The sequence below is a fragment of the Caulobacter sp. 602-2 genome, assembly GCF_011043625.1.
Lineage (GTDB): Bacteria > Pseudomonadota > Alphaproteobacteria > Caulobacterales > Caulobacteraceae > Caulobacter.
Genome location: NZ_JAAKGT010000002.1, coordinates 167,950 through 395,259 on the forward strand (window position 1 = coordinate 167,950; position 227,310 = coordinate 395,259).

Below are 227,310 nucleotides of genomic sequence, written 5' to 3' on the forward strand. Positions count from 1 at the left end.
CGGTCACCCGCCGCGCCCAGCTGTCGGCTCGCGCCCTTCCGGGCGACGGCTGGACGGCGGTGTCGGCGGCGACGGCCGCCCTGGTCGAGTACCAGCTGTCGGACCACGGCCCGCTCTTACGCGCCTCGTCGATGGGCGCCCTGCCGATCGAGATCCGCCACGAGATGAGCGACGGCTACGCCCGCGGCTCCAACCGCTTCGCCGGCATGATCGCCGACGGCATCGCCGACGGCTCGGTGCGCGCGGTCGACCCGCTGGTCGCCGCCCATATGATCAACTCGATGCTGAACGCCGCGGCCTCGCTGCAGGCCTGGGCCCCGGGCGTCACCCGCGAAGACGCCGCGCGGCTGTTCGCAAGGCCTCTGCTGATGGGCCTGATGGCGCGGTAAACGGCCGTTCAGCGGCTGCGGATCACCATTCGGCCTTGCAGCGCGGCGACATCAGGTGGCGCTCGGCTTCCCGGGTCCGGCAGATGGTCTGCATCCGGCATACGGCGGGCAGATAGCTCCCGAAGTTCGGGCTTGGTCCGAGCGAGAACCTTCCGGTTTGCGCCAGCTCGACATAGGACGTCTGATTGAGCGACGATTTCAGCAGTTCGGCGCTTTCGCCGACGACATCGCCCTTACCCCGCTTGATCCGCGACACGTGATAGTGGCGCATCGCCGCGTCGGCGAGTTCGCGCGAAAAGTTGTGGGCCTCGCCCACGTCTTTCACGCTCTCGGCATAGTACGGACCGCCAGGCAGGATTTCCTCGTAGAGATCGACGGTCTCGGCCGTCTCCTCATTGAGGGCGAAGCTCCTTTTCTGGGCCAGGTTATCGTGCGCGGTCACGGCGCTGAACACCTTGCAGTTCTCCGCCAGGCTGGAGGACGAGACGCCGTAGGTCGACGTGACGTCGGCCGTGTTTGCGCTACATCCCGCCATCACCGCGAACACGGCGATGGCGAACACCCCTCGGCTCAGACCGCCAGAAGCGACGCGATCGCCCGCCTTCCCGTTTCCGCCCGCGTCACAGTCGATCATTGCCCGTCTCATCAAGATGCCCCGCCCCACACTCAACCTGGCGAAGTGCGGGGCGGGCGACAAGCCGTGCTCAGATCCCCGCCACGTAGGCGTCCACCTGCGCCAGCCGCCGCGCCTTTTCGGCCTCGTCGAGGAACGAGCCTTCGAAGCTGTTCCTGGCCAGCACCACCAAGTCCTCGCGCGTCAGGTCCACGGCCTTGGCGGTCTCCAGGTAATTGTCGAGCAGGTAGCCGCCGAAATAGGCCGGGTCGTCGGAGTTCACCGTGGCCTTGAGGCCCAGGTCCAGCATCTTGCGCATCGGGTGCGCAGTCAGGTCGGGCACCACGCAGAGCTTCAGGTTCGACAGCGGGCACACCGTCAGCGTCACGCCGTCGGCCACCAGACGGGCGGTCAGCCCCTCGTCTTCCAGCGCCCGGTTGCCGTGGTCGATGCGGTCGACGCCGACGAGGTCGATGGCTTCCCAGACGTATTCCGGCGGCCCCTCCTCGCCCGCGTGGGCGACGATCTTGAGGCCAAGCTCGCGGGCGGCCTTGAACACCCGGGCGAACTTGGCCGGCGGATGGCCGACCTCCGAAGAGTCCAGGCCCACGCCGGCGATCTTCGCCAGATGCGGCTTGGCCTGCTCAAGGGTCTCGAAAGCGCTTTCTTCCGACAGGTGACGCAGGAAGCAGAGGATCAGCTTGGAGGTCACCCCCAGGCGCTCCTCGGCTTCCTTCATGCCGTCCAGCAGGCCGTCGATCACCGTCTCGAAGGCGATCCCCCGCTCAGTGTGGGTCTGCGGGTCGAAGAAGATCTCGGCGTGCACACCGCCATCGGCGGCCAGGCGCTCGAAATAGGCCAGCGCCAGGTCCTTGAAGTCGGCCCGCGTGATCAGCACGCCCGCACCCTGGTAGTAGATGTCCAGGAAGTCCTGCAGGTTCGAGAAGGCGTAGGCCGCGCGGATCTCCTCCACCGACTTGTACGGCAGCGAGATCCCGTTGCGTTCGGCCAGGGCGAACATCAGTTCCGGTTCGAGGCTGCCCTCGATGTGCATGTGCAGTTCGGCCTTGGGCAGGCCGCGGGCGAAGGCTTCGAGCGTGGTGTCGGTCATCGCAATTCCATCGGCTCGCGAGGCGCCAGGGTCAAGCCCGCACGTCGCGCCCGCACAAGGCGGCGCGGGAGCCTGGCCCCCGCGCCGAGGTGCGCTTCACCTCTAAGTTTCGACGCGTCGTATGCACCGCGTCGCGCCCGCGCCGGAATCGGTCTTGGAATATTCCGCACGCCTGCAAGCGGCGGCGGACGGCCGGTCCTGGTGCGAACTCCCTCCCCAGTCTGGTCGATTGTGTTTGGGAACCGAAGGCTTACGCGCCGACGCGATGTCACGTCGGCCCGCGCCGGCAGGCGCCATCTCGACCGAAACTGAACCCTTCGAATGTCCAGTACGACGCCTTGAACGTCAACCTGCGGCGCCCGAAAAAGCGGCGCCGGCCGCGCCCTCTGGACTCTCGCGCGCCATCGTGCTGGCTTTAGTCAAACAAGCGTTCAAACGAACCGAGAAGGGTGGAACCGCATGGCCGCGATCAACGCCGTCACCGATCTGACCGTGGAAGGCGACATCGGTGTCGTCACGCTGAACTCTCCCCCGGTCAACGCCCTGTCGGCCCAGGTCCGCGAGGGGCTGAAGAGCGCCTTCGAGGCGGCGATCGCCGATCCGGCCGTGCAGGCCATCGTGCTGATCTGCGAAGGCAAGACCTTCATCGCCGGCGCCGACATCAGCGAGTTCGGCAAGGCCATGACCGGCCCTTCCCTGCAGGACGTGCAGAACACGATCGAGAACTCGCCCAAGCCGGTGGTCGCCGCGATCCACGGCACGGCCCTGGGCGGCGGGCTGGAGGTCGCCCTGGTCGCGCACTACCGCGTCGCCGTTCCGTCGGCGAAGGCCGGCCTGCCCGAAGTGAACATCGGCCTGCTGCCCGGCGCCGGCGGCACCCAGCGCCTGCCGCGCATCGTCGGCGTCGAGAAGGCGCTGGAGATGGTCACCAGCGGCCAGCACGTGCCGGCCAAGGCGGCGCTGGCCATGGGGCTGTTCGACAGCCTGGTCGAGGAAGGCGCCCTGCGCGACGGAGCCATCGCCTTCGCCCGCGTCGCGCTGGCCGAAGGCAAGCCGCTGAAGAAGGTCCGCGACCTGTCGGACAAGGTCGAGGCCGCCCGCGGCATGCCCGAGATCTTCGCTGAGTTCCGGAAAGCCAACGCCCGCAAGTTCCGCGGCTTCCTGGCCCCCGAGAACAACATCAAGTGCATCGAGGCGGCGGTGAACCTGCCCTTCGACGAAGGCCTGAAGGAAGAGCGCCGGCTCTTCATGGAACTGATGACCGGCAGCCAGTCGGCCGCCCAGCGCCACGTGTTCTTCGCAGAGCGCCAAGCCGCCAAGATCCCCGACGTGCCCGACGACACCCCCGTCATCCCCGTCAAGAAGGTCGGCGTCATCGGGGCCGGCACGATGGGCGGCGGCATCTCGATGAACTTCCTCAACGCCGGCATCCCGGTGACGATCATCGAGGCCAAGCAGGAGAACCTCGACCGCGGCGTCGGGATCATCCGCAAGAACTACGAGAACACCGCCAAGAAGGGCCGCCTGACCCAGGACGAGGTCGAAAAGCGCATGGGGCTGCTCACGCCCTCGATGCACCTGGAGGACCTCGCCGACTGCGACCTGATCATCGAGGCCGTGTTCGAGCTGATGGAGATCAAGAAGGAGGTCTTCACCAAGCTGGACGCCATCGCCAAGCCGGGCGCGATCCTGGCCTCCAACACCTCCTATCTCGACATCGACGCCATCGCCGCCGTCACCAAGCGCCCGGAAAGCGTCATCGGCCTGCACTTCTTCTCGCCGGCCAACGTCATGCGCCTGCTCGAAATCGTGCGCGGCGAGAAGACCGACAAGTCGGTGATCGCCACCTCGATGCAGATCGGCAAGAAGATCGGCAAGGTCGCCGTGCTGGTCGGCAACTGCTTCGGCTTCGTCGGCAACCGCATGCTGGCCCAGCGCCAGCGCGAGGCCCAGAAGCTGATCCTCGAAGGGGCCATGCCCTGGGACGTCGATCGCGTGCTCTACGATTTCGGCCTGCCGATGGGCCCGTTCGCCATGAGCGATCTCGCCGGCCTCGACATCGGCTGGGACCCGGCCAAGACCAGCTCCTCGACCGTGCGCGAAGTGCTGTGCGAGATGGACCGCCGCGGCCAGAAGAACGGCAAGGGCTTCTACGACTACGACGAGAACCGCGTCGCCAAGCCCTCGCCCGAGGTCGAGAAGGTGATCCTCGACTTCGCCCAGAAGCGCCAGATCCAGCGCCGGCAGATCAGCGACCAGGAGATCCTGGAGCGCTGCCTCTATCCGATGGTCAACGAGGGCGCGAAGATCCTCGAAGAGGGCAAGGCGATCCGGGCGTCGGACATCGATATCGTCTGGATCAACGGCTACGGCTGGCCGGTCTATCGCGGCGGCCCGATGTTCTGGGGCGAACTCGTCGGCCTCGACAAGGTGCTGGCCGGCATGAAGGCCTTCCAAGAAAAGCACGGCGACGACTTCAAGCCCTCGGCCCTGCTGGAACGCCTGGTCGCCGAAGGCAAGGGTTTCAAGGACGCGTAGCCGCCGCTGCGCGACGGCCCCCTCCGGCCCTCCGGGCCACCTCCCCCAGATGGGGAGGATCTGAGGCGCAAGATGCTCCCCCTCTGGGGGAGCTGTCGCGAAGCGACTGAGGGGGCCTGCGCCGCCCCGCCAAGTGCAAGGAGTCCCCATGCCCAGCATCCCCTCCATGATCGCCGCCGACTACGGCGTGATGGGCGACATCCTGCGCGAGCGGGCCGCCGAGGCGCCCGACCGCCCGGCCGTGATCATGGAAACCGGCGAAGCGGTCACCTACGCCGCCTTCGACGCCCTGGCCGACCGCGTCGCCGCCGCCCTGCAGCGCGACGGCGTGGCGCCAGGCGAAGCGGTCGCCGTCTGCGCGCTGTCGTCGATCCCCTACGCCGCGGTGTTCCTGGGCGGCCTGCGCGCGGGCGTCGCCGTCGCGCCGCTGGCCCCTTCATCGACGCCGCAGGCCATCGCCGGCATGGTCGCCGACTGCGGCGCGAAACTGTTCTTCGTCGACGCCGGCGTCGCCGAAGCGCAAAAGCCCGCCCCCGTCGCCGCCCGCACCATCGCGCTGGACGGCTCGGCCGCCGGCGAGGCTTTCGAGGCCTGGCTAGCCCCCGAAGGCGCGAGGTCGGCGCCGGTCGAGATCGGCCCCGAGCATCCGTTCAACATCATCTATTCCAGCGGCACCACCGGCGCGCCCAAGGGCATCGTCCAGTCGCACGGCATGCGCTGGAAGCACGTCTTCCGCGGCGACGCCGTCGGCTACGGGCCCGACGCGGTCAGCCTGCTGTCGACCCCGCTCTATTCCAACACCACGCTGGTCTGCTTCTTCCCCACCCTGGCGGGCGGCGGAACCGTCGTGCTGATGAAGAAGTTCGACGCCGGCCGCTTCCTGCAACTGGCCCAGGACCACCGCATGACCCACGCCATGCTGGTGCCGGTGCAATACCGCCGCCTACTGGCGCACCCCGATTTCGACGCCTTCGACCTGTCGACCACCCGCCTGAAGTTCTGCACCAGCGCGCCCTTCGCGCCCGAACTGAAGGCCGAGGTCCTCAAGCGCTGGCCCGGCGGTCTGGTCGAGTACTTCGGCATGACCGAGGGCGGCGGCACCTGCATCCTCATGGCCCACGAACACCCCGACAAGCTGCATACGGTGGGCCAGCCCGCCCCCGGCCACGACATCCGCCTGATCGACGAGGACGGCGTCGAGGTCCCGACCGGCGAGATCGGCGAGATCGTCGGCTGCTCGCCCGCCACCATGAGCGGCTACCACGGCCAGCCGGGCAAGACGGCCGACGCCATCTGGACCAGCCCCGACGGCCGCCGCTTCGTGCGCACCGGCGATGTCGGCCGCTTCGACGCCGAGGGCTTCCTGACGCTGATGGACCGCAAGAAGGACATGATCATCAGCGGCGGCTTCAACATCTATCCCAGCGACCTGGAGGCCGTGGTCGCCGCCCACCCCGACGTGCTTGAGGCCGCCGTGGTCGGCGTTCCGTCGCAGGACTGGGGCGAGACCCCGGTCGCCTTCGTCGCCCTCAAGCCCGGCGCCGCGGCCAGCGCCGAGACCGTCCGCGCCTTCGCCAACGAACGCCTGGGCAAGACCCAGCGCCTTTCCGACCTCGTCCTCGTCGACGCCCTGCCCCGCAGCCACATCGGCAAGGTGCTCAAGCGCGACCTGCGGGACGGGTGGACGGCGAAGGGGTAAGCGCGCCCTCTCGCCCCTTTCTTCCCGTCATTCCCGCCCTTGTGGCGGGAAACCCTCTGTCAGCCGCAAGAGCAGGAGGGGCGGACCGCCAGCGGTCCGCTTGCATTGCCCGTGCGAACGGAACCAGGGCTTCCCGCCACAAGGGCGGGAATGACGGGCGGATTGGGAGACGATCCCCCGCAAATCCCGGAAAAACCGCAATCTCCGCCGCGACGGCGCGCCGCATCTGGACAGGCCGAGTCACTCGATACGTTCGATTAACCATAAAGGCGCTGTCGGGGTTGTCGGCGCCGGTTCGTTGCGGAAGCGTCTCGCATGTCCAGCCTTTCAGCCGCCGTCCTGGCGTCGCAGCCGAAGTCCGCTCCCGCCTCTGCGGCGCCGCTCGACTTCGACGCCCTGGCCAAAGCCTTCGGCGGCCCGGCCTGCGACGACCTGAACGGCCGCCTGGCCCAGCGCTTCTCCCGCACCACCGCTGTGCGCGCCTGCGCCGACCGCGCCGCCGCCACCGCCGATCTCCTGGCCGCCCAGGGCGCGCGCCCCGGCGGCGTCTGCATCGTCTCGGCCCTGGCCGGCCGCGAGACCCTGGAAGGCGTCGCCGCCGCCGGCCTGACGCCGTGGCTGGTCGACGTCGATCCCTTCACTTGGATGGTCGACACCGCCCACCTGCGCGAGCGCCTGGCCGAGGCGCCCTGCCCGCTGGAGGCCATCGTCACCACCTGCGCCTTCGGTCGCGCCCCCGACCTGCTGGCCCTGGCCGCCTTCCAGGCCGAGACCGGCCTGCCGATCGTGGTCGACGCCGCCTTCGGCTTCGACGTGATCATGGACGCCCCGGTTCCCGTGGTCGTCGGCCTGCCGGGTGGAAGCGGCGTGTTCGTCGCCGCCGAGGACGCCGAGCTGATCGGCCGCCTCTCGGCCCCCGCCTTCGAGGGCGACGACGGCCTCGACGGCTGGACCCTCAAGCGCCAGCAGCTGGCCACCAACGCTCAGCGCCTGCGCATGCTGCTGCTGGGCTCGCCCGTCGCCTTCCAGCCCGGCTGGGGCCTGTCGTGGGTGTCCAGCGCCTGCGTGGTCAGCGTCGCCGAAGGCGGCGCCCCGGCCGTCGCCGCCCTGCTGGCCGTCGAGGGCCGCTTCGTCACCTGCGTCGGCGTGCGCGATCCCGACGTTCAGGCCGACGTCGTGCCGGTCGTCGACCACCTGGCCGGCAAGATGCTGGGCCTGCCCTTCGCCGCCGACCTCGACATCGCCGACCTCGACGACCTGGCCGAAGCCGTGCGCCGGGCCGTGGCCCAGATCTGAGCCGGCCGAAGCCCCCACTCCCAATCGCTCATCTCATCTCGTCATCCCGGGCGGAAGTTCGCGGAGCGAACTGTAGACCCGGGACCCAGGGGCGACCGCAATGCACCGGCCCCTGGGTCCCGGCTCTCCGCTACGCTGCGGCCGGGATGACGAAGAATTTCGGGTCACGAAGAGCCGCCAACAGAAAGGCCGAAGCCTGCCTGGCGCGGAGGGCGGCCAAGCGGGCTCCGGCCCAGAACGACCGGCAGGAGGATGGCCGGCCGCCAGTTCCCCGAGGCGGGGATCCCTAGAACTTCTTGCGCAGGCTGAACTTGTAGGTCCGGCCCAGCGGGTCGCCGGTGAACGGGTCGTAGCCCAGGTCGAGCCGGGCGTAGGACGGGTCCTGGTCGAACAGGTTGGTGATCGCCACCGTCGCCGTCGTCTCGCGCGGCAGCTGGATGCGATAGGCCAGGTCGGTCAGCACCTGGGCGTCGATGGTCTTGCCCTTCGACACCGTCACGGCCGCGCCCGTGGTGTCCTTGTAGGCCCCGGTCGCGAACGGCGCGGTGCGCTGGTCGTCGTACTTGCCGATGTAGTGCACGGTCAGGCGCAGATTGTGGACGCCCCGGCTCCACTCGGCGAACATGTCGCCCTTCCATTCCGGGATCGGCACGACGGTGGTCTGGTAGTTCAGCAGGCCCACCGCGTCGAAGGCCTTCTCGACCACGACGCCCTCGACCGTGGTCGCGCCGACCTCGTACTTCTGCACCCAGGTGGCCGTGCCGCCGACGGCCAGGTCTCCGCCCAGCACGCCGGTGAAGGTGTAGTCGGCCGAGAAGTCGAAGCCCGAGTTCTCCACCGGCGCGCCGTTGATGTAGAAGGTCTTCAGCCGCGCGATGTTGGCCGGCGAGCCGCAGGCGCCGTTGAAGGTGAAGCGCGCCACCAGCGCGGCATAGGCCGGGTCGGCGCAGTTGTTGGCCCCGGCCACCCCGTTCGGATAGATCGCGTTGGTGATGCCGGCCACCGGCTCGGCCACGATCGGGTTTTTGAAGTCGAACCGGAAGTAGTCGACGCTGGCCTTGAAGGCGCCGGCCTTGAACAGCAGGCCCACGTTGTAGGTGTTGGCCTTCTCGGGCTTCAGGTTCGGATTGCCGAAGATGTCGACCGCCCGGAAGACGCCCAGAATGCCCTGCAGCGAGGTCACCGAGGTCGTGGTGGTCAGGGGATCGGGCGGCCCGCGGAAGGTCGAGCCCGCCGAGGCCCGCACCGCCATCCACGGCAGGGCCTGCCAGCGGACCGAGGCCTTGGGATTGAAGGTCGAGCCCACCGCCCCGCCATAGTCCTCGTAGCGCGCCGCCAGCTGGGCCTGCACCGTTTCGGTGATCGGCAGGCTGAGCTCGCCGAAGCCGGCCACGACGTCGCTCTGATTGTCGGACGGCGTGCCCACGCCCAGGAACATGAACGGCCCGTTCCGCGCCGAGCCGGTGCAGGTGGTCACCCCGAAGTCGGGCGTGTTGACGCACGGATTGATCAGGGCGTTGGAGATGTCGTTGTAGGTCGCGGTGAAATAGCTGCGGCGGTACTGCACCCCGGCCGCCCAGGCGATGTCGCCGCCCGGCAGGGTGATGGCCGTCTTGCCGTTCAGCACCGCCTCGGCCACGAACAGCCGCGAGGTCTGCTTGGTCGACAGCTTCTGGAAGAACCAGTCGGTCAGCTCCTTGCTGTTGGCCAGGGTGGAGACGTAGCCGGGATTGGCCACGCCGGTGATGGCGTTGCTGGGCAGGGCGCTGGCGAACGGGTTGAAGTACAGGCAGCCGCCGACGCCGGGCGTGCCCTGGATGCCGGGGGTCGAGGGATTGGTGTCGCAGTTGGGCCCGCCCAGTCCGCGCAGCGCCAGGGCGTAGCGGTTGACCAGCGTGTCGTAGCCCGTGCGGATGCCCACCTCCTGCGAGTAGGTCACCGCCGCCTCCCAGCCGATCCCGTTGCCGAACTCGCCCTTCAGGTCGGCCGAGACGCGGTAGGCGTCGAACGAGCGCGAGCCGATCGACGGGCCGTAGCCGAAGGCCGGGTTGCCGCCGATCCCGAACGGCCGGTTGGCGACGTTCAGCGCGCCGCCGGCGAAGATCGCGCCGGGCACGGTGGTCTGGGCCCCGGTGCCCAGGTTGGTCAGCACCACCGTCGGATTGCCGGCGATGAAGGCGGCCAGGCCCGGATTGGTCGCCGGCACGAAATAGCGCCCGGCCAGCTGCGGGATCGGCGCCACCTCGGCGGTCGGCACGGCCAGCGCCGCATAGGACGGCGAGGTGTTCCAGTCGGGCACGTCGGTGTGGGCGTACAGCGCCTCGACGTGGAACTTGGTGGTCTCGTTCAGTTGAGCGTTGATCTCGCCGTAGACCTGCACGGCGTTGGACTTTTCCACCAGGTTGTCGAACGGCGTGTAGTGCCAGTAGCAGACCGGCGTCAGGCCGCTAAAGCCGGGATAGCCGCCCAGCCCCGCGCACGCCGGGTCCCGCATGCCGCTGGTGGTGCTGGCCACCGGGATGAAGCTCGACGGGCTGCCCGCCGCCGACCACCCCGCCTCGGGATTGGACAGGTAGGGCTGGTTGGCCCAGTCGCGTTCGGCGACGCTGAGTTTGGAGCGATGCTGCCAGCCCACGCTGACCAGCATATCGCCATGATCCCACCGCTTGCCGTAGGTCAGGTTCAGGCCGTAGTCGCCGTCCGAGCCGTCGATGGCGCGGTAGTCGGCCCCGACCTCCAGCCCGTCGACGTTCTTCTTGGTGATGAAGTTGACCACGCCGGCGATGGCGTCCGAGCCGTAGGTCGCCGCGGCCCCGTCCTTCAGCACCTCCAGCCGGCCGATGGCGGCCGCGGGAATGATGTTGGTGTCGACGATGCCGGCCCCGGCTGAGGCCAGCGGGTTGATCGCCAGCCGCCGGCCGTTCAGCAGCACCAGGGTGCGCTGCGAACCCAGCCCCCGCAGGTTCACCGAGCCCGAGCCCTCCGAGCCCTGGGCACGGCTGTCGAACTGGTTGGTGTCGCCCAGCACCCCGCTCGACACCGACAGCGACTTGATCAGCTCCACCGTCGAGGGCGAGCCGCGCTTCTGCAGTTCCTCGGCCCCGATCACGTCGACCGGCAGGGCCGCGTCCTCGGGCGTGCCGCGGATGAAGGAGCCGGTGACCACCACCTCCTCGACCTGCGTGCTGTCCTGAGCGCTGGCCGCCCCCGCCGTCGCGGCGAGCGCCGCCGCCAGCGCGCAGGCCGAGCCCGCGCGCAGATAGGTCTTCCTGGTCATTCTTCCCTCTCCCGGTCTGTCTCTTCTTTTTCGGAGCGCTTGGGCGAGGACGGATCTCTCTCAGGTCTCGGCGAAATCCTCCGCGCGCGACGACGACGCACGGCCGCCCGCCGCGCCATGGTCACGCTTTTCGAATTTGGAAGATGCGAACATGAATGCCGACAACCTTGGGATCCCCCTCTCGCCGGATACTTTGTACGCAAAGCTTTTCAACTGCTCGACCTCTGGGCGAGCCGCCTCGCCGGCAAGAGTCGAACGAATGTTTCGATGATTGAGTATGTTTTTCGAAAACGTCAACCGCCCGTAACGGCGTGGCAATGAAAGCGCCCTTCGACCAGGATCGAAAAACCGTCGCGTCCGGCTGCCAGGCTGCTGACAGATTTGGGTGGTCGCCGTGCGAGCAAAGAGGCGGCCGTCCTACGTAGTGACCGCAACCATGGGAGAATCCGCTTACGTCTTGGCGAGACGGGCTTTTTTCTTGTGGGTAGTCGCCCTAATTGAGCGAACGACGGTCCAGTTCGTCCGTTATGGGGCGGTCGTCCGGAAGTGGGGTAGGTTCTTGATGAGTTTCGACGCGACCGCCGATCGCCGACGCCCGGCCGCGCGCCTGATCGCGCTCGGCGGCGCGGGCCTGGCCGCCCTGGCCCTGGTCGGCTGCAACGCCACCGCGCCCCGCACGCCCGACACCCGCCTGCCCGCCGCCTTCGAGGCCCCGGCCGGAGCGTCCCTGCCCACCGCCGCCCTCGACCAGTGGTGGACGCAGTTCAACGATCCGCAGCTGAACGGCCTGATCGCCACGGCGCTGGAAAAGAGCCCCGACGCCCGCAGCGCCGCGGCCGTGCTGGAAGAGGCCCGAGCCGTCCGCAAGGGCCAGATCCGCCAGCTGTTCATCCCGTCGGGCCAGATCAAGGGCGCGGCCAGCCGCCAGCACACCGACATCCTCGACCAGAGCGGCCAGGGCTTCACGCTGGGCGGCGACACCGACAACTACAGCGCCGGCTTCGACGTCTCGTGGGAGCTCGACTATCTGGGCCGCCGCAAGGCCGGCCTGCAGGTCGTGAACAACGACCTGGCCGCCGCCCGCTTCGCCTATGAGGGCGCCCGCGCCGCGCTGGCCGCCAACGTCGCCCAGTCGTATTTCGAGGCCAAGGGCCTGGCCGTGCAGCTGGAAGACGCCCGCCAGAGCGCCCGCATCAGCCAGGGCCTGCTCGACCTCGCCGCCGAGAAGGCCCGCCGCGGCCTGTCGGCCGGGTCGGAGGCCGACAGCGCCGCCGCCACCCTCGCCCAGTCGGAAGCGCAGGCGGCCGACCTGGAAGGCCAGCTGCAGGCCGCCCGCCGCAGCCTGCTGATCCTGGTCGGGCGCGGGATCGACCCGCTGGCCAGCCTCACCGTCGACGCCGCCCTGGCGCAGCCGCCGGCGATCCCCGCGGCCGTGCCCGGCGAACTACTGGCCCGCCGTCCCGACGTGCGCGAGGCCCAGGCGCGCCTCGCCTCGGCGGCCGGCAACCTCAAGGTCAACCAGAAGGCCCTGTTCCCGACCTTCACCCTGACGCCCGGCGTCGGCTGGGCCAAGAGCGTCTCGCCCGCCTTCAACTTCGGCCAGGGCGGCGCCGGGGGCGGCACGGTCTCGACCACCACCGGAACCTGGACGCTGGGCGGCAACGTCTCGATCCCGCTGCTCAACATTCCCCAGTTGCTGGCCGAGATCGACGCCCAGGACGCCCGCACCGAACAGGCCGCCGTCGCCTACGAGAAGTCGGTGCAGACCGCCTATGGCGAGGTCGAGAACGCCATGGCCCAGCTGGCGTCCGACCAGCGCCGCGTCACTCTGCTGAAGGCCGGCGAGGCCCGCGCGGCCAACGCCTACGCCGCCAGCCGCAAGGGCTATGCCGCCGGCCTCACCGACCAGACCACCAACCTGCAGAACGAGCAGAGCTGGCGCACCGCCCGCACCGCCCTGACCAGCGCCCAGACCCAGGCCCTGCTGCGTGCGGTGCAGACCTACAAGGCGCTGGGCGGCGGCTGGTCTCCGGACACGCCCGCGCCCCTGCCTCCACGGGCCGCCAGCCAGCCCGCCGAAACCGCTTCCGAACGCGCCTCGCGATGAGAACCCAAGCCATGACGATGACTTCCGCCCGCGCGCTCGCCCTGCTGACCGCGTCCGCCCTGGCCCTGACCGCCTGCGGCGGCAAGGAAAAGGAAAAGGCCGCCCCCGCCAGCCAGGCCCGCGCCGTCAGCGTCGGCCAGATCGAGACCCGCCCGCTGGGCGGCGGCATCGAGGCCTCCGGCGTGCTGCTGGCCCGTGACGAGGCCGTGGTCGGCTCGGAACTGTCGGGCTATCGCGTCGCCCGCATCTACGCCGACGAGGGCGACTACGTCCGCGCCGGCCAGCCGCTGGTGCAGCTGGACGCCACCCTGCTGCGCGCCCAGATCGACCAGCAGGCCGCCGTCGCCGCCCAGGCCCAGGCCGAGGCCGCCCGCGTCTCCGGCCTCGACGGCCAGGGCGTGCTCAGCCAGGAACAGATCGAGAGCCGCCGCTACACCGCCAAGGCCCAGGCCGCCTCGCTGAACGAGCTGAAGACCCGCCAGAGCCGCATGACCATCGTCGCCCCGGTCGGCGGCCGGGTAATCGAGCGCGGCGTCAAGCCGGGCGAGATCTCCGGCGGCGGCACGACGCCGTGGTTCCGCATCGTCCGCGACGGCCTCGTCGAGCTGGAAGCCGACGTCAACGAGCAGGACCTGGCCGGTCTGTCGGTGGGCCAGCCGGCCACCGTCACCCTGCCCGGCGGCCAGCAGGTCTCCGGCGCCATCCGCCTGGTCAGCCCGCGCGTCAACGCCGACACCCGCCTTGGCAAGGTCCGCATCCGCCTGCCGGTGCGCGAGGACCTGCGGGCCGGCGGCTTCGGCAAGGCGACCTTCGGCGCCTCGGGCCAGGCGGTCACCGCCGTGCCGGAAAGCGCGATCCGCTACGACGCCTCGGGCCTGTCTGTGGTCACCGTCGATGCGAACAACCGCGCCAAGCAGGTTCCCGTGCGCACCGGCCGCCGCGGCGGCGGCTGGGTCGAACTGGTGCAGGGCCCCGCCCCCGGCACGCGCGTGATCATCGGCTCGGCCGCCTTCGCCGGCGACGGCGACCTGGTGAAGCCCCAGCCCGTCCAGGCCGCCCAGAAGGCCGCCAACTGATGTCCGAGCTTCGCATCTCAGCCTGGTCGATCAGGAACCCGATCCCGGTCGCGGTCCTGTTCATCGCCCTGATCATCGCCGGCGTCGGGGCCTACCTGTCGCTGCCGGTCAAGCAGTTCCCGAACGTCACCTTTCCGGCCGTGACCGTCTCGGTCACCCAGAGCGGCGCGGCGCCCGGCGAGCTTGAGACCCAGGTCACCCGCCCCATCGAGGACGCGGTCTCGGGCATCTCCAACATCAAGACCATCCGCTCGTCCGTCACCCAGGGCGCCTCGACCACCACCATCGAATTCGAGCTCGGCGAAGACCTGCAGAAGGTCACCGACGAGGTGCGCTCCAAGGTCGACCAGGCCCGCGCCAGCCTGCCCAAGGAGATCGACGAGCCGATTGTCCAGCGGCTCGAGATCGACAGCGCCCCGATCATCACCTACGCCGTCTCGGCCCCGGCGATGAGCACGGCCGAACTGTCCTGGTTCGTCGACGACACCGTCACCCGCGCCCTGCAGGGCGAAAAGGGCGTGGCCCAGGTGGCCCGCGTCGGCGGCGCCGAGCGCGAGATCAACGTCATCATCGACCCGGCCCGCATGGCCGCCTTCGGGGTGACGGCGCCGCAGCTGAACCAGGCCCTGGCCAATTTCAGCCTCGACGCGCCCGGCGGCCGGGCCACGGTCGGCGGCCGCGAGCAGACCCTGCGGGTGCTGGGCGCGGCCAACACGCTGGACCAGCTCAAGCAGATCACCATCCCGGTCGGCTCGCGCTACGTGAAGCTGACCGACGTGGCCGATGTCGGCCAGGGCGCCGGCGAGGAGCGCGGCTTCGCCCGCCTCGACGGCAAGCCGGTCGTGGCCTTCCAGGTGATGAAGACCCGCGAGTCCAGCGACGTGCAGGTCGAGGACCGCGTGAAGGCGGCCGTGCTGGCCCTTGAGCAGAAGAGCGCCGGCGTCGCCTTCACCAAGATCTACTCGACGGTCGACGAGACCCGCGCCAGCTTCAAGGCCACCGAGCACACCCTGCTGGAAGGCATGCTGCTGGCCTCGCTGGTGGTGTTCCTGTTCCTGCGCGAATGGCGCGCCACCCTGATCACCGCCATCGCCATGCCGGTGTCGCTGATCCCGACCTTCGCCTTCATGGCCATGGTCGGCTTCTCGCTGAACGTCGTCACCCTGCTGGCCCTGACCCTGGTCATCGGCATCCTGGTCGACGACGCCATCGTCGAGATCGAGAATATCGAGAAACGGGTCTCCAAGGGCGAGAGGCCCTACCAGGCGGCCATGGAAGGCGCCGACGCCATCGGCCTGGCGGTCGTGGCCACCACCTTCACCATCGTCGCGGTGTTCGTGCCGGTGTCGTACATGCCCGGCATCCCCGGCCAGTTCTTCAAGGAATTCGGCCTGACCGTCGCGGTCTCGGTGCTGTTCTCGCTGGTCGTGGCTCGCCTGCTGACGCCGCTGCTGGCCGCCTACTTCCTCAAGCCGTCGAAGGACCCGCACCCGCGCAAGCCGTTCGAGGGCTTCTACCGCAAGAGCCTCGACTGGGCGCTGGACCACCGGATCATCAGCTTCATCCTCGGCGGCGCCCTGACCGTCGGCTCGCTGGTCGGTGCCGGCTTCCTGGCCTCGATCGGCGTGCTGGCGGTCGGCTTCCAGCCGCCCGGCAACGCCAACTACTACTACATCAAGCTGCAAGGCCCGCCCGGCGCGACCGTCACCGACATGGACCGCACCGTCCAGGCCGTGACCAAGATGTTCAAGGCCCGCCCCGAGACCGAGCACGTCTTCGTCCAGGTCGGCTCCAACATCGCCAGCGGCTTCGGCGGCCAGAGCGGCGCCGACGTCCGCGACGGCACCGTCACCGTGGTCCTCAAGGGCGACCGCAAGCTGACCGTCACCGAGATCAAGCAGGAGATCCGCGCCGGCCTGCGCGACATCCCCGACGCCCGCGTCAACCTGCAGAGCGACTGGGGCTCGGCCGACATCCAGAACATCCTCACCTCCGAGGACGGCGAGGCCCTGGACAAGGCCGCGCTGCAGATCGAGCGCGAGATGCGTTCGCTGAAGACCGTGGCCGACCCGCGTCCCTCCTCGCCGCCCAGCGGCCCGGAGATCGTCATCCGGCCGCGCGCCGACGAGGCCGCCCGCCTGGGCGTCAGCGTCGCCGACATCGCCGCCATCGCCCGCGTGGCCACGGTGGGCGACATCGACGCCAACGTCGCCAAGATGACCCAGGGCGAGCGCCGCATCCCGATCCGCATCCGCCTGCCCGACGGCGCGCGCTCGGACCTGGCGGCGATCGGCGCCCTGCAGGTGCCCACCGCCAGCGGCGGCGTCACCCGCCTCGACAGCGTCGCCGACATCGACTTCCAGGCCGGTCCGGCCAAGATCGACCGCTTCGGCCGCAAGCGGCAGCTGACCATCGAGGGCGACCTCAACGGCGGCGCCCAGCTGGGTCAGGCCCTGGCCGAGATCAACGAACTGCCGTCGATGAAGAAGATGCCCGCCGGCGTCACCCCGGCCTCGGCCGGCGACCAGGAGGCGTTCACCGAGCTGTTCAGCGGATTCGCCGTCGCCATCCTGTCGGCGATCGGCCTGGTGTTCGGCGTGCTCGTCCTGCTGTTCCGCAGCTTCTTCAAGCCGATCACCATCATCTCGGCCCTGCCGCTGGCGATCAGCGGCGCCCTGGTGGCGCTGGTGGTCTGCGGCCAGCCGCTGTCGATGCCGTCGCTTATCGGCTTCCTGATGCTGATGGGCCTGGCGGCCAAGAACTCGATCCTCCTGGTCGAGTACGCCATCGAGCAGGAGCGCGCCGGCATGACCCAGCGCGAGGCCCTGATCGACGCCTGCCACGAACGCGCCCGCCCGATCGTCATGACCACCCTGGCCATGATGGCCGGCATGCTGCCCACCGCCCTGGGCCTTGGCCAAGGCTCGGAGTTCCGCCAGCCCATGGCCGTGGCCGTGATCGGCGGCCTGATCACCTCGACCATCCTGTCGCTGGTGCTGGTGCCGGTGGTCTACGAGGTCATCGACGACTTCGAGCGCTGGATCACCCCCAAGCTCTCGCGCCTGACCACCCCGCGCGAAGCCCCGGGGGCTGCGGCCTCGCCGGTCGATCGGCTGTAATCGAAGAGGGCCGGAGAAGACCCCCTCCGGCCCTCTGGGCCACCTCCCCCAGAGGGGGAGGATCTAAATCCAGATGCTCCCCCTCTGGGGAGCTGTCGCGAAGCGACTGAGGGGCCCCGCGCCGGCCTCTAAGCCAGCACCGTCGTCTCCGGGCCGACCACTCCGCCGCAGGCCGCGCAGCGCACCTCCGATTCCAGCCGCTGGCCGCACGGCGTGTGGGTCAGCACCTCCGGCGGCCCTTCCGGCCCCGCCAGCCAACGGTCGCCCCAGGCCATCAGCGCCACGATCAGCGGGAACAGCTCCCGCCCCTCGTCGGTCAGCCGGTATTCCCAGCGCTCGGGCCGCTCCTGGTAGCGCACGCGGTCCAGCACCCCCAGGCTGACCAGCCGCGCCAGGCGATCCGACAGGATGTTGCTGGCCGCGCCCAGTTCGGACTGCAGGTCGGCGAACCGGCGCAGGCCGTAGAAGCTGGCGGCGACCAGATGCGAGGTCCAGCGGTCGCCCAGCACGGCGATGGCCCGCTCGGCCACCGGCGGGATCCCGCCCTCGCTCTCGACGATCGAACGTCGCTGGGCGCGTGGTCCCGGCGCGGGATCCAGCCCCGCCCCCGGGCCCGGCGCGACGGTCGTGTTGCGCGCGGTCACCGCCTGCCCGCAGGCCTTGCAGGCCAGCTGCGCCACCAGTTCGCAGCCGCAGGTGCGGTGCATGACGCGATGGGCCGGATCGCCCGGCGCGTCGGCAGGCGCAGCGCTGCGCTTCTGGTCCCAGCGCAAGATCATCAGCGCCGCATCGAACAGGTCCAGCCCCTTGGCGGTCAGGTGATAGCCGTGCCGCACGGGTCGCTCCTGATAGGGCCGCCGCGCCAGGAGCCCCGCGCCTTCCAGCCGGCCCAGCCGGTCGGTCAGCAGCGAGCGGGCCATGCCGGTATGCGCCACGAAGCCGTCGAATCGGCTGACGCCGCGGAACGCCGCGTACAACACCAGCAGCGTCCAGCGATCGCCGATCAGGTTGAGCGCCCGCGCCGCCGAACTGGCGCGCACCATGCGGAAACTGTGGTTTTCGGGCGACATCTTCCCCTTGGTGCGAGCGTTCGCGGCCGCCTGTCAATCTTGGCCGATTGCCTCGCCCTTCCGTAACTTTTATAACGAGACTAACAAGAGCGGGGACGGGTAATCTCGCCGGCGCGGAGGCAGCCATGGTCTACATCCTGGGGGGATGGCAGAGCGACTTCTCCGCGAACTGGTCGCGCCGGGGCTGGGGCCTGGCCGACGCGTTTGGCGAGGCGGTGGCGCAGGGACTTGCGGCCACCGGCCTCGCCCCTTCCGACATCGAGACCGGCCACGTCGGCAACTTCGCCGGCGAGCTGTTCGCGGGCCAGGGCCTGCTGGGCGGCTTCTTCGGCCTCGTCCACCCCGACCTCGACGGCCTGCCGACCATGCGCCACGAGGCCGCCTGCGCTTCGGGCAGCGTCGCCATCCTGGCCGCCGCCGCCGAGATTGAAGCCGGCCGCTACGGTCTCGCCTGCGTCGTCGGCATCGAGCAGATGCGCAACGTCCCCGGCCAGCAGGCCGCCGCCAACCTGGGCGCCGCCGCCTGGACCGGCCACGAGTTCCAGGACGCCCGCTTCCTGTGGCCCGCGGCCTTCTCCGATCTGGCCGAGGTCTACGACCAGCGCTTCGGCCTGCGCTACGAACACCTGATGGCGATCTCGGAGCAGAACTTCGCCAACGCCCGCCGCAACCCCAACGCCCAGACCCGCGACTGGCGCTTTCCGCCTGAGGCCTTCACCGCCGACGACGTCGCCAATCCGGTGGTCGAGGGCCGCACCCGCAAGCAGGACTGCGGCCAGGTCACCGACGGAACGGCGGTGCTGTTCCTGGCCTCGCCCGAGCGCGCCAAGGCCTATGCCGACGCCCGCGGGTTCCCGCTCGAACTCCTGCCGCGCATCAAGGGCTGGGGCCACCGCTCGGCCCCCATCCCCCTCGACCGCAAGCTGGCGGCGAGCCGTGAGGGCGGCCCAGAGGGGGGACACGTCTTCCCGCAGGTGCGCCGCGCCGTCGAGGACGCCCGCGCCCGGGCCGGGATCGCCCACCTGTCGGAGATCCACGCCATCGAGACCCACGACTGCTTCGCCATCACCCAGTACATGGCCATCGACCATCTGGGCCTGACCGCGCCGGGCCAGGCCTGGAAGGCGATCGAGGCCGGCGACACCAGCGTCGACGGCAAGCTGCCGATCAATCCGTCCGGCGGCCTGATCGGCGCCGGTCATCCGGTCGGCGCGACGGGAGTGCGCATGGCGCTCGACGCCTTCAAGCAGACGACGGGAACGGCCGGCGACTATCAGGTCGGCGACGCCCGCACCGTCCAGACCCTCAACATCGGCGGCTCGACCACCACAACGGTCAGCCTGGTGATCGGAACCTGACATGCTGCAAATCCTGCTGGTCGACGCCGCCGTCTCGGCCGCCGCCTTCCTGGCGCTGTGGCTGGTCAGCTTGCGGATCCGCGACGTCAGCTTCATCGACGCCTGGTGGGGGCTGGGCATGGGGCTGATCGCCTGGACCGCCTTCCTGCAGGGCCTGCCCACGCCGCGCGGCATGCTGCTGACGACGATCGGCACCGTCTGGGCCCTGCGCCTGGGCGGCTACCTGTTGTGGCGCTGGCGCAAGCACGGCGCCGACCGCCGCTACGTCGCCATGCTGGCCCATGCCGAGAAGGAACGCGGCTGGAGCTTCGCCAAGACCTCGCTGCTGCTGGTCTTTTCCCTGCAGTACGTCATGCAGTTCGTCGTCGCCCTGCCGGTGCAGCTGGGCCAGGCGCCCGGTCCGCTCGGCCCGCTGGCCGCCGCGGGCGCGGCCCTGGCGGTGCTCGGCATCCTCTTCGAGACCGTCGGCGACGCCCAGCTCGTCGCCTTCAAGGCCGATCCGGCCAACGCCGGCAAGGTGATGGACAAGGGCCTGTGGCGCTACACTCGCCACCCCAACTATTTCGGCGACGCCTGCACCTGGTGGGGCCTCTTCCTGATCGCCGCCGAGGCCTTGCCGTGGGGGCCGCTGTCGATGATCGGCCCGGCCCTTCTGACCTTCACCCTGATCCGCTGGAGCGGCGTGCCCACCACCGAAGGCCGCCTGAAGAAGACCCGCCCCGACTACGCGGCCTATGTGGCGCGCACCTCGGGCTTCGTGCCGTGGTTTCCCAAAACAAACCCTCTCCCATAGGGAGAGGGAGGGGCCCATGGCGAAGCCATGGGAGGGTGAGGGGTTAGGAACCCTGGCCGCCTTGCCCGAGATCGCACCGGCACGCCGGCCGACCTCCTACCCCCTCATCCTCCCACGCCTGCGGCGCGGGCCCCTCCTTCTCCCTCTGGGAGAAGGGTCAAAGGAGCGCCCTCCCCCTCCCTATGGGAGAGGTTTCAGCTCCGCCCGCCCCGCCCAGACGCTGTGCGTGCCGCTGCTGATCTTGTGCGGCAGCGCGATGCGGCAGGCCGGCTCCATCGTCCGCGCGTCCACCACCAGGCACTCCGACGCGCCGGTGTTCTCGTCGATGATGAAGCTGACCAGCCAGCCGTCGTCCTCGGCGATCGCCCCCGTCCGGGGCGCGAACGGCGCCTCGCTGGCGTAGCGGCCCTGCGGCAGCTTCAGGCTCCAGCTCTCGCCGGTGACGAGGTCGTGCTTGACGAAGCCGTCGAACAGGAACCAGCCGGGCCTGGCCGTCGTCGAGTAGGCATAGCGATAGGGCTTGCCGGCAAAGGCCTGGTTGAACATGCCGAACTCCAGCACCCGGTCGTCCAGCCGCTGCTCGACCGTCTGCCCCGTCGCCAGGTTGAACCGCCAGCGATGCAGCTTGGGCCGGAAGCTGTGTTCGTCCAGATAGGCCATCAGGTGGGCGTACTGCTCGGGCGCGCCGGCCAGGGGGCGAGGCGTCGGATTCTCCTGGAAATAGCCGTCGACCACCACCTCGTCGCCCTCCTCGTAGGCGTTGAGGAAGTGCAGCACATAGGTCGGCGCGGCCTCGAACCAGCGCGGTTCGCCGCCCTTGCGCGGCACCAGGGCGAAGCGCGACGGCAGGCCCTTGTGCAGGCGCACCGCGTGGATGTCGCGCTCCAGCAGGCCTGCGTCCCAGAACACCGGCAGGTCGTTGAGGATCGCCCAGTTCTGGCTGAACGCCATGTCGTGCGGCAGTCGCGGCCCCGGCAGCGGCACGGGCTGGTAGACCGTCCGCCGCCCCGAGGCGTCGACCACGCCGTAATGCATGTAAGGCGCGTGCTTGGAGTAGTTGAAGAACAGAAGCTCGCCGGTCGCCGGGTCGACCTTGGCGTGGGCCGACACCCCGTCCAGCGGCGCCCACGGCGCCGGCCCCAGCGTCTCCAGGGTCAGCGGATCCAGCCGATAGGCCTCGCCGCACTGGTAAAAGGTGGCGATCGCCTCGCCGGCGTGGACGACGATGTCGGTGCTGGCGGTGTCCTTCAGCGCCCCGTGCGCGCCGAAGCCGGGTCGCAGCGACACGCCCGGCCCGTCGGCCAGCCCGCCCCACAGGCTCTGGCCCGCCTCCTGCTCGGCCTCGAAGCCGCGCGTGCGGATGAAGCGGTTGCGATAGCGCGCCTGGCCGTCCCGGAATTCGATCTGATGGACCATGCCGTCGCCGTCGAACGGATGGTAGCGACCCAGAGGCTCGTGCGCCGGGTTCTCGGTGTTGCGCAGATAGACCCCGTCCAGCTCGCGCGGGATCGCTCCCTCCAGCACCACCAGGTCCTCGGCGTCGAGCTCCTCGTGCTGCGGCGTCCAGGCGCCGGTCATGTAGGGATGGTCGGTGACCCGAAGCGAGGTCTTCACCGACGGTTGGCGCGCGATCTTCATGCCGTCCTCCCCAGGCTGGCCCGAGGAAGCTTAGACCGTCAGTCTCGTTATGCAAGCGCCTTCGCCGAACGACGATTGCTGCACCGCAAACAAAAGAAAGGCCCGCGAGCCGAAGCACGCGGGCCATTTCCTCGAGGCGCCCCGAAAACGGAGCGACCGCAGCCGAGTTACAGGGCGGCGCGGTTCTTGTAGGCCGAAACGGCCAGAGCGATCAGGCTCAGCATGGCAAATCCAGTCATCTTGCGTCGCCGGGACCGGATCGCCCCGACGCCGGTCATATAGGATGACAACGTTGTCAGATCAAGGCTGCATGCTGCGACGCAACAACGCATGACGAGCTGGAAAGCGCGCGATGCGCGCTCCCCCTCAGTCGCTCCGCGACAGCTCCCCCAGAAGGGGAGCATCTAGACCCTCCCCCTCTGGGGGGAGGTGGCCCGGAGGGCCGGAGGGGGCCCTACCCCGCCCTCGCCTCCTCGCCCATGAACACCACCTTGGCCCCCTTCTCGACCGCCTTGCCCAGCTGGGCCGCGTCCCAGTTGGTCAGGCGCACGCAGCCGTGCGAGGCGCGCTTGTTGACCAGCTTTGGGTCGGGCGTGCCGTGGATGCCGTAGGTGTCCTTGGTCAGGTCGATCCAGGTGCCGCCCACCGGGTTGTTCGGCCCGGCCTTGATGGTCAGCTTGCCCTTGGGCTTGCCGAAGGTCAGGCGCGAGGGATCGTAGGTGTAGGTCGGCCGCGGCGCGACGGTGTTGACCGCCAGTTCGCCGCTCGGGGCCGGACGCTCGGTGCTGCCCACCGTCGCCGGATAGACCGCCTGCAGCACGTCCTGAGCGTCGAAGGCCCGCACCTGGCCGATCGACTTGTCGATCTCGATCCGCGTCACCCGCGCCGGCAGGTCGGCCGGGCCCAGGGCGGCCACCGCGATGCGGGTCCCGGCCTTGGTGAAGTCGGCCCCGGGGTTCAGCGCCTGCAGCAGCGCCTCGTCCATGTGGAACCGCTCGGCCAGGGCCTCCAGCGGGCTCGTGTAGGAGAGGGCCGGCAGTCTGGCCATCGCCTCGTAGTCGTCCTTGGGGATCGACTTCACGAACGGGCCCGCCACGTCCTGCGCCGTGATCACGTAGTCGGTCAGCACCGGGCCGCCGTCGGCCTCGATCAGCGCCTTCCACAGGTCCGGCGTCACCTGGCCGTCGACGGTGAGGCCCCGGGCCTGCTGGAAGGCCTCGATGGCCAGCCGCAGGTTCGTGCCCGTCACCCCGTCGATCGAGCCCGGCGAGAACCTGGCCCGGTCGAGCAGCACCTGCACCCGAACGAGCGACGGCGCGATCATCGACGGATCGGCCGGCGGCGCGTCCTGGGGTCCCGCCGCCTCAACCGCCTGGGCCAGCGGCGAGCGGCCGTTCGCGGCGGGCGGCGCCTTCTGCTGCGGCGCGCCGGCGGCGGGCGGCGGGGCTTCGGCCTTGTCCTCGCCCTTCGAGCAGGCGGCCGCGGCCAGGGCGCATCCGGCCATCAGGGCCGCGAGACGGAAGGTCGAAGGCATCGCATACTCCACGCACGAGGAACGTCTTGCCGTTCTCAAGCCTTGAGCCATGGCGAAGTTCCGAAAGGCGGGTGTGCTTGGCTTCACGATGGCGGAAGGGAACGAAGGCGCGGCGGCGCGGCCGGCGACTGGGCCTAGCCCTGCTCGTTCTGCTGCTGGCCGGCTGCGCGGGGGTGGGCGTCTGGCTGGCCTGGCCGAGCTCGACGCCGCCGCCTGCCGACCCGCCCACCGGCGACGAGACCCCGTTCGAGGCGGCGCCGCAGTACGTGCCCTCCAACGACCCGCCGTCGGCCCCGCTGTCGCCCCTGCCCGTCGACGAGACCTGCGAGGCCGCCGCCCCCGCCGGCGCGGCCGAGGCCAATGCCAGCGGTCTCAACACCCTGGCCTGGGCCCCGTTCGGACGGACCGAGACCGGCTGGGTCATCTACGCCCCGCGCATCGGCGCCGAACTGGCCACTGCCTGCGGTCCCGGCACCCCCCGCTTCGCCGCCGCCCTCGCCCGCTGGCAGGCGGGCCACGGCCTGCCGCAGACCGGGGTGCTGGATGCGCCGACCTTCGACGCCATGAAGACCCGCTGGACGCTGGCCCGCCCCTTCGCGGCGATCAATGCGCGGGGCGAGTGCCCCAACGCCCCAGCGCTCTCCGGCCTGGCCAGCGCCCGGCCCGACGAGGCCTACGGCGCCAAGCCCGCGCAGTTGCGCCCCGGCGCGCTCGAGGCCTATCGCCGGATGGTCGAGGCCGCGCGCAAGGACGGCGTCGTCTCCGAGCGCGACCCGCGCGTGCTGACCATCTTCTCGGCCTTCCGCGATCCGGCCGCCGACGCCGCCCGCTGCGCCCGCGACAACAACTGCCAGGGGGTGACCCGCACCATCTGCTCGGCCCATCGCACGGGCCTGGCCATGGACCTCTTCATCGCCGCAGCCCCGGGCCACGGCCCCGACTCCAGCGCCGACGACAACCGCCGGGCCATGGCCCGCTCGGACGTCTATCGCTGGATGGTGCTCAACGCCGGCCGCTTCGGCTTCGTCAACTACGTGTTCGAGCCCTGGCACTGGGAATGGACCGGCGAGGCGCCCCTGCCTGGCGTGCCGATCTCAAGCCTTCCTCAAGACGGATCACAACCGCTCGATCAGTCGGCGCCCACGCCTCAACCCGGCCTGAAAGGCTTACTACCTAGGAAGAATGAAGTTCGCTGACGCTCACCTCCCCGGCCGCCGCGAGATCCTGGCCGGCCTCCTCGCCCTTCCGGCCGGTCCCGTCCTGGCCGCGCCCCGCGTGGCCGTCCCGCCGCGTCAGCCCGTGGTCACCGTGCTGGGCGACTCGATCACCGCCGGCCTGGGCGTACGCCCGGGCGAGGCGATGCCGGCGCGCCTGCAGGCGGTGCTGGCCGCCCGCGGCCTCAACGTTCAGGTCCGCGCGGCGGGCCGCAACGGCGACACCAGCGCTGGCGGCCTGGCGAGGCTGGAAGCCGCGCTTGGCGGCGACACCGCCGTCTGCGTCGTGGCGCTGGGCGGCAACGACCTCTTGCAAGGCCTGCGGCCCGAGGCGACCAGGGCCAACCTGCGCGCCATCCTGACCCGCCTGCGCGAACGCCGGATCCCGGCCGCCATCGCCGGCATCAACGCCCCGGCCCTGCTGGGCGCCGACTACGCCCGCCGTTTCAACGCCGTCTACACCGACCTGGCGCGCGACTTCGCAGCCCCCCTGCTGCCCAACCTGCTGGCCGGCGTCCGCGGCTCGCGCCGCTACATGCAGAGCGACGGCATCCACCCCAATGCGGAAGGCGCCCGCGTGATCGCCGCCAACCTGACGCCGGTGGTGGTCCAGGCCCTGGCGCGAGCGACCCAGGTGGCGGCGCGGTAGAGAACCTCCCCCTCTGGGGGAGGCGGCCGAAGGCCGGTGGGGGGACGTTTTCAGCTGTCCGGGAATAGGCCGGTTTCGCGGCTACTCCCCCCCTCCGATCGCTACGCGATCGCCTCCCCCACAGGGGGAGGTTCCTTCCTCACAGAAACCACTCCACCGCCACCAGCACGACACCGGCGATCCACGCCGTCTCGATCACCATCAGCGCCACGGGCCGCCAGCCGGCGGTCATCACGTCCTTGAACGAGGTCTTCATGCCCAGGCCCGCGATCGCCGTGACCAGGCACCAGCGGCTGACCTCCGTGGCCGCGTCGGCGCCGGCCTTGGGCAGCCAGCCCAGGCTGTTGACCGCCACCAGGGCGGCGAAGGCCAGCAGGAACAGCGGCAGCTGCGGCTTGGCCCCGCCGGCGCCGCCCGGCAGCATCCGCGCCGCCAGGAAGGCGATGGCGAACACCACCGGCAGCAGCATCGACACCCGCAAGAGCTTCACATAGGTCGCCACGTCGCCGGTGTGCGGCGAGATCATGTAGCCGGCCCCGACCACCTGGGCGACGTCGTGGATCGTGCCGCCCAGGAACACCCCGGCCTTGGTCTGGTCCAGATGCAGGGCCGCCGTCAGCAGCGGATAGGTGATCATGGCGATGGTCGACAGGGCCGTGACCACCACCACCGTCAGGATGGTGTCGCGCTCGCCGTCCTTGTCGCGCGGCAGCACCGACGCGATGGCCAGGGCCGCCGAGGCGCCGCAGATGCCCACCGCTCCGCCCGACAGCACCCCGAAGCCCTGCCGCAGGCCCAGCCGCTTGGCCAGGAACGCGCCCAGCAGGATCGTCGAGACCACCGCCAGCACCACCGTCACGATCGGCGTGATGCCCAGGCTCAGGATCTGGCCGGCCGTGATCCGCGCGCCCAGCAGGGCGACGCCGAAGCGCAGGATGGCCTTGGACGAGAACTCGATGCCGGGGATGCAGCGGCCTTCCTGGTGCAGGAAGTGGAAGGTCATGCCCAGCAGCAACGCGAACAGCATCACCGGCGCGCCGTAGTGCTGCGACAGCCAGGTCGAGGCCAGGGCGATGGTCCCGGCGACCAGCACCCCGGGATAAAGCTTGATCAGCGCCGCCTGGCCGGGAAACCGCTGCTTGGCCTTGGCGACCGGGGCGGGCTCGGGACGGCTCAGCCCCTCCATGCCCTCAAGGGATTGGAACAGCGCCCGCGCGGCGGCCGCGTCGGTGTCGAGATCGGAATGCATCGCCAGGCCCTTTGACGAGTCGCCGTGCCGACGACGCCTTCCGTCTGGACCCGGAGCGCAAGCGTGGCAAGTCGCACAGGATCCTCCCCCTGAAGGGGGAGGTGTCGGCGAAGCCGACGGAGGGGGATGTGACTGCAATCATCCAGGACGAACAGTCCTCAGCAGGACCTTCCCCCTCCGGCCATCCGGGCCACCTCCCCCTTCAGGGGGAGGATCTTTTCACCGCCACCAGCGCCGAGATGTACGCCTCCATCAGCCGCACCAGTTCGTCCTCCAGCGCCTGGGGGTCCAGCGCCAGGCCCGGCTCGGCGGCCGCCGCCCGCAGCAGGCCGACGGCGGCGTGGGTCAGGACGAAGGCCGACTCCGGCGTCAGGTCGATCTGCAGCCGGGCCTTGCCCGCGATCGAGGCCAGGAAGGCCTGGTGGTGCGCCTCCAGCACCGCGTCTCCCCGATGGAACAGCGCGCCGAGCAAGGCCTGCCGCGTGGCCGGCGAGCCCTCGAAGCCGTTCATCAGCGCCCGCACGATCGGCCGCACGCTGCCCAGATCCGGCCGCTCGATCAGGGTGTCGGCGATCGCGTCGCGCACCGCGCTGGTCCGCCGCTGCGCCAAGGCCGCCAGGATGTCCTGCTTGTCGGCGAAGTACTGATAGACCGTGCCGACGCTGACCCCCGCCCGCTCGGCCACGTGATTGGTGGTCAGCCGGTCCGCCCCGCCGCTCTCCAGAAGCTGAAAGGCCGCGTCGAGAATGGCGTCGACGGTGACCTGCGCCCGTCCCTGGCTCGGCGATCGCCGTTTCTTTTCAGTCACTTGCCATCGCCCTCCGCGCCCTCGCCGCACCGAGAGGCAAGGCGAGTAGGAACATGAGCAATGCTTACATACGCTTGAGGCCGAGAATAGGTCCCTCCCCCCGGGGAGCGGACCGGAAGGAGCCCAGATGATCCGTCCCATCGACGAAGTCCGCGCCCGCGTCGCCTCGCAGAAGACCCTGCTGCCGGGCTTCTACGGCAAGATCGACTTCGACCGCACGCCCGAGCGCTTCACCGAGGACCCCAGCGTGGCCGTCGCCCGCGACCGCAACCCGCTGGGCGTGTCGGTCAGCCAGGACGACCTCGACCGCGTGCGCGCCTACACCATGCTGGGCGACATCGTCGCCGACGCCTACGCCGCCCTGATCCCGCAATACGGCTTCCGCCGGCTGATCGACATGCTGGTCGCCGCGTGCGAGCGCGGGATCGAGGCCGTGCCCGACGCGCCGCCGGAACTGGCGGCCTTCATCGCCGAGATGGAGGCGCGCCCCGACTGGATCGACATGGACCTGGTGCGCGAGGGCCAACGGCTGGACCGCAACGCCGCCGCCCACCTTGGCCCCTTCGCCATTCGCGGCGCGTTCGTGGCCACCTTCCTCAACAAGTACTCGGCCCTGCCCATGGCCCTGACCGGGACCCTGGGCGCGGAAACCGCCGCCAAGCGGGTCAACGAGACGGCCGCCTTCTTCACGACGACACTGCTGCCGGGCTCGCTGGAACGGCATGGCGAAGGCTTCAAGGCCGCGGCCATGGTGCGGCTGATGCACTCGATGGTGCGTTTCAACGCCCTGCGCTCGGGCCGGTGGGACAGCGCCGTCTACGGCGTGCCGATCCCGCAGGTCGACCAGATGCCGGCCGGCCTGATCCCGATCTTCCTGATGTCGTTCCAGATGCTGCGCAAGGGCCGCCGTCGGTTCACCCCGGCCGAACGGGCCAAGGTCGAGCTGGCGCGCTACCGCTGCTTCCTGCTGGGCCTGCCGCAGGATCTGCTGTCCGATACGCCCGAGGGGATCGTGCGGATGATGACGGCCCGCGACAGCACGCTTCGCCGGGGCTTCGACGACGAAACCTGCGGCGCGCTGATCCGCGCCACCCTCGACGCCTACCTGCCGCCGGACGAAAGCCCCGCCAACCGCCTGCACGACCGCGTCGAGCGCCGTTTCGCCAAGGCCTTCTTCCTGCGTCACTTCATGCGCGGCGACCGCGCGCGGGCCGCCGGCATGGGCATCGAGGTCAGCCCGGCCGACGGGGCGGTGTTCATCGCCGTCGCCCTGCTGGTGACGCTGCAGATGAAGGCCTTCGACCTGGCCGATCGCGTGCCCGTGCTGCGCGACGTCGCCGACGCGGCCATGGTCCATCGGATCCGGGGACTGCTGAAGCGCTACGGCCACGCCGAGTTCACGACGGACGCGGCGAACTATCGGCCGACGAACGCGAAGGCGGCTTAGAAGACCCCCTCAGTCGCTTCGCGACAGCTCCCCCAGAGGGGGAGCATCTAAGGCGCCAAGATCCTCCCCCTTTTTGGGGGAGGTGGCCCGAAGGGCCGGAGGGGGCCGCCGCCAGGCGGCCTCAGTCCGCGTCGTCGAAATCCTCTTCGCCCGACGTCTCCTCGTCGCCGGTCAGGGCGGTGTCGAGGCTGTCGATGATCTCGTCCATCTGCTCGGAGGTGATCGAGACGTAGATCGCCTCGCCGCCGACCGCCGAGACCAGCAGGCGGTAGCCGTCTTCGGTCTCCTGCAGGGAGAAGGTTTCCAGGGGCTGCAGCTTGGCCATGGCGGCGTCTTTCGTCTGGGGAATGCGAGGCGGGGATGTAGGCCCGAGACGCCGTCAGTTCAACGGACGTCCTTCATCCCACGCCCTTCAGCACCCCGCGCCGCAACAGCGAGATGTGGCAGGCGATCAGCACTTCGCGCTCCACCCACGGGAAGTCGGGGCGAGCGATCAGCAGCGACACCAGGCCGTGCAGCCCCGCCCACAGGGTCTGGGTCATGCGCTGGACGTCGTCGTCATGGGTCAGGCCCGCGTCGCGCATCTCGGCCACGATCTCGGCGAAGCGCTGGAAGGCGCCGATGCCGGCCATCATCGGCCGGTCGCCGACCCGTTCCTTGTAGGTCCCGTCCAGGCCCTTCTCGACCATGAAGGCCACGCGGTAGGCGTCGGGGTTCTGCAGGCCGAAGTCGACATAGACCCGCAGGGCCTTCTCGAAGCACTGGGTCGTCGGGATGAAGTCGGCCCGCGCCGCCTCCATGCGCTCGACCAGAATGGCGAAGGCGCGGATACACAGCTCGGCGGTGATGTCGTCCTTGGTGGCGAAATAGGCGTAGAGCGCCGGCTGCGAGATGCCGACCGCCTCGGCGATCTGCCGCGTCGAGACCGTGTGCAGCCCCTTGGCGCTGAACAGCTTCAGCGCCGCATCCAGGATCTCCTCGCGGCGCTCGGCGCCCTGGCCCTTGGGCTTGCGGGGGGAACGGACTTTAAGCGCGGTCATCGTCCCTCCTTTCCGTGTTCGGCCCGTCTTGACAACCCACAATAATCGATCAGTGATAACTTATCACCGATCGATGACGAGGGCGAGGGCAATGGACGGCGCGCGTGCTGGATACGGAGGCGTGTTGCTGCTGACGGCGCTGGCGACCGCGACGGGCCTGATGCTGGCGGCCTGCGGCGGCAAGGCCGACACGCCCCAGGCTGCGCCCCTGCCCGCCGTCGAGGCGGTCACCGTCGGCGCGCCCGGAACCGCCTCGGAACTGACCGCCTCTGGCACGCTGCAGCGCCGCCGCGAGATGGCGCTGTCGTTCCGCATTCCCGGCGTGCTGACCCGCATGAGCGTCGAGGCCGGCGATCAGGTCCGCGCCGGACAGGCCCTGGCCGCCATCGATCCGGCCGGCGTCGACGCCCGCCAGACCCAGGCCGCCGCCGACCTCGAGCGGGCCCGCCGCGACGCCGATCGCGCCCGCAAGCTCTATGCGAGCGGCTTCGTGGCCAAGGCCCGGCTGGACGACGCCGAAAGCGCGCTGAAGGCGGCCCAGGCCGCCCATGCGGGCGCGGCCTTCGACCGGCGCTGGGCCGCCCTCGCCTCGCCCGTCTCAGGCGTGGTTCTGGCCCGCACGGCCCAGGCCGGCGAGGTGGTGGCCGCCGGCCAGACGGTGCTAACCGTGGCCGACCTGTCGAGCCCCCTGGTGCTTCGCCTGCCCCTGCCCGCCCGCGATGCGGCGCGGGTGAAGGTGGGGTCGAGCGCCGCCGTCACCGCCGACGCCCTGCCCGGCCAGACCCTGACCGGCGTCGTCACGCGCCTGGGCCAGGCCGCGGACGCGCGCACCGGCGCGGTGACGGTCGAGATCGAGATCCAGGCTCCGCCGCAACTGAAGAGCGGCCAGATCGCCGCCGCCCGCCTGCAGGCCCCGGCCGCGGAAGCCGCCGCCCGCACCGAATTCGTCCGCATCCCGGCCGAGGCCCTGCTGGAAGCCTCGGGCGACAAGGCCGCCGTGCTGCGTCTGGACGGCGCGGTGGCGCGCCGCACCAATGTCCGCTTCGGCGGCTTCGACGGCGACGACGCCCTGGTGGCGGGCCTGGCGGCCGGGGCGCGCGTGGTCACGGCCGGCGCCGGTTTCGTCTCCGACGGCGAGAGGGTCGCCGTGGTCGATCCTCGCGCCCTGGCCGCCCCCGCCCGCAAGGTCGCCGGCCAATGAACTTCAACCTGGCCGCCTTCGCGGTAAAGCGCTGGCAGTTCACCATCGTCGCCTTCGGCCTGCTGGTCATGCTGGGCGTCAACGCCCTGATGACCGTGCCCCGGTCGGAGGACCCGCACTTCCCCATCCCGATCGTGCTGATCCGCGCCGTGCTGCCCGGGGCCGAGCCGGCCGAGATGGAACAGCTGGTCGCCGACCCGATCGAAACGGCGGTCTACGGCCTGGACAGCATCGACAAGGTCGAGAGCACCAGCCTCGACGGCGCGGCCGTCGTGCGGGTGTTCTTCACCTGGGACGTCGATCCCGAGCGCAAGTTCGACCAGGTGGTTCGCGAGGTGAACGCCATCCGCGGCAGCCTGCCGGCCGGCCTGCAGCGGCTGGACATCGAGCGGGTTCGCACCACCGAAGTCGCCATCGTCCAGGTCGCCCTGGTCAGCGACAGCCTGCCGATGCGCCGCCTGGAAAAGGCGGCCGATCGCCTGTCCGAGCGCCTGGATCGCGTGCCGGGCGTGCGCCAGACCCGCTATTACGGCGCGCCGGCCTCCGAAGTGCGTGTGTCGCTCGACCTGGCCCGGCTTTCGGCCCTCAAGCTGCCTGCCTCCAGCGTCGCCGACGCCCTGCGCGCGGCGGGGGCCGAGGCGCCGATCGGCGCGGTCCAGGCCGGCGCCCGGCGCTTCAACGTCAAGTCCGGCGGAGCCTTCCGCTCGCTGGACGCCGTCAAGGACACCCCCGTCCGCTCGGTCGGCGGCCAGGTGGTGCGAGTGCGCGACGTCGCCGACGTGGCCTGGGCCCAGGAAGAGCCGACCCACGTCACCCGGTTCGACGGCAAGCGGGCGGTGTTCATCGCCGTCACCCAGAAGGACGGCCAGGACGTCGGCAAGATCACCAAGGCCGTCGAGGCGGTGCTCGACGACTACGAGAAGGCGCTGCCCGCCGGGGTGAAACTCGACCGCGGCTTCGTGCAGGCCCGCAACGTCGAACACCGGCTGCACAACCTGCTGCGCGATTTCGGCCTGGCCTTGCTGCTGGTGCTGATCACCCTGCTGCCGCTGGGTCCGCGCGCGGGCCTGGTGGTGATGGTGTCGATCCCGCTTTCCCTGCTGATCGGCCTGTCGCTGATCCAGGCCTTCGGCTTCACGCTGAACCAGCTGTCGATCGCCGGCTTCGTGCTGGCGCTGGGGCTGCTGGTCGACGACAGCATCGTCATCACCGAGAACATCGCCCGCCGGATCCGCGAGGGCGAGGAGCGCACGGCCGCGGCGATCAACGGCGCGGGCCAGATCGCCCTGGCGGTGATCGGCTGCACGGCCACCCTGATGCTGGCCTTCCTGCCGCTGATGGCCTTGCCGGCCGGATCGGGGGCCTACATCCGCTCGCTGCCGGTGACGGTGCTGTGCACGGTCGGCGCCTCGCTCTTCGTTTCGCTGACCATCATCCCGTTCCTGGCCAGCCGGGTGCTGGACAAGCATTCCGATCCCGAGGGCAACCGCCTGCTGCAGGCGGTCAACCGCGTGATCCACACCGTCTACCGCCCCGTGCTGCACCACGCGCTGGCGCGGCCATGGCTGGCGCTGGGCCTGATGCTGGCCCTGTGCGCCACGGCGGTTCCGATGCTGCAGGCGGCCGGCTCCAGCCTGTTCCCCGCCGCCGAGACGCCGCAGTTCCTGGTCCGCGTGACCACGCCCGACGGCTCGTCCCTGGCCCGCACCGACCAGGCCCTGCGCTATGTCGACCAGCGCCTGGCCAAGGAGCCCGACATCGTCTGGCGCGCCGCCAACCTGGGGCGCGGCAATCCGCAGGTTTTCTACAACCAGTCCCAGCGCGAAAGCGCGGTGACCTATGGCGAGATGTTCGTCAGCCTCAAGCGCTGGGAGCCGGGCAAGAGCGAGGAACTGCTCGACCGCCTGCGCGCCGACTTCGCCCGCTATCCTGGCGCGCGGATCAGCGTCGAGGTGTTCGAGAACGGCCCGCCGATCGAGGCGCCCGTGGCCGTGCGCATCACCGGTCGCAATCTGGAGGTGCTGAAAGCCCTGGCCGTGCGCGCCGAGGCGATCCTGAAGAGCACGCCGGGCACGCGCGACGTCGGCAACCCCGTGCGCCTGGACCGCACCGATCTCGACCTCGGCATAGACGAGGCCAAGGCCGCCGCCATGGGCGTGCCGGCGGGCGCGGCCCGGCGCGTGGCGCGCCTGGCGCTGTCGGGCGAGGAGACCGGCCGCTTCCGCGACCCCGACGGCGACGACTACGCCGTCAAGGTGCGCCTGCCGATGAGCCAGGTCGACGGCGCCGACCGCAACGCCCTGTCGGCCCTGTCGGGCGTCTATGTGCCGACCGCCGACGGCGAGGCCGCCCCGCTGTCGGCCATCGCCACGCCCAGCCTGAGGTCCAGTCCCGCCCGCATCGACCGCTTCGACCGCGAGCGGACGGTGACCGTCACCGCCTTCGTCCGGACCGGCTACCTGACCGACAACGTCACCAAGGACGTCCTGGCGCGGCTTGAGAAGGAGCTGCCCATGCCGCCGGGCTACGCGCTCAGCCTGGGCGGCCAGGCCGAGGCCCAGTCGGAAAGCTTCGCGGGCCTGGGGGCCGCGGTGATGGTGGCGGTGTTCGGGATCCTGGCGGTGCTGGTCCTGGAGTTCCGCAAGTTCAAGACTGCGCTGGTCGTGGCCGGCATCATCCCGTTCGGGATCTTCGGCGCGGCGGCCGCCCTGTGGCTGACCGGCAATTCCCTGTCGTTCACGGCGACCATCGGCCTGATCGCCCTCATCGGCATCGAGATCAAGAACTCGATCCTGCTGGTCGACTTCACCGAGCAGCTGCGGCGCGAGGGGATGAACCTGCACGACGCCATCGAGAAGGCCGGCGAGGTGCGCTTCCTGCCGGTGCTGCTGACCTCGGCGACGGCGATCGGCGGCCTGCTGCCGCTGGCCCTCGAACGCTCGGGCCTCTATTCGCCGCTGGCCATCGCCATCATCGGCGGCCTGGTGACCTCGACGGTGCTGTCGCGGGTGGCGACGCCGGTGATGTACTGGCTGACGGCGCGCGGCGAGACGAAGGGCGCGGCCGCCTGACGGCGACGCGCCCTCCCCGGTCTCGACGGCCTTGCGATTAGCGGATGCGGATGCGGATCGGCACGTCGATGAACGAGCCGGCGCGGCTCTTGCCGTCCGGCCCCAGCAGGTCGACCTGGATCTGCGAGGCCATCTGCAGGGCGGCGTCGCCGACGCCCAGGTCACGGGGGCTTTCGGCCTGGACGCTGCAGTCGGAAAGGCCGCCGTTCGACTTCACCATGCAGCTGAGCAGGGCGACGGCTTCGCGCGGTTGCGCCACCTGGACCACGCGGGCCTGCGGCTCGGCCGGCATGACCGGAGCGGCGGTGGTGACGGCGGCGGCGAGAACGAACGAAGCGATCACTGTATCATCCCTATGGTCTTGTCGGATGTCCCGTCAGGGCGTCCGCGTTTCATTTCGGGTCAGGCGGCGTTCGCCTGCTTGATCCGTTGCAACCCCTGGGCCGCCATGTCGGTCAGCGACCGCAGGCCCAGTTCGGCGAAGACGTCGAAGGCCACGGCCAGGGCGGTGGCGGCGCGGTCGAGGCGACCATCGTCGCGACCGGTGATCTCGACCCGGGCCTCGTAGAGACGGGCGAGGTTCATCTGGGCCACGGCCCAGCCGGCCGGATCGCGCGCGCCCGGCTGCTCGGCCAGTTCGGCCTTGAAGGCCAGTTCGGCGGCGTCGAGCACGGCGAGGTCGGCGGTCAGCTCCGCGCAACGCGCCAGGCTGAGGGCCCGGTTGTTGGCGACGGCGGCGCGCAGGGTCAGCGCCGGCTGGACCTTCACGATGTGGGTGGCGCGGTCGTAGCAGGTGACGGCCTGCTCGAAGCAGCGCTCGGACGTCGTCGCCTCGCCCATGGCCTGCAGCGTCTCGCCCAGCGAGGCCTGGGCGCGGGCCCAGTCCAGCGGGCTGTGGCCGGGGTCCAGCGGTTCGAGAGCCTGGGTGGCCGCCTCGACGGCGTCGGCGATCAGCGAAAGCTCGCCGTCATAGTCGCCCAGCCGCGCCAGCGCCTCGGCGCGCAGCAGTTCCAGGCGCGACCAGGTCAGCGGTTCGAAATCGAGATCCAGGGCCGCCAGCGCCGTGCGGGCTTCCGACAGGGCGACCTCGACGAGGGCCCGGTCCTTCAGATGGACCGCGCAGGCCAGCAGCAGGTCGATGCGGGCCGCGCGCTGTTCGGCCAGTTGCAGGCGAGCGCCGCCGGCCTTGACGCCGCGCTCTCCGGCCAGCGTCGCCAGCGGGGCCTCGAAGGCCTGGGCCGCGGCCAGGGCGCGGTCGATGTCGTTTTCCGAAAGCGCCATGCGGCCGTCGACGGCGGCCAGCAGGCTGGCGGCCAGGGCGGCGTGCGGACCGTGCGTGTTCTTGGCAAGCGACAGGGTCGCGCCGGCGGCGGCGTGCAGACCCTCGTCGCCGAACAGTTCGGCGCCCAGCATGGCCAGCACGGCCTGTTCGCAGCGCGCGGCGCAGACCAGATCGGCCTTGCGCTCGGCGTCGGCCAGCTTGGCGGCGGCTTCGGCCTGGGCCGCGCCCTTGCGCAGGGCGGCGGCGTCGCCGGTGCGGCGGGCGACCTCGCGCCAGACCACGGCGGCCTCCAGCAGGCGCACCGCGCGGTCCTTGCAGCCGATGCGGCCGGCGGCGACGTCGGCGGCGCGGGCCTCGTTGGTCAGCAGGCGCAGGTCCATCAGTTCCAGCAGCGCGGTGTCGCCGCCGGTCAGGCCTTCGCGATGCGCCGCGGCATGGGACACCCGTCCCTGGCCCTCGACGCCCAGCAGCCGCTTCAGATCGCGCCCCACGAATTCGAACATCGCTCGCGTACTCCGCACCCGGATCGTCCCACCTCGGCACGGCCGGGATGGATTTGACGCAAGATCAGCAAAACCGGAGCCAACGCTCTTAACAAGGGGTTAACGGGTGTGAATCCGCCGTTAACCACGAATATTCAGATCACATTAACTTTGATCGGCTCGCGAGCCGGAAAACCGGCGATTTTGACCCATTTTGGCACGCTTTTTGCTTCACTCGGGCGCAACCGGTGGAAGGTGCGATCACACAATTTATAACATCGTTCATTCATGTGAAAATGACGTTAACTCTAAGATTTAGGACCTTGTTTATACTTTGTTCATATTCATGACCGGACGGATGGCGGATCGGCGCGCAAGACGCTAGGAAGCGGGCATGACCAGCCCCGCCGTGACCCTCTGGACCGCCGCCCTCTGCAAGCAAGATCCCGGCTATGGCGGCTGGGCGTTTGTGCGGAAGCTGGACGGCGAGTCGGGCGCGGCCGCGATCAAGGGCGCCGCCGGCGGCGAGCGCCGTACGTCGCTGGCCAAGATGAGCCTGTCGGCGCTGATCGAGGCGCTGACCAGCCTGTCGGACCTGCCGGCGGACACCCCGGTCACGCTGCGTTTCGCCGACCCGGCCCTGGCCGGCGAACTGGTCGCCAGCGACGGCGCCTACGCCACGGCCGAGCCCGAGGCCTGGGCCGCGGCCCGCGCCCTGGTGGCCGCGCGATCCTTGCTGAACCTGGTTCCGCTGGCCCAGACCGCGCCCGCGACCGGCTTCCTCGCCGCCTGGGCCGAGTTCGGCCTCGACACGTCCAAGAGCCGCGGCAGCTTCAAGGCCGCGATCCCCAAGCCGAACCTGATGAAGTTTCCGGGGTAGCGCCTGCGGCGCACCCCCTCCGGCCCTTCGGGCCACCTCCCCCAGAAGGGGAGGATTTGGAGTGCTAGATGCCCCCCTGGGGGAGCTGTCGCGAAGCGACTGAGGGGGCCGCGAAGCGGCTACTGTAGCCCCCGCACCACCAGCGTCGCCGTGGCCGGGTTGCAGGCGAACGGGATGTCGGCCAGCGTCGCCAGGCGGATCAGCGCCTTGACGTCGACGTCGTGCGGCTGCGGCGACAGCGGGTCGACGAAGAAGATCAGGATATCCAGGCGCCCCTCGGCGATCATCGCGCCCAGCTGCTGGTCGCCGCCCAGGGGGCCGCTCTTCAGGCGAGTCAGCTGCAGTTGCGGCAGGGCCTCCAGCACGCGCCCGCCGGTGGTGCCGGTGCCATAGAGGATGTTCCTTTCCAGGAACGCCGCGTTCGCCCGGGCCCAGGCCACCAGGTCGGCCTTCTTGTCGTCGTGGGCCACGAGGCCGATGGCGAGCTGGCGGGTCATACGGGAACGGCTCCGATTACAGGTCGTCCCTCCTATAGCGGCTGGCGGGGCCGCCGCCAGCCCGACCGCGCCCCTTCCCTTTTGGCGCGCATTGCCGCTAGGATACATATTGAAACGATATCTCAAATAATGAGACCGTGCGCAGCGGTCCATGGAGGAAGCCGCCTATGACCCTCGACCGCCGCGCCTTCGCCGCGGGCCTGAGCGCCCTGCCCCTGCTCTCGGCCGCCCCCATGGCGCTGGCTGGCACGCCAGGACAGCGCCCTGGCCCGTTCCTGCTGGGCGCCGACGTCACCTGGATCCCGCAGGACGAGGCCGACGGCGCGCAGTTCTTCGCGGGCGGTCGCCGACAGGACATCCTGGCCATCCTGGGCGACGCCGGCTTCAACGCCATCAAGATCCGCGTCTTCGTCAATCCCGAGAACGGCTACTCCGCGCAGCGCAAGACCGACCCGTGGGCGGGCTTGGCCCAGACCGTCGCCATGGCCAAGCGGATCAAGGCGGCCGGCATGCACCTGACGATCAGCTTCCACTACAGCGACACCTGGGCCGACCCGCAGAAGCAGGGCAAGCCCGCCGCCTGGAAGGACCTTTCGTTCGACGCCCTGGTCAAGGCGGTCGGCGACCATACCCGCCAGGTGCTGGGCGCGCTGGTCAGGGCGGGCGCCAAGCCCGACATGGTCGTGATCGGCAACGAGATCACCTTCGGCATGCTGTGGCCCGACGGCCGCGTGCCCCTGCCTGTCGCCACCGGCAACCCGGCCACCGACGCGGTGCACATGAGCGTTCCCGACGCCGGCGGCTTCGACAAGCTGGCCAGGCTGCTGAGCGCGGGTCTGGACGCCTCGCGCGAGACCGTTCCAGGCGTGAAGACCAGCCTGCATAATCACCTGGGCCGTCACTGGACGATCGTCAGCCACTGGATGGACAGCCTGCTCTCGCGCGGCGTGCGCTTCGACGCCACCGGCTTCTCCTGCTACCAGCAGGCTGCTGAAGGCGACTGGGCCAACACCTTCGCCCGCTTCGGCGAGCGCTATCGCGACCACGGCTTCTACGTGGCCGAATATTCCAGCCGGAAGCGCTATGTGAACGACCTGGTGTTCGACGCGCCCGGCCAGCGCGGCTGGGGCACGTTCATCTGGGAGCCGACCCGCCACCAGGAGGCGATCTTCGACCAGGACGGCAAGAACGCCGGCGAGGGCCCGCGCCCCAACCTGCTGTCGCAGGGCATCAACGCCGCAGAGGCCCCCGGCGCCCAGATCGCCGGCGCGCCGCCGCCCCATCCCGAAAAGACCGAGCACGGCGGCCGCTATGACGCCAACGCCTTCATCGAGCTCTATCGCCAGATGGCGCGGGACTACGGCCTGCGTCGGGCGTGAACGGGCGGGCTTACCCCCAATAAATTACGAACGTAATCTCACCCTTGTCGGTACGGGAGGGGATGTCGCGAGCCGCCGGCCACGCCGGGTCGCGCGACTGCTCGCGCCCGCATGTTCGAGCCGCTGCGAGGCCTTTCCTCCGTCGCGAAGAACGACGATTGCCGAAACTGAGTAGTCAAGCTATGCAGCCTTAAGGGGGATTAGTCGTCATGCGTTCAATCTATGCGGGCTTAGCAATGCTAGCCCTGATGGCGGCCGCCGCGCCGGTCGCCGCCCAGACGGCCGAGTCGCCTGCGGCTCCTGCGGCTCCTGCGGCTCCTGCGGCTCCTGCGGCTCCTGCGGCTGGCGTCCTGCCCGCCGGCAGCATCGTCCAGATCGAAATCGGCCGCTCGATGCGCTCGGACACCGTCAAGCGCGGCGAGCGCTTTCCCATTCGTCTGGCCGAGGACGTGGTCCTGGACGGCAAGGTGATCCTGCCCGCCGGCCTCGAGGGCGAAGGCGAGGTCGTCCACGCCGATCACTCAAAGATGGCTGGCCGGCCCGGCGAACTGCTGCTGGCCGCCCGCTATCTGGTGGTCGACGGCGTGCAGGTGCCCCTGCGCAGCCTGAAGTTCGGCTCGTCCGGCAACAACAACACCAACGCCGCCATGGCCGTGGCCTTCGTGGCCGGCCCCCTGGCGATCTTCGTCGAGGGCGGCGAGGTCGTCATCCCGCCCAACACCCGCGCCCAGGCCAAACTAGCCGCGCCCTACCCCGCGGCCGGCGCCGCCACGGCCGCCGCTCCCGCTCCAGTTCCCGTCAAGGACACCCAGGAAAAGGCTTCCATCCAATGAGCATCAAGTACGCCGGCGTCGTTTTCGCCGCCCTGACCCTGAGCGCCGGCGCGGCGCTGGCGCAGGACGCCGCCGCTCCGGCCCAGACCCCGGCTCCCGCCGCCACCGAAGCGCCGGCCGCCGCCCCGGCCGAGCAGCCCGCTCCGGCTCCGGCCGAAGCCCCGGCGGCCGCTGCGACGCCGACCGAAACCCCTGCCGCTGCGCCGGCCGTCGCGACCGCCGACGCCGTCCTCGGCACGCCGGCCCAGGGTAAGGGCCAGATCGTCTTCTTCCGTCCGGGCAAGTTCGTCGGCGCCGCCGTCAGCTTCAAGGTCCGCGAAGGCGAGACCGAGCTCGGCAAGCTGAGCAACGGCAGCTACTTCATCATCGACGTCGCCCCGGGCGCGCACGAGTACGTCGTGCACTCCGAGGTCAAGGACGTGCTGCCCGTCGAGATCGACGAGGGCGAGGTCTATTACGTCCAGGGCTCGCTCAACATGGGCGTCATGGTCGGCCGCCCGAACCTGTCGCCCTCCGACAAGCTGAAGTTCGAAGGCGCCGGCAAGATGAAGCTGACCAAGCTGAAGTCGTAAGCGTCGCTCTCAAGCGAACATGGAAAAGGCCGGGATCGCTCCCGGCCTTTTCTTTTGGGCTCAGCCCCGTTCCTTGGTCCGCTCGAAGCGCACCTTCGGGTAGCGCTCGGCGACATAGCCGATCTCCCAGGCGCTCTTGCCCAGGAACACCGGCTGCTCGTCGATGTCGCGGCCCATGGCCGACTTGTGCTTGTTCTCGAAATCCTCGACGTCGGCGCGCTCGCCGACCAGCCAGCGGGCCTCGGCATAGGGGCTGGCCTCGAAGATCACGTCCAGCTGGTACTCGTTGCTCAGGCGGTCGGCCATGACCTCGAACTGCAGCTGGCCGACGGCGCCGACGATGAAGTCGCTGCCGATCATCGGACGGAACAGCTGGGTGACGCCCTCCTCGGCCAGGCCTTCCAGCGCCTTCTTCAGGTGCTTGGCCTTCAGCGGATCCTTCACGCGCACGCGGCGCAGGATTTCCGGGGCGAAGTTGGGCAGGCCCGCAAAGCGCAGGGCGCCGGTCTCCGACAGGCTGTCGCCCACCCGCAGCACGCCGTGGTTGGGAATACCGATGACGTCGCCGGCGAAGGCGTCCTCGGCCAGTTCGCGGTCGGAGGCGAAGAACATGATCGGCGCGTTGACGCTCATGGCCTTGCCGGTGTTCTGGGCCTTCAGCTTCATGCCGCGCGTGAAGCGGCCGCTGGTCAGGCGCAGGAAGGCGATCCGGTCGCGGTGATTGGGGTCCATGTTGGCCTGGACCTTGAACACGAAGCCCGAGACCTCGTTGTCGCCCGGGGCGACGTGGGTCGCCGCGCCGGCCTTTGTCGCGGCCGCCGGCTTGGGGGCGGGCGCATAGGCGCCGATGCCGGCCAGCAGCTGGTCGACGCCGAAGTGGCGCAGGGCCGAACCGAAGAACACCGGCGTCATGTGGCCTTCGAGGAACGACTGCACGTCGAACGGCTTGCCGGCCTCGGTGACCAGCATGGCGTTCTCCTCCAGCTCGGCGCGCTCTTCGGGCTCGAGATACTGGACGATGGCGTTGCCGTTGAAGGCGACGGGGTCGGGGTGGCCCTCCTCGTCGGTCGAGCTCTTCTTGGCGTAGGGAATGAACTGCTGGCTGCGCAGGTCCAGCATCCCCTTGAAGCGACCGCCCGAGCCGGCGGGCCAGAACAGCGGCGCCGGATCCAGGGCCAGCTTGGACGACACCTCGTCCAGCAGCTCGAACGGATCCTGGGCCTCGCGGTCCATCTTGTTGATGAAGGTGATGATTGGGATGTCGCGCAGGCGGCACACCTCGAACAGCTTCAGGGTCTGGGGCTCGATGCCCTTGGCGGCGTCGAGCACCATGACGGCCGCGTCGGCGGCGGTCAGGGTGCGGTAGGTGTCTTCCGAGAAGTCCTCGTGGCCCGGGGTGTCGAGCAGGTTGAACATCAGGCCGTCGTGGTCGAACGTCATCACCGAGGCGCTGACCGAGATGCCGCGCTCGCGTTCGATCTTCATCCAGTCCGACTGGGTGCGGCGGGCCTGGCCGCGGGCGCGCACGGCGCCGGCCGCCCGGATCGCCCCGCCGGCCAGCAGCAGGTTTTCCGTCAGCGTCGTCTTGCCGGCGTCCGGGTGGCTGATGATGGCGAAGGTGCGCCGACGGGCGGCTTCAGCGGCGGGAGAGGTGCTCATCCCGCGCAGTTACCCGCCCGGCGCGTCCTTGTCACCTTCCGCCGAAGCCTGAGCCGGCGCGGCGGCGTCGCCGGCCGAGGCCCCCAGGGCCTCGCCGTCGGCCTTGCCCTCCATCCGGGCCAGCATCTGGGTAGCCTGTCGCGACATGCCGCCGCCGTGCGGATCGCCGGCCACCGGCGTCAGCAGCTCGCGCGCCAGCTCGTACTGCTTGGCCCGGATGAACAGCCGCGCGGCGTTCATCCGGATGGGGAAGTTCTGCGGCGCGATGCTCGCCGCCCGGAAGACGACGTTCAGGGTGTTCTCGCTGGGCTCCTTGTCCAGCGACTTGGCCTCGGCATAGCCATAGAGGGTCAGGTAGTTGTCGGGATCGACCTTGTGGGCGCGGCCGAGATAGGTGGCCGCGTCGGCGTAGATGGCCTTGGCCTTCTCGCGCTGGGCCGGGTCGCGGGCCAGCCGCCGGGCCGTCTCCAGCCGGCTGTAGGCCATCACCTGCAGCGTCTCCAGATCGGTCGGGCGCTCCTCCAGTAAGGTCTTCAGCAGCGCCTCGCCCTTGTCGCGGTCGCCGATCTTGCACTCGGCCCGGGCCAGCACCAGGCGGCTGTAGTACTCCTTCGGGCGCTTGGCGGCGGCGCGGCGCACCTTTTCCAGCAGTTCGGGCGCGTCGTCCTTGGGCACGCCCAGCTTCAGGCGCTGGACCTCCAGCAGCAGGTCGTCGGCCCCAGCCGGCATGCGGGTGATCGTCAGGGCGGGCGTCGGCGGCTCGGGGCGGGTCAGCACCCGCCCGGCCAGCTTGTTCTGCTTGACGTAGTCCTTGAGCGCCTTCTCCAGCGCCGGCGCATCCTGGCCATAGATCTTGGTCCAGCTGGCCATCGGGTCGCCGCGTTTGTGCAGAAGGTCCAGATAGTCGTCCAGCTTGGCCTTCCGCTCCTTGTCGCTCCAGATGTAGTGCGTCAGCAGCCAGGACTGGGCGTAGAAGGCCGAGACCTCGTCCTTGGGCAGCTGCGTCACCCGCTTGGACAGCAGGGTGGTGACCGGGATCCACTCGCCCTCGAGCAGGGAGTAGGCGCGCGAGCGGTTATAGTCGCCGATCTGCACGCGCTTGGGCTGCAGGTCGATGGTCATGTAGTACTCGGCCAGCCCCTCGACCAGCCAGCCCGGATAGCTGTCGGGGAAGTACTGCATCATGAAGTGGTGCACGTACTCGTGCAGCACGACGTCGTCGCCGTTGTTCTTGTCGTACTTGCTGGTGTCGGCGCGGACGGCAACGGCGAAGATGTCCTCCACCGGCCGCACATAGACCCCGCGACGGCTCTCGGGACTGCCCGGCATCATCCGCTGCAGCTGGCGATTGTCCTCCAGCAGATAGAGCGGCAGCTTGCGCGGCGTCTCGGCCTTGGTCTTGCCGTGCACCACCCGCAGGACGCCGTCGAAGTCCTCCAGCATCGCCACATAGCGGCGCAGCATGACCTCGCTGCGCTCGGAATAGACGATGAAGTGGTCGCTCTCGGCCCGCATCCAGCGCCCGGTCGGATCCGGCGCGACGACGGCGACCGGTGAGACCGCGGTCGGCTGGGCCCAGGCCGAGCCGCATACGCCCAGCGTCGCCGCCAGCGCGACGCCGAAAACCAATCCACGAACCACCACTATCGCCCCCGACGCAATTTGACGTTGAAATTGCGAAAGACGCGGGTGATGCGCAAGCCCCCATCGCGGGCGCCCGGACCGCCGGTTCGCGCCATGGTGGTCGCCCCGGAGGACAGATGCGTCCTCCGGGGAAGAGCGAGGCCCTACTTGGCGGCTTCGGCGGCGGCCGGCAGCTTGTCGGCGATCTCCTGCAGCAGGCGCTGGGCCGAGGAGGCTGCATCCCGGTTGTGCGGATCTCCGGCTACCGGACGCAGCAGAGCCGCGGCCTCGGCGTACTCGCGCCGCATGATCAGCGCCCTGGCCTCGGTCAGGGTGATGGTCTCGACCTGGGGCGCCAGCTCGTGGGCCTTGTCGAGCACCTTCAGCACGTTCTCGCTAGGATAGTTGGCCTCGACCGTCCGGCTGCGGGCGTAGCCGTAGAGGGTCTGGTAGCGCCCGTCGTCCAGCCTGAAGGCCTTGCCGAAACTGACCCCGGCGGCCTTGTAGAGCTCGTTTCGGCGATCGGGATCCTTGTCGGCCGCCCGCAGCCGGGCCAGGCCCGCCAGCTCCAGGCCCAGCGGATCCTCCGGATAGTCGGCGGCGTACTGGTCGGCCAGCGCCAGCCCCTTGGCGAAGTCGCCGAAGGTCAGCTCCGCGCGCGCCAGGGCCAGCTTGGGCAGGCGCTCGTCGGGATAGCGCACGGCGGCGGCGCGCACGTCGGCCAGGAGCTTCTTGCGCCACTTGTCGCGCACCTCGCGGGCTTCGGCCCTGGCCTTGGCGGCCTCGGCCCGCGCCTTGGCCTCCTTGTCGGTCTCTTCCTTGCCCGGCTTGGCGTCCTGCGGCTTCTCCTCGGTTTCCTCACCCGCTTCCAGGCCGGCCGCGCGCAGCGAAAGCTCGGCCAGCAGCAGATCGTCGGCCGTCGTCGACAGGCGCAGGATCTCGATCTTGGGCGGCGGCAGGTCGGTCGCGGCCAGCACCTGATACGGAATGGCCGACGAGTTGCCGTAGGCCTTCAGCTTCACCTGCAGCTGGTCGGCCGTCAGGCCGGTGATCGTCTCCATCGACTTGACCGGGTCGCCCCCGTCGCCGACGGCCTTCATGTAGGCCAGCAGCTGCTTGTAGCGGCCGGGGTCGCTCATGAAGTAGTGCGTCATCAGCCAGGCCTGGGCGTAGAACATCGCGGCGCTGTCGCTGCCCTTCAGTTCGGACGGCCGCTTGCCCAGCACCTTGTCGATCGACACCCAGGGGCCATAGGCGACGTCCGCCCCGCGGGTCTTATTGCGCCCAAGCTCGATCTTGTCGCCGTCGATGACGACCGAGCCGAAGTACTCGGCATAGCCCTCGACCAGCCAGGACGGATAGCCGTAGGGGAAGTACTGCATCATGAAGTGGTGCACGTACTCGTGCTGGATCACGTGGTCGTCCGCGCGCTGGCGCAGGGCCATGGCGAAGATCTCGTCGATGTCGGCCTTGTAGAACCCCTGCACGCCGGAATTGACCGTCGGCCAGACGATCTTGAACTCGTCGACGTCGCCGACGAGGTAGAGCGTCAGCTTGCGCGGCGGAACCCCGTTGATCGGCAGCCCGTGCCGAAACCGCAGCAGGCTGTCGAACAGCTCCAGCTTGGCGACGTACTCACGCAGCACCCGCTCGTCGCCGTTGCTGTAGACGGTGAAGCGAGGGCTTTCCGCCCGCATCCACTTGCCGCCCTTGCCCGACCTGACCACGAGGCCGTCGATCGCCCCCAGGTCCTGCGCCGAAACCTGGCCGGCGCCCAGCACGCCGGCCGTCAGGGCGACGGCCAGCGCCGCGCCCCTGATCCCCCAAATCCCCATCTCACACTCAAACTAAAGCCCAGCTTCACCGCAACCTTAGGCCGCGCTCACCGCCGATCAAGCATTGACGCGCCAGGCGCCGCCAGACGGCTGTCGCAGCCGCAAAGTGCGGCGCCGCGACGCTCCGCATCAATGCCCCTACACAACATGAGGTTTTGGGATCATGCTGCCTTGGTCGCACACGATCGTCATGAAGAACGACGGGCGACGGAGGAAACGACATGGCTCTGGCCGAAGACCCTCGTGACCACATCCGTCGGCGCCCGCTGGGGCAGAGCGCGCTCTGCCTGGGCACGGTGCTGGCCGGACTGGTGGTGATCGCCCTCGTCCTGAACATCGTGGCCGGCCTGCTGATGTAGCAAGCCGCCGGCGACGTCAGGCCGCCAGCCGGCGCCAGACCTGGCGATCGGCTTCGAGATTGGTCAGTTGGCCGGCCTTCTGACGTTGATGCAGCGCGCCCATGACCTCCAGACCGATCTGGGCGTAGCGCACCTGCACCTGCTCGATCAGGCAGCCGCGCGCGGGCGCGACGAACAGCACCGCGTTGATCTCGGGCGCCTTGGCGATGATCAGGGCCGCCAGGCGCTTGGCCTTCTCCACCTGCTTGTGGTGCAGCAGCGGCTCCTCGGCATAGAGCTCCTTCCCCAGCTCGGCGACGAAGTTCAGCGACAGGGCGGCGAAACGGTCGCGCGTCATCGGCGGCGACAGTTCGGCGGCGTCCAGGCTGAGCACGACGTCGTTCATCAGGAAGAGCATGGGCGGATGACGGGGGCTGCTTTAGAGACCTGCGACATCCTGCCGCGCTCTACTTTCGGTCTGGTTTAGCGGCAGGGTTAATGCTGTGGATCGTTGCAAGAACGCCGTGCGACAGGGCGCCGCTCAGCCCTCGACCGCCTCGGTGAGGAAATGCCGCCCCTCGCGATCCTCGATCTCCACCACCCAGACATCCGGATCGATGCGGGCCGCGCGCTCGGCATAGGCGTCGAGGTCCGGTTCGAAGTCCGACTTGATGGGCTGCATCCACACCCGCTCGCCATCGCCGCGCGTGGCCTCGCTGTAGAGGCGCACGGTCCCGGCCCGGCGATCGACCACCTTGACCAGAACCGCGCCGGCCCTGGCGTCGCCCTTGCGCACCACCATGGCGAAGGCCCCGCCCAGCTCGGCGCGGCGGATCAGCGCGCCCACCCAAAGATCCGTCGAAAGAAGCATCGCTAACCGAACCGCAACCAGGAGCGGCTAAGGTCCGCTCGAACATCCTCTCTCGCAGAATACGAGAAAATGGCCACCGTGAAGACCTCCGCCCCGCGAAAGCGGCGCCTGGCGGCGACGCTCGTCGCCGCGGCCGCCCTGGGCGCGGCCCAGACGGCCATGGCCACGCCCTCCGACGTCTTCTACGAACGCAGCCTGATGAGCGCCGCCGGCGCGCGCTGCGGCCTGTTCAGCCCTTCGCTGTCGGGCGCTCTCGACGCCGGCAGGGCCCAGGCCCGGGGCGCGGCCCTGCGCGCCGGGGCCAGCGTCGACCAGCTTAACGGCGTGCAGCAGCGCGCCCACGCCAAGGCCGCCTCCGTTCCCTGCGGCTCCAAGGACCTGACCACCGCCGCCAATCGCGTGCGCAAGGCCTTCGAAGGCTACGCCCTGCTGCAGCGGATGAACTATCCGGGCGACCGCGCCAGCTGGCAGGCCGACCGCGCCAGCTCGGCGACCATTCCGTTCTGGCGCCTGTCGCAGACGGCCGGCTTCGGCGGCGACCGGCTGGTGTTCGGCCTGGCCGGCCGCAACACCGAACTGCTGGCCGTGGCGACCTTCGCCGACGGCGCACGCCCCTACACCGCGCGGCTGGTCATGCGCGATCCAAGCCTCACCCTGGGTCCCTACCTCAGGGCCCGCGCCGGCGGCGGCCTTGCCGACAACGCCGCCCCGCGCGCCGCCAGCCGCATGTTCGCGCCCGAGACCCGCGACGCCGCCCCCGCCCCCACCCTGCTGCCGACCGGCGCCAAGACCGGCATGAGCTTCCGCTTTCCGCGCGAGGCGGCCGACGCCATCGCCCAGCTCGACCCGCGCGAGGCGATCACCATCGAGTTCGTGATCCAGGCCCGCGGCGGCCAGGAGATCGTGCGCCGGGCCTATGTCGAGGTCGGCGACTTCGCCGCCGGCCGGGCCTTCCTGCGAGTCAGCTGACAGATTTGGGCGCCGGGTCGTTTGGCCCCGCCTCGCCTCGGGTCCATATTCGGGTGATGACACGCATCCGCGTCATCGATCTGGAGACCGCCGGCAACGGACCGCACGACGTCTGCGAGATCGGCTGGCAGGACGTCGTCCACGACCCCGGCGCGCCCTGGCGCCTGGACGAGGCTCGCGGGGCGGTGCTGATCAATCCCGGCCGCCCGATCTCGCCGGAAACCATGTCGGTGCACCATATCCTAGACGCCGAGGTGGCCGAGGCGCCCTTCTGGAAGGACGCCGCGCCGGCCATCCTGCGGCCCGAAGGCGGCGTGGCGGCCCTGGCGGCCCATCGCGCCTCGTTCGAGCAGCGCTACTGCACGCCGGCCCTGGCCGGCGGGGCGGCGTGGATCTGCACCTGGAAATGCGCCCTGCGGCTCTGGCCGCACCTTTCCAGCTTCTCCAACCAGATGCTGCGCTACCAGCGCATGCCAGAGGGCCTGATCCACGAGATCGGCCTGCCGGCGCACCGCGCCATGCCCGACGCCTATGTGACCGCCCACCACCTGCGCGACATGCTCAACGAGGCGTCCCTGGAGCAACTGCTGGCCTGGAGCGCCGAGCCGGGCCTGCTGCCGCGCGCGCCCAGGGGTCCCGAGCGCGGCAAGGCCTGGAACCAGCTGGGCGACGAGCCGCTGCGGGCGCTGGCCCAGGATCGCGATCCCGACATCCGGTTCAGCGCCGAGACCGAACTACGCCGCCGCGGCGAGGCGGCGCCGGTCGAGACCGTCGAGCCGGCGCAGCGGACGCTGCTCTAGCCCCAGCGCCTATTTGGCCGCATCCGCGGGCGCCATGCACTCGACCGGCTTGGCGCTGGCGACGTCCTCGCCGTCTTTGAGCGGCGCGACCATCCCCTCGGTCATGCCCTTGGTCCACCATTGCAGGCCCTCGCCCACATAGCGCGCGCCGCTGGCCGACATGGCGACGGTCAGCATGCGGGTCTTGTCGCCGTATTCGACCACGGCGGTCTTGTCGTCGGGATAGGTCGCCTTCAGCACGCTGCCGTCGGCGCAGGCGTAGACGATCTGCTTGGCCTCCGGCGCGGCCGGCGTCGCCGGCGGCGGGCTCTGGGCCAGATTGTCGGGCGTCGGCGCGGGCTTGGGAGCTTCGGTCTTCTTCTCGCAGGCGGCCAGCGCCAGGACGGCCAGGCCGGCGACGAACAACGGACGGATCATTGGCGTGCTCCCCGAAAAGCGAAGGTTGGAGGAGCCTATAACGTCGGCGGGCCGACGTCGTTGCCGATCACTCCCCGTCGCGTTCGTCCTTCAGGCGGGCGCTTTCGGCCTTCAGCGGCCTGGACACCGGACAGACCTCCTGAACGAAGTCGTTCAGCGTGTTGACCAGGCTGTCGCGCACCAGGCTGTAGTGCACGAACTGGCCCCGCTTCTCGCTCTTCACCAGGCCGGCCGCCTCCAGGATCGACAGGTGCTGCGACACCGCCGGCTTGGAGATCTCGAAGCGCGAGGCGATCTCGCCCGCCGTCAGGTCGGCATGGGCCAGATAGGCCAGGATCTTGCGCCGGACCGTCGACGACAGGGCTTCGAACACGCGTTGCATGCGTCAGCATTTAAGCGGTTCGCTAATCGCTTGCAAATTAGCGATGAGGTATTTAAGGAATAACTTATTCAAAGGAAAACCCGTGCGGCCGTCAGAACCAATCCCGGCAAGGTCATCAGCGCCCTGTTCGTCGGCGGCTTTGTCGGCGCGGCATTGACCAGCGCGGCCTTGATGGCGATCGGCGCGGTCCCCTTCCTGATCTCCGGCCAACTGGCCGGCATAGCCGCCGCCTTGGGCGTCGGCCTGATGACCGCCCCGTTCAGCCTGATCGTCTGGATGGCGGGCGTGGTGCTGATCGGCGCGCCGTGCTGGGCCGTACTACACGCTTTCAACATCCGCTCGCCCAAGGCCGGCGCCCTTCTCGGCGCAATCCTCGTCTTCGTCGCCACGACAGGCGTGCTGCTGCTTCTCACCTCCATGGAGCACGGGGCCGGGCTCTGGTTCTTCTCCGGCAGCCTGGCGGCGATCGGCGCCATAGCCGGATGGGCGGCGGCGCTCACGGCCTATGAGAAGGACGCCGCATGCTGAGCGCCCCTCACGACGCCCCTCCAAGCCGTCCGCTCGCTCGCGCCAGCCAGCTCAAGTTGACGTGGCGCGACGTGAAGATCGGCATGGTCGGGACTGCGGCCGCCCTATGGCTCGTCGCCGGCTGCGCTCCGGTCGAGCAGCCCGCGAGCGCTCAGAACGTCGCATCGGTCGAGATCCCGCTGGAAACCAGGAAGGACCACGACGATCTCGTGGCCATGTTGCGTCGTCATGCGGCCGCTGACGGACAGGACGGCATCCATGTCGATGACGGTAGCGAGACGTGGGTGAAGTTTCAGCGGGAAGCCGACGTCTTTGAGCCGCACCAGCGAGCCACGATCTATGTCGTCGTCTCACGCGGACCGAACGACGAGGCGACGGAAATCATCGTCCAGGACTTTCTCCATCCTGGCCAGGCCGTGGTGAGCTTCATGCGGGGCGACCCGCCGGAACGCGCGACTCGGCTGCGCGAGGGGCTGCTGGCCGAGATCGCCGCTCGTTGGCCAAGCGCCAAGATCGAACCGACACCAAGCCAAACGGCGTCGAAAGCCGGGGCCCCGCCTACTGCGAAATAGCCGCCAGAAGGCTCAGCCCCCCGCCGCCGCGATCGCCTTCCACACCGCTAGAGCCTGGCTCATCTCGCGCACGTCGTGGACGCGCACGGCCTCCACGCCGCAGGCCGCGCCGTGCAGGTGGACGGCCAGGGAGCCGCCCAGGCGGTGGCGAGCGTCCTGGGCGCGGGGGTCGATGGCGGCGATGAAGCGCTTGCGGCTGGCGCCCAGCAGCACGCGATAGCCCAGGGCGTTGAAACGCGGCAGGGCGGCCAGCAGGGCCAGATTGTGCTCCAGCGTCTTTCCAAAACCAATGCCGGGGTCGAGCCAGATCTTCTCGCGCTCGACGCCCGCGGCCATGGCGGTCAGCGCCCGGGCCAGCAGGAAGGCCTCGACCTCGGCGACGACGTCGTCATAGCGCGGCTCGTCCTGCATGGTGCCGGGCTCGCCGCGCATATGCATCAGGATCACTTCGCAGCCGAGCTCGGCGGCGACCTCGGGAGCGTCGGGCGCGAAACGCAGGGCGGCCACGTCGTTCCAGATGTCGGCCCCGGCCTCGACGGCGGCGCGGGCCACGCGGGGCTTCATGGTGTCGATCGAGATGACGACGTCGCTCTCGGCGCGGATGGCGCGGATCAGCGGAACCACGCGGGCGATCTCGTCGGCCTCCGACACCGGATCGGCGCCGGGCCGCGTGCTCTCGCCGCCGATGTCGAGGATCGACGCGCCGTCGTCGATCAGCTGGCGGGCGTGGGACAGGGCGGCGGCGGGATCGAAGAACCGGCCGCCGTCGGAGAAGCTGTCGGGCGTGACGTTGACCACGCCCATGACGCTTGGAACGGCTTGGATCATGGGGCGAGGATGTACCCCCCTCGCCCCGTTGCGTCACCAGCCGATGAAGGTGGTGAAGTCGTCGATCATCGAGGTCCAGACGCCGAAGTCGTCGTCCAGGACGTCGGTCGTGCGGCCGGCGTTCAGGTTGACGTCGTACTGGACGTAGGGGTCGCCGTCGTCGTCGATATAGGCCTTGAGATAGCGGTTATCGCGGTTCCACTCGTTGATCTTGCCGGCCGAGAGCGGCGTCTTCATGTCGAAACCGGCCGAGAACTGGATCGCCTTGCAGCGCGGCTTGGCGGTGCAGTCGTAGAAGTAGATGTCGAAATTGACGCCGTTGGCGGCGCTCTTGATGTGCGGGTCGCCGGTCTTGTCGGTGAGCAGTTCGGCCTTGTAGCCGGCGTCCTGCAGCCACTTGACCACCTCGGGGCCGGTCATGCCGTCGGCATGGATGGGCTTGGGCGCGGCCAGGGCCGCGGCGGGCGAGACCAGCATGGCCGCGGCCAGCAGGATCGGCATCGACGTCTTCATCGACTTCCCTTTCGTTCAACTTCGAAGGGAAGCTCTACCGGCCTTCGCCGAGGAAGGCCAGAACGGCGGCGTTGAACCGCTCCGTGCGCTCCAGGTGCAGCAGGTGGCCGGCGTCGAACGCCTCGGCGCGGGCGTTCTGCATCGTCGGGGCCAGGGCCTGGGCCCGAGCCAGGACGTGGCCGAAGCGCGGCTTGTCCTCGGGCTTGGCGTAGCCCTTGCCGGGCGCCGTGCCGTCGCGCTCGCCGGCCAGGATCAGAACCGGGACCGCCACCTTGGGCAGGTCCTGCAGATAGGGCTGGTCGCGGATCGCCACGGCGCTGGCGGCGAAGCTGCGGGCGTAGCGCGGCCACTCGCCCGAGCGCTTGAGCCCTTCGCGCAGCTCGACGAACGGCGCCATGGCCTGGCGCGGCAAGGTCAGGCCGTAGCTGGTCATCAGCTCGTTCAGATAGGCGTCCGGCCCCTTGGCCTCGTCGTCGGCGACCAGTTTCTCCAGCGGCGTGGACGGCGTGTACAGGCGATAGTCCTCCAGCCCGACGGGGCCGTACATGACGAGCCTTCCGGTGCGGTCGGGATGGGCCAGGGCCCAGCGCACGCCGACATGGTTGCCCATCGAGTGGGCCACGACGTCGACCCTGTCGATCTTCAGGCGGTCCAGCAGGGCTGCGGTGTCCTCCACCATGCGGTCGAAGCGGACGGGAACGTCGTCGAGCTTTGAGGACTTGCCGAAGTGGATCTGGTCGGGCGCGACGACCCGATAGCCGGCCCCGGTCAGGGCCTCGATGGTCGGCGCCCAATAGCCGGCCGGGAAGTTGCGGCCGTGCAGCAGCAACACCGTGCGGCCGTTGGCCGGGCCGGTCGGCGCGACGTCCATGTAGGCCATGCGCACCGCGTGGCCGCCATGCTCCAGCGGCAGGAAGGCGACCGGGTGCGGATAGGCGTAGTTCTCCAGCGCGACGCCGATGGCGGGCGGCTGGGCGGCGCGTGCGGCGATGGGAAGCGAAAGCGCCAGCACGGCGGCGACGAGAGCGGTCTTCATGGGGCTACCTAACGCGCAAAACAAAAGCCGGACCCGAGAACGGATCCGGCTTTCGCATCATTCGAAGTTCTGTCGAACCCTTAGGCGGTGACGCCCGTGGGCGAGACCGGAACCGAAGCGACCGGACCGGTCGGCTTCTTTTCCTCGGGCTCGTCACGCTTGGGCGCGACGCCCTTGGTGACGCCGACGATCTCCTCGCCGCTCAGGGTCTCGAACTCCAGCAGGGCTTTCGCCACCGAGTGCAGGTCTTCCAGCTTCTCGGTCAGGATCCGGCGGGCCTCGTCCTCGCCGCCCTTGACCAGGCGACGGATCTCGCTGTCGATCTTGATCATGGTCTCGGGCGAGACGTTCTGGGTGCGCGCCACCGAGTGGCCGAGGAACACCTCTTCCTGGTTGTCGCCGTAGGCCACGGTGCCCAGGTCGTCGGAGAAGCCCCAGCGGGTGACCATGTTGCGGGCCAGGTTGGTGGCCGCGCTGATGTCGCTCGACGCGCCCGAGGTGATCTTCTCCTTGCCGAAGATCAGCTCTTCCGCCACGCGGCCGGCCATCATGATGGCGAGACGCGAGGTCATCTGGTCGAAGCTCATCGAGTAGCGGTCGCCTTCCGGCAGTTGCATGACCATGCCCAGGGCGCGGCCGCGCGGCACGATGGTGGCCTTGTGCACCGGGTCGGCGACCGGGACGTTCAGGGCCACCAGGGCGTGACCGCCCTCGTGGTAGGCCGTCAGCTTCTTCTCGTCCTCGCTCATGGCCATCGAGCGGCGCTCGGCGCCCATCATGACCTTGTCCTTGGCGTGCTCGAAGTCGTGCATGGTGACCATGCGGCGGTTCTTGCGCGCGGCGGTCAGGGCCGCCTCGTTGACCAGGTTGGCCAGGTCCGCGCCCGAGAAGCCGGGGGTGCCGCGGGCCAGCGTCTTGACGTCGACGTCGGCGGCCAGCGGCACGTTCTTCATGTGCACGCGCAGGATCTTCTCGCGGCCGGCGACGTCGGGGTTGGGCACCACGACCTGGCGGTCGAAGCGGCCCGGACGCAGCAGGGCGGGGTCAAGCACGTCGGGACGGTTGGTGGCGGCGATCAGGATGATGCCTTCGTTGGCCTCGAAGCCGTCCATCTCGACCAGCAGCTGGTTGAGGGTCTGCTCGCGCTCGTCGTTGCCGCCGCCCAGACCGGCGCCGCGGTGGCGACCGACGGCGTCGATTTCGTCGATGAAGATGATGCAGGGGGCGTTCTTCTTGGCCTGCTCGAACATGTCGCGCACGCGGCTGGCGCCGACGCCGACGAACATCTCGACGAAGTCCGAACCGGAGATGGTGAAGAACGGCACGCCCGCCTCACCCGCGACGGCGCGGGCGATCAGGGTCTTACCCGTACCGGGAGGGCCGACCAGCAGGGCGCCCTTGGGGATCTTGCCGCCCAGGCGCTGGAACTTGGCCGGATCCTTCAGGAAGTCGACGACCTCCTGCAGTTCTTCCTTGGCCTCGTCCACGCCGGCGACGTCGTCGAACAGCACGCGGTTCTTGTTCTCGGTCAGCAGGCGGGCCTTGGACTTGCCGAAGCCCATCGCGCCCTTCGTGCCGCCCTGCATCTGGCGCATGAAGAAGATCCACACGCCGATCAGCAGCAGGATCGGCAGCATGTTCAGGAACAGGTTGACCAGGCTGAAGCGGCCGCCGTCCTGGATCTTGATCTCGGCGTTGCGCGCTTCGAGACGCTTGATCAGGTCCTCGTTGTTGGGCGGGGCGTTGACGGTGTAGGTCGTCTTGCCGTCCGGCGAGGCGATCTTGACCTGCTGCCCGTTGATCTCGGCGGATTTCACCTGACCCGCGTCGATGTTCTTGAGCAGCTGCGAATAGCTGATCTCGCCGGCGCGCCCGGTCGGGCCGCCCTGGCGCAGAACGCTGTAGGCCATGATGAGGACGAAAACGACCCCAAGCCAGATGGCGACATTCCTCAGATTCATACGCGTCGTCTTCCCAAAGATAGCGCTCGTCGACCCAAGATAGGACGGCGGAAGGCTTTTCGCCACGCGCGCGATGTCATGTCGCGGGTTCTTGATCGACAAGGCCGGTCGCGGCCTCGAACCTTTCCCGGATCAGCACGCGCGCGCGGATCGTCCCGTCCCCTGCAAGGATCGGGCTAGAAACGGCGCCGGAGGTGTCGACAGCCGCCGGCAGGATCGGACGGACGGCTGCCGGAAACCCTTTCAGGGCTTGCCTTTCTTCCGCCGACAGACGACTGGCCAGCCCGCCGAGCGGGCGGATGGTGATCGGCGCATGGCCCGCGGTGATCTCGTAGCGGCCGTCCCAGACGCCGGTCTCGCCGGCGGCCAGCGCCAGCGGCGATAGGCCGCTGCGCCTGCCCTCCCCCGCCTCCCGCGCGAAGAGCACGCCGCCGGCGTCGGCGACGATCCGCGCGCCGGCCAGCGAGGCGGTGAAGGTCTCGTCCGACCGCAGGCGGCCGACCAGGCGCTCCAGCCGCTCGCCGCGCGGCGGCGTGGTCGTGCCGGCCGCGCACAGGCAGGCGGCGGCGATCTGGGCGGCCGAGGCGCCGCGCGGCAGGCCAAGGGCGTGCTCGCCCTCGACGCCGCCGGGCGGGGGCGTGTCGGACGCGATGCCAGGAACGGCTGCCTCTTCCCCGGCCAGGGCGAACCGCGCGCGGGCCCGGGCGAAGCGCGCGTCGCCGTTGGCGGGATCTTCCAGCCAGGTCTCGCCCCGCTCGACGAGCCAGTCGCGCAAGGCCTGCCGGCGCGCCGCCAGCAGCGGCCGCAGCAAGAACACGCCCCGCCCCTGCGGCCAGGCCGGCGACGGCGCCCATTGGCGCGGATCAGGCGTCGTCGAGCCTTCGGCCCGCATCCGGGCGGCTTCCAGGCGATCGTCGGCGGTATGGCCCAGCAGCAGCACTCTCGCGCCCGCCTCGCGGGCGGCGGCGGCCAGCAGGGCGTGACGCGCCGCGCGGGCGGCCGCCGGCAGGCCCGTGGCGGGCTTGTCGCCGATCCAGGCCAGCGCCCAGGCCTCGGCGCCCAGGCCGCGGGCCTTGGCCACGGCCTCGGCCGCCCATCCGGCGCTGGCGGGGTTGAGGCCGTGATCCACGGTCAGGGCCAGGACCGGCCGACCTTGCCCGGCGGCCCAGTCCAGCGTCAGGCGCAGCAGCGCCAGACTGTCGCCGCCACCGGAAAAGCCGACGGCCAGGGGCGTGGTCGCTCCTGGCCGCAGACGCCGTTTCAGGACGGCCTGGAAGTCTTCGGTCAGGCCGCGCACTTGGCCTGGGTGCGGGTGCTCTTGGCCTTGCTGACCACGTCGGCCGGCGCCTTGGGATAGCGCTTGGCCAGCTCGTCGAGCGTGCGGCAGGCGTCGGCGGGCTTCTTCAGCGCCACCAGCGAACGCGACAGCTTCAGCACGGCGTTCGGCGCCCAGCTGGTCTGCGGCCAGCCGCGCACCGCGCCCAGATAGGAACCGGCGGCGTCGCCATAGGCCTCGCGCACGAACTGGGTCTCGCCCAGCCAGTAGCGGGCTTCCGGGGCCTTGGCGTCATCGGGATAGGCCTCGACGAAGCCGCCGAAGGCGTTCTCGGCGCCGGCGTAGTCGCCGTCCAGCAGCAGCTGGCGGGCCTGCTTGAAGGCCGTGGCCGGATCGGCCGGGACGGCCGGCGCGGCGGCGACCTGAGCGGCCGCGGCGTTGGCGGCGGCGGTCTCCAGCGTGGTGATCTTGCCTTCCAGGGCGGCCAGGCGCTGCTCCAGCTGATCGGCGCGGGCCTTCTGGCTGTCGGCGCCGCGGCGGGCCTGGTCGATGTCGTGGGTCAGAACCTCGTTCTGGCCGTTCATCTTCTGGATCGTCTGCTCCAGGTCGCTGATCCGCTCGTTGAGCGCGGCGATCTGGGCGTCGGTCTCGGCGGTCTGGACGACCACGGGCTTGCCCGTGTCGCGCCCCTGGAAGACGATCGCCCGCAGCTCGCGAACGACCTTCTCCATCTTCTCGATGCGCTTGGCCGAGCGGTCGTCCAGCGGGTCGGGCATCGGCGTCTGGGCCAGGGCCGGCGCGGCGGCGCAGACCATGAGGACGGAGGCGAGGAGCGCGGATTTCAGCTTCATGTCGACGATTATGCCCCGGTTGCGGACAAAAGTGCGGCCAGAAACGCGGCCAGAAAAAAGGCCCCCCTCCGCAAGGAGGAGGGCCTTCGTTCAGATCAGGCGGTCAGGCCTTAGCGCGCGCCCTCGGTGATGGCGGTGCGGGCGTTGCGGTTCTTGGCCCACGCGTCTTCGGTGGTGCCCGGATCCAGCGGACGCTCCTTGCCGAACGAGATCGTCTCGATGCGCGAGGCGGCGACGCCCTGGCCGATCAGGAACTCACGGACGGCGTTGGCGCGTCGGGCGCCCAGGGCCAGGTTGTATTCGCGGGTGCCGCGTTCGTCGGCGTTGCCTTCGATGCGGACGCGCACGGCCGAGTAGCGGGCCAGCCATTGGGCCTGACCGGCCAGCACGGGCTGGGCGTCGGCGCGGACCGTGTATTCGTCGGTGTCGAAGTAGACGCGGTCGCCGACGTTGACGACGAAGTCCTGAACGGTGCCCGGCAGCGGGCCGGTCGGCTGCGTATCCGGGGTCGGCGGCGGGGTGTAGGGACGGGTCGGTTCAGCCGGTTGCTGCGGAGCCGGCGGGGTTTCGACCGGACCGGCCGGCTTCGGGCGCGTACAGGCGGCAACCGAAGCGACGGCCAGACCGATCAGCGCCAGTCGGGCGGCGCTCTTGATGTCGAAGCTCATCCAGTATCTCCTCAAGTCTAGGTACGGCCTGGGTTCAAAACTCTTACCGGCGCTGCTCTTGCTCCGCCCCGCAAAAACGTTCCCTGGACCTCACAATGGCGTCAGTTGGACGCTGCTCCACCTCGTTTCACCTGTCGGGTGAACGACGGATGAACAGCCACGCTCCAACGCGCCGAGCCTGTGGAAAGTTGCGAAACCTTCTTATTCCGCGGCTTTCCACGCCCGGTATCAGTCCAGCAGCGGCGACCAGGCCGGATCGGACGCCGCGCCAGGATAGGCGGCGGGACGCAGGATTCGGCCGGTGATGTCGACGGTCCAGAGACGCGGATTGCCCGCCGAGCTCTCGCGGAAGAACATCAGCACCCGCCCATTGGGCGCCCAGGTGGGACCCTCGTCCAGGTAGCTGGTGGTCAGGAGCCGCTCGTCGCCGCCGTCGGTGCGCATGACGCCGATGTGGAACTGGCCGCCGGTCTGCTTGGTGAAGGCGATGTAGTCGCCGCGCGGGCTCCAGACGGGCGTGGTGTAGCGGCCGCCGCCGTAGGAGATGCGGCGCACGCCCGAGCCGTCGGCGTTCATCACATAGAGCTGGGCCTGGCCGCCGCGGTCGGAGTTGAACACGATCTTGCTGCCGTCCGGCGAGAACGACGGCGAGGTGTCGATGGCCGGGTCGGTGGTGATGCGGGTCGACTGGCGGGTGCGCAGGTCCAGCACGTAGATGTCGCTGTTGCCGCCCTTCTCGACCGAGAAGGCCACCTTCTTGCCGTCCGGCGAGAAGCGCGGGGCGAACACCATGCCGGGGAAGCGGCCGACCGTTTCCTGGCGGTTGGTCTGCAGGTTCAGCAGGTAGATGCTCGACCCCGTCGGCCGCAGGGCCATGTAGGTCAGCTCCTGGCTGGTGGCCGAGAAGCGCGGGGTCATCACGATCGACGAGCCGTCGGTGATGAACTGCGGATTGGCGCCGTCCTGGTCCATGATGCCCAGGCGCTTGACGCGGGACAGCTTGGGGCCGCTCTCGGCGACGAAGGCCACGCGGGTGTCGAAATAGCCCTTCTCGCCGGTCAGGCGCTCATAGACCGCGTCGCTGATCTTGTGGGCCACGCGGCGCCAGTTCTCGGCCGTCGAGGTGAACTGCAGGCCCAGCAGCTGCTGCTGGCTGAAGGTGTCCCACAGGCGGAAGTCGACGCGCAGCGAGCCGTCGGCGCCCACCGTCACCTGGCCGTTGATCAGGGCTTGGGCCCCGGTGCCCTGCCAGTCGGGAAAGCGCGGCTGGATGTTCACGTCGGTCAGCTTGTCGGGCACGCTGGCCACGTTCAGCGGCTGGAACAGGCCCGAGCGCTCGAGATTGCCGCTGATGACCTGGGCGATGTCGGCGCCGCGCTGGGCGCCGGCGAAGGCCGGGATCGCCACGGGCATCGGCTTGACCGCGCCCTTGTCGATATCGATCTCGATCTGGGCGCTGGCCACGCCCGGCAGGGCGGCCGCGAACGCGCCGCCCGCCAGGGCGAGGGTCACGGCGAGGAGCGGCGTGGCGAGGGTCCGCTTGGCGCGGGCGCTCTTGGCGATCATCGTCGGGCTTCCTTCCATTCTTCTTCTTTGCGGCGTTGCTGGAACGCCTAACGCGCGGCGCAGGCGTCGCGCGCCTTGAAGTTCAGGTTTAGCTGGGTGTTGTAGTAGTCCGGCGGCAGGCCTTCGAACGGGGCCGACTGGAAGACCGCGCGGATCGCCCGCTCGGCCTCGGTCTTGACGATGGCGTCGCTGGAGTTCTCGGCCCCGCCGGCGGTCACCTGGCCGGAGACGCGGCCGTTGCTCGCCAGCTTGAAGCTGAGCTTGATCTGCATCGAACCACCGCCCACGACCTCGCAGTTGGGGTTCCAGCGCCGCTGGATCTCGTCCTTCATGCCGCTGATGGCGGCGGCCTGCATGGCCGTCATCTGGCCAGCGCCCGGACGGGCCTGGGCGGCGGTCTCCGGACGGTTCGTCTGGCCCTTGGGCGCGGACGAAGCCGGCTTGCCGGCAGGCTTGGCCGTCTTCGACAGCGTCTTCTCCAGCGACGAGAAGAAGTCGGGCTCAGGCTTGGCCGGGGTCGGCTTCGGGGTCGGCTGCGGCGGCTTGGGCGCCGGGCTCGGCGCGGGCTTGGGCGGCGTCGGCTGAGGCTTGGGCGTCGGCGCGGGCTGCGGCTTGGGCGGCGCGGGCTGGGGCGTCGGCGCGGGCGTCGGGGCCGGCGGTTCGGGCGTGGCCTCGGGCACGGGCTCGATCGTCTCGGCCGGCTGCTCGATCGGATCCTCGATGGCCGGGCGCACGTTGGTCGGCCCCTCGGTGACGATGGTCACCGGCACGCTCTCGCCGATGACGATCTTCTTGGACGTCTTCCACGGCCAGCCGATCATCACCGCCGCCACCACCGCGGCGTGGAGCGCGACCGAGCCCAGCAGGGCCGGAGACAGCTTGTTGCGTTCTTCCCGCATCAGGCTTGGACGTTCCCTACTGAGCCGGGCGCAGTTCGCCGCCGCCGACCGGCTGGGCGTCCTGCGGGGCCGCGCCCGACGACGGGCCGCCGGTGTCGGTCAGCAGGTTGATCTTGGTGAAGCCGGCCTTCGACAGGGCCGCCATGACCTGGGCGACCACCTCGTAGGGGGCCTTGCCGTCGGCGCGCACGTAGATCGGCTTGTCGGTCGCGTCGCCGGCCTTGGCGGTGACCACCGAAGCGAACTCGGTGAACGGCGCCTGGTCCTCGCCGATGAACACCGCGCCGTCGTGGCGGACCGACACGGTGATCGGCTCCTGCTCGTTCTTCAGCGCGCCGGCTTCGGTCTTGGGCAGCTCCAGCTCCACGCCCGAGGTCAGCAGCGGGGCGCTGATCATGAAGATGATCAGCAGCACCAGCATCACGTCGACCAGCGGGGTGACGTTGATCTCGGACAGGGCCCCCTTGCCGCGACGGCGACGGCGGCGGCCGCGACCGCCGCCCGAGGTGGCGAAGGCGTCGTTTGCGGACATCGCCATGGGATCAGACCCGCTCGCTCAGGCGACGCTGGATGGCGGTCGACAGGTCGTCGGCGAAGTTCTCCAGGCGGCCGGCGTACTTGCCCGCGTCGGTCGAGAACTTGTTGTAGGCGATGTAGGCCGGGATTGCGGCGATCAGGCCGATGGCGGTGGCGAACAGGGCCTCGGCGATCGACGGGGCGACCACGGTCAGCGAGGTGTTCTTGGCGGCGGCGATGCTCTGGAAGGCGTGCATGATGCCCCAGACGGTGCCGAACAGGCCGATGAAGGGCGAGGCGGTGGCGACGATGGCCAGGCTGCCCAGGCCCTCTTCGGCCTTGGCGCTCTCGCGGGCGATCTGGGTGTCGAGCACGCGGTCGATGCGCTGGGAAAGCAGGGCCACCTGGCCCTCGCTCTGCACGCCCTTGGCCTTGGCTTCGCGCCATTCCTTCAGCGCCGCCTGCAGCATGCGCGGCAGGGCGTGGCGCGGGTTCGAGCCGGCCTCGCCAGCGACGTCCTCGAGCGAACGACCCGAACCGACCTGCTCCTCGAAGCGATCGGCGGCGCGGTTCAGCGCGGCGAAACGGAACAGCTTGTCGAGAATGACCGCCCAGGAGCCCAGCGAGGCGAGGATCAGACCGATCATCACCAGCTTGACCACCCAGTCGGCGTTCAGGAACAGCGTGATGAAGGAGAAGCTTTCGGGGCTGGCGGCGGCGTCCATGCGGGGTCCTGTTCCGTTGGGGCGTCAATCTAGGGCGCTTCGGGCGAAGTGTGTGCGTCTGCCCGCTCGAATGCGCCCTAGGCACTAAGGTGATTGGTCTGCGCCTTACTGCATGAAGCGGCGCAATGTTGAAACTATGACATTGGTTGCAGGCGGCCCATTTTTCACCGACCGGCGATCTTCATTGTCACGCAGGCGCCGTCAGCTCTCTTCGGGAGCGAGCCAGGGCGTGACCTTGGCGGTCATCTCTGCCGACGGCTTGCGCGGGCGGCCGTCCAGGCTGATGCAGACGGCCTCGACATTGGCCGCGCAGACCAGCTCCTCGCCGCGGGTGATCCACTGCTTGGCCAGGAGGCGCACGCCCTTGATGCGGTTCCACACCGTGTGCACCACCAGGGCGTCGTCGACCCTTGCCGCGCGCTTGAAGTCGATCTCCATGCGGGTGATGGCGAAGGCCGTGTCGATGGCCGCCAGTTCGGTGTGCGAGACCCCGATCATCCGGAAGAAGTCGCTGCGCCCGCGCTCGAAGTAGCGCAGGTAGTTGGCGTGATAGACGATCCCCGAAAAGTCGGTGTCCTCGTAATAGATGCGGACGGGCAGCTGGTGCTCGGTCCCGACGAAGACGCCGGCGGTGGGGGTCGGTTCGTGGCTCATCGAGGCCTCTGGTTCAGCCGCTTCGATCCGCGGCGCGAGGCAGGTTTCGCATTATTCGCGCCCCTCCTCCACCGCCCCGCCGTCGACAGCCTGGCGGGCGTGGGCGAGCAGCAGGTCGCGTTCCACGCCCAGGCTCCACTTGACGATCCACGGCAGGAAGATCGCCACCATGCCGAACAGCGACATGACGATCAGCCCCATCATCGGCCCGCCGGAAGGAATGCCGTCGTCGAGGTCGAGAACGGCGCGAACCTGGCCGGGCGCGCTCATTATCGCGATCAGCACCCAGCCGATGCGCCAGACGAGGGTGAACTGCTTGCCCATCCGGCTGGCGACCCGGACCTGGCAGGTCACCAGGCTCCCATCGCCGTCGGCGCTCCAGTCCAGGCGCAGCGGCGTCGGGGCGCGGCCCTGGGCGGGCGGGCGAAAGATCTTGGCGTGGACCGGCCCGACGACGCCGGTGACACCGACCCGCTTGGCCTTGCCCGGCCGGTCGAGGCTGTCGGCGAGCCGTTCGGAGACCGCCAGGGGCGTCAAGGGCGTTCGGAAGCGCCAGACCGACGTGTCGCCGCTCATGCCCGGACCGCCTCCACCGCCCCGCCCTTCAGCGCCTGCTGGGCGTGGGCGATCAGGAGCAGGCGCTCGTCACGATAGGTCGAGCGGACCGCAACCCCGTAGAAAAGCCCCATCCAGCCGAGGAACAGGCTCCACAGTACGAACACGATCACATGAGCCGCGGTCAGGCCGCCGGCTTCCGCCGCGATGGGCCCCAGCAGAAAGTAGACCGACACGGCGAACATCAGCGCCAGGCCGACGTACGCGGCCCGCATGACGCCCTTGTCGGGCTGCCGCATCCGACAGGTCACGGCCGCCCCGTCGCCGTCGACGATCCAGTCGATGCGCAGCGGCAGCGGCGCCCTTCCCTCGCGCGGGCGGCGATAGATCCTGGCCCAATCCAGACCGACCCTGCCGAGCAACGCACCGGTGGTCGTCTCGTCCGGACCGCCAACGCTGGCGGCCAGGCGCTCGCGCAGGATTTCCGGCGCAAACGGCGAGCGAAAGCGCCAGGCCACGTCGGGCTCGGCGCGCGGCGGGCTCATTCCCTGACCTCCGAGATCGGCCCGCCCGACAGCGCTTCCGACGCCCGCTGCAACAGATCGCGGCGGCCGCTGACGATGCTCCATCTGACGATGAACGGTACGGCGCAGGCGAAGGCGAGAAAGATCGTCCCAAGAAACAATTGATGGCCGGGGGAATGGCGCGTGCTCATGCCCGGCACACTGGCCTCCCCCGCCAGAAAGGCCTGGATGATGTCGGGCATCCTGAGGAAACCCGTCAGGGCGAAGGCGACCCAGGCCCCTATGAAGATCAGATAGAAGTGGTTTTGCAGGAAGCGGCAGTTCACCTGGCTGCCGACCTCGGTTTCTCGCCAGGCCACGAGCAGCCGGAAACCGGTGCCGCCGCCCTTGTGATGGCGCTCTTCGAGACTGGCCTCGCCCTCGCGGCTCCAACCGACCAGCAACTCGCTCTCGGGATCGCCGGGCGGACCGACGATCGCCGCAAGCCGCCCTTCCACCTCGGCGGGCGGCAAGGGACTGTCGAACCTCCACGTCTTGCCGCGCGGCCAGCCCCCCATGCCCGTCCTATTCGTCGCCGAACAGTCCGCCCTGCGCGCCCGGAGGGGCGGCGGGCGGCGTCAGGCCCAGGTGCAGATAGGCCTTGCCGCAGGCCATGCGGCCGCGCGGCGTGCGCTGGATGAAGCCCTGCTGCATCAGATAGGGCTCGATGACGTCTTCCACCGCATCGCGGGCCTCGGCGATGGCGTAGGCGATGGTCTCCACGCCCACCGGCCCGCCGCCGTAGTGCTCGATCATGGCCCGCAGGTAGCGGCGGTCGAGGCTGTCGAGACCGCTCTCGTCGACCTCCAGGCGGGCGAGCGCCATGGCCGCGGCCTTGCGGTCGATGACCTGCGCGCCGTCAGCGGTGGCGAAGTCGCGCACCCGGCGCAGCAGCCGGCCGGCGACGCGCGGCGTGCCTCGGGCGCGCTTGGCGATTTCGTCGGCGCCGTCGTCCGACAGCGGCGCGCCCATCTTGCGCGCGCCGTGCAGCAGCACGTGGCGCAGTTCGCGCGGGGTGTAGAACTCCAGCCGCACTGGAATGCCGAAGCGGTCGCGAAGGGGCGTGGCCAGCATGCCCGCCCGCGTCGTGGCGGCCACCAGGGTGAAGGGCGCCAGGTCGATGCGGATCGAGCGGGCCGAGGGCCCCTCGCCGATCACCAGGTCGAGCACGTGATCTTCCATCGCCGGATAGAGGATTTCCTCGACGTTCGACGACAGCCGGTGGATCTCGTCGATGAACAGGACGTCGTTGGGCTCGAGATTGGTCAGGATCGCCGCCAGGTCGCCGGGCTTGTTCAGCACCGGGCCGGAGGTGGCGCGGAAGTTCACGCCCAGTTCGCGGGCGACGATCTGGGCCAGGGTGGTCTTGCCCAGGCCCGGCGGGCCGAACAGCAGCACGTGGTCGAGGGACTCGCCCCGGCCCTTGGCCGCCTCGATGAAGATCCGCAGGTTGGCCTTGGCCTGCTCCTGGCCGACGAACTCGGCCAGGGTCTGGGGCCGCAGCGCGCGGTCGGTGGACGGAACCTGGTCGCCCATCTGGGCCTCGCCGGAGATGATGCGGGTCATGCGCTGACCCCCTCCGGCCCTTCGGGCCACCTCCCCCAGAGGGGGAGGATCTGAAGCGCCAAGATGCTCCCCCTCTGGGGGAGCTGTCGCGTAGCGACTGAGGGGGTCTTACGCCAGATCATCGACCCAGCTCCTGCAGGCCCGCCTTGATCAGCGCCTGCACGCTGGCGTCATCCCCCAGCTTCGCCGCGGCGGCCTCGACCACGCGGCGGGCGTTCACCTCGGCCACGCCCAGGCCCATCAGGGCGGCGACGGCGTCGCCGGTGGCGGCGGGCTTGGCAGGGGCCGACGGGGCGGCGGCGGCTGAGGACGGCGCGCTCATCAGCACCGGTCCGTCGGTGATCGGCTTGCCCTTCAGTTCGGTGACGATGCGCAGGGCGAGCTTGGGCCCCACGCCGCTGGCGCGGCCGACGGCGGCCTTGTCCTCGCGCGCCACCGCCGAGGCCAGTTCGGCCGGCGAGAGCACGTCGAGCACGGCCATGGCGGCTTTCGGCCCCACGCCCTGGATCGCCTGCAGCAGCACGAAGGCGCGGCGGTCGTCGCGGGTCAGGAAGCCGTACAGGCGCAGGCCCTGGTTCTCGCTCCACTGGCTTTCGACGTGGACCAGGGTCTCCTCGCCCAGGGCCGGCAGGCGCTGGAGGGTGCGCTGGCCGCAGCGGACGATGTAGCCGACGCCCATGACGTCGATCAGGGCCTCTTCCTCGCCGACCTCGGCGACGGCGCCGCGCAGGCGTCCGATCATGCGACTCTCCTCGCCGTGCGGGCGTGGGCGTGGGCGATGGCGACGGCAAGCGCGTCGGCGGCGTCGGCCGTGGGCGAGCCGGCGGTCGGCAGCAGGCGGGCGATCATGAAGGCGACCTGGGCCTTGTCGGCCGCGCCGGTGCCCACCACCGCCTTCTTGACCACGGGCGCGGAATATTCGGCCACGATCAGGCCGGCGCGGGCCGGGGCGATCATCGAGGCGGCGCGGGCGTGGCCCAGCTTCAGCGTCGACTGGGCGTTGGTGTTGACGAAGGTCTCTTCCACCGCCGCCTCGTCGGGGGCGTGCTGCTCGATCACCGCGCACACGCCCTCGAACAGGGTCAGCAGGCGGTCGGAGAAGGCGGCCTTCTCATCCGGCGCGATCACGCCGTGGGCGATGTGGGTGATGCGCGAGCCGGCCACGCCGATCACGCCCCAGCCGGTGCGGCGGAGGCCCGGATCGAGACCGAGGATGCGCAGGGGACGATTCGCGTTCATCATGTGTTCTCGCAGTCTCGCCCTTTCCTGTCGCCAGGAAAAGCCGCGTCATGCTTAAGCACGGGTTAATGCAAAGCCCTTGTTTGGCGCATGTGGCTTGCGCGCGGACGCGAAGCCCGCTCCTGTTCCGGCCACGTTTTGCGACACTCGAAGGTCGGACCATGCGCCTGAAGGCCCTTTTCGCCACCACCGCGGCCCTCGCCGCCCTTCCCGTCCTGGGCCACGCCCAGCCGACGCCCGGCCCGCAGGTCACGCCCCGCGCCGACCAGAGCGCCTTCCGCGAGCTCTACAAGGAGCTGGTCGAGATCGACACCACCCTGTCCAAGGGCAGCTGCACCGCCGCGGCCGAGGCCATGGGCGCGCGCCTGAAGGCGGCCGGCTATCCGGAAGCCGACGTCAAGGTCGTGGTCGATCCGAAGTATCCGCGCGAGGGCAGCCTGGTGGCCGTGCTGCGCGGCACCGACGCCAAGTCCAAGCCCATGCTGCTGCTGGCCCACATCGACGTGGTCGAGGCCAAGCGCGAGGACTGGACGCGCGACCCGTTCAAGCTGGTCGAGGAGAACGGCTACTTCTACGGACGCGGCACGTCGGACGACAAGGCGCAGGCCGCCATCTGGGCCGACACCCTGGTCCGCCTCAAGCAGAGCGGCTTCAAGCCCAAGCGCGATATCAAGATGGCGCTGACCTGCGGCGAGGAGAGCGAGGGCTACAACGGCATCGGGGACCTGGTGAAGAACCACCGTCCGCTGGTCGACGCCGAGTTCGCGCTGAACGAGGGCGCCGACGGCTTGCTGGACGAGACCGGCAAGGAGGTGGTGCTCGAGGTGCAGGCCGGCGAGAAGGTCTATCAGGACTTCACCCTGACCGCGACGAACCCCGGCGGCCACTCCAGCCGCCCCGTGCCCGACAACGCCATCTATCACCTGACGGCCGCCGTCGACCGCATCGGCGCCTACCAGTTCCCGACCCGCTTCATCGACGCCACGCGCGGCTACTTCACCCAGATGCAGGCCCGCGTGCCGGCCGAGCAGGCCGCCGCCATGAAGGCGCTAGTCGCCGACGTCAGCGATCCGGCCGCCCTGAAGGTGCTGACCAAGGACGCCGGCTGGAACTCGATCCTGCGCACCACGTGCGTGGCCACCATGGTCAACGCCGGCCACGCGCCCAACGCCCTGCCCCAGCGCGCCACCGCCAACATCAACTGCCGCATCCTGCCAGGCACGCCGGTCGAGGAGGTGAAGGCCAAGCTGACCGAACTGGTCGCCGACCCGGCCGTCACCGTCACCCTGGCCCACGAGGCCAAGCCGGTCTCTCCGCCCCCGGCCCTGACGCCGGCGATCATGGGCCCGATCCAGAAGAACGCCGCCAAGCAATGGCCCGGCGTGCCGATCGTGCCGATCCTGCTGACCGGCGCCACCGACGGCGTGCACACCAACGCCGCCGGCATCCCGACCTATGGCGTCAGCGGCCTGTTCGGCAACGCGGACGGCGACGGCGTGCACGGCCTCAACGAGCGCATGCGGGTGAAGTCGCTCTATGACGGGCGGGATTTCCTCTACGCGCTGGTCAAGGACTACGCGGGCGGGAAGTAGGGCGTCGAACGCGTCGGGGCGTCGGGGCGTCGTCGCCATGGCGGCGCCCCCGCGCATTTGAAAGATCGGGGGACAGGCGCGTGTATTTTCCGGATCTGAGCCCCTACAGCTACGGCAAGGGGATCGTCGAGGTCGGCGTCTACAACGTCGGCTGGCTGTCGAGCGCCCGCGACTATTCCCAAGGGCCCTGCCCCGAGGGCTTCCTCGCCAGGATCGACCAACGGGCGCAGTCGCCGGTGAACCTCTTTCGGGGCAGCCACCTGTGCGAGTTCTGCCCGCCTCCGGAAACGGAGATCCGCAACGGGATGGAGATCATCAAGCCGCTCCCGGAAAGAATGGGCGACGGCGAGATCCGGGTCGTCGGGCGCGACGGCGCCGTCTACGCCGCGCCGGTGATGATCGCCCACTACATACGCGAGCACGGCTACCTGCCGCCCCGGCAGTTCATCGACGCCGTCTTCGAGGATCGCCCGCCCAGCGACAAGCCGCGCCTGACCATCGGCGTGATCGGCGACGACGACAAAACGCGGCTGCTGGCCACCCTGTCCGAGATCGCCAACCAGCCGAAATAGGGCCGTTCAGTCCTCCTCGTCTTCGTCGTCGTTGAAGGCGCCGAAACGGGTCAGGCCCTCGATCTGGGTCGCGCCGCCGCGCTTGAGCACAGTGCGCACCTTGCCCGCGCCGCTGGCGGCCACAGCGTCGGCCAGTTCGCGCGAGTGGGTGACCAGCCAGACCTGCGAGCGACGGGCGGCTCGCACGATCAGCGAGGCCAGCGGCTCCATCAGGTCGGGATGCAGGCTGGCCTCGGGCTCGTTCAGGGCGATGAACGGCGGCAGACGATAGGACAGCAGCGCTCCGGCCAGGCCCAGGAACTGCAACGTGCCGTCCGACAGCTCCGCGGCCTCGAACAGGCGCTGGGGGAAGTCCGGATAGGTGAGGCCGAAGCTCGCCCAGCGACCGGGCGCCGGGATGTGCAGGCACGCGCCCGGAAAGGCCCGGTCGACGGCCTCGTCCAGGTCGGCCGTGTCCTGCCGGATATGGGCCAGGGTGGCGAACACCGCGGCCAGGTCGGCGCCGTCCGAGGCCAGGGTCGGGGTCGCCACGGCGGGACAGGGCCGGCGCAGCGGCGAGTCCGCGTCGGTGCGCAGGCCGTGATAGAACCGCCACTGCAGCAGGGTGCGGCGCACGGCGTCCAGCTCGGGATAGCGCGAGGGATCCTCCAGCCGGCCCAGCACCGTCTCGGACGGCAGCAGGTCGATGTCGAGGTCGGCGGGCCGGCCATCGCCGTCGCGCGCCATGACCGAGGCGCCCTTGCGGTCCAGCAGCCGCACCGTGCGGGCGCGGGTGACCAGCGACAGGCTCTCAGTCTTGATCTGCGGCTCGTTCTCGAAAGCCGCGGCGGTCACTCTCTGCGGAAAGCCGACCACCACCTCGTAGCGATAGACGGTGGCGCCGTGCTCCAGGCCGACAGCCAGGGTCAGTTCCGGCTGGCCGCGACGCTGCCCCGCCCACAGCGCCGACTGCAGGCCGCCCTGCCGCACGAGGTCGCCGGCCAGGGTGTTCGCCGCGGCCGACCGCAGCAGTTCCAGCGCGCCGTAGAGGTTGCTCTTGCCCACGCCGTTGGCGCCGACGAAGACGTCGAGATCCGAGAACGGATAGGCCACCCGCATGAGCGAGCGATAGCCTTCGGCTTTGAAGTCCCGGGCCGTCAGGCTCATGCATCGACTCGCGCTAAGGATGCGCCAAACTTAGAGCGCGCCGGACGCTTCCACCAACTCCACCCAGCCGAACAGGGCCTTTAGGATCAGGGCGCGCACCACCGGGGCGTCGACGCCCACGCAGACCTCGGCGTTGGGCTCGCCCTCGACGCGCTCGATGCGCCCCTGGCGTTCGCCGTCGAGGATCACCCGCAGGCGCGCCGGCTCGAAGGCGAAGGCCTCGGGCGCCGCCAGGCTGGCGGCGGCCACCGCATCGTGGGGGTGGCACCCCTCCGCGCCCCAGGCCTTCTGATGGAAGGCGATGTAGGGGCCCGCCGCGCGGGTCAGACGCACCGACAGCGGACTGCCGCAGCAGCGCGCGCCGCTGTCGAGGTCGGCGGCGGTGATGGTCACCTGGCTGGTGACGTCCAGCGGCACGAGGCGCGGCTTGACCCCCGCCTCCAGGATCCGGGCCAGGGCCTCGGGATCGCTCCAGCTGTTGAAGTCGGCGCCGCCGGCGGCCTTGCCCTGCACGGAAAAGGCGCCGGCCATGATCGTCGGCGACCAGCCGCGGAAGGCGGCCGGATCGTCCAGCAGGCCCAACGCCAGGTTGGTCAGCGGCCCCAGGAACAGGCCCTTCACCCGTCGCCGCGCCAGGAAAGCCAGCAGGCTGACCCCGTGGCCGCGATCCAGTTCCGGCAGTTTCCAGCGCTGCGAAAAGCCCGCGCCGTTCAGCCCGTCGGGACCGTGGGCCGGCCGCATCCGCTCGACCCGTCGCCGGGCCAGGCCCGCGCCGGCGCCGATATAGACCTCGGCCGCGCAGCCGGCGAGGCGCAGCACGCCCCGCGCATTGGCCGCGGCCTGGTCGACATAGGTGTTGCCGAACACGGCCGACACCGAGCCCACCTCGACGATCTCGCGGGCCCGCGCCAGCAGGGCCAGGGCGAGAGCGTCGTCCACGCCGCAGTCGGTGTCGATGTGCAGACGAAGCGCCATGGCCCCGATCATAACCGATCAGCGGGCGCGCCCGGAAGCCGTCGGCGAGCGCCGTTCAGTCCTTTCTGGGCAGGATGTCGAACTCGACCACCCGCTGGTCTTCCTCCAGGCGCCGGGCCAGCTCGCCCAGCCGCAGCGTCCCCTTTCCAGAGAACGATCCGGCCAGCTCGAACAGCGTCCCCCCGCCGATCAGTCGCTGGTTGATGCGGCCGCCTTCCAGCTCGAAGCTCGCCAGCAACCCGCGCAACTGCGCCTCGTCGACCAGGGCCTCGCGCCGGAAGCGCACGGCGATGTCGGCATAGTTCTTCTGCGGCATGTGGCGGTCGAGCCAGCGGGCGGCGCTGAGCACCACCACGCTGAGCACCGTGCCGGCGATCGCCAGGTCGTAGAGCGCCATGCCGAACAGCATGCCCAGCGCCGAGGTGATCCACAGCGAGGCCGCCGTGGTCAGGCCATGGACCGACACCCCCTGCTGGAAGATCACCCCGCCGCACAGGAAACCCACGCCGGTCAGCACCCCGTGCGCCATGCGGACGGGATCGATGCGGACGGTCTCCAGCGGCGTGTCGCCCATCCACTTCAACTGGTGCACGGCCGCCAGCATCAGCAGGGCCGAGGCCAGCGACACCAGCATGTGGGTGCGCAGGCCCGCGGGCCGCGAGCGGTATTCGCGCTCGAAACCGACCACGGCGCCGGCCGCCAGGGCGCCCAGCACGGGCAGAACATATTGCAGGGAGACGCCGTCCATGGCGGTGAAACGGCCAAGCGGAGCAAGAGGTTCGCCGGCTCGCCCAAGGCCCTTCCGCCTCCAAACGGGGGGAAGAGGCGGAAGGAACCCCGGCTCGCCCGCCTCCAGGGTTGGGGGACGGGGGTCGGCGGGCGCGCGGCAGGGCGACGCCTTCACGTGGACGCCGCCTCCATGTTCGCAGCTACGGCGGCCGTCGCGAGACGGATGCGCGCCCCCTCGAAAAAGTCAGCTGAAGCCGTTGACCATCTTGCGCAGGCGGCGGGCGATGTCCTCGGGACGATCGGCGATCTGGTGGAACAGGGCCTGGACCTCGGCCTCCTCCAGGCCGGCGGCGCGCAGGGTGCGCCAGGCGCCCAGCAGCGCGGCCAGGGCCACTTCCTGGCGGTCGGGAACAGCGGCGGCGACGGACATGGCGGTGGCCTCTTCAAGAACCGGGAGCGCCACAATGTTCATTTTTTGTTCTCAATGACAAGCCCCGACGCCGAGGGTTCGGCGCCGGGGCTGAAAGGCCTTAGCGGCAGACGGTGCGTTCGTAGACCGTGCCGCTGTAGCGGTCGTAGTCTCGCGTGGTCCAGCAGTCGCTGCGATGGCGGCGCGGACCGTAGTCGTAGCCGTAGTAGCGCGGCGGCGGGGCGCGATAGCCGTAGTCGTAGCCATAGGCCGGACGACCGTAATAGCGGTCGCCCCGACGGTCGTTGTTCAGCGACGAACCGATGGCCAGGCCCACGATGCCGCCGACGATGGCGGCGGCCGCGGCGTCGTTGCCGCGATCGCGGTGATAGTGGCGACCACGGCGCCAGTCGTCGGCCGAGGCCTGGGTGCTGGCGGCGATCATGGTCAGGGCGGCCAGGCCGGCGGCCGCGCCGCCGAGGATCTTGAACGGTTTGAAAGCCATGGCGGCCTCCTTCGGAAAAGCTTGTCCCAAGCCTGCGCGTCCGCGCCTGAACCCTGTGTGAACGGCCCTGTCAGGTAGACGGAGGCCCAAGGCGCCTTTTTTGTTCACCTTTCTGCGCGATGCTTGTCCTCGAACGTGGCTAGAAGGCCATCGACGCGACGAAGGCGGACCAAGCGATGTCGAGCAACAACACGGCCTACACCCCCGGCGAAGCCCTGCAGGTGCTGTCGTTCGAAGTGGGCGCCCAGACCTACTGCGTGCCGGTCGGCACGGTGCGCGAGATCCGCGGCGTCACGCCCCCCACCCCGCTGCCCGACGCCCCGCCGCACGTGCGCGGCGTCATCAACCTGCGCGGCCAGGTGATGCCGGTCATCGACCTGTCGGCCCGCCTCGGCAAGGGTCCCGCCCAGGACGGCCCGCGCCAGGTGATCATCGTCGTCGAGAACGGCCGCGACGTCGCCGGCCTGCTGGTCGACGCGGTGTGCGACAGCTTCATCGTCGAGGCCAGCCAGATCAGCCCGCCGCCGTCGGTGGGCGACGAAGCCTCGGCCCTGGTCTCGGCCGTGGTCACGACGGAAAGCGCCATGGTGGTGCTGTTGACCGTCGACGCCATCCTGCCCGAGCGCCCGATCGCCATCGCGGCTTAAGCCTGCCTGAAATTCCCTGCGTCCTTCGAGGCTCCCCTTCGGGTCGCACCTCAGGATGAGGGACGCATTGCACTTTCCTCCTCATCCTGAGGCGCCCGCGCAGCGGGCCTTAAAGGACGCACCGAACCGCCACTTCAAACAAATGTTTCGATAGCCTCTTCCGCTCGCCCCTCCGCCGGGGCTAGGGTCTGCCGCACAACCATAAAGCGGGAGACGAGCGGATGAGGGCTGCGGTGCTGCGCGAGGTGGGCAAGCCCCTCGTCATCGAGAACGTGGCCATCGGCAAGCCCGGCCCGCGCGAGGTGCTGATCCGCACCAAGGCCGCCGGCGTCTGCCACTCCGACCTGCACTTCGTCGAAGGCTCCTATCCCCATCCCCTGCCCGCCGTGCTGGGCCACGAGAGCGCCGGGATCGTCGAGGCGGTCGGCGACGAGGTTCGCACCGTCAAGGTCGGCGACCACGTCATCACCTGCCTGTCGGTCTATTGCGGCCACTGCGAGGTCTGCCTCACCGGCCACATGAGCCTGTGCACCAGCTCGGAGACCAAGCGGCCCAAGGGCTCGGAGCCGCGCCTCTTCAAGGAAGACCTGAACGCCGGCGGCGGGCGCGGCCCGATGGCCCAGTTCCTGAACCTGTCGTCCTTCGCCGAGCTGATGCTGGTGCACGAGCACGCCTGCGTGGCCATCCGCAAGGACATGCCCTTCGACCGCGCCGCCCTGATCGGCTGCTCGGTGACCACCGGCATCGGGGCGGTGATCCACACGTCCAAGGTCCAGCCGGGCGAGACCGTCGCCGTCATCGGCTGCGGCGGCGTGGGCCTGGCCACCATCAACGGCGCGGCCATCGCCGGCGCCGGCCGCATCATCGCCATCGACCGCCAGCCCTCGAAACTGGCCCTGGCCCGCACCTTCGGGGCGACGGACGTGATCGACGCCAATGACGGCGACGTGGTCAAGCAGGTGCAGGAACTGACCAGCGGCGGCGTGCACCACAGCTTCGAGGCCATAGGCCTGAAGGCCACCGCCGAGCAGTCGTTCAAGATGCTGCGCCGGGGCGGCACGGCCAACATCATCGGCATGATCCCGGTCGGCACGATGATCGAGCTGCACGGCCCCGACTTCCTGGGCGAGAAGAAGATCCAGGGCAGCTACATGGGCTCCAACCGCTTCCCGGTCGACATGCCGCGCTTTGTCGACTTCTACATGAACGGCAAACTCAAGCTCGACGAGCTGATCGCCCGCCGCATCAAGCTGGAAGACGTCAACGACGCCTTCGAGGAGCTCAAGCGCGGCGAGCTGGCGCGCTCTGTGATCGTGTTCGACTGACGCCCCAATCCTGATGACTTCCGGTCATGGTCGAGCTAAGGCGCGGCCATGACTGAAACAACGAAGATATCCAAGACCCTGTCCTACTGGCTACGACACGCGCCGGAAGCCGGCGGCCTGACCCTCGACGCAAACGGCTGGACCGAGGTCGACACCGTGCTGGCCGCCCTGGCCCGCGAGGGCCTGCCCGCCGACTGGGACGCCCTGCTCACCGTCGTCGAAACCAACGACAAGCAACGCTTCGAGCTGTCGGCCGACGGCGAGCGCATCCGCGCGCGCCAGGGCCACTCCGTTTCGGTGGAAGGCGACTGGACCGCCGCCACCCCGCCCGACGTGCTGTGGCACGGCACGGTCGAGCGCTTCCTCGACGCGATCCTGGCCGAGGGCCTCAAGCCCATGGCCCGCCACCACGTCCACCTGTCGCCCGACCAGGAGACCGCGCGGCGCGTGGCCGCCCGGCGCGGCAAGCCGGTGATCCTGGAGGTCGCGGCCGGACGGCTGGCCGCGCAGGGACAGGCTTTCTTCGTCACCGGCAACGGCGTGTGGCTGACGCAGGCCGTCGCGCCGGGCGCGCTGAAGCGGACTTAAGCCGCCTTCTTCCGCCCCGCCCGCGTCACCAGGAAGATGCCGGCGCAGACCAGCGCCAGGGCGGCGGCGTTCTTCCAGGCCAGCACCGGCTCGTGCAGGAACAGGGCCGACAGCAGCACCCCGAACACCGGGATCAGGAAGTTGAACACCGCCAGCATGCCCACCGGGTTGTGCTTCATGAGCAGGCTCCACAGGGCGAAGGCGGCCGCCGACAGGCCGGCCATGTAGGCCAGCAGCGCCAGCGAGCGGATGTCGAAACCTTCCAGCCGGCCGCCGAACGCGAAGCCGATCCCCAGCAGGGCCGCGCCGCCGATGGCCAGCTGCCAGCCGGTCATGACCATGGCGTCCATCTTCTGCGAGATGGTCTTGCCCCAGATCGAGGCCGCCGCCAGCACGAAGGCGGCGATGACCACGAAGCCCTCGCCCAGCAGGGTGAACTCGAAATCCAGGCCCCCAAAGCCACTTGGGCCCCCCAGGTTCACCGCCAGCACGCCCAGGAAGCCAAGCAGGCAGCCCAGCGCCTTGCGCGGGGTCAGACGGTCGTTGGCGTAGAGGAAGTGGGCCAGGATCACGCCGAAGAAGGCGCCCGTGGAGTTCATGATCGACGACTTCACGCCGGTCGCGTGCGCCAGGCCGATGTAGAAGAACACGTATTGCACCGTGGTCTGGACGATCCCCAGGGCCAGCACCTTGGGGGCCTGGTCGCGCGGCGGAACCAGCGGCTTGCGCGACAGGCCGGCCAGCACCAGCAGGATCACCCCCGCGGCCAGGAAGCGCCAGCCGGCGAACAGCATCTGGGCGGCGGTGTCGGTCTTGGCCACGTGCAGCAGGGCGTAGCCGGCCTTCACCGCCGGAAAGGCGCTGCCCCACAGCAGGCAGCACATCACCGCCATGCCGATGACGAAGCGGCGGTCGCTGTAGAGGTCGGCGCGGGGGGAAGTCACGAAGGCGGCCTTGTCGAAAAAAGCATCGCCGCCCCGCGGGAAGGCGGAGCGGCGATCATGTCTGCGCCCAGCTTCTAGGCTCCTCGCCGCCGGGCTTCAACCGCGCGCGCCAACTGTCACGAGACCGCCAGACGCGCCGTGCTACCGGCGGCAAAGCAAACGGGGGGATTCGCCTTGCCTGACATCGATCGCCGCGGCCTGCTGCTGGGCGGCGCGGCCGCCGGCGCCCTGCCCGCCTTCCTGGCCTCGACCCTGGCCCGCGCCGCCGCGATCGACGCCGACGTCCGCACGGGCACGATCAACGACGTGCAGCACGTGGTGATCCTGATGCAGGAGAACCGCAGCTTCGACCACTATTTCGGAACCCTGGCCGGCGTGCGCGGCTTTGGCGACCGCTTCCCGGTCCCGGCGCGCGACGCGGCTGGGCGCAAGGACGGCACGGTGTTCCTGCAGGCCTACGGCCAGGCGGGCGGCCCCGACCTGATCGCGCCTTTCCCGCTGAACACCGCCCAGACCTTCGCCCACATGCGGGTGGAAGGCACGCCGCACGGCTGGGCCGACGCGCAAGACGCCTGGGACGAGGGCCGCATGGACCGCTGGCCGGCGGCCAAGCATCCCCATTCGATGGGCTTCTTCACGCGGGCCGACATCCCGTTCCAGCACGCCCTGGCCGACGGCTTCACGCTCTGCGACGCCTATCACTGCTCGACCCAGACCGGCACCAACACCAACCGCCTGTTCCTGTGGACCGGAACCAACGACGGCCTCGGCGAGGCGGGCGGACCGTCGATCTCGAACTCGCACGACGACCTGCCCGAGAAAGGCGGCGCGCCCGAGTCCTACCGCTGGACCACCTATCCCGAACGGCTGCTGAAGGCCGGGGTCGGCTGGCGCATCTACCAGGACATGGCCGACAACTTCACCGACAACCCGCTGGCCGGGTTCAAAGCCTACCGCGACGCCCATGCCGGCGCGCCGGGATCGGAAGGGCGTCTCAAGGACCTGGCCCTGTCGACCTGGCATCTGGACGGACTGCGCCAGGACGTTCTGGCCGGCCGCCTGCCCCAGGTCTCGTGGATCATCGCCCCGGCCGCCGATTCCGAGCATCCGGGTCCGTCCAGCCCCGCCCAGGGCGCGCACTACATCGCCCGGGTGATCGAGACCCTGACCCTTGATCCCGCGACCTGGGCGCGGACGGCGCTGCTGGTGATGTTCGACGAGAACGACGGCTTCTTCGATCACGCGCCCCCGCCGGCCCCGCCGTCGCGCGACGCCGCCGGCAGGGCGCTGGGCGGCTCTACAGTCGACACGGCCGGCGAGTATCACCTCGTGCGCAATCCGACCGAGGCCAAGGCCGAGCGCGACCACCTGATGGGCCGCCCCTACGGCCTGGGCCCGCGCGTGCCGATGTACGTGATCTCGCCCTGGAGCCGCGGCGGCTTCGTCAACAGCCAGGTCTTCGACCACACCTCGGTGATCCGCTTCCTGGAAGCGCGGTTCGGCGTGGCCGAGCCCAACATCTCGCCCTGGCGACGGGCGGTGTGCGGCGACCTGACCTCGTGCTTCGACTTCAAGACCCCGAACCATCGGCCCCAAGCCTCACTTCCGCCAACGGCCGAAACCGCTCGCCGGGCCGCCGCCCTCAAGCAGACCACCACCCCGCCGACCCCGACGACGCCCGTCGCCCCGGTCCAGGCCCGGGGCGAGCGGCCTTCCCGCGCCCTGCCCTACCGGTTCGAGATCGGCGCGAGCATCAAGGATGGCGCGATCGCCCTGGAGTTCGCCAACTTGGGCCAAGCGGGCGCGGTGCTGCACGTCTATGACCGGCTGCGACTGGACCAGCCCTCGCGGCGCTACACGCTCGGCGCGGGCGGACGTCTCGCGGACGCCTGGCCGGCCGGCGGCTACGACCTGTGGCTGCTGGGCCCGAACGGTTTTCACCGCGGCTTCGCCGGCGATCCGGCTGATGGACTGGAACTGGCGATCGCTCCGGCCCTCGATGGCCGCTCGGTCACGACGCGCCTGACCAACGCCGGACCGAAAGCGCGCACCGTGACGATCGAAGCCGCTCTAGGCGAGACCTGGCGTATGACCTTGAAGGCGGGCGAGACCCGCGCCCGCGACTGGAAAACCGATCGCGGCTGGTACGACCTGTCGGCCCACTGCGGGGAAGCCCCCGCCTGGCGCCGCCGCGCGGCCGGGCGCGTCGAAACGGGCAAGGACTCGGTCAGCGATCCGTTGATGGGCGGGCCGGCGAGGTTCTGAGTTTCCCTCTCTCAAAGAGAGAGGGTTCAGTTAGCGCAGCCGGCTCGTATTCGGCGACTTCAGCTCGGCAAGGGCCAGGCGCGGGGTGTCCTTGCTGGAAGCGGTCGCGTTCGAGGCCTGGGCGTAGTTGCTGTCTTCGCGGCCGGCCTGGGCCAGCAGGGTGTCGACGCGCGCCTTCTTGGCCTTGAAGGCCGCCAGTTCGCCGCCCGACAGCACCGTGCCCTGCGGCACCTTGGCGCCGATCGGGTTGACGCGCTGGCCGTTCAGCCAGACTTCGTAGTGCAGGTGCGGACCGGTCGACATGCCGGTCGAGCCGACATAGGCCACGACCTGGCCCTGCGAGACGCGCATGCCTGGGCGGATGCCCTTGGCGTAGCGCGAGATGTGGGCGTAGCCGGTGTCCCAGTTGCCGGCGTGGCGGATGCGCAGCCAGTTGCCGTAGCCGGCCCAGCGTTTGGCCTCCAGCACCACCCCGTCGCCGGCGGCGAGGATGGGGGTGCCGGTGCCGGCGCCGAAGTCGACGCCCTTGTGGCCGCGGGCGTAGCCCAGGATCGGGTGGCGGCGCATGCCGAAGGTCGAGGTGATGCGGGCCCCGTCGACCGGCGTGCGCAGCAGGAAGCCTTTGATGTTCTTGCCGCTCTCGTCGAAGAACTGGGTCTTGCCGTCGCGCTCGAAGGCGTAGAAGCGCTGGCCCTTGACCTCGGCGTACTCCAGGTCGCCGGCCTCGATGGTGCGGCCGCTCTCGGTGACCTTGCGATCGAACACCAGGCAGAACTGGTCGCCGTCCTTGATGTCGCGCGAGAAGTCGATCTTGTGCGAGAACAGCTTGGCGGCCTGGCTGATGACGGCCGGGCTGCCGCCGACGGCAGCCACGCTCTCGTAGAACGAACCGTTCATGGCCCCGCACGAGACCTTGGTCTCGTCGCGGACCTCTTCCTCGATCTCGCGCAGCTTCAGCGCGCCGTCGAAGGTGCGCGACACGGTGACGGTCGAGGACGGGCTGGTGCGCATCGACAGGCCGACAAGGCGGGCCGGGCCGCGGTCGTTGTCGCGGCGGCGGGCGATCGCGGCCTCGAAGGCCATGCCGGCCTTGATGTTGACCGTGTCCATGGCGCTCTGCAGCGTGCTGACCACCTGGCTGGCCTCGTCGGCGCCGACGCCGGAACGCTGCACTGCGCCCTGCAGGGTCTCGCCGGGGCGGACCTTGACGGAAACGGTCTCGGGACGGTCGAAGCCGGGCTGGGCCTCGGCTTGGGCGAAGGCGACATGCTGCAGGGCCACCATGGCGGCGGCGTCCAGCGGCGCATGGGCGGCCACCACGGTCGACGGGGCGTCGCCCGCCGTCAGCTTCCAGCCCAGGGCCAAGGCGGCTAGGCCGGCGACGGCGGTGAACAGCCGCGGCGCGAGACGCAACGTCGGGCGTCGCGGATCAAATTCCTGCATCGGTCCCCCGTTCGGTAGCGATGCCGTTTTCGTACAGAAACGGCACGGCCGGGAAGCCCCCCAGCAATCGTCGGGCCGGAACATGACGGCGCGAGGGCCGCCGATCAAGGACTATCCGGTGCTTTGGACCTTTTGTCACGGATATGGTTAACCCGTTGGCGGGGCACGGGAAACGCGAACGCGCAAAGAAAAACGCCCGCTGCGAGCAGCGGGCGTCTTCTGTCGAATTTCGGGTTTCGCGCGGGCGAAAAATCAGGCGGCGCTGACCTGCTCGTTCGGGTCGCGCAGCACGTAGCCGCGGCCCCAGACGGTTTCGATGTGGTGCTTGCCCTGGGCCGAGGCCGCCAGCTTCTTGCGCAGCTTGCAGATGAAGACGTCGATGATCTTCAGTTCCGGCTCGTCCATGCCGCCGTACAGGTGGTTGAGGAACATCTCCTTGGTCAGGGTCGTGCCCTTGCGCAGGGAGAGCAGCTCCAGCATCTGGTATTCCTTGCCGGTCAGGTGAACGCGGTTGCCGTTCACTTCCACCGTCTTGGCGTCCAGGTTGACGATGATGTCGCCGGTCTTGATGACCGACTGGGCGTGACCCTTCGAACGACGGACCACCGCGTGGATGCGGGCGATCATCTCGTCCTTGTGGAAGGGCTTGGTCATGTAGTCGTCGGCGCCGCCAGCGAAGGTCTTAACCTTCGTGTCGATTTCGGCCGTGCCCGACAGGATCATGATCGGCGTGTTGACCTTGGCCACGCGCAGGGTGCGCAGCACGTCGATGCCGCTCATGTCGGGAAGGTTCAGGTCGAGCAGGATCAGGTCGTAGTCATAGATCTTGCCCAGGTCGACGCCTTCTTCGCCCAGGTCGGTCGTGTAGACGTTGAAGCCTTCCGACTTCAGCATCAGCTCGATCGTCTGCGCGGTGGCGCTGTCATCCTCGATCAACAGTACCCGCATGAAACCCTCCCCGCCCTGAGGCGGCGCTTATTCGACAGCTAGGCGGACAACCGCCGGTGAAACCCGTCCACCAGTCTGGCGGACAGTTAATTTAAGACTGGTTAATGGTGAACGCGTCGTCTGGCGAAATGGTTAATATGATTTGCGAATCGGGTGCAAGCGCCCAGAAAACCGTTGCGCACATTGGCCGCAGGCGGTTTGCAAGCTCTGCCTTGGCATGGTGAAAAGCCAGCAAACCCAAGGGTTAACAGGGGATCGGACGCCGTTACCGCGTTAAGAAGCCTCAAGGCGCCGTTCGTCTTTAGGGCGAGATTGCGGCGTTCTGTCGCGAGAATTTCCCACCCATTTTTTCGCCTTCCGCGTGCGGGCCGCGTGGGACCGAAAGCTTGAGCGGGCGATCTCCGCGTCACCCGGTCGCGGCCGATTCCCCGTCCGTCAGCCAGCCGGCCGCCCGCAGGCGGGCCACCGAGGCCCGGGCGATGGGCGCAGCCTCGCCGTCGACCAGCCGCAGGCGCAGGTTGCGGCCGTCACGCTCGACCCCGACGACGGCCCGCCGCGCCACCCACCACGAGCGGTGCACCTGCAGGCCGTCCAGGCCCGACAGTCCCGCCAGCACCCGCGCCAGCGGCCCGGCCTCCAGGCGCGAGCCGGTCTGCGTGCAGACCCGGACGTAATGGTCTTCCATCTTCAGATAGAGGACGCTCGAGGAGACCAATGACGGTTCGGCCGCCGGACCGGCGATCACCGGGACCACGCGCGCGGCCTGCAGGCGGGCGCGCAGCCAGGTGAAGCCGGCCGCGATCGGGGCCGAAATCGCCAGGCACTGGCCGTACCAGTCCAGCGGCGACAGGCGCTTGAGGAACGGCCACAGGCTCGTGGCCAGCGGCGCCACGATCGCCGTCTGCAGGCCGCAACCGACCAGGATCGCGCCGCCGACCATCACCCAGGCCGGGACCTTCAGTCGCTCGGCTCCGGCGATCGCCAGGCGGATCGAAAGGCCGAAGATAACGATGCCGGCCCAGAAACAGCCCGTCCAATAGAACGCGCGCACGAGGACCGAGCCGTTGAAGTAGCTGCCGAACGGCCCGACCACGCCCAGGAACACCCCCACCGCCGTGGCGACGGAAAGGTCGATCGCCCATTCGCGGGCGGTTCCCAGGACAGGAGGCCTGATGGGGCCGGAGACGCTCATGGCCGATCTATAGCGCCGTTCGCCGTTTCGCGAACCCGTTCGCCCGTTCACGCACGAGGCGTGGCGGCGCAAGGCTTTCGGCCACATCGAAGGAGCATCGACAACCGGAGCCGACGATGCGTTCCCCTCGCCTTCTTCTTCCCCTGCTCACCGCCCTGGCCCTGGCCGGCGCCGCTCATGCCGCCGAGCCGCATGTCGGCTTCATGCGTCTTTCCGCGCCCGACCCCGCCGGTCCGCCGATTGAGGTCGGGGTCTGGTACCCCACCGACGCGGCCGAGACCGCGCCGGCCGGCGGCATGGAGAGCCTGCCCGTCGCCGCCGGCGCGCCGGTTTCCGGCAAGGGTCTGCCGCTGGTGGTCATGTCGCACGGCAACGGCGGCTGGTTCGGCGGCCACTACGACACCGCCGCCGCGCTGGTGAGGAAGGGCTTCGTCGTCGCCGCCCTGACCCACACCGGCGACAACTACCGCGACCAGAGCCGCGCCTTGGAGATGACCGAGCGTCCCCGCCAGCTTTCCGTGCTGATCGGCTACATGCTCGACGCTTCGCCGATGCACGAGCGGATCGACGCTGCGAAAGTCGGCGCCTTCGGCTTCTCGTCGGGCGGCTTCACCGTGCTCGCGGCGGCCGGCGGCGAGCCGAACCTGGCGGCGACCTTCCCGGCGCATTGCCAGAAACACCCGACCAACTACGACTGCCGCCTCAGCGCCGGAAAGCCGCTGCCGGCGAGCGTCCTGGCGGCGACCTGGACCCACGACGCCCGGATCAAGGTCGTGGTCTCGGCCGCCCCCGCGCTCGGCTTCACCTTCGGCAAGACCGGCCTGAAGGGCGTCACCCAGCCGCTGCAGCTGTGGAAGGCCGGCGACGACGAGATCCTGCCCGGCGACGACTACGCCGAGGCCGTGCATCGCGCCCTGCCCCGCGCCCACGACTACCGCGTCGTGGCGGGGGCGCGACATTTCGACTTCCTGGCGCCGTGCGGCCCGCAGGCGGCCAAACAGCTGCCCAGCCCCTTGTGCGCAAGCGCTCCGGGCTTCGACCGGGCGGCTTTCCACGCCGATTTCAACGCCCGGGTTGCGACATTCTTCGCCACCCAGTTGGGCCTCGGCGAACGCTGAATTTCATGCCCGATTAACCATGATGGCCGAGTCTGCGCGGGTCGCTTCCAGGAGCCGTCTTGCGCAGTCTCATCGCCGCCGTCGAACGTCTTGACCCGCTGACCGTCTTCGGACGCGTGGCGGCCGTCAACGGCCTCCTGATCGAGGCTCGCGGCGGCCTGACGCGCCTGGCCGTCGGCGCCCGGGTCGAGATCGAGCGCATCGGCGCCCCGACCCTGCCGGCCGAGGTCGTCGGCTTCCGCGAGACCCGCGCCCTGCTCATGCCCTTCGGCCCGGTCGAGGGCGTGGCCCCCGGCGCCGAGATCCGCATCATGCCCGAAGGCGCCACCGTACGTCCGACCAAGGCGTGGCTCGGCCGCATCATCAACGCCTTCGGCGAGCCGATCGACGGGCTTGGCCCGCTGCCCCAGGGCGAGGTTCCCTACCCGCTGAAGACGCCTCCGCCGCCGGCCCACGCCCGCGGCCGGGTGGGCGAGCGCCTGGACCTGGGCGTGCGCTCGATGAACGTCTTCACCACCACCTGCCGCGGCCAGCGCCTGGGCATCTTCGCCGGTTCCGGCGTCGGCAAGTCGGTGCTGCTGTCGATGCTGGCCAAGGAAGCGACCTGCGACGCCGTCGTCGTCGGCCTGATCGGCGAACGCGGCCGCGAGGTGCGCGAGTTCATCGAAGAGACCCTGGGCGAGGAAGGCCTGCGCCGCGCCATCGTCGTGGTCGCCACCTCGGACGAGCCGGCCCTGACCCGCCGCCAGGCCGCCTACATGACCCTGGCCATCGCCGAGTTCCTGCGCGACCAGGATCAAGAGGTCCTCTGCCTGATGGACTCGGTGACCCGCTTCGCCATGGCCCAGCGCGAGATCGGCCTGGCCGCCGGCGAGCCGCCGACCACCAAGGGCTATACGCCCACCGTCTTCACCGAGCTGCCCAAGCTGCTCGAGCGCGCCGGCCCGGGGCCCATCCGCGCCGACGGCACCACCGCCGCACCGATCACCGCCCTCTTCACCGTGCTGGTGGACGGCGACGACCACAACGAGCCGATCGCCGACGCCGCGCGCGGTATTCTCGACGGCCACATCGTCATGGAGCGCTCGATCGCCGAGCGCGGCCGCTTCCCGGCCATCAACGTGCTGAAGTCGATCAGCCGGACCATGCCGGGCTGCCAGCTGCCGCACGAGCGCGACATCGTCAAATCGGCCCGCCAGGTGCTGTCGGCCTATTCCAACATGGAAGAGCTGATCCGCATCGGCGCCTATCGCGCCGGCGCCGACCCCACGGTCGACCGGGCCATCCAGCTCAATCCGGCGGTCGAGGCCTTCCTCAGCCAGAACCCCGACGAAGCCACGAGTCTTGACGATTCGTTCAACTTCCTCGGCCAGATTCTCCAAAGCGCCGCCTGAAGCGCCAGCGTGTCGAGTAACCCAGCATGACCAAGTGGGCCGCCTCCCTGATCCGCATCTCGAACCACGAGGTCGAGACGCTGCAGAAGCGCCTGGCCGAGGTGGTCGACCGCCGCGAGGCCGCGCAGATGAAGCTGGCCACGATGGACGCCGAAGCCGAGATCGAGATGCGCAACGCCGAGGGCGACGCCTCGGCCGGCTGGTACATGATCGGCTACCGCAAGGGCCTGGAGGTGCGCCGCGCCGAGACCCTGCTGGAGATCGACCAGATCAGCATCGAGGAAACCGGCGCCCGCGACGCCCTGTCGCTGGCCTTCGAGAACCTCAAGAAATACGAGCACGTCGCCGAGACCGCCAAGGCGGCGATGATCAAGAAGGTCGGCAAGCTGGAAATGGCCGCCCTCGACGAACTGGGCCTGCGCCGCGCGGCGATGGGCGGGCGCTAAATTCCTTCTCCCCTTGCGGGAGAAGGTGTCGGCGAAGCCGACGGATGAGGGGGCGAAAGGCCTCTCCGCATACTTCTGAGAGACCCCTCACCCGACCTCCTTCGGAGGCCACCCTCTCCCGCAAGGGGAGAGGGATTTTCGCCTTCACCCTTCCCCAACCTCCCCGTGCTTTCCTCGCGTCCAACGCCTGGGGAGCCCGCCATGTCCGACGTCTCACGCCGCACCGTGCTCGGCTCCAGCCTGGCGCTGGCCGCCTGCGGCCAGACGGCGCAGAGCCAGCCGGTTCCGGCCAACCTGCCGCCGCTGAAGACGATCGCGCCGTTCCGGGTCGGATCCTCGGTGCAGGCCCTACATCTGGACGATCCCGCCCTGGCCGCCCTGCTGCGCCGGCAGGTCAATCAGCTGACGCCCGAGTGGCAGATGAAGATGGAATACATCGTCCAGCCGGACGGCTCGTTCCGCTTCGACGCCCCCGACAGGATCGCCGCCTTCGCCGCGGCCAACGGCATGGCGCTGCTGGGCCACGTGCTGGTCTGGTACGCCCAGGCCCCCGACGCCTTTGAGCGGCTGGACGAAAACCGGGTCAGCTTCGAGCAGGCCTATCGCAACTACATCCTGGCCGTGGCCGGGCGCTATCGCGGCAAGGTCGTCGGCTGGGACGTGGTCAACGAGGCCGTGGCCGAAGACGGCGACGGCTGGCGGACCAGCCTGTGGTCCAGACGCCTGGGCGACTTCGAGCACATCGCCCTGGCCTTCCGCACGGCGCGCGAGGCGGATCCCGGCGCGACGCTGCTGCTCAACGACTACAATCTCGAATACATGCCAAGGAAGCGGGCGACCTTCCTGAAGCTGGCCGAGCGCCTGCTGGCGTCCGGCGCGCCGCTGACCGGCATCGGAACCCAGATGCACGTCGCCGCCGACATTCGCCCCGGCGAAATCACCACCATGATGAAGGACCTGGCGAGCCTTGGCCTGCCGATCCACCTCTCAGAGCTCGACGTCTCGCTGACGCGCTCGGACAACAAGCTGCTGGGCCGCGCCGAGTTGGAGCGCCGCCAGGCCCGCACCTATGGCGAGGCGGCCGAGGCGTTCATGGCCCTGCCGCAGCGCCAGCGCTTCGCCTTCACCCTGTGGGGCCTGCGCGACGGGGATTCGTGGCTGAAGAAGGAAAACGCCAGCGACGCCCCCGCGCCGTTCGACGACGCCGGCCGCCCCAAGGCGGCCGCGGCGGCGCTGGTCGAGACGTTCAGGCGGAGCTAGGCGCCCGGGCCGCGCACGCTGGTGGCCACCGCGTGGTCGGCGTCGTTGGCCTGGCGCAGGGCGCGCAGGTCTTCGCTGATCCGGAAGACGGCGACGTAGAACTCGCAGAAGGCGCGCCACAGCAAAACGAGACCCGCGGCGACCAGCAGGCCGGCGATCAGCACGGGGAAAGCCAGCAGCAGCGAGGCGACGCCGCGTTCCTTCAGCGCCAAGCCCACGGCCGCGCCGACGACGGAAAAGGCGAACAGCGCCACGACGCCCAGGCCCGCCCAGTAGATCAGGTGGATGACCGGCCCGGTCACCAGTCGGTCGAAGGTCAACAGATCCCAGAACAACGCGCCAGAACCACGCGCCTTGGATTTCCTGGCCGGAGCCATCCGACACACCTCATGTCAGCGGACTGGCGGAGACCGCCGAAGTTTACGCTGCATCGCTAGCAGCGTGAGGCCCGCTCGGCAATGCCGGGCGGGCCTCGTGCGTGTTCGGAAGAAGGGACGCCGTTATTTCGTCCCCGACCTTCGCCCCGTTACTTGGGGGCGGCGGCGCCGGCCAGGGCCGCGTCGATCTGGGCCTTGGTGGCCGTGGTGCTGACGCTGCCGTCGGCGCCGGCGCTCAGGCTGGCCTTGGGCAGGGCGAACTTCTTGTCGCCGCTGCTGACCACGACGTTGGCCGAGCCGTCGGCGCCCGTCGAGGTGCCGCTGACGGTGCCGACCACCGCGCCGGCCGGGTCCTTGATCTCGGTGCCGACGGCGACGTCGGCCGAGACGTTGGCGGACGACGGCGTGCCGGCCGAACTGGCCGCGGCGGCGCTGCTGTCAGCCGGAGCCGTGGTGGTGGTGGTCGTGGTGGTGCTGCTGGTGGTCGACTCCGGCGGCTGGGCCGTGGTGGTCGACGGCTGCGAAGCGGCGGCCGGATCGGCCGGCGGCTGGGCGGCGTCTTGAGCGTAGGCGGCGCCGGCCAGCGAAAGGGTCGCGGCGGCGGCGAGGTAAGCAAACTTGGTCTTCATAATGCGCTCCGTCGGAGGGCCCCTGCCCGATCAACCAACGCAGCCCGGTTTGTAACGGTTCCGAAACAACGCGTGATCACGACCTCACGGGGTCGTGGCGACAAGCTTGGGCGCTTCCTGGATCGGGGCCTCGTCGTCCTTCAGGCCGGCCGCCTTCATGGCCGACTTCAGGGTGTAGACCGAGGGATCCTTGCTGGTCGTGAACGCCAGCTCCGCGGTCAGGGCCGGGTTCTCGGCCTCGTTGGCGAAGCCGCCCTCGCGCACGGCGTTGAAGGCGACCGCATAGCCCTTGCCGGGCTTGGTGCTGCACAGCAGGACGAAGGTCTTGCGGTCGTTCAGCAGGCGGGGCGCACGCACGCATTCGGGCTTCTCGCCGCCCGCCGCGGCGGCGTAGTTCCAGCCGCCCGGCAGCATCTTCTGGTCGAAACTGACCTTCAGCACCAGGATCCCCGGGGCCACGGTCTCGCCGGCAGCGGGCCAGGTGGCGGTCACCTTCGGCGGCTGTGTGGGCGGCATCACCGTCACCGGCGAGACCGGCGTCGGCTCGGGCCGCGTGACTTGCGCGAACGCGCCGCCCGCGACAGCGAGGACGGCCAGGACAGGAAGGGCGGTGACGGCGATGCGCATGCCCCGGAGAATGGCGATCAAGCGCGGCCTTCTCAAGGCGCCGTTCGACGAGACGGCCCGCCCTTTCGTTACAAGGTTTTCATTCAGGTGACGTTCACGCGAGGCGATACTAGCTTGGCCGCATCAACCGGCCTCGACGCCGGCCTCTCGGGAGACCTTCGCCATGCGCACCGCCATCGCCCTGATCGCCGCGACGAGCGCCCTCGCCGCCACGGCGGCCCCCGCCCTCGCCCAGGGCCCCGGCCGCGGCGACCGCTACGAGGAACGCCCCCGCGGCTCCTACGAGCAGAGCTGCCGCAACATCAACGTCCGCCGCGGCGAGATCAGCGCCGAGTGCCGCGACCGTCGCGGCCGCTGGCAGTGGTCGACCGCCAGCGCCGACTGCCGCGAGATGGAGAACCAGGACGGCCGCCTGGTCTGCGTCCGGGGCGGCGGCCGCCCCGGCGGTCCTGGCGGCCCCGGCGGCGGCGGTCGCGGCGCCGACGCGGTGATCTTCGAGCACGCCGGCTACGGCGGCCGCGCCTACGAGGTGCGTGGCGACATGCCCGACTTCGTGCAGATCGGCTTCAACGACAAGGCCTCGTCGATCCAGATCCGGCGCGGCGAGTGGGAACTCTGCGACGACGCCTACTACCGCGGCCGCTGCTGGCGGGTGTCGGCCGACATGGGCGTGTTCCCGCGCGACATGAACGACCGCGTCAGCTCGATCCGCCGGATCCGCTGATCCGGCCCTAATTTGGTCGAGAACTCGACCTTGAAGCGGCGCGCGGGGCGGCTAAGCTCCGCGCGCCTTTTTATTTCGGGAACGCCCATGCGCAAGATCATCGTCCTCGCCGCCGCCGCGGCCGCCCTGCTGGTCTCGGCCTGCAACACCATCGAAGGCATGGGCCGCGACGTCTCGGCCGCCGGCCGCGCGGTCGCCGACACCGCTCGCGACGCCAAGTAGGTCCCTGTCGGCGCCGGCGCGCCCGGCCGTCAGGCAAGCGCGCCGCCCGCCCCATCCTGGCCGCAATGCTGCGCCAGACTTGCCATCGTCGCGGCAAGTAAAGTCGCATGACGACGTTCGACGTAGAAAGCTTAACCGGAAGCCGCCAACCATTAACCTTGCCGGCAAGTTCATTCGCGCGCGACGATCGCGCAGGATGAATTCTTTCGGCATTCGCCCTTATCCGGGCTGAATATCTGCTTCCAAAGCGCACATGCGACCGAAAGCGCCATTTGCGCGAAGCGTCGCCGGAGCCATATGGACGCCATGAACGAGCGACCCGTACCCAGCGTCCTGACCGGCATGAAGAGAGGCGTCCGCCATCGCTGCCCCAACTGCGGCGAGGGCAAGCTCTATTCGCGCTACCTGAAGGTCGAGTTCGACTGCGAGGCCTGCGGCCATCACCTGGCCGCCTACCCCGCCGACGACGGCCCCGCCTACTTCACGATCCTGATCGTCGGCCACCTGTTCGTGGCCCCGCTGCTGCTGTTTCCGTTCATCTGGCAGGCCTCGCCGTGGCTGGTCGCGCCGCTGACCATCCTGCCGCTGGCGGCCCTGACCCTGATGCTGCTGCCGCGCGTCAAGGGCGCGGTGATCGGCGCCCTGTGGGCCAACGGCCTGCGCAAGGCCGAGGACGCCCCCGGCGGCTGAGCCGAACAAGCGACGGCGGAACCGTCGCCGCACAGGCCGCATTCCCTCCCCGAAGTCCAGGCGCGCCGAACGCGGTTCGCCGGTGAACATGGGAGACCCGAATGCTCGGCACGATCCTCATCATCATCCTGATCCTGGCGCTGATCGGCGCCCTGCCCACCTGGGGCCACAGCCGTTCGTGGGGCTACTTCCCCAGCGGGGGCCTGGGCCTGGTGCTGGTGATCATCATCATCCTGGTGCTCATCGGCAGGATCTGACGCCCCTCTTGGAGCGCGGCGGCGAACGCGCATAAGGTCTTTCCAACGGCCCAGGGCCGACGAGGGGAGCCCGCATGACCGACGCCGCCGCGCCGCAGCCCGCCGCCGTTTCCCTGACCCCGGCCCAGCGCGCCCGGGCCATACTCGGCGGCTCGGCCGGCAACCTCGTCGAATGGTACGACTGGTTCGCCTACGCCGCCTTCACCCTCTATTTCGCGCCGCACTTCTTCCCCAAGGGCGACCAGACCGTACAGCTGCTGCAGGCGGCCGCGGTGTTCTTTCTGGGGTTCGTGGCCCGCCCGGTCGGCGCCTGGCTGATGGGCCACTACGCCGACCGCTCGGGACGCCGGGCAGCCCTTTCCGTCTCGGTGTCGCTGATGTGCGCAGGGGCGCTGATCATCGCCCTGACCCCCGACTACAAGACCATCGGCCTGTTCGCGCCGGCCGTGCTGCTGATCGCCCGCGTACTGCAGGGCCTGTCGGTGGGCGGCGAGTACGGCGCCAGCGCCACCTATATGAGCGAGATGGCGGGCAAGAGCCGTCGCGGCTTCTGGTCCAGCTTCCACTACGTGACCCTGATCGCCGGCCAGCTGATCGCGCTGGGCGTGCTGATCATCCTCCAGCGCCTGCTGCACAAGGACGACCTGGCCGCCTGGGGCTGGCGCATCCCGTTCGTGATCGGCGCCCTGCTGGCCGTGGTGGTGTTCTGGATCCGCCGAGGCCTGGACGAGAGCGCCTCGTTCAAGGCCGCCGACAAGCCGGCCGAGGGCATCGGCAAGCGCCAGCGCAACCTCGCCAGCCTGTTCTTCGCGCTGACCCTGGCGGCCGGCGGCTGGGCGCTGGCCCGGCCGGGCCTTATGCCCCAGGTGCTGGCCGGCGCCTTCCTGGTCGCGTTCTTCGCCACGCTGATCGCGCCGCTGCTGCGCCGCCACCCGCGCGAGACCCTGATGATCATGGGCCTGACCGCCGGCGGCTCGCTGACCTTCTACGTCTACACCACCTACATGCAGAAGTTCCTGGTCAACACGGCCGGGTTCGAGAAGGCCGCGGCCTCCGAGATCAGCGCGATCAGCATGATCGTCTTCATGCTGATGCAGCCGCTCGCCGGCTGGCTGTCGGACAAGGTCGGCCGCAAGCCGCTGCTGATCGCCGCCTACGCCGGCGGCGCCCTGACCATCTGGCCGATCATGAGCGGCATCGCGGCCACCGACTCCATCGGCGTCGCCCTGGCCCTGATCATCGTCGGCATGACCTTCCAGTCGGGCTACACCTCGATCAGCGCCGTGGTGAAGGCCGAGCTGTTCCCCGCCCACGTCCGCGCCCTGGGCGTGGCCCTGCCCTACGCGGTGGCCAACGTGCTGTTCGGCGGCACCGCCGAGATGGTCGGCCTGGCCTTCAAGCACGGCGGGATCGAGAGCGGCTTCTACCTCTATGTCGCCGCGATCATGACCGTGGGCCTCGTCGTCTCGGTCCTGTTGCGTGACACCGCAAGACATAGCCTGATCGCCGAGGATTGACCGGCGCGCCCCGCCCGATATCCCCTGTCGTCGACTCCCGTTCCTTCGCAGCGTCCACCATGCCGATTCTCGACATCCTGGCCCTCGGGCTCTTCGTCTTCGCCTGGCTGTTCTACGAGCCGCTGCTCCGGCGCCTGGGCCAGGGCAAGAACCTGATCAACACCGACATGACGGTGATCCGCCGCCGGTGGATGACCGAGATGGCGGTGCGCGAGGTCGCCCTGCTGGACGGCCAGCTCTTGGGCCACGCCATCAACTCGGCCAGCTTCTTCGCCTCGTCGAACCTGATCCTGATCGCCGCCGCCGCCGGGGTGCTGTTTGGCGGCGACACCGCGCTGAAGAGCGTCGAGGGTCTGCAGGTGCTGGAAAAGACCGCGCCCTGGATGTTCCAGGTCAAGCTGGGCCTCGTTTTGCTGACCCTGGCCCGCGGGCTGCTCGACTTCATCTGGGCCCTGCGCCAGATGAACTACTGCCTGGCCGCCATCGGCGCGACGCCCGTCTGGTCGCCGCCGGCCGTGCTGGCCGAGTACGCCGAGGCCGCGGGCGGCATCCTCAACCCGGCCCTGTCGGCCTTCAACGCAGGCGTTCGCGGCTACTACTTCGCCCTGGCGGCGGCGGCCTGGCTGCTGGGCCCCTATGCCTTCCTGGCGGCCAGCCTCGGCGCCCTGGTCCTGCTGGTCTGGCGCCAGCGCCGCAGCCGCGCCTCGGTGGCCGTGCGCAAGGTCCGCCAGATCCTCGAACGCCAGCCGGTGGTGCACGGCCCGCACATGCGGAATGGAGCGCAGGAACCGCCGGAGGATCGGATTTAGTCCGGGGAAAGCCCCCTCCGGCCCTCCGGGCCACCTCCCCCGGAGGGGGAGGATCTATCGCTGCAGATGCTCCCCCTCTGGGGGAGCTGTCGCGACGCGACTGAGGGGGTCGCCGCAGGCGGCTAGAGCCCCAGCTGCGCCTTGACCTTCTTCGTCAGCTTGGCCGCGACCAGCGCATGCGCCGTCTTCAGCCAGTCGGCGACTTCGGCGTCGTCGAACGCGGCCAGATCGCCCAGCTTCACCCACTTGGCCCGCGCCAGGTACGGGGCGGGGATCGCCCGCCCCGTCTCGGTCAGCACCTCGAAGGCGACGTCCGAGACCTTGAACGACACCCCGCCCTGGGCCGCGCCCGGTCCCATGACGGCGAACATCTTGTCGCCGACCTTGTAGACCTGGTCGTCGCCCCACTGGACGGTCATGGTCGCCGCGGGCAGCGCCATGGCGGCGGCGTGAAAGGCCTCGGGGCTCATCAGGCCTCGACGCCCACGCCGATCGGGCAGGTCACGCCGGTGCCGCCGATGCCGCAATAGCCGCCCGGGTTCTTGGCCAGGTACTGCTGGTGGTAGTCCTCGGCGAAGTAGAACGGACCAGCCACCGAGATCTCGGTGGTGATCTCGCCCAGGCCCTTGGCCGACAGGGCGACCTGGTAGGCTTCCTTCGAGGCGGCCGCAGCGGCGGCCTGGGCGTCGTTGGTGGCGTAAATGCCCGAACGATACTGGGTGCCGATGTCGTTGCCCTGGCGCATGCCCTGGGTCGGGTCGTGGTTTTCCCAGAACACCTTCAGCAGGGCCTCGTAGGTGACGACCTTGGGGTCGAACACCACCAGCACCACCTCGGTGTGGCCGGTGCGGCCCGAGCAGACTTCTTCATAGGTCGGGTTGGGGGTGATGCCCGCGGCGTAGCCGGCGGCGGTGACCAGCACGCCCGGCACCTTCCAGAACACGCGCTCGACGCCCCAGAAGCAGCCCATGGCGAACACGGCCGTCTCCAGGCCGTCGGCATAGGGACCCTTCAGCTGGGCGCCGTTGACGAAGTGGGTCTGGGCGGTCGGGATCGCCGCCTCACGCCCAGGCAGGGCGGTGTCGACGGTCGGCATCTCGAGGCTTTTCTTGAACAGCATGGCGGGGCCTTTCAGAGGCGGGAGTTCCTTGCCCGCCGATATAAGTCGTCGCAGGTCCGTTTTCATCCCGTAACGGCGCTTGCTACGAGTCGCTGCCTGAGTATATTGCGCCCCTTCCCGCGCCGGGGGTCTCAACCGCCCCCGACCCGAGTGCGCTGGTGAGGTGGCCGAGTGGTTGAAGGCGCACGCCTGGAACGCGTGTATAGGGGAAACTCTATCGAGGGTTCGAATCCCTCTCTCACCGCCACGCCCTTCTCTTCGAAATCGCTGTTTCGTCGAGTTTCGTGGCCGCCGTCGCGCGCCCGGCGTAGAACCCCGGCATGATCCGCGCCGCTCTTCTCACCGCCGCCATCGCCCTGTCCACCGCGACCACGGCCCTGGCCGCCCCGACCGTCGTCACCTCGCCCGAGCCCCTGCCGGCCGCGCACGCCAAGCCGCGCGTGTTCCTGGGCGGCAGCATCGACATGGGCAAGGCGGTCGACTGGCAGGCCCAGGTGATCGACGCCTTGGCCGACCAGGACGTGGTGATCCTCAATCCGCGCCGGCCCGACTGGAACCCGGCCTGGAAGCCGGTCGCGCAGGAGCCCGAGTTCCGACGCCAGGTCGAGTGGGAACTGGCCGCCCTGGAGAGCGCCGACGTCATCGTGCTGTACCTGACGCCCGGCTCGCAGGCGCCGATCAGCCTGCTGGAAATGGGCCTGCACGCGCGGAGCGGGAAGCTGGTGGTGCTGTGCCCCGAAGGCTTCTGGCGCAAGGGCAATGTCGACATCACCGGCGAGAAGTACGGGGTCAAGCAGGTCGAGAGCCTGGACGCCCTGATCGCCGAGGTGAAGGCGCGGGTTAAGCGGTAAGCGCCTACGGCGCTCCCCCTCAGTCGCACCGCGACAGCTCCCCCAGAAGGGGAGCATCTGGGCGCTGAAAATCCTCCCCCTCTGGGGGAGGTGGCCCGGAGGGCCGGAGGGGGCCGCCGTCAGGCGGCTACAGCCCCACCACCCGCTCCACCCCGATCCCGGCCAGGAAATCCTCGTCGTGACTGACGACCAGCAGCGCGCCGTCGTAGCCGGCCAGCGCCGCTTCGACGGCCGCGACCGAGTCGAGGTCAAGGTGGTTGGTCGGCTCGTCCAGGATCAAGAGCTGCGGCGGGGTCGGGCCCGCCAGCACGCAGGCCAGGGCCGCGCGCAGGCGCTCGCCGCCGCTCAAGGACCCCGCCAGACGGTCGGCGGCGCTGTTGCGGAAGAGAAAGCGGGCGAGCGCGGCCTGGGCGGCGTTGCGGTCGGCGCTGGGATGCAGGCGCCGGAAGGCCGAAAGCAGCGTCTCGTCGTCGCGCAGGATCGCCAGCGACTGGTCGAGCATCACCGCCGGAACCGCGCGCGTCACCGCGCCCGCCGTCGGCGCCAGCACGCCGGCCGCCAGGTTCAGCAGGGTCGACTTGCCCGCGCCGTTGGCTCCCCTGACGGCCACCCGCTCGGGACCGGCCAGCCGCAGGTTCACGCCCGCCAGCACCGGCGGCCGGCCCGGCCAGCCGAAACCGACCTCGTCCATGGCCAGCACCAGCCTGCCCGCCGGCAGGCCGGTCGGCGGCAGGTCGAAGCCCAGGTTCCGCGCCCTCTCGACGCGGGCCTGCGCGGTCTCCACCGCCTCGCGGGCGCCGGCCTGCAGCCGCTCGGCCAGGCGGCGCTCCTTGCCGCCGGTGTTCTCGGCCCGCTCGGCTCGAGCGCCCAGCAAGATCTTGGGCTCGCTGCCCCTGGCGGCGAAGCGCTTGCCGGCCGCGTCGCGGCGGGCCTTGCGCTCCAGGGCGGCCTGGGCGTCGCGGGCGGCGCGGCGCTCGTCCCGCTCGGCGCTCTCCAGCGCCCGGCCCGCGGCCTCGACCTCGGCGGCCTTGCGCTCGGCATAGAGGTCGTAGCCCCCGCCATAGCTGGCCGCGCCCAGGCTGGAGATCTCGACGATGCGATCCATGCCGCGCAGCAGGGTCCGGTCGTGGCTGGCGACGATCGCCCCGCCCTTCCAGCGCGCCAGCACCTGTCCCACAAGGTCGCGGGCCTGCGCATCCAGGTGGTTGGTCGGCTCGTCCAGCAGGATCAGGTCGGGCGCGGCCAGCAGCAGGGCCGCCAGGCCCGCGCGGGTCTGCTGGCCGCCGCTGAGCGCCGCCGCCGGACGGTCGGGGTCGAGGCCCGACAATCCGACCTCCGCCAGCGCCTCGTCCAGCCGCGACGGCAGGGTCCAGTCGGCCTCGGCGAAGTCGGCGTCGTCGCCCTGCCCCGCCTCGATGCGCGACAGGCGCCGCCAGGCTTCGCCCACGCCCAGGCGGTCGGCGAGGATCGCCCCCTCGGGCAGGTCAGGCGTCTGGTCGAGCACGCCGACCGTCCCCGTGCGGGCGACGGTTCCGGCCAGGGGCGGACGCAGGCCGGCGATCAGCGCCAGCAGGGTCGACTTGCCCGCGCCGTTGCGACCGACGAGGCCGACGCGCTCGGCGCCGACCGACAGGTTCAGGTTTTCGAAGAGGACGCGGCCGTCAGGCGCGGCGGCGGAAACGGAGTCCAAGGTGATGAAGGCGGGCATCGGAAACCACGAGCAGGGAAACGGGAAGGACGAAGCGGTCTTCCGTCTGGCTGATCATGGCGGCCTCCATCAGGGGTGGAGCAGCGAATGTAGAGGTTGAGACGCCGCTGGGCAAGCGGCGCCTCAGCACCCGCCGTCGCGCAGGCGCGGCGGATCGGCGACGCCGCCGAAGCCGAGCACCGAGGCGGATTTCGATCCAGGGGTGATCGAACCCCGATAGCCGCGGCAGCGCTCCTGCTGGCGGGCCTGGGCGTCGAAGCGCGAAGGCGGGCGCGGACCGCGGCGGCCCGAAGGCCCCAGTTCCGTCGGCGGCGCCTTGTCGGCGAAGCCGCCCCAGCACTTGTCCTTTTCCTCGTCGGTCATGTGCTCGCTGCTCAGGCCCTGGCAGGCGCGGTGATAGCGGCCCCAGCGAAAGTTGGAGTTGCCCTCGATCAGCTTCCAGCGGTCGAGGGCCTTGGGGTCGACCTGCCACGCCGGATCGATCTGCGGATTGGCGGGGCCGCCGGCCAAGGCAGCCTCGCCTTCGCCAGGCGCCGCGACCGCGCCGGGCGGCGCGGAGGGCCGCGAAGACGCCTCCCGCGAGCGGGCGGAGGGCGCGGCCCTGGCCGTGGCGCGTTTCTCGGCGGGACGCGGCTCGTCCTCCAGCCTGTCGATCTCGAACAGCATAGGCGGAACCTCGGACGGCGGCGCCGAGCGCTCGACCAGCGACAGCAGGCCGATCAGCAGCAGGTTGGCGGCGACGCCCGCCGGAACCGCCACGACCCATCGGCCGACCCCCTTTCGCCCCCGCCCCATCGCCCCACCACCGAAGATTGCCCGACGGCGAATGCTCACGCTTCGATGGCGTCCGAAATTCGACCGCGCGGCGCCCGTTTTGGACCCTTGCGCGGGGCGTCTGCTGACATCTGGTGTCAGCAGGATTGGCAGCAGGATGGCTGCGGCATTTGTTCGCATCTTGTTCTTGTGTTAATGCCGCGCCAGAACCCTACATATAGCCGCTGCGCCGCGCTCCCCACGCGGCTCCCAATCCGACCTTCGAGCGTTCCGGACACCATGGCCGAGCAACTGAACTTCATCCGCGTCCGCGGCGCCCGCGAGCACAATCTCAAGGACGTCAGCGTCGACATTCCGCGCGGCGAGCTGGTCGTGCTGACCGGCCTGTCGGGCTCGGGCAAGAGCTCGCTGGCCTTCGACACCATCTACGCCGAAGGGCAGCGCCGCTATGTCGAGAGCCTGTCGGCCTATGCCCGCCAGTTCCTGGAACTGATGAGCAAGCCGGACGTCGACCTGATCGAAGGCCTGTCGCCGGCCATCTCGATCGAGCAGAAGACGACGTCCAGGAACCCGCGCTCGACCGTCGGCACGGTGACCGAGATCCACGACTACATGCGCCTGCTGTGGGCGCGGGTGGGCGTGCCCTACTCGCCGGCCACCGGCCTGCCGATCGAAAGCCAGACCATCAGCCAGATGGTCGACAAGATCACCGTCCTGCCCGAAGGCACCCGCCTCTATCTGCTGGCCCCCGTCGTTCGCGACCGCAAGGGCGAGTACAAGAAGGAGATCGCCGAGTGGCAGAAGGCCGGCTTCCAGCGGCTGAAGATCGACGGCGAGTACTATCCGATCGAGGACGCCCCGGCCCTCGACAAGAAGTTCAAGCACGACATCGACGTGGTCGTGGACCGCGTGGTGACCAAGGCCGGCATGGAGCAGCGCCTGGCTGACAGCCTGGAACAGGCCCTGCGCCTGGCCGACGGCCTGGCCGTGGCCGAATGGGCCACCATCGAGGAAGGCGAGAAGGAGCCCAAGCGCCTCCTGTTCTCCGAACGCTTCGCCTGCCCGGTCAGCGGCTTCACCATCGCCGAGATCGAGCCGCGCCTGTTCTCGTTCAACAACCCGGCGGGCGCCTGCCCCACCTGCGACGGCCTGGGCGCGAAGCTCGCCTTCGACGCCGACCTGATCATCCCGGACAAGGACAAGAGCCTGCACAAGGGCGCGGTCGCCCCGTGGGCCAAGGGTCCCTCGCCGCTCTACACCCAGACCCTGCAGGCCCTGGCGCGCCACTACGGCTTCTCGATGGACGAGCCCTGGTACAAGCTGCCGGAAAAGGCCCGCACCGTGGTGCTGAACGGCTCCAAGGGCGAGAAGATCAAGTTCACCTACGACGACAACGCCCGCAAGTACGAGGTCGACAAGCCCTTCGAGGGCGTGCTGCCGAACCTTGAGCGCCGCTGGCGCGAGACGGACAGCTCGTGGGTGCGTGAAGAACTGGGCCGCTATCAGTCCGACACCCCGTGCGAGGCCTGCGGCGGCAAGCGCCTGAAGCCCGAGGCCCTGGCCGTGAAGGTGCACGGCCTCGACATCGCCGCCGTCTCGAACCTGGCCATCCGCCCGGCCCGCGACTGGTTCAGCGCCCTGGAGGGCCACCTCAGCGACAAGCAGCTGGAGATCGCCCGGCGGATCCTGAAGGAGATCAACGACCGCCTGCGGTTCCTGGTCGACGTCGGCCTCGACTACCTGAACCTGTCGCGCGGCTCGGGCACCCTGTCGGGCGGCGAAAGCCAGCGCATCCGCCTGGCCAGCCAGATCGGCAGCGGCCTGACGGGCGTTCTCTACGTGCTCGACGAGCCGTCGATCGGCCTGCACCAGCGCGACAACACTCGGCTGCTGCAATCCCTGCAGGGCCTGCGCGACCTGGGCAACTCGGTGCTCGTCGTCGAGCACGACGAGGAGGCCATCCTCACCGCTGACTACGTGATCGACATGGGTCCGGCCGCCGGCGTCCATGGCGGCGAGATCGTCGCCCAGGGCACGCCCGACCAGATCATGGCCAACCCGGCCAGCGTCACCGGCCAGTACCTGACCGGCGAGCGCGAGATCGCCGTCCCCGAAGAGCGTCGCCCGATCAACAAGAAGAAGACGCTCAAGGTCATCGGCGCCAAGGGCAACAATCTGAAGGACGTCACGGGCGAAATCCCCGTCGGCACCTTCACCTGCATCACCGGCGTCTCCGGCGGCGGCAAGTCGACCTTCACGATCGAGACCCTCTACAAGGCCGCCGCGCGCCGCCTGAACAACGCTTCGGACGCCCCGGCCGCGCACGAGCGGATCGAGGGCCTGGAGAACTTCGACAAGGTCATCGACATCGACCAGTCGCCGATCGGCCGCACCCCGCGCTCGAACCCGGCCACCTATACCGGCGCCTTCGGCCCGATCCGCGACTGGTTCGCCCAGCTGCCGGAAAGCAAGGCGCGCGGCTACGGCCCGGGACGCTTCTCGTTCAACGTCAAGGGCGGCCGCTGCGAGGCCTGCCAGGGCGACGGCGTCATCAAGATCGAGATGCACTTCCTGCCCGACGTCTACGTCACCTGCGATATCTGCAAGGGCAAGCGCTACAACCGCGAAACCCTGGACGTGCTGTTCAAGGGCAAGACCATCGCCGACGTGCTGGACATGACGGTGGAAGAGGCCGCCGACTTCTTCAAGGCCGTGCCGCCGATCCGCGACAAGATGGAGACGCTGAAGCGCGTGGGGCTCAGCTACATCAAGGTGGGCCAGCAGGCGACGACGCTGTCGGGCGGCGAGGCCCAGCGGGTGAAGCTGTCCAAGGAGCTTTCCAAGCGCGCCACCGGCCGCACGCTCTACATCCTCGACGAGCCGACCACGGGCCTGCACTTCGAGGACACCAAGAAGCTGCTGGAGGTGCTGCACGAGCTGGTCGACCAGGGCAACACCGTGGTCGTCATCGAGCATAACCTCGACGTGGTGAAGACCGCCGACTGGCTGCTGGACTTCGGTCCCGAGGGCGGCGACGGCGGCGGCCAGATCGTCGCCGTGGGCTCGCCCCAGGACGTGGCCAAGGTCGAGGCCAGCTGGACCGGCAAGTACCTCAAGGAACTGCTGGCCAAGCACGAGGAGCGCCGGCAGGCCCGTGTCGCCGACCTGAAAAAGTCCAAGCGGGCCTGATCAGGGCCTAGCCCCGAAACGAGAAAGGCCGGCGGATCGCTCCGCCGGCCTCTTTTGTTGCGCCCTGCGCGTCGCCGGTCAGGCGAAGTAGTCGCTCTCGGTCGCCGGGTCGGCGCCGATCTCGCGATAGATCATCGCCGAGGGCGTGTAGATGGTCACGCTGGTCAGCACCGCGATCAGGCCGCCGACGGCCAGGCTGAGGATGCCCGTGGGCGTCATCAGGCTTTCCAGCGACGTGGACTGCGACTGCATCAGCGCGCCCAGGGTGTCCATGTTGAAGCCGCTCAGGGCGCCGCCCAGCAGGGTGACGATCAGGAACAGCAGCAGGTAGACGACGACGGCCAGGATGGTCGCCACCAGATAGGCGCCCAGCATCGGCCAGAAGCGGCCCTCGGTCAGGGCCATGGAGCCGAAGATGTCGATCTTGCCCTTGGCGAAGGTCAGGACGTTGGCCAGCGACAGGCGCACGGCGAAGTAGACCAGCGCGCCCAGGCCGACCGGAACCAGCAACAGGGCGACGAGACCGCCGGCCAGCGGCGACAGCGCGCTGACGATGCCGATGACCAGGGCCAGGACCAGGACGATGCCCAGGTAGCCGGCGAAGAACAGCAGGACCATCAGGATCGACACGCCGGCCTGGCGCAGTTCGTCCGCGCCGAAGCGCAGATAGGCCTGACGGCTGTCGGCTGGACGCAGCACAGCGCGATAGATCGCCGCCATCAGCACTGAATAGAAGGCGATGCTGTAGGTCATCGAGAACAGCATGGTCGGAACCAGCGACCCCATCATCGCCAGCGTCTGCGCGGGGTCGGACTGGCCGTTGGCCTGGCTGAGCTCGGTGAAAGCCTCCAGCTGCGGGCCGAACAGGCCGACCGTGATCAGCGCCACGACGATCGACACGACGGTCGAAATCAACACCCAGACCCCCACGGCCTTGGGGTGTTCGCGCACGAGACCGAAGCCGGAAATGGCCGCGTCCGTCGCCGAGAAGGTCTTCATCTTAGCCCCTTGCAAACCCTAGTGATCCCAGGGGTAACAAGCTTCGAAGACGAGGGACAGGTCCCGCCGCTCAAATATCGGGATGCAGCTGACGATAGGCCCGGGCCGGACCGGCGGTCAGGATCACGGTCTGGACGGTGATCATCAGCGGAAAGATCAGCAGGTTGACCAGGCCCAGCAGCAGCGCCAGGGCCTTGGCCCCGCCGCCCGCGACGCCGGCCAGGCCGATCAGGCCGGTCAGCAGGCCGCCGATCAGGGTCATCACCATGGTCGCGCCCAGCACCATCAGCAGGTTCAGGACGAACATGCCCAGCAGGCCCCAGAAGTGGCCGTGGGTCAGCACCCACGACTCGCGGACGTTGATGCGGCCTTCGGCGAAGGTCTGGGGCGACAGCAGCGACAGTCGCACGCCCACCCACATCGACAGGCCGATCACCGCCAGGCCGCCGAGGAAGGCGATCCAGGCCGACAGCCCGCGCGCGCCGGCGTTGGCCACCGTGGTGGTCAGCAGGGTCAGGGCGCCGCTGGGAATGGCGGTGACGAACAGGGCCGTCGCCCAGGCGATCAGGGCCACGACGAACAGCCGGACCTCGTCGGCGCCCAGGCGCAGATAGGCGCCCCGGCTCTGCTCGGGATGCATGACCGAGCGCAGGATCGCGCCCGCCAGGACCGCGCTGATCGCCGCCGCCAGCAGGATCAGCAGCGCCATCGCCCCGCCCAGGTGCGAGATCAGCTGCAGCACTTCGCGCGGATCGGCCGAGAACCGCATCTGGGCCAGGTCGCGCCGGACCTCGTTGCCGAAGGCGACGATGATCAGCAATCCCAGCAGGATCAGCGACACCCAGTAGAGCCCGCCCCAGATCAGCAGGGAGACGGGGTGGCGGCGCATGGTGCGCGGCCCTTCGAGGGCGGCGGCGACGGGCGACAAGACGATCATGATCAGGCTTCTGACGGCTGGGCGACGGCCAAGCTCGGAGCGTGTCTGTAGACGTGGACGCAGGCCGCCGTCCAGGCGGGAGCGACACAGAAATAATAGAGGCCGACGGCCGCGGCCTGCACCAGGAAGGCGACGCCGCCGTCGAAGGCCGCCTTGCCGCTGGCGGCGATCAGCACGCTGGGCAGATAGAAGACAAAGCCCAGCACCACCAGCAGGCCGGCCCGCCCCTTGGTCAGGTCGAAGGCGCTGAACACCCTAAGGCGGCCTTCGGCGATCGAGGCGGCCGGCGCGAGCGCCAGGCGCGCGGCCAGCCAGGCCAGGACCGCCAGGCTGGCCAGCGGGGCCAGGGCGGTGACGAAGGCGGCCAGCGGTCCCGACAGCGCCGCCCGCCAGGCCTCGGCCGAGGTGGCGTCGAAGCCGGGCGCGGCCGCGCGGGCGACACCCAGGGCCACGGCCCCAACCACCACCAGCAGCACGGTGATGACCACCAGGAACACCAGGCCCAGCAGCAGCTGGACGCCGGCCATCAGCGCCTCCTCGCGCCCCCAGCGCAGGCCGACCAGCCCGGCCGGACCATCGAAGGCCGCGCGATAGAGCGCGCCATAGGCCAGAGCCGCGGCGAGGAAGTCGGCGAGCAGGATCCAGGCTCCGCCCAGATAACGGCCGACCAGGCCGATCAGGCAGGCCACGGCCAGCGCCGCCCAGGTGCGCGACGTCAGGCGGCCCACGCCGTCGATGCCGGCCCGCGCCGTCGCGCCGATCGCGACCGATGCCTCGCCCATGTCGTTCCAGATCCCTCGAACAGCCGCCGGCATCCTAGCGCGCGCATCGCCATCAAACGACGAGTCGCGGCCCGGTCCGCGCGGATTTTGCCGCGCCGTGGCGGGAAGGCCGCTTTCAGGCCGCGGCTTCGACCTCGTCGCCGGCCTTCAACGCCCGGTAGACGCTGGCCAGGGGCGTCGCGCAGACCACCAGCACCACGGCCTGGGCGATCGCCGCCAGCGGCGCGATGACCACCGCGATCGGCCAGACCAGGGCCAGCACCTCCGCCGCCGTGCGCGCGCTCGGCAGCGTCTTGGCCAGCCCCGGACCGGCGAACGCCACCACGCCGATCACGATGGCCCCGATCACCAGTTGGGCGGCCAGCAGGGTCAGCCCGACAAGCAGCAGCATGCCCAGCAGCCGCAGGCTCTGGCCCTTGGTCAGCGCCCAGGATTCGAACAGCATGAAGCGCCGCTCGGCGAAGGTCATCGGCAGGGCCATCGACAACCGCAGCAACGCCCACAGCAGCGCCAGGACGCCGGCGATCACGCCCAGCACGCCCACCACCACGCCGACGACGGCGCCGGCTTCGTTGTCGCCGGCGATCGCCATCACCAGGAAGGCGATCAGGCCCAGGGCGATCCCCGGCAGCATGGCGGCGATCGCGGCGATGTTGCCGCCGAAGCTGAGGATCAGGCCCACCAGCATCATCCAGCCCTCGGCGGCGCCGACGCGCAGGAAGAAACCCCGCGCCTCGTCCGGGCGCAGCACCGTGCGGAAGGCGGCGGCCATGACGATGGTCGGCGCGACCACCTGCACGACCATCATGCCGATGTTCACCAGGCTGAGCCGGCTCTGCATCGCCATGATGCGCGCCATTGCTTCCTGGTCCGCCGCCTCGCCGCCCAGCGGCATGGTGCGCATCATTTCGGCGAACAGGTCGAAAACCGGCAGGCACAGCAGCACCGCGGGCAGAAAGAGCCCCAGCAGGATCACCGCGCCCCACACCACCACCGCCAGCGGCTTGCGCCCGACCAGCGCCCAGCCCGACACGGCCGCCGACGCCGCGGAAAACTTCTTCGCCACCCTGAAGACCCCCAGAAACCGGATACTCGCCCGGGTGGAACTTTACACGGCGGTTCCGTCTTGGCGAGGGCGAGGGTATGAGGGCGGCCATGACCACCTCCCCCATTCACGTGATCGGCGGCGGCCTCGCCGGTTCCGAAGCCGCCTGGCAGATCGCCCAGGCCGGCGTTCCCGTCATCCTGCACGAGATGCGTCGCGACGACGCGACCGGCAAAGTCACCACCGACGCCCACCAGACCGACGGCCTGGCCGAGATGGTGTGCTCCAACTCGTTCCGCTCGGACGACTGGCAGTTCAACGCCGTCGGCCTGCTGCACGCCGAGATGCGCCGCTGCGACTCGATCATCATGTCGGCGGCCGACCAGCACCAGGTGCCGGCCGGCGGCGCCCTGGCGGTCGACCGCGACGGCTTCTCGGCCGAAGTCACCCGCCGCCTGGAAGCCCACCCGCTGGTCACCATCGTCCGCGAGGAGATCGCCGGACTTCCCCCCGAAGACTGGGACAACGTCATCGTCGCCACCGGCCCGCTGACCTCGCCAGCTCTGGCCCAGGCGGTGCTCGACCTGTCGGGCGAGGGCCAGCTGTCGTTCTTCGACGCCATCGCGCCGATCATCCACCTTGAATCCATCGACATGGACAAGGCCTGGCGCCAGTCGCGCTACGACAAGGAAGGCCCCGGCGGCGACGCGGCCGCCTACATCAACTGCCCCATGAACAAGGAGCAGTACGAGGCCTTCATCGACGCCCTGCTCGACGGCCCCAAGGCCGAGTTCAAGGAGTGGGAGCACGTCCCCTATTTCGACGGCTGCCTGCCGATCGAGGTGATGGCCGAGCGCGGCCGCGAGACCCTGCGCCACGGCCCGATGAAGCCGGTCGGCCTGACCAATCCGCGCGACCCGACGGTGAAGTCCTACGCCATCGTCCAACTGCGCCAGGACAACGCGCTGGGCACGCTGTGGAACATGGTCGGCTTCCAGACCAAGCTGAAGCACGGCGTCCAGGCCGAGACCTTCCGCATGATCCCGGGCCTGGAGAACGCCCAGTTCGCGCGCCTGGGCGGCCTGCACCGCAACACCTTCATCAATTCGCCCAAGCTGCTCGACAAGGGCCTGCGCCTGAAGGCCTCGCCGCGCATGCGCTTCGCCGGCCAGGTCACCGGCGTCGAGGGCTATGTCGAGAGCGCCGCCATCGGCTTGCTGGCCGGTCGCTTCGCCGCCGCCGAGCGCAAGGGCGGTTCGCTGGAGGCCCCGCCCCCGACGACTGCTCTTGGAGCTCTGGTCGAGCACATCACCGGCGGCCACCTGGAAGCCGGCCATGGCGGCGGCTCGTTCCAGCCGATGAACATCAACTACGGCCTGCTGCCGCCGCTCGAGGCCCCCAAGGTCGACGAGGATGGCAAGAAGATCCCGCTGAAGGAACGCGGCCGCGCCAAGAAGCGGCTGATGAGCATCCGGGCGCTGAAGGACCTGGACGCCTGGCTGGGGAACTGATCCCCCGGATTTGAAGAAATCGGCCTCCGCCCGGTCCAAGGCGGAGAAGCGCGGCCGTGGAACCTTGTGGTTCCCGGCCGCGCCCCGGCGCGGCGTCTCATGCGAGATCGCCCATGCTCCGCAAGCTCAGCGCCGCCGTCGCCGCAACGGCCCTGCTCTCCACCCCCGCCCTCGCCCAGGACGTGGTCTCGCCGACCAAGGACGCGATCATGGCGTCCTTCGACATCGTCCGCACGGAGGTCAAAAGCGTCGGCCCCGACGTCGTCTTCCGCGTGCAGGTGCGCGGCAAGGCCGGCGAGATGAAGCCCAAGGCCGTCGGCCAGTTCGCCGGCAGCGCGGTGTGGAGCTATGTCTGGCCGACCTCGCTCAACAGCAGCAGCGTGGGCTTCGAGGGCGACCAGGGCATCCTGGCCCTGGCGGTGACCTTCCACCCCGACTTCGACGACGCGGCCTACGGCGGGGTCAACCGCCACGTCTGGCATCCGCACTGGGTGGTGCTGGTTCCTGACGACGCCTGCGGCAAGGGCGCGCTGAAGGTTCGCGACATCCCCGAAGGGACCAAGCCCAAGGTGCCGGCCACCTGGCCCGGCGTGCCGCTGCTGATCGACAGCCCGACCTACCCCACCACCCTGGCCACCGACACCGTCGAGGTCAGCGTGCCGGCGAGCGTGATCGGCGCCGTCGAGGGGGTGAAGTTCGACGGCGTCACCTCGGCCCTGAAGGTCAACGCCAACCTGCACGCGCCACTGCTGTGCATCTCCGACATCTTCGACGTGGCCTCGGGCGACCTCAGCCTGCCCGGCAAGATCACCCGCTGATCCAGCCATGTGCTTCTACGACACCGAGCCGGGCGGCCTCGCGCCGCCCGGCGCCTTGGCGGGTGGGGGATCCAGGCCGGCGGGCCTGGCGCCCTGGCAGGCCAGCCGCGCGGCGGCCTATGTGGAGGGGCGACTGGAGACGACGATCCGCGTCGTGGACCTGGCGCGCGCCGCTCGGCTCAGCCCCTCCTACTTCTCGCGCGCCTTCAAGACGACCTTCGGCCTGTCGCCTCAGAAATACGTCGTCGAGCGCCGGCTGACCCGCGCCAAGCGGATCATGCTGACCACGAACGAGCCGCTGTGCGGCATAGCCGTCAGCTGCGGCTTCAGCGACCAGGCCCACCTGTCGCGACTGTTCCGGCGACGGGAAGGCGCGCCGCCCAACGCCTGGCGCCGCGAACGACGCCAGGACGCGGCGGCCTCCTGACCTCAGCTGGTCGAGCGCACGAAGCTGCCGATGTGCTCGGCCGAGGCGCGCGGATACTGGTGCTGGGGACCATGGCCCGCCGAGGGATAAGTGATCAGCTGCAGGGTCGGCAGCACCTGGTTCAGGGCGTACCAGTTCTCGACCGGGAAGATGATGTCGTGGTCGCCGCCCAGGTGCAGGACCGGCTTGGTCGTGGTCTTCAGCACCTCCAGCACCGCGTCGGCGGGGAAGATCGGGTTCTTGGGCCCGTCGCCGATATTGGCGCGGGCAAACGCGATCGGCACCGGCGGCGAGCGCCCCTCCGTGCGCTCGGCGATGCGGGCCGAAGACTCGGCGGCGGCCTTGCGGCTGGCCTGCGACTTCGGCTCGAAGAACAGGATCTCCTCTTCCCTCAGCGCATAGTCCTCGATGACGGCGGTGTCGAAGAACAGCTGCTCGGCCGGCTTGACCAGCGGCCCGGGCGGGGTGGTGCCGATCAGCAGCAGGTGGCTGATCCGCTCGCCGGCCACGGCCAGGGCCACCTGGGCGACCATGCCGCCCAGCGACCAGCCGCCGAGCACGACGTCGCTGAGGTCCAGCGCCGTCATCAGGTCGATCGGGTCGCGGACCATCTGCGCGGGATTGTAGGTCGCCTCGCCGGTCGACAGGCCAAGGCCCGAATAGTCGAAGGTGATGACCCGGAACCCCTCGTCGGCCAGGCCGTCCAGGAAGGCCGGGTCCCAGACGTCCATGTTGCCCCGGAAGCGGGTGCACAGCAGCAGCGGCCGACCCTCGCCGATCGAGCGGTAGGCCAGGGTGCGTCCGCCGACCTCGACGAACTGGTTGGGCGCGGAGACGGCGTGGTGGATGGAAGCGACGGCGTTCATGGGAGACCTCGCAGGCAGGATTGAACGGCCCCGACCCTAGGCCTGGGCGCGCAGGCCGAGTTGGACGGAGCCGCCGTGATCGTCGCCGCGCGTGTGAAACGCCGGCGCGGCCGCGTGCAGCCGGCGCCAGGCCGCTGGCGTCATGCCCGCCAGCCGGTGGAAGCGGTTGGTCAGATGCGACTGGTCGGAAAAGCCGCAGGCCAGGGCGATGTCCTTCAGCGGGTCATCGCCCTCGGCGATAAGGATCTTGGCCCGCGCCACGCGCCGCTGCAGCACCATGGCGTGGGGGCTGACGCCGAAGCTGCTCTTGAAGGCCTTGCCGAAATAGCCCGGCCGGACACCGCCGACGGCCGCCAGTTCGGCCACGGTCAGCGCGCGCTCGAGGTTCTCGTCGATGTAGCGGGCGACCCGCCGCGCCTGCCACGGCGCCAGGCCTCCGGTCCGCGGCGGATCGGCGTCGGCAGGCGCCTGCAGCACCCGCAGCGCCTGGTCGATCAGGCGCCGGGCGCCCTCGACGTCGTCGAACAGCCTCTGCTGGATCTCTTCCAGCAGCGCGCCGACCTTGGCCGACGCCCGCTCGCAGCCCACCTGCCGTTCCATCGCCTCGTCCCCACGACGGGAGCACGACCGGCTCCCGGGGGAGAACACGCAGCGGCGGGCGAAACCCACACCGCCGTTATGCGAATTTCCTCAGTCGGCGCGCACGATCCGGTAGCGGCCCGGGCCCGCAGCCTCGCCGCGCACCGGCAGAACCTTGGCCAGGATACGCAGAAAGCGTTGCGGATCGCCGGTGCGGAACCGCCCCGTCACCCGCAGCGCGGCCACCTTCGGATCGTCTATGACCAGCTTGGCGGCGCTGTGCCGGTTCAGTTCGGCCACCACCTCGGACAAGGGCAGGTCTTCGAAGGTGATCGACGTCTCGCGCCACTCCGACGCGCCGGTCCCCGTCGCCGGAGAGACGACGTCGCGTCCTGGCGCGGCCGTCAGTTGCTGGCCCGCCGCCAACGCCACCGGCCGCCCCGGTCCGTCGGGGGCGTCGATCGTGCGGGCGACCGAGACGTGGCCCTCCACCAGCGTCACGCGCAGCGGCCCGTCGTCGAGGCGAACGTCGAACCGCGTGCCCAGCGCGGTGATCCGCCGTCCGCCCGCCTCGACGGTGAACGGCCGCTCCCGGTCGGGGACCACGTCGAAGAAGGCCCGCCCCCTGACCAGCCGCAGGGCGCGGCCGCCGTGGTCGTACGCCAGGTCCAGAGCGCTGCCGGGCGCGAGACTGGCCTTGCTGCCGTCCGGCAGGTCGAAGGTGCGCATCTGCGCGCCGGTGACGAGGTCGGGCTCGCCGAACATCGCCGAGGCCTGGGGGACGGGCGGCGGCGGGGCCGGAGCCGGCCGCTCGGCCAGCCACAGCCCCAGGCCGATGGCGGCCACGAACACCGCCGCCGCGGCCATCCAGCCCGGAGCCGGCCCGCGCGAGGGTTTCAGCGCCCGCCGGCGCAACGCCCGCATCGTCGGATCGCCGCCGGCTTCGTCGAAGCCGCCCCAGATCGCCTGCGCCCGCAGCCAGGCCTCGCGGTTGCCGGGCTCGCGATCGAGCCAGGCGTCGAGCATGGCCGCCTGGGCGGGATCGGACTCGTCGACATTGAGCCACAGCAGCGCGGCGGCCTCGTCGCGCGGCAGGGCGGCCATTTCGGCGGGATCGAGGGAATAGGCGCTCATCGCAGGTCCCCCGTTCGGTCCAGCAGACGCTCCAGCGCCTTGACCATGTGCTTTTCAACGGCGCTGCCGGATATGCCCAGCCGGCTGGCGATCTCGCGAACGGTCATCCCCTCGATCCGCCGCAGCACGAAGATCGTCCGCGTGCGCTCGGGCAGGGTCAGCAGCGCCGCGCTCGCCGCGCGCAAGGTTTCGCGGGCGTCGAAGCGGCCGGCCGGATCGTCGTCGGTCTCGCCATGACGCTCGGGATCGAAGGGCACGTGCTGGTCGGCCCGCCGCGCCAGCCGCCGCCTGTGCCGGTCGGCCCAGACGCTGGCGGCGGTGCGGAAAACATAGGCGCGGGCGTACTCCTCGTCGTCCAGCCCGACCTGGTCGGCGGCGCGTACGAACACCTCCTGCACCAGGTCCTCGACCTCGGCGTCGGCGCCCAGGCGGCGGCGGAAGAAGGCGGATACGGCCGCGTGCAGGGCCAGCGCCCGCGCGGGATCGGCGGGCGTCCCGTTCGAACCGTCCGTCGACTGCGGATGGATCACCGCCACTGAACGCTCCACGCACGCCGCGAAGATCCGCGAACGCGGATCCGAAGGGCGGCCTTCACGTCTGAACACGCAGGCGGAGCCAAAATCCTCATCGACCGGATCCAGGAATGTCGCGGCGCGCCTTGGCCCCTCGCGAAACTCCGTTACGCCGCCAGGCCCCCGGTGTCGAGCAAGGCGCCCCTGCGCGGCGTTTCGCCCCAGGTTCGCAAACCGGTGTTTTGTTGCTTCGCCGCTACGCTCGGCCGCATATTTGCCGTCCGCGCCACCGAGCGGCCATTTTTCGGTTTGATCCCGAGAGGCCATTTCGGCTTAATGACACCGGTAGCTATTTTAATGACACCGGTGGCGGATAACGCTACCAACAAGAACAGAGATCACGGGTCGGCCACTTAAGAGCCTGCCCGTCGGGAAGAACTGGGAGGGAATATGTTGCAAGTCACTTCGCGGCGGAGCCGCGCCCGCGTGCTGTGCGATCGTGCGTCGCTCGGCGCCCTGACCGTCGCAGGCAGCCTGCTGCTCGCCGGAACCGCCTTCGCCCAAGACGCCGCCCCCGCCGCTCAGGCCTCCGGCCAGACCGAAGAGACCGCCGTCGAGGAGGTCGTCGTCACCGGCTACCGCGCCGCCCTGCAGAGCGCCCTCAGCCTCAAGCGCAGCTCGAACGTGATGGTCGACGCCATCAACGCCGAGGACATCGCCGACTTCCCCGACGCCAACCTCGCCGAGTCGCTGCAGCGCCTGCCGGGCGTGTCGGTCGACCGCGAGAACGGCGAAGGCCGCACCATCACCGTCCGCGGCCTGGGCAGCGACTTCACCCGCGTTCGCCTGAACGGCCTGGAAGCCCTGTCGACGGCCGGCCCGTCGATCGCCGGCGACGCCGCCAACCGCTCGCGCGGCTTCGACTTCAACACCTTCGCCTCGGAGCTGTTCAGCGCCCTGAAGGTCCAGAAGACCGCCTCGGCCGAGACCGACGAAGGCTCGCTGGGCGCCACGGTCGACCTGGAGACCGGCAAGCCGCTGAACTTCAAGGAGCGTCGCCTGGCCCTGTCGGTCACCGACGCCTACTACAAGAACGGCGGCACCCACTCGCCGCGCTTGGCTGGCCTGGTCTCCGACCGCTGGGAAACCAACTGGGGCGACTTCGGCGCCCTGTTCTCGGTCGCCTACAACAAGCGCAACCAGATCATCGACAGCTACCAGCGCCAGGCCGGCCAGTCGGACTACACCTATCGCCAGTCGACCTTCCTGGCGACCAACTCGACCGCCACCTCGCCGCGCCGGCAAGGCTTCGCGACCCCGATCGGCACCTCGTGCAACGGCGGCGTGATCCCGGGCATCAACATCACCAACACGGCGATCTGCTCGATGCTGGTCGGCTCGAACGCGGCCGCCTACAACCTGATCAACAATCCCTCGAGCGCGACGACCAACGCCACCAGCCTGACCGGCACCGGCTCGATCACCGCGCCCGGTCCGCTGACCCGCATCCCCGCCCTGGCCACGCTGAACCAGCAGGACCTGGAACAGGAACGCCTGGGCCTGACCGGCGCCCTGCAATGGCGCCCGACCAGCCGCACCACGATCTCGTACGACTGGGTCTATTCGGAGCTGCAGCAGTCGTCGGTCAACTATCAGGTCCAGACCGTCGGCCTGAACCGCAACAACACCAACAACAGCACGGGCAACCCCTTCTACACGCTGAACCCGAGCACCACGCCCGCCCAGAAGCGCGCGTTCTACTCGTCGTGCACCGCGCAGGCCGCCAATGAAGTGCGCGACGCCATCGACTGCGGCCAGCAGCTGAACGGCGGCGCCCTGGTCGCCGGCACGACCAACAGCTACAACCCGTTCAACCTCGATCCGTACGACTACTACAACAGCCTCTCGTCGGTGGGTTACGTGGCCAGCGCCAACGGCACGGCGATGGTCGACAAGTTCATCGGCCGTCCCAGCGTGCGCCTGATCGATGCGGCGCTGTCGTCGACCGGGGCCAACGCCGACTACCTGAAGCTGGGCAATGTCGACCTGCGCTCGGCGGCCGACGCGGCGTTCTTCACGACCTACTTCCGCCAGTCGTCGCTGAAGCTGGACCACGAATTCAGCGACAACTTCACGATGAGCGCCGTCTGGGGCAAGTCGTCGTCGAAGAACAAGACCCAAGGCCTGCTGGCCGACTTCATCCGCCTGGACTCGGGCCAGGGCGTGGCCGGCGACGACTACCTCGTCTACGACGCGCGCGGCGGCGGCGACATGCCGCTGCTGAACCTGGGCTTCGACGCGACCCAGGCCTCGGCGTGGGACTTCGTGAAGGGCTACTCGGCCCTGCGCCACTTCCAGCGCTTCACCAACAACGACTACGAGACCCTGCGCGTCGACTTCAAGTACGACCTGGACGACAACTACGCGGTCCGTTTCGGCGTCAGCCAGCGCAAGTACGGCTTCGACACCGCCGAGTATCGCCGTCTGAGCGGCGAGACCCTGAACCCCAGCCTGAAGGAAGCCGGCTCCAACATCGCTTCGGTCAGCAAGGTCATCAACTGGGGCACCGGCCTGAATGTCCCGTCCGGCGGCACCACCGCCTTCCTGGCGCCCGACCTGCAGAAGATGGTCAGCCTGTTCGACTTCGACTGTAACTGCGTCAACAAGTGGGGCGACTGGCGCCTGTCGTACCTGAGCAGCGCGGCCAACCGCTACTCGGTCGAGGAGAAGGACACCGGCGCCTTCGTGCAGTTCGACTACAACACCGAGCTGTTCGGTCGCGAACTGCGCGGCAACGTCGGCACCCGCTACGCCATCACCGAACTGGAATCCGACGGCCTGACCAACGGCTCGCGGCCGATCTCGGGCGAGAACAAGTACACCGACCTCCTGCCCTCGCTGAACGCCGCCTATGAGGTGGCCGACAACATGTACATCCGCTTCGGCGCGGCCAAGGTCATGGCCCGGCCGATGCTGGGCAACCTGTCGCCCGCCGTCACGGCCATCAGCGTCCCCACCGGCGCCGGCGCCACCGTGGGCGGCTCGATGACCGTCGGCAACCCGAAGCTCGACCCGTTCCGCGCGGTCAACTACGACCTGAGCTTCGAATGGTACTTCACCTCCGGCGCCCTGGTGTCGGTGGCGATCTTCGACAAGCAGATCAACAACTTCCCGCAGACGCTGATCAACAACGCGCCGCTGAGCCAGATTCTCGACGCCGACGGCATCGCCGCCCTGCGCGCCGCCCAGACCAACGTCAACGCGATCGCCTACATCGACGCCGACAACACCTTCGACATCCGCCAGTTCGACAACGCGCCGGGCGGCTACATCCGCGGCATCGAAGTCAACTATCAGCAGAACCTGACCTTCCTGCCCTGGTACTTCAAGAACCTGGGCGTCCAGTTCAACGCCACCCACCTGGAGTCGGAACTGGAGTACATCGTCACCCCGGCCAACGCCCGCACCGGCGCGGCGGCGATCACCGCCAAGGCCCCGTTCACGGGCGCCTCGCCGGACGCCTTCAACTTCACGGTCTTCTATGAAGTCGAGAAGTTCTCGGCCCGCCTGTCGTCGTCCTACCGCAAGGGCTACAGCCAGACCTATCCGGTCGCCGCCGGCACCTGCGACCCGGGCTATTGCGACAGCCCGCTGGTCAACGATTTCGCGGGCAGCAAGAAGACCTTCAACCTCGACGGTTCGGCCACCTACAAGCTGACCAAGAACATCACCCTGTCGCTCGAAGCCCTGAACCTGACGGACCAGAAGGAAGAGCGCTGGGCCTACCAGGACGATCCGGTCGTGTCGCGCTACGCCGCCACCGGCCGCTCGATCTTCATGGGCGCGCGCTTCGTCTACTGACGCCGATCGCGTCTTTCTCCCCGAAACGACTGGCGGCGCGGACCTTGGTCTGCGCCGCTTTTTCTTTGGCCAGACGCGGGTTGGCGAAGAACCCGAAGCCCTTCAGCAGGATCTTCACCGCCTCCCAGTGGATGGCCGCCAGCACGCCCACGACCTGCCAGGGATGGCCCAGCGCCGCCCGCAGCACCGCCCTGTCGCTCAGCGGCTCGCGCCGTCCGACGAAGCTGGCCGTCAGCACCCGTCCTGCGTCGTCGTGCACGTCGACGCCCACCCGCACGTCCTGGCCCGGCGGCGCGATCGTGAACGCGTAGCGCAGGTCCATCGGCAGGAAGGGCGAGACATAGAAGGTCTTGTCGCAGCCCTGCACCACCAGCCCGTCGTCCCGCGCCGCCGCGGGCAACACATAGTCGTGGCGCTCGCCGAAGGTGTTGCTGACGGCATAGACCACCGCCGCCAGGCGCTCGTCGCGGTCGTGGCAGAAATAGACGGTCAGCGGGTTGAAGCCGTGGCCCAGGAGGCGCGGCATGCACAGGGCCAGGATCGCGCCGCCGGGCGGGCCCAGCCCGCGCGCCGCCAGCAGCGCCTCGATCTGCGGCTTCACCGGCGCGGCCCGCCGTCCCCCGTGGTCGCGATCGTGATAGCTCAGCAGGTTCAGGGCGTTGTGCGAGAAAAGGCGCAGGCGAGCCGCGATCGCGTCCAGCTCGTCGAGGTCGACCAGCAGCATGAACACGCGATAGCGCAGCCGGTGCCTGCGCGGCCGGCCGCGCTCGTGCGCCACCACGCCACTGTAGAGCGCCGAGCGCGGGCTCATGCGACCAGCTCCGCGTCCCGCCTCGCCGACGGCGCGTCGACGAAGATCCGGCCCGACGGATCGGGCGTCAGCCAGGGCCGGCGCACGCCGCCCAGCTGCTCGGCCACGGCCAGGCCCGCCTGCAGGCCGTCCTCGTGAAAGCCCGAACCGAAATAGGCCCCGGCGAACCAGGTGCGGCGCACGCCCTGCAGCGACCACAGTCGCGACTGCGCCGCCATGGCCGCCGCGTCGAACAGCGGATGCTCGTAGACCTGGTCATGCAGCACAGCGCCGGGCGCGCGATCGGGATTGAGCGACAGGAAGCAAGGCGCCGCCTCGCCCAACGGCTGCAGGCGGTTCATCCAGTAGGTCACCCCGCCCTCGCCCCGCACGCCCCGGCGGCCGACATGGTTCCAGCTGGCCCAGGCCGCCGTCCGGCGCGGCATCAGTCCAGCGTCGCCGTGCAGCACCGCGCGGTTGCGGCTGTAGCGGAAGGCGCCCAGCAGGGCCGCCTCTTCCTTCGTCGGCTGGGCCAGCATGGCCAGGGCCTGGTCGGCGTGGGCGGCGATCACCACCTGGTCGAAGCTTCGCGCCTGGCCGCCGGCGTCCTCGACGACCACGTGGTCGGGACGACGTAGGATCCGTCGCACCGGCCGCGACAGCAGGATCTCGCCGTCGAGGTCGGCCGCCAGGGCCGCGACATAGCGGGCGCTGCCGCCGACCACCGTCCGCCAGATCGGCCGCTTGTCGATCGGCAGCATCAGGCCGTGATTGTCGAAGAAGCGCAGGAAGGCGCCGGCCGGGAATTCTCGGATGTCGCGCAGCGAAGCCGACCAGATCGCCGCGGCCTGCGGCAGCAGGTGATCCTCCTGGAAGGCCCGCCCGAACCCCTGCGCGTCCAGATAGTCGGCCAGCCGGCAGAAACCGTCGTCGCCCAGCGTGCGGGCGTCGCGCGCGCCGGCGCGGTAGAAGCGCATGACGTCCAGCAGCATGCCCAGGAACCGCGGGTTCACCAGGTTGCGCTTCTGGGCCAGCAGGCGGTTGCTGGAATATTCCAGCGCCCCGTCGTCCAGCGACACCCCGAACGACATGTCGCTGGCGGCGGTCTCGACGCCCAGGTGGCCGAACAGCGCCGTCAGGTTGGGATAGTTCGGCTCGTTGTAGACGATGAAGCCGGTGTCCACCGCCACCCCGCCCGCCTGCACCGTATGGGCGTGGCCGCCCAGGCGGTCGTCGGCCTCGTACAGCACCACCTCGTGACGCTTGGCCAGCAGCCAGGCCGCCGACAGGCCGGAGATTCCTGAACCGACCACGGCGATGCGCTGGCGCGGGCTTGGGCTGGAGGTCGGCAAGGCTGGTGCTCCGTCGGCAAGGCTTCCTCGCAGCTACGGAGCAGACGGGGATTTGGACGCATGCATCCGAACGCCGTCTTCGCACGTAGCTCCGTCCGAAGGTCGCCGGCCCGACGGACGGGGCGCGGCCGCCATGGACGGAGGCACGATGACGGACACGACGCGCGACCTGACCGGCAGGGCGCCCGCCCGCGACGAGGCCCTCGGCCGCAGCGGCGGCGGACCGATCCAGGCCCTGGTCCGCCTGGCCCAGGACGCCGCCGTGCCGGACTTCCTCTCGCGCCTGGCCATCCATCATCTGGTCGCCGGAGCGCGGCGCTCGCTGGAGAGCGCCCCGCCCGACGCCGCCGCCCAGTTCGCCGAGGCGATGGCCGACGGCCCGATCGCCACCCACACCGCCGACGCCAACGCCCAGCACTATGAGCTGCCCGCCGCCTTCTTCGAGGCGGTGCTGGGTCCGCACCTGAAATACTCCAGCGGCCTCTATGCGCCAGGCGTGACCACCCTCGCGCAGGCCGAGGCCGCCGCCCTGCGCGAGACCGAGAGCCACGCCGACCTGCGCGACGGCCAGGCGGTGCTGGAGCTCGGCTGCGGCTGGGGCTCGCTGTCGCTGTGGATGGCCGAGCGCTTTCCAGCCTCGACCATCACGGCGGTGTCGAACTCGACCTCGCAGCGGGCCTTCATCCAGGCGCGCGCCGCCGAACGCGGCCTGACCAACCTGTCCGTCGTCACCGCCGACATGAACGTCTTTGACACCGCCCGACGGTTCGACCGCGTGGTGTCGGTCGAGATGTTCGAGCACATGAGCAACTGGCGCGACCTGCTGGCCAGGGTGCGGTCCTGGCTGAAGCCCGACGGCCTGCTGTTCCTGCACGTGTTCTCCCACGCCGACACGCCCTACCGCTTCGAGACCGAAGACCCTGACGACTGGATCGCCCGCCACTTCTTCAGCGGCGGGATCATGCCCAGCCACGACCTGATCCGGCAGTTCCCCGACCTGTTCGAGGTGGCCATGGACTGGCGCTGGAGCGGCGACCACTACGCCCGCACGGCGCTGCACTGGCTGGAGCGCTTCGATGCCGCCCGCGACGTGATCGATCCCCTGCTGGCGGAGGTCTATGGCCCCGAGGCGCGGATCTGGCGGCGGCGCTGGCGATTGTTCTTCCTCGCCACGGCCGGACTGTTCGGCCATCGCGGCGGCGCCGAGTGGGGCGTCAGCCATTACCGCCTGCGACCGGTCGCCTGAAGGAGCCCCGCGAATGCTGCGCTATGTTCTCGGCTATCTGTCGACCGCCGTCGTCTTCCTGGCGCTGGACGCCGTCTGGCTGACCCAGATGGCCGATCGCCTCTATCGCCCGCGCATCGGGGCGCTGATGGCCGATACGCCCAGCCTGCCGCCGGCCGTGGTCTTCTACCTGATCTACATCGGCGCGGTGACCTGGTTCGCGATCGCGCCGGCCCTGCGCCCCGACGGCGGCTGGCCGCGCCTGCTGGCCAACGCCGCGCTGTTCGGCCTGGCCGCCTACGCCACCTACGACCTGACCAACCAGGCGACGCTGAAGACCTGGTCCACGATCGTCACCCTGGCCGACATGGCCTGGGGCGCCTTCGTCACCACCGCGGCGGCCAGCGCCGGCTATTTCGTCGCCAGTCGGCTGGCGAGCCGGTAAGCCGTTGCCAGCCATGGAGGAGCATGCGAGCGTCCGCTCCAGGCATCATGCCGGAGGGGACGTCGCTTGGACGCTGACAGCAGCCGCGCATTGCTTTCGCGCGCAATCGCCCGCGTCGCCAACCGCGATCACGACGCCCTCAAATACGTCTATCGGCACACCTCCGCGAAGCTATTGGGCGTCGTCTTGCGTATCTTGAACGATCGCGAGGAGGCCGAGGACGTGTTGCAGGACGTCTATCTGACGGTGTGGAACAAGGCCGACCGGTTCGACCCGGAAAAGGCCAGCCCCATCACCTGGCTGGTCAGCCTGGCCCGCAACCGCGCCATCGACCGGCTGCGCGCGCGCGGGACCCGCGTCATGACCGGCGTCGAAGAGGCCGAGGCCCTTCCCGACGCCTCGCCCCTGGCCTCGGCCCGGGTCGAGGCCGACGAGGACCGCCAGCGCCTGGACGGCTGCCTCGACCAGCTGGACCCCAAGCATTCCGGCGCCGTGCGCAAGGCCTTCTTCGAGGGCCTTACCTACGACGCCCTGGCCCAGGCGGTCGGCGTGCCGCTGGGCACCATGAAGAGCTGGATCCGGCGTAGCCTGATCAGCCTGCGAGCCTGTCTCGAAGCATGACCGACGCGACCGACATTCCGCCGGAAGGCCCCGAAAGCCCCGAAGAGCGCCCCCTGGCCGGGGAGTACGTGCTGGGCGTTCTGGATGCGTCCGAACGCGCCGAAGCCGAACGCCGGCTGGCCGCCGACCCGTCCTTCGCCCGCTCCGTGGCCTGGTGGGAGGAGCGCCTGACGCCGCTGGCCGCCGACGCCGCATCGACCCAGCCGTCCGAAGGCCTGTGGCCGCGAATCCAGAACCTGATCGCCGAGCCCCTGAAGCCCTCGGCCTGGAGCAACGTGGTCCTGTGGCGCGGCCTAACCGCCGGCGCCATGGCCCTGGCGGCCGCCTGCGTCGTGGTGGCCATCCTGCCCCGTCCCGCCCTGCCGCCGGCAGTGGAGCCCGCGCCGGCCAGGCCGCAGGCGGCCGAGGTGGCGCTGATCGCCGACCCGACCACCAACAAGCCGATGATCGTCGCCACCCTCGACCACGGCATGGACCAGGTGATGCTGACGCCGATGGGCATGAAGATGCCGCAGGGCCGCGACGCCGAACTGTGGATCATCCCCGAGGGCCAGAAGGCGATCTCGCTGGGCGTGATCCCGATGGACAAGCCGATGCGCATCCCGATGCCGAAGGACCTGCGCGGCGAAGGAACCTACACCGCGCTGCTGGCCGTCACCGACGAGCCGATCGGCGGCTCGCCCACGGGCGTGGCCACTGGCTCGGTGCGCGCGGCGGGCAAGTTCGCCAAGGCCTGAACGCCGTTTTTCGGGGAGCCATCAGGGGCCGGGCGCGTTGGCCCCGGTCATGAAGGATCTTCCCGCCTGGCTGCCTGACTGGCTGAACGACTCCGTGTGGCTGATCGCCTGGGCGCCGCCCTGGATCGTCAGCCTCGCCCTGATCGTCCTGGCGATCGGCGCCGCGCTGGCCCTGCACGCGGTGGCCGTGCGCGTCGTCCGCCACGGCTTCGCCAAGCGCGACGCCTTCTGGCAGGCGATGATCGCCCGCACCCGCCGGCCCACGCGCATGGCCTTCATCGTCGCCGCCCTGGGCGCGGCCGTCTCGATCGCGCCGCTGGACGTCGCCCAGGCCGCGACCGCCAAGCACCTGCTGCTGGTGATGTTCATCATCCTGCTGGGCTGGATGGCGATGACCGCGCTCGATATCGCCGCCGCGCTCTACATGCGCGGCTTCAAGGTCGACGTCGAAGACAACCTGCTGGCCCGCAAGCACATCACCCAGATCCGCATCCTGCGCCGGGCGATGGCGATCCTGATCGGCATCTTCACCCTGGCGCTGGCGCTGATGACCATTCCCGGCGTGCGCCAGTGGGGCGTCAGCCTGCTGGCCGCCGGCGGCGCGGCCTCGCTGATCGTGGGTCTGGCCCTGCAGCCGCTGCTGACCAACCTGATCGCCGGCATCCAGATCGCCGTCACCCAGCCGATCCGCATCGACGACGCCGTCATCGTCGAGAAGGAGTGGGGCAATATCGAAGAGATCAACGCCACCTACGTGGTGGTGCGGCTGTGGGACTGGCGGCGGATGGTGCTGCCACTCAGCTACTTCATCCAGACCCCTTTCCAGAACTGGACCCGCGAGAGCGCGGCCCTGATCGGCACGGCCATGCTCTATGTCGACCCGTCCGCGCCGGTCGACCGCCTGCGCGAGAAGCTGGAGGAGATCGCTAAGGCCTCGCCCCGCTGGGACGGCAAGGTGGTGAACCTGGCCGTCACCGACATCACGCCCGAGGTCATGGAGGTGCGCTGCCTGGTCAGCGCCCGCAATGCGCCCACCACCTTCGACCTGCGCTGCGAGGTGCGGGAAAAGATGATGGCCTTCCTGCGCGAGGAACTGCCCGACGCCTTCCCGAAGAAGCGGCTGGCGCTGGCGGCGGAGGGCGGCGCCTAGGCGGCCGCCCGCAGGGTCCTGGCCAGGCGAACGGAATCGCCCCGGGTCGACAGCCAGATCAGCCCCTCGACGGCCAGGCAGATCGCACCATCCAGCAGCGCCGTCAGCGTGTTCGCCGCCCCCCGCTCCTTTTCGGCATAGCGGAGGTGGCCAAGCTCCTGCTGCTGGATCTCGCGGATCGTGGCCGCCATCTCGACGTCGCGATCGCCCAGCCAGGCCAGCTGGTCGTCGAGATGCCTGTGCACGGTGCGCTCGACCGCCTCGGTGCAGACCAGGATCGCCTTGCGGCCAAACAGGCCGGTCAATCCGCCGAGCGCGCCTCCGCCGATCGACCAGATCCACATCAGGCGGCAGGGCTTGGCCGCGCGGGTCGGCATCAGGGCGCGAAAGCGCGCCAGGTGCTCGCGCTCGTGCGCCAGGGTCCGGGTCAGGAACGGCAGCAGGTCGGGCGCGCGCAGGCGGGCCATGGCGATCTGGGCGAGATAGATCCGGATCGCGCCGTGCTCGCCGCCATGGTTCACGCGCAGGATCCGGGCGTCGACGGTGCGGTTCAGGGGCGCGGCCATGCCCGCAGCATGTAGCCGGTCGCCGAACACGGCAAGGTGGCGCCGGCGCCCTAGCCACCCATGAAGTAAGTGATTTATGACTTACAAGCAGGCGCCCGAACGGCTGGCTGGCGCTTGCGCGGGCAATCGGCGGAGACTTGGCCGTCCCGGCGCTTGCCGAGGCGGACCGGCGGGCGCAGCCTGCTATCGGGTGAGGCGACGAAACGGCGGGGAGCGGAGTGACTCAAGCGTTCGAGATCGGCGTCAGGGCCAAGGCCCGCTGCGACCTGATGGGCGCGGCGCCCTTCAGCGAGGCCGACGACATGCTCGTTCGCCGCTTTCTCACCCCGGCCCACAAGGCCGCGCTCGACACCCTGAAGTTCTGGATGGAGGAAGCCGGCATGACCGTGCGCCTCGATCCGGCCGGCAACCTCGTCGGCCGTTACGAGGGTCAGGCGCCCGACGCCCCCGCCCTGCTGATCGGCTCGCACATCGACAGCGTGCGCAACGGCGGCCGCTACGACGGGGCGCTGGGCGTGATGCTGGCCGTCGACCTGATCGAGACCTTTCACCGCCAGGGCCGCCGCCTGCCCTTCGCGCTGGAGGCCATCGCCTTCGGCGACGAGGAAGGCTCGCGCTTTCCCGCCTCGATGGCGTGCAGCCGCGCTGTCGCCGGCACGGTCGATCCCTACGTGGTCGAGATGACCGACGCCGATGGCACGAGCCTGGCCGAGGCCTACGCCGCCTTCGGCCTTGATCCCACCCGCCTCGTCGAGGCCGCCCGCAAGCCTGGCGAGGTCTTCGCCTTCCTCGAAGCCCATATCGAGCAGGGCCCGGTGCTGGAGGCCGAGGAGCTGGCGCTGGGCGTCGTCACCGCCATCGCCGCCCAGAAGCGGATCCTGGTGCGCTTCAAGGGCCAGGCCGGCCACGCCGGCACCACGCCGATGGGCCTGCGCAAGGATCCCGGCCCGGCCGCCGCCGAGGCGGTTCTGGCCCTGGAGCGGATCTGCCGCGAAGGACCTCTGGGCGGAACCGACGGCCTCGTCGGCACGGTCGGCCGCATGACCGCCCTGCCCGGCGCCTTCAACGTCATTCCCGGCGCCGTCGAGTTCTCGATGGACATCCGCGCCGAGACCTCGGCTACGCGCGACGCCGCCGTCGCCGCGATCACCGCCGAGATCGAGGCCATCGCCGCCCGCCGCGGCCTGTCGGTCTCGGTCACCCTGATGCAGGAACTGGCCGAAAGCCCCTGCGACGCGGGCCTGACCGACCTGCTGGCGGCCGCCGTCGGCGACGTGCAGGACTTGGGGGGCCAGGCCGCCCGCCGCCTGCCCAGCGGCGCCGGCCACGACGCCATGGTCATCGCCGACCTCTGCCCCACCGCCATGCTGTTCATCCGCTGCGAGGGCGGCGTCAGCCACAACCCCGCCGAAGCCGTCACCGACGCCGACTGCGCCCTGGCCGCCCAGGCCATGGTCGGGTTCGTCGAACGACTGGCGACGCGCAACGATTTCTCGAAGACGCAAGCATGACTACCTTCAAAGAACTCGACCACCCCGCCCGCCTGCTGATGGGCCCCGGCCCGATCAACGTGCACCCGCGCGTGCTGCGGGCCATGTCGGTGCAGCTGCTGGGCCAGTTCGACCCCGAGTTCACCGGCTACATGAACGAGGTCATGGCGCTGTATCGCGGCGTCTTCCAGACCACGAACCAATGGACCTTCGTCGTCGACGGCACCTCGCGCGCCGGCATCGAGGCGGCCCTGGTCTCGACCCTGGTTCCGGGCGACGACATCGTGGTGGTCAACGCCGGGCGTTTTGGCCTGCTGCTGGCCGAGATCGCCGAGCGCTGCGATGCACGTGTGACCTTCGTCGAGGGCGAGTGGGGCGAGGTCGTCGATCCGCAGGCGGTCGAGGACGCGGTCGCGCGCGCTAAGCCGCGCCTGGTGGCCTGCGTGCACGGCGACACCTCGACCACCATCGCCCAGCCGATCGAGGCCATCGGCGAGATCTGCCAGCGGCACGGCGCGCTGCTCTATGTCGACGCCACCGCCACGCTTGGCGGCATGAGCGTGCCCGTCGACGCCTGGAAGGCCGACATCGTCACCGCCGGCCTTCAAAAGTGCATGGGCGGCCCGTCGGGCTCGGCCCCGATCACCATCAGCGACAAGGCCGCCGACCACATCTTTTCCCGCCGCCATGTGGAGAAGGGCCTGGCGACGCCGGGCTCGGCCGGCGCCGGCCGCCGCATCGCCTCCAACTACTTCGACCTGGCCATGATCATGGACTACTGGTCGGACAAGCGCCTGAACCACCATACCGAGGCGGCCAGCATGCTGTTCGCCGCCCGCGAATGCGCCCGCATCGTGCTGGAAGAAGGGCTCGAGGCCCGCTTCGCCCGCCACAAGCAGGCCGGCGCGGCCATGACCGCCGGCATCGAGGCCCTGGGCCTGCAGGTCTACGGCGACCAGGCCCACAAGATGACCAACGTCACCGGCGTGATCGCGCCCGCCGGCGTCGACTACGATCGGGTCAAGGCCCGCATGCGCACCGAGTTCGAGATCGAGATCGGCGCGGCCTTCGGCCCCCTCGCCGGCAAGATCTGGCGGATCGGGACCATGGGCGTGAACGCTCGCAAGCACGCGGTGCTGCAGACCCTGGCCGCGCTGGAAGCGGTGCTGCGCTGGGAAGGCTTTAGCGCGCCGGCCGGGGCCGGGGTGGATGCGGCGCTGGGGGTGTTCGGATGATGGTTGCGCACACCCCCTCCGGCCCTTCGGGCCACCTCCCCCAGAGGGGGAGGATCTCGTTCGGCGCCCGCGCCAAGATGCTCCCCCCTTGGGGGAGCTGTCGCGGAGCGACTGAGGGGGCCTGCGGCGCATGACCTATCCCCGCGACCTCATCGGCTATGGCGAACACCCGCCGCACGCCGCCTGGCCGGGCGGCGCGCGCGTGGCCGTGCAGTTCGTGCTGAACTACGAGGAAGGCGCCGAGCGCAGCGTGCTGCATGGCGACAAGGTCAGCGAATACTTCCTGTCGGAGATGGTCGGCGCCCAGCCCATCGAGGGCATGCGGCACATGTCGATGGAGAGCCTCTACGAATACGGCTCGCGCGCCGGCTTCTGGCGCATCCGGCGCCTGTTCGAGGAATTCGACCTGCCGCTGACCGTCTACGGCGTCGCCCAGGCCATGGAGCGGGCGCCTGACGTGGTCGAGGCGATGATGAAGTCGGGCTGGGAGATCGCCAGCCACGGCTATCGCTGGATCGACTATCAGCACTTCCCCGAAGACCTCGAACGCGAGCACATCGAGAAGGCCATCGAGGTGCACAAGCGCCTGACCGGCGAGCGCCCGCTGGGCTGGTACCAGGGCCGCACCAGCCCCAACACCGCCCGCCTGGTCGCGGAGGAAGGCGGCTTCGTCTACGACGCCGACAGCTACAGCGACGACCTGCCCTACTGGGACGACCAGCACGGCCGGCCCCAGCTGATCGTGCCCTACACGCTCGACACCAACGACATGCGCTTCGCCGCCCCCCAGGGCTTCAACAGCGGCGACCAGTTCTTCGCCTATCTGCGCGACGCCTTCGACGCCCTGTATCTGGAGGGCGAGACCGCGCCGAAGATGATGAGCATCGGCCTGCACTGCCGCATCGTCGGCAAGCCGGCCCGGATCATGGCCCTGCGCCGGTTCCTCGAACACGTGACCCGCCACGACAAGGTGTGGGTGGCCAAGCGGATCGACATCGCCCGCCACTGGATCGCGACCCATCCGTATGGAGCCCAGGCATGAGCGCGCCGCCCCTCACCCTGGCCCGGCTCAACAGCATGAACCAGACGGGTTTCGTCACCGCCCTGGGCTTCGCCTTCGAACTGTCGCCCTGGGTCGTCGAACGCGCCTGGGACGCCCGCCCCTATCCCAGCATCGAGGCCATGCACGGCGCGATGATGGACGTGCTGAACGCGGCCTCGACCGACGACAAGCTGGCCCTGATCCGCGCCCACCCCGAACTTGCGGGCAAGGCGGCGATCGCCAAGCAGCTTACCGCCGAGAGCACGGCCGAGCAGGCCGGCGCGGGCCTCGACCGGCTGACGCCGGAAGAGTTCGCCCGCTTCCACGACCTCAACGCCGCCTATGCGAAGACCTTCGGCTTTCCGTTCATCATCTGCGTGCGGCTGAACGACAAGAGCTCGATCCTGCGGGCCATGCAGGCGCGCCTGTCCAACGACCGCGAGGCCGAGATCGCCGAGGCGATCGCCCAGATCGGCCTGATCTCCAAGCTTCGCATCCAAGACGCCGTGACCGCCTAGATGGACTATGATCTCGCCGCCTGGCTGAACCTGGCGCTCCGCTGGCTGCACGTGATCGCGGGCGTCGCCTGGATCGGCGCCTCGTTCTACTTCGTCTGGCTCGACAACAACCTGCGCGCCCCCGAGTCCTTGGATGGAAGGCCGCCCAAGGACGGGGTGAAGGGCGAGCTGTGGGCCGTGCACGGCGGCGGCTTCTACCACTCGCAGAAGTACATGACCGCCCCGGCGCACATGCCCAGCCACCTGCACTGGTTCAAGTGGGAGGCCTACACCACCTGGCTGTCGGGCTTCGCCTTGCTGTTCGTGCTCTACTACTGGGGCGCGCCGGTCTACCTGATCGACCCGGCCAAGCACGCCTTCAGCCACTGGCAAGCGGTGGGCGTGGGCCTGGCCTTCATCTTCGGCGGCCTCGCCGTCTACGAAGCCCTGTGCCGCTCGCCGCTGGTGGAGCGCCCCCGCCTGTTCGGGATCGTCTGGTTCTGCGCGCTGATCGGCGCGGCCTGGACGCTGCAGCACCTGTTCACCGACCGCGGGGCCTTCATCCATGTCGGCGCCATCATCGGCACGGCCATGGCCGCCAACGTCTTCCTGACGATCATTCCCAATCAGCGGAAGATCGTCGCCGACATGCTGGCGGGCCGGCCCGTCGACCCGCGCCTGGGCGCGGCGGGCAAGCAGCGCTCGGTGCACAACAACTACATGACCCTGCCGATCCTGTTCATCATGATCAGCAACCACTATCCGGCGATCACCGGCCATCCGCTGGCCTGGCTGCTGCTGGCGCTGGTGGGCATGGCCGGGATCTCGATCCGCCACTTCTTCAACCTGCGCCACCACGGGATCATCCGGCACGACTTCCTGTTCTATGGGGCCATGCTGATGTTCGCCGTCAGCGTCATCGCCAGCCAGAAGCCCAAGGCGCCCGCCGTGCTCGGCCCCGTCAGCTTCTTCGAGGCCCAGGCCATCGTGGAGAAGCACTGTGTGACCTGCCATGCCGCCAAGCCCACCCACCGCGGCTTCGGCGCCCCGCCCAACGGCGTCACCTTCGACAGCCCCGAGCACATCGCCCGCTACGCGCCCAAGATCAAGGAACGCGCGGTGATCAGCACCAGCATGCCGCTTGGCAACGAGACCCATATGACCGATGAGGAGCGCGCCAAGCTTGGCGCCTGGATCGAATCCGGGGCCAAACTGCCCTGAGCACCCTGGAGGCCGCCCCCTTGTCCGAAGCCGATCACGAGGTCGCTCCCGACGCCCCGGCGCCGCGCAAGCGCAACGCCGAGCGGACGCGCAAGGCGATCATGTCGGCGGCGCTGAAGGAGTTCTCGCAGGCCGGCTTCGCGGGCGCGCGCATCGAGCGGATCGTCAAGGCCGCCAAGTGCAACATCCGCATGCTCTATCACTACTTCGGCGACAAGAAGGGCCTCTACGTCGCCGTGCTGGAGGCCGCCTACGAGGACCTGCGCAACCGCGAGGCCGAGCTGAAGATCGACTTCGACAAGCCGCTCGAGGGGTTCCTGGAGCTGCAGCGCTTCACCTTCGAGTATTTCGAGAAGAACCCCCGCTTCGAGGGCCTGCTGCGCAACGAGAACCTGATGCAGGGCAAGTTCGTCGCGCAGAGCCGAAAGGTCACCGAAACGGCCTTCCCCCTGCGCCGCACCATCGAGCGGCTGATCGAGAGCGGCCAGGAACAGGGCCTGTTCCGCGACAACCTCGACCCGATCCAGATCTACGTCACCATCGCGGCCATGAGCCGCTTCCACCTGGCCAACGGCTGGTCGCTGTCGGTCACGCTCGACACCGACATGAGCACCGCCGAATGGCGCCGGGCCAGGCTCCAGCACGCCCTGGACGTGCTGGAGGGGTACCTGACGGCGGCGTAGCGCCTCCTTCTCCCCTTGCGGGAAAAGGTGTCGGCGAAAGCCGACGGATGAGGGGTTGCACCCACGCAAACGCCGCGACAGCTGATCGGCCGTCGCGGCGTCTTGCTTTTGAGAGACCCCTCACCCGACCTCCTTCGGAGGCCACCCTCTCCCGCAAGGGGAGAGGGATCTTTGAGATCTACTTCGCCATCACGTTCATCACCGCCAGCGTCATCGCCTCCACGCCCGTGCGGATCGACGGCTCGGGGACCGGGGCGAAGAAGGGCGAGTGGTTGACGGGCAGAGGCTTGCCGGCCGCCTTCGCGTCCGCCATCGCCTTGGGGTCGAAGCCGCCGATCGAGAAGTAGACCGACGGCACGCCGGCGATGATGAACTCCGAATAGTCCTCGCTGGCCGAGCCGGGCGAGGGCACGGCCACCGCGTCCTTGCCGAAGGCGGCCTTGAAGACGGCGGCGGTCTTCTCGGTCAGGGCCGCGTCGTTGACCACCGCCTTGCCGCCCGGAACGATCTCCAGGTCGGGCGCCGGCGCCCCCGACATCTCGGCGACGGCCTTGGCGGTCCGGGTCACCCCGGCCAGGATCTTGTCGCGCACGCCGTCATCCTGGGTGCGGATCGTGCCGCGCACCTTGGCCTTGTCGGGGATGATGTTGCCCGCGCTGCCGGCCTGGATCGAGCCGACGGTGACGACGCCGAACGCCGCCGGATCCTTCTCGCGGCTGATCACGCTCTGCACGTCGACGGTGAAGCGGGCGGCCATCATCACCGGGTCGATCGAGGCGGCCGGCATCGAACCGTGCGCGCCGCGGCCGTTGAAGGTCAGCTCCAGGGCGTCGGAGGTCGAGGTCAGGACGCCGGCCTTGTAGTAGACCTGCCCCGCCGCGCCCGGACCAACGTGAAGGGCGAAGCCGTAGTCGGGCTTGCCGAACTTCTGGAAGAAGCCGTCGTTGATCATCGCCTTGGCGCCGCTGACCGTCTCTTCCGACGGCTGGGCGACGAAGACCAGCGTGCCCTTCCACTTGGCCTTCTGCGCCACGAGCTGGCGGGCCGCGCCGATCCAGGCGGCCATGTGCACGTCGTGGCCGCAGGAATGGGCGACGAACACTTCGGCGCCGTTCCAGGTGGTCTTGGCGCGGCTGGCGTAGGGCAGGCCCGTCTTTTCCTCCATCGGCAGGGCGTCGAGCTCGGTGCGCACCAGCACGGAGGGCCCTTCGCCGTTCTTCAGCACCGCCACCACGCCGGTCTTGCCGACGCCTTCGGTGACCGAAAAGCCCAGCGCGCGCATCTGCTCGGCCAGCTTCCTGGCGGTCTCGACCTCCTGGAAGCCGACCTCGGGATGGGCGTGCAGGTCCTTGTAGAGCGCGTCGAGCTGGGGGTAGTCGCGGTCGAGCTGGGCCTTGATCGCGGCCTTGGTCGCCGGAACGTTCAGCGGCGCGGCGCCAACCACTGAAGGAATGGCGGGCGCGGCCAGCAGGGCCACGGCGGCGGCGAGGGTGAAGGTCTTGGAGGTCATGCGGCTCGCGCGGCGGACCGCGCCCTTCTGGTTTTACGCTGAAAACTCTCGTCATCCCGGCCCCCCGGGTCGCGCGAAGCGCGCCCGAGGACAGGCTCCGCGAAGCGGAGAGCCGGGACCCAGGGGCGACCGCAGTGCGCCGGCCCCTGGGTCCCGGATAGCCTCTACGAGGCTTCCGGGATGACGACCGTGAGGATCGATCAGAACTTCCTACGGGCGTTCACCCCGACGGTGCGCGGGGTCAATCCATAAAGCAGGTCCTGGTACCCAACGTTGCTGTTCTTGTTCATGATCCCCTCGGCGTCGGTGAGGTTGGTCACGAAGGCGTAGACGCCCCAGTCCTCGCCCTCGACCCCGGCCCGCAGGTTCACGGTCGAGAAGCTGCCGAACTTGTCGAAATAGACGTAGGTCGGCCGGAAGGTGGAGACCATCTCGCCGGTATAGGCGTAGTCGGCGCGCACCAGGCCGTTGAGGCCCGCCACCGGCAGCGGCCAGACGTACTGGGCCGAGGCCGAGGCCGTCCCGTCGGGCACGTTGGCGATGCGGTCGCCCTTCTTGCCGGTCGAGCCGTCGACCAGGATGTTGGCGTTGGCCTGGTCCTCGGTCAGCTCGGCCTTGGTGTAGCCGATCGAGCCGTTGAGCGAGAGGCCGTGGATCGGGCGGGCCGAAACCTCCAGCTCCAGGCCCTCGATCCGCGCCGCGCCGGCGTTGGTGATGAAGGAATAGAGGCCGTCGGCGGTGATGGCGCTGGTCTGGCGGTCCTTCCAGTCGATGCGGTAGGCCGCCGCGTTGGCCGTCAGCTTGCCGCCCAGCCAGGTGGTCTTCACGCCGGCCTCGTAGTTCCACAGGCTGTCGGGATTGTAGACCACCAGGGCGCCGTTCAGGCCCGGCACGTTGTTGGCCCCGCCCGGCCGGAAGCCTTCCGCCGCCGTGGCGTAGACCATGACGTCGGAGGTGACCTTGTAGCTGGCGTTGAACTTGTAGACCCAGCCCGAGGCTTCGGCGGTCTGTTCGGAATAGGCGGCCGGCGCGGCGCCGGTCAGCGCGTTCCTCTGGGTGCCGGCGCTGCCGGTGGTCTTGGTGTAGTCGTAGTGGCGCGCGCCCACCGTCAGCGACAGCCCCTCGATCTGCGGCGGCGTCCAGGTCGCCTCGCCGAACTGGGCCGTCTGCTTGACGCCGGTGTTGACGTAGCGCCCCTGCAGGTACTGCATCGGGCTGTAGGGCTGGCCCGTGGTCAGGCTGGTCAGAACCGTGTTGCTGTCGATGTGGTCCTTGCGCAGCTCCATGTAGCCGCCGACCGTCCACTGCAGCTGGCCCTCGCCCTTCGACGACAGCCGCAGCTCGTGGTTCCAGGCGCCCAGATAGGCCGGCTGGTAGCCGATCACGCCGTAGGCGCTGCCGATGTAGGGCTTGTACTGCGGGGTGAAGTCGATCGTCCGCAGCATGTCGTACTTGTAGTAGGCGCTGGACGCAGTGACCTCGCCGACCGGGCTCGACCATTTGCCGGTGACGCTGGTCATGTCCATCTCGGTGTCGAGCGGCAGCTTCACGGCGCTGTCGGTGTTGTAGCCGCCCAGGCGGTCGTACCAGCCCTCCAGGTCGTCGGCCGACGAGTTCTGGTGAACCTTGGTGACGACCAGCGAGATGTCGTCGGTGGGCGTGAAGCCCAGCATGGCGCGATAGCCGTCGGCGTGGCTGTCGTTGACGTTCTTGGCGCCCGTGCGGACGTTGTCGACGAAGCCCGGACGGTCCTCGGTGTAGGCCACGATGCGGGCGGCCAGCTTGCCCTCGATCAGCGGGATGTTGCCCATGGCCTTCAGGTACGAGCCGCGCGAGCCGCCCTTGGTGGCGCTGGCCTGGCCCTCGATCGAAGCGCCGAACTGGCTGCTATCGGGCTTGGCGTAGATCACGCGGATGGTGCCGCCCATCGAGCCGCCGCCGTACAGCGTGCCCTGCGGGCCGCGCAGCACCTCCACCCGCTCGACATCGAACAGGTTGAGGTCGGCGGCGTTGTTGGCCGGGTCCTGGGTGGTGCCCGAGGGGCCGGTGACCGAGGTTTCGTCGTAATAGAGGCCCGTCGTCGCCTCGCCCGAGCCCTGCACGCCGCGGATGGTCACGCGGCTCTGGCCAAGCTGGCCCTGGGTCAGGTTCACGCCCGGCACCGAGCGGAAATAGTCCTGCAGGCCGGTGGCGCCGATCTTCTGCAGGCTGTCGCCGGTCACCGCGCTGATGCTCATCGGCGTGGTCTGGAGGGTGGTCGAGCGCTTGAGCGCGGTGACCACGATCTCCTCGACGGTCTCGTCGGCCGCGGGCTTGGCGGCAGGCGTCTGGGCGGCCGCCCCCAGCGGCGCGGCCAGGGCGGCGAGGGCCGCGGTGGAAAGCAGGATCCTGAGATCGGTACGCATAACATTCCCCAGTGCATGCATGAGAGCGCCCGCTCTGAAGGCGGGTCGGTTCCCAGGCTGGGGTGCACGGCGAAAATATGTCAACGCTTTTGTATCGATATTATTTGAATCGATATCGGCGCCTACCGGACAGGCACCCTCCTACCTCCGTCATCCCGGCCGTAGCGAAGCGGAGAGCCGGGACCCAGGGGCCACGCGCACCACCAGTTCAGCAGTTCAGCGTTTCATACAGATCAAGCCAAAGCGGGTTCATCCGCTCGATCAGCTCCAGCTTCCACGCCCGCCGCCAGCGCTTGATCAGCTTTTCGCGCTGGATCGCAGCCCCGATCTCTTCGTGAACCTCGTACCAGACCAATTTCGTCACGCCGTACTTGCGGGTGAAGCCGGGCATCAGCTTCTCGCGATGCTCCCAGACACGGCGCGACAGGTCGTTGGTGACACCAACATAGAGCGTTCCGTTCCTCGCGCTCGCCAGAATGTAGACGTAGGAAACGCGCTCCATTTCGCCCCCGAGACGAGAACAAAATAGAAACACAAGAAAGCCGCCGGCGCAATACCGGCGGCCCCTGGGTCCCGGCTCTCCGCTTCGCTGCGGCCGGGATGACGACGATGGGAGGTGAACCGCACGCCCCCTTCAGATCCCCGGTGCGTAAGGGAAGGCCATCGCCTCGTAGGCCTCCAGGCTCAGCGGCGGGGGAGCCTCGCCCTTGGGCAGGGGCAGGCCGTTGATCGACTGGAAATAGGCGACGGACGCATCGCGCCACCACTGGGCCTCGCGACGCTGGATGGCGAGGTAGGTCGCCACCTCGCCATGGCGCTCGGGGTCGACGTAGGGCGAAAGATCCGCCCAGGTCGCCTGCATGCCGTCCACCGCCCTCACCCCGCGCGAATAGCGCGTCACCAGCTCGTCCCACAGAGGGCGACCGGACTTCGTGCGGTAGGTCCACGGCAGGTGGTGGAACCACAGCAGGTCCTTCTCGTCGACCTTCGAGAGGTCCGAGAAGGCGGCCGCCACCGGCGGCGCGTACTGCGCTGCTGCGTTGCTGCCGCCGGCCGTGCGGTCGAAGCCGATCCCGGCCTTGTCGGCCTTGTGGTAGTAGACGCTGGTCCAGTCGGCGCGCTCGCCGCCAGTCACCCACGGCCCCGGCCCATAGTGGTGGCTGCGGCCCATCAGGTGATGCAGGCCCATCGGGGTCATGTAGTCGACCACCGCCTCGCGCGAGCCCATCATCATCGCCACGGCCGGACCGATAAAGCGCCTGTCGGGCGTGAAGGTCATGGCCGCCCAGTCGCGGGCGATGGCTTCCGAAGATGCTTCCGGATCCCAGGCCAGGCGCCCGAAGGCGTACCAGTTGGCCTGGTCGAACTGCGAGCCGCTCCAGTTGCGATCGGTCCCGATATTGGCCACCCCCGCCATCAGGGTGCGCGAATAGCCGTGCAGCTTGCCGTCGACCACCTTGGCCACGGTCGAGCCCTGGCCTGCGGCGAAGGTGTCGGCCTTCAGCACCTCCTCCCACATGGGGCCGAGGTAGGCCAGGTGCGTGGAGAAGCCGAGATATTCCTTGGTGATCTGGAACTCCATGCCGAGGTTGGTCTTCGGCATGGCCCCGAACAGCGGATGGAACGGCTCGCGCGGCTGGAAGTCGATCGCTCCGTTCTTGACCTGGACGATGACGTTTTCGGCGAACTGTCCGTCGAACGGCTTGAACTCCGAATAGCCCTGCTTGGCGCGATCGTCGGGCTGCTCGTGCGAGTAGACGAAGGCCCGCCACATCACGATGCCGCCGTGCGGACCCACCGCCTGCGCCAGCATGTTGGCCCCGTCGGCGTGGGTGCGGCCATAGTCCTGCGGACCCGGCTGGCCCTCAGAATTGGCCTTCACCAGAAAGCCGCCGAAATCGGGAATGGCCTTGTAGATCTCGTCGGCCTTGGCCTTCCAGAAGGCCTGCACGGCCGGGTCCAGCGGGTCGGCGGTCTTCAGCCCCCCGATCTCGATCGGCGAAGAGAACCTCGCCGACAGATAGACCTTGATCCCGTAGGGGCGGAACGTGTCGGCCAGGGCGGCGGCCTTGGCGATATAGGGCGCGGTCAGGCTGTCGGACTTGGCGTTGACGTTGTTGAGCACCGCCCCGTTGATCCCGATCGAGGCGTTGGCACGGGCGTAGTCGACATAGCGCGGGTCCTTCACGTCGGGCAGCCGCCACCAGTCCCAGATCGACTGGCCCGCATAGCCGCGCTCGACGCTGCGATCCAGGTTGTCCCAGTGGTTCAGCAGCCGGTAGCGGACCTTGGGGGCGTCGGCGAGATCCAGCCGGCCGACGGCTTGGCGGGTCTGGATCAGCGCCAGGTAGCGATAGACGCCGTGCAGCACCCCGACGTCGGTGTTGGCGGCGATCACCGTGAGCGGCCGCCCGCCTTCGGTCATGGTCCGGATGCGGTAGCCCTCGTCCCCGACGGCGTCGAGCGACAGCTTCAGCGACGCGATCCGGGCCGACGACTTCGGCGTGCCCAGCAGGATCTCCCCGCCCCCGTCGCGGCGCTCGCCCAGCAGGCCCGCCAGGCCGCGTTCGAGCTCTGCGCGGGCGACCTTCAGGGTCGGCGTATCGGCGACGGACGCCACCGATCCCGCGGCGGCCCGATAGGCGGCCGCCTCGCCGGCCGCCACCGGCCGGTAGCGGAGCCACAGGTCATGGCCGTCCTCGGCCCGCGCGGCCAACGGCGCCAGCAGAAGGCCGGCGGCCAGGCAGAGCCCTCGAAGCAGGTGGCTGGGTCGCATCGCATCTCCCCGTCGTCATACGCGGCGGCCGTCTGGCGCGGCCTGGAACTGTCGCCGGACATCCGGCGAGGTGGTCGAGTCTCCGGCACATTATTGGTCTGACCAATGGATTGACAACCTCCCCGCCGCGTTTAAACGAAAGGGGGCCAGATCGCTCGCGGGCCCAGCGTCCGCCAAGACCTCGTCGCCGGCCAAACCGGCGCCGCCGCAGAAAGACGCCGATGCTCAAGATCACCGCCGCCAGGGTCATCGTCACCTGTCCGGGCCGCAACTTCGTCACCCTGAAGATCGAGACCAGCGACGGCGTGTACGGGATCGGCGACGCCACCCTGAACGGACGTGAACTGGCGGTGGCCAGCTACCTCAACGACCACGTCATCCCCTGCCTGATCGGCCGCGACGCCCACCAGATCGAGGACATCTGGCAGTACCTCTACAAGGGCGCCTACTGGCGGCGCGGTCCGGTGACCATGTCGGCCATCGCCGCCGTCGACATGGCCCTGTGGGACATCAAGGCCAAGGTGGCGAACCTGCCGCTCTACCAGCTGCTGGGCGGCGCCTGCCGCACCGGCGTGATGGTCTATGGCCACGCCAACGGCGCGACCATCGAGGAGACCCTCGACAACGCCGCCGTCTATGCCGAGCAGGGCTACAAGGCCATCCGCCTGCAGTCGGGCGTGCCTGGGCTGAAGACCGTCTACGGCGTCTCCAAGGACCGCTTCTTCTACGAGCCGGCCGACGCGGCCCTGCCCAGCGAGAGCCTGTGGTCGACGGAAAAGTACCTGCGCAGCGTGCCGCCGCTGTTCGAGACCGCCCGCGAGAAACTGGGCTGGGACGTCCACCTGCTGCACGACGTGCACCATCGCCTGACGCCCATCGAGGCCGGGCGCCTGGGCAAGGACCTGGAGCCCTACCGCCCGTTCTGGATGGAGGACGCCACTCCGGCCGAGAACCAGGCCAATTTCCGCCTGATCCGCCAGCACACCACCACGCCCCTGGCCGTGGGCGAGGTTTTCAACTCGATCTGGGACTGCAAGCAGCTGATCGAGGAACAGCTGATCGACTACATCCGCGCCACCGTCGTGCACGCCGGCGGGATCACCCACCTGCGCCGGGTGGCCGCCTTCGCCGACATGCACGGCGTGCGCACCGGCTGCCACGGGGCCACCGACCTGTCGCCCGTCTGCATGGCCGCGGCCCTGCACTTCGACCTGTCGATCCCCAACTTCGGCATCCAGGAATACATGCGCCACACCGCCGAGACCGACGCGGTGTTCCCTCACGCCTACAGCTTCGAGGACGGCATGCTGCATCCGGGCGAGGCGCCGGGCCTGGGCGTCGACATCGACGAAGACCTGGCGGCGAAATACCCCTACAGCCGCGCCTACCTGCCCGTGGCCCGCCGCGAGGACGGGTCGATGCACGACTGGTGAGATCGCCGCCGCGATCTTGTCAGACCAAATAGCCGGGGCGTCCGACAAGGGTTATGGTATCGAGGAGGGACCATCGGTTCCGAGCGTCGATTCCAGGAAGCCATGTCGGACAACGTCAAGCTCTACCGCAAGATCGCGGACACCGTCGCCGACGCCATCGAGGCGGGCCAGTACAAGCTGGGCGACCGCCTGCCGACCGAGCGCGAGCTGGCCGAGCAGTTCGGCGTCTCGCGCCCCACCCTGCGCGAGGCGATGATCGCCCTGGAAATGCTGGGCATGATCGAGGCCCGCCATGGCCTGGGCATCTATGTCACCGGCGATGTCCGCCCCGTCGCCCCGCAACCGGCCGAACGCGAGACCGAGATCGGCGCCTTCGAGCTGATCGAGGCCCGCCGCCTGTTCGAGGGCGAGGCCGCGGCCCTGGCCGCCACCTCGATCAGCGAGGAACAGATCGCCCAGCTGGAAAGCCTGCTCGAGCGCATGCACGAGGAGGAGGAGATCCGGGGCGAGGACGCCGACCGCGAGTTCCACCTCGTCATCGCCGCGGCCACCGGCAACGGCGCGATCATCGCCACGATCGAGAACCTGTGGGACTGGCGCAACCGCTCGCCCCTGGCCCGCAACATCCTGACCCGCGCCCGCGGCATGGGCCTGGAGCCCCGCATCGCCGAGCACCGCCGCGTGGTCGACGCCCTGAAGGCCCGCGATCCGGCCGCCGCCCGCCAGGCCATGCGCGACCACCTGGAACGCGTCATCGAGCACCTGCTGCACGCCACCGAGACCGAAGCCGTCGAGCGCGCCCAGCAGGAAACCAACGCCCGCCGCGACGCCATCGCCAAGCGCGTGGCGATCTAGAACGCAAAACGCCCCGGCGACGAACGCCGGGGCGCGGTTGCGGGTGGAAGCCGCGACCTTAGGTCGGCGTGCGGACGGCCATGCCGCGGAGCCAGAAGTAGGTCGTGCCGGTGCTGGCGACCTGCAGGCTGAAGGTGTTGGCGCCGGCCTTCACCAGCTGCGGCGGCACCACGAAGTAGTTGGCCTGGTAGCCGAAGCCGCCGCCGGGCACGACGTAGTTGGCGATGATCTGCGTGCCGTTGACGCTGAGGCTGACCGGGGCGTTGCCGTCCTGGTTGCCGTTGCGCGACACCAGGCCGTCGAACTCGAACATCAGCGCCGCCGAGGCCGAAGCGGCCTGATAGGTCACCGACACCACGCCGTTCTGGGCGATCTTCACGTGGTCGCCGGCGAAGCTGCCGTCGTTCTGCGAGACCGTCAGCTGATTGGTCTTCGGCGGCGAGACCGAGAAGTCGGCCGTGGCCACGGGGGTGTAGAACTGGCCCTTGGAGACGGCGAAGTCATAGAGCCAGAAGAAGGTCGTGGCGTCGGGCGACACCGTCATGACGATGGTGTTGGCGCCGGACACGCACAGCTCGGCGGGCACCGCCACCTCGACCCACTGCGGCCCGAAGCCGCCGCCCGGCACGGTGTAGTCGGCCAGGATCGGCTTGCCGTTGAAGATCAGCGAGATCGGCGAGTAGCCGTCCTGATTGCCGTTGCGCGACACCAGGCCGTACAGCGCGACGCTGACCTGCGCGCCCGGACCAAGGTCGGTCAGCGAGAATTGCAGGCCGAAGCTGGCGTTCTGGGCGTACTTGTAGTGATCGCCCGCGAAGGTCCCGCCGTTGGTGGTGATCGACAGGCCCGCGCTCAGCGCCACCGGCGAGACGCGCAGGTTGGCCGTCAGGGCCTTGCCCACATAGGGCCCCGAAACGAAGTCGATCTCCAGGCCGTAGAGCCAGAAGAAGGTCTGGGCGTTGCCGGCCACCTGCAGCTGCAGGGCGTTGGGGCCGGCCTTCAGCAGGGCCGCGGGGATCGGGAAGATCGCGTCCTGCGGCCCGAAGCCGCCGCCCGGCATGGTGAAGCCCGAGACGATCTGGCCGCCGTTGACCTGCAGCGAGATCGGCGAGAAGCCCTCCTGATTGCCGTTGCGCGACACCAGGCCGTTCACCCGCACCGCCAGGGTCTTGGTGAAGGCGTTGGCGTCCAGGTTGAACTGCACGGTGACGGCGTCGTTGTTGCCCAGGCGCTGGTGATCGCCGGCGGGCGAACCGCCGAGGGCCGAGATCGACAGCCCCTGGGTGGTCGGCGGCGAGGTGTTGAAGACGGCGGCGCCGAGCACGAGGCCGATGGCGGCGGTGTCGGTCGAGACGATGGCGTTCATGATGTTTCCTCCTTGATTGAACTCGGGTTTCGAACTCGCACTCAGGACAGGTTTTCGGAGATCTCGGCGCACCACTCGGCGGTCTGGTCCGTGGGCGGGGCGTTGAGGTTCCAGAGCATGATCCCGGCCTTGGAAGCGCCGGGCGGGTTCCAGGCCGCCAGCGGCGCCAGGTCGGCGAAGGCGGTGTCCTGGCCAGGATTGGCGGCGTCGGCGACGCCGATGGCGACCTTCTCGGGCCCGACGAGGCCGGCGTACTGGTCGAACATCGCCGTCTGGCCCTGCACGTCGTTCCAGTAGGCCATGGTGGCCACGAACGAGATCTGGTCCTTGGCGTTCGCCAGGTAGGCGTCGCGCGTCGTCCCCAGATAGACCGGCAGGGTGATCAGCGCCGTCGGCCCCAGCGCCGCCCGCAGCGCCTTGATCACGTCGACGAAGTTTTCGTCGGGGGTGTAGTCGACGTCCTCGTTGTCGAGGTCGACGCCGTCCAGGCCCCAGTCGTCGACGACGATCGCCTTGACGTTGGCCGCGTAGGCCGTCGGGTCGAGATTGCCCCAGCCGCCCGGATGCCCGTCCCAGTTGGGCCTGCCGTTGATGGACATCAGAACCTTGACGCCCCGCGCCTGCAGGGCCTTGGCGCCAGCGCGGATCTCCTGGGCGCTGTGCTTGCTGGTCAGGAAGTCGAGCGTGATGGTGTCGCCCTGGTCGCTCGGCGCGTTCACCGCGAAGGCCAGCGCCACGACGCCCACCGAAGCCGGCGCGGCCTCGGGCGGCGGCCCGCCCTCATTGTAGCCGAGCCAGTAGGCCATGAAGATCTGACTGGTCATTCCAAAGCCCCCGAAAAAACAACCTTGGGGCGATAATGAATTCTCTACACCTGATAGATGTGCGAATCGGCACACGCAACCCAAGGGTGAGAAAAATTCGCAAATGCAGGAACTAGACGACCGGTCTATTATTTCCTAAATGACGATCATGAGCACCCGCAAGAAGTCCGAGATCACCCGCGAACACATCCTGGCCACCGGCCGCGACCTGGTGCTGCGCCAAGGGTTCGGGGGCATGGGCCTGAAGGAGCTGCTCGACGCCAGCGGCGTGCCCAAGGGCTCGTTCTATTACTACTTCGCCTCCAAGGAGGCGTTCGGCTGCGCGCTGCTGGAAGACTATTGCGCCGAGTACGGGGCCAAGCTGGCCGCGCTGTTCGACGCCGACGCCAGCGGCCGCCAGCGGCTGATGGCCTACTGGAACGTCTGGCTCGACGGCGACACGGCCTGCGGCATGGCCGACCGCTGCCTGGTGGTGAAGCTGGGCGCTGAGGTGTCCGACCTGTCGGAAGACATGCGGCTGATCCTCGACACCGGCGTCGAGCGCCTGGTGCGCCGCATCGCCGCCGTCATCGTCGAAGGCCGCGACGACGGCTCCCTGCCCGGCTCGGGCGATCCGGTCGCCACCGCCCGGGCGATGTACGCCCTGTGGCTGGGCGCGGCCATCCTGGCCAAGCTTTCCAAGGACCAGGCGCCCCTGCGCGAGGCGATGGCCACCACCGAGATCCTGCTCGCGGCCGCCTGAGGCCGCTCCCCCCCTTCACGACGACAAGGAGAAAACCCATGCGCAGCGCGATCCACGACGTGTTCGGCGATCCGGCCGAAGTCCTGGCCCTGGCCGACAGCCCGATCCCCGAGCCCGGCCCCGGCAAGGTGCGCGTGCGCACCCTGCTCTCGCCGATCCACAACCACGACCTTTGGACCGTGCGCGGCAACTACGGCTACAAGCCCGCCCTGCCCGCCATCGGCGGCAGCGAGGCCGTCGGGATCGTCGACGCGGTCGGCGAAGGCGTCGACGCCGCCCTGGTTGGCCAGCGCTTCGCGGTGGCCGGCGTGCACGGCAGCTGGGCCGAGTTCTTCATCGCCTCGGCCGCCGGCCTCGTGCCCGTGCCCGACGCCATCCCCGACGAGGCCGCCGCCCAGCTGATCGCCATGCCGTTCAGCGCCATCACGCTGCTCGAGACCCTGAACGTCGAGGCCGGCGACTGGGTCGCCCAGAACACCGCCAACGGCGCGGTCGGCAAGACCCTGGCCATGCTGGCCAAGGCCCGCGGCGTCAACGTCATCAACCTCGTCCGCCGCGACGCGGGCGTGGCCGAACTGGCCGAACTCGGCATCGACAACGCCGTCTCCACCGCCGACGCCGACTGGAAGAAGAAGGTCGCCGAAATCACCGGCGGCGCGCCGATCAAGGCCGCTGTCGACTCCATCGGCGGAACCGCCTCGGGCGACATGGCCGACCTGCTGGGCGAGAACGGCCTGTTGATCTCGTTCGGCTCGATGACTGGCGAGCCGATGCAGATCTCGTCGGGCACGGTGATCTTCAAGCAGCTGACGGTGAAGGGCTTCTGGGGCTCGACCGTCTCGGCCAACATGCCCGCCGACCAGCGCCGCCGCCTGATCGGCGAACTGCTGACCCAGGTCGCGACCGGCAAGCTGAAGCTGCCGACCGACGGCGTCTACGGCCTCGACCAGGTGTCCGACGCCGTGAAGGCCTCGCTGACCCCGGGCAAGACCGGCAAGGTCCTGCTGCGGCCCTGACCCACTCCTATGTCGTCATCCCGGGCGAAGGCGCGTAGCGCCGCAGACCCGGGACCCAGGGGCCGGCGCATCGCGGTCGCCCCTGGGTCCCGGCTCTCCGCTTCGCTGCGGCCGGGATGACGAACGAGTTTGAGCCTATCCCTTCAGCAGCGCCTTCAATTGCGCCAGCCCGCGCTCGGGCGGGCCGCCGTAGCCGATCGGCTCGACGAAGGCGCCCTTGGCGTCGAACAGGTAGACCGCCGACGAGTGGTCGACCGTGTATTCCCCGCCCTCGATCGCCACCTTTCGGTGATAGATGCGGTAGGCCTTGGCCGCCGCGTCGGTCTGCGCCGTCGTGCCGGTCAGGCCCCGGATGCGGTGATCGAAGTTCGACAGATAGAGCTTCAGCTGGGCGGGCGTGTCGCGCTCGGGGTCGACCGAGACGAACACTACGTTCAGCTTGTCGGCGTCGGGACCCAGGTCCTTCAGCCAGCCGGTCATCTCGGTCAGGGTGGTCGGGCAAACTTCCGGACAGAAGGTGAAGCCGAAGAAGATCGCCGTGGGCTTGCCCAGCAGATCCTTCTCGGTGACCGCCTTGCCGTCCTGGTCGACCAGCTGGAACGGCCCGCCGACATTGGCCGTCGAGGCGGCCTTGGCGTGCTCCTCGGCGCGGTCGCAGGCGGCCAGGGGCGCGGTGCAGATCAGCGCCGCAAGGACGAGTTTGGACAGGATACGCACGTCTACTTGCCTCCCACGGCCTTGACCGGCGCGTTGACCGTCACCGCCGGCGCCGACTTGAAACGCAGCGTCAGCGGCACGGTGGCCCCCGCCGCCAGATCGATCTTCGGGCCGATCACCATCAGGTGCTCCGCTCCCGGTTTCAGCGCCACGGCCTGGCCGGCCGGCAGCGCCAGGCCGTCGGTCAGCTTGCGCATGCGCATCACCCCGCCGTCCATCGACATGGTGTGGATCTCGGCCCGGGCGGCGGCCGGGGTCTCGACCGACACCAGGCGGTCGGCGGTCGGGGCCGTCAGGGTCAGGTAGCAGCCGCCGGCCGGCGCGCCCTTCGGTGCGGCCCGGCACCAGGCGCCCTCGACGGTCACCTTGGCGGGCGGGGCCGCCTGGGCCGCGCCGGCCAGAGCGACGACGGCGAGGATGGGGAGATAGAGGGTCTTCATGGTCAGGCTCCAGCCTCGAGGCGCCGCCGGGGGGAAAGGCGGCGCAGGATGAGATCAAGCGACAGGACCGCCGCCAGCGAGGCGCCGACGAGCGGGTAGAGAACGGCCAGGGGCAGGACGAGGGCCAGCAGCCCCCAATAGGCGCGGCGATCGGCCGGCGGGACCGGGGCGGCCAGCCGCCCCTTCGGACGGCGCTTCCACCACATGACCACGGCCGACACGCCCAGCAGCCAGACGGCGAGGCAGCCGGCCAGCATCACCAGCTTGTTGGCGAGGCCGAACTGCTGGCCCTGGTGCACGGCGATGCCCCACTCGATGACCTTGGCCGCCGGACCGAAGTCACGATAGCGCAGGTCGGCGATCACCCGGCCGTCGCCGCCGTCGAGATAGAGGGTGCGGGTGCGCTCGACCCGGTCGGGCATGTAGGCCGCCGTCCAGGTTCCGCCGTGGGTCTTGGGCAGGGTCAGGGTGAAGCCGTCGGTCAGGCCCGCGGCCTTCGCCTTGGCGACGACGGCGTCGACGCCGAGGCTCGTGTGGCCATGGCCCGAAGCGGGCGCGGCATGCGCCTGCAGCGCCCAGGGCACGCCCTCTCCCACCGCCTCGCCGGCATGGTGCGGCTGCGCGACCGGCGGCCGGGGACGGCCCCAGCCGGCCTGGGTCGTCAGCTGGCGGACCTCCTTGCCCCAGAAGGCCGACCACGGCATGCCGGTGACCGCCAGGAACACGATCACCAGTCCCGCGAAGACGCCGGTCACGGCGTGCAGGTCGCGCCAGAACACGCGCCTGGCCGGCGACCCGCGAACGGTGACGACGCCGCCGCCCCGCCCGCGCGGCCACCACAGGAAGACCCCCGTGGCGACCAGCACGATCGCCCAGCCGGCGACGATCTCGACCAGCAGGTTGGCGACGGGCCCGGCGATGTCCAGGCTGTGCAGGCGCTTGACCAGGCCCATGATCCCGCCCGGCGCGCCGACGCCCAGCACCCGGCCGGTATGCGGATCGACATAGGCCGTCCGCGCGCCGTCGTCGGTATCGAGCGCCAGTTGCACGGCGCGGTCGCCGCGCGCGGGCACGACCAGCTGCCGGGCCTTGCCGCCCGCCGCGACCTCGGCCTGCGCGATCCAGGCCGAAGGCGAGGTCGTTCCCGGACCGTCGACCACCACGGCCAGGGGGCGCTGGACCACGGCGGTCAGCTCGTCCTTGAACAGATAGAGCCCGCCGGTCAGCGCCAGCAGCATCAGGACCGGCAGCACCAGCAGGCCGGCGTAGAAATGCCAGCGCCAGAAGGCGCGATAGATCTCGCCGGCCGGGGTTTCGTTTCCCGCCGCCATGGTCAGAACGACACCGTCACGCCGCCGAACACCGAGCGGCCGTCACCGGGCCAGACGGCGGCGGTGGCGGCGGTCCAGGTCGTGGCCGCCTGGACGTTGGAGACATAGGCCTCGTCCGTCAGGTTGCGGGCGTCGAGGAACAGCGAGACCCTGTCGGTCGCCTTCCAGCCGGCGTTGAGGTTGACGATCGCGTAGGACGGCGCGGTCTTGGTGTTCTTGTAGTCGATCCACTGGTCGCTGGCCGACCACTCCACCGACGGGGCCAGGAACCAGCCGGCGGCCGCGTCGTAGCGCAGCTCGGCCCGATAGAAGTGCTTGGGCACGATGGGCAGGCGGTTGTCGCCGTACTGGGCGTCGCCGTCGAAGCGGAAGTCCGACAGGGTGTAGGTCTGGCGCAGGCGCCAGCGCGGCGCGAAGGCCCAGTCCAGCGCCGCCTCGATCCCCTGGTGGAGGGTGTCGTCGGCGTTGAAGGTGGCGGCCGGATGCTGGCTGTCGACGGCGAACTGCAGGAGCTCGTTCTTCAGCTTGGCGCGATAGGCGGTCAGGTCGTAGGTGAACGGCCCGCGATGACCCCGCGCGCCCGCCTCGGCGGTCCAGGCTTCCTGCGCCTGGATCGGCGCGAAGCCCACATTGCTCGGCGACAGCGAGCTGAAATTGGGCGGTTCGACCGAGCGGGTGACATTGGCGAAAAGCTGCGAGCCGTCCTCGCCCTGCCACAGCACGCCCACGCGCGGCGACACCCACTCATAGTCCTTGTCGGCCGCCAGGTTGAAGGTCGAGGCTGCGGCGGGGACCTTGAAGCTCTGGTAGTCGCGCTCGGCCCGCCCCCAGGTCAGGCCGCCGACCAGGATCACGTGGTCGGTGACGAACAGGCGGCCCTCGCCGAACACGTCGGCGGCCTGGGCGTTCTGCAGCGACAGCGACTGCAGCGCGCCGCGCCCGCCCCGGACGTTGGTGTAGAAGGCCGAGTCCAGGTCGCCCCGGCGATACCAGGCGCCGACATAGGCGTCGGCCTTCAGCCCGCCGACCTCGCCGTCCCAGTCCAGCCGCCCGAAGGCGCCGTAGTTGCGGCTCTGCTGGTCGATCACCTGGAAGATCGGGTGGTCGAGGTCCTTCCAGACGGCGTAGACCGCGCCCTGGAACACGGTGTGCTCGTCCAGCCGCCAGGTCGTGCGCAGCGAGCCGCGCAGGCCGCGCTGGTTGCGGCCCTGGTCGGCCGCGAGGCTGGCCGCCGCGCTCTGGCGCGGATCGGCCTGGAACTGCGCCAGGGTCAGGGCCCCGGGGATTTCCTGGGCGATGTTGGAGCCGTTGAGGACGAAGCGCACCTCGCGGTCCTGCCCGAAGCTGCGCCCCAGGTTCAGCGTGGCGAACTGGATGTTCTGCTGGCTCTGCGAGCGCCAGCCCTGGCTGGTCTGGTTGGTGGCGGCGGCATAGAGGTCCCAGTCGCCGGACTGGCCTGCGATCGCCGCGTGCTCGCGGATCAGGCCGAACGAGCCGCCGTCGACCCGGACGCGGGCGTTGAACCCTGCGTCCTTGCCCGTGGGCGTCACCATGTTCACCGCCCCGCCCAGGAGAGCGCCGCCGAAGCGCAGGGCGTTGCCGCCGCGATAGACCTCGGCGTAGCGGGTGTTCAGCGGATCGGCGATCTGGCTGTCGCCATAGCCGTCGGCCTCGTTCAGCGGCACGCCGTCCTGGGCAAGCAGCAGGCCGCGATTGTGGTTGGCGTTGCCGATCCCCGAGCCGCGGATCGAGATGCGCACGTCCCCGCCCCACTTGCGCTGGGCGTAGACGCCGGGGGCGTCGCGCAGCATGTCGTCCAGCGCCAGGGCCTGACGGCTGGCGTAGGATTCCTGCGAGATCACCGACACCGCGCCGGGCGTCTCGGACAGGCGCTTGCGGGCGTCGGCGACGACGGAGGGGTCCTCGGCGTTGCGGCGGGCGGTGACGATCACCGACGAAACGGCGCTTTCGGCGTCGTCGGGAGCCGCCAGGGCGGCGGCGGGCGCCAGCGCGGACAACGCGCAGGCGGCCAGGAGAGCGGATTTCATCTTGGGGTCCTTGGACCATGCCCGGCATGGCCATCAGCAGGCGGATCTGGCCGGGCGCAGTCTGGCGCGCGGCGTTGCGAACCCGGCGCGCGGCCGGGCTTGGCCGGTCATGCGACCGGCGGTCAGATCAGCTGGCTGGGCGGTCCCCTGGCAGGAAGCGGCGGCGCGGCCAGGCCCCGACCGGGGGCCAGGTGCACGGCGTGGGCCGGCTCCGGCTGAGCGGCGTAGGCGACGAACTCGACCGGCGCGACGGCCAGGTCGGCCGGCGGCGCGCCCATCGGGACGCCCAGCGCCGCGAAGGCGCAAGGCGCGTCGGCGGGCTTCTCGTCGGCGCCGTCCTTCTTGTGGTCCAGGCGCTCGCCGGGGGCGACGACCATGGCTCCCTGACCGGTGCAGAGCACCAGGGCGAAGGGCAGGCCGTTGCGGGGTTCCGGGGCGGTCATGAAGCCGGCCGGGACCAGCACCTTCAAGACGACCGCCAGCGCCGCGAGCGTCATGAAGACGGCGCGGGCGTTGGTCCAGCGATGGATGGTCGGCCGGGTCACGCCTCAGGCTTTAGCTCAAGCGATGCGGCTTGTCCTTGGTCATTCCGCCCCAGCCACATCATCCCTGGCGCGAAACGCGACGCAGGGTACAACCGAGCCCATGATCGACCGTCGTTCTTTTCTCGCGTCCGCCGCCGCCCTGGCCGCGCCCCTCCCCGCCCTGGCCCGCGAGACCGAGGGCGAGCGCCTGACCGGCGTGCTGGAAGGCCTGATCCAGAAGGCGATGCTCGACTCGCCGCAGCTGATGACCCTGACGGGCATGGACGCCGGCCCCAACGCGGCCGCCCGCGGCAAGCTGGACGACCGCTCGCCGGCCGGGATCGCCCGCACCCGCCAGCTGTTCGTCGACCTTCAGACCCAGCTTGCGACCTTCGACGCCAAGGCGCTGACCGGCATGGACCGGGTCAACCACCGCTCGGCCGCCTACCTGGCCGACACCACCCTGCAGAGCTACGCCATGCCGTTCGGCGACCCGAACGTCGGCGTCGCCGTGCCCTACATCGTCTCTCAGCTGTCGGGCGCCTATCGCGCCGTGCCCAGCTTCCTGGCCGACACCCATCCGGTGAAGACCAAGGAAGACGCCGAGGCCTACCTGTCACGGCTTTCGGCCTTCGCCGTGCTGCTCGACCAGGAAACCGGCCGCGCCCGCGCCGACTTCGCCAAGGGGGCCACGCCGCCCGACTTCGTGCTGCGCACCACGCTCTCGCAGTTCTCGGCGCTGCTCGCCCCGGCGCCGGCAAAGTCGGAACTGGTCACCGGCCTGACCCGCCGCACCGCCGCCATCCCCGGGGATTGGGAGGCGCGCGGGGCCAGGATCGTCGAGACCGAGGTCTATCCGGCCCTGCGCCGCCAGGCCGACCTGCTGACCGCCGCCCTGCCCACGGCCACCCACGACGCCGGCGTCTGGCGCCTGCCGGACGGCGAGGCCTACTACCGCTACGCCGTGCGCTCGGCCACGACCACGGATCTCGCCGGCGAGGAGATCCACCGCCTGGGCCTGGAGCTGGTGGCCCGCTTTTCCGCCCGCGCCGACGCCATCCTCAAGGCCCGCGGCCTGACCAAGGGCCCGGTCGGCGCCCGCATCGCCGCCCTGCGACGCGACCCGGCCAATCTCTATCCCAACGACGAGGCCGGCCGCGCCGCCCTGCTGGCCGACCTGGAGGCCAAGACGCAGGCCATGCGCGAGCGCCTGCCCGGCTATTTCGGCCGCCTGCCCAAGGCCGGGGTGAAGATCCAGCGCATCCCGCCGTCGATCGAGAGCGGCGCGCCCGGCGCCTACTACACCCCGCCCAGCCTGGACGGCTCGCGCCCCGGCCTGTTCTCGATCAACCTGCGCGACACGGCCGAGCAGCCGCGCTTCGATCTGCCGACCCTGGTGTTCCACGAGGCCATTCCCGGCCACCACCTGCAGAACGCCCTGATGATGGAGGCGCCGGGCATCCCCACCCTGCGCCGCCTGCCGATCTTCTCGGGCTATTCGGAAGGCTGGGCGCTCTACGCCGAACAGCTGGCCGACGAGATGGGCGCCTACAAGGACGATCCGCTGGGCCAGTTGGGCTATGTCGCCTCGATGCTGTTCCGCGCTTCGCGACTGGTGCTCGACTCCGGCATCCACGCCAAGCGCTGGAGCCGCGAGAAGGCCATCGCCTACATGTCGGAAACCCTCGGCGACGCCGAAAGCTCGGTCACCCGCGAGGTCGAGCGCTATTGCGTGCAGCCGGGCCAGGCGTCGAGCTACATGCTGGGCTGGCGCACCTGGACCGACAGCCGCGCCCGCGCGCAAAAGCGGCTGGGCGACAAGTTCAGCCTCAAGGGCTTCCACGACACGGGCCTGACCGCCGGCACCATGCCGCTCGACGTCCTGGCCTCGGTGATCGACGAGTGGAAGGGATCGTAGCGCCCCAATCCCGTCATCCCGGCCGCAGCGAAGCGGAGCGCCGGGACCTCCCAGGTTTCAGATCCTGCCGACGCGCGAGATCCCGGCTCTGCGGACCGCTGACGCGCTCCTCCGGCCGGGATGACAAGTTTTCCTCGGCGGGCCGTTGGCGAGTTAAAGCGGCACGTAGGTCAGCCTGACGACCTCGTCGCCGATGCGGGTGCTGTCCACCAGCCGCAGCTTGGGCTTGGACCCCGCGAAGAACGGTGACCCCTCGCCCAGCACGACGGGGTGCAGGTAGATCCGGTACTCGTCGATCAGGCCAAGCGCGGTCAGGCTGCGGGCCAGGTCCGGCCCGCCGACCTCGATCACCCCCTCGTGGCGATCCTTCAGCGCGCGGACGGCCGTCTCGAGGTCGCCCTCCAGCAGCGTGGCGTTCGGGCCGACCGATGTCAGCGAGCGCGACGCCACCCATTTGGGACAGCCGCGCCAGGCCATCGCGAAGTCGCGCCGGGCCTCGTCCCAATCGGGATGCTCCTCGTCCCAGTAGCTCATGATCTCGTAGAGGCGGCGGCCGTAGAGGCTGCCGGTGAGGCTCCGCGCCTGGTCGACGAAGTACTGGAACAGCACGGGGTCGGGCCCGAACGCCATGTGGTCGACATAGCCATCGAGGGACTGGTTCATGCCGAAGACGAGCTTGGCCATAGCGATCTCCCGGCCTTCTCGAAGGACCAGTCGGAGGTTGCGCGGAAAAACGGCCGGGCGCAAAGCCCCCCTCCCGGCCCATTTTTGCGCCCTCGCATCAACTCGCTATTAAGAGTCACTTGCATTAAGGCGGAAAGGCGACCAAAAGCGTCGCCGTTCGGCGAAGCGCTCTGTCGGGAGTCGCTCGCCCATATGATGCGAATGATTCTTATTCGCTTAATATACGGGGATAGTCGTATGCGCATTTCCAACCGGACGCGCGGCCTGTTGCTGGCCGGCGTCGCCAACCTCGTTCTCGCCGGCCTCGCCCACGGCCAGACCGCCGATGCGGCCGACGAGGCCGTCACCACCAGCAAGCTGTCGCTGGGCAAGGTCGTCGTCTCGGCCGGCCAGGAGAAGGTGGCGATCGACACGCCCCAGGCCGTGACCACGCTGGACCAGGACGACATCGACCAGGCCCAGGCCTCGACCATCGGCGACCTGCTGGCCGGCATCCCTGGCGTCAACACCATGGGCGGCGTCGGCTCGCTGGGCCAGGGCTTCAACATCCGCGGCATGGGCACGGGCCTGGCCGACAGCGACAGTCGCATCCTGATGCAGATCGACGGCGTCACGAAGTTCTTCGAGCAGTACCGGATGGGCGCGTTCTTCAGCGACCCCGAGCTCTACAAGCGCGTCGAGGTGCTGCGCGGCCCGGCCTCGTCCACCCTCTATGGCGCGGGCGCCCTGGCCGGCGTGGTCAGCTTCACCAGCAAGGACGCCTCGGACTTCCTGCAGGGCGACGACCGCTTCGCCGTGCGCCTGCGCGGCGGCGTCGAGAGCAACGCCGAGGCCCGCTTCGGCTCGGGCATCCTGGCCTTCAAGCCGACCGACAAGCTGGAGGTGCTGGGCATGTACACCAGCCGCCGCAGCGACGAGTACGAGAACGGCAGCGGCGAGGTCGTGCCGGCCTCGGAAGCCAGCTCCGACAGCTACCTGCTGAAGGGTCGCTACACCTTCGGCAAGGACCACAGCGTCTGGGCCTCGTACCAGAACTGGAAGAACGACGGCGTCCAGATCTACGACCAGTCCGAAGCCATGGCCACGACCTCGGTGCGCCGCAAGACCATCGACGACACCGCCGTCATCGGCTACCAGAACGCCTTCGAAGGCAACGACCTGCTCGATTTCGAGGCCCAGGTCTCCTACGCCAACAGCAAGGTCAACCAGACCGACACCACCTTCCTGTCGGGGGTGCTGGAGTCGGAGTTCTCGTACAAGACCTACCAGGGCCGCGCCCAGAACACCTCGGAGTTCCAGTTCGGCGGCGACGGCGTCGCCTTCCTGACCGTCGGCGCCCAGGCCTACAAGCAGGAGCGCCGCAATCCGCGCCGCACGGCCACCGGCACCAACCACGGCGCGGCCACCCACCCCGAAGGCGACATGGAGAAGTACGGCCTGTTCGCCCAGGGCGAGGTCACCTACGGCAAGCTGACCGTGATCCCCGGCGTGCGCGTCGACTGGACCAAGCTGCAGCCGGGCCTGGGCGTGACCACGACCAGGAAGGTCAATGACGACGGCGTCTCGCCGAAGATCGCCGCCCTCTACACCCTGACCGAATGGGCCTCGGTGTTCGGCTCGATCGCCCACACCGTGCGCATGCCGGTGCTGGACGAGATCTACAGCCGCACCGCGACGGCCTCGACCAACTACAGCCTGAACCTCAAGCCCGAGGAGTCGGACAACTACGAGGTCGGCGGCACGCTGCAGTTCCGCAACCTGTTCGGCCAGGGCGACCAGGCGCGGATCAAGACCACCCTCTTCCGCAACGACGTCAGCAACCTGATCGCGCGCGGGACCTCGACCTCCAGCTACTTCGTCAACATCGGCGAGGCCCGCTATTCGGGCGTCGAGGTCGAGGCCGAGTACGGCGCCAAGCGCTTCTTCGCCCGCGGCGCGCTGTCGGTGATCGACGGCGAGAACCGCACGACGAACCTGCCGCTGAACACCATCCCGGCCGACACCCTGAACCTGACGCTCGGCTACGTCTTCCCGGCCGAGAACCTGACCGTGGGCTGGCGCGGCGAGTTCGCCGACGACCAGAACGAGACGACCACCGCCTCGCTACGCACGCCGGGCTATGCGGTGCACAACCTGTTCCTGGCCTGGAAGCCTCAGGACGGCGTTCTGAAGGGCCTGGAGGTGCAGGCCGGTGTCGACAACCTGTTCGACAAGACCTTCCGCCGCCACCTGTCGTCGCTCGACGCCGAGGGCCGCACGGTCAAGCTCACGCTCGGCCGCACGTTCTGAAGATGAAGACGCCCTGGCATGTTCGAGCCTGGGCGACGGGGGCGTCGTTGGTCATCAACGGCGCCCTCGGGCTCGCCGTCGTCCAGTGGGAGCAGAGGCCCATCCTCGCGCCCATGGACGACGCGGCCATGCTGATCTCGCTCGGCGATCCGGCCCTGCAGTCCGTGAACAACGCGACCTCGCCGGACGCCGCACCGGCCCCCACGCCGGAAACCGAGCCCGCCCCGCCGCAGCCTTCGCAGCCGGAAAAGCCCGCGCCCAAGCCCCTGCCGCCGCGTCCCGACGGCTGGCTGACGACGGCCGCGCCCAAGTCCGCGCCGCCTTCCCCGACGCCGCCTTCCGAGGCCCCGCGCCAGGCCGCCCCCGCCGCGGCCCAGGCCGCCGTGCCGGCCGCCGCCCGGGCCATGGAGGCCTCCGCCGCCAAGCCGCCGGCGGGCCAGCGCGACGCCGACAGCGTCCAGGCCCACGCCGGAACCAGCACCGCTTACGCGGCAAGGGTCCGCGCCTGGCTGGAGGCCCACAAGACCTATCCGAAGGCCGCCCGCATGCGAAAGCAGCAGGGCACCGCCCAGGTGACCTTTATCCTCGACCGCGCCGGCCACGTGCTGGACTGCCGCCTGACCGGCCCGACCGGCCACGCCTTGCTCGACGCCGAGGTCCGCGCCATGGTCGCCCGCGCCGACCCGTTCCCGGCGCCTCCGCACACGCTGAAGGGCGACCGCATCGAGATGGACGCGCCGGTCGAGTTTTCGCTGAAGAACTAGGAACCTCCCCCTCTGGGGGAGGCGGCCGAAGGCCGGTGGGGGGCGCTTTCAGCTTCCGAGCCGGTCGAAATTCATCAGCATCTCCCCCCACCGATCGCTTCGCGATCACCTCCCCCACAGGGGGAGGTTCCTGGTCACCGACCCTTCATCCCTTCCACTGGCCCCAGATAACTCCCCGGAACCGGCCCGCGCGAGATCACCAGACGCTGGAACACCACGCCCGGATCCACCCGCCACAGCCGCACGCGGTGCGCGCCCGCCGACGGGACGTTCAGCGAAGCCGTCAGTGAACGGATGTTGTCGGCGACCGCCTTGTCCCACGCCTTTTCGGACGGATCGGGAATGGTGTTGACCACCACCGGCGGGGCGTCGTCGATCGACACCGCGAAACGCGGCCCCGTCCCGCCCGTCACGTCCAGGCCGGGCGAAACCAGCACGGTCAGGTCGACCGGCCCGGCCGCTTCGAAATCGACCAGGTACTCCAGCATCGCCCCCTTGCCCGGCGCGCTGGGCGCGGCCGTGGTCGGATAGGCGGCGACGCCCGACAGCGTGCGGCCGAGATTGGGAATGGTCGTCCAGCCGACGCCGTCCGCGACGGTCGCCCTGGCATGGTGCTGCGCCTCGATGGCCAGGGGCCCGCCGGCCTCGATGAAGGCGCCCTTCGCCGGTTTGCGAACCGGGTTGTCGACCACCGCCGTAACCACGACCTCGCGGCCGTCGCCGACGATGCGGATCGGCGTCCGGCTCCGTCCCTTCGGCGCGCGCGCCCAGTCGACCGACACCTCCACCCGCGTATCGCCGCCCGACGGCCGCAGGGCGGTCTTCAGCCAGGCCGCCCCGGACTCGACGGCGAAGTCCGATCGAACCGCGCCGCGCTCGAACACGTCGATCCAGCGGCTCTGCGCACCCCAACGGTGCAGCACCGGAAGGTCCGCCCCGCCCTCGCCCAGAGCCGCCTCGCGTCCCTCGACGGCGACGCCGAAGCCCTCGCCCGACGGCGCGGCGGCCAGCTTGGGCAGGACGTTCGTCTCCGGCTGCTGCCAGCCGGTGTAGCCGATGTGGGTCTGGCTCATCATGTGGCGCCATTTGCCGCCGGCCAGGTCCTCGTGGAACTGGCGGGTCAGTTCGGCGTCGCGGGCGAACAGGGCCCGGACCCGGTCGGCCTCCGCGCCCGCCGCCGCCCGCCCCTGCGCCGCGAACAGGCGGTTGCGGCCGGTCGCGACATAGAGCCGGGTGTGGTTGGCGCTGGCCATGATGGGGAACCAGACCAGCTGGAAGAAGGCGTCGTCCTGGGCCTTGGGAAGCGCCTTGCGCAGGGCCTCGGCGCGGCGCTCCAGATCCGCCCATTCGGCCTCCACCCGCTCGGCCTCGCGGAAATTGACCAGGCTGAAGGTCGCCTCGTCGATCAGCTCGGGCTTACGCCGCGCGTTCAGCCGGGTGTAGCCGTCCAGCAGGGCGGCGATCTCGGCCGCGTGCTCGGGACCGAACTGCGCGCTCGCCCAATCGCGGGTGTAGGTCGAAAGCTTCTCCACCGGCATCGCGCCGGGGTCCCAGGCCAGGTCGAGGAAGAACTCGGTCGGCAGCTCCATCGGTTTGAGGTCGCCGACATTGACGATCCACAGCCGGTCGGCGCCGTGGTCGTCGGCGCGCTTCATCTGCTCCCAGGTCCGCTCGATCTGGTTGGTGTTGAGCCACTTGTAGTTCCGCGGCCCGCCCACATAGTCGAAGTGATAGTAGACGCCGTAGCCGCCCGGCCGCGTCTCGCCCAGTTTCGGCAAGCGCCGGATGTTGCCCCAGTTGTCGTCGGCGAACAGCAGGGTCACGTCGCCTGGAACCCGCATCCCGGCGTCGTAATAGTCCTGCACCTCCTTGTAGAGCGCCCAGACCTGCGGGGTCGCCGACGGGTCCTTGCCCGTCACCTCGCCGATGATCGCGCGCTGGTCGGCGACGATGGTCTCCAGCAGCTTGGTGGCCGTGCCCTGGGTCATCGGCTCGTCGCCGTCGCCGCGCATGCCGACCGTGACCAAGCTCTCGTTGGCGCCCATCCGCGCGATCCCCTCGCGCCAGAAACGGCGTAAGGGCTCGGGGTTCTTCGCATAGTCCCACGGCCCCTGGCCGTAGCGCTCCCACTCGACGTGGGCCCGCATCATCGGCTCGTGGTGCGAGGTTCCGATCACCACGCCCATCTCGTCGGCCAGCACCGCGTTCAGAGGGTCGTCGTCATACAGCGCCTTGCCCCACATGGCCGGCCACAGATAGTCGCCCTTCAGGCGCAGGACGAGCTCGTATACCCGCTCGTAGAAGGCGTGGTTGAAGCCGCCGAACGTGGCGTTGGCCCAGCCGTAGAGGGCCGGGTTCTCGTCGTTGAGGAAGATACCCCGGTACTTGACCTTCGGGGCCTGCAGGTTCGCGCCGGGCGCGACGACGAGGTCGCGGCGCATCGGAACCGGCACGTCGGCCCACCAGGTCCACGGCGAGACGCCGGCGCGCTCGGAAAGGTCGTAGGCGCCGAAGATCGTCCCGCGCTTGTCGGCGCCGACGATCACCAGGGCGCGGGCCACGCCCGGGCGGGGATTGTCGACCACCTGCTGGATAAAGCCTTCCCAACGACCTCTCAGGGCCGAGACGTCGAGCTTGCCGGCCGCGACCAGGGCGTCGATCTGCGCGCTCCTGCCCAGCGTGCCAACGATGACGACGGGCGCATCCTTGGCCGGCTGCGCCCCGCCGGAAAGCTTGGAAAGATCGCCGCGCAGGCCCTGCGCCGCGCGCAGCACGCCGGGCCAGTCGGTGACGTCGGCCTCGACCCGCGCGGGCTTGCCGCCGGCGATCAGCGCAAAGCCGCCCGCGACGGGCTTTTCCGACACCGCCACGGGTTCGGCCGAGCGCGCGGCGGTCGGGGCCGCCAGCGCCGCCGCGGCCGCCACGGCGGCCGCAAGCGCAAGCGCCGAGACGGCCGTGCGGAGCCCCATGACCCCCTTGCTCACGGTGCGACCGCGATCTCGAACGGCCCCAGCGGCAGGCCGGCCATGTCGAAGACGTTGAAGGTCGGCGCATCGGCCCAGGCGAACCGCACCTTGGCCGGGGTCATGCCGGCGGGCGCGGCGATCACGGCCTTGTCGCCCTCGACCCGGGCGTCGGCGAACCGGCAGCCGGCCGCGTCGCACAGCTCGAAGCCGATGGCCTTGTCCGAGCCCCGCGTCGCCAGCCGTTCGGCGACCTGCTCGAAGCGCACCTCGATCGTGTCGCCGATGCGACGGGCGGCCACCGGCGAGGGACCCGTGGTGACGGCCTGCCCCGCCAGACGCCTCGCGCCCCGGGCCAGCCGCTTGCCGACGTCCTGCTTGTTGGTGGGGTGGATGTCGGACGGATCGCCGATGTCGGTGATCACCGCCAGGGCGGCGTGGCCGTCCTTGGCGACCGCCAGGCGCTGGCCCTCGCGCACCCAGGCCCACCAGGAGTCTTCCGGCGCCAGCTGCGGCTTGCCATAGTTGGCCAGCTGCACCACCAGGGCCGGCATGTCGGCGGCCTGGCCGGCGCGGCGCTCGGCCAGCAATTCGCGCATCAGCGGCTCGTAGGTCTGCGGCCGGCCCGTGTTGCTCTCGCCCTGGTACCAGGCAAAGCCCTTGAAGGCGTAGGGCCCCATCGGCGCCAGCATGCCGTTGTAGAGGGTCGACAGCCCCGACAGCGTATCCCACGGCGCGCGCGGCGGCTCGCCGGTCGCCTTGGGCTCGACCTGGTAGCGCCAGGCGGTCAGCGGGATCCTCGTCCCGTCGGCCAGCACCAGGGCGCGGGCGGCGTCGCCGTACATCCCGCCGTTGGCGTAGGTGTCCAGCGCCGAAACGACGATGCGGTTGGGGCCGGCCTTCAGCACGCCGGCCGTCAGCGGATAGACCCGCACCGTGCCGGCGCCCGAGGTCGAGCCGACCCCCACGCCGTTGACGAAGGTGGTGTCGACCTCGTCGACCATGCCGATCTCGAGACTGGCCGCGCCCTTGGCCTGGGCGGCGCTCAGCGTCACCGAGGCCTCGAACCAGACCATACCGTTGAAGTCGGCCAGGGCCGACACGCCCCAGCTTTCCCAGACCCCCAGCCCTTGCGGCGCGGGCGTCCATGCGCCCTGCCCGTTCCAGGGTCCGCCGTCCGCGCCGTTGTGGCGCAGGCTCCACCAGGCCTTGATCGTCTCGCCCCAGCGGCGATCGGCGGCCGGCCGGTCCTTCAGCGACAGCTGCAGGGTGTCGAGCTCGGTTCCGTAGTCGCCCGCCTTGCGCAGGGCGGCCGGGCTCATCCACGCCTCGATCGCCGATCCGCCCCACGAGGCGTGAACCAGGCCCAGCGGCGTCTTGTCGGTCTTTCGCAGCTCGCGGGCGAAGTAGTAGCAGGCGGCCGAGAACGACCCGACCGTGTCGGGAGCGGCGGCCTTCCAGGCCGGGGCCTTGATGAAGGTCGTGCGCGGCTGGCGGCTGTCGGCATGATCGATGTAGGCCATGCGCAGGCCGTCGTCGCCCGCCGAACGGATCTCGGACCAGGAGTTGTTCCCGCGCTCGACCGGCAGCTCCATGTTCGACTGGCCCGAGCACAGCCAGACGTCGCCGACCAGCAGGTCGCGGACGGTCTGCACCGCCCCCGAGGCGGCCTTGGCTTCCAGGGTGTAGGGACCGCCGGCCGTCATCGCCGGCAGGTCGATGCGCCAGGCGCCGTCCGCCCCGGCCGTGGCCGTGGCGCTCTGCTCGCCCAGCGTGACGGTCACCGCCTCGCCCGGCCTGGCGACGCCGAACACCGGCAGCGGCCGGTCGCGCTGCACCACCGCATGGTCGGCGAACAGGCCGTTCAGCAACGGCCCCTGGGCGGCGGCGGGCGTGGCCATCAGGGCGGCCAGCAGGATCGGCGCGACGCGGCGCATGTCTGTCACTCCCTAACCTCAAATCCTCCCCCTATGGGGGAGGTGGCCCAGAGGGCCGGAGGGGGGCCGTTTTCAGCTTCCGAGGTCTTTGCCGACCTCGCAACGACTTCCCCCTCAGTCGGCTTCGCCGACAGCTCCCCCTTCAGGGGGAGCGTCCCTAAGCCACCGTCAGCTTGGCCGACTTCAGGTCAACCGAGTTCGGTCCGACCAGGATCGAGAAGTCGCCCGGCTCGACGACCCGCTTCATGGCGAGGTTCCACATCCACAGGTCCGACGGCTTCACCTCGAAGGTCACTGTCTTCTTCTCGCCGGGCGCCAGGGTGACGCGCTTGAAGTGCTTCAGCTCCAGCACCGGGCGGGTCACCGAGGCGGCCTCGTCGTGGACATAGAGCTGCACCACCTCGTCGCCGGCGACCTTGCCGGTGTTGGTCACCTCGACCGACACCGTCGTGCTCTCGCCCTGGCCGATGCGGGCCTTCGAAAGCCGCGGGGCCGAGATGTCGAAGCTGGTGTAGGAAAGCCCGAAGCCGAACGGATAGAGCGGGCTGGTGGCCCGGTCGAACAGATAGCCGCGGCGGGCGGTGGGCTTGCGGTTGTAGTAGATCGGCAGCTGGCCGACGTCGCGGGCGATGCTGACCGGCAGCTTGCCGCCCGGATTGGCCCGACCGAACAGCACGTCGGCGGCGGCGTTGCCGGTCTCCTGCCCCAGGTACCAGCCCTCGACCAGGGCGTCGGCCTTTTCCGCCAGCAGGTTCACCGACAGCGGACGGCCGTTCAGCAGCAGCACCACGGTCGGCTTGCCCAGGGCGAAGATCGCGCGGGCCAGGTCGTTCTGCTGGCCCACCAGATCCAGGCTGTCGCGGTCGCCCAGGTGATTGTCGGCCCAGGCCTCGCGGCTGGTCTGCTCGTTGTCGCCCAGCACCATGACGACGACGTCGGCCTTCTTGGCTGTCTCGACAGCTTCGGCGATGAGCCTGGCGTTCACCGCCGGATCGACCAGCTTGACCTCGTCGGCGGCCCAGACGCGCTTTTCGGTGATCCGCACGGCTTCGGCGTAGTCGAGGGCGAAGCCCTGGGCCTTGGCTTCGGCGGTCAGGCCCTCCAGCACCGAGACCACGTGGCGCGGTTCGTCGGAATAGCCGCCGATCGGGGTGTCCCTGGCGTGCGTGCCCAGGAGGGCCAGGCGCTTGATCTTCTTGCCGTCCAGCGGCAGCAGGCCCTTGTCGTTCTTCAGCAGGACCACCGCCTTGCGGGCGGCCTCGCGGGCCAGGGCGATCGCCTGGGGCGTCGCGGTCTTGGCGTCGGCCGCTTTTTCATCCGCATACGGATTTTCGAACAGACCGCCCTCGAACTTGATCTTCAGCACCCGCGCCACGGCCGCGTCGACGGCCGCCTCGGGGATGCGGCCCGAGCGCACCAGTTGCGGCAGCAGGGCGTAGGCCTCGCCGTCCGGCAGCTCGACGTCGACCCCGGCGTTGATCGCCATCACCGCCGTGTCGGCCAGCTGGTCGGTCAGCTTGTGGCGGCTGATCATCTCCTTGATGGCGAAGTAGTCGCTCATCGTCGCGCCTTCGAAGCCCCACTCGCCGCGCAGGATGTCGGTCAGGAGCCAGCGGTTGGCGTGCGAGGGCACCCCGTCGATCTCGTTGTAGCTGGGCATGACCGAGCGCACCGGCAGCTCCTTCACCGCCCGTTCGAACGGCGGGAAGAAGTTCTCGCGCAGGGTGCGCTCGGCGATCTGGGCCGGACCGACATTGGTGCCGTTCTCGGGCTGGCCGTGGCCGGTCATGTGCTTGAGGGTGACGAACACCTTGTCGGGCGCCAGCGGCAGGGTCTTGCCCTGGAAGCCGCGGATGGCGGCCAGGCCCATCTCGGCGCAGACATGCGGGTCCTCGCCGTAGGTCTCCTCGATGCGGCCCCAGCGCGGGTCGCGGGCCACGTCGACGACGGGGGCCAGGGCGATGTTGGAGCCCCGCGCCCGCATCTCCTTGGCCGCCACCGAGAACACCTGCTCGACGAGGTCGGGGTCGAAGGTCGAGGCCAGGGCGATCGATTGCGGGAAGCTGGTCGCATCGCGGGCGACATAGCCGTGCAGGGCCTCGTCGTGCATCAGCATCGGGATGCCCAGGCGCGTCTTCTCCATCGCCCACTTCTGGGCGGCGTTGACGTAGCGGGCCGTCTGCGGCGCGTTGCGGCCCACCGAGCCGTCCTCGGCCCCGGCGGCGGCGCCCACCTCCTTGGCGGGCTTGAGGCCCCGGCGGTCGGTCGGACGCGAGATCTGGCCCAGGCCGTTGGGGAAGTTCTTGCTGGCGGTCTCGGGCGAGAAGTCGCCCTCCGGCGTCTGGATCGCGGCCTTGGTCAGCCAGATGCCGATCAGCTGGGCGGCCTTCTCCTCCAGCGTCATGCGCGACAACAGGTCCTTGACCCGCGCGTCGACCGGCTGGGCGGCGTCCTTGTAAAGCGCCTTGCCGTCCGCCGCCTTCGGCGCGGCGCGAACCACCGGGGCCATGGCGGCGCCGAGGGCGGCCAGGCTGACGCCCAGCGTGCGGCGAGTAAGGGTGGTGGTCATCCTGTCGTTTCCCCAGCGTCTGTCACGGCGGCTTCGCGCCGTCTTGCCTGACACTATGGGAGAGCTTGTCAGACCACTCAAGCCCAAATGTTACCGGTCACTTTTGTTTATCGTACAGCGATCGTCGAAAGGCGCAGGCCAAGTGCGCTCACCACCTTGAGCACGGTCTCAAAGCGAGGGTTACCTTCAGCCGCCAGCGCCTTGTAGAGGCTTTGTCGTCCCAGCCCTGCGGCTTCCGCCACCTCTGTCATGCCCTTCGCCCGCGCCAGGACGCCCAGCGCATCGGCGATGAAGGCCGCGTCATTAGTCGCCAGGGCCTCGTCCAGATAAGCAGCGGCCGCTTCCGGGGTCTCGACGTAAACCGCAGGGTCGAACGGCTGGGTGTCGATGCTCATGCATCATCGCCTCAAGAAGCGTCTCCGACAGGAGACAACACCAATCGGCGCAACACAAGCTATCAAGCCGTCATCCCGGCCGCAGCGAAGCGGAGAGCCGGGACCCAGGGGCCGCTGCACTGCGTTTGGCCCCTGGGTCCCGGATAAGCGCTACGCGCTTTCCAGGATGACGAGATGTAGAGGATTCGGAGCTGCTCTCGCAATTTGCGGAAGCCTCACCCCGACCAGGCGTCGACCACGCTTTCCAGCACGGTCAGCGGGGTCGGGCCGACCAGCAGGGCGGTGTCGTGGTACTTGCGGATGTCGAACTTCGCGCCCAGGCGCTGCTTGGTCCGCTCGCGCAGCGCGGCCCAGACGGTGTGGCCCACCTTGTAGGAGCAGGCCTGGGCCGGGTTGGCGCAGTAGCGCTCGACCTCGCGGGTGATGCGGCCTTCGTCGTCGCCGCCGGTCTCGACCATGTAGGCGATGGCCTTCTCGCGGCTCCAGCCCTTGGCGTGGATGCCGGTGTCGACCACGCAGCGCGAAGCCCGGAACAGCCGCGCCTGGTACATGCCCAGAAGGCCCAGGTCGTCGGTCTCGTAGAGGCCCATCTCCATCGCCACCTGTTCGGCGTAGAGCGCCCAGCCCTCGGTGTTGGCCGAGAAGAACATGTTCTGGCGCAGGCGCGGCAGGCTGCCCTCGGCGGTCAGGGCCAGCTGGAAGTGATGGCCCGGCGCGGCTTCGTGATAGGTCAGGGTCGGCAGGGCGTAGCGCGGGCGCTCGGCCGTGTCGCGCAGGTTGATGTAGAAGGCCCCGGGGCGCGAGCCGTCCAGCGGCGGACGCTCGTAGTAGCCGCCCGACGAGCCGGCCTCGGTGTAGGGCGGGATGCGGCGCACCTCGACCGGGATCTTCGGCGTGATCCCGAACCATTGCGGCAGCTTGGGCTGCATCTCTGCGATCAGGCGATTGCAGTAGGCCAGGATCTGCGCACGGCCCTCGTCGGTGTTGGGATAGCTCTCGCCCGGCAGGTCCTTGAGCGCGGCCATGCGCTGGCCGACCGAGCCTTGCGTGAAGCCGCGCTTCTTGAGGATCTCGTCCATCCGCGCCTGGATTTGCGCGCCCTCCTCCAGGCCGAGGCGATGCACCTCGTCGGGGGTCTTCTCGGTGGTGGTGTAGATGCGCAGCAGGGCGGCGTAGAAGGCCTCGCCGTCCTTGAAGCGGTTCATGCCCGCCTCGTGCACGGCCTTGGCCCGGACGGCCGTCAGGGTCTCGATCTGGCGATCCAGCGCCGGATGGATCGTGCTGGCCAGCAGGGCGGCGGCCTTGGCGTCGTAGTCGCCATAGGCCTTGGCGCGGCGGGCCATCGAGGCGACCAGCACGTTCTTCTCCGGGGCCAGGCCGCGGAACTGCTTCAGCTGGCCGATGGCCTTGTCGAGGATGAAGTCCGACGGGATCACGCCCTTGGCCGCATCGGCCCGCACGCGCTCGCTTTCCTGGTCCAGCACGGTGGCGAAGCTCGCCATGCGGGCCAGGTAGCTGTCGGCGTCGGCTGCCGACTTCACCTCGTGCTTGTTGTCGAGGAAGCTGGGGACCGACGAATAGCCGCCGTAGAACTGGGTCACCACGAACGGCCTCGACACCGCGCCGTAGTCGAAGCCCGAGGCCTTGTCGCGCGCGCCGTAATAGTAGGCGGCGGTGTCGTAGTTGACGGCGTCCTCGCCCGACAGCGCCTTGCGGTCGATGGCCTTCAGGCGCTTGAGGCGTTCGGCCGGTTCCTTGCGCTCCTTGATCCAGCCGGCGATCGAGCGGTCGCCCAGCCTGGTGCGCGCGCCGGCGTGGGCGCCGGTGTCGAGGCCGAGGTTGGTGGCCTGTTCGGGGCTCTCGGTCAGGTCTTCGTCGAAGAAGGCGTCGAACAGGGCGTAGAGCTTGGCGCTCTCGCCCTTCGGGGCGGCCATCGCCGGCAGGGCGGCGGAGACGGTCGCCGCGGTGGCGCCGGCCAGCAGCTGGCGACGATCGAATTTCGTGGAATCGGACATGCGGCCCCCAAAGGCAGACTTGGCCGCATGTCGAAGAAAAGCCGTCCGGCGCCTCGCGGCCCCGGGCGCCGGACGGCTCTCAAGACTTACTTGCGGGGCGCCAGGATGTCGTCGAGGCGCGCCGGCGTACCGGCGATGCGCTCCAGGCGCGGGTAGCGCAGGCCGCCGGCGTAATCGAGCTTCACGGTGCGATAGCGCGAGCCTTCCTTGACCAGCAGTTCGACCGGAACGCCCTTGGCGGTGGCCTTCACCGCCGCCTTCAGCTTGTCGGCGTCATAGGTGTCGCCGTTGACGGCCACCACGGTCAGGCCCTGGGTCAAGCCGGCCTTGAAGGCCGGGCCGTCCCACTGCACGTCGGTCAGCACCGCGTCCGAGCCCACCGTCAGGCCGATCGAGTAGGCCAGGTTGGTGTTCTTGGCGCGGGTCTCGGACGACTTGAAATAGTCGGTCGGGGTGTCGGTGTAGACGAGCTTGTAGCCGCCACGGGTCAGACCATCGAGCGGGGCCTTGGGGTTCACGCCCTCGATGCGATCCTTCAGGAAGGTCGACCAGTCGTAGGGAACCACGCCGTTCAGCGCCGCGACCACGTCGTCGAAGGTGTAGGTGTGCGACACGTACGAGCCGTCGGCGACGCCGAAGAAGGCCTTGGCGAAATCGTCGAGCGACTTCTTGCCGCCGGTCTTCTCGCGGATCAGCGTGTCGGCGTCGAGCCAGACCAGCTGCCCTTCCGAATAGTAGTCCTCGCTACGCTGGTAGGAGAGCCACGACAGCGGCTTGCGGTTGGCGATGATCGGGTCGTTGGTGGTGTCCTGCACCGGGCGCCAGTCGCGGCCGCGACGGTTGTCGTAGGCGGCCGCCGTCATGGCGATGGCGTCCAGGGTCTGCTCCTTGGTCAGCAGGGTCGAGCGCGACGACAGCACATAGCCCCAGTACTGGGTCTGGCCCTCGTAGACCCACATCAGGCTGTCGCGCATCGGGGTGTTGAGGGTCGGCGTCCACAGGTCCGCGCCACGGCGGAACTTGCCGTTCCACGAGTGGGTGAACTCGTGGGGCAGCAGGTCGCGACCGACATAGGTCTTGTCCCACTCGGTGAAGTACTTGGGCGCGACGCGGTTCTCGCTCGACCGGTGGTGCTCCAGGCCGATGCCGCCCAGCTGGTCCGACAGAGCCACCAGGAAGTCGTAGTGGTCGTAGTGGTGCGAGCCGTACAGCTTGTAGGCCTGCTGCACGAGGTTCTTGTGGGCCTGGATCTGCTCGGGCTTGAACTCCAGGAGCTCGGGCTTGTCGGCGATCATGTTCAGGCGCACCGGAACCTTGGCGCCCGGATCAAGCTCGACCGACTTGAAGTAGCGGCCTGCGAACATCGGCGAGTCCACCAGGGTCTCGACGGTGGTCGGCTTGAAGCTGGTGACCTGGCCTTCGGTCTTGTCGACCTCCAGGGCCGAGGCGAACTGGAAACCGGCCGGCAGCTTGACGGTCGGCTCGACGGTGATGCGGCGGGTGAAGTGGCCGGCCGGGTACATGGTCATCTGCAGCCACTGCAGGTTCAGCATGTCGGGCGTCATGACCATGCGGCCGACCTTGGTCTCGACCGGCGACAGGAACTTGTAGGCGACGGAGAGCTCGGTCACGCCGGCCGGCACGTCGATGTGGAAGGCGTTGACCTCGACCACGTCGCGCTTCCACGGGATCGTCTGGCCGTTCGCGGTGATCACCAGGCCGGCCAGCTTGTCGATGTCGTTGCGCGGCGAGTGGCCGCCCGGAACCCACTGCGGATAGTACAGGGTCATCGGGCCGGGCTTGGCGACCGGCAGGGTCAGCTTGATGTCGAAGATCTTGCGCTCGAGGTCGGTGGCGTCGACGTAGAGCTTCAGCACGCCCGGATAGGCCACGTCCTGCGGGGCGACGATCGGCGGCGTCGGTGCGGCCGGTTGCGGCAGGTAGTCCTGGGCGAGAGCGGCGCCGCCCACGAGCGACAGAAGCGAGACCGAGAAGAAAAGCGCTTTCAAGAAACGACCCCAATGCAGCCCGCGAACGTCCCCTCGCGGTAAGAAGCCTGGATGTTTCTTTTGTTAGGGCCCGCTTGTCGAGACGAACTTGACCGGACGTTGTTATGGCGACGCTGGTCGATCAGCCCTTCGGCCGCCGCAGGATCAACCCCAGCACTAGATAGGCGAGCGCCGCAACCGCCAGCGCCGGCAGGGTGGCGCCCAGCTCCGGCGCCAGGCGGCTGAAGCCCTGATAGGCCGCGATCCCCGCCGCCCAGGCCAGAAGCCCCGCTAGGTTCAGGCCCCAGGCGAAGGCCCCGGCGACCTCGGCGCGGCGGCGGCGCACGACGAAGTGGTCGGTCAACAGCACGCCGAACAGCGGCGCGAACACCGAACCGATCAACAGCAGGAAGCCTTCGTAACGGGCAAGCGGCGCCACGAGGGCGATCAGGGTGCACAGCGCGCCGAAGGCCAAGGCCAGATGGGCGGGGCGCAGCGGCGCCAGCGTGGCCGTCGAGACGGCGGCCGAATGGATGTCGGCGAAGGCGTTGTCGGTCTCGTCCACGACGATCAGCAGCAGGGCGATCCCGCCGCCGGCCGCGGCCAGGGCGGTCAGCAGCAGTCCCTCCCCGCCCCCGGCCGCCAGCGCGTAGCAGGCGCCCAGGCCCATGAACCAGATGTTGGCCAGGAGGTAGCCGGCCGCGCTGCCGCGGAACATCCGGCCGCTGGAACGGCCAAAGCGCGTGTAGTCGGCGATCAGAGGCAGCCACGACAGCGGCATGGCCACGACCAGGTCGACGCCGGCGCCGAAGCTCATCTCGCCCGTGCCGGCCTTGGCGAACAATGCGGCCAGGTCGTGCTGGGCCAGCAGCCGCCAGGTCAGCCAGCCGGCGCCGCCCAGCAGCAGCCACAGCCCCCAGGCGCGCAGGAACCTGCGCACGAACGACACCGGCCCCATGAACGCCAGCCAGGTCGCAAGCGCGCCGAACAGCACCGTCCAGGCCAGCGGATTGGAGAGCCCGAAGGTCTGCCTGGCCAGGGCGTCGGCGGCGTCGCGCATGGCGATGATCTCGAACGCGCCCCAGCCGACCAGCTGCACCGCGTTCAGCACCGCCGGAACCGCCGCGCCCCGCGCGCCCAGCGCCAGCCGCAGCGTTCCCATGGCCGAGAGCCCTGTATCGGCGCCGACCACGCCGGCCGCCGCCAGCAGCAGGGCCCCCAGCACCGAGCCGGTGACGATCGCCGCCAGCGCCATGCCCAGGCTGAGGCCCGGGACCAGGAACGCGCCCGCCTGCAGCACCAGCAGGCCGATGCCCAGGCTGAACCACAGCGAGAAGGCGTCGCGCGCCCCGAACACCCGGCGCTCGGCCGGAACGGGGGTCAGGGGATCATAGGTGTCGTCGAGCGTGGCCATGACCGGCAGCCATAGCAGCTTGCCGTCGCCGCGCGAATGGATGAGGGCTCGCTCGCCCTCTTGCGTAGGAACCTTGCGAAAGCGGGGATTTCACGGATGGAACGGATGCGCCGCTCGAAGGCGTTCTCGGGCGCCTGGCGAATAATGGGGCGGATGGGCGATGCGCTCCGAAACGATCCGCGGGCAAATGCTTCCAATCGGCGCCGGACGGCGATCGGGTCTTGTAATTGCAAGTCGCTCTCAAGTATGGACGGCGGCACTGAAGCTCGTCCGTTCCGGAATCCCGTGAAAGCCGCCGCCGAACAGAACCGCCGCTCATTCTGGCTGAAGCAGTTGCACCAGTGGCACTGGATCAGCGCGGCGATCAGCCTCGTGGGCATGCTGCTGTTCGCCATCACCGGCTTCACCCTGAACCATGCCGGCTCGATCGAAGCCGAGCCCAAGGTCGTCAGCAAGAAGGCGACCTTGCCGCCCGAACTGATCGCCGAGCTGGCTTCGGGCCCGACCGAAGGCAAGCGCCCGCTGCCGATCAAGGTCGAGACCTGGCTCGACAAGGCCGTCGACGCCGACATCGCCCGCCGCCCCGGCGAATGGTCCGACGCCGAGGTCTACCTGGCCCTGGCACGTCCCGGCGGCGACGCCTGGATCGCCATCGACCGCGAGACCGGCGACGTCGAGCACGAAAAGACCACCCGCGGCTCGATCAGCCTGCTCAACGACCTGCACAAGGGCCGCAACACCGGCAAGGCCTGGAGCTGGTTCATCGACATCTTCGCCGGCGCCTGCGTGATCTTCACCGTCACCGGCCTGATCCTTCTGCAGTTCCACGCCCGCGGGCGGCCGATGACCTGGCCGCTGACCGCCGCGGGGCTGGCCATTCCGCTCCTGATCATCATCCTGTTCGTCCACCTCTAGTGAAAGGCCGCCTTCCGTGAAGCGCACCGTCTCCCTGCTGACCTTCGCCGGCGCCGCCGTCGGCGCTCCGGCGATGGCCGCCGACCTCGCCGTCACCGTCGAGATCCCGCGCCTTTCGGTGGCCGAGTACCACAAGCCCTACGTCGCCATCTGGGTCGAGGCGCCCGACGCCACCGCCGCCGCCACCCTGGCCGTCTGGTACGATCCGGACTCCAAGGAGGACAAGGGCGAGAAGTGGCTGAAGGACATGCGCCAGTGGTGGCGCAAGGCCGGCCGCACCATGAGCTTCCCGGCCGACGGCATCTCCTCGGCCACCCGCGCGCCGGGCCCGCAGAAGCTGACCTTCAGCGGCGCCAAGAGCCAGCTGTCGAAGCTGAAGCCGGGCGCCTACACCCTGGTGGTCGAGGCCGCGCGCGAAGTCGGCGGCCACGAGGCCGTCCGCGTGCCGTTCACCTGGGGCAAGCCCGGCAAGACCGCCTCCGCCAAGGGGACGGCCGAGCTCGGCGCTGTCTCGGTCACCGTCAAATAAGCAAGAGAGAAACGCCATGACCCTTCGCAAGCGCCTTCTCGCCCTCACGGCGGCCACCGTCGCCCTGACCCTGCCGCTGGCCGCCCACGCCCACCGCGCCTGGTTCGTCCCCTCGGCCACCATCCTGTCGGGCGAAGGCTCGTGGGTGACCGTCGACGCGGCCATCTCCAACGAGCTGTTCTACCCCGACCACCGCGCCATGCGCGTGGACGGCGTGGTCATCACCACCCCGGACGGCTCGACCGAACCGCTGAAGAACGCCGCGACCGGCCAGTACCGCTCGGTGTTCGACGTCGAGCTGGCCAAGCCCGGCACCTACAAGATCGGCACCGCCTCCAGCAGCGTCATGGCCAGCTGGACCGAGAACGGTGAAGTCAAGCGCTTCCGCGGCAGCGCCGACGACTTCGCCAAGCAGGTTCCGGCCGGCGCCGCCGACCTGAAGACCATCAAGAGCTTCAACCGCAACGAAACCTTCGTCACCCGCGGCGCGCCGACCGACACGGTGCTGAAGCCGACCGGCAAGGGCCTGGAACTGGTTCCGGTCACCCACCCCAACGACGTGGTGGCCACCGAAGCGGCGACCTTCAAGTTCCTGATCGACGGCAAGCCCGCCGCCGACCTGGAAGTGACCTTCGTGCCGGGCAATTCGCGCTATCGCGCTACGCCGGGCGAGATCAAGGTCAAGACCGGCGCCGACGGCGCGTTCAAGGTCACCCTGCCGGAAGCCGGCATGTACTGGATGAACGCCAGCGTCCGCACCGGCGAGACCGGCCGCGGCGGCATGGGCGGCCCTCCGGGCGGTCCGGGCGGCCAAGGCGGCCCCGGCGGTCCGGGCGGCGGCGCTCCCGGCGGTCAGCCCCAGGCCCCGACGGCCCTGGCCGGCAACGGCTTCTCGGCCAGCTACACCGCGACCCTGGAAGCCCAGCGTCCGTAACCTGACGACCTAGCTCCTCCCCCGCGCCAACGGGGGAGGTGGCGCGGCGCCAGCAGCGCCGTGACGGAGGGGGCGAGGGACGGAGCGCCGTGCGCGCCGCCGCCCCCTCAACCGCTTCGCGGTCCCCCTCCCCCGCTCGCGGGGGAGGAGCTTGAAAGACCCCCATGACCCGCGTCCTCGTCCCCATGCTCTCTGAACCGCCGGCCCGGCCGGTGGGCGGGGTCGTGCGCGGGTTCGACGGGGAAACCATGGGCACCACCTGGTCGGTCAAGGCCGTGCTGCCCGTGACCACCGACCTCGCGGCCATGACCGCCATGGTCCAGCGCGCGCTGGACAACGTGGTCGCGCAGATGAGCGCCTGGGACCCGATGTCGGCGCTGTCGCGCTTCAATCGTTCCGCGCCCGGAAGCTGGACCGTCCTGCCGACCAGCTTCGCGACCGTGCTGCGCCGCGCCCTGCAAGTGGCCGAGGACAGCGACGGCGCCTTCGATCCGACCCTGGGCGCGATCACCGATCTCTGGGGCTTCGGCCCTCGCCCCTTTTCCGGCGAGCCGCCCAGCGCCGACGCGCTGGAGGCCGCCCGCGCGCCGATGGGCTGGCGCCGCGTGGCGCTGGACGGCGACGCGCTGTTTCAGCCGGGCGGCCTTTCCATCGACCTCAACGGCATCGCCAAAGGCTTCGGCGTCGACGAGGCCGCCCGCGCCCTCGACCGGTCCGGCGTACGCTCCTACCTCGTCGAGGTCGGCGGCGAACTGCGCGGCACGGGCGCCAAGCCCGACGGCCAGCCGTGGTGGGTCGAACTAGAGCGTCCGCCGCTCGCCGGCGCCAACGACGAGGCCGCGCCCCGCACGCTGCTGGCCCTGCACGGCCTGTCGGTGGCGACCTCGGGCGACTATCGCCGGTTCTTCGACCATGCGGGCAGGCGCTACGCCCACACCCTGGATCCCGCCTCTGGCGCGCCGTGCGACGCCGGCGTGGTCAGCGTCACCGTCCTCCACCCCGAGTGCATGACCGCCGACGCCCTGGCCACGGCCCTGACCGTGATGGGCGCCGAGGCCGCCATCGCCTTCGCCACGGCCCGCGACCTGCCGGCCCTGATCGTGACCCGCGGTCCCAACGGCCTGTCCGAGCGCTTGTCGCCGGCCCTGCAGGCAATGCTCGACGAATGACCGACTTCATCTCCAGCCTGCCGCCGGACGCGCGCCGCCTGGCCCTGGCCGCCATCGTCGTCGGCCTCTACGTGCTGCTGTGCGCCGGGATCGCGCTGAAGGTGGCCTTGCGCAAGCATAAGGCCCGCCGCGAGGAGGCCGCCCTGGCGTCCGGCGCCGGCGAGCCGGTGCTCGTGGCCTTCGCCAGCCAGACGGGCTTCGCCGAGGAACTGGCCATGGCTACGGCCAAGGCGTTGCAGGCGGCCAGCCTGCCGGTGCGGCTGCGCGAGCTGGCCGCCGTCGAGCCCCAAGACCTGACCGGCCGCGCCCTCTTCATCGTCAGCACCACCGGCGAGGGCGACGCGCCCGACAACGCCCGCCGCTTCATCCGCGACGTGATGGCCACCGAGCCCGCCCTGGCCAAGCTGTCCTACGCCGTCCTGGCGCTGGGCGACTCGACCTACGCCCAGTACTGCGCCTTCGGCCGCAGCCTCGACGCCTGGCTCGCCCGCAACGGCGGCGCGCGCCTGTTCGACACGGTCGAGGTCGACGACGGCGAGGCCGCCGCCCTGCGGCATTGGCAGTCGCAGCTCTCCGTGCTCACGGGCTCGACCGACGCGCCCGACTGGAGCCGTCCGGCCTACGGCCCCTGGACCCTGGCCGACCGTCGCCTGCTCAATCCCGGTTCGGCCGGCGAAGGCGCCTTCCACGTGAGGCTCGAACCGCTTGATGGTGGGCTCGACTGGCGGGCCGGCGACATCGTCGAGATCGGCCCGCGCAACGCCCCCGCCGACGTGGCCGACCTGCTTTCGCGCCTGTCGCTGAGCGCCGACGCCGCCGTGAAGGCCGACGAGGCCGCCAGCCTGGGCGAGACGCTGTCCTGGCGGCGCCTGCCGCACGAGGACGCGGCCATCAAGGCCCTGGCCGGAACCGCGCCCCAGGCGCTGGTCGACGCCCTGCCGGCCCTGCCCCACCGCGAGTATTCGATCGCCTCGCTGCCCGCCGACGGCGGCGTGGAACTGGTCGTGCGCCTGATGCGCCGCGCCGACGGCAAGCCGGGCCTGGGCTCGGGCTGGCTGATCGAGCATGCAGCCGTCGGCGGCGAGATCGCCGGCCGCGTGCGCTCCAACCGCAGCTTCCACGCGCCGGACGACGACCGCCCGATGATCCTGATCGGCGCCGGCACCGGTCTGGCCGGCCTGCGCAGCCACCTGAAGGCTCGCGCCGCCCTCTCCCGCAAGCGCAACTGGCTGGTGTTCGGCGAGCGCTCCTCGGCCCACGACTTCTTCCATCAGGCCGAGATCGAGGCCTGGGCGGCGTCGGGCGTGCTCGAACGCCTGGACCTGGCCTTCTCCCGCGACCAGGCCGACAAGGTCTACGTCCAGCACCGCCTGCGGGCGGCCGCCGACGAGGTCCGGGCCTGGGTGGCGCAGGGCGCGGCGATCTATGTCTGCGGCTCGCTGGAGGGCATGTCGCGCGAGGTGCACGCGGCGCTGGGCGAGATCCTGGGCGGCGAGGCGCTGGAGGACCTGGCGGATCAGGGCCGCTATCGCCGGGACGTCTACTGACGGGCTACGGCCTAAGCCGATCACGCTCCTCCGGCGTATTCGCCCCCAGCAACCGCGCCCTGGCCGCCTCCGGGCACGGCAGCACCGAAAGTCCCGCCCGCTCGACCAGCCGCCGCAGCGGCCAGCCCGGCAGCGCCCCCTCTGGCAACGCATCCAGAGGCAGCACCATCGGCACCGGCGACACCTCGAACGTCGCGCCGGCCTCCACGGCCAGCAACGGCGCAAGGTCCTCCACCGCCAGGGTCGGCGCATCGACCGCCAGCACCAGCGCCCGCTCGCAGCCCCGCGCCGCCAGCGCCGCGGCCCCGGCCAGCACGCCGCCCACAGGCCCCGCGCCCTCCTCGGGATCGGGAACCCAATCAAGCCCGTAGTCGCGCCCCGCAGTCAGCACCACGCTCGCGCCGGCCGCCCGCGCCAGGGCCACCACGCGGTCGACGGCGCGCACGCCGCCCCAATCCAGCAGGGCCTTGTCCCGCCCCATCCGGACCGAGCCGCCGCCGCACAGAATGATGGCTCCAAGGCGAGCGTCACGCGTAATCATGCCCCCTTCCCTACGCCCGACGCGCAGCCGCGACCAAGGCCCCGCTTCCCCCTGGCGCGAGAAACGGTCTAGACTCGCCCAAAAGGGACGGACTTCTCAGTATGAACGAACGCACCGAGCGCACGCGGCGGCGCAGCAGCCAGAGCGCCACCATCCGCGACGTCGCGGCTCGCGCCGGCGTTTCGCCGATGACCGTGTCGCGGGTCATCAACCGCGAAGCCACGGTCAAGGAAGAGACCCGGGCGCTGGTCGAGCAGGCCATCGCCGAGCTGAACTACGCCCCCAATCCCGCCGCCCGCAGCCTGGCCGGCAGCGCCCCGTTCCGCATCGGCCTGCTCTACGACAACCCCTCGACCGGCTATCTGTCGGAGTTCCTGGTCGGGGCGCTGGACGAAAGCAGCCGCACCGGCTCGCAGATCGTCATCGAGAAATGCGCCGAACCGGAACTGGCCGGCGCCACCCTGGCCCGCCTGCTGAAGACCGGCGTCGACGGCCTGATCCTGCCGCCGCCGCTGTGCGAGTCCCAGACCGTGCTGGCCGAGGTGAAGGCCGCCGGCGCCGCCGCGGTGGCCGTCGCGCCCGGCATGGCCAGCAGCGACATGGCCACCATCCGCATCGACAACGAAGCCGCCGCCTTCGAGCTCACCCAGCACCTGCTGGCGCTCGGCCACAAGCGCTTCGGCTTCATCAAGGGCCACCCCAACCAGACGGTCAGCCAGCAACGGATGGACGGTTTCATGACCGCCCTGAAGGCGGCCGGGATCCCGCAGGAAGACGTCCGCGTCGAGCAGGGCTACTTCACCTATCGTTCGGGCCTGGAGGCGGCCGAGCGGCTGCTCAACACCAAGGAGCGCCCCACCGCCATCTTCGCGGCCAACGACGACATGGCCGCCGCCACCGCCGGCCTGGCCCACCGTCTGGGCCTGGACGTGCCGGGCGACGTCTCGATCGTCGGCTTCGACGACACCTCGATCGCCGCCAACATCTGGCCGGCCCTGACCACCGTCCACCAGCCCATCGCCGCCATGGCCCGCGCCGCCGTCGACCTGGTGCTGGAGGAGATCCGCCGCCACCGCGACGGGACCGGCGAGCCGCGCCAGCTGATGCACCCCCACACGCTGATCGTGCGGGATTCGACGGGGCCTGCGGCGAATGCGGACAGGGGCTGAACAGCCTTCAAGGTCGAAGGCCCGCCCGTGGCTGATCGCTGCGGGGGTCGTCGCGGGCATGTTCGGGCTCTGGGTCGGCCTGCACCTCGTGGCCGGCCCCGTGGGTCTCGTCCTGTTCCCGGAAACGCCCGCGCCGGCGACCGAACTGTTCGCCGGACTGCCTGAAGACTACGACGCGGGCCAGAAACTGCTCACCACCCGCCTGGACAAGCGCTTTCCCCCGGGCGGGCCGGCGCATGACCTGGAGCGATATCTCCTGGCCCAGGGCCTGCACCCCAGCCCGGCGGCCGTAGCGGGCGAACAGAACGTCACGGCCATCTGGGGACGATCGGTCTGCGGCCAGCGGCTGGATATCTCGTGGAAGGCCGATGAGCAGGCGCGGCTGGTCAGCCATCGGGTCGTCTACTGGAACTCCGGCTGCCTCTGACGCCGCGCCCGACCCGCTCCGCCGCCCAGCCCTTCTGTCGACAACCTCAGAACAGTTGTCAGACAACTCCCTTGCGCGCCTCCACATGTTAGCGCTAACAAGTCTGAGAGTTACGAAGCGTGGCGGGCGTTCGCAAAGATCCGCCCGCGCCAGAGGGAGAAAACGCGGTGGGCGTGACGAAATACCTTCCCGAGGACTGGCGGGAAGCGACCCTTCTGGGCCGCATCGATTTCGGCCAGGGCCCGACCCCCGTCCTGATCCGCGGCGGCCACGTCGAGGACGTCAGCAAGATCGCCCCCACGCTCGCCGACCTGATGAACGCCTACGCGCCGGGCGACGCGATCCCGCGCGGCGTCGACAAGGGTCCGCTGGAAAAGCTCGACCTGCGTCCGGTGTGGGACGACCCGCAGGGCAACGCGCCGGCCAAGCTTCTGGCCCCCGTCGACCTGCAGGTGCTCAAGGCCGCCGGCGTCACCTTCGCCGTCTCGACCCTGGAGCGGGTGATCGAGGAGCGCGCCCGCGGCGACGCCGCCAAGGCCCTGGAGATCCGCCAGCAGCTTTCGGAGCGCATGGGCGGCGACCTCAAGAGCGTCGAGCCCGGCTCGGAAGGCGCCGCGCGCCTGAAGGAGGCCCTGGTCGCCGACGGCCTGTGGTCGCAGTACCTGGAAGTGGCCATCGGCCCCGACGCCGAAATCTTCACCAAGGGCCCGACGCTGTCGTCGATGGGCTGGGGCGACCAGATCGGCGTCCGCTCCGACAGCCACTGGAACAATCCCGAACCGGAAGTCGTGCTGCTGGTCGACGGCCAGGGCGAGATCCGCGGCGCCTCGCTGGGCAACGACGTCAACCTGCGCGACTTCGAAGGCCGCTCGGCCCTGCTGCTCAGCAAGGCCAAGGACAACAACGCCTCCTGCTCGATCGGTCCGTTCTTCCGCCTGTTCGACGCCTCGTTCAGCCTGGACGACGTGCGCAACGCCGAGGTCGAACTGAAGATCACCGGCCGCGACGACTTCGTGCTCGACGGCAAGTCGAACATGAGCCTGATCAGCCGCGACCCGGCCGTGCTGGCCGGCCAGGCCCACGGCAAGCAGCACCAGTATCCGGACGGCTTCGTGCTGTTCCTGGGCACCATGTTCGCGCCCATCCAGGACCGCGACGCCCCCGGCCAGGGCTTTACCCACAAGGTCGGCGACCGCGTCCGCGTCTCGACCCCCAAGCTGGGCGTGCTCGAGAACGAGGTGACCACCTGCGACCAGGCCAAGCCCTGGACCTTCGGCATCTCCGCCCTGATCCGCAACCTGGCCGGCCGCGGCCTGCTGTGACCCTCGTTTCCTCTTTCCAGGCTTAAGCGCATGTCCTCCGCCATCTATCCCAGCCTCCAGGGCAAGCGCGTCGTCATCACCGGCGGCGGCTCCGGCATCGGCGCGGGCATCACCACCGCCTTCGCCCGCCAAGGCGCCGAAGTGATCTTCGTCGACATCGCCGCCGAGGACTCGGAGGCCCTGGTCGCCGACCTGGCCGACGCCCCGATCAAGCCGGTGTTCAAGCAGGTCGACCTGACCGACCTCGAAGCCGTGAAGGCCTTCTTCGCCGAGACCGGCGCCATCGACGTGCTGGTCAACAACGCCGGCAACGACGACCGTCACAGCCTGGCCGACGTGACCCCGGCCTACTGGGACAACCGCATGAACGTGAACCTGCGTCACATGCTGTTCTGCGCCCAGGCCGCGGCCCCGGGCATGAAAGAGCGCGGCGGCGGCGCGATCATCAATTTCGGCTCGATCAGCTGGCACCTGGGCCTGGAGGACCTCGTACTCTACGAAACCGCCAAGGCCGGCATCGAGGGCATGACCCGCGCCCTGGCTCGCGAGCTTGGTCCCGACGACATCCGCGTCACCTGCGTGGTGCCGGGCAACGTCAAGACCAAGCGCCAGGAGAAGTGGTACACCCCCGAAGGCGAGGCCGAGATCGTCAAGGCCCAGGCCGTGAAGGGCCGCATCCTGCCGGCCAACGTGGCCTCGCTGGTGCTGTTCCTGGCTTCGGACGACGGCAGCCTGTGCACCGGCCACGAATACTGGATCGACGCCGGCTGGCGATAAGATAGGTCGGCGACGGCCCCCTCCGGCCCTCCGGGCCACCTCCCCCAGAGGGGGAGGATCTGCGGCCTTCGATGCTCCCCCTTTGGGGGAGCTGTCGCGGAGCGACTGAGGGGGCCCAGCGCCGTAGGAGGAGACGAAGCCAATGACTGCCCCCACCTGCGTCTGGGACCTGAAGGCCACGCTCGGCGAAGGGCCGATCTGGCATGGCGACGCCGTCTGGTTCGTCGACATCAAGGGCCATCGGGTCCACTGCTACATCCCGGCCACCGGCGAGACCACCAGCTGGGACGCGCCCGACCAGGTGACCTTCGTCGCCCCCCGCGTCGGCGGCGGCTTCGTGGCGGGCCTCAAGAGCGGCCTTCACCACTTCACGCCCGAACTGGGCTTCACCTTCATTTCCGAAATCGAGGACGCCGGCCTCGACAACCGCCCCAACGACTCCACGGTCGATGCGCAGGGCCGCCTGTGGTTCGGCACCATGCACGACGGCGAGGAGGCCGACAGCGGCGCGCTCTACCGGCTCGAAGCCGACGGTTCGCTGACGAAGCACGACGCCGGCATCTGCATCACCAACGGCCCGGCCGTCTCGCCGGACGGGGCGACCTTCTATCACACAGACACCCTCGGAAAGGTGATCTGGGCCTTCGACGTTGGGGCCGACGGCGCCCTTTCGAACAAGCGCGAGTTCTTCCGCCTGACGATCGACGACGCCTGGCCCGACGGCTCGGTGGTCGACGCCGAGGGCTTCGTGTGGACGGCCCTGTGGGGCGGTCGCGGCGCCATCCGCATCTCGCCGCAAGGCCAGGTCGTGCAGCGCGTCGAACTGCCGGCCATCAACGTCACCAAGCCGTGTTTTGGCGGACCGGACCTGAAGACCCTCTACTTCACCACCGCCCGCAAGGGGCTGAGCGACGAGCAGCTCGCCGCGAACCCGCTGTGCGGCGGCCTCTTCGCCCTGCCCGTCGACGTCGCCGGGCAGCCGCAATACGAGGTGCGCCTTGACCTCCGCTAATCGAACGCCCCGCCGGTTCCGCTCGCGCGACTGGTTCGACAATCCCGACCACATCGACATGACCGCGCTCTACCTGGAGCGCTTCATGAACTACGGGATCACCCCCGAAGAGCTGCGCAGCGGCAAGCCGATCATCGGCATCGCCCAGACCGGCAGCGACATCTCGCCGTGCAACCGCATCCACCTCGATTTGGTGGCCCGGGTGCGCGACGGCATCCGCGACGCGGGCGGGATCCCCATGGAGTTCCCGGTCCACCCGATCTTCGAGAACTGCCGTCGCCCGACGGCGGCGCTGGACCGCAACCTGTCGTACCTCGGCCTCGTCGAGACCCTGCACGGCTATCCGATCGACGCCGTGGTGCTGACCACCGGCTGCGACAAGACCACGCCTGCGGGCATCATGGCCGCCACCACGGTCAACATCCCGGCCATCGTGCTTTCCGGCGGCCCCATGCTGGACGGCTGGCACGAGGGCGAGCTGGTCGGCTCGGGCACGGTGATCTGGCGCTCGCGCCGCAAGCTGGCGGCCGGCGAGATCGACGAGAACGAATTCATCGAGCGCGCGGCCTCGTCGGCCCCCTCGGCCGGCCACTGCAACACCATGGGCACGGCCTCGACCATGAACGCGGTCGCCGAAGCCCTGGGCCTTTCGCTGACCGGCTGCGCGGCGATCCCCGCCCCCTACCGCGAGCGCGGCCAGATGGCCTATCGCACCGGCCAGCGGATCGTCGACCTGGCCTATGAGGACGTCAAACCGCTCGACATCCTGACCAAGAAGGCCTTCGAGAACGCCATCGCCCTGGTGGCGGCCGCCGGCGGCTCGACCAACGCCCAGCCGCACATCGCGGCCATGGCGCGGCATGCGGGCCTGGAGATCACCGCCGACGACTGGCGGGCGGCCTACGACATCCCGCTGATCGTCAACATGCAGCCGGCCGGCAAGTATCTGGGCGAGCGCTTCCACCGGGCCGGCGGCGCGCCGGCGGTGCTGTGGGAACTGCTGCAGCAGGGCCGCCTGCACGGCGACGTGCTGACCGTCACCGGCAAGACCATGGGCGAGAACCTGCAAGGCCGCGAAACCAGCGACCGCGAGGTGATCTTCCCCTATGCCGAGCCTTTGGCTGAAAAGGCGGGTTTCCTCGTTTTGCGCGGCAACCTGTTCGACTTCGCGATCATGAAGGCCAGCGTCATCGGCGCCGACTTCCGCGAACGCTATCTGTCCAAGCCGGGCCAGGAAGGCGTGTTCGAGGCCCGGGCCATCGTCTTCGACGGCTCGGACGACTATCACGCCCGCATCAACGACCCGGCCCTGAACATCGACGAAAGCTGCATCCTGGTGATCCGCGGCGCGGGTCCGATCGGCTGGCCGGGCTCGGCCGAGGTGGTCAACATGCAGCCGCCGGATCACCTTCTGAAGAAGGGCATCATGAGCCTGCCCACCCTGGGCGACGGCCGTCAGTCGGGCACCGCCGACAGCCCCTCGATCCTCAACGCCTCGCCCGAGAGCGCGGTGGGCGGGGGCCTGTCGTGGCTGCGCACCGGCGATACGATCCGCATCGACATCAACACCGGCCGCTGCGACGCCCTGGTGGACGAGGCCGTGATCGCCGAGCGCCGCAAGGAAGGCATCCCGGCCGTGCCGGCCACCATGACCCCCTGGCAGGAAATCTACCGCGCCCACGCCAGCCAGCTGGACACCGGCGGGGTGCTGGAGTTCGCCGTGAAGTACCAGGACCTGGCGTCCAAGCTGCCTCGGCACAATCACTAGCCAACAAGCAAAATGGCGCGTCATCCCGGAAAGTCCGCAGCGCTTATCCGGGACCCAGGGGCCGGCGCACTGCGGCTTCCCCCTGGGTCCCGGCTCTCCGCTTCGCTGCGGCCGGGATGACGAACTGAATTGGTCAAGAAGGAAGGGAGACGCCCATGTTCTCGCGCCGCCGCCTGATGGCGACCATCGCCGGCCTGACAGCGCTGCCTGCCCTGCCCGCCTTCGCCGCCGACAAGCGGGTCATCGCCCTGGACGCCGCCAAGGCGACCACGCCGGTCGACCGCTTCTTCGACCTGTCGATCGGCTCGGACTATCCCGGCACGCTGCTGCGCGAGGACAGCCTGGCGCAGCTGAAGACGGCCTCGGACGAGCTGAAGTTCCGCTACATCCGCTTCCACGCCATCTTCCACGACGTGCTCGGCACGGTGAAGAAAGGCGCGGACGGCAGGATCACGTACGACTGGACCAAGATCGACCAGCTCTACGACCGCCTGCTGGCCATGGGGCTGAAGCCGTTCATCGAGCTGGGCTTCACGCCGGAAGCCATGAAGACCTCGGACCTGACGATCTTCTGGTGGAAGGGCAACACCTCGCACCCGCAGTTCGCCCCCTGGGCGCACCTGATCGACGCCTTCGTGACGCACCTGCGCAAGCGCTATGGCGAGGCCGAGGTGCGCACCTGGTTCTTCGAGGTGTGGAACGAGCCAAATCTCGACGGCTTCTGGGAGAAGGCGGATCAAAAGGTCTATTTCGACCTCTACGCCCTGACGGCGAAAACCATCAAGGCGATCGACCCGACCTTGCGGGTGGGCGGCCCGTCGACGGCCGGCGCGGCTTGGGTTCCGGAGTTCCTGGCCTACTGCAAGGCCAATGGCGCGGCGGTCGACTTCGTCACCACTCACACCTACGGCGTCGAGGGCGGCTTCCTCGACGAGAACGGCAAGGACGACACCAAGCTGTCGGCCAATCCCGACGCCATCATCGGCGACGTGCGCAAGGTGCGCGCCGAGATCGAGGCCTCGGCCTATCCCGGCCTGCCGCTCTACTTCACCGAATGGAGCACCAGCTACACACCGCGCGACCCGGTGCACGACAGCTATCACAGCGCCGCCTACATCCTGGCCAAGCTGAAGGGCGTCAAAGGCATCGTCCAGGGCATGAGCTACTGGACCTATAGCGACCTGTTCGAAGAGCCCGGCCCGCCAACCGCGCCGTTCCAGGGGGGCTTTGGCCTGATGAACCCGGAGGGGATCCGCAAGCCCTCGTGGTTCGCCTACAAGTACCTGGCGGCCCTGCGCGGCAAGGAAGTTCCGTCCACGGACGATAGCGTCCTGGCCTCGGTGGATGGCGGCAAGATCGCCGCCCTGGTCTGGGACTTCAGCCAGCCGGTGCAGCCGACCAGCAACCGCTCGTTCTACACCAAGGTGCAGCCGACGACGGACGCCCCGGGCGCGGCGCTCAGCGTCGCCGGCCTCAAGCCCGGCCGCTATCGCCTGAAGGCCCAGCGCACCGGCTTCCGCGCCAACGACGCCTACACGGCCTATGTCGAGCTGGGCATGCCCAAGAGCCTGACGGCCGACCAGATCTGCGCGCTGCAGGCCCTGACCGCCGACAAGCCGGAGATCGACCGCACCATCACCGTCGGCAAGGACGGCTTGGCCAAGATCGACTTCGCGATGCGCCGGAACGACCTGGTGCTGGTGACCCTGGAACGGGCTTAGCGCAGACTGGAAGATGCTCTCCCTTTGGGGGAGCTGTCGGCGAAGCCGACTGAGGGGGCCGGCGCAACGCTTCCCCCTCCGGCCCTCCGGGCCACCTCCCCCTTGAGGGGGAGGATTTATCGCGCGATCCGCGCCGCGCGCCGCCGCCCCAAGGCCGCGCCCGCCAGGGCGCCGACATAGCCTAGGCCAACCATGACGCCCCAGATGACCAGCATCTGCAGGGTCGGCACGCGCAGCCCCGCCCCCGTGATCGCCAGCAGGGCGTTGCCGATCAGCGAGGGCCCCAGGCCCACGATCAGAGCCGTCGCCAACCGGCGTCGGGGCCAGTTCAGGGCGATGGCGAAACCGGCCAGCACAAGCGCGACGACGATGAGCGGCATGACCATCCGGGCCGCTTCCCCCCGCGAGAGCAGGCCCGAGAGGACGGCGCCGAAGTAGCAGAGCGGCGCCAGGGCTCCGACGAACACCACGCCCGTCCCCAGCGCCGCCGCGTAGGTCGCCTCCCCCGCCGCCCGCCAGCGCGCGGCCGCGACGAGGCATCCCAGCGACCAGGACAGCCGGCCCTTTTCGAGCGCCTTGAACTCGGCGTGCATGGCGTCAGCCCACTCGCCCCGAACAGCCGGCGGATTGCTGACCGCCAAGCTCATGATCCGATCGGCGAGATCTCTGCGGTTTCCGGTCATCAGGCTCCCCCCAGGGCCAAGGATGTTGCGGACGGACGACGAGCAGCCGCCAGGGCCGAGCGGCCGGCGCCGGTGATGCGATAGGCGTGCCGCGCCGGGCGGCCCGGACGTTCGGGCTCCAGCCAACGGCTCTCCAGCAGGCCGCGCTCGGCCAGCCGGATCAGGATCGGATAGAGACTGCCCGACTTCAGGCCGGTGGCTGCGGCCACCTCCAGGCCATACAGCCACTCGCGCCCATGCAGCACGTCGAGGACGGCGAGCGACTGCGGCGAAAGCTTGCGGGGCGCGGCGGGCATGATTAAAACTCTACATATATTGCAAACGTCGTCAAGCGCGCCGCGCCTTGCCTCCGCCCGGCGTTCACGCCATCTGCGGACCAGCAGAGCAGGAGCCTTCATGAGCGTCGTCGCCGCCTACGCCTATATCGACGGGAAGCGGGTGCGGGAGATCCGGCTCGACGATCCGGCGAGCCTGGCGCCGCGCGACGGCGAGTTCGTCTGGATCGGCCTGGTGGACCCCACCGAGGACGAACTGCGCATCCTGCAGGAGCGCTTCGACCTGCATCCGCTGGCCGTCGAGGACGCCCTGCACGCGCGGCAGATGCCCAAGGTCGACATCTATGGCGGCCAGCTGTTCGTGGTGGCCAAGACCGCCCAGATGGTCGAGGGCCGCATCGTCTTCGGCGAGACCGACATCTTCGTCGGCTCGCGCTTCCTGATCAGCGTGCGCCACGGCTCGGCCCGGGCCCACCTGGAACTGCGCGCCCATCTGGAGGCCCAGCCCGCCCTGCTGGCCCATGGCGGAGACTACGTGCTGCACGCCGTGCTCGACTTCATCGTCGACGGCTACCTGCCGGTGGTCGACGCCATCGAGGACGAGCTGGCCGAGATGGAGCGGCGGGCGCTGGACGCCTTCCTCAGCCGGGCCGAGATCACCCGCCTGTTCACCCTGCGCCGTGAACTGACCAAGTTCCTGCGGCTGCTGGGGCCCATGGCCCAGGTCGCCGGCTATCTCGAGCACCACGAGACGCCGTGCATCGATCCGGAGGTGAAGCCCTATTTCCGCGACATCCGCGACCACGTCGCCCGCGTCGACCTGCTGATCGCGGGCCTGGGCGAAGTGCTCAACTCGGTGTTCGAGGTCAGCTCGCTGCTGGAGCAGCAGCGCCAGGGCGTCATCACCCGCCAGCTGGCCGCCTGGGCGGCGATGCTGGCCGTGCCCACCGCCGTCGCCGGCGTCTACGGCATGAACTTCGAGCACATGCCCGAGCTGAAATGGACCTTCGGCTATCCGCTGGTCCTGGGCGTCATCGCCGTGGTCTGCGCCCTGCTCTATCGGCGCTTCAAGAAGGCGGGCTGGCTCTAAGATGCTCCCCCTGAAGGGGGAGCTGTCGGCGAAGCCGACTGAGGGGGAAGTTGTTGCGGCGCTTCCGAAGCCGCTTCCCCCTCCGGCCCTTCGGGCCACCTCCCCCTTCAGGGGGAGGATCGCGATCAGCCCCCGACAGCGCCCGAGCCGAAGTCGAACTGCTCGGGCCGCGGCTTGCCGCCGCCGAAGTTCCAGGTGAAGCCGAAGAACACCGCCCGCACGTTGGCCGTGCGCAGGGTGACGTCCTTGAGGGTCGGCGTGTCGGTGACGGCCTTGTCCTCGAAGCTGTCGAGCGCGTCCTGCACGGTCACGACGAACGACAGCTTGTCGTTGACCTTCCGGCGATAGCCGAGATTGACCATCTGGAACGGCTCGCGGTGGCCCTGCGCGGTAAGGCGCTTGCCCGAGGTGAAGGCGTTGATCTGGAAGAAGTCCTTCGGGGTGGCCTGCCAGTTCAGGTTGGCGCGGCCCGACAGCGTGGTGGCCGAGCGCGTGCCCGAGAAGCCGAGGTTGCCCGCGTCGATCTCGTTCCAGAAGGCGTTGGCGCTGACGTTATAGGTGATCTTGGGCGACAGGCGGCCGTTGGCCACCAGTTCCAGACCGCCGTTGCGGCTCTTGTTGAGGTTCTCGCGCGTGGTCAGCAGCACGCCGTCGCCGAGATCGCGGACCACGTCGGTGACCACGCCCTCGCTGCTGCGGTAATAGGCGGTGGCCAGGTAGTAGGCCGGGCCCTTGCGGTACTGCCAGCCCAGCTCGAAGGAGTCGGTCACCTGCGGCTTCAGGTAGGGGTTGCCCGCCCGGTAGTTCTGCGGGTCCTGATAGACGCGGTAGGGGTTGAGGTCCTGCACCTGCGGGCGCTGGACGCGGCGGCTGTAGCTGCCCTTGAAGGTGTTGTTCTGGTCGACCGTGTAGCCCAGGTGCAGGCTGGGATAGACCTTGAAGTAGTCGTTCTCGAAGGTCTGGCCGCCGGTGACCTGGTTGCCGTTAATCTGCACCTGCTCGGCGCGCAGGCCGCCCTGGGCGGTGAAGTCGCCGAACGCCTTCTCGTAGGTGATGTAGCCGGCATAGACGTCCTGATCGAACAGGAAGCGGTTGGTGCGGGCCGGGTCGACCGTCTGGGCGCTCCACGAGGTCCCGGTCGAACCGTGGTTGTCGTAGTCGTTCTTCACCCATTCGAAGTCGAGGCCGGTCTTCAGCGTGCCGCCGCCGACGTTCGGCTGGGCGTAGTCGGCCTTGAAGTTCGTCCGCTCCTGGTCGGCGCCGAAGCCGAACAGTTCGTAGGCGTCGGCGCCGGCGCTGTAGTCGGTGAAGGCCGTGGAGCTGCGCGAGAAGTCGGTCTGCTCGTATTCCAGGTGCGCGGTCAGCTGGTGTTCGGAACCCTTGAACTGGTGACGCCAGTCGGCGCTGACGCCCTTGTTGTCGCGCTTCATGGTCGCGTCGGTGTCGCGCGTGTAGTCGGGGAAGGCGCCGGTGGTCTCGTAGGTTTCGCCGCCCGTGGTGTCGAACTGCATGCGGCGGTATCGGACCTCGCCGCTCAGGCGGTCCTTGGGCGTGACGTCGTAGTCGATCCCGCCGCGCAGGTTGACCATGTCGCCGTCGTTCTCGAAGGCGCCGTCCTGGCTGCTGGTCCCCGCCGCCGTGGTGCGGTCGATGGTCTGCCAGGCCTTCTGCTGCTCGTGGCGGAAGCCGGCGTCGCCCGACAGGGTCAGCTTGCCGTTGACGTAGTTGCCGCTGATCCCGCCGTTGTAGCGGCCGTCGGTGCTGGCGTTGCCGCGCAACGACCCGGTCGCGCCGGGCTTGCGGGTCTGCTTGGTGACCAGGTTGATGATCCCGGCTGTGCCGTCCGGGCGGAAGGCGGCCGAGGGGTTGGTCATCACCTCGACCCGGTCGATCTGGTCGGCCGGCATGGCCTGCAGCGCATCGCCGCGACCGTCGCCGTTGAACATGCCCGAGGGCTTGCCGTCGATCAGGATGGTGACGTTGGCGTCGCCGCGCAGGCTGACATTGCCCTGCACGTCGACCTCGACCGAGGGGATGTTGCGCAGGGCGTCGGCGATCGAGCCGGTGCGGGCCGACAGGTCGTTGGCGACGCTGTAGCTGCGGCGGTCGATCGAGCTGCGCATGGCGGTGTTGTCGCCGGTGACGGTCACGCCCTCGACGGCGGCCGGCGCGGTCTTGGGGGCAGACGCCGGACCGCCCTGGGCGGGCGCCGGCGCAGCCGTCTGGGCCAGCGCCAGGCAAGGCGTCGCGACGATGGCGGCGGCGGAGAAAAGGATGGTCTTCAGGCGCAAGGCGCGTCCCCCGAGGCAGGCTCGTCGAGGCGCCGCGAGCGGACGGTCCGCGCTGGTCTCGACCTCCAGCGGTAAAGCGCGGCCGGCTTTCCGGGGCAAATTTCTTTTCGGCAATGTTGCAGTGGCGCCGCCCAGCGTGGCGCCGCTGCAACGGCTGCACGGCGCGACCCCGTTCTGCGGAAGTCAGGCGGAATGACAACGTTGCCATCGCCCCTTGCGAGCGCCGCCGGACCTGACACTATCGCGCGGCAAAAGCGGCGGCGGGCGCGGCGGGAATCCCGCAAAAACGGCCGCTTGCGTGCTGATACCGGTAACACTAAGGTCGCCGGCAACCAAGGTCCCTACGGGGGCGCGTTAGGGATCAAAGCAGGCTCCGGAAGGAGCCAGTTCGGGGAGGACTCCAGTGGCATCAGTTTCCAGCGCCGGGCCAAGCGCCGGCATGAGCGCCGACGGCGCGAAGGTCAACATGGCCTTCGTCGCCGCCATCGTGGCCGTGGCCACCATCGGCGGCTTCATGTTCGGCTACGACAGCGGCGTCATCAACGGCACGCAGGAAGGCCTCAACAGCGCCTTCAAGCTGACCGAGTTCGGCACCGGCCTGAACGTGGCGGCCATCCTGATCGGCTGCGCCATCGGCGCCTTCGCCGCCGGCCGCCTGGCCGACGTCTGGGGCCGCCGCACCGTGATGATCATCTCGGCCCTGCTGTTCGTGATCAGCGCCCTGGGCACGGGCGCGGCCCACACCTCGACCATCTTCGTCATCTTCCGCCTGATCGGCGGCCTGGGCGTCGGCGCCGCCAGCGTGCTGTGCCCGGTCTACATCTCCGAAGTGACCCCGGCCAACATCCGCGGCCGCCTGTCGTCGGTGCAGCAGATCATGATCATCACGGGCCTGACCGGCGCGTTCGTGGCCAACTACGTGCTGGCCCACACCGCCGGCAGCTCGACCGCCGACTTCTGGCTGGGCCTGCCCGCCTGGCGCTGGATGTTCTGGATGCAGGTGATCCCGGCCGGCGTGTTCTTCTTCGCCCTGCTGACCATCCCGGAAAGCCCGCGCTACCTGGTCGCCAAGGGCAAGGACGCCCAGGCCGAAGCCATCCTCTCGCGCCTGTTCGGCCCGGGCACGGGCGCGGCCAAGGTCGCCGAGATCCGCGCCTCGCTGAGCGCCGACCACAAGCCGAAGTTCTCCGACCTGCTGGACCCGGTCACCAAGAAGATCCGTCCGATCCTGTGGGCCGGCCTGGTCCTGGCCATCTTCCAGCAGTTCGTCGGCATCAACATCGTCTTCTACTATGGCTCGGTGCTGTGGCAGTCGGTGGGCTTCACCGAGGACGACAGCCTGAAGATCAACATCCTGTCAGGCGCCCTTTCGATCCTGGCCTGCCTGGCCGCGATCGCCCTGATCGACCGCATCGGCCGCAAGCCGCTGCTGCTGATCGGCTCGGCCGGCATGGCCGTGACCCTGGGCGTCCTGACCTGGTGCTTCTCGACCGCCACCACCGTCAACGGCGCCCTGCACCTGGACGGCACGGTGGGTCCGATCGCCCTGGTCGCCGCCAACCTCTACGTGATCTTCTTCAACCTCTCCTGGGGTCCGGTCATGTGGGTGATGCTGGGCGAGATGTTCCCCAACCAGATGCGCGGCTCGGCCCTGGCCGTCGCCGGCTTCGCCCAGTGGATCGCCAACTTCGCCATCTCGTTCAGCTTCCCGGCCATGGCCAAGCTGAGCCTGTCGGCGACCTACGGCTTCTACGCCGCCAGCGCCGTGGTTTCGTTCTTCCTCGTCCAGAAGCTGATCCACGAGACCCGTGGCAAGGAACTGGAAGCGATGGAGGGCTGATCTTTCCAAGAACCTCCCCCTCTGGGGGAGGCGACCGCGAAGCGGTCGGTGGGGGGAGGAAGGCCACCGCTTGGGCGGCTGAAAACTTCCCCCCACCGTCGCCTTCGGCGACACCTCCCCCACGGGGGGAAGTTCCTAGATCCAATAAACGCCCGGGAGCCCCGCTCCCGGGCGTTTTCTTTTGCCCGCGTTCCTGACAGCGTTATCGTCGGAAAATGGGCAATGACACCGGTAGACAAAGCCGCATTCCGCCGCTTAAGTGACCGGTAACAAGCCGACGTGGCGTCAGTTCGCGCGGCCAGTACCCGGGAAGGAAAATTCATGGCCGACCTCAGCCGACGCGGAGCCCTGTTGCTGACGGGGGGCTCGCTTCTGACCGGGGCCGCCGCCGCGGCCGCCCTGCCCTCCGCCGCTGCGGCCGAAGGCGTGGGCTCCCTGCCCGCCAAGCCCAGGTCCGGCCCGACCTGGACCAAGGGCGTCGAAGGCCAGCGCAAGGCCGACCTGGGCGACGGAACCTTCCTCAATCCGATCCTGGCCGGCGACCGGCCCGACCCGTCGATCCTCAAGGACGGCGACGACTACTACATGACCCACTCGTCCTTCGACGCCTATCCGGGCCTGCTGATCTGGCATTCGAAGGACCTGGTGAACTGGGCGCCGGTGGGCCCGGCCCTGAAGACCAACATCGGCTCGGTCTGGGCGCCGGAGCTGTGCAAGCACCAGGGCCGCTACTACCTCTACATCCCGGCCAAGTTCCCCAAGAACAACACCAGCTATGTGATCTGGGCCGACAAGATCGAAGGCCCCTGGTCCGAGCCGATCGACCTGAAGCTGCCCGGCTACATCGACCCCGGCCACATCGTCGACGAGAACGGCGAGCGCTGGCTGTTCCTGTCGGGCGGCGACCGCATCAAGCTGGCGCCCGATGGCCTGTCGACCGTGGGCAAGCCCGAGCACGTCTACAACCCCTGGCGCTATCCGGACGACTGGGACGTCGAGGGCTTCTCTCCCGAAGGCCCCAAGGTCATGAAGAAGGGCGAGTACTTCTACATGATCACCGCGGTGGGCGGCACGGCCGGCCCGCCGACCGGCCACATGGTCATCGCCGCGCGGGCCAAGTCGCTGGGCGGCCCGTGGGAGAACCACCCGAAGAACCCGCTGGTGCGCACCGTCGACAACGCCGAGAAGTGGTGGTCGCGCGGTCACGCCACCCTGGTCGAAGGCTCCGGCGGCGAATGGTGGACCGTCTATCACGGCTATGAAAACGGCTTCTGGACGCTGGGCCGCCAGACCCTGCTGGCCCCGGTGACCTGGACCAAGGACGGCTGGTTCGACATCGGCGGCGGCGATCTGGCCAAGCCGATCAGGAAGCCGAAAGGCGGCAAGGCCGTGCCGCACGGCATGGCGCTGTCGGACGACTTCAGCACCGACAAGTACGGCGTGCAGTGGAACTTCTTCGACCCCAAGCCGGGCGAGCAGGACCGCATCAGCCGCTCGGGCGGCGTCCTGACCCTCAAGGGCGCGGGCGAGGCCCCGTCGACGGGCTCGCCCCTGATCTTCGTCAACGGCGACCAGGCCTACGAGATCGAGTGCGAGATCGAGATCGATCCCGAGACCCGGGCGGGCCTGATCCTGTTCTACGATCGCCAGCTCTATTGCGGCCTAGGCTTCGACGCCAAGAACTTCGTCACCCACCAGTACGGCATCGAGCGTGGGCGGCCGGCCAATCCGCATGGTTCGAAGATGCTCATGCGCCTGCGCAACAACCGCCATATCGTCGCCTTCCACACCTCGGGCGACGGCGGCAAGACCTGGAAGCGGTTCGACCGCGGCATGGAGGTCAGCGGCTACCACCACAACGTCCGCGGCGGCTTCCTGATGCTCAAGCCGGGGATCTACGCCGCCGGCAAGGGCTCGGCCCGGTTCCGGAACTTCAAGTACCGCGCGCTGGATTAGTCGTTCAGATCCTCCCCCTCTGGGGGAGGTGGCCCGAAGGGCCGGAGGGGGCCGCCCGCAGGGCGGCTTCCCCCTCCGTCGCTCCGCGACAGCTCCCCCAAAGGGGGAGCATCTTCCTTCCTCAGACCTCGGAGCCCGACATGCGCCTGAAGTCCCTCCTCCTCGCCGCCGCCCTCGTCGCCGCGCCCTTCGCCGCTTCGGCCCAGGCTCCGGCCGCCGAACCCGAGCCGCCGATGTTTCGCGCCGTGAAGATCGTGCTGATCGGCGACTCGACCACCGCCGTGATCGGCGGCTGGGGCCCCAGCTTCTGCGGCCAGCACCTGACCTCGTTCGCCGCCTGCATCAACCTGGCGCGCGGCGGCCGCTCCAGCGGCAACTACCGCACCGAGGGCTCGTGGCGGCTGGCCATGAAGGAGATCGCCGCCGGCGGCTTCCAGGACACCTATGTGCTGATCCAGTTCGGCCACAACGACCAGCCGGGCAAGCCGGGCCGCTCGACGGACCTGGCCACCGAATATCCCGCCAACCTCAAGCGCTATGTCGAAGAGGTGCGGGCCGCCGGCGGCAAGCCGGTGCTGGTCACCCCGCTGACCCGCCGCCAGTTCGAGGGCGGCAAGCTGATCGACGACCTTGGCCCCTGGGCGCAGGCGACCCGCAAGGTCGCCGCAGAGACCAAGACCCCGCTCGTCGACCTGCACGCCAAGTCCTACGCCGCCGTCCAGGCGATGGGCGCGGCCGAAGCCACGCGTTTCGCCCAGCAGCCGCCCCCGGCCGAGGTGCTGGCCGCCGCCAGGACCGGCACAACGATCAGCGCCCAGCCGGCGGCCCCGCCCGCGCCGGGCGCAAGCCCCGCCAAGCCCCCGCAGGCCCAGAACAACGCCGCCGTCGAGCCGATGGGCCAGGCCAAGCTGTCGTTCGACTACACCCACCTGGGCCGCGACGGCGCCGACTACTTCTCGAAGATCGTCACCGACGAACTGGCCGTCGCGGTTCCGGCCCTGCGACGGTATCTGGTGCCGTAGCGCGGCTTGCCGAGCAGAGCCCGACCGTGGGATCGTGGCGCCATGTCGCGACGCGATCCCCACACCTTCCTGGATACGCTCGGCCTGGCCGGAGACGGCGACGACATCGACCTGCTGCGCGAGATCGAGGCGTCGTTCGGCGTCGCTTTCGATGACGAGGCCGGCGACTGGCGCACTGTCGGCGATCTCTATTGGGCGCTGGTGCGGCGGGTCGGAACCGACGAGGCCGGCCTGTGCGCCACCAGCATGGCGTTCTACGCACTGCGCGGCGCGCTGGAGCAGCAGGGCAGGACCGATCCGCGCGCGGGTCCCACGTCGCGCCTCGCCACTCTTACCCGCCTGCCGCCCAAGCGCCTGTACGCCTCGCTGACGCGGGAGCTCGGCCTGAAACTGCCCGCGCCGCCAAGCGGCTGGGCGGGAACCCTGGGCCTATGCCTGTGCCTTGCGGCGGCGCCCGGCGCCGTCGTCGCGCTGTTCCAGCCCGCCCTGTGGCCCTGGCTGGCGGCCGGCGTCGCGGCCGGCGTCGCGCTTCTGCGGCTCGACCCGGGCGCCTATGGCGAGCTTACCCTAGGCGATCTCGCCCGCGAGACTGCGGCCCGCAACAACGCTCGTTTCGTCGCCAAGGGCGCAGATACGCGCCACGAGGCGGTGTGGCGCGCCCTGCGCGACCTTCTCGCCGCCGACGGCCACCAGAACGTCGGCCTGGAGACCCGGCTGATCGCCTGATCCCGTCGGCAGCGGAAACCGCTTACCCCAGAAGGCAGGTCAAAACCGACTTCATCACCGTGGCCATGGCCTGGCGATCCTGTTCGGGGTGGTTGACGCTGCGGATGACCAGGCCGTCGAACATCGCGCCGATCATCTCGGTGCGGGCGGCGAACTCCTCGTCGCTCCATTCGGGCTTGCGGCTGCGCTCCAGCATCTGGCTGGCCAGGGCGCGCTCCTGATCGTCGGCGGCGCGGACGATGGCGGCGACCTTGGGATTGCGCGACGCCTCGGCCATCACCTCCAGCACCAGCGGCGCACGCCGCGGGTCGTAGCACTTGCTGACCGCCTCATCGATGTGATCGAGCATGGCGTCGAGCAGCGTGCCCGGCCGGCTTTCCAGCTCGGCGAACTTCTCGCGCATCTCGGCCAGGTCCTGGGCGACGATCGCCGCGACCATGGCTTCCTTGTTCTCGAAGTAGCGATAGATCTGGCCCACGCTCAGGCCGGCGGCCTTGGCGATCTCGGCCATGCTGGCGCCATGGAAGCCGGCCTGGCGCACAACATCGCAGGCCGCATCCAGGATCTGTTGCCGCCGCGCCTCCGGCGTCGGCTTGGCGCTTGAACTCACGTCGACCATCGAGCGGTCCCGTTCTCCATTACATTTCCGTCAGGTCAACCGAGCCGGCAGGACGGGGTGTTGACTTCGCCTTACCCCGGGCCTATGTCCAGCGCAATTGAGAATGAACGTTCATTCTCAAATTGTTCATCATAGGCGCGTCGTCAAGGGGACCTCCCCCCCTGCGGCAGCCTGTCGCTCCGGGGATATCCATGGCTATCAAACGTCCGCTCGCCGCTTCGGCGGTTCTTCTGGCGGCTGTCTCGCTCACCCTCGCCGCCTGCGGGCAAGGCAAGGGCGGAGCCGCGGGCGGCATGGGCGCGGGCGGCCCCACGCCCGTGGGCGTGGTGGTCGTCAAGACCGAGCCGGTGACCCTGACCAGCGAACTGCAGGGCCGCACCTCGGCCTACCTGGTCTCGGAAGTGCGTCCCCAGGTCGGCGGCATCGTGAAGGCCCGCCTGTTCCAGGAAGGCTCCTACGTCCGCGCCGGCCAGCCGCTCTACCAGATCGAGCCGGCGACCTTCCAAGCCCAGGTCAACAGCGCCCAGGCGGGCCTCGCCCAGGCCCAGGCGACCTACACCGCCGCCAAGCTGAAGGCCGACCGCTACAAGGAACTGGTCGCCGTCAACGCCGTCTCCAAGCAGGACAACGACGACGCCCAGGCCGCCGCTCAGCAAGCCTCGGCGAACGTCGCCGCCCAGAAGGCCGCGCTCGACACCGCCCGCATCAACCTGGGCTGGACCCGCGTCGTCGCCCCGATCTCGGGCCGCATCGGCAAGAGCTCGGTGACCCCCGGCGCGCTGGTCACGGCCAGCCAGGCCACGGCGCTGGCCACCATCCAGAACCTCGACAAGATCTATGTCGACCTGACCCAGTCGTCGGCCGAGCTGCTGCAGCTGCAGCGCGACCTGGCCGGCGGCCAGCTGGGCCGCTCGGGTTCGGCCCAGGTCAGCCTGAAGCTGGAAGACGGCTCGACCTACCCGGTCCAGGGCCGCCTGGAGTTCGCCGACGTCACCGTCGACCAGACCACCGGCTCGTTCGGCCTGCGCGCCACCTTCGACAACCCCAACGGCGCCCTGCTGCCGGGCATGTACGTCCGCGCCACCCTCGGCAAGGGCGTGGCCTCCAACGGCGTGCTGATCCCGCAGGCCGGCGTCAGCCGCGACCCGAAGGGCAACGCCACGGTCACCGTGGTCGGCGCCAAGGGCGTGGCCGAGGTTCGTCCGATCACCGTCGGCCAGACCGTCGGCGACAAGTGGCTGGTCACCTCCGGCCTGAAGGTCGGCGATCAGGTCATCGTCGAAGGCCTGCAGAAGGTCCGTCCTGGCGCGCCCGTGAAGCCCGCCGTCATCACCGCTCAACGCTAAGGCCGGCCCCAAATGCTGTCCCGTTTCTTCATCGACAGACCCATCTTCGCATGGGTGGTCGCGATCGTGATCATGCTGGCGGGGGCGCTCGCCATCCGCACGCTGCCGATCGCCCAATACCCCGAGATCGCCCTGCCGCAGGTCTCGGTCTCCGCCAACTATCCGGGCGCCTCGGCCAAGACGGTCGAGGACAGCGTCACCCAGGTCATCGAACAGAAGATGAAGGGCCTCGACGGCCTGGATTACATGTCGTCGACCAGCGACAGCTCGGGTTCGGCCACGGTCACCCTGACCTTCAAGGCCGGCACCGACATCGACATCGCCCAGGTGCAGGTCCAGAACAAGCTGCAGACCGCCACCGCCCTGCTGCCGCAGGAAGTGCAGCAGCAAGGCCTGACGGTCGCCAAGTCGGCCCGTAACTTCATGATGGTCGTCGGCCTCTATTCGGAGAACGACAAGACCACCAACACCGACCTGGCCGACTACATCGCGTCCAACATCCAGGACCCGCTGAGCCGCGTCGACGGCGTGGGCGAAGTGCAGCTGTTCGGCGCCCAGTACGCCATGCGCATCTGGCTCGACCCGAACAAGCTGTCGTCCTACAGCCTGACGCCTTCCGACGTGTCGGCGGCCATCCAGGCCCAGAACGCGCAAGTCTCGGCCGGCCAGCTGGGCGGCACGCCCAACCTGCCGGGCACGGGCCTGAACGCCACGATCACGGCCCAGTCGCGCCTGCAGACGCCCGAAGAGTTCGAGAACATCATCGTCAAGAACAGCACGGGCGGGGCTCTGGTCCGCCTGCGCGACGTCGCCCGCGTCGAGCTGGGCGCCGAAAGCTACGTCTCGACCGCCAAGTTCAACGGCCGTCCGGCCGCCGGTCTGGCCATTCGCCTGGCCCCCGGCGCCAACGCCCTCGACACCGCCAAGGCGGTGAAGGAGCAGATGGCCACGCTCGAGAAGAACTTCCCGGCCGGCTACAAGTACGTCGTTCCCTACGACTCCACGCCGTTCGTGGAACTGTCGATCCACGAAGTGATCAAGACGCTGGTCGAAGCCATCATCCTGGTCTTCATCGTCATGTTCCTGTTCCTGCAGAACTGGCGCGCCACGCTGATCCCGACCATCGCCGTCCCGGTCGTCCTTCTGGGCACCTTCGGCATCCTCGCGGCCTTCGGCTACTCCATCAACACCCTGACCATGTTCGGCCTCGTGCTGGCCATCGGCCTGCTCGTCGACGACGCCATCGTCGTGGTCGAGAACGTCGAGCGGGTGATGAGCGAGGAGCACCTGTCCCCCGTCGAGGCCACGCGCAAGTCGATGGGCGAGATCACCGGCGCCCTGATCGGCATCGCGCTGGTGCTGTCGGCGGTGTTCGTGCCGATGGCCTTCTTCAGCGGCTCGCAAGGCGTCATCTACCGCCAGTTCTCGATCACCATCGTCTCGGCGATGATGCTGTCGGTCGTGGTCGCCCTGGTGCTGACGCCGGCGCTCTGCGCCACCATGCTGAAGCCGCACGACCGCGCCCACGGCGAGGCTCTGCGCACCGATCATCCGGGCCTGCTGGGCGCGGTGATCAACTTCTTCAACCGCTTCTTCAACTGGTTCAACCGCAGCTTCAACGACGTCTCGGGACGCTATCAGGGCGGGGTCCGCAAGATCCTCGGCCGCAGTGTCCGCTGGATGGCCATCTACGGCGTGATCATCCTGGTCATGGGCCTGCTGTTCGTCCGCCTGCCCAGCGCCTTCCTGCCGGAAGAAGACCAGGGGATCATGATCACCCTCGTCCAGCTGCCGCCGGGCGCCACCGAGGAACGCACCCTGGGCGTCCTCGACCAGGTCCGCAGCCACTTCATGGACGAAGAGAAGGACGCCGTGCAGTCGGTGTTCACCGTCTCGGGCTTCAGCTTCAGCGGCGCGGGTCAGAACGCCGGTCTCGCCTTCGTCCGCCTGAAGGACTTCGACGAACGCAAGGCCGCCAATCTGAAGGCTCCGGCCGTCGCCGGCCGCGCCATGGGCAAGTTCCTGCAGATCCGCGATGCGATGGTGTTCGCCGTCGTGCCGCCGGCCGTGCCGGAACTGGGCACCTCGTCGGGCTTCGACTTCCAGCTGCAGGACATCGGCGGCGTGGGCCACGACGCCCTCACCGCGGCCCGCAACCAGGTCCTGGGCATGGCTGGCCAGGATCCCAACCTGGTCGGCGTGCGTCCCAACGGCCAGGAAGACACCCCGCAGCTGAAGATCGACATCGACCAGGCCAAGGCCGGTTCGATGGGCCTGACCACGGCCGACATCAACGCGGCGCTCAGCGCGGCGTGGGGCGGCTCGTACGTCAACGACTTCATCGACCGCGGCCGGGTGAAGAAGGTCTACATGCAGGCCGACGCGCCTTACCGCATGAAGCCCGAAGACCTGAACAACTGGTACGTCCGCAACAGCAGCGGCCAGATGGTGCCCTTCTCGGCCTTCGCCACGACCCGCTGGGTCTACGGCTCGCCGCGTCTGGAGCGCTACAACGGTCTGTCGTCGATGAACATCCAGGGCGCTCCGGCCCCGGGCAAGAGCTCGGGCGACGCGATGAAGGCCATGGAGAAGATCGCCGCCCAGCTGCCGGCCGGCATCGGCTACGAGTGGACCGGCCTGTCGGCCCAGGAACGTGAAGCGGGCAACCAGGCTCCGGCCCTGTACGCGATCTCGATCCTGGTGGTGTTCCTGCTGCTGGCGGCCCTCTACGAGAGCTGGTCGATCCCGCTGTCGGTCATCATGGTCATCCCGCTCGGCATCGTCGGCGCCCTGCTGGCGACCACCCTGCGCGGCCTGTCCAACGACATCTACTTCCAGGTGGGCCTGCTCACGACCATGGGCCTGGCGGCCAAGAACGCCATCCTGATCGTCGAGTTCGCCAAGGAGATCTTCGAGCGCACCGGCAACCTTGTGGAAGCCACGCTGGAAGCCGTCCGCATCCGTCTGCGTCCGATCATCATGACCTCGCTGGCCTTCGTCTTCGGCGTGCTGCCCTTGGCGATCTCCAACGGGGCCGGTTCGGGCAGCCAGCACGCGATCGGTACGGGCGTCATCGGCGGCATGCTGTCGGCGACCATCCTGGCGATCTTCTTCGTCCCGCTGTTCTTCGTGATCGTCGAACGGATCTTCAAGCCCAAGCCCCGTCACCACGACGAGGCCCCCGCCACCCCGGTGGAAAGCCACTGAGATGCTTCGTAACCTGACCCTCACCCTGCTGGCGGCCAGCGCCCTCACTGGTCCCTTGGCCGCCTGCACCATGGCCCCGAAGTACGAGCGACCGGCCCTGCCGGTCGCCACCACCTGGCCCACGGCTTCGGCCAACGGCCAGACGGCTTCGGCCGGCGACCTCGCCTGGAAGCAGGTGTTCGAAGACCCTCGCCTGGCGGGGACCATCGACCTGGCCCTGGCCAACAACCGCGACCTCCGGGTCGCGGTGCTCAACATCGAGCAGGCCCGCGCCACCTATCGCATCCAGCGCGCGGCCCTGCTGCCGACGGTCAACGGCACGCTCTCGGGCACCAAGAGCGAGACCCCGACCGCGGCCTCGGGCTTCGGCTCGGCGATCGGCGGATCGGGCTCGCTGGAGATCGAGAACTACAACGCCACCGTCGGCGTCACCTCGTACGAGCTCGACATCTTCGGGCGCGTGCGCAGCCTCAAGGACCAGGCGCTGCACAGCTACCTGGCCACCGAGGAGACCGCCCGGGCGACGCAGATCAGCCTGATCGCCGAGACGGCCAACGCCTGGCTGACCCTGGCGGCCGACCAGGACCTGCTGGCCCTGGCCAAGGACACGCTGAAGAGCCGTGAAGACAGCCTCGCCCTGGCCCAGCGCCAGTTCGACGTCGGCGCGGCCTCGCAGCTGGACCTGCGCACCTCGCAGACCCTGGCCGAAACGGCCCGGGCCGACGTGGCCACCTACACGGCCCAGGTCGAGCGCGACAAGAACGCCCTGCGCCTGCTGGTGGGTGCGGAAGTTCCGGCCGACCTGCAGCCGGCCGGCGGCCTGATCACCGCCCAGATCCTTCCCGATCTGCCGGCGGGCGTGGCCTCGGACGTGCTGACCCGTCGTCCCGACGTGCTGGCGGCCGAGCACAGCCTGATGGGCGCCAACGCCAACATCGGCGCGGCCCGCGCGGCCTTCTTCCCGCGCATCAGCCTGACCGGTTCGTACGGCAGCGCCAGCGCCGACCTCGACGGCCTGTTCAAGAGCGGCACCAAGAGCTGGAGCTTCGCGCCCAGCATCAGCGTGCCGATCTTCGCCGGCGGGGCCAACAAGGCCGGGCTGGACAGCGCCAAGGCCGGCCAGAAGATCGCCGTGGCGACCTACGAGAAGACCGTCCAGACGGCCTTCCGCGAGGTCTCCGACGCGCTGGCCACCCAGGCCACCATCGGCGACCGCCTGGCCGCCCAGGAACGGGTGGCCGCCGCCGCCGCCGACACCGCGCGACTGACCAAGCTGCGCTACGACCGCGGCGTCGACAGCTCGCTCGTCCTGCTCGACGCCCAGCGCACGCAGTACACGGCCCAGCAAGGCCTGATCAACGCGCGCCTGGCCCGGGCCAGCAACCTGGTCACGCTCTACAAGGTCCTCGGCGGCGGCGCTCCCGCCAGCAAGGGGTCCTGAACTGATCGGGGAGGGTAAGGCCCCTCCCCCAACCGATCCCCGCGCGACGGTGCGGGGCTGATCGCGGCGGCATCCCCCCGGACACGCCGCGACCGGAAGGGGCGCATCACCCCCCCAATCCCAGATGCGCCCCTTCCACCCTTATTCCCTTCCCCACAGTCAGATCCGACCGCCCGACGCCGCCTCCAGCCGCGCGTGCAGGCCGTCCAGCCGGGCCGCGCAGGCCGCCCGGATCGCCGGATCGACCTCGGCGCGCTTGGCCGCGCCATCCGGCGCGAACGCCCGCTCGGGCGTCTTGGCGTCGATCCTGGCGGCCGCCGCCATCGCCTCGCGCTCCGCCGCCTCGGGGCGCCAGCCGAAATGCGGCAGCACTCGCCCAGCCACCGCCTCGGGCAGCATCGCATAGTTCACCAGCAGCCCCGCCTCGTCGGCCGCAAGCGCCGCCAGCATCGCCTCGCCGATCGCCGCCAGCACCGCGGCCTGGTAGTCGGCGTCCGGCGTCGCCGGCTGCGCCAGGCCGAACACGGCCGGCGCCACCACCTGGGGAACCATCTGCATGCCCGGCGAGCGGGCGTGCGAGACCATCACCTCGGCCGGCGCGCGGTAGAGGTGCAGCCAGGGCGACTGCGGAAAGGCCTCGCGGAAGAGGTCGAAGGCCAGGGCGTGCCAGCAGTCCAGCTTGAGGAACAACCGCTCGTCCCCCGCGCCGCGCGCCCGGCCCAGCGCCGCCACGACGCCACGGAGCAGAATGACCTTGCGATCACGGGGCAGGTCGCAGCGCACGACGTGGTCGATCGGCGCGGCCTCCGACAGCACGGTCGCCCCCGACGGCGCCCCCAGCATCCGGCCAAGCAGGGTCGAACCGCAGCGCGACATGTGGAAGACGAGGCCGTCGGGGGCCGGTCCCGCCAGCCCCTCCAGCGCCGACAGCGGCGTGCGCAGCCGCAACAGCCGGTTCAACGGCAGCGACCAGACCTTGGGGACGCTCTCGCCGAAGAACGACTCCGCCAGCCGGCGCGCGCCGAAGAAGGCCCAGTCGACCGCGTCCTCGCCGGGCGAGACGGCGACCGGCAGCCATCCGGCCGGCGGCGCGGCCCGACGCGCAACCACGGTCCGCCTGACCAGTCGCTCGGCCAGGCCCGGGGCGGCCAGCCCCCAGCCGGCGGCCACAGCCTGCGCCTCGCGGACGAAGTCCTCGTCGCGGAACAGCTCGGCAAGCCTGGCGCAGGCGACGACGTCCTCGGCCAGCCGCGCCATGAAGGCTTCCAGGTCCCGCGTCGCGTCCGCCGTAAGTTGCATGCCCGCCCCTAGCCCTTGTCGGTTGAAGAGCGGCACAATAGGCTCGGGCGATGGGATTTCCAGACCGCCTGAAGCTGCCGTTCGCCTTCGATCCGGCGCGCCTGCGCGCCGACCTTACGGCCCTGACGGCCGGGGCCGACTGGATCGCCCACTTCGTGACCCAGAACTACGAGGGCGACTGGAGCGTCATCCCCCTGCGCAGCCAGGCCGGGGCCAGCCACCCGGTGATGATGATCTATTCGGACCCGGGCGCGACGGCGTTCGAGGACACGCCGTTCCTGGCCCCCTGCCCGTATTTCCGAGAGGTGATCGCCGCCTTCCCGTTCCAGGCCACCAGCGCCCGGCTGATGAAGCTGGCCCCCGGCTCGGTCATCAAGACTCACCACGACGAAGACCTCGACGCCGGCTCGCTGCTGGTGCGCTTCCACGTGCCGGTGGTCACCAACCCCGATGTCGATTTCCGCCTCAACGGTCGCCGCGTGGTGATGGAGGCCGGCAGTGCCTGGTACCTCAAGCTCACCGACCCCCACAGCGTCGCCAACCACGGAACCGAGGACCGCGTGCACCTGGTGATCGACGGCTACGTCAACGACTGGGTGCGGGGGTTGTTCGATAGGAATCCCCCTCTCCCCTTGCGGGAGAGGGTGGCCTCGCAAAGCGAGGTCGGGTGAGGGGTCGATGACCGGCGCCGCCGCGAAGGCGGACAGGCCGGGCGCGGCGTCCGATATTTGAGAGACCCCTCATCCGTCGGCTTTCGCCGACACCTTCTCCCGCAAGGGGAGAAGGGCGCGTGATCTATCCAGCCAGCAACGTGAACTGGGCGTTCAGCCCGTCGACCGCGCTGCTGGCCACCCAGACGTCGAACACGCCCGGCTCGGCGGTCCAGCGGTCGCCCTCGCCGAAGAAGGTCAGGCTGCCGCGCTCCAGCTCGAAGGTGACGTCGCGGCTCTCGCCCGGCTTCAGGGCGACCCGCAGGAAGCGCTTGAGCTCGCGCACCGGCCGGGTGCGGCTGGCCACGCGGTCGCGGGTGTAGAGCTGCACCACATGCACGCCCTCGCGCTTGCCGGTGTTGGTCACCCGGGCGCTGACCTGCAGCTTTCCGTTCCAGGCCAGGGTCGGCGAGGACAGCTTCAGGTTCGACAGGGAAAAGGTGGTGTAGGCCAGGCCGTAGCCGAACGGGTACAGCGCCTCGTTCTTCACCGTGCGCCAGCGGGCCTTGTACTCCTGGATCTCGCTGTCGGCCGGGGCCGGGCGACCCGTCGTGCGGTGATTGTAGGCGTAGGGCTGCTGGCCGCTCTCGTAGGGAAAGCTGACCGGCAGACGGCCCGAGGGGTTCACCGCGCCGAACACCACGTCGGCCACCGCGTGGCCGGTCTCGGTACCCAGGAACCAGGTGGCCAGGATGGCGGGGGCGTTCTTGACCGCGCCGTCCAGAACGAGCGCCCGACCGTGGCGCAGCAGCACGACAGTGGGACGGCCGACGGCCGCCACGGCCTCGGCCAGCATCATCTGCGGCTTGGGGATGCCGATGTCGGTGCGCGACTGGGCCTCGCCCGACATGTTCTGGCCCTCGCCGATCGCCAGCACGACGATGTCGGCGGCGGCGGCGGCCCGCACGGCCGCCTCGATGCCGCCGGGGATCGAGGCCTCGACGTCGCTGCCCTTGACGGTCTGCAAGAGGTTGGGATCGGCCATGGCCTGGCGAAAGCCCGTGGCCAGGTCGACGCCCAGGCTCTTGTCGCCGAAGAACGCCCACGGCCCCAGGATGTTGTCGCGGTCGTCGGCGAACGGCCCGATCAGGGCGATGCGCTTGCCCGAGCGCGGCAGCGGCAGGAGGTTCCCGTCGTTCTTCAGGAGCACGATCGAGCGGGCGCCCGCCTCGCGCGAGAGGGCGCGCATGGCCGGCGTCGCCGTGCGGGCGGCCTGGGCCTTGGGGTCGATCGAGCGGAACGGCTGGTCGAACAGGCCGATGGCCTCCTTCAGCATCAGCACCCGGCGCACGGCCTGGTCGACCACCGCCATCGGCACTGCGCCGCTCTTGACCAGTTCGGGCAGGTAGCGGCTGTAGAGCCCGCTCTGCATGCTGATGTCGACGCCCGCCAGAATCGCCAGGCGCGCGGCGTCGCGATCGTCGGCGGCGTAGCCGTGGGCCACCAGTTCCTGGTCGGCGGTGTAGTCGGAGATGACCACGCCCTTGAAGTCCCACTCGCCGCGCAGCAGGTCGGTCAGCAGGCGCTTGTTGGCCGTGGCCGGCACGCCGTTGATGTCGTTGAAGGCCGACATGGCGGTCAGGCAGCCGGCCTCGAAGGCGGCCTGGAACGGCGGCAGGTGCACCTCGCGCAGCGTGGCTTCCGACAGCTCGACGGTGTTGTAGTCCATGCCCGCGGCCACCGCGCCGTAGGCGGCGAAGTGCTTGGCGCAGGCCAGCATCGAGTCAGGCGACGTCAGGTCAGGCCCCTGGAAGCCGCGAACCCGGGCCTGGGCCAGCGCCTCGCCTAGGAACACGTCCTCGCCCGAGCCCTCGGCCACCCGGCCCCAGCGCTCGTCGCGGGCCACGTCGACCATCGGCGCGAAGGTCCAGTGCAGGCCATGGGCCGTGGCCTCCTGCGCGGCGGCGCGGGCGGTGCGGTAGGCCAGCGGCGGGTCGAAGCTGGCGGCCTCGGCCAGCGGGATCGGATAGACGGTCTTGAAGCCGTGGATGACGTCGGCCGCCAGCAGCAGCGGGATGCCCAGGCGCGAGTGTTCCACCGCCGCCGTCTGGGCCAGCAGCGCGCCCTCGACGCCGACGCCGTTCATCAGCGTGCCGATCTTGCCCGCCCGGGTCTCGGCCAGCAGCTGCTGGGTGTTGCGCAGATTGATGGCCGGGTTCATGTCGCCCACCGGCGGGCGGATCATGTCGGCGTAGCACGACAGCTGGCCGGCCTTCTCGTCGATGGTCATCTTGGCGATCAGCGCCTCGACCCGCTCGGACCCCCTCGCCTGCGCCGACGCTCGGCCGGCCACCGCCAGCCCGGCCAGGCCCGCCGCACCGGCCATCAGTCCGCGACGGCTGATCCCTTCAAGCGAAGCTTCGCGCCGATCCATAGAATCCCTTCCGACTGTGTCGCGGCCGGCAACCTCGCCGACCCTTGCGGATCGCGCAACGCCCCGCACGGGCCAAGCGAACCACGCAGGGCCGCTTGCGTTATCAGTCTGGCTGAAGGGAGACCCGACCATGTCCGCTCAATGGCGCATCGAGATCCGGCTGGGCGAGGGCCACGCCCCGCTGCGCAGCGTGCTCGTCGAGGCCGACACCGAGGTCGACGCTCTGCGCCAGGTGCTGGCCGAGGCCGAACGCGACCACGTGGCGGCCGAGGAGCTGCTGCTCGACGGCCAGGAAGAGGTGTTCTCGCGCACCGAGGTCCTGGACGGCCACGTGGAGCACCAGGGCCAGGCCTGACGCTCGCCCGCCAACCGGGCCTGTGCTAGGCCCGGTGCATGGCTGGAGAACGCATCCTCTTCGTCGTCAACGCCGGCGCCAGCGTCGGCGGCGGCCATTTCATGCGCAGCCTGAACCTCGCCCGCGCGCTGGAGGCAGGCGGCGCGACCTGCGCCTTCGCCGGACCGCCCGCCGTGACCGGGCTGATCGAGACCTTCGCCTCGCCTTCCCTGCTGGCCGCGACCTTCGCCGACGAAGGCCTGGTCGCCGGCGCCGCCGGCCTCGCGACCGGCTACGACGCCATCGTCTTCGATCACTACGACCTCGTCGCGGCCGACCACCGCCGGATCGCCGAGGGCCGCCCCGCCCTCGTCGTCGACGACCTGGCCGACCGTCCGCTGGCCGCCGACCTGCTGCTCGACGCCGGCGTGACGCGGCGGGCCGAAGACTATGCCGGCCTCGTCCCGGCCCACGCCGAACTGCTGCTCGGCCCGAACCACGCCGCCCTGTCGCCCGCCTTCGCCACCCTGCGAGGCGAAGCCTTGGCCCGCCGCGCCGCCGCCACGCAGGTGGAACGCGTGCTGGTCTCGCTGGGCCTGACCGACGTCGGCGGGATCACTGCGCGCACCGTCGGCGCCCTGCTGCCGGTGCTGGGCGAGCGGGCCCTCGACGTCGTGGTCGGCGGCCAGGCGCCCAGCCTGCCGACCCTGCGTGAAATCGCCGCGGTCGACCCGCGCCTGACCCTGCACGTCGACAGCCGCGACATGCCCCGGCTGACCGCCCGGGCCGACCTCGCCATCGGCGCGGCCGGCTCCAGCAGCTGGGAGCGCTGCGTGCTGGGCCTGCCGACCGTGTCGCTGGTGCTGGCCGACAACCAGCGCGAGGCGGCCCAGGCGCTGTCGGACCTGGGCGCGCATCGGTCGCTGGACGGCGAGGCCGTGCGCGAGGGCCTGCAGCCGGCGTTCCTCGCCCTGGCCGAGGACATGCACGCCTGGCGCGAGATGTCCGCCGCCGCCGCCAAGGTCTGCGACGGCCTGGGCGCCCAGCGCACGGCCGAGCGGTTCATCGCCCTGATTTCGCCCCGTTTCGGAAACAATCACGCGACGCTCACCTGACACTTACCCGCACGTAAGCCCGTCAAGCGTCGAGACCCCCTGTCATGCCCAAAGTCACCCTGCGCGCCGTCGCGGCGCACGACCAGGCGCGACTGCTGGAATGGCGCAACTCCGACGCCGTCGCCCCCTACATGTACAGCGACCACCTGATCTCCGAGGGCGAGCACGCCGCCTGGTTCGCCCGCCTGGGGAGTAATCCGACGGTTCGCTACTGGATCATCGAACTGGACGGCCATCCGGTGGGCCTGGCCAACCTCGCCGACATCGACCTGGGCAACCGCCGTTGCGCCTGGGCCTACTACCTGGCCGACCCGTCGGTGCGCGGCCTGGGCGTCGGCAGCTTCGTCGAGTACTGGGTGATCGAATACGTGTTCGGCGTGCTGGGCCTGGCCAAGCTGTGGTGCGAGGTCATCGAGAGCAACAAGGCCGTCTGGCGCCTGCACGAGGGCTTCGGCTTCACGCGCGAGGCGTTGCTGCGCAGCCACGTGGTCAAGGGCGGCCAGCCGCTGGACGTGATCGGCCTTGGCCTTCTGGAAAGCGAATGGCGCGGAGCCGCGCGCGAGGCCGCTCGCGAGCGGCTGATCGCCAAGGGCTTCGACCTGTCGGACCTGCCCGCCGCCTAGATCCGCGGCAGTCCGCCCAGGTCTCGCAGATCCGGCCGGCTGCGCACCAGCGACCGGACGTCTTCGGAACCGAAGCCCGGCTTAGCCGGGTAAAGCGCCTCATAGACCGCCCGCACGAATTCGAGGTCCGACGGCAGGTCGACCGTCCAGCGCACCTGGCTTTCGTCGACCGCCTGGGTCAGGCCGCCCAGGGCGAAGCGCTCGGGCCGGCGGTAGACGAAGGGGGTGACGTGCTCGCGCTCGTAGGGGTCGCTCGCCTCGTTCGCCACCAGCCGCAGCAGGCCCACGCTCAGGATCTCGGCGTCCAGCCCGATCGGATAGGTCCGGTGCGGCAGGGTGGTGGCCGAATAGTCCGCGCCGCCGGCCAGGTGTCTGGCAATCAGCGCCTCGATCAGCACCGGATCGGCCAGCGGGCAATCGGCCGTCAGGCGCAGCATCAGGTCGTCGTCGTCCAGGCCCGCGACCGCGCCGGCGAACCGGCCCAGCACGTCGTCCAGCGGACCGCGGAACACGTCGACGCCCGCCGCTTCGAGGGTCTCGGCCAAGGGATCGTCGCTGGCCTCGCTTGAGGTCGCCGTCACCAGTCGCTCGATCGAGGCCACGCGGCGCAGGCGTTCGACCTGGCGCAGGACCATCGGCGCGCCGACTACGTCGGCCAGCACCTTGCCCGGCAGCCGGGTCGAGCTCATCCGGGCCTGCAGCACCGCGACGATCACTGCGCGCCCTCCTGGAACGTCGGTTTCATGGTCCGCCTGCCTCGCCCTGTCGGCCGCACCTTCCGCCGGGTCGGTTAAGGAGGACTTTCGCCCGCGAGGCCGGTTTGGACAACCAAGCGTTGACAGCGTTGTCAAACCATTGTGGTCTCCCTGCCCAACGACCGCATGCGACGATCGAAGGGAGACGAACGCCATGGGACCGCTGATCGACCGCCGCGCGCTGCTGGCCGCCGGCGCCGCGCTGGGCCTGGCGCCCGCCCTGCCCGCCCTCGGCGCAGACCAGGAGGCCCGGGTCCGCGCGCTCCTTGCGCAGATGACGCTGGACGAGAAGATCGGCCAGACCCACCAGCCGGCCGGCGGCCGCCAGAAGGCGCTGAACTCCAAGATCGACGCGACCGCCCTCGACCTCGTGCGCAAGGGCGGCGTCGGTTCGTACCTGCACGTGGCCGGCGCGGCCTTCCTGCGCGAGTTGCAGCGCACGGCCGTCGAGGAGTCGCGGCTGAAGATCCCGCTGCTGTTCGCCATCGACGTGGTGCACGGCTTCCGCACCCTCTATCCCGTGCCGCTGGCCATGGCCGCGACCTTCGACCCGGAGATCGTGCGCGCGACCGCCCGCATGGCCGCCGTCGAGACCGCCGTCAGCGGCCTGCACTGGACCTTCGCCCCGATGGTCGACATCGCCCGCGACCCGCGCTGGGGCCGCATCGTCGAGGGGGCCGGCGAGGATCCCTATCTCGGATCGGTCATGGCCGCCGCCCAGGTGCGCGGCTTCCAGGGCGAGGGCCTTGCCGCGAAAGACTCGATCCTGGCCTGCGCCAAGCATTTCGGGGCCTATGGCGCGGCCGTCGGCGGCCGCGACTACGACAGCGCCGAGCTGTCGGACCGCACGCTGAACGAGGTCTACCTGCCGCCTTTTCATGCGGCGGCCAAGGCCGGCGCGGGCACGATGATGACCGCCTTCAACGACCTGAACGGCGCGCCCACCACCGCCAACGCCGCCCTGGTGCGCGGCGTGCTCAAGACCCAATGGGCCTGGCCGGGCCTGGTGGTCAGCGACTGGAACGCCATCCTAGAACTGATCAACCACGGCATCGCCGAGACCCCGGTGCAGGCCGCCGCCCTGGCGCTGAAAGCCGGGATCGACATGGACATGGCCAGCGGCGTCTACGCCGCCCACCTGAAGACCGCGATCGGCCAGGATCCGTCCCTGCTGCCGCTGCTCGACCAGGCGGTGACCCGGATCCTGACCGCCAAGATGCGGCTGGGGCTGTTCGACGATCCCTACCGCTTCGGCGATCCCGAGCGGGAGAAGACCGTCTTCGTCGGCGCCGAGCACCGCGCCATCGCCCGCGAAGCGGCGCGCAAGGCCGTGGTGCTTCTGAAGAACGACGGCGGCCTGCTGCCGATCGCGCCCTCGACGAAGAGGATCGCCGTCATCGGGGCGCTGGCGACCGACAACCTCTCACAGCTGGGCTCGTGGAAGGCGCGCGGCCAGGTCGGCGACGTCGCCCCGCTGCTGCCGGCGCTCGAGGCGATCGCTCCGGCCGGGACCACGATCGTCCACGTCGCCGGTGCCGGTCCGCGCAGCGACGACGAGACGGGCATTCCCGCCGCCGTCGAGGCCGCCAAGGCCGCCGACCTCGTGCTGCTGATGGTCGGCGAGGACTTCGACCACAGCGGCGAGTCTCGCAGCCGGTCGGACCTGACCCTGCCCGGCGCCCAGAGCGCCCTGGCCCGCGCGGTGCTGGCCACGGGCAAGCCCGTCGTCGTTCTGCTGCCGTCGGGCCGCCCCCTGGTCGCGCCCGAGGTGCTGGAGAAGGCCCCCGCCGTGCTGGCGACCTGGTTCCTCGGCGTCGAGGCCGGCCCAGCCCTGGCCGAGATCCTGTTCGGTAAGGCCGCGCCGGGCGGCCGCCTGCCCGTCGGCTTCCCGCGCGCCACCGGCCAGTCGCCGACCTACTACGCCCATGTTCCCACCGGCCGCCCGGCCGATCCGGATCTGGCCAAGGACACGGCCCGCTACCACGACGTCGACATCGGCCCGCTGTTCCCGTTCGGCCACGGCCTGAGCTACGCGACCTTCGCCTATGCCGACCTGGCCATCGACCGCGAGAGCATCGCTCCGAGCGGTGCGGTGAAGGTCTCGCTGACCGTGGCCAACACCGGATCGGCGAGCGCCGACGAGGTGGTGCAGCTCTATGTCCGCGACCCGGTCGCCAGCGTCGCGCGGCCGGTCAAGGAACTGCGCGGCTTCGTGCGGCTGACCCTGAAACCCGGCGAGCGCAGGCGCGTGACCTTCACCCTCGCCGCCGCCCAGCTGGCGATCTGGAGCCCCGAGGGCTGGCGGGTCGAGGCCGGCAGGGTCGACCTGATGATCGGCTCGTCCTCGGCCGACATCCGCCTGAAGGGCGCCTTCACGATCGCCGCGCCCGGCAAGGCCCGCGAACCGGCGACCGCGATGTTGACGCCGGTCGAGGTGGCTTAGAGATCGGAGCTCAAAAGAAACATGTCATCCCGGCCGGAGGAGCGCGACAGCGATCCGCAGAGCCGGGATCTCCCACGCCTGCCGATGCGGAACGGTGGGAGATCCCGGCGCTCCGCTGCGCTACGGCCGGGATGACAATGGGATAGGCTGTTGAACGCGCTACATGTCAGTTGAGTCCGGCGCCTCACCCCTCCCCCGCCCACTCCGCCCGCCGCTTCAGCTCCGCCTCGCTCGGGGGCTGCACCATGAACGAGCCGGTGCGCACCGGGCCGTCGCGGCGGTAGCGGTTCACGACCACGCCGGTGTCGGCCAGGATCGAGCCGGTCAGGGTCCAGGCGCCCGGGGCGGCGGCCTCGTCGAACAGCCGCCGCCCCGGCCCCAGCAGCAGCGGGAAGACCATCAGCTGCATCTCGTCCACCAGGTCGGCCGCCAGCAGGGCATGGACCAGCTGGGTGGAGCCCTGGGTCAGGAGGTCCGGTCCCGGCTGCTCCTTGAGCCGCCGCACGCTCTCCGCCGCGTCCGGCCCGACGATGCGGCTGTTCTCCCAGGTCAGCGGCAGGTGGGGATCGCGGGTGGCGACGTGCTTGGTCGCGGCGTTGAAGCGCTCGGCAATCGGGTTGGCCGGATCCTGGTAGGGCCAGTGGGCGGCGAAGATCTCGTAGGTGCGGCGGCCCAGCAGCAGGTCGAACGGCGCCTCGACCAGCGACATCACCGCCTGGCCGGTGACCGGGTCGGAATAGGGCGCGACCCAGCCGCCATGGGCGAAGCCGCCGCGGCGGTCCTCGTCCGGTCCGCCCGGGCCCTGCATGACCCCGTCCAAGCTTACGAAGGCGGCGACGATCAGCTTTCTCATGTCCATGCTCCCTTGCGGTTTCCCCAAGGACGCCCGGCTCGATCACGATCCTACACCCCTGCCCGCCTTATCGAGGGCGCGGGGCTCAGGCGCGCGCCCGCCGCCGGTAGAGATAGTCGTCCGGCAGGCCCATGCGCCGGGTGGCCTCGACCGCCGGCGAGCCCTTGATCGGCATCTTGTCGGCGCTCGCCCCGGCCAGGCGCACCAACCGCCGCTCCACGCCGTTCAGGTCGAAGGCCTCGCCCAGTCCAAGGCGCGCGCGCACCTCAACCGGCGTGATCGCCACCGCCGCCCGCACCAGCGGTTTCTGGATCAGCCGCAGCGGCCCCGGCAGCAGCGGCGTATTCGTCATGATGTCGAGGAACTCGAAGACGATCTCCGACGGCTCCAGGCTGGGCAGCATCACCGCCAGCTGTCGCTTCCACTGGCCTTCCGAGGTCGGCGCGCCGGTCGCGCCGTATAGCCGCGCGCCCGGAGCGGCCTCGGCGAAGGCCGCGTCGCGTTCGACCTGGCTCAGCGGGCAGGCATAGGCGTGATAGGCCTCGATGAAGCCGAAGCTGGCGGTGGCCTGCACCCAGTCCAGCAGCGTCGGGTCATTGGCCTGGTAGGCGACGCCCGCCGGGGTCTCGCCGGTGACATGGCCGTGCATGCGCACGACGCCGGCGATCATCTTCTCGGCGACCTCGCGCGGGCCGTAGACCGTGACCATCGCCGCCAGGCCCGTGCGCTTGAGGCGTTTCAGCGGCTGCGCCTTGAAGCTGGAATGATCCCAGACGCCCGAGCGCACGCGCGGTTCGGCCAGTTCCAGGATCACCGCGGTGATCCCGCCGACGAACAGCGACACCGGGTTCTTGAACACCCGCCACGACACCGAGTCCGGCGAGGTCAGGGCCGCCGCGCCAGGCGGCGCGGAAAAGTCGATAGCCGGTCCCCCGTCGGGCGCCAGAAGTCGCGCGGCGGCGCGCGAAAGGGGATCGTCCATCAGTTCACCCGTCGCTCTCGCCCGGCCCAGTACGGTTCGCGCAGCTGGCGGCGCAGGATCTTGCCCGAGGCGTTGCGCGGCAAGGCCTCGACGAAGTCGACGCTCTTGGGCGCCTTGAAGTGCGCGATGCGCGTGCGGGCGAAGGCGATGATGTCTTCCGGATCGGGCGTGACGCCGGGCTTGGGCGCCACCACCGCCTTGACCGCCTCGCCCCACTTGTCGTCGGGCACGCCGATCACCGCCACCTCGGCCACGTGCGGATGGCCGTAGACGGCGCTTTCCACCTCGGCCGGATAGATGTTCTCGCCGCCGGAGACGATCATGTCCTTCACCCGGTCGTGGATGAAGAGATAGCCGTCCTCGTCCAGATAGCCGGCGTCGCCGGTGCGCAGCCAGCCGTCGGCGTCGATGGTCGCGGCGGTGGCCGCGTCCAGCTTCCAGTAGCCGGCCATGTTCGACGATGAGCGCACGGCGATCTCTCCGACGGTGTTGGCGGGTAGAACGCCGCCGGCCTCGTTGAGGATGCGAAGCTCGACCCCCGGCATGGGCAGGCCAGCCGAGCGCATGCGCTTGTTGCCGGCCGGATCGTGGTCCTCGGGCGGCAGGTAGACCACCGTGCCGGTGGTCTCGGTCATGCCGTACTGCTGGACGAAGCCGCAGCCGAACACCTCGATGCACTCGCGCAGCAGGTCCAGCGGTATCGGCGCCGCGCCATAGAGGATGTGGCTGAGGCGCGAATAGTCGATCTGCCGCGCGCGGGGCAGCCGCACCACGATCTGCAGCGCGGCGGGCACCATGAACATCTTCGACACCCGGTCCTTCTCGATGAAGTCGAGCACCTTGGTCGGGTCGAACTCGCGCGCCACCACGCCCTTGGCGCCGTTGAACAGGCCCACCAGGCCCCAGCCCGTGCCGCCGATATGGGCCACCGGCATGGCCACCAGGCTGACGTCGTCGGGACCCCAGACGTTCCAGTCCATCGGCGCGCGCTCGGCGGCGGCCTTGCGCATGGCCAGCAGGTTATCGTGGGTCAGCATCGCCCCCTTGGGCTTGCCCGTGGTGCCCGAGGTGTAGAGCTGCAGCACCACGTCGGACGACTTCAACGGGGTGGCCGGGTCGGCGTGGTCCTGGGCGTCGCGCCAGGCGGTGAACAGCGGCAGGTCGGCCGGACCGCCCGGCTCCATGGCCACCACTGGCGGCCGCGGCCCCTCCAGCAGCTTGGCCACCTCGCCCACGTGATCGACCAGTTCGGGGCCGACGAACACCATCTTCGCCTCGGTGTCGGCGACGATGTAGGCGATCTCGGCGGGGGCCAGGCGCCAGCCGATGGGGGCGGTGACGACGCCCGCCTTGGCCGCGCCCAGCAGCATCTCGAAATAGAGGTCGCTGTTCTTGCCGACATAGGCGATGCGGTCGCCCGGCTTCAGGCCCTCGGCGACCAGAGCCCGGGCCACCTGGTTGGTATGGCGGTCGAGCTCTTCGAAGCGGGTCTCGCGTCCCTCGAACGCGAAGGCCACGGCGTCTGGCCGTTCCTGCGCGTGATAGCGGGCGACGTCGCCCAGCGTGGGCATGCGGGCGAAGTCGACGGCGGCGGCTCCAGTCATCCGATCCTCCCTGCGCGCCGTCTTTCGCGGCCGCTCGGATAACATGGTTTTCGTCGTGACCCCGGGTAAGTCAACGGTAGCGGGAAACCCGCGTTTGGTCGCGCCGCCGACCCGCCCTAAGCTGTCGACTCGAACGCCCGCGAGGAACCCTCCGTCCATGACCAGCTTCCTCCTGCGCCGCGAACAGCGCGGCCTGCTGATCTCGGTGATCCTGGGGCTGGTGGTGGCGCCCCTGCTGCTGTTCCTGGTCACCTTCGAGCTGCAGCGCGAGTTCAGCCGCGGCACGGTCCTGCGCGAGGCGGTCAACCATTCCTACGACCAGCGGATGCAGCTGCAGACGGTGTTCTCCCTGATGCAGGATTCCGAGACCGGGCAGCGCGGCTTCGTCATCACCGGCCAGGAGCGCTTCCTCGAGCCCTACCACGCCGCCCAGCGCCGGCTGCCGGCGCAACTGGCCGCCCTGCGCGCCATGCGCGAGCATGACGCCGGCGACCTGATCGAGACCGACGACCCCGTCTTCGACCGCCTCGAAGCCCTGATCGCCCGCAAGCAGGCGGTGATGAGCGAGGGCATCAAGCTTCGTCGCGAGAACGGCGAGGACGCCGCCCGCACCCTGGTCTCCAGCGGCAAGGGCAAGGCGATCATGGATGAGATCCGCATCGTGGTCACCGAGCTGCAAGCCGCCGACAAGGCCGCCCTGGACCGCCGCATCGCCGCCGACGGCGCGCTGACCCAGCGGACCGAGCGCCTGACCCAGACCCTGTTCGTGGTGCTGGTGGTGTTCCTGCTGGCGGCGTTCCTGATGCTGTCGCGCCAGATCCGCGCCCGCCAGCAGCTGTTCACCGTCGCCCAGGCCACGGCCGGGCGCCTGGACGCCATCCTCGACAACGCCCAGGACGCCATCGTCACGCTCAATCCCAGCGGCACGATCGAGACCGTCAACAAGGCCGCCGAGGAGATGTTCGGCCTGCCGCGCGAGAACCTGCTGCGCAAGGCCCTGGCCCAGTTCATCGACCTGCCCGACCGGGGCGAACTGTTCATCCGCCAGCTGGCCGGCGCCGACGACCTGTCCAAGGGCGTGCTGCGCGAGCTGACCGGCCGCCGCACCGACGGGACCACCTTCCCCATCGAGGCCTCGATCGGTCTCGTCCGCCTGCCCGAGGGCGAGCGCATCACCGCCTCGATCCGCGACATCTCCGAGCGCCGCCGGGTCGAGAAGCTGAAGGCCGAGTTCGTCTCCACCGTCAGCCACGAACTGCGCACGCCGCTCACCTCGATCGCCGGGTCGCTGGGCCTGCTGGTCGGCGGCGCCGCCGGCGCCCTGCCCGAGCGGGCCGCGCGCCTCTTGGGCATCGCCCATTCCAACTGCCAGCGCCTGGTGCGGCTGATCAACGACATCCTCGACATCGAGAAGATCGAGTCCGGCCAGATGGAGTTCGACCTGCAGCCGCTCGATCTGGGCGAACTGGCCCGCCGGGCCGTGGACGCCATGGGCGGCCTTGGCGGCCAGATGAACGTCGCCTTCGAACTGGATGTCGCCCCCAGCCTGCCCCTGGTGCGCGGCGACGCCGACCGCCTGAGCCAGGTGGCCGCCAACCTGCTGTCCAACGCCGCCAAGTTCTCGCCGGCCGGCGGCGCGGTCGAGGTCAAGGTCAGCGCCCCGCGACCCGACGTCCTGCGTTTCTGCGTCCGCGATCACGGCCCCGGCGTGCCCGAGGCGTTCCGCGACCGCATCTTCTCGAAGTTCGCCCAGGCCGACGCTTCGGACACCCGCGCCAAGGGCGGCACGGGGCTTGGCCTGGCGATCTCGCGCGAGATCGTCCAGCGACACGGCGGCCGGCTGTGGTTCGAGTCCGAGCCCGGCCAGGGCGCGACCTTCATGTTCGAGCTGGCGACGATCGAGACCCGCGCCCGCGTGCCCGAGGCCAGCGACGGCGCGGCCCGCGTGCTGCTGTGCGAGGACGATCCCGACATCGCCGAGATCCTGTCGGAGGCCCTGCGCCAGGCCGGCGTGCGGGTGCACACCGTCGGCGACGTGGCCTCGGCCAGCGCCGTGCTGGAGATCGGCGGCTTCGACGCCTTCGTCACCGACGTGCGCCTGCCCGACGGCAGCGGCCTTGACCTGCTGCGCCGCCTGCGCGCCGACGCCGCCACCCGCGACATCCCCGCCCTGGTGATCTCGGCCGAGGCCGCCGAAGGCCGCGGCGAGGCGCTGGACGTCGTCGACTGGCTGCAGAAGCCCATCGACCTGGAGCGCCTGCGCACCGCGGTGCATCGCGCCGTCAATGGTCACGCCGACAGCCGCCGGATCGAGGTGCTGCATGTCGAGGACGACGCCGACGTCCACGCCGTGGTCCGCGACGCCCTGCAGGAGCGCTGTACCGTCCGCCACGCCGACAGCGTGCGTAGCGGCCGCGCCGCCCTGCAGCTGTCGCGGCCCGACGTGGTGATCCTCGACCTGGGCCTTGGCGACGGCAACGGCGTCGAGCTGCTGGGCGACCTGCACGAGGGCGACGAGCCCGTGCCGGTGATCGTCTTCTCCGCCCAACCGCTTGAGGACAGGGCCCTGGCGGCATCCGTCGACGCCGTTCTGACCAAGTCCAAGACCACGCTGGACCAGCTGGCCCGAACTGTGCGCAAGCTCGCCGCGGACGCCGATTCCAAGAGACGCCGATGACCGACCTGAAGCTCCTTTACGTCGACGACGAGGCCGACATCCGCGAGGTGGCGACCTTCTCGCTGGAGCTCGACCCGGGCATCGAGGTGCGTTCGGCCGGCGGCGGCGTCGAGGCCTTTGCCATGCTGGACGGCGACGACTGGCGCCCCGACGTGGTGCTGCTGGACGTGATGATGCCCGACATGGACGGCCCGGCCGTGCTGGCCCGCCTGCGTGAACGCGGCGACCTGAACGGCGCGCCGGTGATCTTCATCACCGCCCGCGCCCAGGCCGAGGAACGCGCCCGCCTGCTCGGCTTCGGCGCCGCCGACGTGATCACCAAGCCGTTCGACCCGATGACCCTGGCCCAGGACGTGCGCGCGATCCTCGCCCGATGACCACCGCCGACCCTCTCGCCCCCCTGCGGGCCAAGTTCCTGGTCCGCGTCGCCGACGACCTGGCCAAGCTGCGCGCCGCCGAGACCTCGATGAAGGACAGGCACTACATCGTCCACCGCCTGGCCGGCGCGGCCGGCGTCTTCGGCTATGCCAGGATCACCGACCTGGCCCGGGATCTGGACGACCTGCTCCTCGACCAGGGCGACGCCCCGCCCGAGGCCTTCGCCGACCTGATCGCGGCCCTTGAGGGCGTGGCGGCCTAGACACCCGCCCCCGTCGGCCGTCATTGGCCCCAGACCGCTGTCGCCAGCGCATCCCGCCGGCCACCACGGCGGTCATGGAACAGGTCTTCGCGCCAACTCTGGCCCTTCACATCACCTGCGGGCTGGCCGCCGTCGTCGCCGGCGTCGCGCCCATCCTTGCGCGCAAGCGCTCGCGGCTGCATCGGCTTTCGGGGCGAGTGTTCGTCGTCCTGATGGGGGTGATGCTGGCGGCCGCCTGGGTGATGACGGCGCTGCATTTCAACGCCTACTTCACCGCCCTGTCGGCGACGGCGAGCATCGGCCTGTTCTCGGGCTGCCGGGTGCTGCGCCGCAAGCGGTCCGACCGCGATCCGGCCCAGCGGGCCACGGCCCTGGACTGGACCGCCACCCTTGCCGTGGTCGCCATCGGCGCCTGGGTGCTGGTGCTTCTGCTGACCGGCGACAGCGACGCGCCGCGCGCGCCGGCCATCGCTCTGGTCTGGGGCGCCTTCCTGATCGGCGGCTGGGACCTGTGGCGTTTCGCGCGACCGGCCGACTGGCCGTTCTCGCCCGAGCTCTGGACCTACGAGCATCTTGTGAAGATGCTGGGCGCGTACGGCGCGGTGCTCAGCGCCTTCTCGGGCAATTTCCTGACCTTTCTGCCCACGCCATGGAGCCAGCTCTGGCCGACCTTGCTGTTCCAACCGATGGCCGTGATCTGGATCGCGGTCCTGGCTGTCAGGCGCCGGCGCGCATGCTTGCTCGCCTGAGCGCCGCCCCGACCGCGGCCTTTGTCTGGGCCTTCACCGCCTACAGCTGGACGGTCACCAGCGTCAGCGCCGCCTGGTTCGCCCGACGCCTGGCGACGGCGCGCGGCCAGACGCTGTCGGTGGCGGCCTCGCTGCTGTGGCAAGGCGGGATCTACGCCGCCTGGCTGCCGGCGGCGGGGCTCGTCTGGCTGGTGCTGCGCCGGTTCGGGGCCGGGGCGCGGGGGATCGCCGCCTGCTTCGCCGCCGGCCTGGCCGTCGTTCCATTGGAAGCCCTGGCGGCCGGCCTGATCGACCGCGCCTTCATCGGCGACAGCCAGGACCTCGCCGCGCGGATGCTGGACCGGACGCCGGTCTGCCTGCTGCTCTATTCGGCCATCGTCGCCGTCGGCCTGGCCGCCGCCCACCACCGCCGCGCCCGCGAAGCCCGCGCTCGCAACGCCCTGCTGGAAACCGCCCTTGCCCAAGCCCGCGCCGTCGCGGCCCCGCCCAGCGAGGCCGAGCGGCTGATGGTGATGTCGGGCGCGCGGCGTATTCCGGTCGAGCTCGGCGCCGTCGAGTGGTTCGGCGCGGCCGACAACTACGTCGTCGTCCACTGGGCCGGCCGCGAGGGCCTGCTGCGCGCCACGCTGCAGAGCCTGGAGGCCCGCCTGGACCCCCGCCTCTTCGCCCGCGCCCATCGCTCGTCCCTGGTCAATCTGGCCCACGTCCGCGAAGCCCGGCCGCTGTCGGACGGCTCCTGGCGGCTGCTCATGGCCGGCGGCGACGAGGTGGTGACCAGCAGGACCTACCGCGATGCGCTGCTGGAGCGGTTGGGCGGGCGGGCCGGCTAGACCGGCCTAGCCGCCCTCCTCTTGTCTTCCCGTCATTCCCGCCCTTGTGGCGGGAATGACGGGCTTATTTGGGAGCCCCCCTACTGCCCCGGACAGGCCACATGCGCCTCGGTCGGCTCCAGGCGGATCTCGCGGAAGGCCAGCTTGAAGCCGGCCTGCGCCGACAGCACCACCGGCGAGGAGATGCGGCTCATGTCGGCGCCCGCCGCCTTAAGGCACGACAGCTTGATCTGGGTCTTGCGCCACTCGCCCACGGGCGCCTCGGCGAAGATCTTCGTGACGTCCACGCCGCCGGCGCAGCCCTCGCCGCACGAGATCGAGAAGCCGACCGGGCCCGGCGCCCGTTCGTCGACGCGATAGGTCAGGGCGATCGACAGGTCGCCGGTGGTCTGGCGGGACAGATCCGCGGGCGGGCCGTTGACCAGCAGCGCGCCGGGACCGGTCCAGGTCGCCAGGCGGGCGTCTTCCTGGGCGGCGGCGTCGATGGCCGTCAGCTTCACCCCGCCGGCGGTCGACAGCAGCCATGGCGCGGGCGTGCGACCCGAGACGAAGTACTTGTCGACATTGACGCTGGCGCCGGACACGCCCGACACCTCGCCCAATTTCGCCACCTTGCCGGGCTTGGCGTAGGACAGGCCGTAGCCGTAGGCGAACTGCGGATCATAGCCCGCATCGCCCTTGTTCAGCGGCCCCTGGTCGGCGCGCTTGGGCCAGCTGAACGACAGCTTGCCGGTGAAGTCGCGCCTGGACTTGCCGTCCTTGCCGGCCACCAGCACGTCGGCGACGCCGCCGCCCTCCGAGCCCGGCAGCCAGGCCGCGACGAAGGCGTCAGAGGCGTTGATCTCGGGGTTCACCCACAGCGGACGGCCCGACAGGAACACCGCCACCACCGGCACGCCGGCGGCTTTCAGCTTCTTGAGCAGAGCCAGGTCGGTCTTGTCGCCGGGCTGGTATTCCAGATGCTGCAGGTCGCCCTGGAACTCGGCGTAGGGCGTCTCGCCGAACACCACCACGGCCACGTCCGGCTTGTCGGTGAAGGCGCCGTCCTTGGACAGGGTCGCCTTGCCGCCCGAAGCCTCGACCGCCTCCTTCAGGCCGCTCCAGATCGACTGGGCGCCGGGGAAGTCGGCGTTGGTGTTGCCCGTGCCCTGCCACGACAGGGTCCAGCCGCCGGCCGCCTTGCCGATGTCGTCGGCGTCGCCGGCCACCAGCACCTTGGCGCCGGCCCTGATCGGCAGCACGCCGTCGTTCTTCAGCAGCACCAGCGACTTGGCCACGGCCTCGCGGGCCAGGGCGCGGTGATCCGGAGCGCCGACCCGCTCGTAGCGGCCCTGCACCGGCGGGGCGACGCGATCGAACAGGCCCGACTTGATCTTCACCCGCAGAATCCGGCGCACGGCGTCGTCGAGGCGCGCCATGCCGATCTCGCCGCTCTCGACCTGCTTGAGGGTATTGTCGAACAGGCCCTGCCAGCTGTCGGGGGCCATGTACATGTCGAGGCCCGCGTTCAGCGCCTGCGGGCACGAGACATTCGAGCAGCCGTCGACCTGGCCGTGGGCATTCCAGTCGCCGACCACGAAGCCGGAGAAGCCCATGCGCTCCTTCAGCACGTTGGTCAGCAGGGTCTTGTTGCCGGTGTGCTTGACGCCGTTCCAGCTGGAGAACGAGGCCATCACCGTCAGGATGCCCGCCTCGATGCTGGGCGGATAGCCCTGGGCGTGCAGGCGCACGAGGTCGGCCTCCGACACCGGCGCATCGCCCTGGTCCTTGCCGTTCAGCGTGCCGCCGTCCGCGAGAAAGTGCTTGGCGCTGCCGGCGATGCGGCCGGCCTCCAGCGCCTTGCCGGGCGCCAGCTTGCCCTGCAGGCCCAGCGTCATGCGGCCGGCGTAGCTTTTGACGATCTCCGGATCCTCGCCATAGCCCTCATAGGCCCGGCCCCAGCGGTCGTCGCGCGGCACGGCCACCGTGGGCCCGAAGGTCCAGTCGCCGCCGGCCACGGCCACCTCTTCGGCCGTCGCCTTGCCGATGCGCTCGATCAGGTCGGGATCGCGGGTCGCGCCCAGGCCCACATTGTGCGGAAACAGCGTGGCGCCGACCACGTTGTTGTGGCCGTGCACGGCGTCGATGCCGAACATCAGCGGGATCGGCACGTGGCCGTCGCGGGTCTCCAGCGACACGGCGCGGAACAGGTCGACGAACTGCGCCCACTCTTTGGGACCGGCCTTGTCGTTGCTGTTCGGGCCCGAGCTGCCGCCGGCCAGGATCGAGCCCAGCGGGTATTCGCGCAACTGCTCGGGGCGGATCGAGCCGATGTCGGCCTGGATCGTCTGGCCGACCTTTTCGCGCACCGACATCCTGGCCATCAGCGCGGTGATCCTGGCCTCGGTCGCCGCGTCGGTCAGGGCGGCCGGGCTCTTGACCACGGGCCAGGCCGCGACGTTCGCCGCAGCCTTGCCGGCGGGGGTCAGCACCTCGGCGGCGGCGAGGCTGGTCAGGCTGGTGGCGGCCAGCAGGGCCAGGGCGGAAAGGCGGAACGGCGTCACGGGCGGCCTCGATCGAAAAAGGAGCGCGGCGGCCAAGGGGAAAGAGGCCGCCGCGCCCGAACACGCCACGGGAGCAGCGTAGGGTTTCGAGGCGGCGGCTGGCCGACGGCGCGCGGCGGCGCCCGGCCATGCGCACACGCATGGATCTGGCCTCCCGCTCGCGGGGTCGTCTGCTTGCGACCGCCTCACCGCTCAACGAGACAACGTTGTCTTACTTCGTGTCAACACGCTTATATTTGTCCACTTGAGGACAAATCGATCTCAAACCATTCCGACATAAGCGATTTCGCCGAAGCAGAGAGCACCGATAATTTTTGACAACGATGTCTTACTTACGCTTCCAGGACGATTTACTGCGCCCCCATGACAGGAACCGGCTCGACTCGGTCGCCGCGGGCGCGCTATCGCTAACGCCGCGCCGAAAGCCGGCGGCGGGAGCCCGATGCGCAACGTCACCATCGTCCATGTCGCCGAAAAGGCCCGGGTCTCGGTCAAGACCGTCTCGCGCGTGGTCAACAACGAGCCGACCGTCACGCCGGAACTGCGCGAGCGCGTGCAGGCGGCCATCGACCAGCTGGGCTACGCTCCCAACATCGCCGCCCGCCGCCTTGGCGGGTCGCGCTCGTTCCTGATCGTCGCCTTCAACGACCGCAAGCTGACCCTGGAGAACTGGCGCAGCGACCGGGGCAACAACTGGATCGACCGCATGCAGTACGGGGCCATGCTCCGCTGCGACGTCCACGGCTATCACCTGCTGTGCGAACTGATCGACCTGGAGAGCGACCAGCTGGCCCGGCGGGTCGGTCACGTGCTCTCCTCGCTGCGGCCCGACGGGGTGATCCTGACGCCGCCCAACTGCGAGGACCCGACGGTGCTGGACGCGCTGAAGCGCGCCCAGGTCCCGTTCGTGCGCCTGGGCTCGGCGCAGGCCGGCCCCGGCGCCCGGGTGCGGATGGACGACCAGGCCGCCGCCCGCCAGCTGACCGAGCACCTGGTCGAACTGGGGCATCGCCGCGTCGGCTTCGTCACCGGCAGCGCCCGCTTCCTGGCCAGCCGCGACCGCGAGGAGGGCTACCGGCGGGCGCTGGCCGCCGCCGGCCTGACGGTCGACGAAACCCTGCTCGTGCCCGGCGACTTCACCTTCGAGGGCGGCGTCGCGGCGGCCGAAGCCCTGCTGGCGCGCCCCGACCGCCCCACCGCCATCCTGGCCGGCAACGACGAGACCGCCCTGGCGGTCATGCACGTGGCCCGCCGGCTGGGCGTGGCGATACCGGACGACCTGTCCCTGGCGACCTTCGACGACACCCCCAGCGTCAGGCTGTCCCTGCCGCCGCTGACCACGATCCGCCAGCCGGTGGCCGAGATGGCCGCCCAGGCCGTCGACCTGCTGGTCGCCGCCGCCGCCAAGGACGGCAAGCTGTCGCGCGTCGACCACCTGCTGCCGTTCGAACTGGCCCTGCGCGCCTCGACCGCGCCACCGCCTTAAAGAAGCCGCCTCCACCCGCGACGGGATGTCGCGGGGAGCTTGACCAGCCAGCCTGTGCGCCCTTTCCTCTTGCGACTTCGAATTTGGAGCCGGCAGCGCTTGGCCAGAGACATGACCCAGGTCGACGCCGCCTCAGCCGCCGCAGGACCGCCCACCGTCCGAAGGCGGCTGTTGATCATGGCGCTTTGCCTGGTCGCCCCGGCCATCGTCTTCATGGCCCTGCTGGCCCGCGCCGAGTACGGCCAGAGCCAGGGTCGCTACGAGCAGCAGTTGGTCGCCACCACGCGCGCCCTGGGCCTGGCCGTCGACCGTCAGCTGGCCCAGGGCCAGAGCACGCTGCAGGCCCTGTCGGTCTCGCCGGCCCTGGCGGCCGGCGACCTGGAGAGCTTCGAGCGCCAGGCCCGCGCCGCGGTGCGCGCCAAGGACGCCTGGATCGTGCTGATCTCGCCCCGCGGCCAGGTGGTCAACACCCGCCTGCCGCCCGGCCAGACCCCGCCGCGCAACGCCGGCCTGCCGCCCGAACGCTGGGCCGCCGTCCGCTCGGGCCGCACCACCGTGTCCAACCTCACCTACGGCGCGGTGGCCAAGCAGCCGATCGTGGCCATCGACATGCCGGTGATCGTCGACGGTCAGCTCTACGACCTGGCCTACATCCAGACGCCCGCCGCCTTCGCGCCGCTGTTCGCCGCCCAGGGCGTGCCGCGGAGCTGGACGGCCAGCATCGTCGACCGCGACGCCCGCCTGGTGGCCCGCTCGCGCGACCAGGACAAGATGCTGGGCCGCTCGGCCAGCCGGCCGATGCTGGACGCCATGGCCAAGGACAACGACGGCGTTCTGGAGACCTACACCCTCGACGGCACCCCCACCCTGTCGGCCTTCAGCCGTTCGCCGACCTACGGATGGAGCTTCATCGTCGGCGTGCCGCGCACCGAACTCGAACGCGCCAACCTGTCGTCGCTGGCCCTGCTGGTGGTCGCGGGCCTGGCCCTGCTGGCCATCGGCGCCGGCGCGGCCCTGCTGTTCTCGCGCGGGATCTCCGGCGAGGTGCGGGCCCTGGTCGCCGACGCCCGGCTCATGGCCTCGGGCGGCGACATGCCGGCCCAGACCACGGGCGGCCTGCGCGAGATCGGCGAGGTGCGCGAGGCCCTGCACGCGGCCTCACGCCAGCTGCGCGCCCGCGAGGCCGAGGAAAAGCGCGCGCAAGGCCGTCAGCAGCTGATGATCAACGAGCTGAACCACCGGGTGAAGAACACCCTGGCCACGGTCCAGTCGCTGGCCCTGCAGAGCCTGGGCAAGGGCGAGCCCGCGCCCGGCTTCGACGCCTTCAACGAGCGGCTCTACGCCCTGGCCCGCGCCCACGACCTTCTGACCCGCACGGTGTGGGAGAGCGCCGACCTGGCCGACCTGCTGCGCCAGACGCTGGAGCCCTACGGCGACCGCGCCCGCATGGAGGGTCCGTCGGCCGCCCTGCCGCCCAGCGCGGCCCTGGCCCTGTCGATGGTGTTCCACGAACTGGCGACCAACGCCTCGAAGTACGGCGGCCTGTCGACCCCCGCCGGCCGGGTCGAGGTCACCTGGCGGCGCGATCCGCTGGATCCGCACCGCCTGGCCCTGCGCTGGGTCGAGAGCGGCGGCCCCAAGCTGAAGGGACCGCCCAGCCGCAAGGGCTTCGGCTCGCGCCTGATCGCCGCCAGCCTGCGCAACGAACTGAAGGGCGAGGCCCAGTTCGACTATCTGGGCACCGGTCTCGTCTGCACGCTGACGGTCCGCACGGCCGGCGCCCAAGCTTTGGGCGAAGACGCCCCCGCCGCCGACGCCTGAACGAGCAGCCGCGCGCGCCCGCGCCGGACGCCGCCCGGCCGCTTGACCGACGTTCTCTCGCTCATCGTGATGGTCGATCCGCTCCGCACCCATCCTGGGGCGCTGTCGGATCGATCGTATTGCCTCGCCGCGTAGATTGATCTTCCATGACGCTCAGGATGCAGGCCGCAGAGCCGCACCTGAGGGAAGAGCGTTCATGATCGTAACCGACGACTCCGTCATGCTGCCGGCCCGGCCCGAGCCGATCCCGCTGGATCCGGCCCGCACGGCCGTCATCGTCATCGACATGCAGAACGCCTACGCCTCCAAGGGCGGCTATCTCGACCTGGCCGGTTTCGACATCGGCGGCGCGGCCGCCTGCATCCAGCAGATCAAGGGCGTGCTCGAAACCGCCCGCGAGGCCGGCGTGCAGGTGATCTATTTCCAGAACGGCTGGGACGACCAGTACGTCGAAGCCGGCGGCCCCGGCTCGCCCAACTGGTGGAAATCGAACGCGCTGAAGACCATGCGCGCCAGGCCCGAGCTGCAAGGCAAGCTCCTTGCCCGCGGCCAGTGGGACTACGAGCTGGTCGACGAACTGGCGCCCCAGCCGGGCGACATCTGCCTGCACAAGACCCGCTATTCCGGCTTCTTCAACAGCCAGCTCGACAGCGTGCTGCGCAGCCGCAACATCAAGAACCTGGTCTTCGTCGGCATCGCCACCAACGTCTGCGTGGAGTCGACCCTGCGCGACGGCTTCTTCCTCGAATATTTCGGCACGGTGCTGGAGGACGCCACCCACCAGGCCGGCCCCGACTTCGTGCAGAAGGCCACGCTCTACAACATCGAGACCTTCTTCGGCTGGGTGTCGACCGTGGCCGACTTCAAGGGCGCGTTCGGGCAGCTGGCGCCGAAATAGAGGTTTCGACGGCTTTCCCCGCAAGGCTTTCCGCCTTCGGACGGAATGAAGAACTTAATTACAGAAGGACAGAGGACGAGATGCCCAAGACCGTCATCACCCCGCCCGGCACGGGCACGCCGATCGCCCCGTTCTCGCCGGGCACGCTGGCCGACGGGATCGTCTACGTCTCGGGCACCCTGGCCTTCGACAAGGACAACAACGTCGCCCATGTCGGCGACGCCGAGGGCCAGACGCGGCAGGTGCTGGAGACCATCAAGTCCGTCATCGAGACCGCCGGCGGCACGATGGACGACGTGACCATGAACCACATCTTCCTGACCGACTGGGCCAACTACCAGACCATCAACAAGGTCTATGCCGAGTACTTTCCGGGCGACAAGCCGGCCCGCTACTGCATCCAGTGCGGCCTGGTGAAGCCCGACTTCCTGGTCGAGATCGCCACCGTCGCCCACATCGGCAAGAAGTGATCGACGCCGTGACTTCGGGAACCGTCGACGGCCTGCACTACGAACTGCACGGCGGCCCCATCGCGGGCCGCGAGGTCGTGCTGATGTCGTCGGGCCTGGGCGGCTCGGGATCCTTCTGGGCCCCTCAGATGGCGGCTCTGACCGAGCGCTGGCCGGTGGTGCTGTACGACCACCGCGGCACGGGCCGCAGCGTGCGCGAACTGCCGGCGGAGCGGCCCTACAGCGTCGCCGACATGGCCGAAGACATGGTCAGGGTGATGGACGCCCTGGGGATCGCCAAGGCCCACGTCGTGGGCCACGCGGCCGGCGGCAATGCGGGCCTGGCGCTCGCCCTCTCCCACCCCGACCGCCTGGGCAAGCTGGTGGTGGTCAACGGCTGGTCTCGGCCCGACCCGCATATCAGGCGCTGCTTCGACACCCGCCTGCATCTGCTCAACGACACCGGCCCCGCCGCCTACGTCCACGCCCAGGCCCTGTTCCTCTATCCGGCGACCTGGATCTCGGAAAACAGCGACCGCCTGGCCGCCGAGGAGCCGCACCACGTGGCCGGCTTCCCGCCCAAGGCGGTGATGCTGGCCCGCATCGGGGCGCTGCTGGCCTTCGACATCGACGAGCACCTGCCGCGGATCACCCACCCGGTGCTGGTCAGCGCCACGGCCGACGACATGCTGGTGCCCGTCACCTGCGCCCATCGCCTGGCCCAGCGCCTGCCCGACGCCACGCTCGACGTGCTGCCCTGGGGCGGCCACGCCTCGAGCGTGACCGACCCCGAGGGGTTCAACGCCTCGCTGGTGAAGTTCCTGAAGGGGGACGGATGAGCGGGGTTCACGACATAGATCCTCCCCCTCTGGGGGAGGTGGCCCGGAGGGCCGGAGGGGGGCGGCGCGGCGCTTACCCCCTCAGTCGGCGGAGTTTATCCTCGGGCCGGCCCTCGGCCGGACCCGGGGGCCGACAGCTCCCCCACAGGGGGAGCACCTTCCTGGCCAAGCCACAACACACTTCAAAGGGGCACTAACACCATGCAGGTCGGCGTCTTCATCCCCATCGGCAACAACGGCTGGCTCATCTCCGAGACCGCGCCGCAGTACATGCCGAGCTTCGAGCTCAACAAGACCATCGTCCAGAAGGCCGAGCACTACGGCCTCGATTTCGCGCTTTCGATGATCAAGCTGCGCGGCTTCGGCGGCAAGACCGAGTTCTGGGAGCACAATCTCGAGAGCTTCACCCTGATGGCGGGCCTGGCGGCCGTCACCGAGAAGATCAAGGTCTTCGCCACCGTCGCCACCCTGACCATCCCGCCGGCGATCGTCGCGCGCATGGCCTCGACCATCGACTCCATCGCCCCGGGCCGCTTCGGCATCAACCTGGTCACCGGCTGGCAGAAGGCCGAGTACAGCCAGATGGGCCTGTGGCCGGGCGAGGGCCACTACACCGACCGCTACAACTACCTGGCCGAATACGCGACCGTGCTGAAGGGCCTGCTGGAGACCGGCGTCTCGGACTTCAAGGGCAAGTACTTCACGATGGACGACTGCCGGGTCAGCCCGCACCCGAAGGACACCAAGCTGATCTGCGCCGGCTCGTCGGACGAGGGCCTGGCCTTCACCGCGCAGTACGCCGACTACAGCTTCGCCCTGGGCAAGGGGACCAACACCCCGACCGCCTTCGCCTCGGTCAACAAGCGCCTGGAAGCGGCCGCCGCCAAGACCGGCCGCGACGTGGCCTCGTTCATCCTGTTCATGGTGATCGCCGACGAAACCGACGAGAAGGCCCTGGCCAAGTGGCAGAAATACCGGGACGGCGCCGACCAGCAGGCCCTGGCCTGGCTGACCAACCAGGCCGCCCCCAACGCCGCGGCGGGCGCCACCACCAACACCGCCCAGCTGGCCGCGCCGGAATCGGCGGTGAACCTCAACATGGGCACGCTGGTGGGCAGCTATGAGAGCATCGCCCGCATGCTGGACGAGATCGCCGAAGTGCCCGGCACCGGCGGCGTGCTGCTGACCTTCGACGACTTCGTCCAGGGCATCGACGACTTCGGAACCAAGATCCAGCCGCTGATGAAGTCGAGGCAGTAAGGGCCGGAGGGCCGGTGGGGGGACGTTTTCAGCCGCTGCGGCGCTTGGCTGCCTCGGCAATCACCCCCCCCCACCGATCGCTTCGCGATCACCTCCCCCACGAGGGGAGGTTCTTTCCTCAGTCCAGCGTCATCATGTCGATCAGCTTGACCCGGAAGATCATCACGCTGTTGGGCGGGATCTCGCCGGCGGTGCGGTCGCCGTAACCGAGCGACGGCGGGACGAACAGCGTCCATTCGTCGCCCACCTTCATCTTCGGCAGGGCCTCCATCCAGGCCGGCACCAGGCCGCCCAGCGGCGCGATCAGCGGCTTGCCGCGCGCGAACGAGCTGTCGAACACCGTGCCGTCGACCAGCTTGCCCTCGTAGTGGACCTTGATGATCTCGCCTTCCTTGGGCGAGGGCGCGTCCTTCGCGCCGGCGGTCACGACCTTGTACTGCAGGCCCGACGGCAGGGTGATCACGCCCGGCTGCTTGGCGTTGGCGGCCAGCCAGGCGGTCGACTTGGCCAGGTTCTCGGCGGCCGGGTTGGCGGTGACGTCGGGGGCCGGCGCCGGGGTCGGCGGGGTCTGGGCCAGGGCCGGACCGGCCAGAGCGACGGACAACCCCAGGGCGATGAGAGCGGTGCGCATGTTTGAGCGACTCGTGTTATCTATGCGACGAAATGTCAGAATAGACATTCGGCTGGACGAGAGCACACTAAAAACCGAGGGCTCGTGTTCAGCCAGAAGAAGAACGGCCATTTTCTACTTGGACCGTTCTTCGCTCGTCGGGAAGGAAACGTCATGGCCAGGGCTACTGGCGGCTCATTGAGCGGAGCGCATTGGTGGCAGCGCCATCCGATGTTCGCGCTCTTCGTCGGGTGGGTGGTGATCGGCTCGCTGGGCCTCGCCGCCGCCGTTCAACTGTGGCCGGTTCTCGCGCGCTTTACGCCGCTCGCCTGAAGGCGCGCGCCGCAAACTCCAGGAAATACGGCCAGTTAGGCGCGGGCGTATGCCCCTCCGCATGCTGGCGGAAGACCAGGTGGTCGCCCGCCGTCAGTGTCAGCGGCGGCGGAAAGGCCGCGCGGTCCAGCCCGCCTGCGCCCAGCAGTTCGTAGACCGGGCTCGCGGCGGCCGCGGCCATGAACATGCCGCGCGCATCGACCCAGCCGTCGGTCGCGTCGGCGCCGGTTCCGATGAACAGCGGCCGGGGCGCGACCAGGGCGATCAGGCTGTGGGCGTCCACCGGCAGGTCGTCGGCGGTCAGCGGCCCGGCGTAACGCAGGAAGTTCCCCGCCATCCAGTGGTGCTCGCCCACGGCCGCCAGGTTCTCGACCTGCTCGCCGCGCCGGCGGCGATGCAGCTTGGCCCCGCCCTCGCCGGACGAGGCGATGTAGCCGGCCGCCAGGCGCGGCTCGTAGGCCATGGCCAGCAGGGCGGCCTTGCCGTAGCGCGACATCCCCGCCACCGCCGCGCGCCGCGCATCGACCGCAGGATCGGCCTCCAGCAGGTCCAGCACCCGCGAGACGCCCCAGGCCCAGGCCCGCAAAGCGCCCCAGTCCTCCGGATCGCGCGGCCGCCCCCGATTGGCCAGGCCGATGATCCCGTCCTGCAGCTTGCCCGGGTCGTCGGGCTGCACGCTGGTGGGGGCGTAGATCGCGTAGCCCCAGCCGCGCGCGATCACAGCGTCGCGCCAGTCGGGACCCAGCGGCGGCGTGCGTCCCCGCAGCCAGGGCGGCCCGTCGGGAAAGCCCAGTTCGATCACCACGGGAGCCTTCGCAGCCCCCTCCGGCGCGCCGACCAGCAGGTCGATGGCCACGCTCCGGCCATGGCGCGTGACGTCGCCGGCCAGGCGCCGCTCGACCACCGTGCGCCCGCCCCAGCTGACCCGCTCTTCCTTCACCGTCCGCCAGGCGGGCGCGGGCAGGCCGCGCGGAACCCGGCCATGGATCTCACGCGCGAAGGCCTCGAGGATCTGCGGCCGCCGCACGTCCCACCAGGTCTTGGCGTCGCGTACGGGCGTTCCGTCCGGCAGGGCCAGGGGGTCGGGCAGCAGGCTGAACGGCCCGGCCCGCGCCTCGTCGTAGTTCACGGGGTTGGCCGCGCCGGGGTTCATGCCGTCGACCCCGGGCCGCAGCGCCCCGATCCCCAGCCGCCGCAGCATCGCCGCGTGAGCCTGCTCGCCGGTCAGGACCGCGACACCGGCGGCGGCCGGCCCGCCGCTCGCCAGGATCGCGGCCGTCCCCGCCAGCAGGTCGCGGCGTCTCACTTCCCGTCCGCCCGGGCATAGAGGCCCAGCATCGTCCCGACGAAACCGCCGGCGACCTTGGTCGACAGGATCGTCCCGTCCTGGTCGCCGGCCAGGTTCCGCCAGGCGCCGTCGCCGGTCGCGTAGGCGAAGTCATAGAGGCCGCCCCGGGCGGTGATCTTCAGGCGCACCGGCTCGCCCCCGGCGACCGGCAGCGGCGCGCGGGCCACGATCGCGCCGTCGACCGGATCCTTCTCGCCGGCCCGCTTCTCCAGCCGCACCTCAGGCCGTCCGTCCGCGCCCCCGGCCACGGTCAGGGCGTAGAAGAAGGCGTCGTTCTGCAGCGCCACGATCCCGGCCCGGTCGCCAGCGGCCTTCGGGGTGAACCGCACCGTCGTCTCGGCGGTCGCGTTGAGGTGCTGCTGTCGGCGCGCCCAGATCGACGGCTGCTCGAACCCGCCCAGGCGATCGGGCCGCGCCCGCAGCACCAGCGCCCCGTCCTGCAGGTCCCACCAGCGTCCGGCCGGAATGCGCATGGTCATCCAGTCGAGCCCCAAGGCCTTGCCGTCGAAGGTCTCGCGCACGGTGAAAGCGCCGGTGGTCGGGATCGTCGGCGCGGTTCCGGCCGGCAGCCTGGGCCGCGGCCCGGCGTAGGGGATGGCGGTCTTCGGCGGCAGGATCACCGGCCAGCCGTCCTGCCACGTCACCGGCAGCAGGAAGGTCTCGCGGCCGGTGTTGTAGGTGTCATCGCCATAGGGCCGCACCGCCAGGAAGGTCGCCCACCAATCGCCGCCTTGCGTCTGCACGAGGTCGGCATGGCCCGCCGAAGTGATCGGATGGGCCCGGTCGCGCGGCAGGTCGCGCTGGGTCAGGATCGGATTGCCGGCATAGGGCGTGTACGGCCCGGTCGCCTTGTCGGCCCGCAGCACCACCTGCGAGTGGCCCTCGGCCGTGCCGCCCTCAGCGGCGGTCAGGTAGTAGCGGCCGTCGACCTTGAGGATGTGCGGCCCCTCGATCCAGATCGGCTTGGTGGCGGGATCCACGCCCCCGTCGACCAGCACCGAGCGCGGCCCGACCATCTTGCCGGCCTTGGGGTCGTACTCCTGGATCCAGATCGCCCGGTGGCCGTCATAGCGCGATGGACCTTGCGGCGGGCCGTTGTTGACGATCCACGCCCGCCCGTCGTCATCGAAGAACAGCGAGGTGTCGATGCCGTCGATCTCCGGCAGCCACACCGGATCCGACCACGGGCCCTTGGGATCCCTGGCCGTGACCAGGAAATTGCCGCCGCAGTCGACGCAGGTGTTGAGGATGTAGAACACGCCGGCGTGCTCGGTGATCGCCGGCGCGAACACCGCCCGCGACATCGCCAGCCGCTTGAAGTCCAGCTGCCCCGGACGGTCGATGGCGTTGCCGATCTGGGTCCAGTTCACCAGGTCCCGGCTGTGAAACACCGGGATGCCCGGGAACCAGGCGAAGGTCGAATTGACCAGGTAATAGTCCTGCCCCACTCGCGTGACGCTGGGGTCGGGATAGAAGCCCTTGAGTATGGGGTTGGCGTAGGCGCCGGGCGCGAGCGGCGCGTCGGTCGGATCCTGGCCGCTGTAGGTGAAGTCGTCGAAGGCGGCCGTGCCGGGGGCCAGGGGCGCGGCCACGGCGGCGCCGGCGAGCAGCGCCAGGGTCAGGGCGGGGCCCAGAGCGAAACGCAGCATCACGACCGCCCTCCCCTCAGCGTGCCGGCGCGTCGCGCAGGGCCTGGGCCACCGCCTGACGCAGCGGCTTTGGCGCATAGGCGTCGTCATACAGCGTCGGCCGCTTGGGAGCCTTGTCCTGGCGCAGCCACTGGTTCTGCAGCCACGAGTACTTGTCGACCATGCCCCAGGCCAGGAGCTCCTTGGTCTGGCGATAGCTCAGCATCAGGTCGAGATAGGCCTTGCCGTAGGCCGCCACGGCCGCGTCGCGCTGCGCGAAGTCGGCCGGCAGGCCCTTGTCGTGGACGTCGAACTCGGTGAGCGCCAGATCATAGCCCATGCCGACGGCCTCATCGACGAAGGCCCGCCATGCCTTTTCCTGCGGTCGGCCAAAGCCGGTGAAGCTGTCGGCGTTCTCGGCCCCGATATGGCTCTGGATCCCCAGCGCGTCGACGGGGACGTCGCGCTTGCGGAAGCCCTCCAACAGCTTGAGCACGCCGTGGCGGTGCTTCTCGTTGCCGACCTCCCAGCTCATGTAGTCGTTGTAGACGAGGCGGGCCTTGGGCGCGGCCTTGCGGGCCAGGTGGAACGAGGCGTCCAGCACCGGCTCGCCCCCGCCCATGGCGTCGGAGAAGACCGTGCGGCGCAGCGCGCCGTCGGCGGGATCGACGGTCTCGTTGACCACGTCCCAGGAATAGATCTGCGGATAGTGGGCGCACACCTTGTCGATATGCTCGGCCAGCATGGCCTCGACCCTGGCGGCGGGCTTGGGGCCGAAGTCGTAGTCCTTCAGCCAGGCCGGGAACCACTGCGGATGGTGCCACAGCAGGGTGTGGCCGCGCAGCCCCGCGCCATGCTCGGCGGCGAAGGCGGCGATGCGGTCGGCGCGCGCGAAGGCGAAGGTCTTTTCCGCCGGCCGCAGCACGTACCACTTCAGTTCGTTCTCGGGGACCAGCACCCCGCATTCGTCGGCCAGGATGGCGCGGTAGCGGGCGTCCTCGAACGAGCCGGTCAGCGACCCCGGCGGCCCCGCGCCGACCGCGCTGCCAAACACCAGCCCCTTCTGGGCGGCCAGATGCTTCAGCGGCGGGACCTTGCTCTCGGCCAGGGCCGGGGAAGCAAGGGCGGCGGCCGCGGCGCCGAACAGGGCCTGACGACGATCAATCATGCGGGGGCTCACTCAAAGAAACCGCGCACCGCTGAAGCAACGATGCGCGGATGAAAGTCGGCAGGAGAAACGGGCGCGCGGCGAAGAGCGATGGCCGCGCGCCCGGGTACGCGTCACTAGAAGCTGGCGCGGAGCACGAAGGTGTAGCGCCGGTCGTTCATGAACCACGACCTGCCGGTCTTCAGCAGGTTGTTGTTCAGCACCTGGGTCGTGCGGGTGGTCTCGTTCAGCAGGTTCACCGCCTGCACCCCGACCTTCATCTTCGGGTTGACGGTGTAGAAGAACGAGCCGTCCAGCTGGCCGGTCGCCTCGTTCATGATCGGGGCGTAGGGCACGATCACGTCACGGACGGTGAGCAGGAAGTCCGAGCGCCAGTTGTAGGCCAGGCGCGCCGACACCGGCCCCTTCTCGTAGATCGCCGCGAAGTTGACGTTGTGCTTGGACAGACCCTGCAGCGGCAGCTTGCTGGTGTCGACCGTGGTCACGCGGCCAGCGGCGACGTCGGGGTCGGTCGCCGACAGCGTGCTCTGCGGCACGCCGCTGCTTTCGATGTAGCTGTAGTTGGCGTTGATGCCGAACCCGTCCAGCGGCTTGGGCAGAAAGTCGTAGAACTGCTGGTAGCCGATCTCGAAGCCCTTGACCGTCGCCTTCTTGTCGGAGTTGCCCGGCGTGGTCACCAGCACGTCGAACGTCGCCCCGTTGTTGGTGAAGGGCACGCGCGCCGTGGTGTTGGTGGCCACATCGCTCAGCTCCTTCCAGAAGCCCGCGAAGGTCAGCGAGCCGACCTGGTCGAAGTACCACTCCACCGACACGTCGACATTGGTCGACTGGGTCGGCTTGAGGAAGGGATTGCCGACGGTGACGTTGCCCGACGGCTGGCCGTTGGTGATGCCGTCGAAGTTCGTGTTGAGGGCCAGGTTGTAGTAGTTGCGGGTCAGGCCGATGTCGGGCGGCGTGATCGTCTTGGACAGGCCCAGGCGATACTGCAGGCCGTGCGGCGCCATGACCTTGAGGTTCAGGCTGGGCAGCCAGTAGTCGAACGAGGCCTTGACCGTGCTCGGCGTCAGGGCGCCGTTCGCCCAGGCCCGGGCGGCGGCCCGCACCTGCGGCGTCAGCGAACAGAACGACGACGGGGTGAACGCCGGCTTCGGCTCCGGCAGGGCCTGCCAGTCGGTGAAGGCCTTGGTGCAGTCGGCGTCGGTGGCCAGGCTGGTCGAGATCGGGAAGGCCAGGTAGCCGGTCGCCTCGCGATCGGTCTTGGTGTAGCGCAGGCCGACATTGCCGCTGATCTTGTAGTCGCCAGCCTCGCCCTTGAAGCGGGCCATCAGATAGGCCGCCTGGGTCACCTCGTTGACCGGGTTGATCTCCTGCGGACGGAACGGCGTGCCGGCGGTGACGCCGCAGCGCTGCGCCAGCGGCACCCAGTTCTGCGGGCACCTCTGGCCGGTCTGCGCGTCGAGCACCGTGCGGTCACGCCACTCGTCGCCGACCGACAACAGGAACTGCGAGACCGAGCCGTAGTTGTCGACCAGGTTCTGCGAGAAGAACAGGCGCGGGTCCGAGCCCGTCGGCACGCCGGTCTTGCCGCGCAGGAAGTTGTTGAAGGCGTAGGCCTCGACGAAGCGCGTGCTGTTGGCGCCGCCGGCGGTCGTGGGGTTGCCGTTGATGGGGTCGTCCATCCACACCGGGCCGCCGCTGCCCCAGATCTCGCTGACCACGCCCCAGTTGTAGGCCGAGAAGCGGGTGGTCTGGTCGCGCTCGGACCAGCGGGCGCCGCCCTTGATCGAGTCCAGCCAGCTGTCGCCCCCGAACTTGTATTCGACGTCGATCTTGACCGCGTCCTCGGTGCCTTCCGACTGCTCGATGTGGTCCATCGCCGAGCGCCAGAAGTTGTTGTACGGGTCGCTGAGGCTGGCGTGGGACCCGCGGGCGTAGGACGGGCAGTTGTTGTTGAACGGCGTGCAGTTCGACACCGTCGTGCCGCTCGACGGCGCGGTGAACTTCACGTCCGGCAGGTCGCTGCCATTGAGGGTGATCGCGGCGTTCTGGAACGTCGAACCCCACATGCCCATGCTGATCGCATCGACGGTCGAGTCCACGTGCTGGACGTCGAACAGCACGCCCCAGTGGTCGTTCGGCGTCCACTTGAAGTTGAAGCCGTAGTCGGTGGTGATGTTGGTCGTGTTCTCGTCGCGGCGGACGTTGTTGGACTGCAGGCCGTTGATCGGCGTGCGGGGGTCCGAACCGTTCTGGTCGGCGCGCCAGCCGGTGGCGCCGGTGATGACGCCGTTGGTGAACACGCCGTCCTCGTCGAACGAGAAGGTGGTGCCGTCGGCCGGGCGCGAGTCGCCGTTGCCGGCCACGTTGTCGGTGGCGATCTCGACCGCGTGCTCGGTCCACTTCACGGTCGACTTCGAGCGCAGGTACTGCAGCGAGGCCTGCATCGTGCCGTCGGTGCTCTTCCACTGGATCGCCCCGGCCTGGCCCTGGCGCTCACGGTCGTTGGTGGTCGAGCGGAACGCCGCGCCGCGCGGGAACCA

General features: G+C 69.8%; 199 protein-coding genes, 1 tRNA gene and 4 pseudogenes (2 of these 204 cut by a window edge). 101 read left to right on the top strand and 103 right to left on the bottom strand.

Annotation, left to right across the window (positions count from 1 at the left end):
* Window positions 1–389: the 3' end of a TetR/AcrR family transcriptional regulator gene (locus G5B46_RS05280; protein ID WP_165256799.1), read on the top strand. 841 nt of this gene lie to the left of the window's left edge; only the last 389 of its 1,230 coding nucleotides appear in the window; its start codon lies beyond the left edge, outside the window; it ends in the stop codon at window positions 387–389.
* Window positions 390–411: 22 nt separating this feature from the next.
* Here the strand turns inward: G5B46_RS05280 and G5B46_RS05285 are convergent, their stop codons facing one another.
* Both G5B46_RS05285 and G5B46_RS05290 read right to left on the bottom strand, forming a co-directional pair.
* Entirely contained in the window at window positions 412–1,023 is a 612-nt protein-coding gene (locus tag G5B46_RS05285; RefSeq protein WP_165256801.1) for a hypothetical protein, read from the bottom strand.
* A 70-nt stretch (window positions 1,024–1,093) separates the two neighbouring features.
* Window positions 1,094–2,113 carry an adenosine deaminase gene (locus G5B46_RS05290; RefSeq protein WP_165256803.1) on the bottom strand — a complete coding sequence of 340 codons (1,020 nt, stop codon included), beginning with the start codon at window positions 2,111–2,113 and terminating at the stop codon, window positions 1,094–1,096.
* Between the two features lie 459 nt (window positions 2,114–2,572).
* Between G5B46_RS05290 and G5B46_RS05295 the strand changes: the two genes are divergently transcribed.
* From G5B46_RS05295 to G5B46_RS05305, 3 genes are all read left to right on the top strand, one after another.
* A complete protein-coding gene (locus tag G5B46_RS05295; RefSeq protein WP_165256805.1) occupies window positions 2,573–4,651 on the top strand; it encodes a 3-hydroxyacyl-CoA dehydrogenase NAD-binding domain-containing protein in 2,079 nt (692 codons plus the stop codon).
* Window positions 4,652–4,799: 148 nt separating this feature from the next.
* Window positions 4,800–6,350, top strand: a complete 1,551-nt coding sequence (locus G5B46_RS05300) for a class I adenylate-forming enzyme family protein (RefSeq protein WP_165256806.1) — start codon at window positions 4,800–4,802, stop codon at window positions 6,348–6,350.
* Between the two features lie 315 nt (window positions 6,351–6,665).
* Window positions 6,666–7,646, top strand: a complete 981-nt coding sequence (locus G5B46_RS05305) for a DegT/DnrJ/EryC1/StrS family aminotransferase (RefSeq protein ID WP_165256807.1) — start codon at window positions 6,666–6,668, stop codon at window positions 7,644–7,646.
* Window positions 7,647–7,932: 286 nt separating this feature from the next.
* Here the strand turns inward: G5B46_RS05305 and G5B46_RS05310 are convergent.
* Window positions 7,933–11,241, bottom strand: a pseudogene (locus G5B46_RS05310) (TonB-dependent receptor).
* A 244-nt stretch (window positions 11,242–11,485) separates the two neighbouring features.
* Between G5B46_RS05310 and G5B46_RS05315 the strand changes: the two are divergent.
* From G5B46_RS05315 to G5B46_RS05325, 3 genes are read left to right on the top strand one after another with little or no spacing between them, the layout of a single operon-like run.
* On the top strand, window positions 11,486–13,030 hold the full coding sequence (locus G5B46_RS05315; RefSeq protein ID WP_165256809.1) for a TolC family protein: 1,545 nt from the start codon (window positions 11,486–11,488) through the stop codon (window positions 13,028–13,030).
* An 11-nt stretch (window positions 13,031–13,041) separates the two neighbouring features.
* On the top strand, window positions 13,042–14,106 hold the full coding sequence (locus tag G5B46_RS05320; RefSeq protein ID WP_240903350.1) for an efflux RND transporter periplasmic adaptor subunit: 1,065 nt from the start codon (window positions 13,042–13,044) through the stop codon (window positions 14,104–14,106).
* Entirely contained in the window at window positions 14,106–17,225 is a 3,120-nt protein-coding gene (locus tag G5B46_RS05325; RefSeq protein ID WP_165256811.1) for an efflux RND transporter permease subunit, read from the top strand. The genes G5B46_RS05320 and G5B46_RS05325 overlap by 1 nt, the downstream gene beginning before the upstream one ends.
* A gap of 128 nt (window positions 17,226–17,353) precedes the next feature.
* Here G5B46_RS05325 and G5B46_RS05330 read toward each other — a convergent pair whose 3' ends face one another.
* Window positions 17,354–18,295 (bottom strand): helix-turn-helix domain-containing protein, encoded by a 942-nt coding sequence (locus tag G5B46_RS05330; RefSeq protein ID WP_165256812.1) that lies wholly within the window; start codon window positions 18,293–18,295, stop codon window positions 17,354–17,356.
* Between the two features lie 125 nt (window positions 18,296–18,420).
* Here G5B46_RS05330 and G5B46_RS05335 point away from each other — a divergent pair, with 125 nt between their 5' ends.
* Together G5B46_RS05335 and G5B46_RS05340 are read left to right on the top strand one after the other, a co-directional pair.
* Entirely contained in the window at window positions 18,421–19,653 is a 1,233-nt protein-coding gene (locus tag G5B46_RS05335; protein ID WP_165256813.1) for an acetyl-CoA acetyltransferase, read from the top strand.
* A gap of 1 nt (window position 19,654) precedes the next feature.
* Window positions 19,655–20,446: a DUF1295 domain-containing protein gene (locus tag G5B46_RS05340; RefSeq protein WP_165256814.1), complete on the top strand. Its 792-nt coding sequence runs from the start codon at window positions 19,655–19,657 to the stop codon at window positions 20,444–20,446.
* Between the two features lie 180 nt (window positions 20,447–20,626).
* Here G5B46_RS05340 and G5B46_RS05345 read toward each other — a convergent pair whose 3' ends face one another.
* Window positions 20,627–22,084 (bottom strand): carotenoid oxygenase family protein, encoded by a 1,458-nt coding sequence (locus G5B46_RS05345; RefSeq protein WP_165256816.1) that lies wholly within the window; start codon window positions 22,082–22,084, stop codon window positions 20,627–20,629.
* A gap of 454 nt (window positions 22,085–22,538) precedes the next feature.
* Window positions 22,539–23,618 carry a L,D-transpeptidase gene (locus tag G5B46_RS05350; protein WP_165256817.1) on the bottom strand — a complete coding sequence of 360 codons (1,080 nt, stop codon included), beginning with the start codon at window positions 23,616–23,618 and terminating at the stop codon, window positions 22,539–22,541.
* Between the two features lie 77 nt (window positions 23,619–23,695).
* Between G5B46_RS05350 and G5B46_RS05355 the strand changes: the two genes are divergently transcribed.
* Entirely contained in the window at window positions 23,696–24,814 is a 1,119-nt protein-coding gene (locus G5B46_RS05355) for a M15 family metallopeptidase (RefSeq protein ID WP_240903351.1), read from the top strand.
* Window positions 24,801–25,481, top strand: coding sequence for an arylesterase (locus tag G5B46_RS05360; RefSeq protein WP_165256819.1), 681 nt, complete (start codon window positions 24,801–24,803; stop codon window positions 25,479–25,481). The genes G5B46_RS05355 and G5B46_RS05360 overlap by 14 nt, the downstream gene beginning before the upstream one ends.
* Before the next feature lie 139 nt (window positions 25,482–25,620).
* On the opposite strand, the gene G5B46_RS05365 is transcribed toward G5B46_RS05360, so the two are convergent.
* Both G5B46_RS05365 and G5B46_RS05370 read right to left on the bottom strand, forming a co-directional pair.
* On the bottom strand, window positions 25,621–26,730 hold the full coding sequence (locus G5B46_RS05365) for a YeiH family protein (protein ID WP_165256821.1): 1,110 nt from the start codon (window positions 26,728–26,730) through the stop codon (window positions 25,621–25,623).
* Window positions 26,731–26,932: 202 nt separating this feature from the next.
* Window positions 26,933–27,538 carry a TetR/AcrR family transcriptional regulator gene (locus G5B46_RS05370; RefSeq protein WP_165256822.1) on the bottom strand — a complete coding sequence of 202 codons (606 nt, stop codon included), beginning with the start codon at window positions 27,536–27,538 and terminating at the stop codon, window positions 26,933–26,935.
* A 127-nt stretch (window positions 27,539–27,665) separates the two neighbouring features.
* Between G5B46_RS05370 and G5B46_RS05375 the strand changes: the two genes are divergently transcribed.
* Window positions 27,666–28,985: an oxygenase MpaB family protein gene (locus G5B46_RS05375; RefSeq protein ID WP_165256823.1), complete on the top strand. Its 1,320-nt coding sequence runs from the start codon at window positions 27,666–27,668 to the stop codon at window positions 28,983–28,985.
* A gap of 121 nt (window positions 28,986–29,106) precedes the next feature.
* Here G5B46_RS05375 and G5B46_RS05380 read toward each other — a convergent pair whose 3' ends face one another.
* Entirely contained in the window at window positions 29,107–29,310 is a 204-nt protein-coding gene (locus tag G5B46_RS05380) for a hypothetical protein (RefSeq protein WP_165256825.1), read from the bottom strand.
* 73 nt (window positions 29,311–29,383) lie between these two features.
* Window positions 29,384–30,025 carry a TetR/AcrR family transcriptional regulator gene (locus tag G5B46_RS05385; protein ID WP_165256826.1) on the bottom strand — a complete coding sequence of 214 codons (642 nt, stop codon included), beginning with the start codon at window positions 30,023–30,025 and terminating at the stop codon, window positions 29,384–29,386.
* Window positions 30,026–30,146: 121 nt separating this feature from the next.
* Here G5B46_RS05385 and G5B46_RS05390 point away from each other — a divergent pair, with 121 nt between their 5' ends.
* Window positions 30,147–31,226: an efflux RND transporter periplasmic adaptor subunit gene (locus G5B46_RS05390; RefSeq protein ID WP_346764872.1), complete on the top strand. Its 1,080-nt coding sequence runs from the start codon at window positions 30,147–30,149 to the stop codon at window positions 31,224–31,226.
* A complete protein-coding gene (locus G5B46_RS05395; RefSeq protein ID WP_165256829.1) occupies window positions 31,223–34,297 on the top strand; it encodes an efflux RND transporter permease subunit in 3,075 nt (1,024 codons plus the stop codon). The genes G5B46_RS05390 and G5B46_RS05395 overlap by 4 nt, the downstream gene beginning before the upstream one ends.
* Window positions 34,298–34,334: 37 nt before the next feature.
* On the opposite strand, the gene G5B46_RS05400 is transcribed toward G5B46_RS05395, so the two are convergent.
* Both G5B46_RS05400 and G5B46_RS24660 read right to left on the bottom strand, forming a co-directional pair.
* A complete protein-coding gene (locus G5B46_RS05400) occupies window positions 34,335–34,640 on the bottom strand; it encodes a hypothetical protein (RefSeq protein WP_165256830.1) in 306 nt (101 codons plus the stop codon).
* Between the two features lie 59 nt (window positions 34,641–34,699).
* Window positions 34,700–36,082, bottom strand: coding sequence for a hypothetical protein (locus G5B46_RS24660; protein WP_276611507.1), 1,383 nt, complete (start codon window positions 36,080–36,082; stop codon window positions 34,700–34,702).
* Between the two features lie 373 nt (window positions 36,083–36,455).
* On the opposite strand from G5B46_RS24660, the gene G5B46_RS05410 reads away from it, so the two are divergent.
* The gene (locus G5B46_RS05410; protein WP_165256832.1) at window positions 36,456–36,941 is read left to right on the top strand and encodes a ribonuclease H; all 486 of its coding nucleotides are present in this window, start codon (window positions 36,456–36,458) and stop codon (window positions 36,939–36,941) included.
* 119 nt (window positions 36,942–37,060) lie between these two features.
* Here G5B46_RS05410 and G5B46_RS05415 read toward each other — a convergent pair whose 3' ends face one another.
* Window positions 37,061–37,438, bottom strand: coding sequence for a methylglyoxal synthase (locus G5B46_RS05415; RefSeq protein ID WP_165256833.1), 378 nt, complete (start codon window positions 37,436–37,438; stop codon window positions 37,061–37,063).
* Between the two features lie 167 nt (window positions 37,439–37,605).
* Between G5B46_RS05415 and G5B46_RS05420 the strand changes: the two genes are divergently transcribed.
* The 3 genes from G5B46_RS05420 (at window position 37,606) to G5B46_RS05430 (ending at window position 40,222) form a co-directional block, all read left to right on the top strand.
* Window positions 37,606–38,817: a glycosyl hydrolase 53 family protein gene (locus tag G5B46_RS05420; RefSeq protein WP_165256835.1), complete on the top strand. Its 1,212-nt coding sequence runs from the start codon at window positions 37,606–37,608 to the stop codon at window positions 38,815–38,817.
* A gap of 236 nt (window positions 38,818–39,053) precedes the next feature.
* The gene (locus G5B46_RS05425) at window positions 39,054–39,650 is read left to right on the top strand and encodes a hypothetical protein (RefSeq protein ID WP_165256836.1); all 597 of its coding nucleotides are present in this window, start codon (window positions 39,054–39,056) and stop codon (window positions 39,648–39,650) included.
* Window positions 39,647–40,222, top strand: a complete 576-nt coding sequence (locus tag G5B46_RS05430) for a DUF2846 domain-containing protein (protein WP_165256837.1) — start codon at window positions 39,647–39,649, stop codon at window positions 40,220–40,222. Before G5B46_RS05425 ends, G5B46_RS05430 begins: the two co-directional genes overlap by 4 nt.
* A gap of 60 nt (window positions 40,223–40,282) precedes the next feature.
* On the opposite strand, the gene G5B46_RS05435 is transcribed toward G5B46_RS05430, so the two are convergent.
* The 3 genes from G5B46_RS05435 to G5B46_RS05445 form a co-directional block, all read right to left on the bottom strand.
* On the bottom strand, window positions 40,283–41,881 hold the full coding sequence (locus G5B46_RS05435) for a peptide chain release factor 3 (RefSeq protein ID WP_165256839.1): 1,599 nt from the start codon (window positions 41,879–41,881) through the stop codon (window positions 40,283–40,285).
* 9 nt (window positions 41,882–41,890) lie between these two features.
* Complete coding sequence (locus G5B46_RS05440; protein ID WP_205691504.1) at window positions 41,891–43,522, bottom strand: hypothetical protein; 1,632 nt, start codon at window positions 43,520–43,522, stop codon at window positions 41,891–41,893.
* A gap of 146 nt (window positions 43,523–43,668) precedes the next feature.
* Window positions 43,669–45,339, bottom strand: a complete 1,671-nt coding sequence (locus G5B46_RS05445) for a hypothetical protein (protein WP_165256843.1) — start codon at window positions 45,337–45,339, stop codon at window positions 43,669–43,671.
* Between the two features lie 221 nt (window positions 45,340–45,560).
* Between G5B46_RS05445 and G5B46_RS05450 the strand changes: the two genes are divergently transcribed.
* On the top strand, window positions 45,561–45,698 hold the full coding sequence (locus G5B46_RS05450; RefSeq protein ID WP_165256844.1) for a hypothetical protein: 138 nt from the start codon (window positions 45,561–45,563) through the stop codon (window positions 45,696–45,698).
* Between the two features lie 16 nt (window positions 45,699–45,714).
* Here the strand turns inward: G5B46_RS05450 and G5B46_RS05455 are convergent, their stop codons facing one another.
* Window positions 45,715–46,095 carry a hypothetical protein gene (locus G5B46_RS05455; RefSeq protein ID WP_058347174.1) on the bottom strand — a complete coding sequence of 127 codons (381 nt, stop codon included), beginning with the start codon at window positions 46,093–46,095 and terminating at the stop codon, window positions 45,715–45,717.
* Between the two features lie 123 nt (window positions 46,096–46,218).
* Window positions 46,219–46,548: a DUF1491 family protein gene (locus tag G5B46_RS05460; RefSeq protein ID WP_165256846.1), complete on the bottom strand. Its 330-nt coding sequence runs from the start codon at window positions 46,546–46,548 to the stop codon at window positions 46,219–46,221.
* Window positions 46,549–46,617: 69 nt separating this feature from the next.
* Here G5B46_RS05460 and G5B46_RS05465 point away from each other — a divergent pair, with 69 nt between their 5' ends.
* Window positions 46,618–47,517 (top strand): hypothetical protein, encoded by a 900-nt coding sequence (locus tag G5B46_RS05465; RefSeq protein WP_346764873.1) that lies wholly within the window; start codon window positions 46,618–46,620, stop codon window positions 47,515–47,517.
* 56 nt (window positions 47,518–47,573) lie between these two features.
* On the top strand, window positions 47,574–48,317 hold the full coding sequence (locus tag G5B46_RS05470) for a DNA polymerase III subunit epsilon (RefSeq protein WP_165256848.1): 744 nt from the start codon (window positions 47,574–47,576) through the stop codon (window positions 48,315–48,317).
* A gap of 9 nt (window positions 48,318–48,326) precedes the next feature.
* Here G5B46_RS05470 and G5B46_RS05475 read toward each other — a convergent pair whose 3' ends face one another.
* Together G5B46_RS05475 and G5B46_RS05480 are read right to left on the bottom strand one after the other, a co-directional pair.
* Window positions 48,327–48,734, bottom strand: a complete 408-nt coding sequence (locus G5B46_RS05475) for an MliC family protein (RefSeq protein WP_165256850.1) — start codon at window positions 48,732–48,734, stop codon at window positions 48,327–48,329.
* Window positions 48,735–48,801: 67 nt separating this feature from the next.
* The gene (locus G5B46_RS05480) at window positions 48,802–49,116 is read right to left on the bottom strand and encodes a metalloregulator ArsR/SmtB family transcription factor (RefSeq protein WP_165256851.1); all 315 of its coding nucleotides are present in this window, start codon (window positions 49,114–49,116) and stop codon (window positions 48,802–48,804) included.
* Between the two features lie 153 nt (window positions 49,117–49,269).
* On the opposite strand from G5B46_RS05480, the gene G5B46_RS05485 reads away from it, so the two are divergent.
* Window positions 49,270–49,644, top strand: coding sequence for a hypothetical protein (locus tag G5B46_RS05485; protein ID WP_165256853.1), 375 nt, complete (start codon window positions 49,270–49,272; stop codon window positions 49,642–49,644).
* A complete protein-coding gene (locus G5B46_RS05490) occupies window positions 49,638–50,216 on the top strand; it encodes a hypothetical protein (RefSeq protein ID WP_165256855.1) in 579 nt (192 codons plus the stop codon). The genes G5B46_RS05485 and G5B46_RS05490 overlap by 7 nt, the downstream gene beginning before the upstream one ends.
* A gap of 12 nt (window positions 50,217–50,228) precedes the next feature.
* Here G5B46_RS05490 and folP read toward each other — a convergent pair whose 3' ends face one another.
* From folP to ruvC, 18 genes are all read right to left on the bottom strand, one after another.
* Window positions 50,229–51,044, bottom strand: coding sequence for a dihydropteroate synthase (folP, locus tag G5B46_RS05495; RefSeq protein WP_165256857.1), 816 nt, complete (start codon window positions 51,042–51,044; stop codon window positions 50,229–50,231).
* 33 nt (window positions 51,045–51,077) lie between these two features.
* The gene (locus G5B46_RS05500) at window positions 51,078–51,557 is read right to left on the bottom strand and encodes a YbjN domain-containing protein (protein ID WP_165256858.1); all 480 of its coding nucleotides are present in this window, start codon (window positions 51,555–51,557) and stop codon (window positions 51,078–51,080) included.
* Between the two features lie 34 nt (window positions 51,558–51,591).
* On the bottom strand, window positions 51,592–52,593 hold the full coding sequence (locus G5B46_RS05505; protein ID WP_165256859.1) for an alpha/beta hydrolase: 1,002 nt from the start codon (window positions 52,591–52,593) through the stop codon (window positions 51,592–51,594).
* A gap of 80 nt (window positions 52,594–52,673) precedes the next feature.
* Window positions 52,674–54,554, bottom strand: a complete 1,881-nt coding sequence (ftsH, locus tag G5B46_RS05510; protein WP_165256860.1) for an ATP-dependent zinc metalloprotease FtsH — start codon at window positions 54,552–54,554, stop codon at window positions 52,674–52,676.
* Between the two features lie 76 nt (window positions 54,555–54,630).
* Entirely contained in the window at window positions 54,631–55,842 is a 1,212-nt protein-coding gene (gene tilS / locus G5B46_RS05515) for a tRNA lysidine(34) synthetase TilS (RefSeq protein WP_165257549.1), read from the bottom strand.
* Window positions 55,839–56,681 (bottom strand): tol-pal system protein YbgF, encoded by an 843-nt coding sequence (gene ybgF / locus G5B46_RS05520; protein ID WP_165256861.1) that lies wholly within the window; start codon window positions 56,679–56,681, stop codon window positions 55,839–55,841. Before ybgF ends, tilS begins: the two co-directional genes overlap by 4 nt.
* A 110-nt stretch (window positions 56,682–56,791) precedes the next feature.
* On the bottom strand, window positions 56,792–57,364 hold the full coding sequence (gene pal / locus G5B46_RS05525; protein WP_165256862.1) for a peptidoglycan-associated lipoprotein Pal: 573 nt from the start codon (window positions 57,362–57,364) through the stop codon (window positions 56,792–56,794).
* 213 nt (window positions 57,365–57,577) lie between these two features.
* Window positions 57,578–58,915 (bottom strand): Tol-Pal system beta propeller repeat protein TolB, encoded by a 1,338-nt coding sequence (gene tolB, locus G5B46_RS05530; RefSeq protein WP_165256863.1) that lies wholly within the window; start codon window positions 58,913–58,915, stop codon window positions 57,578–57,580.
* A gap of 47 nt (window positions 58,916–58,962) precedes the next feature.
* On the bottom strand, window positions 58,963–59,814 hold the full coding sequence (locus G5B46_RS05535) for an energy transducer TonB (RefSeq protein WP_165256864.1): 852 nt from the start codon (window positions 59,812–59,814) through the stop codon (window positions 58,963–58,965).
* Between the two features lie 16 nt (window positions 59,815–59,830).
* Window positions 59,831–60,352: an ExbD/TolR family protein gene (locus G5B46_RS05540; protein ID WP_165256865.1), complete on the bottom strand. Its 522-nt coding sequence runs from the start codon at window positions 60,350–60,352 to the stop codon at window positions 59,831–59,833.
* Window positions 60,353–60,356: 4 nt separating this feature from the next.
* The gene (gene tolQ, locus G5B46_RS05545) at window positions 60,357–61,055 is read right to left on the bottom strand and encodes a protein TolQ (RefSeq protein WP_165256867.1); all 699 of its coding nucleotides are present in this window, start codon (window positions 61,053–61,055) and stop codon (window positions 60,357–60,359) included.
* Window positions 61,056–61,256: 201 nt separating this feature from the next.
* Complete coding sequence (gene ybgC, locus G5B46_RS05550; RefSeq protein ID WP_276611508.1) at window positions 61,257–61,709, bottom strand: tol-pal system-associated acyl-CoA thioesterase; 453 nt, start codon at window positions 61,707–61,709, stop codon at window positions 61,257–61,259.
* A 51-nt stretch (window positions 61,710–61,760) separates the two neighbouring features.
* Entirely contained in the window at window positions 61,761–62,285 is a 525-nt protein-coding gene (locus G5B46_RS05555) for a hypothetical protein (RefSeq protein ID WP_165256869.1), read from the bottom strand.
* Window positions 62,282–62,809: a hypothetical protein gene (locus G5B46_RS05560; RefSeq protein WP_165256870.1), complete on the bottom strand. Its 528-nt coding sequence runs from the start codon at window positions 62,807–62,809 to the stop codon at window positions 62,282–62,284. The genes G5B46_RS05555 and G5B46_RS05560 overlap by 4 nt, the downstream gene beginning before the upstream one ends.
* The gene (locus tag G5B46_RS05565; protein ID WP_165256872.1) at window positions 62,806–63,300 is read right to left on the bottom strand and encodes a hypothetical protein; all 495 of its coding nucleotides are present in this window, start codon (window positions 63,298–63,300) and stop codon (window positions 62,806–62,808) included. Before G5B46_RS05565 ends, G5B46_RS05560 begins: the two co-directional genes overlap by 4 nt.
* Window positions 63,301–63,352: 52 nt before the next feature.
* On the bottom strand, window positions 63,353–64,393 hold the full coding sequence (ruvB, locus tag G5B46_RS05570; protein ID WP_165256874.1) for a Holliday junction branch migration DNA helicase RuvB: 1,041 nt from the start codon (window positions 64,391–64,393) through the stop codon (window positions 63,353–63,355).
* 118 nt (window positions 64,394–64,511) lie between these two features.
* Window positions 64,512–65,135: a Holliday junction branch migration protein RuvA gene (gene ruvA / locus G5B46_RS05575; RefSeq protein ID WP_165256876.1), complete on the bottom strand. Its 624-nt coding sequence runs from the start codon at window positions 65,133–65,135 to the stop codon at window positions 64,512–64,514.
* The gene (ruvC, locus tag G5B46_RS05580) at window positions 65,132–65,647 is read right to left on the bottom strand and encodes a crossover junction endodeoxyribonuclease RuvC (RefSeq protein WP_199229210.1); all 516 of its coding nucleotides are present in this window, start codon (window positions 65,645–65,647) and stop codon (window positions 65,132–65,134) included. Before ruvC ends, ruvA begins: the two co-directional genes overlap by 4 nt.
* A gap of 152 nt (window positions 65,648–65,799) precedes the next feature.
* Between ruvC and G5B46_RS05585 the strand changes: the two genes are divergently transcribed.
* Complete coding sequence (locus tag G5B46_RS05585) at window positions 65,800–67,224, top strand: M20/M25/M40 family metallo-hydrolase (protein ID WP_165257553.1); 1,425 nt, start codon at window positions 65,800–65,802, stop codon at window positions 67,222–67,224.
* Window positions 67,225–67,304: 80 nt separating this feature from the next.
* Complete coding sequence (locus G5B46_RS05590; protein ID WP_165256877.1) at window positions 67,305–67,796, top strand: hypothetical protein; 492 nt, start codon at window positions 67,305–67,307, stop codon at window positions 67,794–67,796.
* A 6-nt stretch (window positions 67,797–67,802) separates the two neighbouring features.
* Here G5B46_RS05590 and G5B46_RS05595 read toward each other — a convergent pair whose 3' ends face one another.
* The 5 genes and pseudogenes from G5B46_RS05595 to G5B46_RS05615 all read right to left on the bottom strand — a co-directional run bounded on the left by G5B46_RS05595 (window position 67,803) and on the right by G5B46_RS05615 (window position 71,560).
* Entirely contained in the window at window positions 67,803–68,942 is a 1,140-nt protein-coding gene (locus G5B46_RS05595) for an AAA family ATPase (RefSeq protein ID WP_165256879.1), read from the bottom strand.
* A 30-nt stretch (window positions 68,943–68,972) separates the two neighbouring features.
* Window positions 68,973–69,917 carry a nucleoside hydrolase gene (locus tag G5B46_RS05600; RefSeq protein ID WP_165256881.1) on the bottom strand — a complete coding sequence of 315 codons (945 nt, stop codon included), beginning with the start codon at window positions 69,915–69,917 and terminating at the stop codon, window positions 68,973–68,975.
* A gap of 55 nt (window positions 69,918–69,972) precedes the next feature.
* Window positions 69,973–70,665, bottom strand: a complete 693-nt coding sequence (locus G5B46_RS05605; RefSeq protein WP_165256883.1) for an MgtC/SapB family protein — start codon at window positions 70,663–70,665, stop codon at window positions 69,973–69,975.
* A gap of 225 nt (window positions 70,666–70,890) precedes the next feature.
* Window positions 70,891–71,052: pseudogene (locus G5B46_RS05610) on the bottom strand (hypothetical protein); the annotation flags it as partial.
* A 124-nt stretch (window positions 71,053–71,176) separates the two neighbouring features.
* Entirely contained in the window at window positions 71,177–71,560 is a 384-nt protein-coding gene (locus G5B46_RS05615; RefSeq protein WP_165256884.1) for a hypothetical protein, read from the bottom strand.
* A gap of 176 nt (window positions 71,561–71,736) precedes the next feature.
* Between G5B46_RS05615 and G5B46_RS05620 the strand changes: the two genes are divergently transcribed.
* From G5B46_RS05620 to G5B46_RS05630, 3 genes are all read left to right on the top strand, one after another.
* Window positions 71,737–72,207 carry a chemotaxis protein CheW gene (locus tag G5B46_RS05620; protein WP_165256886.1) on the top strand — a complete coding sequence of 157 codons (471 nt, stop codon included), beginning with the start codon at window positions 71,737–71,739 and terminating at the stop codon, window positions 72,205–72,207.
* 221 nt (window positions 72,208–72,428) lie between these two features.
* On the top strand, window positions 72,429–73,532 hold the full coding sequence (locus G5B46_RS05625; protein WP_165256888.1) for a Zn-dependent alcohol dehydrogenase: 1,104 nt from the start codon (window positions 72,429–72,431) through the stop codon (window positions 73,530–73,532).
* 48 nt (window positions 73,533–73,580) lie between these two features.
* A complete protein-coding gene (locus G5B46_RS05630) occupies window positions 73,581–74,120 on the top strand; it encodes an RNA 2'-phosphotransferase (RefSeq protein ID WP_165256889.1) in 540 nt (179 codons plus the stop codon).
* On the opposite strand, the gene G5B46_RS05635 is transcribed toward G5B46_RS05630, so the two are convergent.
* A complete protein-coding gene (locus tag G5B46_RS05635; RefSeq protein ID WP_165257555.1) occupies window positions 74,117–75,013 on the bottom strand; it encodes a DMT family transporter in 897 nt (298 codons plus the stop codon). The genes G5B46_RS05630 and G5B46_RS05635 overlap by 4 nt on opposite strands.
* A gap of 225 nt (window positions 75,014–75,238) precedes the next feature.
* Here G5B46_RS05635 and G5B46_RS05640 point away from each other — a divergent pair, with 225 nt between their 5' ends.
* Window positions 75,239–77,329 (top strand): phospholipase C, phosphocholine-specific, encoded by a 2,091-nt coding sequence (locus G5B46_RS05640; protein ID WP_165256891.1) that lies wholly within the window; start codon window positions 75,239–75,241, stop codon window positions 77,327–77,329.
* A 30-nt stretch (window positions 77,330–77,359) separates the two neighbouring features.
* Here G5B46_RS05640 and G5B46_RS05645 read toward each other — a convergent pair whose 3' ends face one another.
* The 3 genes from G5B46_RS05645 to G5B46_RS05655 all read right to left on the bottom strand — a co-directional run bounded on the left by G5B46_RS05645 (window position 77,360) and on the right by G5B46_RS05655 (window position 80,912).
* Window positions 77,360–78,772 carry a peptidoglycan DD-metalloendopeptidase family protein gene (locus G5B46_RS05645; protein ID WP_165256892.1) on the bottom strand — a complete coding sequence of 471 codons (1,413 nt, stop codon included), beginning with the start codon at window positions 78,770–78,772 and terminating at the stop codon, window positions 77,360–77,362.
* Between the two features lie 252 nt (window positions 78,773–79,024).
* Window positions 79,025–79,720, bottom strand: a complete 696-nt coding sequence (ctrA, locus tag G5B46_RS05650; protein ID WP_058347205.1) for a cell cycle two-component system response regulator CtrA — start codon at window positions 79,718–79,720, stop codon at window positions 79,025–79,027.
* Between the two features lie 406 nt (window positions 79,721–80,126).
* The gene (locus G5B46_RS05655) at window positions 80,127–80,912 is read right to left on the bottom strand and encodes a LytTR family DNA-binding domain-containing protein (protein ID WP_165256893.1); all 786 of its coding nucleotides are present in this window, start codon (window positions 80,910–80,912) and stop codon (window positions 80,127–80,129) included.
* Window positions 80,913–81,028: 116 nt separating this feature from the next.
* On the opposite strand from G5B46_RS05655, the gene G5B46_RS05660 reads away from it, so the two are divergent.
* The 4 genes from G5B46_RS05660 (at window position 81,029) to G5B46_RS05675 (ending at window position 85,130) form a co-directional block, all read left to right on the top strand.
* A complete protein-coding gene (locus G5B46_RS05660; RefSeq protein WP_165256895.1) occupies window positions 81,029–82,030 on the top strand; it encodes a dienelactone hydrolase in 1,002 nt (333 codons plus the stop codon).
* Window positions 82,031–82,089: 59 nt separating this feature from the next.
* Entirely contained in the window at window positions 82,090–83,424 is a 1,335-nt protein-coding gene (gene fliI / locus G5B46_RS05665) for a flagellar protein export ATPase FliI (RefSeq protein WP_058347208.1), read from the top strand.
* A 26-nt stretch (window positions 83,425–83,450) separates the two neighbouring features.
* Window positions 83,451–83,870 (top strand): flagellar export protein FliJ, encoded by a 420-nt coding sequence (locus G5B46_RS05670; RefSeq protein WP_165256897.1) that lies wholly within the window; start codon window positions 83,451–83,453, stop codon window positions 83,868–83,870.
* Between the two features lie 201 nt (window positions 83,871–84,071).
* Complete coding sequence (locus tag G5B46_RS05675; protein ID WP_165256899.1) at window positions 84,072–85,130, top strand: endo-1,4-beta-xylanase; 1,059 nt, start codon at window positions 84,072–84,074, stop codon at window positions 85,128–85,130.
* Here G5B46_RS05675 and G5B46_RS05680 read toward each other — a convergent pair.
* From G5B46_RS05680 to G5B46_RS05690, 3 genes are all read right to left on the bottom strand, one after another.
* A complete protein-coding gene (locus tag G5B46_RS05680; RefSeq protein WP_165256901.1) occupies window positions 85,127–85,507 on the bottom strand; it encodes a DUF4282 domain-containing protein in 381 nt (126 codons plus the stop codon). The genes G5B46_RS05675 and G5B46_RS05680 overlap by 4 nt on opposite strands.
* 149 nt (window positions 85,508–85,656) lie before the next feature.
* The gene (locus G5B46_RS05685) at window positions 85,657–86,136 is read right to left on the bottom strand and encodes a hypothetical protein (RefSeq protein ID WP_165256903.1); all 480 of its coding nucleotides are present in this window, start codon (window positions 86,134–86,136) and stop codon (window positions 85,657–85,659) included.
* A gap of 84 nt (window positions 86,137–86,220) precedes the next feature.
* The gene (locus G5B46_RS05690) at window positions 86,221–86,784 is read right to left on the bottom strand and encodes a hypothetical protein (protein ID WP_346764874.1); all 564 of its coding nucleotides are present in this window, start codon (window positions 86,782–86,784) and stop codon (window positions 86,221–86,223) included.
* Between the two features lie 142 nt (window positions 86,785–86,926).
* On the opposite strand from G5B46_RS05690, the gene G5B46_RS05695 reads away from it, so the two are divergent.
* The 6 genes from G5B46_RS05695 (at window position 86,927) to G5B46_RS05720 (ending at window position 90,982) form a co-directional block, all read left to right on the top strand.
* Window positions 86,927–87,487 (top strand): beta/gamma crystallin-related protein, encoded by a 561-nt coding sequence (locus G5B46_RS05695; RefSeq protein ID WP_165256905.1) that lies wholly within the window; start codon window positions 86,927–86,929, stop codon window positions 87,485–87,487.
* 87 nt (window positions 87,488–87,574) lie between these two features.
* Window positions 87,575–87,709: an entericidin A/B family lipoprotein gene (locus G5B46_RS05700; protein WP_058347215.1), complete on the top strand. Its 135-nt coding sequence runs from the start codon at window positions 87,575–87,577 to the stop codon at window positions 87,707–87,709.
* Between the two features lie 297 nt (window positions 87,710–88,006).
* The gene (locus tag G5B46_RS05705) at window positions 88,007–88,399 is read left to right on the top strand and encodes a DUF983 domain-containing protein (protein ID WP_165256907.1); all 393 of its coding nucleotides are present in this window, start codon (window positions 88,007–88,009) and stop codon (window positions 88,397–88,399) included.
* A gap of 101 nt (window positions 88,400–88,500) precedes the next feature.
* Window positions 88,501–88,656 carry a DUF3309 family protein gene (locus tag G5B46_RS05710; protein ID WP_058347217.1) on the top strand — a complete coding sequence of 52 codons (156 nt, stop codon included), beginning with the start codon at window positions 88,501–88,503 and terminating at the stop codon, window positions 88,654–88,656.
* A gap of 74 nt (window positions 88,657–88,730) precedes the next feature.
* Window positions 88,731–90,173, top strand: a complete 1,443-nt coding sequence (locus G5B46_RS05715) for an MFS transporter (RefSeq protein ID WP_165256909.1) — start codon at window positions 88,731–88,733, stop codon at window positions 90,171–90,173.
* A gap of 59 nt (window positions 90,174–90,232) precedes the next feature.
* Window positions 90,233–90,982 carry a DUF599 family protein gene (locus G5B46_RS05720; RefSeq protein WP_165256911.1) on the top strand — a complete coding sequence of 250 codons (750 nt, stop codon included), beginning with the start codon at window positions 90,233–90,235 and terminating at the stop codon, window positions 90,980–90,982.
* Between the two features lie 122 nt (window positions 90,983–91,104).
* On the opposite strand, the gene G5B46_RS05725 is transcribed toward G5B46_RS05720, so the two are convergent.
* Entirely contained in the window at window positions 91,105–91,452 is a 348-nt protein-coding gene (locus G5B46_RS05725; protein WP_165256913.1) for an MmcQ/YjbR family DNA-binding protein, read from the bottom strand.
* On the bottom strand, window positions 91,452–92,102 hold the full coding sequence (gene msrA / locus G5B46_RS05730) for a peptide-methionine (S)-S-oxide reductase MsrA (protein WP_165256915.1): 651 nt from the start codon (window positions 92,100–92,102) through the stop codon (window positions 91,452–91,454). Before msrA ends, G5B46_RS05725 begins: the two co-directional genes overlap by 1 nt.
* A gap of 157 nt (window positions 92,103–92,259) precedes the next feature.
* Here msrA and G5B46_RS05735 point away from each other — a divergent pair.
* Together G5B46_RS05735 and G5B46_RS05740 are read left to right on the top strand one after the other, a co-directional pair.
* A tRNA-Ser gene (locus tag G5B46_RS05735) sits at window positions 92,260–92,349 on the top strand.
* A gap of 73 nt (window positions 92,350–92,422) precedes the next feature.
* Window positions 92,423–92,953, top strand: a complete 531-nt coding sequence (locus G5B46_RS05740; RefSeq protein ID WP_165256917.1) for a nucleoside 2-deoxyribosyltransferase domain-containing protein — start codon at window positions 92,423–92,425, stop codon at window positions 92,951–92,953.
* Between the two features lie 127 nt (window positions 92,954–93,080).
* On the opposite strand, the gene G5B46_RS05745 is transcribed toward G5B46_RS05740, so the two are convergent.
* The 3 genes and pseudogenes from G5B46_RS05745 to G5B46_RS05750 form a co-directional block, all read right to left on the bottom strand.
* Entirely contained in the window at window positions 93,081–94,661 is a 1,581-nt protein-coding gene (locus G5B46_RS05745) for an ABC-F family ATP-binding cassette domain-containing protein (RefSeq protein ID WP_165256919.1), read from the bottom strand.
* 7 nt (window positions 94,662–94,668) lie between these two features.
* Window positions 94,669–94,731, bottom strand: a pseudogene (locus G5B46_RS24280) (hypothetical protein); the annotation flags it as partial.
* A 53-nt stretch (window positions 94,732–94,784) separates the two neighbouring features.
* Complete coding sequence (locus G5B46_RS05750; protein WP_165256921.1) at window positions 94,785–95,420, bottom strand: hypothetical protein; 636 nt, start codon at window positions 95,418–95,420, stop codon at window positions 94,785–94,787.
* A gap of 294 nt (window positions 95,421–95,714) precedes the next feature.
* Here G5B46_RS05750 and uvrA point away from each other — a divergent pair, with 294 nt between their 5' ends.
* Window positions 95,715–98,624 (top strand): excinuclease ABC subunit UvrA, encoded by a 2,910-nt coding sequence (uvrA, locus tag G5B46_RS05755; RefSeq protein WP_165256923.1) that lies wholly within the window; start codon window positions 95,715–95,717, stop codon window positions 98,622–98,624.
* Window positions 98,625–98,702: 78 nt separating this feature from the next.
* Here the strand turns inward: uvrA and G5B46_RS05760 are convergent, their stop codons facing one another.
* The 4 genes from G5B46_RS05760 to G5B46_RS05775 form a co-directional block, all read right to left on the bottom strand.
* Window positions 98,703–99,623, bottom strand: coding sequence for a hypothetical protein (locus G5B46_RS05760; RefSeq protein WP_165256925.1), 921 nt, complete (start codon window positions 99,621–99,623; stop codon window positions 98,703–98,705).
* A gap of 70 nt (window positions 99,624–99,693) precedes the next feature.
* The gene (locus G5B46_RS05765) at window positions 99,694–100,560 is read right to left on the bottom strand and encodes a hypothetical protein (protein ID WP_205691505.1); all 867 of its coding nucleotides are present in this window, start codon (window positions 100,558–100,560) and stop codon (window positions 99,694–99,696) included.
* Window positions 100,561–100,562: 2 nt separating this feature from the next.
* Complete coding sequence (locus G5B46_RS05770; RefSeq protein WP_165256927.1) at window positions 100,563–101,342, bottom strand: hypothetical protein; 780 nt, start codon at window positions 101,340–101,342, stop codon at window positions 100,563–100,565.
* A gap of 115 nt (window positions 101,343–101,457) precedes the next feature.
* On the bottom strand, window positions 101,458–102,408 hold the full coding sequence (locus G5B46_RS05775; protein ID WP_165256929.1) for a hypothetical protein: 951 nt from the start codon (window positions 102,406–102,408) through the stop codon (window positions 101,458–101,460).
* Window positions 102,409–102,485: 77 nt separating this feature from the next.
* On the opposite strand from G5B46_RS05775, the gene trmFO reads away from it, so the two are divergent.
* From trmFO to G5B46_RS05790, 3 genes are all read left to right on the top strand, one after another.
* Complete coding sequence (gene trmFO, locus G5B46_RS05780; RefSeq protein ID WP_165256931.1) at window positions 102,486–103,898, top strand: methylenetetrahydrofolate--tRNA-(uracil(54)-C(5))-methyltransferase (FADH(2)-oxidizing) TrmFO; 1,413 nt, start codon at window positions 102,486–102,488, stop codon at window positions 103,896–103,898.
* A gap of 113 nt (window positions 103,899–104,011) precedes the next feature.
* Complete coding sequence (locus tag G5B46_RS05785; protein WP_165256933.1) at window positions 104,012–104,716, top strand: hypothetical protein; 705 nt, start codon at window positions 104,012–104,014, stop codon at window positions 104,714–104,716.
* A 7-nt stretch (window positions 104,717–104,723) separates the two neighbouring features.
* Window positions 104,724–105,143 carry an AraC family transcriptional regulator gene (locus G5B46_RS05790; RefSeq protein ID WP_165256935.1) on the top strand — a complete coding sequence of 140 codons (420 nt, stop codon included), beginning with the start codon at window positions 104,724–104,726 and terminating at the stop codon, window positions 105,141–105,143.
* 2 nt (window positions 105,144–105,145) lie between these two features.
* On the opposite strand, the gene G5B46_RS05795 is transcribed toward G5B46_RS05790, so the two are convergent.
* From G5B46_RS05795 to G5B46_RS24820, 4 genes are all read right to left on the bottom strand, one after another.
* Window positions 105,146–106,009 (bottom strand): alpha/beta hydrolase, encoded by an 864-nt coding sequence (locus tag G5B46_RS05795; protein ID WP_165256937.1) that lies wholly within the window; start codon window positions 106,007–106,009, stop codon window positions 105,146–105,148.
* Between the two features lie 36 nt (window positions 106,010–106,045).
* Entirely contained in the window at window positions 106,046–106,609 is a 564-nt protein-coding gene (locus G5B46_RS05800; protein WP_165256939.1) for an AraC family transcriptional regulator, read from the bottom strand.
* A gap of 90 nt (window positions 106,610–106,699) precedes the next feature.
* The gene (locus G5B46_RS05805) at window positions 106,700–107,722 is read right to left on the bottom strand and encodes a FecR domain-containing protein (protein ID WP_165256941.1); all 1,023 of its coding nucleotides are present in this window, start codon (window positions 107,720–107,722) and stop codon (window positions 106,700–106,702) included.
* Window positions 107,719–108,258 carry a sigma-70 family RNA polymerase sigma factor gene (locus G5B46_RS24820; protein WP_165256943.1) on the bottom strand — a complete coding sequence of 180 codons (540 nt, stop codon included), beginning with the start codon at window positions 108,256–108,258 and terminating at the stop codon, window positions 107,719–107,721. The genes G5B46_RS05805 and G5B46_RS24820 overlap by 4 nt, the downstream gene beginning before the upstream one ends.
* 426 nt (window positions 108,259–108,684) lie before the next feature.
* Between G5B46_RS24820 and G5B46_RS05815 the strand changes: the two genes are divergently transcribed.
* Window positions 108,685–112,095, top strand: coding sequence for a TonB-dependent receptor (locus tag G5B46_RS05815; RefSeq protein ID WP_165256945.1), 3,411 nt, complete (start codon window positions 108,685–108,687; stop codon window positions 112,093–112,095).
* On the opposite strand, the gene G5B46_RS05820 is transcribed toward G5B46_RS05815, so the two are convergent.
* Window positions 112,070–112,906 (bottom strand): DUF1365 family protein, encoded by an 837-nt coding sequence (locus G5B46_RS05820; protein ID WP_165256947.1) that lies wholly within the window; start codon window positions 112,904–112,906, stop codon window positions 112,070–112,072. The genes G5B46_RS05815 and G5B46_RS05820 overlap by 26 nt on opposite strands.
* A complete protein-coding gene (locus G5B46_RS05825) occupies window positions 112,903–114,237 on the bottom strand; it encodes an NAD(P)/FAD-dependent oxidoreductase (RefSeq protein WP_165256949.1) in 1,335 nt (444 codons plus the stop codon). Before G5B46_RS05825 ends, G5B46_RS05820 begins: the two co-directional genes overlap by 4 nt.
* A gap of 148 nt (window positions 114,238–114,385) precedes the next feature.
* On the opposite strand from G5B46_RS05825, the gene G5B46_RS05830 reads away from it, so the two are divergent.
* The 5 genes from G5B46_RS05830 (at window position 114,386) to G5B46_RS05850 (ending at window position 118,415) form a co-directional block, all read left to right on the top strand.
* Window positions 114,386–115,483 carry a cyclopropane-fatty-acyl-phospholipid synthase family protein gene (locus G5B46_RS05830; RefSeq protein ID WP_165256951.1) on the top strand — a complete coding sequence of 366 codons (1,098 nt, stop codon included), beginning with the start codon at window positions 114,386–114,388 and terminating at the stop codon, window positions 115,481–115,483.
* Between the two features lie 13 nt (window positions 115,484–115,496).
* Complete coding sequence (locus G5B46_RS05835; RefSeq protein WP_165256953.1) at window positions 115,497–115,907, top strand: DUF2177 family protein; 411 nt, start codon at window positions 115,497–115,499, stop codon at window positions 115,905–115,907.
* 90 nt (window positions 115,908–115,997) lie between these two features.
* The gene (locus tag G5B46_RS05840) at window positions 115,998–116,528 is read left to right on the top strand and encodes a sigma-70 family RNA polymerase sigma factor (protein WP_276611522.1); all 531 of its coding nucleotides are present in this window, start codon (window positions 115,998–116,000) and stop codon (window positions 116,526–116,528) included.
* Window positions 116,525–117,265 carry an anti-sigma factor gene (locus G5B46_RS05845; RefSeq protein WP_165256955.1) on the top strand — a complete coding sequence of 247 codons (741 nt, stop codon included), beginning with the start codon at window positions 116,525–116,527 and terminating at the stop codon, window positions 117,263–117,265. Before G5B46_RS05840 ends, G5B46_RS05845 begins: the two co-directional genes overlap by 4 nt.
* Before the next feature lie 49 nt (window positions 117,266–117,314).
* Window positions 117,315–118,415 (top strand): mechanosensitive ion channel domain-containing protein, encoded by a 1,101-nt coding sequence (locus tag G5B46_RS05850; RefSeq protein ID WP_165256956.1) that lies wholly within the window; start codon window positions 117,315–117,317, stop codon window positions 118,413–118,415.
* Here the strand turns inward: G5B46_RS05850 and G5B46_RS05855 are convergent.
* Window positions 118,412–118,981 carry a demethoxyubiquinone hydroxylase family protein gene (locus tag G5B46_RS05855; protein WP_165256957.1) on the bottom strand — a complete coding sequence of 190 codons (570 nt, stop codon included), beginning with the start codon at window positions 118,979–118,981 and terminating at the stop codon, window positions 118,412–118,414. The genes G5B46_RS05850 and G5B46_RS05855 overlap by 4 nt on opposite strands.
* Window positions 118,982–119,199: 218 nt before the next feature.
* Here G5B46_RS05855 and G5B46_RS05860 point away from each other — a divergent pair, with 218 nt between their 5' ends.
* The 6 genes from G5B46_RS05860 to G5B46_RS05885 all read left to right on the top strand — a co-directional run bounded on the left by G5B46_RS05860 (window position 119,200) and on the right by G5B46_RS05885 (window position 125,149).
* Window positions 119,200–120,492 carry an allantoate amidohydrolase gene (locus tag G5B46_RS05860; protein ID WP_165256958.1) on the top strand — a complete coding sequence of 431 codons (1,293 nt, stop codon included), beginning with the start codon at window positions 119,200–119,202 and terminating at the stop codon, window positions 120,490–120,492.
* A complete protein-coding gene (locus G5B46_RS05865; protein ID WP_165256959.1) occupies window positions 120,489–121,706 on the top strand; it encodes an alanine--glyoxylate aminotransferase family protein in 1,218 nt (405 codons plus the stop codon). The genes G5B46_RS05860 and G5B46_RS05865 overlap by 4 nt, the downstream gene beginning before the upstream one ends.
* 130 nt (window positions 121,707–121,836) lie before the next feature.
* A complete protein-coding gene (puuE, locus tag G5B46_RS05870; RefSeq protein WP_165256960.1) occupies window positions 121,837–122,748 on the top strand; it encodes an allantoinase PuuE in 912 nt (303 codons plus the stop codon).
* Complete coding sequence (gene uraD / locus G5B46_RS05875) at window positions 122,745–123,266, top strand: 2-oxo-4-hydroxy-4-carboxy-5-ureidoimidazoline decarboxylase (RefSeq protein ID WP_165256961.1); 522 nt, start codon at window positions 122,745–122,747, stop codon at window positions 123,264–123,266. Before puuE ends, uraD begins: the two co-directional genes overlap by 4 nt.
* Window positions 123,267–124,466, top strand: a complete 1,200-nt coding sequence (locus tag G5B46_RS05880; protein WP_165256962.1) for a urate hydroxylase PuuD — start codon at window positions 123,267–123,269, stop codon at window positions 124,464–124,466.
* Between the two features lie 20 nt (window positions 124,467–124,486).
* On the top strand, window positions 124,487–125,149 hold the full coding sequence (locus tag G5B46_RS05885) for a TetR family transcriptional regulator (protein ID WP_240903354.1): 663 nt from the start codon (window positions 124,487–124,489) through the stop codon (window positions 125,147–125,149).
* A gap of 178 nt (window positions 125,150–125,327) precedes the next feature.
* Here the strand turns inward: G5B46_RS05885 and G5B46_RS05890 are convergent, their stop codons facing one another.
* The 4 genes from G5B46_RS05890 to G5B46_RS05905 all read right to left on the bottom strand — a co-directional run bounded on the left by G5B46_RS05890 (window position 125,328) and on the right by G5B46_RS05905 (window position 131,840).
* Window positions 125,328–126,659 carry an amidohydrolase gene (locus tag G5B46_RS05890; protein ID WP_165256964.1) on the bottom strand — a complete coding sequence of 444 codons (1,332 nt, stop codon included), beginning with the start codon at window positions 126,657–126,659 and terminating at the stop codon, window positions 125,328–125,330.
* Between the two features lie 200 nt (window positions 126,660–126,859).
* The gene (locus G5B46_RS05895; protein ID WP_165256966.1) at window positions 126,860–129,064 is read right to left on the bottom strand and encodes a TonB-dependent receptor; all 2,205 of its coding nucleotides are present in this window, start codon (window positions 129,062–129,064) and stop codon (window positions 126,860–126,862) included.
* A 208-nt stretch (window positions 129,065–129,272) separates the two neighbouring features.
* Window positions 129,273–129,566 carry a GIY-YIG nuclease family protein gene (locus G5B46_RS05900; protein ID WP_165256967.1) on the bottom strand — a complete coding sequence of 98 codons (294 nt, stop codon included), beginning with the start codon at window positions 129,564–129,566 and terminating at the stop codon, window positions 129,273–129,275.
* Between the two features lie 132 nt (window positions 129,567–129,698).
* Window positions 129,699–131,840, bottom strand: a complete 2,142-nt coding sequence (locus G5B46_RS05905; protein WP_165256969.1) for an alpha-glucuronidase family glycosyl hydrolase — start codon at window positions 131,838–131,840, stop codon at window positions 129,699–129,701.
* Window positions 131,841–132,061: 221 nt separating this feature from the next.
* Here G5B46_RS05905 and manD point away from each other — a divergent pair, with 221 nt between their 5' ends.
* Together manD and G5B46_RS05915 are read left to right on the top strand one after the other, a co-directional pair.
* A complete protein-coding gene (gene manD / locus G5B46_RS05910; RefSeq protein WP_165256970.1) occupies window positions 132,062–133,273 on the top strand; it encodes a D-mannonate dehydratase ManD in 1,212 nt (403 codons plus the stop codon).
* 102 nt (window positions 133,274–133,375) lie between these two features.
* Window positions 133,376–134,128, top strand: a complete 753-nt coding sequence (locus tag G5B46_RS05915; protein WP_165256972.1) for a FadR/GntR family transcriptional regulator — start codon at window positions 133,376–133,378, stop codon at window positions 134,126–134,128.
* Window positions 134,129–134,186: 58 nt separating this feature from the next.
* On the opposite strand, the gene G5B46_RS05920 is transcribed toward G5B46_RS05915, so the two are convergent.
* Both G5B46_RS05920 and G5B46_RS05925 read right to left on the bottom strand, forming a co-directional pair.
* A complete protein-coding gene (locus G5B46_RS05920) occupies window positions 134,187–135,494 on the bottom strand; it encodes a hypothetical protein (protein ID WP_165256973.1) in 1,308 nt (435 codons plus the stop codon).
* A gap of 41 nt (window positions 135,495–135,535) precedes the next feature.
* Window positions 135,536–136,318 (bottom strand): glycosyl hydrolase family 18 protein, encoded by a 783-nt coding sequence (locus G5B46_RS05925; protein ID WP_165256975.1) that lies wholly within the window; start codon window positions 136,316–136,318, stop codon window positions 135,536–135,538.
* Between the two features lie 148 nt (window positions 136,319–136,466).
* Between G5B46_RS05925 and G5B46_RS05930 the strand changes: the two genes are divergently transcribed.
* The gene (locus G5B46_RS05930; RefSeq protein ID WP_165256976.1) at window positions 136,467–137,060 is read left to right on the top strand and encodes a TetR/AcrR family transcriptional regulator; all 594 of its coding nucleotides are present in this window, start codon (window positions 136,467–136,469) and stop codon (window positions 137,058–137,060) included.
* Window positions 137,061–137,098: 38 nt separating this feature from the next.
* The gene (locus tag G5B46_RS05935; protein ID WP_165256978.1) at window positions 137,099–138,076 is read left to right on the top strand and encodes a zinc-binding dehydrogenase; all 978 of its coding nucleotides are present in this window, start codon (window positions 137,099–137,101) and stop codon (window positions 138,074–138,076) included.
* 8 nt (window positions 138,077–138,084) lie between these two features.
* On the opposite strand, the pseudogene G5B46_RS05940 reads toward G5B46_RS05935, so the two are convergent.
* From G5B46_RS05940 to G5B46_RS05965, 6 genes and pseudogenes are all read right to left on the bottom strand, one after another.
* Window positions 138,085–138,195, bottom strand: a pseudogene (locus G5B46_RS05940) (hypothetical protein); the annotation flags it as partial.
* 16 nt (window positions 138,196–138,211) lie between these two features.
* The gene (locus G5B46_RS05945; RefSeq protein ID WP_346764876.1) at window positions 138,212–138,793 is read right to left on the bottom strand and encodes an SCO family protein; all 582 of its coding nucleotides are present in this window, start codon (window positions 138,791–138,793) and stop codon (window positions 138,212–138,214) included.
* 2 nt (window positions 138,794–138,795) lie between these two features.
* Entirely contained in the window at window positions 138,796–139,233 is a 438-nt protein-coding gene (locus G5B46_RS05950) for a copper chaperone PCu(A)C (protein WP_165256980.1), read from the bottom strand.
* 2 nt (window positions 139,234–139,235) lie between these two features.
* Complete coding sequence (locus G5B46_RS05955) at window positions 139,236–140,564, bottom strand: PepSY domain-containing protein (RefSeq protein ID WP_165256982.1); 1,329 nt, start codon at window positions 140,562–140,564, stop codon at window positions 139,236–139,238.
* A 2-nt stretch (window positions 140,565–140,566) separates the two neighbouring features.
* Entirely contained in the window at window positions 140,567–142,612 is a 2,046-nt protein-coding gene (locus G5B46_RS05960; RefSeq protein ID WP_165256984.1) for a TonB-dependent receptor, read from the bottom strand.
* Between the two features lie 122 nt (window positions 142,613–142,734).
* Complete coding sequence (locus G5B46_RS05965; protein ID WP_165256985.1) at window positions 142,735–143,157, bottom strand: DUF2946 family protein; 423 nt, start codon at window positions 143,155–143,157, stop codon at window positions 142,735–142,737.
* 100 nt (window positions 143,158–143,257) lie between these two features.
* On the opposite strand from G5B46_RS05965, the gene G5B46_RS05970 reads away from it, so the two are divergent.
* Window positions 143,258–145,054, top strand: a complete 1,797-nt coding sequence (locus G5B46_RS05970; protein ID WP_165256986.1) for a DUF885 family protein — start codon at window positions 143,258–143,260, stop codon at window positions 145,052–145,054.
* A gap of 153 nt (window positions 145,055–145,207) precedes the next feature.
* On the opposite strand, the gene G5B46_RS05975 is transcribed toward G5B46_RS05970, so the two are convergent.
* Window positions 145,208–145,738, bottom strand: a complete 531-nt coding sequence (locus G5B46_RS05975; RefSeq protein WP_165256987.1) for a dihydrofolate reductase family protein — start codon at window positions 145,736–145,738, stop codon at window positions 145,208–145,210.
* Between the two features lie 237 nt (window positions 145,739–145,975).
* Here G5B46_RS05975 and G5B46_RS05980 point away from each other — a divergent pair, with 237 nt between their 5' ends.
* Together G5B46_RS05980 and G5B46_RS24665 are read left to right on the top strand one after the other, a co-directional pair.
* A complete protein-coding gene (locus G5B46_RS05980) occupies window positions 145,976–148,027 on the top strand; it encodes a TonB-dependent receptor (protein WP_165256988.1) in 2,052 nt (683 codons plus the stop codon).
* Between the two features lie 47 nt (window positions 148,028–148,074).
* Window positions 148,075–148,791 (top strand): energy transducer TonB, encoded by a 717-nt coding sequence (locus G5B46_RS24665; RefSeq protein WP_165256989.1) that lies wholly within the window; start codon window positions 148,075–148,077, stop codon window positions 148,789–148,791.
* 134 nt (window positions 148,792–148,925) lie between these two features.
* Here the strand turns inward: G5B46_RS24665 and G5B46_RS05990 are convergent, their stop codons facing one another.
* The 7 genes from G5B46_RS05990 to cytX form a co-directional block, all read right to left on the bottom strand.
* A complete protein-coding gene (locus tag G5B46_RS05990; RefSeq protein WP_165256990.1) occupies window positions 148,926–151,760 on the bottom strand; it encodes a glycosyl hydrolase 115 family protein in 2,835 nt (944 codons plus the stop codon).
* Between the two features lie 11 nt (window positions 151,761–151,771).
* On the bottom strand, window positions 151,772–153,691 hold the full coding sequence (locus tag G5B46_RS05995; RefSeq protein WP_165256991.1) for a sialate O-acetylesterase: 1,920 nt from the start codon (window positions 153,689–153,691) through the stop codon (window positions 151,772–151,774).
* 157 nt (window positions 153,692–153,848) lie between these two features.
* Window positions 153,849–156,260 carry a glycoside hydrolase family 3 N-terminal domain-containing protein gene (locus tag G5B46_RS06000; protein WP_165256992.1) on the bottom strand — a complete coding sequence of 804 codons (2,412 nt, stop codon included), beginning with the start codon at window positions 156,258–156,260 and terminating at the stop codon, window positions 153,849–153,851.
* A 107-nt stretch (window positions 156,261–156,367) separates the two neighbouring features.
* Window positions 156,368–156,655 carry an addiction module antidote protein gene (locus tag G5B46_RS06005; RefSeq protein ID WP_165256993.1) on the bottom strand — a complete coding sequence of 96 codons (288 nt, stop codon included), beginning with the start codon at window positions 156,653–156,655 and terminating at the stop codon, window positions 156,368–156,370.
* Window positions 156,656–156,870: 215 nt separating this feature from the next.
* Entirely contained in the window at window positions 156,871–158,670 is a 1,800-nt protein-coding gene (locus G5B46_RS06015; protein WP_165256995.1) for a DUF885 family protein, read from the bottom strand.
* 86 nt (window positions 158,671–158,756) lie between these two features.
* On the bottom strand, window positions 158,757–160,679 hold the full coding sequence (locus tag G5B46_RS06020) for a M61 family metallopeptidase (RefSeq protein WP_165256996.1): 1,923 nt from the start codon (window positions 160,677–160,679) through the stop codon (window positions 158,757–158,759).
* A gap of 121 nt (window positions 160,680–160,800) precedes the next feature.
* Entirely contained in the window at window positions 160,801–162,072 is a 1,272-nt protein-coding gene (gene cytX, locus G5B46_RS06025; protein WP_165256998.1) for a putative hydroxymethylpyrimidine transporter CytX, read from the bottom strand.
* Window positions 162,073–162,357: 285 nt separating this feature from the next.
* On the opposite strand from cytX, the gene G5B46_RS06030 reads away from it, so the two are divergent.
* The 5 genes from G5B46_RS06030 (at window position 162,358) to G5B46_RS06050 (ending at window position 167,166) form a co-directional block, all read left to right on the top strand.
* The gene (locus G5B46_RS06030) at window positions 162,358–162,987 is read left to right on the top strand and encodes a PepSY-associated TM helix domain-containing protein (RefSeq protein WP_165257000.1); all 630 of its coding nucleotides are present in this window, start codon (window positions 162,358–162,360) and stop codon (window positions 162,985–162,987) included.
* A gap of 16 nt (window positions 162,988–163,003) precedes the next feature.
* Entirely contained in the window at window positions 163,004–163,516 is a 513-nt protein-coding gene (locus G5B46_RS06035) for a DUF2271 domain-containing protein (RefSeq protein WP_101712840.1), read from the top strand.
* 16 nt (window positions 163,517–163,532) lie between these two features.
* A complete protein-coding gene (locus G5B46_RS06040) occupies window positions 163,533–164,450 on the top strand; it encodes a DUF4198 domain-containing protein (RefSeq protein ID WP_165257002.1) in 918 nt (305 codons plus the stop codon).
* 164 nt (window positions 164,451–164,614) lie between these two features.
* Complete coding sequence (locus tag G5B46_RS06045; protein ID WP_165257003.1) at window positions 164,615–165,619, top strand: FAD:protein FMN transferase; 1,005 nt, start codon at window positions 164,615–164,617, stop codon at window positions 165,617–165,619.
* On the top strand, window positions 165,616–167,166 hold the full coding sequence (locus G5B46_RS06050) for a sulfite reductase flavoprotein subunit alpha (RefSeq protein ID WP_165257005.1): 1,551 nt from the start codon (window positions 165,616–165,618) through the stop codon (window positions 167,164–167,166). Before G5B46_RS06045 ends, G5B46_RS06050 begins: the two co-directional genes overlap by 4 nt.
* A 4-nt stretch (window positions 167,167–167,170) precedes the next feature.
* Here the strand turns inward: G5B46_RS06050 and G5B46_RS06055 are convergent, their stop codons facing one another.
* Window positions 167,171–167,707: an NTP transferase domain-containing protein gene (locus G5B46_RS06055; protein WP_165257006.1), complete on the bottom strand. Its 537-nt coding sequence runs from the start codon at window positions 167,705–167,707 to the stop codon at window positions 167,171–167,173.
* A gap of 101 nt (window positions 167,708–167,808) precedes the next feature.
* Here G5B46_RS06055 and G5B46_RS06060 point away from each other — a divergent pair, with 101 nt between their 5' ends.
* From G5B46_RS06060 to G5B46_RS06090, 7 genes are all read left to right on the top strand, one after another.
* Entirely contained in the window at window positions 167,809–168,876 is a 1,068-nt protein-coding gene (locus G5B46_RS06060) for a LacI family DNA-binding transcriptional regulator (RefSeq protein ID WP_165257007.1), read from the top strand.
* A gap of 58 nt (window positions 168,877–168,934) precedes the next feature.
* Window positions 168,935–169,303, top strand: a complete 369-nt coding sequence (locus G5B46_RS06065) for a hypothetical protein (RefSeq protein WP_165257008.1) — start codon at window positions 168,935–168,937, stop codon at window positions 169,301–169,303.
* Window positions 169,304–169,470: 167 nt separating this feature from the next.
* On the top strand, window positions 169,471–170,625 hold the full coding sequence (locus G5B46_RS06070; RefSeq protein ID WP_165257009.1) for a fumarylacetoacetate hydrolase family protein: 1,155 nt from the start codon (window positions 169,471–169,473) through the stop codon (window positions 170,623–170,625).
* Window positions 170,626–170,655: 30 nt separating this feature from the next.
* Window positions 170,656–171,402, top strand: coding sequence for a D-xylose 1-dehydrogenase (gene xylB / locus G5B46_RS06075; protein ID WP_165257010.1), 747 nt, complete (start codon window positions 170,656–170,658; stop codon window positions 171,400–171,402).
* A gap of 142 nt (window positions 171,403–171,544) precedes the next feature.
* Complete coding sequence (locus tag G5B46_RS06080; RefSeq protein ID WP_165257011.1) at window positions 171,545–172,414, top strand: SMP-30/gluconolactonase/LRE family protein; 870 nt, start codon at window positions 171,545–171,547, stop codon at window positions 172,412–172,414.
* On the top strand, window positions 172,401–174,182 hold the full coding sequence (xylD, locus tag G5B46_RS06085) for a xylonate dehydratase XylD (protein WP_165257012.1): 1,782 nt from the start codon (window positions 172,401–172,403) through the stop codon (window positions 174,180–174,182). Before G5B46_RS06080 ends, xylD begins: the two co-directional genes overlap by 14 nt.
* Window positions 174,183–174,358: 176 nt before the next feature.
* On the top strand, window positions 174,359–175,903 hold the full coding sequence (locus G5B46_RS06090) for a beta-xylosidase (protein WP_165257561.1): 1,545 nt from the start codon (window positions 174,359–174,361) through the stop codon (window positions 175,901–175,903).
* A gap of 116 nt (window positions 175,904–176,019) precedes the next feature.
* On the opposite strand, the gene G5B46_RS06095 is transcribed toward G5B46_RS06090, so the two are convergent.
* Window positions 176,020–176,586: a hypothetical protein gene (locus G5B46_RS06095; protein ID WP_165257013.1), complete on the bottom strand. Its 567-nt coding sequence runs from the start codon at window positions 176,584–176,586 to the stop codon at window positions 176,020–176,022.
* Complete coding sequence (locus tag G5B46_RS06100; RefSeq protein ID WP_165257015.1) at window positions 176,586–176,882, bottom strand: PadR family transcriptional regulator; 297 nt, start codon at window positions 176,880–176,882, stop codon at window positions 176,586–176,588. The genes G5B46_RS06095 and G5B46_RS06100 overlap by 1 nt, the downstream gene beginning before the upstream one ends.
* A 100-nt stretch (window positions 176,883–176,982) precedes the next feature.
* Between G5B46_RS06100 and G5B46_RS06105 the strand changes: the two genes are divergently transcribed.
* On the top strand, window positions 176,983–177,951 hold the full coding sequence (locus tag G5B46_RS06105) for a magnesium and cobalt transport protein CorA (protein WP_165257016.1): 969 nt from the start codon (window positions 176,983–176,985) through the stop codon (window positions 177,949–177,951).
* A gap of 125 nt (window positions 177,952–178,076) precedes the next feature.
* On the opposite strand, the gene G5B46_RS06110 is transcribed toward G5B46_RS06105, so the two are convergent.
* Window positions 178,077–180,242, bottom strand: a complete 2,166-nt coding sequence (locus tag G5B46_RS06110) for an outer membrane beta-barrel family protein (protein ID WP_165257017.1) — start codon at window positions 180,240–180,242, stop codon at window positions 178,077–178,079.
* Window positions 180,243–180,645: 403 nt separating this feature from the next.
* On the opposite strand from G5B46_RS06110, the gene G5B46_RS06115 reads away from it, so the two are divergent.
* The 4 genes from G5B46_RS06115 to G5B46_RS06130 all read left to right on the top strand — a co-directional run bounded on the left by G5B46_RS06115 (window position 180,646) and on the right by G5B46_RS06130 (window position 185,786).
* Window positions 180,646–182,082, top strand: a complete 1,437-nt coding sequence (locus G5B46_RS06115) for a sugar porter family MFS transporter (protein WP_165257019.1) — start codon at window positions 180,646–180,648, stop codon at window positions 182,080–182,082.
* Between the two features lie 321 nt (window positions 182,083–182,403).
* Window positions 182,404–184,038, top strand: coding sequence for a family 43 glycosylhydrolase (locus G5B46_RS06120; RefSeq protein WP_165257020.1), 1,635 nt, complete (start codon window positions 182,404–182,406; stop codon window positions 184,036–184,038).
* A gap of 140 nt (window positions 184,039–184,178) precedes the next feature.
* Window positions 184,179–185,060, top strand: coding sequence for a rhamnogalacturonan acetylesterase (locus tag G5B46_RS06125; RefSeq protein ID WP_165257021.1), 882 nt, complete (start codon window positions 184,179–184,181; stop codon window positions 185,058–185,060).
* Between the two features lie 42 nt (window positions 185,061–185,102).
* Window positions 185,103–185,786, top strand: a complete 684-nt coding sequence (locus G5B46_RS06130) for a hypothetical protein (RefSeq protein ID WP_165257022.1) — start codon at window positions 185,103–185,105, stop codon at window positions 185,784–185,786.
* Window positions 185,787–185,808: 22 nt separating this feature from the next.
* Here G5B46_RS06130 and G5B46_RS06135 read toward each other — a convergent pair whose 3' ends face one another.
* Window positions 185,809–186,405, bottom strand: coding sequence for a TetR/AcrR family transcriptional regulator (locus G5B46_RS06135; RefSeq protein ID WP_058347813.1), 597 nt, complete (start codon window positions 186,403–186,405; stop codon window positions 185,809–185,811).
* A gap of 191 nt (window positions 186,406–186,596) precedes the next feature.
* Between G5B46_RS06135 and G5B46_RS06140 the strand changes: the two genes are divergently transcribed.
* From G5B46_RS06140 to G5B46_RS06150, 3 genes are read left to right on the top strand one after another with little or no spacing between them, the layout of a single operon-like run.
* Window positions 186,597–187,751 carry an efflux RND transporter periplasmic adaptor subunit gene (locus G5B46_RS06140; RefSeq protein ID WP_165257023.1) on the top strand — a complete coding sequence of 385 codons (1,155 nt, stop codon included), beginning with the start codon at window positions 186,597–186,599 and terminating at the stop codon, window positions 187,749–187,751.
* A 12-nt stretch (window positions 187,752–187,763) separates the two neighbouring features.
* On the top strand, window positions 187,764–190,958 hold the full coding sequence (locus G5B46_RS06145) for an efflux RND transporter permease subunit (RefSeq protein ID WP_165257024.1): 3,195 nt from the start codon (window positions 187,764–187,766) through the stop codon (window positions 190,956–190,958).
* 1 nt (window position 190,959) lies between these two features.
* Window positions 190,960–192,399 carry an efflux transporter outer membrane subunit gene (locus tag G5B46_RS06150; RefSeq protein ID WP_165257025.1) on the top strand — a complete coding sequence of 480 codons (1,440 nt, stop codon included), beginning with the start codon at window positions 190,960–190,962 and terminating at the stop codon, window positions 192,397–192,399.
* A gap of 159 nt (window positions 192,400–192,558) precedes the next feature.
* On the opposite strand, the gene G5B46_RS06155 is transcribed toward G5B46_RS06150, so the two are convergent.
* Window positions 192,559–193,698, bottom strand: a complete 1,140-nt coding sequence (locus G5B46_RS06155) for an aspartyl beta-hydroxylase (protein ID WP_165257026.1) — start codon at window positions 193,696–193,698, stop codon at window positions 192,559–192,561.
* A gap of 50 nt (window positions 193,699–193,748) precedes the next feature.
* Here G5B46_RS06155 and G5B46_RS06160 point away from each other — a divergent pair, with 50 nt between their 5' ends.
* Window positions 193,749–194,369, top strand: coding sequence for an aspartyl/asparaginyl beta-hydroxylase domain-containing protein (locus G5B46_RS06160; protein ID WP_165257027.1), 621 nt, complete (start codon window positions 193,749–193,751; stop codon window positions 194,367–194,369).
* Window positions 194,370–194,493: 124 nt separating this feature from the next.
* Here the strand turns inward: G5B46_RS06160 and bglX are convergent, their stop codons facing one another.
* A complete protein-coding gene (bglX, locus tag G5B46_RS06165; RefSeq protein WP_165257028.1) occupies window positions 194,494–196,782 on the bottom strand; it encodes a beta-glucosidase BglX in 2,289 nt (762 codons plus the stop codon).
* Window positions 196,783–196,912: 130 nt separating this feature from the next.
* Between bglX and G5B46_RS06170 the strand changes: the two genes are divergently transcribed.
* From G5B46_RS06170 to pseH, 3 genes are read left to right on the top strand one after another with little or no spacing between them, the layout of a single operon-like run.
* A complete protein-coding gene (locus tag G5B46_RS06170; protein WP_165257029.1) occupies window positions 196,913–197,137 on the top strand; it encodes a hypothetical protein in 225 nt (74 codons plus the stop codon).
* Window positions 197,138–197,175: 38 nt separating this feature from the next.
* Window positions 197,176–198,231: a UDP-2,4-diacetamido-2,4,6-trideoxy-beta-L-altropyranose hydrolase gene (gene pseG / locus G5B46_RS06175; protein WP_165257031.1), complete on the top strand. Its 1,056-nt coding sequence runs from the start codon at window positions 197,176–197,178 to the stop codon at window positions 198,229–198,231.
* 44 nt (window positions 198,232–198,275) lie between these two features.
* Window positions 198,276–198,854 carry a UDP-4-amino-4,6-dideoxy-N-acetyl-beta-L-altrosamine N-acetyltransferase gene (gene pseH, locus G5B46_RS06180; protein WP_165257032.1) on the top strand — a complete coding sequence of 193 codons (579 nt, stop codon included), beginning with the start codon at window positions 198,276–198,278 and terminating at the stop codon, window positions 198,852–198,854.
* Here pseH and G5B46_RS06185 read toward each other — a convergent pair.
* A complete protein-coding gene (locus G5B46_RS06185; protein WP_165257033.1) occupies window positions 198,851–199,570 on the bottom strand; it encodes a glycosyltransferase family protein in 720 nt (239 codons plus the stop codon). The two genes, pseH and G5B46_RS06185, sit on opposite strands and share 4 nt — an antisense overlap.
* A 193-nt stretch (window positions 199,571–199,763) precedes the next feature.
* On the opposite strand from G5B46_RS06185, the gene G5B46_RS06190 reads away from it, so the two are divergent.
* Window positions 199,764–202,052: a glycoside hydrolase family 3 N-terminal domain-containing protein gene (locus G5B46_RS06190; RefSeq protein WP_165257034.1), complete on the top strand. Its 2,289-nt coding sequence runs from the start codon at window positions 199,764–199,766 to the stop codon at window positions 202,050–202,052.
* Window positions 202,053–202,236: 184 nt separating this feature from the next.
* Here G5B46_RS06190 and G5B46_RS06195 read toward each other — a convergent pair whose 3' ends face one another.
* The 3 genes from G5B46_RS06195 to G5B46_RS06205 all read right to left on the bottom strand — a co-directional run bounded on the left by G5B46_RS06195 (window position 202,237) and on the right by G5B46_RS06205 (window position 205,491).
* Complete coding sequence (locus G5B46_RS06195) at window positions 202,237–202,905, bottom strand: dihydrofolate reductase family protein (RefSeq protein WP_165257035.1); 669 nt, start codon at window positions 202,903–202,905, stop codon at window positions 202,237–202,239.
* Between the two features lie 85 nt (window positions 202,906–202,990).
* Window positions 202,991–203,887 (bottom strand): oxygenase MpaB family protein, encoded by an 897-nt coding sequence (locus tag G5B46_RS06200; protein WP_165257036.1) that lies wholly within the window; start codon window positions 203,885–203,887, stop codon window positions 202,991–202,993.
* Entirely contained in the window at window positions 203,887–205,491 is a 1,605-nt protein-coding gene (locus G5B46_RS06205) for a fatty acid--CoA ligase (protein ID WP_165257037.1), read from the bottom strand. Before G5B46_RS06205 ends, G5B46_RS06200 begins: the two co-directional genes overlap by 1 nt.
* Window positions 205,492–205,648: 157 nt before the next feature.
* Between G5B46_RS06205 and G5B46_RS06210 the strand changes: the two genes are divergently transcribed.
* From G5B46_RS06210 to G5B46_RS06230, 5 genes are all read left to right on the top strand, one after another.
* On the top strand, window positions 205,649–208,168 hold the full coding sequence (locus tag G5B46_RS06210; protein WP_165257038.1) for a CHASE3 domain-containing protein: 2,520 nt from the start codon (window positions 205,649–205,651) through the stop codon (window positions 208,166–208,168).
* Window positions 208,165–208,545 (top strand): response regulator, encoded by a 381-nt coding sequence (locus G5B46_RS06215; RefSeq protein WP_165257039.1) that lies wholly within the window; start codon window positions 208,165–208,167, stop codon window positions 208,543–208,545. The genes G5B46_RS06210 and G5B46_RS06215 overlap by 4 nt, the downstream gene beginning before the upstream one ends.
* Window positions 208,542–208,808 carry an Hpt domain-containing protein gene (locus G5B46_RS06220; RefSeq protein ID WP_165257040.1) on the top strand — a complete coding sequence of 89 codons (267 nt, stop codon included), beginning with the start codon at window positions 208,542–208,544 and terminating at the stop codon, window positions 208,806–208,808. The genes G5B46_RS06215 and G5B46_RS06220 overlap by 4 nt, the downstream gene beginning before the upstream one ends.
* A 74-nt stretch (window positions 208,809–208,882) precedes the next feature.
* Window positions 208,883–209,557, top strand: coding sequence for a DUF2306 domain-containing protein (locus G5B46_RS06225; protein WP_165257042.1), 675 nt, complete (start codon window positions 208,883–208,885; stop codon window positions 209,555–209,557).
* Window positions 209,542–210,387: a LytTR family DNA-binding domain-containing protein gene (locus G5B46_RS06230; RefSeq protein WP_240903356.1), complete on the top strand. Its 846-nt coding sequence runs from the start codon at window positions 209,542–209,544 to the stop codon at window positions 210,385–210,387. The genes G5B46_RS06225 and G5B46_RS06230 overlap by 16 nt, the downstream gene beginning before the upstream one ends.
* A gap of 80 nt (window positions 210,388–210,467) precedes the next feature.
* Here G5B46_RS06230 and G5B46_RS06235 read toward each other — a convergent pair whose 3' ends face one another.
* On the bottom strand, window positions 210,468–212,882 hold the full coding sequence (locus tag G5B46_RS06235) for an exo 1,3/1,4-beta-D-glucan glucohydrolase (protein WP_240903387.1): 2,415 nt from the start codon (window positions 212,880–212,882) through the stop codon (window positions 210,468–210,470).
* A gap of 490 nt (window positions 212,883–213,372) precedes the next feature.
* Between G5B46_RS06235 and G5B46_RS06240 the strand changes: the two genes are divergently transcribed.
* The 6 genes from G5B46_RS06240 to rutA all read left to right on the top strand — a co-directional run bounded on the left by G5B46_RS06240 (window position 213,373) and on the right by rutA (window position 219,683).
* A complete protein-coding gene (locus tag G5B46_RS06240; RefSeq protein ID WP_165257044.1) occupies window positions 213,373–214,416 on the top strand; it encodes a LacI family DNA-binding transcriptional regulator in 1,044 nt (347 codons plus the stop codon).
* Window positions 214,417–214,515: 99 nt separating this feature from the next.
* A complete protein-coding gene (locus G5B46_RS06245; RefSeq protein ID WP_346764877.1) occupies window positions 214,516–216,237 on the top strand; it encodes an HWE histidine kinase domain-containing protein in 1,722 nt (573 codons plus the stop codon).
* 196 nt (window positions 216,238–216,433) lie between these two features.
* Window positions 216,434–217,135 (top strand): pyrimidine utilization protein B, encoded by a 702-nt coding sequence (gene rutB / locus G5B46_RS06250; RefSeq protein ID WP_165257046.1) that lies wholly within the window; start codon window positions 216,434–216,436, stop codon window positions 217,133–217,135.
* Between the two features lie 80 nt (window positions 217,136–217,215).
* Complete coding sequence (gene rutC, locus G5B46_RS06255) at window positions 217,216–217,605, top strand: pyrimidine utilization protein C (protein ID WP_165257048.1); 390 nt, start codon at window positions 217,216–217,218, stop codon at window positions 217,603–217,605.
* Window positions 217,605–218,423: a pyrimidine utilization protein D gene (gene rutD / locus G5B46_RS06260; RefSeq protein WP_165257568.1), complete on the top strand. Its 819-nt coding sequence runs from the start codon at window positions 217,605–217,607 to the stop codon at window positions 218,421–218,423. The genes rutC and rutD overlap by 1 nt, the downstream gene beginning before the upstream one ends.
* Window positions 218,424–218,624: 201 nt before the next feature.
* Entirely contained in the window at window positions 218,625–219,683 is a 1,059-nt protein-coding gene (gene rutA, locus G5B46_RS06265) for a pyrimidine utilization protein A (protein WP_165257050.1), read from the top strand.
* 118 nt (window positions 219,684–219,801) lie between these two features.
* Here the strand turns inward: rutA and G5B46_RS06270 are convergent, their stop codons facing one another.
* Window positions 219,802–220,314: an FKBP-type peptidyl-prolyl cis-trans isomerase gene (locus G5B46_RS06270; protein WP_165257052.1), complete on the bottom strand. Its 513-nt coding sequence runs from the start codon at window positions 220,312–220,314 to the stop codon at window positions 219,802–219,804.
* Window positions 220,315–220,398: 84 nt separating this feature from the next.
* Between G5B46_RS06270 and G5B46_RS06275 the strand changes: the two genes are divergently transcribed.
* Window positions 220,399–220,626 (top strand): hypothetical protein, encoded by a 228-nt coding sequence (locus tag G5B46_RS06275; protein WP_165257053.1) that lies wholly within the window; start codon window positions 220,399–220,401, stop codon window positions 220,624–220,626.
* On the opposite strand, the gene G5B46_RS06280 is transcribed toward G5B46_RS06275, so the two are convergent.
* From G5B46_RS06280 to G5B46_RS06295, 4 genes are all read right to left on the bottom strand, one after another.
* Window positions 220,610–221,932 carry an acetylxylan esterase gene (locus G5B46_RS06280; RefSeq protein ID WP_205691508.1) on the bottom strand — a complete coding sequence of 441 codons (1,323 nt, stop codon included), beginning with the start codon at window positions 221,930–221,932 and terminating at the stop codon, window positions 220,610–220,612. The genes G5B46_RS06275 and G5B46_RS06280 overlap by 17 nt on opposite strands.
* Complete coding sequence (locus G5B46_RS06285) at window positions 221,929–223,623, bottom strand: glycoside hydrolase family 43 protein (protein ID WP_165257055.1); 1,695 nt, start codon at window positions 223,621–223,623, stop codon at window positions 221,929–221,931. Before G5B46_RS06285 ends, G5B46_RS06280 begins: the two co-directional genes overlap by 4 nt.
* Window positions 223,624–223,639: 16 nt before the next feature.
* Window positions 223,640–224,770, bottom strand: coding sequence for an endo-1,4-beta-xylanase (locus tag G5B46_RS06290; protein ID WP_165257057.1), 1,131 nt, complete (start codon window positions 224,768–224,770; stop codon window positions 223,640–223,642).
* Window positions 224,771–224,886: 116 nt separating this feature from the next.
* Window positions 224,887–227,310, bottom strand: partial view of a TonB-dependent receptor gene (locus G5B46_RS06295; protein ID WP_165257059.1) — the 3' portion only. It continues 840 nt past the right edge of the window; 2,424 of the gene's 3,264 nt are visible here — the last part of the coding sequence; its start codon lies off the right edge, out of view; it ends in the stop codon at window positions 224,887–224,889.

Coding starts and splice junctions, on each gene's coding strand:
- G5B46_RS05285 (WP_165256801.1), bottom strand. CDS start 1,023: ATGATCGACTGTGACGCGGGCGGAAACGGGAAGGCGGGCGATCGCGTC.
- G5B46_RS05290 (WP_165256803.1), bottom strand. CDS start 2,113: ATGACCGACACCACGCTCGAAGCCTTCGCCCGCGGCCTGCCCAAGGCC.
- G5B46_RS05295 (WP_165256805.1), top strand. CDS start 2,573: ATGGCCGCGATCAACGCCGTCACCGATCTGACCGTGGAAGGCGACATC.
- G5B46_RS05300 (WP_165256806.1), top strand. CDS start 4,800: ATGCCCAGCATCCCCTCCATGATCGCCGCCGACTACGGCGTGATGGGC.
- G5B46_RS05305 (WP_165256807.1), top strand. CDS start 6,666: ATGTCCAGCCTTTCAGCCGCCGTCCTGGCGTCGCAGCCGAAGTCCGCT.
- G5B46_RS05315 (WP_165256809.1), top strand. CDS start 11,486: ATGAGTTTCGACGCGACCGCCGATCGCCGACGCCCGGCCGCGCGCCTG.
- G5B46_RS05320 (WP_240903350.1), top strand. CDS start 13,042: ATGACGATGACTTCCGCCCGCGCGCTCGCCCTGCTGACCGCGTCCGCC.
- G5B46_RS05325 (WP_165256811.1), top strand. CDS start 14,106: ATGTCCGAGCTTCGCATCTCAGCCTGGTCGATCAGGAACCCGATCCCG.
- G5B46_RS05330 (WP_165256812.1), bottom strand. CDS start 18,295: ATGTCGCCCGAAAACCACAGTTTCCGCATGGTGCGCGCCAGTTCGGCG.
- G5B46_RS05335 (WP_165256813.1), top strand. CDS start 18,421: ATGGTCTACATCCTGGGGGGATGGCAGAGCGACTTCTCCGCGAACTGG.
- G5B46_RS05340 (WP_165256814.1), top strand. CDS start 19,655: ATGCTGCAAATCCTGCTGGTCGACGCCGCCGTCTCGGCCGCCGCCTTC.
- G5B46_RS05345 (WP_165256816.1), bottom strand. CDS start 22,084: ATGAAGATCGCGCGCCAACCGTCGGTGAAGACCTCGCTTCGGGTCACC.
- G5B46_RS05350 (WP_165256817.1), bottom strand. CDS start 23,618: ATGCCTTCGACCTTCCGTCTCGCGGCCCTGATGGCCGGATGCGCCCTG.
- G5B46_RS05360 (WP_165256819.1), top strand. CDS start 24,801: ATGAAGTTCGCTGACGCTCACCTCCCCGGCCGCCGCGAGATCCTGGCC.
- G5B46_RS05365 (WP_165256821.1), bottom strand. CDS start 26,730: ATGCATTCCGATCTCGACACCGACGCGGCCGCCGCGCGGGCGCTGTTC.
- G5B46_RS05375 (WP_165256823.1), top strand. CDS start 27,666: ATGATCCGTCCCATCGACGAAGTCCGCGCCCGCGTCGCCTCGCAGAAG.
- G5B46_RS05380 (WP_165256825.1), bottom strand. CDS start 29,310: ATGGCCAAGCTGCAGCCCCTGGAAACCTTCTCCCTGCAGGAGACCGAA.
- G5B46_RS05385 (WP_165256826.1), bottom strand. CDS start 30,025: ATGACCGCGCTTAAAGTCCGTTCCCCCCGCAAGCCCAAGGGCCAGGGC.
- G5B46_RS05395 (WP_165256829.1), top strand. CDS start 31,223: ATGAACTTCAACCTGGCCGCCTTCGCGGTAAAGCGCTGGCAGTTCACC.
- G5B46_RS24660 (WP_276611507.1), bottom strand. CDS start 36,082: ATGTTCGAATTCGTGGGGCGCGATCTGAAGCGGCTGCTGGGCGTCGAG.
- G5B46_RS05410 (WP_165256832.1), top strand. CDS start 36,456: ATGACCAGCCCCGCCGTGACCCTCTGGACCGCCGCCCTCTGCAAGCAA.
- G5B46_RS05415 (WP_165256833.1), bottom strand. CDS start 37,438: ATGACCCGCCAGCTCGCCATCGGCCTCGTGGCCCACGACGACAAGAAG.
- G5B46_RS05420 (WP_165256835.1), top strand. CDS start 37,606: ATGACCCTCGACCGCCGCGCCTTCGCCGCGGGCCTGAGCGCCCTGCCC.
- G5B46_RS05425 (WP_165256836.1), top strand. CDS start 39,054: ATGCTAGCCCTGATGGCGGCCGCCGCGCCGGTCGCCGCCCAGACGGCC.
- G5B46_RS05430 (WP_165256837.1), top strand. CDS start 39,647: ATGAGCATCAAGTACGCCGGCGTCGTTTTCGCCGCCCTGACCCTGAGC.
- G5B46_RS05435 (WP_165256839.1), bottom strand. CDS start 41,881: ATGAGCACCTCTCCCGCCGCTGAAGCCGCCCGTCGGCGCACCTTCGCC.
- G5B46_RS05445 (WP_165256843.1), bottom strand. CDS start 45,339: ATGGGGATTTGGGGGATCAGGGGCGCGGCGCTGGCCGTCGCCCTGACG.
- G5B46_RS05450 (WP_165256844.1), top strand. CDS start 45,561: ATGGCTCTGGCCGAAGACCCTCGTGACCACATCCGTCGGCGCCCGCTG.
- G5B46_RS05455 (WP_058347174.1), bottom strand. CDS start 46,095: ATGCTCTTCCTGATGAACGACGTCGTGCTCAGCCTGGACGCCGCCGAA.
- G5B46_RS05460 (WP_165256846.1), bottom strand. CDS start 46,548: ATGCTTCTTTCGACGGATCTTTGGGTGGGCGCGCTGATCCGCCGCGCC.
- G5B46_RS05465 (WP_346764873.1), top strand. CDS start 46,618: ATGGCCACCGTGAAGACCTCCGCCCCGCGAAAGCGGCGCCTGGCGGCG.
- G5B46_RS05470 (WP_165256848.1), top strand. CDS start 47,574: ATGACACGCATCCGCGTCATCGATCTGGAGACCGCCGGCAACGGACCG.
- G5B46_RS05475 (WP_165256850.1), bottom strand. CDS start 48,734: ATGATCCGTCCGTTGTTCGTCGCCGGCCTGGCCGTCCTGGCGCTGGCC.
- G5B46_RS05480 (WP_165256851.1), bottom strand. CDS start 49,116: ATGCAACGCGTGTTCGAAGCCCTGTCGTCGACGGTCCGGCGCAAGATC.
- G5B46_RS05490 (WP_165256855.1), top strand. CDS start 49,638: ATGCTGAGCGCCCCTCACGACGCCCCTCCAAGCCGTCCGCTCGCTCGC.
- folP (WP_165256857.1), bottom strand. CDS start 51,044: ATGATCCAAGCCGTTCCAAGCGTCATGGGCGTGGTCAACGTCACGCCC.
- G5B46_RS05500 (WP_165256858.1), bottom strand. CDS start 51,557: ATGAAGACGTCGATGCCGATCCTGCTGGCCGCGGCCATGCTGGTCTCG.
- G5B46_RS05505 (WP_165256859.1), bottom strand. CDS start 52,593: ATGAAGACCGCTCTCGTCGCCGCCGTGCTGGCGCTTTCGCTTCCCATC.
- ftsH (WP_165256860.1), bottom strand. CDS start 54,554: ATGAATCTGAGGAATGTCGCCATCTGGCTTGGGGTCGTTTTCGTCCTC.
- ybgF (WP_165256861.1), bottom strand. CDS start 56,681: ATGAAGCTGAAATCCGCGCTCCTCGCCTCCGTCCTCATGGTCTGCGCC.
- tolB (WP_165256863.1), bottom strand. CDS start 58,915: ATGATCGCCAAGAGCGCCCGCGCCAAGCGGACCCTCGCCACGCCGCTC.
- G5B46_RS05535 (WP_165256864.1), bottom strand. CDS start 59,814: ATGCGGGAAGAACGCAACAAGCTGTCTCCGGCCCTGCTGGGCTCGGTC.
- G5B46_RS05540 (WP_165256865.1), bottom strand. CDS start 60,352: ATGGCGATGTCCGCAAACGACGCCTTCGCCACCTCGGGCGGCGGTCGC.
- tolQ (WP_165256867.1), bottom strand. CDS start 61,055: ATGGACGCCGCCGCCAGCCCCGAAAGCTTCTCCTTCATCACGCTGTTC.
- ybgC (WP_276611508.1), bottom strand. CDS start 61,709: ATGAGCCACGAACCGACCCCCACCGCCGGCGTCTTCGTCGGGACCGAG.
- G5B46_RS05555 (WP_165256869.1), bottom strand. CDS start 62,285: ATGAGCGGCGACACGTCGGTCTGGCGCTTCCGAACGCCCTTGACGCCC.
- G5B46_RS05560 (WP_165256870.1), bottom strand. CDS start 62,809: ATGAGCCCGCCGCGCGCCGAGCCCGACGTGGCCTGGCGCTTTCGCTCG.
- ruvB (WP_165256874.1), bottom strand. CDS start 64,393: ATGACCCGCATCATCTCCGGCGAGGCCCAGATGGGCGACCAGGTTCCG.
- ruvA (WP_165256876.1), bottom strand. CDS start 65,135: ATGATCGGACGCCTGCGCGGCGCCGTCGCCGAGGTCGGCGAGGAAGAG.
- G5B46_RS05595 (WP_165256879.1), bottom strand. CDS start 68,942: ATGAGCCTGACGGCCCGGGACTTCAAAGCCGAAGGCTATCGCTCGCTC.
- G5B46_RS05600 (WP_165256881.1), bottom strand. CDS start 69,917: ATGGCGCTTCGTCTGCACATCGACACCGACTGCGGCGTGGACGACGCT.
- G5B46_RS05605 (WP_165256883.1), bottom strand. CDS start 70,665: ATGGACGGCGTCTCCCTGCAATATGTTCTGCCCGTGCTGGGCGCCCTG.
- G5B46_RS05615 (WP_165256884.1), bottom strand. CDS start 71,560: ATGGCTTTCAAACCGTTCAAGATCCTCGGCGGCGCGGCCGCCGGCCTG.
- G5B46_RS05620 (WP_165256886.1), top strand. CDS start 71,737: ATGTCGAGCAACAACACGGCCTACACCCCCGGCGAAGCCCTGCAGGTG.
- G5B46_RS05625 (WP_165256888.1), top strand. CDS start 72,429: ATGAGGGCTGCGGTGCTGCGCGAGGTGGGCAAGCCCCTCGTCATCGAG.
- G5B46_RS05630 (WP_165256889.1), top strand. CDS start 73,581: ATGACTGAAACAACGAAGATATCCAAGACCCTGTCCTACTGGCTACGA.
- G5B46_RS05635 (WP_165257555.1), bottom strand. CDS start 75,013: ATGGCGGTGATGTGCTGCCTGCTGTGGGGCAGCGCCTTTCCGGCGGTG.
- G5B46_RS05645 (WP_165256892.1), bottom strand. CDS start 78,772: ATGCAGGAATTTGATCCGCGACGCCCGACGTTGCGTCTCGCGCCGCGG.
- ctrA (WP_058347205.1), bottom strand. CDS start 79,720: ATGCGGGTACTGTTGATCGAGGATGACAGCGCCACCGCGCAGACGATC.
- G5B46_RS05655 (WP_165256893.1), bottom strand. CDS start 80,912: ATGAGCGTCTCCGGCCCCATCAGGCCTCCTGTCCTGGGAACCGCCCGC.
- G5B46_RS05660 (WP_165256895.1), top strand. CDS start 81,029: ATGCGTTCCCCTCGCCTTCTTCTTCCCCTGCTCACCGCCCTGGCCCTG.
- G5B46_RS05670 (WP_165256897.1), top strand. CDS start 83,451: ATGACCAAGTGGGCCGCCTCCCTGATCCGCATCTCGAACCACGAGGTC.
- G5B46_RS05675 (WP_165256899.1), top strand. CDS start 84,072: ATGTCCGACGTCTCACGCCGCACCGTGCTCGGCTCCAGCCTGGCGCTG.
- G5B46_RS05680 (WP_165256901.1), bottom strand. CDS start 85,507: ATGGCTCCGGCCAGGAAATCCAAGGCGCGTGGTTCTGGCGCGTTGTTC.
- G5B46_RS05685 (WP_165256903.1), bottom strand. CDS start 86,136: ATGAAGACCAAGTTTGCTTACCTCGCCGCCGCCGCGACCCTTTCGCTG.
- G5B46_RS05695 (WP_165256905.1), top strand. CDS start 86,927: ATGCGCACCGCCATCGCCCTGATCGCCGCGACGAGCGCCCTCGCCGCC.
- G5B46_RS05700 (WP_058347215.1), top strand. CDS start 87,575: ATGCGCAAGATCATCGTCCTCGCCGCCGCCGCGGCCGCCCTGCTGGTC.
- G5B46_RS05705 (WP_165256907.1), top strand. CDS start 88,007: ATGGACGCCATGAACGAGCGACCCGTACCCAGCGTCCTGACCGGCATG.
- G5B46_RS05710 (WP_058347217.1), top strand. CDS start 88,501: ATGCTCGGCACGATCCTCATCATCATCCTGATCCTGGCGCTGATCGGC.
- G5B46_RS05715 (WP_165256909.1), top strand. CDS start 88,731: ATGACCGACGCCGCCGCGCCGCAGCCCGCCGCCGTTTCCCTGACCCCG.
- G5B46_RS05720 (WP_165256911.1), top strand. CDS start 90,233: ATGCCGATTCTCGACATCCTGGCCCTCGGGCTCTTCGTCTTCGCCTGG.
- G5B46_RS05725 (WP_165256913.1), bottom strand. CDS start 91,452: ATGAGCCCCGAGGCCTTTCACGCCGCCGCCATGGCGCTGCCCGCGGCG.
- msrA (WP_165256915.1), bottom strand. CDS start 92,102: ATGCTGTTCAAGAAAAGCCTCGAGATGCCGACCGTCGACACCGCCCTG.
- G5B46_RS05740 (WP_165256917.1), top strand. CDS start 92,423: ATGATCCGCGCCGCTCTTCTCACCGCCGCCATCGCCCTGTCCACCGCG.
- G5B46_RS05745 (WP_165256919.1), bottom strand. CDS start 94,661: ATGCCCGCCTTCATCACCTTGGACTCCGTTTCCGCCGCCGCGCCTGAC.
- uvrA (WP_165256923.1), top strand. CDS start 95,715: ATGGCCGAGCAACTGAACTTCATCCGCGTCCGCGGCGCCCGCGAGCAC.
- G5B46_RS05760 (WP_165256925.1), bottom strand. CDS start 99,623: ATGAAGACCTTCTCGGCGACGGACGCGGCCATTTCCGGCTTCGGTCTC.
- G5B46_RS05765 (WP_205691505.1), bottom strand. CDS start 100,560: ATGATCGTCTTGTCGCCCGTCGCCGCCGCCCTCGAAGGGCCGCGCACC.
- G5B46_RS05770 (WP_165256927.1), bottom strand. CDS start 101,342: ATGGGCGAGGCATCGGTCGCGATCGGCGCGACGGCGCGGGCCGGCATC.
- trmFO (WP_165256931.1), top strand. CDS start 102,486: ATGAGGGCGGCCATGACCACCTCCCCCATTCACGTGATCGGCGGCGGC.
- G5B46_RS05785 (WP_165256933.1), top strand. CDS start 104,012: ATGCTCCGCAAGCTCAGCGCCGCCGTCGCCGCAACGGCCCTGCTCTCC.
- G5B46_RS05790 (WP_165256935.1), top strand. CDS start 104,724: ATGTGCTTCTACGACACCGAGCCGGGCGGCCTCGCGCCGCCCGGCGCC.
- G5B46_RS05795 (WP_165256937.1), bottom strand. CDS start 106,009: ATGAACGCCGTCGCTTCCATCCACCACGCCGTCTCCGCGCCCAACCAG.
- G5B46_RS05800 (WP_165256939.1), bottom strand. CDS start 106,609: ATGGAACGGCAGGTGGGCTGCGAGCGGGCGTCGGCCAAGGTCGGCGCG.
- G5B46_RS05805 (WP_165256941.1), bottom strand. CDS start 107,722: ATGAGCGCCTATTCCCTCGATCCCGCCGAAATGGCCGCCCTGCCGCGC.
- G5B46_RS05815 (WP_165256945.1), top strand. CDS start 108,685: ATGTTGCAAGTCACTTCGCGGCGGAGCCGCGCCCGCGTGCTGTGCGAT.
- G5B46_RS05820 (WP_165256947.1), bottom strand. CDS start 112,906: ATGAGCCCGCGCTCGGCGCTCTACAGTGGCGTGGTGGCGCACGAGCGC.
- G5B46_RS05830 (WP_165256951.1), top strand. CDS start 114,386: ATGACGGACACGACGCGCGACCTGACCGGCAGGGCGCCCGCCCGCGAC.
- G5B46_RS05835 (WP_165256953.1), top strand. CDS start 115,497: ATGCTGCGCTATGTTCTCGGCTATCTGTCGACCGCCGTCGTCTTCCTG.
- G5B46_RS05845 (WP_165256955.1), top strand. CDS start 116,525: ATGACCGACGCGACCGACATTCCGCCGGAAGGCCCCGAAAGCCCCGAA.
- G5B46_RS05850 (WP_165256956.1), top strand. CDS start 117,315: ATGAAGGATCTTCCCGCCTGGCTGCCTGACTGGCTGAACGACTCCGTG.
- G5B46_RS05855 (WP_165256957.1), bottom strand. CDS start 118,981: ATGGCCGCGCCCCTGAACCGCACCGTCGACGCCCGGATCCTGCGCGTG.
- G5B46_RS05865 (WP_165256959.1), top strand. CDS start 120,489: ATGACTACCTTCAAAGAACTCGACCACCCCGCCCGCCTGCTGATGGGC.
- puuE (WP_165256960.1), top strand. CDS start 121,837: ATGACCTATCCCCGCGACCTCATCGGCTATGGCGAACACCCGCCGCAC.
- uraD (WP_165256961.1), top strand. CDS start 122,745: ATGAGCGCGCCGCCCCTCACCCTGGCCCGGCTCAACAGCATGAACCAG.
- G5B46_RS05880 (WP_165256962.1), top strand. CDS start 123,267: ATGGACTATGATCTCGCCGCCTGGCTGAACCTGGCGCTCCGCTGGCTG.
- G5B46_RS05890 (WP_165256964.1), bottom strand. CDS start 126,659: ATGACCTCCAAGACCTTCACCCTCGCCGCCGCCGTGGCCCTGCTGGCC.
- G5B46_RS05895 (WP_165256966.1), bottom strand. CDS start 129,064: ATGCGTACCGATCTCAGGATCCTGCTTTCCACCGCGGCCCTCGCCGCC.
- G5B46_RS05900 (WP_165256967.1), bottom strand. CDS start 129,566: ATGGAGCGCGTTTCCTACGTCTACATTCTGGCGAGCGCGAGGAACGGA.
- G5B46_RS05905 (WP_165256969.1), bottom strand. CDS start 131,840: ATGCGACCCAGCCACCTGCTTCGAGGGCTCTGCCTGGCCGCCGGCCTT.
- manD (WP_165256970.1), top strand. CDS start 132,062: ATGCTCAAGATCACCGCCGCCAGGGTCATCGTCACCTGTCCGGGCCGC.
- G5B46_RS05915 (WP_165256972.1), top strand. CDS start 133,376: ATGTCGGACAACGTCAAGCTCTACCGCAAGATCGCGGACACCGTCGCC.
- G5B46_RS05920 (WP_165256973.1), bottom strand. CDS start 135,494: ATGAACGCCATCGTCTCGACCGACACCGCCGCCATCGGCCTCGTGCTC.
- G5B46_RS05925 (WP_165256975.1), bottom strand. CDS start 136,318: ATGACCAGTCAGATCTTCATGGCCTACTGGCTCGGCTACAATGAGGGC.
- G5B46_RS05930 (WP_165256976.1), top strand. CDS start 136,467: ATGAGCACCCGCAAGAAGTCCGAGATCACCCGCGAACACATCCTGGCC.
- G5B46_RS05935 (WP_165256978.1), top strand. CDS start 137,099: ATGCGCAGCGCGATCCACGACGTGTTCGGCGATCCGGCCGAAGTCCTG.
- G5B46_RS05950 (WP_165256980.1), bottom strand. CDS start 139,233: ATGAAGACCCTCTATCTCCCCATCCTCGCCGTCGTCGCTCTGGCCGGC.
- G5B46_RS05955 (WP_165256982.1), bottom strand. CDS start 140,564: ATGGCGGCGGGAAACGAAACCCCGGCCGGCGAGATCTATCGCGCCTTC.
- G5B46_RS05960 (WP_165256984.1), bottom strand. CDS start 142,612: ATGAAATCCGCTCTCCTGGCCGCCTGCGCGTTGTCCGCGCTGGCGCCC.
- G5B46_RS05970 (WP_165256986.1), top strand. CDS start 143,258: ATGATCGACCGTCGTTCTTTTCTCGCGTCCGCCGCCGCCCTGGCCGCG.
- G5B46_RS05975 (WP_165256987.1), bottom strand. CDS start 145,738: ATGGCCAAGCTCGTCTTCGGCATGAACCAGTCCCTCGATGGCTATGTC.
- G5B46_RS05980 (WP_165256988.1), top strand. CDS start 145,976: ATGCGCATTTCCAACCGGACGCGCGGCCTGTTGCTGGCCGGCGTCGCC.
- G5B46_RS05990 (WP_165256990.1), bottom strand. CDS start 151,760: ATGGGGCTCCGCACGGCCGTCTCGGCGCTTGCGCTTGCGGCCGCCGTG.
- G5B46_RS05995 (WP_165256991.1), bottom strand. CDS start 153,691: ATGCGCCGCGTCGCGCCGATCCTGCTGGCCGCCCTGATGGCCACGCCC.
- G5B46_RS06000 (WP_165256992.1), bottom strand. CDS start 156,260: ATGACCACCACCCTTACTCGCCGCACGCTGGGCGTCAGCCTGGCCGCC.
- G5B46_RS06005 (WP_165256993.1), bottom strand. CDS start 156,655: ATGAGCATCGACACCCAGCCGTTCGACCCTGCGGTTTACGTCGAGACC.
- G5B46_RS06015 (WP_165256995.1), bottom strand. CDS start 158,670: ATGTCCGATTCCACGAAATTCGATCGTCGCCAGCTGCTGGCCGGCGCC.
- cytX (WP_165256998.1), bottom strand. CDS start 162,072: ATGGCCACGCTCGACGACACCTATGATCCCCTGACCCCCGTTCCGGCC.
- G5B46_RS06040 (WP_165257002.1), top strand. CDS start 163,533: ATGACCCTTCGCAAGCGCCTTCTCGCCCTCACGGCGGCCACCGTCGCC.
- G5B46_RS06045 (WP_165257003.1), top strand. CDS start 164,615: ATGACCCGCGTCCTCGTCCCCATGCTCTCTGAACCGCCGGCCCGGCCG.
- G5B46_RS06050 (WP_165257005.1), top strand. CDS start 165,616: ATGACCGACTTCATCTCCAGCCTGCCGCCGGACGCGCGCCGCCTGGCC.
- G5B46_RS06055 (WP_165257006.1), bottom strand. CDS start 167,707: ATGATTACGCGTGACGCTCGCCTTGGAGCCATCATTCTGTGCGGCGGC.
- G5B46_RS06060 (WP_165257007.1), top strand. CDS start 167,809: ATGAACGAACGCACCGAGCGCACGCGGCGGCGCAGCAGCCAGAGCGCC.
- G5B46_RS06065 (WP_165257008.1), top strand. CDS start 168,935: ATGTTCGGGCTCTGGGTCGGCCTGCACCTCGTGGCCGGCCCCGTGGGT.
- xylB (WP_165257010.1), top strand. CDS start 170,656: ATGTCCTCCGCCATCTATCCCAGCCTCCAGGGCAAGCGCGTCGTCATC.
- G5B46_RS06080 (WP_165257011.1), top strand. CDS start 171,545: ATGACTGCCCCCACCTGCGTCTGGGACCTGAAGGCCACGCTCGGCGAA.
- G5B46_RS06090 (WP_165257561.1), top strand. CDS start 174,359: ATGGCGACCATCGCCGGCCTGACAGCGCTGCCTGCCCTGCCCGCCTTC.
- G5B46_RS06095 (WP_165257013.1), bottom strand. CDS start 176,586: ATGACCGGAAACCGCAGAGATCTCGCCGATCGGATCATGAGCTTGGCG.
- G5B46_RS06100 (WP_165257015.1), bottom strand. CDS start 176,882: ATGCCCGCCGCGCCCCGCAAGCTTTCGCCGCAGTCGCTCGCCGTCCTC.
- G5B46_RS06105 (WP_165257016.1), top strand. CDS start 176,983: ATGAGCGTCGTCGCCGCCTACGCCTATATCGACGGGAAGCGGGTGCGG.
- G5B46_RS06120 (WP_165257020.1), top strand. CDS start 182,404: ATGGCCGACCTCAGCCGACGCGGAGCCCTGTTGCTGACGGGGGGCTCG.
- G5B46_RS06125 (WP_165257021.1), top strand. CDS start 184,179: ATGCGCCTGAAGTCCCTCCTCCTCGCCGCCGCCCTCGTCGCCGCGCCC.
- G5B46_RS06130 (WP_165257022.1), top strand. CDS start 185,103: ATGTCGCGACGCGATCCCCACACCTTCCTGGATACGCTCGGCCTGGCC.
- G5B46_RS06135 (WP_058347813.1), bottom strand. CDS start 186,405: ATGGTCGACGTGAGTTCAAGCGCCAAGCCGACGCCGGAGGCGCGGCGG.
- G5B46_RS06140 (WP_165257023.1), top strand. CDS start 186,597: ATGGCTATCAAACGTCCGCTCGCCGCTTCGGCGGTTCTTCTGGCGGCT.
- G5B46_RS06145 (WP_165257024.1), top strand. CDS start 187,764: ATGCTGTCCCGTTTCTTCATCGACAGACCCATCTTCGCATGGGTGGTC.
- G5B46_RS06150 (WP_165257025.1), top strand. CDS start 190,960: ATGCTTCGTAACCTGACCCTCACCCTGCTGGCGGCCAGCGCCCTCACT.
- G5B46_RS06155 (WP_165257026.1), bottom strand. CDS start 193,698: ATGCAACTTACGGCGGACGCGACGCGGGACCTGGAAGCCTTCATGGCG.
- G5B46_RS06160 (WP_165257027.1), top strand. CDS start 193,749: ATGGGATTTCCAGACCGCCTGAAGCTGCCGTTCGCCTTCGATCCGGCG.
- bglX (WP_165257028.1), bottom strand. CDS start 196,782: ATGGATCGGCGCGAAGCTTCGCTTGAAGGGATCAGCCGTCGCGGACTG.
- G5B46_RS06170 (WP_165257029.1), top strand. CDS start 196,913: ATGTCCGCTCAATGGCGCATCGAGATCCGGCTGGGCGAGGGCCACGCC.
- pseG (WP_165257031.1), top strand. CDS start 197,176: ATGGCTGGAGAACGCATCCTCTTCGTCGTCAACGCCGGCGCCAGCGTC.
- pseH (WP_165257032.1), top strand. CDS start 198,276: ATGCCCAAAGTCACCCTGCGCGCCGTCGCGGCGCACGACCAGGCGCGA.
- G5B46_RS06190 (WP_165257034.1), top strand. CDS start 199,764: ATGGGACCGCTGATCGACCGCCGCGCGCTGCTGGCCGCCGGCGCCGCG.
- G5B46_RS06195 (WP_165257035.1), bottom strand. CDS start 202,905: ATGAGAAAGCTGATCGTCGCCGCCTTCGTAAGCTTGGACGGGGTCATG.
- G5B46_RS06200 (WP_165257036.1), bottom strand. CDS start 203,887: ATGGACGATCCCCTTTCGCGCGCCGCCGCGCGACTTCTGGCGCCCGAC.
- G5B46_RS06205 (WP_165257037.1), bottom strand. CDS start 205,491: ATGACTGGAGCCGCCGCCGTCGACTTCGCCCGCATGCCCACGCTGGGC.
- G5B46_RS06210 (WP_165257038.1), top strand. CDS start 205,649: ATGACCAGCTTCCTCCTGCGCCGCGAACAGCGCGGCCTGCTGATCTCG.
- G5B46_RS06215 (WP_165257039.1), top strand. CDS start 208,165: ATGACCGACCTGAAGCTCCTTTACGTCGACGACGAGGCCGACATCCGC.
- G5B46_RS06220 (WP_165257040.1), top strand. CDS start 208,542: ATGACCACCGCCGACCCTCTCGCCCCCCTGCGGGCCAAGTTCCTGGTC.
- G5B46_RS06225 (WP_165257042.1), top strand. CDS start 208,883: ATGGAACAGGTCTTCGCGCCAACTCTGGCCCTTCACATCACCTGCGGG.
- G5B46_RS06230 (WP_240903356.1), top strand. CDS start 209,542: ATGCTTGCTCGCCTGAGCGCCGCCCCGACCGCGGCCTTTGTCTGGGCC.
- G5B46_RS06240 (WP_165257044.1), top strand. CDS start 213,373: ATGCGCAACGTCACCATCGTCCATGTCGCCGAAAAGGCCCGGGTCTCG.
- rutB (WP_165257046.1), top strand. CDS start 216,434: ATGATCGTAACCGACGACTCCGTCATGCTGCCGGCCCGGCCCGAGCCG.
- rutC (WP_165257048.1), top strand. CDS start 217,216: ATGCCCAAGACCGTCATCACCCCGCCCGGCACGGGCACGCCGATCGCC.
- rutA (WP_165257050.1), top strand. CDS start 218,625: ATGCAGGTCGGCGTCTTCATCCCCATCGGCAACAACGGCTGGCTCATC.
- G5B46_RS06270 (WP_165257052.1), bottom strand. CDS start 220,314: ATGCGCACCGCTCTCATCGCCCTGGGGTTGTCCGTCGCTCTGGCCGGT.
- G5B46_RS06285 (WP_165257055.1), bottom strand. CDS start 223,623: ATGCTGCGTTTCGCTCTGGGCCCCGCCCTGACCCTGGCGCTGCTCGCC.
- G5B46_RS06290 (WP_165257057.1), bottom strand. CDS start 224,770: ATGATTGATCGTCGTCAGGCCCTGTTCGGCGCCGCGGCCGCCGCCCTT.